Raw genomic sequence first — 230,686 nt, forward strand, 5'->3', positions numbered from 1 at the left:
ACATCGGCGTGCTGCGGGTCCAGGGCCGTACCGGCATGCTCGCCGCGCTCCAGGGCGCCATGTGCGTTCTGGTGCTGGGCAGCGCGCTGGTACTGCTCGGGCCCGCCGGGATCTCCGGCGCCGGACTGGCGATGCTGCTCTCCATGACACTGATCGCCCTGGTCGCAGCGCCGGGGCTGCGCGCGGCCCTGCGCTACCGGCACCGCTCGAAGGACGGCGCCGGATGGGCCGGCGGCCGTACGGGCCGCCGGCCGTGGGTGCGCGGGGGACGGGCGGGCGGGGCGCGGGGCGGAGCGGCCGGAGACGACGAGGGAGACCTCGGGTACTACGGGACCACCTGGGCCCGTACCACCGCCCTGCGCCGGGCCGGCCTGCTCCCGCCCGCCGCGCCCGGAGGGTGGGACGAAGGAGGGCGCGCCGACGACGCCCTGGCCGCGCGGGACGCCGTGTACGGAACGACCTGGGCCGGGCGCACCGCCTACCTGCGCGGCGCCCACGACACCCCGACCCCCGCCTTCGGCCTGCCCGTCCCGGTCCCGGAACGCGAGCCGGTACCGGACCCTCACAGCCGGCCCGGACAGCACGACCGGCACGGACAGCTTGACCGGGGCGGCCGGGACGGACAGCTTGACCGGGGCGGCCGGCAGGGCCGGCGGCCGGGAGCCGAGCCGGGGCACGGCTCCGCGCTCCCTCCGGTCCCCGCCGACCGGATCGACGAGAGCCGGACCGTCACCGTGCTCTGGCTGCTGCTCGGGCTCTCCTCCGGGCTGTTCTGGATCCCGCTGGCCCGGCTCGGCGACATCGGCCGCGACCAGCTCACCGGCCCTCAGCTCCTCGCCGTACTGCCTCCTCTCACGCTCGTCGCGGGCATCCTGTTGATCGTCGTGCAGTGCGCCGCCGTCTCGCTCGAACGCCCCGGCCCCGCGCTGCTCGTCCTGGGCCCCCTGGTCGCCTTCGCCGCCCTGCACACCGCGCCGCCCCTGCTGGGGGTGTGGCCCGACCGGCTGTCGGGGCTCTGGCACCGGCCGTTGACGGAGGCGCTGGCGGGCGCCCTCGGAGCGGCGGGCCCCGAGGCGGTACCGCGCGCCCTGCCCGTCGCCCTCCAACTGCTCTGCCTCGCCCTGGTCGCCCTGGCACTGCGGGCGGTGGGCGCTGACGGGCGGGTCGTCTCGGCGGTGGTGTGGGTGCTGGCGGTGGCCTGGTGGTCCGCCCAGGACCACTTCGCCGGGGTGGCCGTGCCGGTGTCGCTGGCGCTGGCCGGGGTGACGGGGGTGGTCCTCCTTGTCCGGACGGTACGGCGGGCGGGCGGCGGGACCGGCACGGTACGGGGCCGACGGGCCGGCCGGGGACAGCGGAACGGCCGGGGTCAGCGGAACGGGACCGGCTGGCGGAAGTAGTCGTCGCGGCCCGCCTCCCGGTACCCGTCCAGCGCCGGGCCCTGGTTGACGGTCAGATCGCAGTGCGGGCCCGGCACCGGGCGGTTCCAGTGCACCAGCGCCTTGACCTCCGGCAGCTTCCGCGCCACCTCGGGCACCTGCTGGTACCAGCCGCGCTGCCGCTCCGGGTCCTGTGGATCGGGTGCGGTGCTGAACTCAGAGAGCATGATGGGCTTGCGGTCCGATATGTTCGCGCGCAGCCATTCGTAGGTGGGCCGCTGGCTCCTCTCGAAGTCGAGCCAGCGCGCGTTGCGCTGACAGCGGTAGTAGTTGTACTGGTCCATGCCGATCCAGTCGACGTACTCGTCGCCCGGGTAGAGCGACTTCATCAGTTCCGCGTGCCCCAGATAGCCGGAGACCGTCCACACCCAGACCACGTTGTCCACGCCGAGTTCCTCGAACCGGTCGTGGATATGGCGGTAGGCCGCGATGAACTCCTCGGGCGTGCCCGCGTCCGGGGTGCGGAAGTCCGTCTCCTGGTCGAAGGAGAAGAAGACCCTTTTCCCGTACGCCTTGAGCCGTCTGGCCTGCGGATCGATGATCTCCTCGTCGAACTTCCCGGCCGCGACATTGGCCCAGCCGAGCTGGGTCTCCGTCCAGTTCTCGTGGTGCGGCTCGGTCCAGACCGTGGACTCCCAGGCGAGCATCAGCATGCGGTCCCGGCCCAGCTCCTGTTCGTCCGGGGTGAGCAGCACGCCGTCGCGTTGCGTGTTGGACATGTCGTGGTAGTTGTAGACGAGATCGAGCTTGCGCCCGATCTTCTTCTCGAAGCCGTACACCGCCTCCGTGAGCGACCCGTTGGCCGCGTACGGCACATACGCGCCCCACCAGGCCCCGCACGGCGGTGCCAGCTTCTCGTCCGGGACGCACCGGCCCGGCGGCAGATCGCCGGAGGCGGCGTTCTCCGGCAGGGGCAGCCCCGCCTCCCGGTCGCTCTTCTCCATCCGGGCGACCCAGACCCCGAGTCCGGCGAGCAGCGCGCCGACGGCGGCCAGGACGAGCGCCAGACAGGTGCCCCGGCCTGCCGCCGCCCGCACGGGACGGCTGGTCATATATGGACCTCCGGATCGGGTTTGGCCCGCTCGGCCGCGCCCCGGGTCGCCGCGGGGAGCGGGACGGCGGGCAGCGGCCCCACGACGGTGCAGAAGACCGCGAGCGACCCCAGGAAGAGCGGGGTGGTGAAGCCGGCGACGAGGAAGAGCGCGGTGGCGGTGAGCGTCGCGAGCGAGAGACTCACCGGACCGGCCAGCGCCAGGACCTCCAGCCGGGCGGCCGGGCGCAGGCTGCCGGGCAGCGGGAGGAGCAGGGCGCAGCCGGGTCCGAGGAGGACGAAGAGCAGGACGGTGATCCAGCGCAGCGGGTGCCCGTCCGGGAGCGCCGTCGCCGCCAGCGCCGGCCACCCGCAGAGCGCGAGCCCCCCTCTGAGCCAGAGCTTCCGCCCCGCCCACGAGCGCCGCCGGGGGCGTGGTCCGGAGTGGGGCCCGGGGTGTGGTTCCGCGTACGACGGCGTCTGCGGCCGTGGCTCCGGCCCGGCGGGAAGTCGCGGGTCGCGGGTGGTGCTCTGGTCCATGGCGGCTGCCTCCGGGTTCGTCATCGGGCCGGGGTGGCGGGAGCGGGGGATGTGCTGGGCGCGGGGGTGGGCGAGGGGGTCTGTACGTGCTCCAGGAAGAGGCCGTCAGGGGTCTCCCGTACGACCTTGAAGTGGGGTGACCGCTTCAGGGCGGCCCGCATCCGGGCGAAGCTCCCGGGCGGCAGATACCCCTCGCCGGTCGTGGTTCTCTCCTGGGCCGGGGTGAGGATCACATACGCGGGGCGCCCCTCCGGTATGCCCGCGTCGAGATAGCCGGCGGGGTCCTTGAGCATCTCCAGGTTGGCCGGGACGTCCTGTTCGGTGAAGAACCACCGCTCGTACCGGTCGTAGCGGTAGTACGCCCCCGAGAAGGAGCCGTTGGCGGCGAGGATCAGTGAGCCGTACGGCGCCTGCCGGTAGGACTCTTCGACGAACGCGTTCTCGGCCGGGGGCGCGTACTGCATGCCCTCCTTGCCGTAGTACGAGGGCAGGAAGCCCGCCAGCAGGGCGGCCAGCGCCACGGGCAGTGCCAGGGCGCCCGCCCGCCGGGCGATCCGCCGGGCCTTCGCCCGCCCCGCCGCGGGCGGCACCAGCGCGGCGGCCGCGAAGAACGCGGTGCCCGGCAGTCCGAACAGATAGACGCGGAAGAGCATTTCGCCGCCGTAGTCGTTCACCGCGAAGAGCGGCACCGGCGCGGCGGCGGCCAGCAGGAGCGGCAGCGCGCTGCGCACCAGCCGCCGCCGCAGCAGTACGGCCGTGGCGGCCAGCGCGCCCAGGACCAGCACCATCAGGATGTTGGCGGTGCCCACCAGCTCGGGCCCCGGTCCGGTCGGCTCGCCCGCGTATCCGGCGCGGGAGTTCTTCAGCAGGTCGCCCGCCGAGTCCCGCAGGGTGGCGAGCGTGTCCAGGAAGAGGACGCGTCCCATCGTCAGATCCCAGACCAGCATGATGACGCCGATGACCACGAGCAGTCCGATGTTCCGGTAGCGGCGCGTCAGGCAGAGGGCCAGCAGTGTCATGCAGAGCATCACGGGTGTGAGCTGGTGCGAGGCGTTGATGGCGGCGATCAGCGGGGCGAGGATCGCCACGCAGACGGCACGCTGCCGGGGGGTGGTGGGCGGTGGCACGGAGGTCGCGGACGGGTCGAGCCGCGCGCGCTCCCGCAGCCGCCCGGCCGATCCGGGCCGCACGAAGTGCCGTACCACCACCGCGAACACGGTCAGGAAGAGCAGATAGGCGAAGCCCTGCGGGGCCAGATAGTCCTGGCCCACCCAGTTGGCGAGCTGGAAGATCCAGATGGCGGTCCAGACGAGCCGCCAGTCGTCGGTGAAGGTGCGGTAGATCAGCACCAGCACCGGGAGCATCAGCAGCCCGAAGAGGACCGGCGCCCAGTTGGTGTACGAGGCGGCGCCGTGCACCCCGAAGGCCCTGACCAGCGCCGCGTTGAGGGAGAAGAAGCCCGGCCACTGGTCGTAGGCGGACATGCCTCCGGAGAGCCGCACCTGGGGATGGACGGTGCCCTCGGCGAGCAGCCGTGCGATCACCGCGTCGTGCTTGGACGCCCAGGCGTACCGCACGGTGTCGTAGAGGATGCCCGGTGGCGCCTTGAGGGCGACGAGCATCGCCACGCAGTAGGTCAGCGGCCACCACGGGGCGGTCCCGGCCCGGCGCAGGCTGATCAGGAAGCCGAGCGAGAGAACCGCCAGGGAGGCGTAGAACGCGTACGGGAACCGGTCGAGGAGCCCGAACTCCCCGATGTCACGGAAGCCGATCCGGGGCAGGGACCAGGTCCAGAGCGCCGCGGCGATCAGCAGCGGCGGCCAGGTGAGGAACCGCTGGAACCGGATCAGGAACGCGGCCCCCGGGCCACGGCGCGGAGGGAGCGGCGGGCGCGGCGGGAGCGGATCCGTGCGCGGGGAAGGCACGTCGGACGCACCGGGCGCACCGGGCGCACCGGCCGCGTCGAGCGTGGTCGCCGGGCCGTCGGCCGCCGGAACCGCTTCCGTCCCCGCTCCTGTCCCCGTTTCCGTCCCTGCGGTTTCCGTCCCCGCGTCGGAGCCGGCCCTGACATTGGCGCGTGTGGTCATGAGACACCTTCCCCCCTCGTCACACTCAGTTACTACCCGCCGCCATCCGTGACCATGCGTAACTATCCAGCGAATTCCGGACCCTTCACCCGGGCCCGCGCGCCCCGGTACAGCCGCCAGCCGAACGTGGCCGGTGAATCCCGGTACGGCGCGACCCGCGCCCGCTCCCCCGCCGCCGCGCCGCCCGCCATCCACGCGGCGACATCCGCCGCCGTGTGTGTACGGCGCACGATGAGCCGGGCGATGCGGTAGACCTCGTCGCGTCCGGAGCTGAGGGCGTGCCGCACCGCGACGGCCGAGGCGTACCCCGCGTCCTCGGCGGCCCGGCGCACGGCGCGGCTGTTGTAGCCGTGCGGATAGGCGAGATGCGCCACCTCATGGCCGAGCGCGTCCTCCAGCACCTCCTTGGACGCCCGCAGTTCACGGCGGAGCACGGGGGCGCGCAAGGTGTCGAGCTGGGGGTGCGTGACGGTGTGCGCCCCCACCTCCACCCCGTACGACTCCAGCGCCGCCGCCTGCGCGAGGGCCATCATCGGCGCGGGCGGCAGCAGGCTGCCGCGCCCCGGGGTGATGGCCCCGGTGGTCAGATACGCCGTCGCGGGCAGGGCGCGGGCCGCGAGCGCTTCGGCGGTCGGCCCCGGCAGGTCGGCGAAGCCGTCGTCGAAGGTGAGGACGACGGGCCGGGGCGGCAGCGGCGTACCCCGGGCGAGATGGCCGACCAGGGTGCTGACCGGGACGGGGGTCCGTCCGCTGGCCACGACCGCGTCGAGATGGGCGGCGAAGTCCCGGGGCGTGACGGTGAATTCGGCGATCCAGCCGGGCGGGTCGTCCATCACCGCGTGGTAGAGGAGGACAGGCAGCGCGGAGGGCCGGCGCGCCGCCAGGACCGCTGAGTTCCGCTCCGTCACGGCGCGCCCCCGGGTGCTCCGTCGCCCGCCGGGGCACGCCGGATCCGGAGCCGCGCCCGCGCGTACCCCACCGGCCCGTACAGCATCCCCCTGCGCTCCAGGCGGGAGAGGAAGCGCGGCCAGGGGTACGTCTGCACCCCGTGTGTGCCGGGCGCGGCGCCGGTGCCGGTGCCGGGCGGCGTGGCGGCCACGTCATCCGGCGGGCCGGCCGGGCGGTGTGCCGTGATCGCGCGGGCGTGCGCCAGGCCGCGTGGCACCTTCGCCAGGAGCGCGGGCAGCAGCGCGGGGCGGCGCACGAGGATCGCGGTCAGATACGCGGTCAGTCCCGCGCCGTATCCGTACGCCTGGGCCCGCAGGTCCTGCCAGGTCTCCCGGTGGTGGTGCCAGACCAGCGCCTCGGGCGTGTAGCGCAGCCGGTGCCCGGCGGCCAGGACGCGGACGAACGCGTAGAGGTCGTCGCCGCCCCTGGCGGGGGTGCCGGTGCCGGTGGCCGGGTCGAAGCCGCCGACGGCACGGAGCGCGTCCGCGCGGAAGGCCATATTGGCACCGGAGCCGAAGCTTCCGGCGGTGAACGGGAAGAGCGGCTCGTCGGCGGGCGGCGCGGCCGGATCGTACAGCCGGGGTGCGAAGCCCTTGGCGAACCCTCCGTGGCTCTCCAGCAGGATCTGGGCCGGGGTGGTGAGCCGGGCGGGGAGGATGAGGCCGGTGGCGCAGCCGAGGCGGGGGTCGGCGGCGAAGGGCTCGGTGAGGGCGGAGAGCCAGTGCGGATCGGCGATCACGTCGTCGTCCGTGAAGGCGAGAACGGCCCCGTCGGCCACCGCGGCCCCCCGGTTGTGCGCGACGGCCAGGCCGGGGCGCGGTTCCCGCACATAGTCGACCCGGCCCGCGTAACGGCCGGCGACGAGGTCACGGGTCGCGGTGGTGACGGGCGCGTTGTCGACGACCAGGACACGGAAGTCGGGGTGGTCCTGGGCCAGCAACGAGTCGAGGGCACGGGCGAGTTGCCCGGCACGCTCACGGGTGGCCACCACGACGGTGGTACGCGGCGGGGGCGCCGCCGCGCCGGATCCGGGCCCGTGGGCGGCCGGTACGGCGGGGACCTGCGCCCGGAAGGCCGCCGCCAGCGTCCCGGCGGGGTCCTGGCCCGCCGCCACCCGGGCCAGGACGGTGGCGACGGGGCGCCCGTCGAGCCGTACCAACGCGTACACCGCCCCCTCCGCCACGGGCGGGCCGCCGGGCACGGGCCGCAGGGACAGCACGGCCCCGTCGGCCGCGCGGAGGTCCAGTTCGGCCACGGCGATGGCGGACGGGACCGACGGCAGGCGCCGAGCGGGCGCGCGCCCCGGATCGACGGCGCCCGCCCCTGCCTCCGCCCCTGTCGTGCCTGACGCGGCCGTGTCCGGCGTGTCCGGTGTGTACGTCATCACTTCCCCCTGGTGTGCGTCCTCTGTCGGTCCGCTCCCGTCACCTGGAGCGCAGGCGGCCCCAGGTGGTGAGCGCCGTCCTGGTGTACGCGGCGAGCCGGGGGCGCTCCCGTACGAAACCGTGTGCTCTGCGGACCGGCTCCTTGCTCAGGTGGTGGAGGGCGGACCGGACGCCCGGGCGGGTCGCGGTGCCCTCGTGGACCCGTAACCCGCCGGTCTTGAGCGCGTCCTTGTACTCCGCCGCCCCGCGCCCCAGGTCGAGCACCCCGATCCCGGCCCCGGCGGCGGCTTCGGCCATCCGGAGGTGGAGGATCAGGCCCGGCGAGAACTTGGCGAACTCCGGGTCGTACGCCGGGAACCAGCAGGACAGGAGCGTGCGTGAGCGCAGGCCGAAGTGTGCCGCCACCGGGCGGTCCGCCACGTACAGCACGGAGAGCACGCCCGAGCACCCCGGCGCCCGGGTGGTGGCGAGGTCGCGGACGAGGGCGCTGATCCACTCCTTGGCGAAGCGGTCGCTCCGTCCGGTCCTGCGGTACTGCGCTGATTTCCATGCCATGAGCGTGCGCAGCGCCGCCGGGTCGCGCTCGTCGAAGACGAAGCGGACCTCGCCCGCCTGACGGGCCAGTCTCCGCTCCTTCGCGGTCGTCGTGCGGAAGAACTTGGGCGAGCGGGTGCGCACCCCCGCCGCGTACGCCTCGTACCCCTCCCCCACCTCGATCACCGGGGATTCGAAGCCGGTGAACGCCTCGGCGGGGCCGAAGAGGCGCTGGCCCGCCTCCAGGTTGTCGAACTCCCAGGTCGCCAGGGAGCAGCCGCGCAGCAGCTCGCGCACGGTGAGGGGCATCGCTGCTCCGGTTCCGGCGACCGCACCGGGCCCCGAGCCGGTACGGAAGATTCCGCCCTGGCAGTCCGAGACGCCCAGGCCGATGGCCCTGCCCTGGCCCAACGGCCCGCGCTCGTAAGGGAAGAAGCCGATCGGCTCGCCCGGCCCTGAGCCGTCGCCCCGCTCCCGTATGACCGCGACCCTGGCCCCCGGGCGCACCCGGCCCACGGCCAGGGTGAATTCCGGTTCCATGAACGGGTTGGCCGGAGCCCCCGATTTCGCCCGCAGCTCGCGCCAGGCCTCGGCCTCGGCCTCGGCCAGCTCGGCGGGCTTCACCACGCGCAGGCGCGCGGCACCGCGTACATCGTCCACCTCGACCCCCCGGTCACATCCCCCGCGAGCCCGCGTCCCCCTCGGGCTCGCACTCCTCAGGACGTTACCGGCCCACATCACTCCAGAACAGTTACATTTGACCTATCTCGCCATCGATCATGGAATCGGGCGCAATAGGCGTAACCTGTGGGGCTGGTGAGTCGTTCGAACAGAATGAATCCGGGGCCGCGCTACAGGCGCAGCCCCACGGCGAGCGCGATCGTCAGCCCCAGCGTGCAGACGGCGATCACGAACCAGGCTTGCTGTTTTCCTTCCGGGGTCATGGCCGTCGATACCGGCCTTCGCGGTCGCGGTCGCGCAGGTAGCCCATGAACGTACGGCACATACGGGCGAGCGCCCGCATGTGGACCCAGTTGGCCATGGCGCCGGCGCCGGGCCCGCTACAGGTCAGGTCGTACCAGTCCTTGAGCGCGCCCTTGGCCCGTACGGTGTGCTCGGCCTCGGGGATCGACTCGACGATGATGACGAGCCGCGCCCCGTGGCCGAGGAGCCGGCTGGTGAGGTCCGCGATCTCGGCGGGCGGCGGCATCATGCGATGCGGAGCCAGCGCGCGATCGGCGTCGAACCCCACGGCGTTGTGGTCCAGTCCTATGGCGTTGTGGTCCACCGCGGTGGGGGTGTGGCCCACCGCCGTGGCGTTGTGCTCCACGGTGGAAGCGGTGTGGTCACCGTGGTTCACGCCGCACCGGCGGCGCTGAGCAGGCGTGACCTCGGAGACGTGCTGAGTGTGTGAAGTGTGTGGAATCTGCGCCGAGTCGGTGGTGTAGGTGGTGTGCGCGTTTTCGGCTGTGCCACCTGTTCTGTCGTCTGTCACTGTGGTCACCTTGGCCCCCGTCTTCGTGTGCTGTGCTGCATGGCCCTGTTGAACAGAAAACAGCCTTACGACCCTCCACGAGTACCGTGGAGAACAGTCTGATGATGAAAGCCATGAACGCTTGGGGGAGTTGGACACATGGCGAGTAATTCCCGCACACCCAACACCGGTTTGGCCGGTCTGCTGACGCAGGCGAAATGGTCCCGCGCGCAGTTCGCACTGATCATCAACCGCATCGGCGCGGAGGCCGGACTCGAACTCCACTACGACCAGTCGGCGGTCTCCCACTGGGTGGCGGGCACCATGCCGAAGGAGCAGGTCAGGCCGCTGATCGTGGAGGCTTTCGCCCGTAAGCTGGGCCGCCCGGTGACCCGTACGGAGGCCGGACTTCCCGCCGTACGGTCCGCTCGTTTCGCCGTGTCGTGCGGCGCTCTGCCGGAACGTTCCGGCCCCTCCGCCACCGACGCCGGCACGGGGGCCGGCCGAGGGGCCGGATCCGGCGGAAGGTCAGGTTCCGGCGCCCGTTCCTCCGGCGGTTCCGGTCACCCGGGTCCCTCGGGCCACTCGGGCCCCGCCGGGCCCTCCGACGTCAACACGCTGGAGGAACTGGTCGACATGGGGCGGGCGGACATGGATCCGTCCCGCCGCGGCCTCATCGCCGCAGGTCTCTTCTCCGCGGCGGTCGTCGTGCCGCTCTTCCCCGACCTCGCCCACGCGGCGACCCCCTCGGCCCCCGCTCCGGGCAAGCGGACCGTACGGATAGGGGCGCCGCAGGTACAGGCCGTACGCACGATGACGGACCGGATAGCGGACATTCTGGATGAACTCGGGGGTGGTCACGCGCGCCCGATGGCCGCCGCCTTTCTGGTGAACACCGTCATGCCGTGGCTGAAGGCGGAGGCCGCCGAGTCCATACGGAACGACATGCTGGCCGCCGCGTCCGACCTCGTCTATCTGACCGGCTGGATGGCGATGTACGAGCGGGCGCACGGGCTGGGCCAGCAGTACTACCTCAGGGCCCTGGAGCTGGCCGGTTCCGCCGGGGACCATGTCACGTACTGCCGGACGCTGCGCGGCATGTCCCTCCAGGCGTCGAACCTCGGGTACGGCAAACGGGCCCTGGAACTGGCCGATTCGGCCGCCGAGGCCTCCCCGAAGGCCGAACCGCGCCTCCAGGCATTCCTCTCCGGGCAGCAGGCGCACGCCGCGGCGATGGTGGGGGACCGGAGGCAGGCGTTCAGCAGGCTGCGCCAGACGGAGGCCGCGCTGGCCAAGGCGGACAACCGGCGGGATTCGGTCGGCGGCTACGACAGGACCGCGTACCTCTTCCATGTGTCGCATGTGCTGTACGAGTTCAAGGACCTGCCGGGGTCGATCGCCGCGCTCCAGCAGTCCTTGCAGGTCCAGCAGAAACACGAGCGGCAGGGCCGCGTCCACTTTCTCGCCGTGCTCGCGCAGCGCCAGTTGGAGCTGGGGCATCTGGAGGCGTCGTGCGCGAGCTGGTGGCAGTTCCTGGACGACTACGAACATGTCTCGTCGGCCCGCGGGGACGAGCACTTCGAGACGATGCGACGGCGGCTGAAGCCGTACGCGAAGACGCTGGCGGTACGGAAGCTGCGGCCCCGGATCGAGGAGGTCGCCGCGTTGAAGGGGTAGGCCCTCCTGTCTCCGCGCGGCGTCAGTGGACGCGGGCGCCGCTCCGCCAGACGGAGGAGACCAGCGGGACGCCGGGCCGGTAGGCGAGGTGGACATGGTTCGGGGCGTCGAGGAGGACCAGGTCGGCGCGGGCGCCGGGGGTGATACGGCCGATGTCCGTACGGCGCAGGGCCGCCGCGCCGCCCGCGGTGGCCGACCAGACCGCCTCGTCCGGGGTCATGCCCATGTCGCGGACGGCCAGCGCGATGCAGAACGGCATCGAGGAGGTGAAGGACGAGCCGGGGTTGCAGTCGGTGGAGAGCGCGACGGTCGCGCCCGCGTCGAGCAGCCGGCGCGCGTCCGGCCAGGCGGCGCGGGTGGAGAACTCGGCGCCGGGCAGCAGCGTGGCCACCGTGGCGCCCTGGGCGAGGGCGTCGACGTCGGCGTCCGTGAGGTGGGTGCAGTGGTCGGCGGAGGCGGCGTCGAGTTCGACGGCGAGCTGGACGCCGGGCCCGTACGAGAGCTGGTTGGCGTGGACGCGGGGGTGCAGGCCCTTGGCGCGGCCTGCGGTCAGGACGGCGCGGGCCTGGTCGCCGTCGAAGGCGCCGCGCTCGCAGAAGACGTCGATCCAACGGGCGTACGGGGCGCAGGCGTCCAGCATCGCGCCGGTGACCAGTTCGACGTAGGCGGCCGGGTCGTCGGTGTGCTCGGGCGGGACGACATGGGCGCCGAGGTAGGTGACCTCGTCGGTGCGGTCGCGGGCGATACGGACGGCGCGGGCCTCGTCGGCGACGGTCAGCCCGTACCCGGACTTGGTCTCCTGCGTGGTGGTGCCCTGGCGGAGCGCCTCGTCGAGATAGCGGGCGACGTTGGCGCTCAGCTCGGCGTCGGTCGCGGCGCGGGTGGCGGCGACGGTGGTGCGGATGCCGCCGGCGGAGTAGGCGCGGCCGGACATCCGGGCGTTGAATTCCTGGCTTCGATCGCCGGAGAAGACCAGGTGGGAGTGGGAGTCGACGAAGCCGGGGAGGGCCGAGCGGCCACCGGCGTCGAGGGCGTTGTCAGTGGCGGGTGCTTTGCTTGATTCACCGACCCAGCCGATGCGGTCGCCGTCGATGACGACGGCCGCGTCCTGGATCAGACCGATGGGGGAACCGTCACCGAGGGAGGGATCGTTGGTGACCAGGCTTGCGATGTTGGTGATGAGGGTGGTGGCGGCAGCCGTGCCGGTTGTCTCGGCTGTGGCGGAGGTCGCGGGGGGCGTCATAAGGGGAATGGTCTCCTTCGGCCTCGGTGTCAGTCGCGCAGCGCGGCGACGGACCGGGCGAGAGCTGCCGGGACGTCGGGGATCAGGGCATGGGATCCGTCGCGTACGACATGCCGGCCTCCGACGACCGTATGGCGTACATCCGCGGCGGAGGCGGCGAATACCGCGGTCTCCGCGCCGAGCCGGGGTGGCGGCCCCGCTGTTCTGACGGAGTCCAGGGCGACCGTGACGAGGTCGGCGGGGGCGCCGGCCCGGAGGTGGCCCGCGTCGGGCCGGCCGAGGGCGGCGTGTCCCCCGGCGGTGGCCGCGCTCAGCAGCGCCGCCGCCGTCCAGTGGCCCCGGGTGCGCGAGCGCAGCCGCTCGTTCAGCTCCATCGCGCGTGCCTCCTCGAAGAGGTCGACGACGGCGTGGCTGTCGCTGCCCAGGGAGAGCGGCGAGCCCGCGCGCTGGAGGCGTTCCGCGGGTCCGGTGCCGTCGGCGAGATCGCGTTCCGTGGTGGGGCACATGCACGTGCCGGTGGCGGTGGCGCCCAGCAGGGCGATGTCGTCGTCGGTGAGGTGGGTGTTGTGCACGCCGGTGGTACGGGGCCCCAGCACGCCGTGGTCGGCGAGGAGCCGGGCGGGGGTGCGGCCGTGCACGGCGAGGCAGGCGTCGTTCTCGGCGGTCTGCTCGGAGAGATGGACATGGAGCGGGGCGTTCCGCTCCTCGGCCCAGGCGGCGACGGTGGCGAGCTGCTCGGCGGGGACGGCGCGTACGGAGTGGACGGCGGCGCCGATCAGCGCGTGCTCCCCGTCCTCGACGGCGGAGGCGAGGTCGGTGGCGCGGTCGGCCCAGGCGGTCGCGTCGCCGTCGGAGAAGCGGAGCTGGTGGCTCTCGGGGGGCCGGCCGCCGGGGCGGTCGGCGAGGCCCGAGGAGAGGTAGGCGGTGTCGAGGAGGGTGATCCGGATCCCGGCCTCGGCCGCCGCGGCGATCAGCGCCTCGCCCATGGCGTTGGGCCGGTCGTAACGCACCCCGCCGGGTGCGTGGTGGAGGTAGTGGAACTCTCCGACGGAGGTGATACCGGCGAGCGCCATCTCGGCGTAGACGGCGCGCGCGAGGGCGAAGTACGTATCGGGGGTGAGCCGGGCGGCGACCGCGTACATGGTCTCGCGCCAGGTCCAGAAGGTGCCGGAGCCGGTCTGGACGGTGGAGCGCAGGGCGCGGTGGAAAGCGTGCGAGTGCGCGTTGGCCAGCCCGGGGAGGGTCAGCCCGCGGAGCGCGGTGGCACCGGGGGGCGGCGTCGCGACTCCGGTGCGTACGGCGGCGATCCGGCCGCCCGCGACGTCGAGGACGACTCCGGACTCGACACGGGGGCCGGGGGCGGGGCCGGGGCCGGGAGTGGGCTGGGTGCCGGGGCCGGTTCCGGGGCCGGTCCGGCCGGTTCGCCGGCCAGGAGCGGGCCGGGCGTCGGGGGCGGGCCGGGGAGTGGGGTCCTCGTGGGGGCCGGGGGCGGGGAGCCAGGCGTGCTCCAGCCAGTAGGTGCGGGCCGGCGGGGACGGGGTGGCGGGGGGCGTCATGCGCACGCGAGTCCTTCCAGTACGTCGGCGAGGGCCAGCACCCCGGCCACGCAGTCGTCCTCGGTCGCGCTCTCGGCCGGGGAGTGCGAGACACCGGTGGGGTTCCGTACGAAGAGCATGGCGGTGGGGATGGAGCCGGAGAGGATCCCGGCGTCGTGCCCCGCCCCGGTTCCGAGTACGGGGACGGAGCGGCCACCGGTGCCGGGGCGCGGCCGGGGTTCCGGTGCCGTACTACGGGCGGACGGTTCCGGTCCCGTACCGGCGTACGGTCCCGGTGCCCGTCCCGTGCCGGCGGCCGGGTGGGGGCGGTGGGCCAGGATGCGGGCGAGTTCGTCGCGGAGGGCGTGCTCGAACTCGACCACGGGGGTGAAGGACTCCCGTACGACGCGGAGGTCGACGCCCGCGCGGTCGGCGGCGTCGCGGGCGGCGGACTCGACGGCGGCGACCACGGTGTCCAGGGCCTGCTGGTCGGCGGCCCGGGAGTCCAGCCAGCCACGGACGAGGGAGGGGATGGCGTTGACGCCGTTGGGTTCGACGGCGACCTTGCCGAAGGTGGCGAGGGCCCCGGCCAGCTCCGCCTCGCGGCGGGCGGCGAGGACCGTCTCCGCGTACGGCGGCATCGGGTCGCGGCGGTCGGCGAGCCGGGTGGTGCCCGCGTGGTTGGCCTCGCCGTGGAAGTCGAAGCGCCAGCGGCCGTGCGGCCAGATCGCGGAGGCGATACCGACGGGGTCGCCGGAGAGGTCGAGGGCGCGCCCCTGCTCGACATGGAGTTCGACGAAGGCGCCGATCCGGGCGAGGCGTTCGGGGTCGGGGCCGAGGGCGTCCGGGTCGTATCCGGCGGCTTCCATCGCCCGGGGCAGTGTGACGCCGTCGCCGTCGCGCAGCGCATGGGCCTGGGCGAGGGTGAGCCGGCCCGCGGTGAGCCGGGAGCCGACGCAGGCGAGGCCGAAACGGGCGCCTTCCTCGTCCCCGAAGTTGGTGATGGCCAGGGGTCTGGTGAACCGCGCTCCCCTGCGCCGGAGTTCGTCCAGCGCGGCGAAGGAGGAGACGACACCGAGGGGCCCGTCGAAGGCGCCCCCGTCGGGTACGGAGTCGAGATGCGACCCGGTGACGACGGCGTCCCCGGCGAGGGGGTCGCCGAGCCAGGCCCACTGGTTGCCGTTGCGGTCCACCTCGCAGGTGAGTCCCCGGGCCTCGGCCTGGACGCGGAACCAGGCGCGGCAGTCGCCGTCGGCGGCGGTCCAGGCGTAGCGGCGGTAGCCGCCGCTGCCGGGGTCACGGCCGAGGGGGGCGAGGTCGCGCCACATCTCCTGGAAGGAAGCCGGAGAGGAGGAGGGGGATGAGGGGGATGAAGAGGACGAGGGCGAAGGGGATGGGGAGGTCATGGTGTGGTGTCCTGGGACGGGGCGGCGGGGCGCTCGGGGGTGTCCTCGTGCATGGGGATGCGGACCTCGCGTTCCCCGGCGACCGTCTCCGCGAGGTCGTATCCCGCGTCGACATGGCGGATGACGCCCATGCCCGGGTCGTTGGTGAGAACGCGGCGGATCTTCTCGCCCGCGAGCTTCGTGCCGTCGGCGACGGTGACCTGGCCCGCGTGGATCGAGCGGCCCATGCCGACACCGCCGCCGTGGTGGATCGAGACCCAGGAGGCGCCGGAGGCGACATTGACCATGGCGTTCAGAAGCGGCCAGTCGGCGATGGCGTCGGAGCCGTCGAGCATGGCCTCGGTCTCGCGGTACGGGGAGGCGACCGAGCCGCAGTCGAGGTGGTCGCGGCCGATGACGACCGGGGCGGCGAGTTCACCGGAGGCGACCATGTCGTTGAAGCGCTCGCCCGCGCGGTCGCGCTCGCCGTAGCCGAGCCAGCAGATCCGGGCCGGCAGGCCCTGGAAGCGGACCCGTTCGCCCGCCATCCTGATCCAGCGGTGCAGGGAGGCGTTCTGCGCGGACTCGTCCTCCGGGAAGAGTTCGAGGATCGCCCGGTCGGTCTTGTGGATGTCCGATGCCTCGCCGGAGAGCGCCGCCCAGCGGAACGGGCCCTTCCCTTCGCAGAAGAGCGGCCGGATATAGGCGGGGACGAAGCCGGGGAAGGCAAAGGCCCGTTCGTATCCGGCGAGCTGGGCCTCGCCCCGGATGGAGTTGCCGTAGTCGAAGACCTCGGCTCCCGCGTCCTGGAAGCCGACCATCGCCTCGACGTGCCGGGCCATCGACTCCCGGGCGCGCCGGGTGAAGTCGGCGGGCTTCTCGGCGGCGTACGCGGCCATGTCCTCGAAGTCGACGCCGAGCGGCAGATACGCGAGCGGGTCGTGGGCGGAGGTCTGGTCGGTGACGATGTCGACGGGCGCGCCCTCGGCGAGCATGCGGGGCAGCAGCTCCGCCGCGTTGCCCAGCAGGCCGATGGAGAGCGGCCGGCGGGCGTCGCGGGCCTCGGTGGCGAGCTGGAGCGCGTGGGCCAGGTTGTCGGCGCGCACATCGAGGTAGCGGTGGTCGATCCGGCGGTCGATGGCGCGCGGGTCGCAGTCGATACAGAGGGCGACGCCGTCGTTCATGGTGACGGCGAGCGGCTGCGCGCCGCCCATGCCGCCGAGCCCGGCGGTGAGGGTGATGGTCCCGGCGAGCGTTCCGCCGAACCGCTTGGCGGCGACGGCCGCGAAGGTCTCGTACGTGCCCTGGAGGATGCCCTGGGTGCCGATGTAGATCCACGAACCGGCGGTCATCTGGCCGTACATGGTGAGCCCGAGGGTTTCGAGGCGCCGGAACTCCTCCCAGTTGGCCCAGTCGCCGACCAGGTTGGAGTTGGCGAGGAGCACACGGGGCGCCCATTCGTGGGTCCGCATGACGCCCACGGGCCGGCCCGACTGGACGAGCATCGTCTCGTCCTGCTTGAGCGTGCGCAGCGTACGGACCATCGCGTCGTACGAGCGCCAGTCGCGGGCGGCCTTGCCGGTGCCGCCGTAGACGACGAGTTGGTCGGGGTGCTCGGCGACCTCGGGGTCGAGATTGTTCTGGAGCATGCGGAGCGCCGCTTCCTGCTGCCATCCCAGGGCGCTCCGTTCCGTACCGCGCGGTGCCCGTACCGGCCGGGGTCCTGACATGGCGGGTGCCTCCTCCGTGACGCTCCTGCTGGACCGGTGGATCTGCTGTTGAATAATCCATTCACATCCTGGAGGGATGAATAGAAGTAGTCAACCATCGTGTCGCCCCGCACCGGGTGATTGGCTGGCGCCCATGCCTCCCATGTCTCCAGAAGCCGCCCTTCCGCCAGAAGCCACCGAAGCCGCGCCGCCGCCGGAAGCCGCCTTTCCGTCCGGTCCCCCGTCCCCCACCCCCGCGGACCTCGCGCTCGCCGCCCGGCGCGACCGGGCCGTGCGGGCCGCCGTGGAGCAGGGGCTGGTCAGCGATGCCGCTCCGGTGGTCGCGCTGCTCGACGTGGCCGGGATCCGGGCCTCCGCCGCCGCGCTCCGTGCCGCGTTCGCCGAGGTCACGCCGGACGGCACGGCCGTACTGCACGCGTTCGCCGTGAAGGCGGCGCCGCTCGTACCCGTACTGCGGCTGCTGGCGGCGGAGGGGATGGGCGCGGAGGTGGCGAGCCCCGGGGAGCTGGCGCTCGCGCGGGCCGCGGGGGTACGGGCGGAGCGCACCGTCCTCGACTCCCCCGCCAAGACCGCCGCCGAGCTCCGCGAGGCCTGCGCGCTCGGTATCGCCGTCAACGCGGACAACCCGCAGGAGCTGGCCCGTATCGACGCCCTGGTGGCGGCGGCCGGCGGGACCGGACCCGGCCCCGCCGCCGCCGGACCAGGCGGTACGCCCGCCCCCGGGCCCGGCTCCGCCCGTGCCGCCGTGCCGCCCTGTGGGGTGCGGGTCAATCCGCAGCTCGGGGGCGGTTCCATCGGGGCGCTCTCCACCGCGACCGCGACCGCCAAGTTCGGGGTGGCCCTGCGCGACGAGGGCGCCCGCGCCTGGCTCGTCCGGGCCTATCTGGACCGGCCCTGGCTCACCCGGCTGCACAGCCATACGGGTTCGCAGGGGATCCCGCTCGACCTGATGGTCCAGGGCGTACGGACCCTCTACGAACTGGCCGAGGAGATCAACGCGGCGGCCGGGCGCCGCCAGGTCGACACGGTCGACATCGGCGGCGGCCTCCCCGTCAACTTCGGCTCCGACGCGCACGCCCCCACGTACGCCGCGTACGTCCGGCGCCTCAAGGACGCCGTCCCCGGGCTGCTCGACGGGCGGTACGGGCTGGTGACGGAGTTCGGCCGTTCCCTGATCGCCAAGCACGGCACGGTCCTGACCCGCGTCGAGTACGCCAAGTCCGCCGGGGGCCGGCCCATCGCGGTGACCCATGCGGGGGCCCAGGTCGCCACCCGTACCGTCTACGCCCCGGCCTCCTGGCCTGTGCGTATCGCCGCGTACGACGCCGAAGGGCGGCCCAGGACGGGCCCCGCCGTGGCGCAGGACATCGCGGGCCCCGCCTGTTTCGCGGGCGACCTGCTCGCCGAGAACCGGCCACTGCCCCTGCTGGAGCAGGGCGATCTGGTGGCCGCGCTCGACACAGGGGCGTACTTCTTCACCGCCCATTACTCCTACAACAGCTTGGCAAGGCCGGGGATCCACGGTTTTGTCGTGAAACCGGGTACCGGTGGGGCGGTGCGCTTCGCTACCGTACGAGAGCAGCAGACCACCGACGAGATCGTGGCCGAGTCGGGCGGCGCGCTCGCCGACGCGCTGCTGGACATCACTTCCGGCCAACTTCCCGTCAACTACCCATGAATCACGCGCATGTTCCTATGGAAAATGCCAGAACTCCCACCCCTCGACCGGACGTTGCGTAATCTCGCGGTTACTGCTGAACGGCAGTGCGCCCGCACGCCCGGCTGTGAGGGGGATTACGCGTGCCCGGAATCGATGCGTGTCTGGAAGAGGCCATGAGCCTGCCGGGTGCGCGCGGCGCGGCGATCGTCGACTGGACGAGCGGGCTCGCGCTCGGTACGGCGGGGCAGTCGCCGAACGGGGACCACGAGGCCACGGCCGCCGAGACGGCCGAACTGGCGCGCGCGGCGGCCGAGTACACGGCTTTCACGCCCGACCCGCTCGACAGACCCGACATGCTCGGCAGACCCGGCTCCCCTGGGACCGCTGAGGCCCTGGAGGCTCCTGATACGGCCGAGGCGCAACCGCCGCCCGCCGAAGGCGAGGCCGACGGAGCCGGAGAAGGAGCGGGAGAAGGAGCGGGCGAGGGCGGGAAAGGGCCGCCTGTCCAGGACCTCATCGTCACCACCCGCACCGGGTATCACATCCTCACCTTCGTCGAGACGACCTTCGACAGCAGCGTCTTCCTCCACCTCTGGCTGGACCGCGACACCGGCAACCTCGCCCTCGCCCGATTACGGCTGAGCCGCCTCGCCGAACGGCTGGTGCTGGGATGACCACCGCCGCATCCCCCTTCCCCGTCTCCCCGATGCTCGGCCGGCTCGCCACGGAGCGCGCCACCGGGGCGCTGCTGCGCGACCACGGCACGCTCTACCTCACCAACGGCCGCGTCGTGCACGCCGAGAGCCCCGCGGCGCCCGGCATCGACGTCCTGCTCACCGCGGCGGGCCGGCTTCCCCGCGCGGGCTGGGAGGAGGCCGTCGACCAGGCGGGCACCCGCCGCGAAGTGGGCAGGTTCCTGGTCGACAGCGGCCGGCTGCACGACGGCGAGCTGGAGATATGCCATACGGGCGCCCTCTTCGACGCCGCCTTCTTCGCCCTCGCCCCCGCCAGCGGCCCCACCCGCTTCCGCTACGGGGCCGCCCACTGGATGGGCCCCGTACGCCCCGTCACGGCGACGGCCGTGGAGCGCGAGACGCTGCGCCGCCGCGAACTGCTCGACCACGTCTGGCCGTACGCCGCCGTCGACACCGCCCCGGTGATCGCCCGAAGACCCGCGCCCGGCCAGGCCGTCACGCGCAGACAGCGGAAGCTGCTGGAGCTGGCGGACGGGGTACGGACCCCGGTGGCCATCGCCTGGACACTGGGGCGCCCCGCGTTCCACACCCTCCTCGACATCCGCAGGCTGGCCGCCGCGGGCCTGGTCGAGACGCCCGACGAGACATCCGGCGAGACGCCCGGCGGTCCGACGTCGGCCTCCCGCGCGACGGTTCCCTCCTGGGTCGCGACGGTCTCCGCGGCCCCGGACATCGCCCTGTTACGCCGGCTCCGCGACGCACTGGAGGCATCCCTGTGACCTTCCGCCCCACCCACCGAGACTCCGCGGGTCCCGTGCCGGTACGGGGCCCTCATCACCTGTTACGGGGTTCCCGTGTCCTGGTACGGGCTTCCCGTGTCCCGGTACCGGTCCCTCAACACCCGGTACGGGCTTCCCGTGTCCCGGTACGGGGCCCTCATCGCCCGGCCGGCCGTCCCCACGGCCCGGTCCGCACGGGCCGAGCCACGGCGTCATGAGGCGCGCTCTGCGGGCACGCGCCGAGAGGAGACAGCTAATGACAGCGGAGGCCGACGTACTCGGCGAACTCAGGCGGCTTCGGGCCCGGCTCCCGCAGCTCACCGGGTCGCTCGCGGCCAGCACCGACGGTCTGGTGCTGGCGCAGGACACGGCGGACGTCGAGGCCGAGGGGGTCGCCGCGCTCACCGCCGCCGCGCTGGGCGTCTCCATGCGGCTGACGGACGCGACCGGGCAGGGCGCCTTCAAGGAGCTGCTGATCAGGGGTGAGCTGGGGTATGTCGCCACGTACGCGGCGGGCTCCTCCGCGGTGCTGACGCTCCTCGCGGATCCGAAGACGAATGTGGGCAGGCTCCATCTGGAGGCGCGCCGGTCGAGCGCCCGTATCGGCGAACTGGTCGACGACGCCCTCGAACGCGTGGAGAACGCCTGATCCCGGCCCCCGTCCCCGGGCCCTGTCTCGCCCTTGCCCCCCTTGCCCCCCTCCCCCTCCTCGCCCCTCACCCCCCTCGCCCCCGCCCCCCGCCCCCCTGTGCCTCACGAAGAGCCTCCACCCCTCCGCCTCGTCAAAGGAGGCGCCCCCGGTGTCCGGAATTCCCCGGACATCCGTACGAAGGAAAGGAAGTGCGACGTTCATGGCCAACACCGAAGCCGCTCTCAAAGAAGCGGTCACCTCCATCGAGGGGGCCCTCGGAGCCGCCCTCGTCGACTACTCCAGCGGCATGGCCCTGGGCACCGTCGGCGGCAACAAGGATCTCGACCTCACGGTCGCCGCGGCCGGGAACACCGACGTGGTACGGGCGAAGGTCCGCACCATGGAGCTGCTCGGCCTCAAGGACGAGATCGAGGACATCCTGATCACCCTCGGCAGCCAGTACCACCTGATCAGGCTGCTCAAGGGCCGTGGCAACAGCGGGCTCTTCCTCTATGTGGCACTGGACAAGGGCCGGGCGAACCTGGCGATGGCCCGGCACCAGCTCAACAAGATCGAGGCCGGCCTGGAGGTCTGACCGGGCCGACCGGGCCGGCCCGTACGACATTCGTACCCGTACGACTTCGTACCCGTACCACCGGTACGACCGTACGACTTCGTATCCGCACCACCAGTACGACCGTACGACTCCGGTCGGTCCGGCCGCGTTCAGCGGCGGCGACGCCGTGCCCCGCCGGGCACGGCGTCGCCCGCGCCGACCCCCGTCGTCCGGTACCCCTTCACCTTCGGGCCGACCGGCCGGCCGGTCCCCGCCCAGTCCGTACGGACCCACAGCAGCATGTCGTCCCGCTCCTCGCGCCGCCCCAGCCAGAGCGCCTTGAGCCAGAGCCCGGCGCCCGCACCGGCGAGCGCGCCCCCGGCGGCCCCCGGCACGGCGAACGCGCTCCCCACCGCGACCAGGAACGCCCCCAGCAGCCACCACCGGTGCGCCCGCCGCCAGTTCCGCGCGGTCACCGCCCGGTCCTGGAGGAAGTCGAACTTGCCGGCGCGCGTCGCGGCCTCCGCCCACGCGGCGTACCGGCGGCGGCGTACGAGCGCGACGACCACGGCGCACACCACGAAGAGCGCCGCGCCCGCGTACGCCCCGATACGCCGCCCGGTCATCCCGGGCACCGCCATCCCGGTCCCGGCCGCGAGCACCCCCAGCCACCACAAGGGGGCCGCACCGGCCCGTACGACCACCGCCACCCGTGCCAGAGACTGCCCCGCGCGCCCCACGACCTGCCGTCCTCTCCTCAAGCCCCAAGCCTTCCAGCCCCAAGCCGTCCAGCCCCAGGCCCCCGAGCGTTCAAGCCCCAGGCCCTCAGGCCGTACGCCAGCAATGTGGCGGCACAGTAATAAGAGACTCTGAGCATTTCGTGAGAAGCAGGAGCCCCCTGTTCCACGAACCGTCCCCGAGCTACTCCACGAAGAGCCCCCGCGCCGCCGCCCGCGCGTCGAACTCCTCCAGCCGCGCCTGCGCGTCCGGCAGCCCGTCGCACATCGCCTCCAGCAGGACCCTCCCCAGCAGCATCGGCGCGCACACCGTGTCGAAGGCGAGCCCGGTGCCGACGGCCGCCGGGAGCAGCAGATCGCTGTGCGCGGCGACCGGCGCGAACGCCGAGTCGGCGACCGTCACCACCGTCAGCCCGGCCGTCCGCGCGTACGCCAGCGCCTCCACGACCTCCCTCGGATGGCGCGGCAGCGCGAAGCAGAGCAGGGTGCTCGCGCCCGCGCTCCTGGCCGAGTCGATCCGGTCGGTGAGCATCGTGCCGCCCTCGTCCAGCAGCCGTACGTCCGGATGGACCTTGGCCGCGAAGTACGCGAAGCCGCGCGCCTGCGAGGAGGCGGCGCGCAGCCCGAGCACCGGCAGCGGCCGGGACTCCGCGAGGAGCCGGCCCGCGCGCTCGACGGGCTCGGGGTCGGCGAGGATCTCGGCGAGGCGGCTCAGGTTCTCGATCTCGCCGCGTACGGCCTGCTGGTACTCGTTGTACGGGGTCTCCCCGGCGTCCGGGGTGCCGGGCGCGACCTCCCGCAGATGGCGCCGGAGCGCCGGGTAGCCGTCGAAGCCGAGGGCGACCGCGAAGCGGGTGACGGAGGGCTGGCTGACCCCGGCCAGCTCCGCCAGTTCGACGCTGGAGAGGAACGGCGCGTCCACCGCCTGGCGCACCATGCTGTGGGCGATGCGCCGCTGCGTGGGCGTGAGGCGGTGGCCCTCGAAGAGCTGCTGGAGCCGGGCGGCGGGGCTGTCGCTCATGCGATGTTCCCTCAATTCCCTTCCTGGGAGCGGTGATGGCGTGCGGTGACGAAGGCGGTGGCCGCAGTGGTCGCGGCGGCCGGACCGGCCGTCCGCCACTCCGCGAAGCGGTCGAGCAGGGCAGCCGCCGCCGTCACATCATCGGTCAACGGCCGGTCCGCCACCTCCTCGTCGAGCACGGACTCGGCCAGCGTGAACGCCCAGCCGACCGGAAGCCCCGGCTCCGGTCGCAGCCCGCGCTGGCGCAGGGCGCGTACGGCGGAGACCAGTTCGCACCCGACCACCAGCCGGTACGGGTCGGCGAGGCGCAGCGTCTGCCGGGCGGCCAGCGAGGCGAAGCTCGCCTGTTCCTCCACGCCCCGGGAGAGCACGGCGTGCCCGAGCGAGGCGGGCGCCGAGAACGCCCGCAGCTCGCCGAGGGCCGCGCCCGCCGCGTACTCCAGGATCATCACCCCGGAACTGGCGGGCTCCGTATCGGCGAGGAAAGGCCGCAGCCGGGTGAAGCCGGGTTCGTTGAGCGCGGAGAGCCGGGAGGTGGAGAGCCGCGCGGTCTGTACGAGGGCGAGCCGGAAGTGGTCCAGCGCCAGGGATATCTGGGCCAGGTAGAAGCCGCCGTGGTGGTACGCGGCGGGCAGCGGGTCCTCGTCCGTGCCCGCGTCGATCAGCGGGTTCTCGGCGGCGGCGTTGATCTCGACGGCGAGCGCCCGCTCCAGCGCGTCGGCGGCGTCCCGCGCGGGGCCGTGTATCTGCGGGACACAGCGGAAACCGTACGGGTCCTGGATCCGCCCGAGCGGCGGCGCCGGGCGTTCGGGGGCGCCGAGGATCGCGCGCAGATCGGCGGCGACGGCGTACGAACCGGGGTGGCGGCGGGCGGCGTGCACGGGCTCCGCGTACGCCTCGTACGAGCCGTCGACGGCGAGCAGGGAGAGCGCGGCGACGAGTTCGGTGGCGGCGACGAGGCGGCGCAGCTCGTGGAGGGCGAGGGCGGCCTGACCGAGGGTCAGGGCGTTGCTGCTGATGAGGGCGAGGGCGTCGTTGTTGTCGAGGGGCTGCGCGGCGGGCGGCTGCGCGGCGGGCGGCCGTACGGAGGGCGACGCGCCGGGCGCCCGTACGGAAGGCTGCGCGCCCGGCGGCCGTACGGAAGGCTGCGCGCCCGGCGGCCGTACGGACTCGCCGTCAGGTGGTGTCTGCCGGCCCTCCGCGCACCACGGGTGCTCCCCCGCCAGCGCCAGTCCCATCTGCGCGAGGGCGGCGATATCGCCCGTGCCGACCGAGCCGAACGCGTGCACCAGGGGGTAGGCGCCGCTCTCCAGCGCCTCGCACAGCGCGGTGACCACGGTGGGCCGCAGCCCGGCCCCGCCCGCCAGGAGCTGGTTGACCCGTACGGCGAGCATGGCGCGCACCTCACGCGCGGGCAGCGGCTCCCCGACCGCGCCGGCGTGGCTACGGAGCAGCCGCAGCCCGTGGCCGGCGGCGGCCTCGGTGGGCACGGCCTCGCCACGGTTGGCGCCGACGCCGGTGGAGCGCCCGTACACCCGGCCCGAAGCGGCCAGCTCGCGGGCGAGGTGCCAGCTCTGCTCGACACGCTTCATCGCCTCGGTTCCGGGTACGGGACGGGCGGCGCCGTCGGCCAGCCGGACGATGTCGGCGACCGGGAGGCTCTGCCCGTCGAGCACGACGACGGGGGGCGTCCTCCAGCCCTCCGGCTTTCTCTCACGGGACGACACCATGCCCACCTGCCTCCTTGTCGGACGTCGATCGGCTGTCCACCAGTCCACCGGCTTGCCCACCGGCCGTCCACCGGTCGTCCCCCGGCCGTCACGCATCGCTCCGCAGCCGGCCGTAACAGGGATTTTTCATCCCCGGACATTGACAACCTATTCAGTGAACGAGAACTCTGCATGACTATATGCAGCGAGGCAAGAGACGCGGGAAGGCGGCTCAAGGAACTCTGATGATCACATTCGACGCGGTGAACAAACGCTTTCCCAACGGCACCACGGCGGTCCACGACCTCACGCTGGAGCTGCCCGAGGGCGGCATCACCGTCCTGGTCGGCTCCTCCGGGTGCGGCAAGACCACCACCCTCCGCATGATCAACCGGATGGTCGACCCGACCTCCGGCACGATCACGCTGGGCGGCCGGGACATCCGCCGTCAGGACGCCGCCGAGCTGCGGCGCGGCATCGGTTACGTCATCCAGCAGGCCGGACTCTTCCCGCACCGCACGGTCCTCGACAACATCGCGACCGTGCCCCTGCTGCTCGGCTGGGGGCGGCGGAAGGCCCGGGCGCGGGCGGCGGAGCTGCTGGAGACGGTGGGGCTCGCCGCCGACGCGGGCAAGCGCTATCCGCACCAGCTCTCCGGCGGCCAGCAGCAGCGGGTCGGGGTGGCCAGGGCGCTCGCCGCCGATCCGCCGGTGCTGCTGATGGACGAGCCGTTCGGCGCGGTCGACCCGGTGGTGCGGACCCAGCTCCAGGACGAACTGCTCCGCCTCCAGCAGGAGCTGAACAAGACCATCGCGTTCGTCACGCACGACATCGACGAGGCGGTACGGCTCGGGGACCGGATCGCCGTCTTCCGTACCGGCGGCCACCTGGTCCAGTGCGCCGCCCCCGCCGAGCTGCTGGCCCGCCCGGCGGACCCGTTCGTCGCGGACTTCCTCGGCGCGGAGCGCGGCCTGAAGCTGCTCTCGCTGACGACGCTGGCGGCGGTGCCGGTCCGGCCCGCCACGACGCTCCGTACGGTACGGGAGGACGCGGCGCCGCCCGCGCGCGGCAGCGGCCCGCACCTGGTCCTCTCCGCGCGGGGCGAGCCGCTGGGGTGGCTGGACCCGGACGCCGCCGCCACCGCGAAGACGGCCGGGGAGGCCGCCGGGGACCCCCGCGCCACCACCCCGGTACGGCCGCTGCGGGACACGGACTCGCTGCTGGCGGCGCTGGACGAGTCGATCGCCTCGCCGACCGGGCTGATAGCCCGGGTCGACGCGGCGGGCGTGCTGACCGGGGTCACCTCGCGCGACGACATCCACGAGCACGCGGGGCGCGGCCACCGGGAGGCGTCGGGCCTCACCCCGGCCGGGAACGCCGCCACGGCCGAGAACGCCACCCCGCCCGAGAAGGCCACCCAGGCAGGAAAGGCCGCCCCGACCCGAAAGGCCGCCCCGGCCGGGAACGCCGCCCCGGCCACCGCCGCCACCCCCACGGACGAGGACGGCGCCGTATGACCGTCGACTGGTCCTGGATCTCCGGTCACGCGGACGATCTCGCCGCCCTCACCGTCTCCCATCTCCAGGCCGCCCTCACCGCCGTGCTCCTCGGGCTGCTGATCTCCCTCCCGCTCGCCGTCCTCGCCCACCGGGTGCGCCCGCTGCGCGGCCTGCTGCTCGGGATCTCCAACGTCCTGTTCACGATCCCGTCCATCGCGGTCTTCGTGCTCCTCCTGCCGGTCTCCGGGCTGACCAGGACCACCACCGTGACCGGTCTGACGGTCTACACGCTGGTCGTGCTGATGCGGAACACGGTCGAAGGGCTCGACTCCGTGCCGGTCAAGGTCCGTGAGGCCGCCGTGGCGATGGGGACGCGTCCGCTCCGTACCCTCCTCACCGTCGAACTCCCGCTCGCGCTGCCCGTGATCATGGCGGGCGTGCGGATCGCGACGGTCATGTCGATCTCGCTGGTCAGCGTGGCCACCTATATCGGTGACGGCGGTCTCGGCCAGCTCTTCACCGACGGCTTCCAGCGCAACTTCCCCACCCCGGTGGTGGCCGGCGTCGTGCTGACGCTGCTGCTCGCGCTGGTGGCGGACGCGCTGCTGGTCGGCGTGGAGTACGTACTCACCGTTCCTGAGGACTGAGTGGGAGTGGGTCCTGTTGCCAGGGCTCGTGCTCGTGTTCAGCCGAACGCTCCGAACGGTGTTGGGCGTTCTGGTTGCCCGCTTTCGGTCCGTGTCCGGGCGGCGCGGATCGTGTCCGCGGTCCGGGGATACGGGGGCGGGGTCCCTCACGCCCAGGGTTGCCCGGTGGGGCCTGGGCGGTCCGATGCCCGCCACCATCGCTCTGGTGGTGGCGGGGCGGTGCCGTCCGTCGCCGGACCGGGTGTCCCTGGGCGCGTCGTCCGATCGCGATGCTCGCGGCATCGTGCCGGGTGGTCGTGCGTCGCGGGGTGGTGAGGGGTTTCTGCCAGTGCTGGGCGCCCCAGCGGGAGGTGTAGGCCGGGTCGACCGCCACGACCGCGATATCCTGTTCAGCCGCCATCGACGCCAGCCGGGCCCGAAGCCGTCCGGTGGGGAAGCGGGAGACCAGCCGCCGGAACCGCTTCCTGCGGCCGTGCTTCTCGCGGGTCTTCTCCCGGGTGAAGTCGAGGTCTTCGACCGCGATCGCTCGCACGCCGCACCGGCGGGTGAAGTGGAGGAGGCGGGTGAGGGCGTGGCGGATCTGGGCGTCCCGGTGAGCGGTGGTGCCGGTGAGGTCGTAGAAGAAGCGGCGGGGTTCGCCGACGGGGTTGCCGTGGGGGTCCAGGTGCCAGGCGGCAAGGTGGTCGTCGTTCATGTCCACCCCGACACACCCTGCCGTCAGCGCCGCGCCCAGCGGAACGACCGGCGCGGGGGTGCGCTGCCAGGCGGCCGTCACGTACCAGCGGTCGCGGTCGGTGTCGTGGTGCAGCGTGTAAGCCACAGCCCGGTCGGCGGTGACCCGGTCGGCCCACTCCTCACCCCGGTACGCGAACACCACCGGCTCGGCCAGGACGTACCGGCCGTGCGGGGCGTTGGCGAGGTGGGCCAGTGGCGCGGGAAGTTTGAGGGAGACCTCCCCGTTCGGGGTGACACGGATGGTCTCGTTGCCGTACCTCTTGCCCGACTCCCCGTCCGCCGACAGGAACAGGCGCGCCGCCACCCACCGCTCCCGCCACCCCACCTCCGTGAGACCGGCCTCCGCGAGGTGGTGGCGAGCGTTCGCGAGACGTTTACCGCCCCGTACGACCCGGACCCGCCCGGCCCGCCACTCCGCCACCGCCCGCCCCAACCGGGCCTCCAGGACCGTCAGGCGGCGGGACTTGGCGTGCCATTCACGCCGGGAACGGTAACCACCCGGCGCATGCCTGGTGCCCTTCTCCCCGACCGGCAGGGACAGGCGGTGACGCACGGTCGCGATGCCCGCCTCCAGGCCCCGGATGTGGGCGGCCTGGCTCCGACGGGCCAGCGCCCACTGGTCATGGGTGGCCTTGGTGATGCTCCCGGCCCACCGCGACGACGACCGCCCCGACAACACCCGCTTACGCACCGCCCAATGCCCCGCGTCATGAGCCAGACCATCCCGGCAACGAACCGCCAGATCCCCCGACGCCAACGACCCCAGCCAACCGCCCACCTCCGCCAGCACCCGCACCTCCGAAGCGGACAGGCGCAACCGGGTACGCACCGCGACACCCGTAGGGCCGGGCACGACGAACGGCCCGGCCAACACCCGAAACCCCGCCATCCCCCCACCCCCTCCGCTGCCCCGACCGGACCTCCGCCACGCCACCGGTGTCCCGGCGTCGAACAGGACAACGAACCACCGCCCCAAAAGTCATCCACCCAGCCCAACTGCCCGGGGCCAGGGGCCGGGCGGGGCCCTACCCGTAGGGGAAAAGCGGGGGATAACCCCAGTGCCGCCGGGGCCGTCGAGTCCGTACCGTCATACGTATGGAAGCCCGTGACCCTGAGCTGAAGAAGGATCTCGACGCCACCCTCAAGGCCCGCCGTGACCTCGGGGCGGAGTACGACTCGGCGCTCGTCGACTCGTTCCTGGAGAAGGTGGACCAGCGGCTGGACTCGGAGGTCGACCGCCGGGTCCGCCGGCAGTTCGCCGAGCAGCAGATGACCGTCGCGCGGGGCGGCAGGCCGTCGTCGGCGCCGGGGGGCGCGGACGGGTTCTGGGAGCGGTACGGCGTCGGTCTCGTCTCCCTGGTCCTCGCCGTGCCGCTCACCGCGATAGCCGTGGCCAACGCGGGGTTCAAGGGGCTGGTGGTCTGCTGGGTGGGCATTGTCGCGGTGAACGCGGTGCACGCCGTGGGCGGTGCCCTCGGGGTGCCCCGGCGGCGGCGCGAGAAGTCCGACTGGGAGGAGTGAGCCCCCGGGCCCGGGAGCGGGCGCGGTGCCGGGCGCGGCCTCGGCCGGGATCCGGTCGACGGTTCCGGGCAGGGGTAGTCGCGAGGACCGCCGCACCCCCGTAACCGGGGGGCGGGACGACGGCGGTCCCCGCGAGGGACACGCTCCGGGTCAGGGCCGGTTGGCGTGTCCGGGCGTCCATGGAGGTCCGGGAGCCGCTCCGGAGGTCCTTGACGCCGACATCAGTAACTATGCAGGGGGCGTGTTAAGCGGGTGCTGCGCGGACGTGTCGCGCTCGTACCACTTTCGCGAACCCGAGCTTCCGCATCGCCGTCAGCCGTCAGCCGTCCACCGCGGTGGCCGCCGCGCCGCCGGAACCGCTGGCCAGATAGGCGAGCAGGTCCTGCCGGCTCACCACACCCGTGGGCTTCCCCTCCACCAGGACGATCGCCGCGTCCGCGCCGGCCGTGCCGCCGAGCACGGCCATCAGGTCGCCGACCGGCTCGCCCGAGCCGACCTGGGGCAGCGGGGCCGACATGTGCTTGTCGAGCGGGTCGCCGAGCGAGGCGCGCTGGGTGAAGAGCGCGTCCAGCAGCTCGCGCTCCACCACCGAGCCGATGACCTCCGCCGCCATCACATCCGGGTGCCCGGCGCCCGGCTTCACGATGGGCATCTGCGAGACGCCGTACTCCCGCAGGACATCGATGGCCTCGCCGACGGTCTCCTCGGGGTGCATATGGACGAGGGTGGGGATCGGGCCCTCCTTGTGGCGCAGGACGTCCCCGACGCTGGGCGCCTCGCCCTGGTGGTCGAGGAAGCCGTAGTCGTTCATCCACTCGTCGTTGAAGATCTTGCTGAGATAGCCGCGCCCGCTGTCCGGCAGCAGCACGACCACCACATCGTCGGGGCCGAGCCGCTCGGCGACCCGCAGCGCCGCGACGACCGCCATCCCGCAGGAGCCCCCGACGAGCAGGCCCTCCTCCCTGGCGAGGCGGCGGGTCATCTGGAAGGAGTCCTTGTCGGAGACGGCGACGATCTCGTCCGTGACCGTGGGGTCGTAGGCGGTCGGCCAGAAGTCCTCGCCGACCCCCTCGACCAGGTACGGGCGCCCGGAGCCGCCCGAGTAGACCGAGCCCTCGGGGTCGGCGCCGACGATCCGGACCTGCCCGCCGCTCTTCTCCTTCAGATAGCGGCCGGTGCCGGTGATCGTGCCGCCCGTGCCGATGCCCGCGACGAAGTGGGTGATGCGGCCGTCCGTCTGGTCCCAGATCTCGGGCCCGGTGGTCTCGTAGTGCGAGCGCGGGTTGTTCGGGTTGCTGTACTGGTCCGGCTTCCAGGCCCCCGGGGTCTCACGGACCAGCCGGTCGGAGACGTTGTAGTACGAGTCGGGGTGCTCCGGGTCGACCGCCGTGGGGCAGACGACGACCTCGGCACCGTAGGCGCGCAGCACGTTGATCTTGTCCGTGGAGACCTTGTCGGGGCAGACGAAAACGCACCGGTACCCCTTGCGCTGGGCCACGATGGCGAGTCCGACGCCCGTGTTTCCGCTGGTCGGCTCGACGATGGTGCCGCCGGGCCGCAGCTCGCCGCTCTCCTCGGCCGCCTCGATCATGCGCAGGGCGATCCGGTCCTTGACCGAGCCTCCGGGGTTGAAGTATTCGACCTTGGCCAGGACCGTCGCCTGAATGCCTTGGGTCACGCTGGTCAGCTTCAGCAGCGGGGTGTTCCCTACCAGGCTGATCATCGATTCGTGGAATTGCACCGTAGTCTCCGGGATCTCCGTGATGGTCCGGCCAGCGTATGCGTCCGCGAGCGAGATTGGGCGACGGTCCCGACGGGGCAAGTTGGTGGTGTACGTACTCGTGCGCAAGACGACGAGGAGGCTCGCAGGTGTCGAGGGCGAGGGTGGCACGGAGGATCGCGGCCGGCGCGGCCTACGGCGGCGGATCCATCGGCCTGCTGGGAGCGGCGGGTATCGGGGTGGTGCTGGCGGAGGTCCAGCTCGCGAAGCGGTCGGTGGGCGGCGGGCGGGCGCCCGTACCGCCGAGCGCCGACGGCTGGTACGGGCTGGCGTTCGGCCACACGCCGCTGCGGCTGGGGATACTGGGCGACTCCACGGCGGCGGGGCAGGGGGTACGGCGCGCGGGGCAGACCCCGGGCGCGCTGCTGGCCTCGGGGCTCGCGGCGGTCGCCGAGCGCCCCGTGGACATGCGGAACGTGGCGCTGCCGGGGGCGCGCTCCGACGACCTGGAGCGCCAGGTGACCCAGCTCCTGACGGGGACGGGGGCGGCGACCGGCGCGGGCGTCGGCTGGGGCCGGGAGCGGCCACCGGACGTCTGCGTGATCATGATCGGCGCGAACGACGTGACGCACCGGATGCCGGCGACCGAGTCCGTACGGTGCCTGGCCGCCGCAGTGCGGCGGCTCCGTACCGCCGGGGCCGAGGTGGTCGTCGGGACCTGCCCCGACCTGGGCACCATCGAGCCGGTCTACCAGCCGCTGCGCTGGCTGGCCCGGCGCGCCAGCCGCCAGCTCGCCGCCGCGCAGACGATCGTGGCGGTCGAGCAGGGCGGCCGTACGGTCTCCCTGGGCGATCTGCTGGGCCCCGAGTTCGCGGCGAATCCGCGCGAGCTCTTCGGCCCGGACAACTACCACCCGTCGGCCGAGGGGTACGCGACGGCCGCGATGGCGGTGCTGCCCACGCTCTGCGCCGCGCTCGGCCTCTGGCCGGAGACGGACCACCTCGACGCCTCGCGCGACGAGGACATGCTGCCGGTGGCGAAGGCGGCCTCGGCGGCGGCCTCCCGGGCGGGCTCCGAGGTCACCGGCGTACGGGCGCCCTGGGCGCTGCTCAAGCACCGGCGCCGGCGCCACCCGCTGCCGACGCCCGACGAGGCGACCCCCGGGGACGCGAGCGCGGCGGAGGCGCACGGGGTGGGCCACGAGGCATAGCCGGGGCGCTGAGCAAGCGCTTGGAAAAGAGGTCCGCGTCACACGCCGGGCCGGGTGACGCGGACAATACGTGCGGGTAACTTCCCAGTGAGTCCCACCCCGGTCCCCCAGCCCCAGCCCTCCCCTTCCCGCGCCCCAGGAGCCGTGATGCCCGAAGCCGTGATCGTCTCTGCCGCCCGCTCCCCGATCGGGCGGGCCTTCAAGGGCTCGCTCAAGGAGCTGCGGCCCGACGACCTGACCGCCACGATCATCCGCGCCGCGCTCGACAAGATCCCCGAGCTGGATCCGCGCGACATCGACGACCTGATGCTGGGGTGCGGGCTGCCGGGCGGCGAGCAGGGCCACAACCTGGGCCGTATCGTCGCCGTCCAGCTCGGCATGGACCACCTGCCGGGGTGCACGATCACCCGCTACTGCTCCTCGTCGCTCCAGACCTCCCGGATGGCGCTGCACGCCATCAAGGCGGGGGAGGGCGATGTCTTCGTCTCGGCGGGCGTGGAGATGGTCTCCCGTTCGGTCAACGGCTCCTCCGACGGGCAGCCGGGCACGCACAACCCGCTCTTCGCGGACGCCGAGGAGCGGACGGCCGCCGTCGCCGGGAGCGAGGGCGCGGAGTGGCACGACCCGCGTGAGGACGGCCTCGTACCAGACGCGTACATCGCGATGGGGCAGACCGCCGAGAACCTGGCCCGGTTCAAGGGCGTCACCCGCGAGGACATGGACGCGTTCGGCGTACGGTCGCAGAACCTCGCGGAGGAGGCCCTGAAGAACGGCTTCTGGGCCCGCGAGATCACCCCCGTCACCACGCCGGACGGCACGGTCGTCAGCGCCGACGACGGGCCGCGCCCGGGGGTCACCCTGGAGGGCGTGCGGGGGCTGAAGCCGGTGTTCCGGCCCGACGGGCGCGTCACGGCCGGCAACTGCTGTCCGCTCAACGACGGCGCCGCCGCGCTCGTGATCATGTCGGACACCAAGGCGCGCGAGCTGGGGCTGACCCCGCTGGCCCGGATCGTCTCCACCGGCGTCACCGGCCTCTCGCCGGAGATCATGGGGTACGGCCCGGTCGAGGCCTCCCGGCAGGCGCTCTCCCGCGCCGGGCTCACGGTCGGCGACATCGACCTGTTCGAGATCAACGAGGCGTTCGCCGCCCAGGTCATCCCCTCCTACCGGGACCTGGAGATCCCGCTGGAGAAACTGAACGTCAACGGCGGCGCGATCGCCGTGGGCCACCCCTTCGGCATGACCGGCGCGCGGATCACGGGCACGCTGATCAACAGCCTCCAGTTCCACGACAAGCAGTTCGGCCTGGAGACGATGTGCGTGGGGGGCGGGCAGGGCATGGCGATGGTGATCGAGCGGCTGAGCTGAGAGCCGAGCTGAGCTGAGAGCCGAGCCGATTCGATCACGCACCGTGCCTGCGTTGTTCGGAAAATCGGATACGAAGCCTCTCGATCCCCAGTCGTGACTGAATCTCCCCCAGGATGTGACCTATGCCCGGGGGAGTTTCGTTTGCCCTGGTCAGGACGGTGTACCGGCGGTACGTAAGGACAAAAGACCCGTCCATTTCATGACGTAATGCACTGCCGGGCGCCACTGGCCCACGACAAGCTGAGGTAGGAAGTCGGGGGTATCGATCGGAACGGGAGTAGTCAGTGAGCACCTTGTCTCTTGCCCTGCTGCTGACCACGGCCACCGCCACGGCCGTGGGCGTCGCTGCCCTGCACGCCGCTCACTCGCTGCGCCGGCAGGTCAGCGCCCTCCGCGGCGAACTGGCCACGGCACACCCGGGCGGCCTGCTCGCCGCCGTCCCGCAGGCCAGAAGCGCCGCCGGCGCCGAGCTGGTGGCCGACACCGACGTCATCCGTGCCGCCGTCGCCGAGGCGCTCGCCGAGGAGCGGGAGCGCGAGCTGGCCGAGGCGCGTGCCTTCTGGGCCGCGCAGGAGGCCAGGGACGCGGCGGACGCGCCGTCGATGCTGGGCGGTCTGCCCGGGTTCGGCGCCGAGGAGACCCCGTTCTACGTGCCGCGCCAGATGGACTTCGCCGGCCTCGAATCACTGGAGTCGCTGGACTCCCTGGACTCTCTGGAAGCCCTGGAGTCTCTCGACCTGGACGCCACGGAGGCGTTCGACGACCTCACCGGCTACCCGGACCACACCGGGACCGTCGAGTTCGCCGAGGACTCCCCCGAGCTGGCCGCCGCCCGCCGGCGCCACCCCTCGCACCCGGACTTCGTGCCCGTGCAGACCCCGGTCGTCACCGACCACGAGCGGACGGTGGCCCGGCTGGAGGAGCTGGCCAGGGCGCGGACCGCGCTGGCCGATGTGCGCCCTGGCCCGCTGGGCACGCTCGACGTCTATGTGTTCGCGGACGGTACGACGCTCTGCATGACCCCGGGTCACCGCGAGACCGCCGAGCGGCTCTCGGCGGCGCTGCGCGAGGGAGAGGCGCCGTTCCTGCTGGGCGGGTCGGGCGTCTCGGGTGCGTACTCGCTGACGTTCGCCTGTGGCGGCGACCGCTTCCGGCCCGACGACACCACGGGCGCCGAGCATGTTTATATCCTCGCGGACCGGGTCATAGCCTCGCTCTGACGGCGCCCCTCCCGGCCTCCGCGCGGGCGGCACCGCTCAGAGCGCCGCCTCGGAGACCGCATCGCCCACCTCGCGTACGGCCTCGTCCAGCTCCGCCTGGGACGGGGCCGTTCGCAGTGCCTCGGCCAAGTCCGCCGCGGCGACGGTGAGCTGATCGGCGACGGCGAAGAGGCCGGCGTCCGGCATGGTCCGCACCTCGGCCCCGGGGTCCTCCAGGCGCTGCGCCCGTACGGACAACTCCCTGGCCAGGTCCAGCGCGCGGGCCGCGGCGCCGCGCTGGAGGCGGCTCTGCGGGGCGGCCCTGAGGCGGTCGGCGAAGCGGTCCACGGCGGCGGTCAGCGGGGTCGTATCGAGCACCCGGCCGACCCTACGCGGCCGCCGGGCACCGTGGCCACCGGCGGTCCTGGAGCCCTTGCCAACGGCTCCGGGCTCGGGCACGGTGGGCGTAAAGGACCCAGAAGGACCGAAAGGACCCGTCCAGAAGGACCAGGACCCAGGTAAGCGCAGAGCGTCCGGAGGCGCCGATGTCCCTTGTCTTCTCCGAAGAGACCCATCGCAATCTGCTCGCCCGTATCCCCCATTGCACCGGTCGTGAGATCTCCGACTGGCTCCGCACCGTCGAAGACGGCCCGTCCCTCGCCCGGTTCGAGGAGAAGGTGAGCTGGCTGCGGAGCGAGCACGACCTCGCGTACGGACACGCCAAGGCGATCGTCCACGAGTACGACCTGAGGCGCGCCGCGCGCCGCTTCGCCTGACCCCGCGGCCGGCCCGTCACGGCAACGACGGAGGGGTCCGCGGGCGGTAAGCCCGCGGACCCCTCCGATCCGGCCGCCGCGCGTCACGCGCGCGAGCGCTGTCCGGCTGTCCGCCGGACGCCGTCCTGCTAGTCGTTGCCGCTCAGGATCGAGAAGAGCCGCAGCATCTCCAGGTAGATCCAGACCAGCGTCATCGTCAGGCCGAACGCCGCCAGCCAGGACTCCTCGCGCGGCGCGCCGTACGTGATGCCGTCCTCGACCTGCTTGAAGTCGAGCGCCAGGAAGCACGCGCCGAGGATGATGCCGATGACACCGAACAGGATGCCGAGGCCGCCGCTGCGGAAGCCGAGGCCGTCACCGCCGCCGAAGACGCTGAAGAGCATGTTGGCGACCATGAGGAGCATGAAGCCCATGGCGGCGGCCATCACGAAGCCGTAGAAGCGGCGTGTGACGCGGATCCAGCGCATCTTGTACGCGAAGAGCACACCGGCGAAGACCGCCATCGTGCCCATGACCGCCTGGATCACCACGCCGGGGGCGATGAACGTGCTCGCGGCGCTGCTGATCACGCCGAGGAAGACACCCTCGAACGCCGCGTACGCCAGGATCAGCGCGGGCGACGGCTTGCGCTTGAACGACTGCACCAGCGACAGGACCAGGGCGACGATCGCGGCGCCGATGGCGATGCCGAAGGACGTCGACACGTTCGCCGGGTCGACCGGCAGCAGGACCCAGGAGAGCACCGCCGCGAGCACGACCGTGCCCAGGGTCATACCCGTGCGGGTGACGACGTCGTCGATCGTCATGGCACCGGACTGCGGCGGTGCCTGCGGGGTGCCGGCCGGGGCGCCCTGCGCGTAGGGGTTGGTCGCGTACGGGTTCGTCGCGTAGGGGTTGGTTCCTACGGCGGGGCCCCCGGCCTGCGGCCCCGCGTTGAAGCCCGCGTGGCCGTTGTCGCGGCTGAAGCCCCGTCGCGAGAAGACCGGGTTGCTGCTCCTCATCTCACTCCTCCATGGCCACCCAGCGCGGCCTTGCGTCAAGAGTAATGGGACAGCAAAGACTACGCCCTAGTGCTCCAGGAGGATCTTTCGTTAAATCGGGGCGCCCCTCGTACGTGTCACACATCACCATCAAGCACAAATACCCCAAAGGGGACCACGGGGAGGGGTCGCGGAGAGAGTGCACCCCATCCCATCCGCCCCATCGCCCTCTGGCCGAAAAGGATCGCCCCGCGCGGGCGCCCCCATGGAAGCACGGACGGCGCGCGCTCACCCGCCGCACGACCCCCGGCACGCTCCTGGCGCCCCCGGAAACCCGTCGGGTCCTGGACGTTGACGACCCCCTCGGCAATGAAGCCAAGGCGGCCCTCCCGGCCCCGTCGGCGTACAGAGCTTGAGGGGGCGCGGGGCGGGCTCCAGGGGCCTTCGGGAGGGGTCCCGGCGGCCGGAGGTGACGATGTGTCGGATCCCGGCCCTGAGGGGCTCCTGACGGCGCGCCCGGGGATCCCCGGCGGCACCGCGCCGCCGTACCGTCGAGCGGCCGGCGGGCCGGGCCGGGGGCCCGCCGTTTCCCGTGGTGAGCGCGGGTGGCGCACGATGTGCCCGGAGCCGGACTTGAACCGGCACGCCCCCGAGGGGCAGCGAGGTTTAAGCTCGCCGTGTCTGCATTCCACCATCCGGGCAGGGCGCGCGACGCCGCGTTGGCACAGGAGCCTATCCGGGCACACCACTCGAACAGCCGAGCGCCTACCCGATGTTGTCTTATTTTATTGACGTCTGAGGGTGCGTCAGCACATGTAACGAGCCATCGGCACATGCCGGGCGCGGGTGGTCATCTCGTACCGAGGCACACGAGAATGACGAAAAGTCGTCGCCCCGTCACGGAGGCGTCACAGCCACCGTTTCGGACACACGCCGGACGCGCCCCGCACGCGCGCCGGACGTGCGCCGGAGCACCCCGGGTCATCCTCCGCGCTGGCGCCGCCGGGGGCGGGTGTCATCCCCGAGGAGGAGGGGAGGAGGCGCCGGTCCGACCACAGAGGGCCCCGGGAACGGTTATCGGGAGGGACGCGACGGGGGGTGGCCGGAGACCAGGATGGTGGAGCACCCCCGGGGAGAGGGCGCGCCCTTCCCCCCTTCCGCCCCGGCTCTGTTCTCGTCGCGTACCGACAGGAGTTCTTCCGTGACCACCACCCCGCTCGTCCACCGTGCCACCGCGGTGGCGGCCCGCGCCGCCGATCTCTCGAAGGTCTACGGAGCGGGCGAGACCCAAGTGGTCGCGCTCGACCATGTCTCCGTCGAATTCGGTCAGGGCGAGTTCACCGCGATCATGGGCCCCTCCGGCTCCGGCAAGTCGACGCTGATGCACTGCGTGGCCGGTCTCGACACCTTCAGCAGCGGCTCGGTCCGGATAGGCGAGACGGAGCTGTCCACCCTCAAGGACAAGCAGCTCACGAAGTTGCGCCGGGACAAGATCGGCTTCATCTTCCAGGCGTTCAACCTGCTGCCGACGCTGACGGCCCTGGAGAACATCACGCTCCCCATGGACATCGCCGGCCGCAAGCCCGACCAGCAGTGGCTGGACCAGGTCATCTCGTTGATCGGCCTCTCCGACCGGCTCGGCCACCGGCCCGCGCAGCTCTCCGGCGGCCAGCAGCAGCGCGTCGCGGTCGCCCGCGCGCTCGCCTCCCGGCCCGAGATCATCTTCGGTGACGAGCCGACCGGGAACCTGGACTCGCGCTCCGGCGCCGAGGTGCTGGGCTTCCTGCGGAACTCCGTGCGCGAGATGGGCCAGACCGTGGTCATGGTCACGCACGACCCGGCGGCCGCGTCCTACGCGGACCGGGTGATCTTCCTCGCCGACGGCCGCATCGTCGACGAGATGTTCGGGCCCACCGCCGACGGGGTGCTGGACCGGATGAAGGCGTTCGACGCCAAGGGCCGTACGAGCTGACCGTACGGCCGCACCCCGGCCCGTACCGCCGTACCACCGCGCCTCGGCCCGTACCGCCGTACCACCGCGCCCCGGCCCGTACCGCCGTACCACCGCGCCCCGGCCCGTACGGCCCGGCCCGTATCGCCCCGCCCCGCCCCGCCCTGCCCTGTTCCGCTCGGCCTCTCCCTCCCACCAGGACTTCCACCATGTTCCGTACAGCCCTGCGCACGGTGCTCGCGCACAAGGCCAGGCTGCTGATGACCGTCCTCGCCGTCATGCTCGGCGTCGCCTTCGTCTCCGGCACCCTGATCTTCACCGACACCCTCGGCAACGCCTTCCGCAACCAGTACGCGAAGAGCTACAAGGACGTCGCCGTCTCCATCACCTCCTCCGACTACCGCGACAGCAGCGACCAGGACGAGCGCAAGCTCGGCGCCGGTCTCGGCCCGGCGGTCATGGACCGCATCTCCGCGCTCGACGGGGTCACCGCCGTCACCGGACGCGTCCAGGGCTTCGCCGGGGTCGCCGACACCGAGGGCAACCTGATCGGCGACGGCTGGTCCAACCGGGGCTCCAACTTCGCCGCCGGCAAGGACGGCAAGGACCCCGCGTACACCTTCACCAAGGGCTCGGGCCCGGTGAAGAACGGGGAGATCGCGCTCGACGAGTCCTCCGCCGCCAAGGGCGATTACCAGGTCGGCGACACCGTACGGGTGGCGACCAACGGGCCGGTGAAGGAGTACACCCTCGCCGGGATCTTCACCACCGAGGACGGCGGCGTCAACGCGGGCGGCAGCCTGGTCCTCTTCGACACCCCGACCGCCCAGAAGCTCTACCTGGAGCCCGGCTACTTCTCCGACGCCACCGTCCGGAGCACCGCCGGCACCTCCGAGTCCGCGCTCCTCTCCCAGGTCGAGAAGATCATCCCGGAGAACGCCGAGGCGCAGTCCGGCAAGGCCCTGGCCGAGCAGCAGGCCAAGGACATCGAAGCGTCCATGAAGAACCTCAACCAGATGCTGCTGGCCTTCGCCGCCATCGCGCTCTTCGTCGGTGTCTTCCTCATCTCCAACACCTTCACCATGCTGGTCGCCCAGCGCACCAAGGAGCTGGCCCTGCTGCGCGCCGTGGGCGCCTCCCGCCGGCAGGTCAAGCGCTCGGTGCTGATCGAGGCGGCGATCGTCGGGCTCATCGCCTCGGTGATCGGCTTCGTCCTCGGACTCGGCCTGGCGGTCGGACTGCGGTCGCTGATGGGCTCGTTCGGCGCCAAGATCCCCGGCGGTCCGCTGATCGTCTCCCCGACCGCGATCGGCGCCGCCTTCGCCGTCGGTGTGCTGATCACCGTGTTCGCCGCCTGGCTGCCCGCCCGCCGGGCCGCGAAGATCGCGCCGGTGGCCGCGATGAGCTCCGTGCACGCCGTCGCCACCACCAAGTCGCTCGTCGTACGGAACTCCATCGGCGCCGTCCTCACCCTGATCGGCGCCGCCGGGATCATGGGCGGCGCGTCCCAGGGCGACGACGGGCGCCTGCTGATCGCCGCCGGCGCGTTCTTCGCGATGATCGGCATCATCGTGCTGATCCCGCTGCTCTCCCGGCCGGTCATCGCCCTGCTGCGGCCGGCGCTGGTCGGGGCCTTCGGGGTGTCGGGCAAGCTGGCCGCCCAGAACGCGGTCCGCAACCCCCGGCGTACCGGAGCGACCGCCTCCGCGCTCGCCATCGGGCTCACCCTCGTCACCGGCCTCTCGGTGCTCGGGGTCACGGTCGGCCACGCCGTCGACAAGATGACCACGGACCACGTCAAGGCCGACTACGTCGTCTCCATGGCGAGCTACGAGGGACTCGACCCGAGCGTCCTGACCGAGCTGAAGAAGGCGAAGGGCGTCACCGCGATCTCCCCGCGGGTCTCCGTCGGCCTGGAGTGGAAGGACGGCTGGGAGTCGGCCTCGGGGGTCGTCCCCGGGGACTTCGAAAAGGTCTTCGACGTCACCACGGTCTCCGGCTCGCTGGACTCGCTGTCCGGGGACGCGATCGCGGTCTCCGAGGAGAAGGCCAAGGAAAACGGGTGGAAGCTCGGCCAGACCGTCACCTTCAAGTACAGCGACCAGAAGTCGCAGGACCTGAAGATCGGCGCGATCTTCGAGGGCGCCGACGAGCTCATCGAGCCGGTCCTGATCTCCACGCGTCTGACGGACGCGCACAACGAGAACCCGTGGATCAGCCAGGTGTGGGTGAAGACCACCACGGCCGACGACAGCCAGCGGCAGGCGCTCGTGGACGCCCTGGGCAAGAGCCCGGCGATCAAGGTGATGAACCAGGAGGACATCCGCAACGAGTACACCGGCGTGATCAACACGATGCTGAACATCCTCTACGGCCTGCTCGCGATGGCCCTGATCATCGCGGTCCTCGGTGTCATCAACACCCTCGCCATGTCGGTGTTCGAGCGCCAGCAGGAGATCGGCATGCTGCGGGCAATCGGTCTGGACCGGCCCCGGGTGAAGCGGATGATCCGGCTGGAGGCCGTGGTGATCTCGCTCTTCGGCGCGGTGATCGGGATCGGCCTCGGCACCTTCCTCGCCTGGGCGATCGGCGAGACGATCAAGGCGAGTATCCCGGACTACTCCCTGGTCATCCCGTGGGACCGGGTCGGGATCTTCCTGGTGCTCGCCGGTCTGGTGGGCGTCCTGGCCGCCCTGTGGCCGGCGCGCAGCGCGGCGAAGCTCAACATGCTGACGGCGATCAAGACCGAGTAGCCGGTCGGATCGTCGGATGAAGCGGAGGGCCGGGCCCGGCGGGGTCCGGCCCTCCGACGTGCTCCGGTACGTCAGGCCGTGCCCCAGAGGCGGGCCCGCAGCGGCATTCCGGATCCGCCGCTCTCGCGGGGCCGGACGGCCAGGATCTGGTTGACGCCGATCCGGTTGCGCTCGAACGAGAGGGCGGACGCCGCCATGTAGAGGCGCCAGACCCGGGCCCGTCCGGCCGAGGTGGCCCGTACCGCCTCCGCCCAGTGCTCCTCCAGATTGGCCACCCAGCGGCGCAGGGTCAGCGCGTAGTGCTCCCGGATCGACTCGACGTCCCGGGCCTCGAAGCCCGCCTCCTCCAGGGTGGAGACGGTGCGGCCGAGCGGCGCGAGTTCGCCGTCGGGGAAGACGTACGCGTCGATGAAGTCGTCGACGCGGTAGTGCTCCTCGTCGGGCTCGGGGCGCCGGGCGATCTGGTGGTTCAGCAGCCGGCCGCCCGGCCTGAGCAGGGCGAAGAGGTCGTCGGCGTACTCGCGGTACCGGACCGCGCCCACGTGTTCGGCCATCCCGATGGAGGAGATCGCGTCGTACGGGCCGTCCCTGACGTCCCGGTAGTCCTGGACCCGGATCTCGATCCGGTCCGTCAGCCCCTCCTCCGCGATGCGCTTGCGGGCGAAGGCGGCCTGCTCCCGGGAGAGGGTGACGCCGGTGACCCGGGCGCCGTACCCGCGGGCCGCGTGGATCGCCATGGAGCCCCAGCCGCAGCCGACGTCGAGGAGCCGGTCGCCCTCCTGGAGGGCGAGCTTGCGGCAGATCAGGTCGAGCTTGTCGCGCTGGGCGTCTTCGAGGGTGAAGCCCTCCCCCGGCCTCCCCAGGGGGCCTTCGCGCCCCTCGTCCCAGTAGGCGCAGGAGTAGACCATGGAGGGGCCGAGGACGAGGGCGTAGAAGTCGTTGCCGACGTCGTAGTGGTGGCTGATGGCCTGCTTGTCGCGGCGCTTGGTGTGCACCGGGCCGCGCCTGCGCCGGATCTCCTCGGCGGGCGGGGCGGGCGGCGGCCAGGGCCCCGCGATCTCGACGAGGCCGCGGGCGGCGGCGCGCAGCCGGGGGTCGAGTACGGGGTGTGCGGCGGCCTTCTCCCCGGTCTCCGGGCCGTGCTCCCAGATGAGGCCGGCGAGCTGTTCGAGCGCGGCGTACAGGTCGCCGTCCACGTCGATCTCCCCGGCCACCCAGGCGCGGGCGAGCCCCAGCTCCCCGGGCTTCCAGAGGAGGCGGCGGAGGGCCCGGCGGTGCCGGATGACGAGGGTGGGCGCGCCGGGGGGACCTGCTTCGCTGCCGTCCCAGGCACGGATACGGACCGGGAGCGGGGCCCCCAGCAGCTCGTGGGCAAGCGTGGTCAGCCGCAACGCGGCGTCGGCCATGGCGTACACCTCCGTGGTGTGAACAACCGACATGCTCAACACCACGTAAACACCGCTGGGGTGGGGATGCAGTCCCGGACGCGGGCAATGAGACAGCAAAATTGCTGTATCCACCACGCACTTTGCCGGATCGGTGCCGCGCGCCGGCCCCCGGCACCGCGTCCCGGACCGCCCCCGGCACCGCCGCCGGGACCGCCGCCGGGACCGCCGCCGGAGAGATCCGGACCGGCCGCCCCGGGGATCCGGGCGATCCCGGAACCGGCCCCCCGCTGGTCCGTCGGAGCGACGGCAGCCGTACGGCGCGGGCGCGCACCGGGGGCCGCCCCGCCGCCGTAGCCCGTACCCGTCAGGCCCGTACGCGGGCGCGCGGAAGGGCCGTCCGCACCACGGATGGCGGACGGCCCTTTCCTTGCCGGTGTTCCGGTACGGCCCGGTGTTCCGGTACGGCCCTAGGAGGCCTTGGCCTTCTCGGGCGCGGCGGGCGCGGCCGAGGCGGCGGCGGGCGCCGGGGCGGGCTTCGCGGCCTCGTAGAACTCCTCGCGCGGCGTCTCCATGGCGCCGAGCGAGACGACCTCGCGCTTGAGGAACATCGCGAGCGTCCAGTCGGCGAAGACCCGGATCTTCCGGTTCCAGGTCGGCATGGCCAGGCCGTGGTAGCCACGGTGCATGTACCAGGCGAGCCGGCCCTTGAGCTTGATCTTCATCTTGCCCATGACGATCATCGCGACGCCCTTGTGGACCCCGAGACCCGCGACCGCGCCCTTGTTGCTGTGGCTGTACTCGCCCTGCGGGAAGCCGCGCATGCCCGAGATGACGTTGTCGCCGAGGACCTTGGCCTGGCGCAGCGCGTGCTGGGCGTTGGGCGGGCACCAGGCGTTCGGGTTGCCGGCCTTGCGGCCGACGACATCCGGGACCTGGGCGTTGTCGCCGGCGGCCCAGATGTAGTCGGTGCCCTGGACCTGGAGCTTCTCGTTGGTGTCCACGTGGCCGCGGGGGCCGAGCGGGAGACCGAAGCGGGCGAGCGCCGGGTTGGGCTTGACGCCGGCCGTCCACACGATGGTGTTGGAGTCGACCTCAAGGCCGTTGTTGAGCACGACGTGGCCGTCGACGCAGGAGTCCATGCCGGTCTTGAGGTAGACCTCGACGCCCCGGCCCTCCAGGTGCTCCTTGCCCCAGGTGCCCAGCTTCGGGCCGACCTCGGGGAGGATCTTGTCGGCGACGTCCACGAGCAGGAAGCGCATGTCCTCGCGCTTGACGTTCGTGTAGTACTTGGCCGCGTCGCGCGCCAGGTCCTCGACCTCGCCGACGGTCTCCGCACCGGCGAAGCCGCCGCCCACGAAGACGAAGGTCAGCGCCTTGCGGCGGACCTCCTCGTCGGTGGTCGAGTCGGCCTTGTCGAGCTGTTCGAGAACGTGGTTGCGGAGCCCGATGGCCTCCTCGATGCCCTTCATGCCGATGCCCTGGTCGGCGAGACCGGGGATCGGGAAGGTGCGGGAGACCGCGCCGAGCGCGATGACGAGGTAGTCGAAGGGCAGCTCGTACGACTCGCCGACGAGCGGCGCGACCGTGGCGACCTTGCGGTCCTGGTCGATGGTCGTGACTCGGCCGGTGAGCACCTCAGCCTTGGGCAGCACGCGTCGCAGCGGGACGACGACATGCCGAGGCGAAATGCTGCCGGCGGCGGCTTCGGGGAGGAAGGGCTGGTACGTCATGTACGACCGCGGGTCGACGACCGTGACGGTCGCCTCCCCGTACCGCATCTTCTTCAGAATGCGACGAGCTGCGTACAGGCCTACGTACCCACCGCCTACAACGAGGATCCTGGGACGCTCCGTGGTGCTCATGGCATCGAGTATCCACCCCCCTCCCAGGGGGTGCTCGTGAGCCCCTTCACAAGGTGCGACCCCCCTTGTGCTACACTCCGCCGCCCACGTGACCGAGGTCATGTCGTACGCGGGGAACCCGAGGCGGGGTTTGAACGTTGCCCACCCCTCGTGAGCAGGCCCGCAGCCCCGCTCAACCCCCCGATCCGGCCACCCACTTCCAGCCGCCGCCCCCACCCCGCCCCAGCCCGGTACAAGGGCGCACCGGGCCCGCGCTCCTGACAGCGCCTGCTGGACGCCGGGTACGGCGCCCAGCAGGGACGTTTTCCTTGTGAAGAAGTTCACGAACTTTTCCGGGCGGGGGTCGCCGCCGGGGTCAGAAGTCCGCCATCACCTTCTCGATCCACTCCTTGCTGTGGGGCACGCTGGCGTAGTTGTCGCCCCGGCCCCCGCACACCGGGTCGCCGTTGGAGAGCACACCCACCTGGTAGCGCTTCCCGTCCACCAGCTTGAAGAGCGGGCCGCCCGAATCGCCGAAGCAGGGGCTGCCGCTGCCCGTCCCGCCGGTGTTGACGACCGAGAGCGCCATTCCGCCCCAGGCGTCCTTCTGTATGCCGTTGTAGGTCAGCACCGCCCGCTTCAGATGGGTGGACGCGGCACAGTTGACGCAGGTGCGCCCCCAGCCGAAGGCGTAGGTGGTGGCGTGCAGGACCGGGTTGGCGGAGGCCATGCGGACCGGCTCCGCGTTCGCCGACCGCGTGAGCTTCATCATCGCGATGTCGTTGTTCGTCCGGACCTTCGTCAGGGAGACGTTGACGACACCGCCCCCGGTGGTCCGGTCCAGGCTCTTGACCCGCACCGAGAGCCGGCTGGCCGCGATCTTGCTCCCGGCCTCCGTCACGGCGCAGTGCTTCGCCGTCAGCACCCACCGGTTGTCGACGATGGATCCGGAGCAGATGAAGGAGCCGTCGAGGAGAACCGCGGCCATCCCCGCCGACGAGGTGGCATTCGTCCCGCCGACGATCTGCGCCTCGATGGGCCCGTCGTCATCGCCCGGGACCACCCTGTCCGGAGCGGCCCCTACGGTGCCCTCCTCGGCCACCGCCTCCTCGGCGACCGCCGGCCCCGCGCTCGCCCCGAAGGCCAGGACGGCCCCCAGCATGAGACCGGATATACGAAGGAATTTCGCGCGCACGTGTCTACCCCCTGTGATGGCGTTCGATGAAACGCCGGACTTTCCCCCGGTCCCGGTTCACCGCCGGACCGCGGGATTCGGCACGTTCATGACATTCCGGCGGGGTTTTCGCGCAGCACGGCCAGGCCTCCGAATGAGCCCGGAATTCCCCCCGGAAAAGCCGTCCACCCGGCAAACTCCAGGTGAAGGGAGGGTAATGCTTTCACGCGGATCACAGGGGTGTCCACAGAGAACTACAGCAACATCCGGGGGCCGGACCGGACCGGCCCCGACCGGCCCCGACCGGCTCAGGCCGGGTCCGCCGGGTCCGCCGGGTCCGCCGGGTCCGCCGTGTCCGCCGTGTCCGCCGCCTGGTAGGCGATCCCGTCCAGGATGTCGTGTTCGCTGACGACGACCTCCTGGGCGCCGGTGCGTTCCATGATGGCGAGGAGGACGAGGGCGCCGGCGCCGATGACGTCGACGCGGCCGGGGTGGATGACGGGGATCCCGGCGCGTTCCGCGTGGGTGGCGGCGAGGAGGTGGCCGGTGATCTCCTTGACCTTCTCGTACGGGATCCGGGAGCGGTGGATGGCCGCCGAGTCGTACCCCCGCAGGCCGAGCGCGATCGCGGCCACCGTCGTCACCGAGCCGGCCAGGCCGACCAGGGTGCGGGGCTCGCGGAGCGGAACGGTCTCCTCCGCCAGGTCGAGCGCGGCCTCGATGTCGGCGCGGACCGTGGCGATCGCGGCGGGCGTCGGCGGATCCAGGACGCCGTCCTCCCGTACCAGATGACGCTCGGTCAGCCGTACGCAGCCGATGTCCACCGACCGCGCGGCACGCACCCGGTCGTCCCCGACCACGAACTCCGTGGAGCCGCCGCCGATGTCCACGACCAGGTAGCTGTCCTGCCCGGCCAGTTCCTTCGTCGCGCCGGTGAAGGAGAACGCCGCCTCCTGGTCGCCGGTGATCACCTCGGGCTCCACGCCCAGGATCTCCGCGACCCCGCGCACGAACACCTCGCGGTTCTCCGCGTCGCGCGTCGCGGAGGTGGCCACGAAGCGGACCGCCCGCGCGCCGTGCCCGGCGATGACCTGCGCGTACTCCCGGCACGCCGCGAACGTACGTTCCAGCGCCTCCGGGGCGAGCCGGCCGGTACGGTCGACGCCCTGGCCGAGCCGGACGATGGTCATCCGCCGGTCCAGGTCGACCAGTTCGCCGCTCTCCGGGTCGACGTCGGCGACGAGCAGCCGGATGGAGTTCGTACCGCAGTCGATGGCCGCGACCCTGGTCATGACGGATTTCCTTCCGACGCCTCGGCGGCCCGGTCCGCGCACGGGGAGACACAGGGGCCCTTCGCCCACCACTCCGGGAGCATCGCCAGCGCCTCGTCACCCAGCGGGTTCACCCCGGGCCCGGCCGCCAGCGCGTGGCCGACCAGGACATGCAGGCACTTCACCCGGTCCGGCATGCCGCCCGCGCTGGGGAAGCCCTCCAGCACCTCGATGGCGTCGCGCCGGGCGAGATAGTCCTCGTGCGCGGCCCGGTACGCGGCGGCCAGCTCGGGGTCGGTCGCGAGGCGCTCGGTCATCTCCTTCATGACGCCGTTCGCCTCCAGCGTGCCGATGGCCGAGGCCGCGCGCGGGCAGGTCAGGTAGTACGTCGTCGGGAAGGGCGTGCCGTCGGGGAGGCGCGGGGCGGTCTCGACCACGTCCGGCTGCCCGCACGGACAGCGGTGCGCGATGGCGCGCAGGCCGCGCGGCGGGCGGCCGAGCTGTTCCTTGAAGGCGGCGACATCCGCCTCGGTGGGCTCGGTGCGTGCGGTCTGCGGAGGGGGCGTTCTCATGCCTGCCTTGGTTCTGCCGGTCGTACCGTCGTACGGAATGGTCGTGGAGGGTGGTAGATCGTCGTACTGGAGTCTGCCAGAGAGGGCGCGGGGCGTGTCGGCGTACCGGCGCACGGGGCACCGGGGGGCGTGCGGGGGCGCGTCAGCGCTCGGGGCGGTCCGCCTCGTCCACACCGTCCAGGACGTTCGAGTACCAGGGCCGGTCCGCCGCGCCCTGCTCGGCGCGCCGCTCCTCCGCCGCCTCCGGGTCGATGACGGTGAAACCCGTCTCCCCGGGCCGCAGATAGTGCAGGTGCTCGCGGGCCAGCCGCTCGATGTACGCGTCGTCCTGGAGCCGCGCCTTCTCGTCGCGCAACTCCTCCACCCGGCGCTGGGCCTCCTGGCTCAGCCGCTCCTGCTCGGCGATCTGGTTCCGCTGGGAGACGTACTCCCGCATCGGATACGCCAGCGCCACCACCAGGGTGCAGACGACCAGCGCGAGGAAGGCCGCCCGGCCGGTGAGCCGGGAGCGGCGGTCCTGGCGGCGGTTCTGCGAGCGGTAGACCCGGGCGGCGGTCTGCTCGCCGAGCAGCCGCAGCCTGGTCGAGGTGGAGAACCGGTCCCGGTTCCCGGCCATGGCCCGCCTCCGCTGTCTCGTGTCCGGTCGTATCCCGCCCGTACGTATGTACTTCTCGTACGGGCGGCACGTCCCTCTCGTACGGACGTCCCCGGATACGGTACGGGACCGCGGCCGGGGACGTACGGACGACGGGCGGACGGGCCGCCAGGACGAGGGGGACGGACGCCGCACGCCTCCGGGTTACGCGGAGTTATGCGGAACGCATCCCCTTAGTTGTTCGCGGAGCGCATCCTCTTAATCGTTCGCAGAGCGCATCCTCTTAATTGTTCGCAGAGCGAAACCGCGGGAAGGCGCTGCGGCCCGCGTACACCGCCGCGTCGTCGAGGATCTCCTCGATGCGCAGGAGCTGGTTGTACTTGGCGACGCGGTCCGAGCGGGCCGGGGCGCCGGTCTTGATCTGGCCGCAGTTCACGGCCACCGCGAGGTCGGCGATGGTGACGTCCTCGGTCTCGCCGGAGCGGTGGGACATCATGCACTTGAAGCCGTTGCGCTGGGCCAGCTCGACCGCGTCCAGGGTCTCGGTGAGCGAGCCGATCTGGTTGACCTTGACGAGCAGCGCGTTGGCCGAGCCCTCCTCGATGCCCCGGGCGAGGCGCTCGGGGTTGGTGACGAAGAGGTCGTCGCCGACGATCTGGACCTTGGCGCCCAGCTTGTCGGTGATGATCTTCCAGCCGTCCCAGTCGTCCTCGAAGAGCGGGTCCTCGATGGAGACGAGCGGGTAGGAGGCGACCAGCTCCTCGTAGTACTCGGTCATCTCGGCGGCCGAGCGCGTCTTGCCCTCGAACTCGTAGGAGCCGTCCTTGTAGAACTCGGACGCGGCGACGTCGAGCGCGAGCGCGATGTCACGGCCGGGGACGTACCCCGCCTCGTTGATCGCTTCGAGGATGAGGTCGAGCGCGGCGCGGTTGGACTCCAGGTTCGGCGCGAAGCCGCCCTCGTCGCCCAGTCCGGTGGAGAGGCCCTTCTGCTTCAGGACCTTCTTCAGCGTGTGGTAGACCTCGGCGCCCCAGCGCAGCGCCTCGGAGAAGGACTCCGCGCCGATCGGTGCGATCATGAACTCCTGGATGTCGACATTCGAGTCGGCGTGCGAGCCGCCGTTCAGGATGTTCATCATCGGAACGGGCAGCAGGTGCGCGTTCGGGCCGCCCAGGTAGCGGAAGAGCGGGAGGTCGGAGGCCTCGGAGGCGGCGTGCGCGACGGCGAGCGAGACGCCGAGGATGGCGTTGGCGCCGAGCGAGCCCTTGTTCTCCGTGGCGTCCAGGTCGATCATCGCCTGGTCGATCAGGCGCTGCTCGGTGGCGTCGTACCCGACCAGCTCGGGGCCGATCTGTTCGATGACGGCGAGGACGGCCTTCTCCACTCCCTTGCCCAGGTAGCGGCCGGCGTCCCCGTCACGGAGTTCTACGGCCTCGAACGCACCGGTGGAGGCACCGGAGGGAACGGCAGCACGGCCGGTGCTGCCGTCGTCGAGGCCGACCTCGACCTCGACCGTGGGGTTGCCTCGGGAGTCCAGGATTTCCCGGGCTACGACGACGTCGATGGACGGCACGAGCATCTCCTTCTGGGATGTGACGCGTGGTGCAGGGTCTCTTTGGCCTTGCGCCATGAGCCTAACCGGCTCCGGGCGGTGGACCAGCCCGTGCCCGCCCCGTAAGACGCGGGCCTGTCGTCCGGACAGGCCCGCGATGCGGCGTCTCCCCGGTGGGGCCCGGCCCGGCACGTCCGGGGGTGACGCGCCGGGCCGGCGGGAGGGGTCAGCTCAGGTGGAGCCGCTGACCCGGGTAGATGACATCGGCGTCACGGACGATGTCCTTGTTGAGGTCGAAGATCTTCTTCCAGCCGCCCTTGACCTTCTGGTCGAGGGCGATCTTCGAGAGGCTGTCGCCGGACTTGACCGTGTACTCGCCGTCGCCCTTCTTGATGGTGAAGGGGCGGCTCCGGTCGCGGGAGGCCGGCTGGGCGGCGTCGCGCGTGGAGCGCTGGCTCGGGGTGTAGCTCTGGGAACCCTGGGACTTCTGGGAGTTCTGGTAGTTCTGCGACTTCGTGGACTTCTGGGTGCCGGAGTAGCCGGAGCCCGAGGAGTTGCCGGAGCTTGCGGAGCCGGAACCGGAGCCGGAGCCGGACGAGCCGCCGTTGTACGAGGCGCCCGAGAGGTTGACGCCACAGCTCGGCCAGGCGCCCTTGCCCTGGCCCGCGAGGACCTTCTCGGCGACGGCTATCTGCTGGGACTTGGAGGCCTGGTCGGCGCGGGCGGCGTAGGCGGTGCCGCCGTACGCGGCCCAGGTGGAGCTGGTGAACTGGAGGCCGCCGTAGAAGCCGTTGCCCGTGTTGATCGCCCAGTTGCCGCCGGACTCGCACTGGGCCACCTGGTCCCACTCGGAGGCGGTGGCGGCGGAGGCCGCGGAGGCGCCGAGCAGGGGGGCGGCGACGGCGGCACCGGTGATGCCGGCGAACGTCACGTAGCGAACGGCCTTGGACGGGCGGCGGTGCTTGGACTGACCGGAACGCAGCAGCATGGAACACATCTCCTCACCGACGCCTACGAGGTGAGCTGTCGGGTTCGGGCCAAGGAGTCGCCCGGCCGTGTGCTCGCACACACGGCTTCACCCCGAGCCGGACGCCGGACGTCTCTCGACGACCGGGCCCGGCGAAGAACCAATGGGTCCCCCGCTCCTGCCTTCGGCGCTTGAAGCGACGACTACTCCCCCCGGCCGACGGCAGGATTCGGCGTGACGGTCGAGGAGGCCCGCGGTGCGAGCGGTTCAGACCGTAATCACAGCCCTGGCGGTTGTTCAAAGAAGCACATCCGGCATAAAACGCCCTTACCTCCTCCGACGGACAATACGTTTCCGCAGGTGAGAGGCGGGTTGGCCCAACCGGCGGGGCGAACAGCCCGAGTTGCGGCAAAGAGACCCTTGTCTCACTTGCCCAGAAGGGGACATACAGGAGCCAATTGACCGCGTCCCGGGGCCGGATCGAAGGCTCTGGCCAGGACGGACGCGGCGGCGACGGCGTCAACGGGGCAGCGTTCAAAGGGCGTCGCCGGCCGGGCCGCCGGGGCCGGCCGGGCCGTACGCCGGGTACGCCAGGCAGCCGCGCCCGCGCTCCGTCCCCGGACGGGCGTACCGGTCGGGCGCACAGGGAGGCCGGACGGAGGGCGGCCCGGCGCGCGCCCGGAGGCCGCCGGGTGCCGCCCGGAGGCCGCCGGGTGCCGCCCGGGCGCGGTCGGGTGCCGCCCGGGCGGGGTCGGGTGCCGCCCGGGCGCGGTCGGGGCGCCGGCGGGGTGCCGGCGGGGCTGCCGGCGGGGCTGCCGGCGGGCGGCACCCGGGCCCGCCCGGGCGAGCGCGTTCGGAGACGGCCACGGAGCCGCCGTGACCCCTTCCGCGGATACGGATACGGGCCCGGCCCGCCCCTCCTGGGGGTGCGGACCGGGCCCGTACGGGACCGTGAAGGGGACCTGGGATCAGGGAAGAGGAGAGACGCGGGGGCCGGTCAGACCCAGCCGCCGGAGACCTTCTGACCACCCGTCGCCAGCGAGAGGTGGTTGCCGACCGTGTTGGCGACGCGCTCCACCTCGCGCTCCACGCCCGCAGCGACCGAGCCGGCGTCCCGCCCGCCGCCCGCGTCGCGCGAGGCACGGCTGTCGTCGTCGCGCCCGTACGACCCGTCGCCCGGCGTGGCGCTCTCGTCGGCGGCCTGGCCGCGGTGCTTGCCCGAGCCGTCCTTCCCTTCGGACTCCTCCGCACCGGAAGCGGAACCGGTCGGTCCGGGGGCCGGGGTGGTGGCCGTCCCGGAGGGCTCCGTGCCGTCCGTACCGCTGCCCGTGCCCGTACCGCTGCCCGTGCCTGTCGAGGCGTCACCGGAGGGCGAGGTGGAGGCGGAGGGGTCGGCCGAGGGGGACTGGGAGCCCGAGCCCTTCTTCCCGTCCAGGGCGTCGGAGACCGCGCCGCCGACCGAGCCGAGCAGCCCGGAGACGGTGGCGCAGCTTCCCCACGCCTGCGCGCCCTGGGCGGCGAGCACCTTCTCGGCGACCACTATCTGCTGCGACCGGCTGGCGAGGTCGGGGCGGGCGGCGAACTCCGCGCCCCCGAAGGACTCCCAGGTCTCCTGGGACATCTGGAGCCCGCCGTAGAACCCGTTGCCGAGATCGGCGCTCCAGGCGCCGCCGCTCTCGCACTCGGCCACGCTGTCCCAGGTGGAGTTGTCCGCGGCGTTCGCGGCGCCGGCGCCGAGCAACGGGATCGCGATCGCGGATCCGGCCACCCCGGCGGCGACGAGAAGAGCAGGGGCCTGACGAGGTCGACGGTGTCGGCCGTTCCCGGACATGCGGTTGCCTTCCGTGTGACTGTTCATTCAACTCCGGCATGGTGTTGCCGGGTCGACGTGAACGTAGCGTTACTCGAACGCTTGTCACAAGTCGATGCAGCGGAGATCACGCAAAAGTCACAGCATTGACGATGCGTCAGGAAATTATCGGCCGGACAATGGCGTGAATCGCACCGGAAGTGTGCGCAATCCCCGCATGATGAGCCCGCCCCGCCAGCGCAAATCGGAAACATCTTCCGAAAGCCGCACATCGGGGAGACGGGTCAGCAGGGTGGCGAGCGCGGTGCGCCCCTCCAGGCGGGCGAGCGGCGCGCCGAGGCAGTAGTGGATGCCGTGCCCGTAGCCGAGGTGCTGATTGTCACTCCGGGCGAGGTCGAGGGTGTCGGCGTCCGAAAAGCGCGCCGGGTCGCGGTCGGCCGCCGCCAGCACCACGAGTACGGGGTCACCCGCCGCGATCCGCTGTCCGCCGAGCGTCAGCGGCTCGGTCGCGTAACGCCAGGTGGCCATCTCCACCGGCCCGTCGTAGCGGAGCAGTTCCTCGACGCCCGTCGCCAGCAGCCCGGTCTCGCCGGCCGCGAGGGAGCGCTGGAGCCGCTCCCTCTGCGCCGGATTTCTTATGAGCGTGTGCATGCCATTACCGATGAGATTCACCGTCGTCTCAAATCCGGCGAACAGAATGATAAAGGCCATGGCCGCGGCTTCGTTCTCGGACAAATGCTCGCCGTGATCGCTCGCCCGGATCAGCCCGGAGATCAGGTCGTCGCCCGGATTCTCTCTCTTACGGTGAATAAGGTCGGCCAGATAGCCGCGCATCTTCTTCACCGAACGGGCGACACCGCCCCGCGGGCCGCCGGCATGCCGGATCATCATGCCCGCCCAGTCGCGGAAGTCGTCCTGGTCCTCCGGCGGTACGCCGAGCAGATCGCAAATGGCGTAGATGGGGAGCGGGAAGGCGAACTCGTGGATCAGATCGGCGCTGCCGCGCTCCGCGAACCCGTCGATCAGCCGGTCCGTCAGCTCCTGCACGCGCGGGGCGAACTCCGCGACCCGGCGCGGCGTGAACGCCTGGGAGACCAGCCGCCGCAGCCGGGTGTGGTCGGGCGGGTCGATATTGAGCAGATGCGTCATCAGCTCCGCCTTGCGCTCCCCCGGGATGCCCGTTCTGCCCCGGGTGTGCTCGGGGCCCGCGTGGTGCGTCGGGTTCTTGGAGAGCCGGGCGTCGGCGAGCGCCTGCCGGGCGTCCCCGTACCGGGTCACGAGCCATGCCTCGACCCCGCTCGGCAGCTCGGTGCGGTGGACGGGGGCGTGCTCGCGCAGCCAGGCGTACGCGGGGTAGGGGTCGGTGGCGAACTCCCAGGTGAAGAGGGAGGGAGCGGCGCTGTTCCGGGCGCACTTCGCGGCGCTGTTCTGGGGGTTCTCTGACGCATCGGACACGCCCCCGACCGTAACCGCAGGGGAAGGGGAGGAGGACGGCGGCCGCCCGGGGGTGTCCGGCCCCCTCCCCCGCCCCCTCCCCCTTCCCCGCCCCGGGTCACGAGCGCTCGGCGGCGAGGATCCTGTCCCTATATACCCGCGCGGCGGAGCGCAGCGCGGTCTCCGGGTCGACGCCCGCCCGTTCGGCGCGTACGGCGAGGGCGAGCAGTTCGTACCCGATGGACGCGCCGCCGGTCGGGTCGGCGGCCGGCCCGGCCTCGGGGAGCGGGACGTCCAGCCCTGCGTTACGGACACGGGCGGCGAGCTTGGCGGTGAGGGCGAGCCCCGGCTGACCGAGTGGTACGCCGTCGGTGACCGACGCGCGCCGCTTCTCGACCGCTTTCATCCGCAGCCACTGGGCCTGGACCTCTTCGGGGGTGTCGGCGCGCGCGTCCCCGAAGACATGGGGGTGGCGGTGGATGAGCTTCTCGACGATCGTGCCCGCGACGTCGTCGATGGAGAACGCGCCGCTCTCGCCGGTCTCATCGCCCCCGCCGGTCTCATCGCCCCCGCCGGTCTCGTCGCCCTCGTCGGTCTCTTCGCTCTCGTCGCTCTCGGCCTGAGCGCCGTTCCGGGCGTCCTCGGCGATACGGGCGTGGAAGACGACCTGGAGGAGAACGTCCCCCAGCTCCTCGCGGAGTTCGCCGGCGTCGCCGTCCTCGATCGCCTCGACCAGTTCGTACGCCTCCTCGATGGCGTACTTCGCGAGCCCCTTGTGGTCCTGGCCGGATGCCCAGGGGCACTCGTTCCTGATCCGGTCCATGACCTGGACGAGGTCGAGGAGGCGGGCGCCCGGCAGGTCGTACGAGCCGGGCAGCAGCTCCAGGTCCGGCATCTGGACCCGGCCGGAGCCGGCCAGCCTGGCCAGGTCGTCGGTGAGCCGGGCGTCCGTACCGTCGCCGGCGGCCGACGGGACGACCACGACCGTACGGCCGCCGGCGCACTCCTCCACCAGCTCCCGCGCGCCGGGCGCCGCCTCCTCGACGGTGACGCCCGCCTCGCGGAGATACGGGAGCTGCGGATGGGCCCCGTCGGAGCAGAGCACGCGGTCGGCGGAGCGCAGCGTCTCCCAGGCCGGCCAGGAGAGCAGCCCGGGGGCGACCCGGTGGCTGGCGGTCAGCAGGACGATACGGCCGGGAGGTGCGGGGGCTTCGTCAGTCACCTCTCGAACCTACCTCCGCCCGGGACCCACCCGGAGTGCGGGCCCCGGGCGGAAGCGGTTCCGGCGGAGGGGATCCGGCGGAAGCGGTTCCGGGCGGAAGGGATCCGGTGGCCCGGGCGGCTCAGGCGTCCGTGGGCTGCTGCTCCGGGGCCTGGCGGGTGACCTGGGTGATCCACGGGGTCTTGGTCTCGCCGAGCCGTACCTGCTGGTAGTCCCAGCTCCCGTACCGCGGGTTGACGTCGATGCCCAGCCCCTTCGACGTCTTCGTCAGGGCGGCGAGGACCTTCTGCTGCCCCTCCGGCGTGGAGGTGTTGGCGCCGAGCGCCTCCGCGACCTTGTTCAGCAGCACCTCGCGGCGGATCGCGGAGTCGATCTGCCCGGCGGAGAGCGCGCCCTGCTGGAGCAGCATCGCGGTGAACCGCTGCTCCCCGCCCGACTGGGCGGCGGCCTGGGCGCGGGTGTCCTGGATCTCCTTGCGGCTGACCGCGACCCCGTTGTCGTCGGCGGCGCGCTGGAGGACCCGGTCGAAGATCATGCCGTTCAGCTTGGCCTGGCTGAGCTGCGATGTGTCCCGGATGAGCTGGTCCGCCTCGGGCGTGGCCCGCTGTGCCTCGCGTACGTCCCGTACCTCGGACTGGAGCGCGGAGACCTCGATCCGCTCTCCGCCGACGACCGCCGCGGCTCCGGGGTGGGTGTTTCCGCCGCAGGCGGTGAGCAGCGGCGCCCCGGCGAGGAGGGCGGCGGACAAGGAGAGCGCGGTGCGACGGCGGCGGTGCAAAGGGGGCCTCCCGGTGATTGTGCTTCGATGCACAAGACCTTGCGGTGATCGATGGTAGGCAGTGGACGTGGTAGGGGCTACTGCCTGGACCAACGATTCAACGATTCACCGGGAGATTGGGGTACGCGGCCGATTCGGCCCGGTCCGCGCCGTCCCCTCCCCGCGCCCGGTCCCCGTCCCGCGCCCGGTCCGCGTCCCGCGCCCGGTCCCCGTCCCGCGCCGGGTCCGTGTCCCTCGCCCGGTCCGTGTCCCCGGTCCGTACGGATTCGCCGGGGAGCATGATCGCGCGGGAGACGAGGAAGGTGACCGGGACGGCGCCGGCCGCGGCGAGCAGCGGGGCGTACCGGCTGCCGAGGTGCAGCAGGTCGACCAGGCCGTAGACGCCGACCGTGGTGAGCAGGAGGTTGGCCGCGTTGGTGAGCGGGAAGAGGAGGAACTTCCGCCAGGTGGGCCGGGTGCGGTAGGTGAAGAAGCTGTTGAGGAAGAACGAGCCGACCATGCTCAGCCCGGACGCGGCGAGATGCGCGGCGACATAGGGCAGCCGGGTCAGCAGCAGCAGGTAGAAGGCGTAGTACGTACCGGTGTTCGCGGCACCGACGAGCGCGAAGCGGACCATCTGGCTACGGATCGTCATCCGCGTACGTACTCTCCTCGCCTCCTGGTGGGACCGACCGGTCCGCACCAGGAGGAGTGTGACACAGCGGTCGCGGCGGTCAGCCCCCGCACTGCTCCCGCATGGTGACCTTGTCCGGCTCGGTCACCGGCAGTTCGTACTTGATGGCGACCTGCGCCACGCGTACGGCGTACGAGCAGCGGATCTCCTTGTTCGGCGGCAGCCAGGAGGCCGGGCCCGAGTCGCTCTTGGAGCCGTTGGTGGGGCCGTCCACCGGGATGAGGTTGAGCGGGTCGTTGGCGATCTGCTTCCGCTTGTCCTCGTCCCAGCGGGACGAACCCATCTGCCAGCTGTAGGAGAGCGGAATCACATGGTCGATCTGGACCTTGGCCGCCGCCTCCTTGCGCCACTCGATCTTCTCGCCCGTGTAGGGGTCGTCGAGGGTCATGGAGATGACGATGCAGTCGGAGCCGGAGCGGTACTTGAGCTCCTTGCCGTCCCGGGCGAGCAGGTCGTTCCTGGTGTCGCAGCCGTTGCGGGCGAAGGGCACGCCGTCGGCGGTGTCCATCCAGGCGTAGCCGAACTTCTTCCGGTCGTACCCGGTCTTGGGCCCGCGCCCCTTGGTGGTCACCTGGTCGATGACCTTCAGGCCGGCCTTCTTGTCCGCGTCGGAGGTGAGGGGGGCCAGCCCCGGCTTCGTACCGTCCGGGTTGACCAGCGGGCTGACGCCGAACGTACCGGCGTCCGCGCCACCGCCCGCCGCGCCGCTCGCCGTGGCGCTCGCCGACCCGGTCGGGGTGGCGCCGGACTCCACCTCGCCGCCCTGGCATCCGGTGAGGGCCAGTACGGAGAGGGCGGAGAGGGCAACGGCCCCACCACGGAGGGAGGTTCGGACTATATGTTCATCAACTCTGCTCACCTGAGCACCTTAACGTCTCCGAGGAGCCTCCTGGCGTTCCGCAATATCATCTGACGGAGCGTCAGGAAGCGCCGGGGAGCGCCCGGGATCACAGGGGGGTGGCAGGGGTGGCAGGGATGGCAGGGGGTGGCGCGAGGCGGCCGTAACCCAGGAGCGGCGGCCGTCACACAGGAGTGACCGTCACCCCAGGATCGTCGTCAGGAACTCCCCCGTCCACGCCAGCAGCTCCCGCCCCACCACCGGCTTTCCGCCGATCTTCCCGGTCGTCGGGCGCGGCACCAGGATCTGCCGTACGGCCGGCTTGACGACCGTCCGGGGGTGGAGCCGCTTCAGCCGCAGCTCCTGCGACTCCCGCAGTTCCACCGGCGCGAAGCGGATGTTGGAGCCCTGGAGGACGATCTCGCCCACCCCGCACGCCCGCGCCAGCATCCGCAGCCCCGCCACCAGCAGCAGGTTCTCCACCGGCTCGGGCAGCTTGCCGTACCGGTCGGTCAGCTCCTCCCGTACGGCGGCGATGTCGGCCTCCGTGTTCGCGGAGGCGATCGAGCGGTACGCCTGGAGCCGCAGCCGCTCCCCGGGGGCGTAGTCATGCGGGACATGCGCGTCCACCGGGAGTTCGATCTTCACCTCCAGGGGGGCCTCCTCCTGCCGGCCGCCCTCCAGCGCCGCCCGGTAGTCGGCGACCGCCTCGCCCACCATCCGTACGTACAGGTCGAAGCCGACGCCCGCGATATGGCCGGACTGCTCGCCGCCCAGCAGATTGCCCGCGCCCCGGATCTCCAGGTCCTTCATCGCCACGTACATGCCCGCGCCCATCTCGGTGTGCTGCGCGATGGTCGCCAGCCGCTCGTGCGCGGTCTCCGTGAGCGGCTTCTCCGGCGGGTAGAGGAAGTACGAGTAGCCGCGCTCGCGCCCGCGCCCGACCCGGCCCCTGAGCTGGTGGAGCTGGGAGAGGCCGAAGTTGTCGCCGCGCTCCACGATCAGCGTGTTGGCGTTCGAGATGTCGATGCCGGACTCGACGATCGTCGTGGAGACGAGCACGTCGAACCGCTTCTCCCAGAAGTCGACCACGACCTTCTCCAGCGCCGCCTCGCCCATCTGCCCGTGCGCCGTCGCGATCCGCGCCTCGGGGACGATCTCGCGCAGCCGGGCCGCCGCGCGGTCGATCGACTCGACGCGGTTGTGGATGTAGAAGACCTGGCCCTCGCGGAGCAGCTCACGCCGTACCGCAGCGCCGATCTGTTTCCGCTCGTACGGTCCGACGAACGTGAGCACCGGATGGCGCTCCTCGGGCGGGGTGGTGATCGTGGACATCTCGCGGATGCCGGTGACGGCCATCTCCAGCGTGCGCGGGATGGGCGTCGCCGACATGGTCAGCACGTCGACGTTGGCGCGGAGCTTCTTGAGCTGCTCCTTGTGCTCGACGCCGAAACGCTGCTCCTCGTCGACGATGACCAGGCCGAGGTCCTTGAACCGGGTCTCGGAGGAGAAGAGCCGGTGGGTGCCGATGACGACATCGACGGAGCCCTCCCGCAGCCCCTGGAGGGTCGCCTTCGCCTCCGCGTCCGACTGGAAGCGGGAGAGCGCCTTCACGGAGACCGGGAACTGCGCGTACCGCTCGGAGAACGTCCCGAAGTGCTGCTGGACGAGGAGGGTCGTCGGGACGAGGACGGCGACCTGCTTGCCGTCCTGGACCGCCTTGAACGCCGCCCGCACCGCGATCTCCGTCTTGCCGTAGCCGACATCGCCGCAGATCAGCCGGTCCATCGGGACCGTCTTCTCCATGTCCTCCTTGACCTCGGCGATGGTGGAGAGCTGGTCGGGCGTCTCCACGTACGGGAAGGCGTCCTCCAGCTCGCGCTGCCAGGGGGTGTCGGGGCCGAAGGCGTGGCCGGGGGCGGCCATGCGCGCCGAGTAGAGCTTGATCAGGTCGGCGGCGATCTCCTTGACGGCCTTCTTGGCGCGTGCCTTGGTCTTCGTCCAGTCGGCGCCGCCGAGCCGGTGCAGGGTGGGGGCCTCGCCGCCGACGTACTTGGTGACCTGTTCCAGTTGGTCGGTCGGGATGTAGAGCCGGTCGCCGGGCTGGCCGCGCTTGGCGGGCGCGTACTCGACCAGCAGATACTCGCGGGTCGCGCCCTGCACCGTACGCTGCACCATCTCCACGTACCGGCCCACGCCGTGCTGTTCGTGGACGATGTAGTCGCCCGGCTCCAGCGTCAGCGGGTCGATGGTCTTGCGGCGCTTGGCGGGCATCCGGGCGCCCTCCTTGCCCGCCGCCTTCTGCCCGGAGAGGTCGGTCTCGGTGAGGACGGCGAGCCGGAGCGCCGGGTCGACGAAGCCGTGGTCGAGCGAGCCGCACGCCACATGGACGACGGACGGGTCGATCGACGCGAGCCCGCCCTCGCTGCGCGCGCCGGGGGTGTCGAGGCGGGCGGCGATGCCCTCGGCGCCCAGCACCTCGACGGTACGGGAGGCGGTGCCGTGGCCCTCGGTGACGAAGACGGCGCGCCAGCCGTCGGCGAGCCACCCCTTGGTGTCGGCGAGGGCGCGGGCGGTGTCGCCCCGGTACGACTCGGGGGCGTGCATGCCGAGGGTGATGGTGTCGTCCCCGAGGGCGTCGCCCAGCTCCTCGTCGACGGCGAAGGGGGAGACGGACCACCACATCATGCCCAGCTCGCGGGCGCGGTCCCGGACATCGGCGACCGACCAGAGGGAGGCGGCCCCGACATCGATGGGCGCGGCGCCCGCACCACTGTCGCTCTCCTCCTTGCCGCCGTCGGCCATGGCGCTGGCGGCCCAGGAGGCGGCCAGGAACTCCTGGCTGGTGGCGACGAGGTCGGCGGCCCTGGTCCGTACCCGCTCGGGGTCGCAGACCAGCGCCATGGCGCCGGCGGGGAGGACGTCGAGCAGCAGCTCCATGTCGTCGACGAGGACCGGGGCGAGGGATTCCATGCCCTCGACGGCGATCCCCTCCGCGATCTTCCCCAGCAGGTCGGCGAGGCCGGGGTGCGCCTCGGCGAGCGCGGCGGCCCGCTCCCGTACGTCCGGAGTGAGCAGCAGCTCACGGCAGGGCGGGGCCCACAGGCCGTGCTCGGCGACCTCCAGGGAGCGCTGGTCGGCGACCTTGAAGTAACGGATCTCCTCGACGTCGTCGCCCCAGAACTCCACCCGCAGGGGGTGCTCCTCGGTGGGCGGGAAGACATCCAGGATGCCGCCGCGCACGGCGAACTCGCCGCGCTTCTCGACCAGCTCGACCCGCGCGTACGCGGCGGCGGCCAGCGCCTCGGTGACCTCCCCCAGATCGGCGCTCTGCCCGCTGCGCAGGGCGACGGGAACCAGCTCGCCGAGCCCCTTGACCTGCGGCTGGAGCACGGACCGTACCGGCGCGACGACCACGCTGACCGGCCCGGCCGCGGGGTCGTCGGCGACGGGGTGCGCGAGCCTGCGCAGCACGGCGAGCCGCCGCCCGACGGTGTCGGACCGGGGCGAGAGCCGCTCGTGGGGCAGCGTCTCCCAGGACGGGTACTCCACGACGGAGTCCGGGTCGAGCAGGGACCGCAGGGCGGCGGCCAGATCCTCGGCCTCCCGCCCGGTCGCGGTCACGGCCAGCACGGGCCGCCCGGCCTCGCGCGCCAGCGCTGCGACGGCGAAGGGCCGGGCGGCGGCAGGACCGACGAGATCGACGTGACTGCGGTGGCCGCCGGCGGCGGCCTTCACCGCTTCGGCGAGCGCCGGGTCCTTGATAACGGCGTCGAGCAGACCGTGCAGGCTCATGAAGGGGATTCCATCCGGGTCCGGGGTGGGTTCGCGGGTCAGTTCGTAGGTCAGCAGTCAGCAGGTCTTCGTGGATCAGCGAGTCGGTGAGCGGTGCACCACGCGCATCGCCCCGGACAACACGAAGGGCCCGACACGTCGCACGGGCCGGGGGTTCTCCAGCGTACGACGCCGGTACGACAGCGGCGGCCGGAGTACAGGGGCGGGGAGGGCGGCGGGGAGGCGGGACGGAGCTTGGCGAGAAGTCGCCTCCGGGAGGCGTTGCGCACGCTTCGTCACCGTCAGTAAAATTTGTTCACGCAGGGCAAGGTACGCCCGACTCTTCTGGGGGTTGAGATGGTTCGTCCGTGGGAAGCGGACCCGTCCGCGTTATTCGAGCGGCGGCTCGGCAAGACGGCGCAGGAGCTGGGAAACTCGAAGGACAGAACAGACTGCCCGGATATATGGCAGCTCAACAACGGCGATATCGCCATCATCGGCCGTGATCTCACAGAAGCCTATGCGACACATCTTCCCACCGGGGTCTCCCTGGCGGCTGACGAACGTCTCGTCGTCATTCCCGGAAACATGCTCAGCGCGGCGAAAAGAGATATTCCTGATGCTTGACCCGAAAGTTCCGATGCTCACCCCGGAATTGGGTGAGCGTCTCGTCAGCAAGGACTACAAGCAGGACTTCAGGGAGCGCGAAGCCCTGATCCACGACGGCGCCTCGTGGAAACTGGAGCGGCGCCAGTACTTCGAGGAGCAGAACGACCCCAGCAGGGACGCCCTCACCCGTGGCGACTGGTCCGAGGTGCTCCGGCTCTTCGCCGCAGACCGCGACATCGTGTTGGCCGACGCCCAGAAGGACCAGAGCCGAAGGTACATCTTTCACCGGGTGCGCATTGTCGAATATCCCATCACGCCGTATGTGCAATGGGAATTGCACTGGTTACACCAACATGCCGACCTGGGTGCGAGCCGCGTCCGCATCGTCACCGCCGACAGAGTCTCAAATGCCGAGAAAGAGCAGCAACTCCCGGAAATCCTGGTGGTCGGCAGCCGGACCCTGTACAACACCCTTTACAGCGACAGCGGGCGCCCCTTGGGTGCGATTCGCTACACCGACCAGCAGCAGGTCGACGCCTGGGAGCACTACATCACCTCGCTCTACGAAGTGGGCGAGGACATCGCCCCGTACTTCGCCCGCGAGATCGCGCACCTGCCCGCCCCGCCCGCCGTTCCCTCCCCCTCTCCTTCCCTTTCGTCCTCCCCCCTCCCTCGGCCGGAGTGAATCATCGACCAGCGCAACGAATCCAACGGCAACGCATCGGCCAACGACCTGTCGGGCACGTCCCACGATGTCGTGCAGGCCGGAAGTGTCACCGGCGGTGTCCACTTCCACCGGCAAGGAGCACCCGGAAGGGGTGAAGCCGGACACGAGCGCCCGGTGCCCCGGCAGTTACCCGGTGACGTCCACCGGTTCGTCAACCGCACCGCCGAACTGGGGCAGCTCAACGCCGTACTTCCCGCCGAGGACGGCGCTCCCGTCGTCGTATCGGTGTACGTCGTCGCGGGTACCGCAGGCGCCGGCAAGACCTCGCTCGCGCTGCACTGGGCGCACCAGGTCCGCGACCGCTTCCCGGACGGCCAGCTCTACGTCAACCTGCGCGGGTACGACCCCGGGCCGCCGCTCGGCGCGCCGGAGGCCCTGCGGGGTTTCCTGGCGGCGCTCGGGGTGCCCGCCGACTCCGTACCGCAGGATCCGGAGGCGGCGGCCGCGTACTACCGTTCGCTGCTCTCCGACCGCAGGATGCTGGTCGTGCTGGACAACGCGGCCACGTCCGCGCAGGTCCGTCCGCTGCTGCCGGGTTCCCCGCACTGTCTGACGCTGGTCACCAGCCGCAGCAGGCTCTCCGGGCTCGCGATACGCGACGACGCGCGCCGGCTGACCCTCGGCACCCTCCCCGAAGCGGAGGCCGTCGCCCTGCTGCGCGCCGTGACCACCGGCTACCGCGCCGAGGACGACCTGCGCGAGCTCGCGGAGCTGAGCAGGCTCTGCGCGGCGCTGCCGCTGGCCCTCCGCATCGCCGGGGAGCGCGCGGCGAGCAATGCGCATCTGCGCCTGGCCGATCTGATCGCCGAGCTGCGCGACGAATCCGCCCTCTGGGACGCGCTCAGCGTCGGGGACACGGAGGAGGCCGAGGCGGTACGTACCGTCTTCGCCTGGTCCTACCGCGCCCTGCCCGCCCCTGCCGCGACGCTCTTCCGCCACCTCGGTCTCCACCCGGGCCCGGAGTTCGGCCTGCCCGCCGCCGCCGCGCTGGCGGGGCTGCCCGCCGTCCGGACCCGGCAGCTCCTGGACTCCCTTGTGGGCGCGCACCTGCTGGAGCAGACGGGGCCCGACCGGTACCAGTTCCACGACCTGCTCCGCGCGTACGCCGCCGGGCCGGCGCAGCAGGAGGGGCCGCCGGAGGACGGGCGGGCCGCGCTCCGCCGCGTACTGGTCTGGTATCTGCGGACGGCGGAGGCGGCCCGGCGCGTCATCGCCCCCGATGAGGAAGCACTTCCCCTTACGGTGCCTGAGCAGGAGCCGCAGGAAGGCGCACGGCCGCCGGCCTTCCCGGACTACGACACGGCGATGGACTGGGCGGAACGCGAACACACAAACCTCCGGCATGCGATCGGCGCCGCCGTCGCCGCTCAACAGGATGTGCTGGCCTGGCAGTTGGCTCACCTCCTGTGGTACGTGCAGTCGCCGTCCACGGCCATGGCCGACTGGCTGAGCGCGGGCACCACCGGGCTGGAGGCGGCTCGCCGGCTCCGCGACTCCGCCGCCGAAGCTCGCCTGCTCACCTGTCTTGGTCTGGCGCATCACCGGATCAACGCATGGGACAAGAGCCTGGAATGCCACCAGCGGGCCCTGACGATCCACCGGGCCGACGGCGACCGCCTGGGCGAGGCCGACTCACTGAACCTGATCGGCCTCATCGAACTACGCCGCCGCCAACTCGACTCCTCCGCCGCGCATTTCGGGGCAGCGGCGGAACTCTGGCGAGCGGCGGGCTCCGAGCGCTGGGCCGCCTCCGCCCTCTCCAACCTCGCCACCACCCACTACAACGCGGGCCGTCTGGAGCAGGCCGCCAGCCATGTCGAGGAGGCCCTGGCCGCCCATCGCGCGCTCGGCAACCGGGGCAGTGTGGGGAACGCGCTGCGCATACTGAGCTGCCTCCAGCGCGAGACGGGTGAGCCGGAGGCGGCGCTCCGTACGGCCGAAGAGGCCCTGGACATCGCTCTTGCCCTGCGCGACCACATCTATGAGGGCTACTGGCTCCTCACCCTCGGCGACGCCCAACGCGAACTGGGCCGCCTCGCGGACGCGCTCGCCTCGTACCAGCGCGCCGCCGAACTCCACCGGCGTCTGGGCAACCGCAGCCGCGAGGCGCTCTCCTGGCTCGGGACCGGCCGGACGTACGAGGTCCTGGGCCGGGCGGAGGAGGCGGCCCACTTCCACCGGATGGCCGCCGCCGCCCATGGCGAACTCGGCGACGCCTGGCACGAGGCCCTGGCCCTGGATGCCTTGGCGACGGCGCTGGACGCGAGCGATGCCGCCGCCGACGACGCCCTGCGGCACCGCACCCGGGCGCTGGACCTGCTCACCCCGTACGAGGACCCCCGGGCGGCGGCCCTACGCCGACGGCTGGCGGGAGCGAGCCCTTCGGAGACGAGCCTTTCGGAGACCGGCCCTTCGGAGACCGGCCCTTCGGGAGCGAGCCCTTCGGGAACCGGCCCTTCAGGGACCGGCCCTTCGGGGGCGGGTGGTTGACGGGGCAGCAGCTCTCATGGCCGTACGACCCGCTCGATGAGGGCCTGCCAGCTGTCGGCCAGGTGGAGCCCGGCGGCGGGCGGCAGCGGTGTGGCGGGGGCCCGTTCGGAGAAGTAGAGCAGCAGCGGGCCCTCCAGGGCGGCCGCGAGCTGGAGGGCGAGGCTGTCCGGCTCGGGCAGTTCCGGGCAGGCCTGGCCGAGGAGTACGCGGACATGGAGCCGGGTCATGTTGACCTCGCCCTCGGGCACCGGCTGGCCCGGGTCGAGGGCGGCCCGTGCGATGTCCTGGTGGTGGAGGAGGAAGGGGATACGGGCGCGGCCGTAGGCGATCAGGCGCTCCACCGGGCCGGCGCCCGGTCCCAGCGGCGGGGGGCCGGACATCACCTGCTCCTGGAAGCGGCTCTCGTCGTCCTCCAGCAGGGCACGGAAGATGCCGGCGCGGCAGCCGAAGCGGCGGAAGACGGTGCCTTTGCCCAGGCCTGCGCGTTCGGCCAGGGCGTCCATGGTCACCCGTGCCACGCCCTGCTCCGCGATCATCTCGCGCGCGGTCTCCAGCAGGCGTTCGCGGTTGCGTGCCGCGTCGGCGCGTTCGGCGCGGGGCTTTCCGAAAGGCACTAAAGAGGGGGCCACGGAGGCCAATCTACCCCCAGGGAATATAAGCGGGGTGAAGTCCGCTTACGCTGAAGGAGCCGCGCCCCGGGATCACACATCCGGGCCGAGGCGCTTGTCCGTCATGCCCTCATACCCGCGACCACCGCGCCGCCGCACCAGCTCATCAGCGCCCCGGCCCGTTCCGTCGGCGCACCACACCGTCGCGGGCCATACGCCTTAAGGACCACCTCATGAACCTGTTCCGCCTGGACGCCAGCATCCTCCCCGGCAACTCCGCCAGCGCTCAGCTCGCCGACGCCGCCGAGGCCGAGTGGACCGCCGCACACCCCCAGGGCACGGTCACCCGGCGCCACCTGGGCACCGACCCGCTGCCCGCCGACGCCTGGGCACTGGCCACCACCGCCTCGTTCACCCCGGAGGCCGACCGCTCCCCGGAGCAGCGCGAGGCGCTCGCGCTCGCCACGGCGCTCGCCGAGGAGCTGCGGAGCGCCGACACCGCGATCCTGGCCGTGCCGCTCTACAACTACGGCGTCTCCCAGCACTTCAAGACCTGGGCCGACCTGGTCATCGCGGGCTCGGACAACCCCACGGAGCCGCTTCTGAAGTCCACCCCCACCGTGCTGGCCACCACCCTCGGCGGCGGCTACGGCCCCGGGACCCCGCGCGAGGGCTGGGACCACTCCACCCCGTACCTGGAGCGCCTGCTCGGTGACATCTGGCAGGCCGAGCTCACCGTGGTCAAGCGCGAACTGACCCTCGCGGCGACCAACCCCGCCATGGAGAGCCTGCGCCCCCTCGCCGAGGACCACCACACCCAGGCCCTCACCGCCGCCCGCGAAGCGGGCCGCGCCCTCGCCGGGATCTGATCGGCCGGACGCCCCCGGCCGGACGCCCCCGGCCGGTCACTCCGGGGGCGTCCCCAGGAGGGCGAGCCGGCGGCCCGAGGCGATCCGCACCCCGCCGGGGCTGCTTCCGGCGGGGCCGCTCTCTCCCGGCCGCTGAACCGGGGAACGCCGGAGAACGGGAGATCCCCGCCCCCCGGTGGCCGTTGGAGGGCGGGCACCGAAGGGCGGGGAGGGGTATCAGCGTACCGGGGTCACTCCGTCGCTATCGCGTTCAGGACATTCATACGGGCCGCGCGGAAGGCGGGGACCAGGGCGGCGACGAGCCCCACGAAGGCCGAGGCCACGAAGACCGTGGCGATGGTCGGCCAGGGGATGGAGAGAATCCGCATCCCCTCCAGGACCAGGAGTTTCTGGGCGGTCACGCCCCAGACCAGGCCCAGGCCGAGGCCCAGAAGGGCGCCGAAGAGGGCGATGACCACGGACTCCAGGCGGATCATGCGGCGGAGCTGGCGGCGGGAGAGGCCGATGGCGCGGAGGAGACCGATCTCGCGGGTGCGTTCCACCACCGAGAGGGCCAGGGTGTTCACCACGCCCAGCACCGCGACGATGATCGCGAGGGCCAGCAGGCCGTAGACGATGTTGAGGAGCTGGCTCACCTGGTCCCTCAGCTCCTGCTTGAAGTCCGCCTGGTTCTGCACCTGGTACTGGGGGTACGGGGCCAGCGCCTCCTTCAGGGCCGCGTACGCCTGCTTCTCCTTGCCCTTCTCGGCCGCCGCGAACATCATCAGGTTCTGCGGCATCCGGTCGGCCGGCACATACCGTTCGGCCGTTGTGATGTTCAGATACTTCGCGCCCTTGTCGACGTTCGTGTCGTCCGACGTGATCGCGGCCACCTTCAGGGTCGCGGTGCGGCCGCCCGCGAAGGAGACCTTCACCATGTCGCCCACCGTCACACCGTGCCGCTTCGCGTAAGCGCTGCCCAGGGACATCGCGTCGTCGCCGTACGCCGCCGGCAGGTCCCCCGCCACCACCTCGCGGCGCAGGTCCGTGGCGTAGGACGGGTCCGCGGCCGAGAGGAACGTACGGTCCTTCCTGCCGTCCGGCGTGGTCAGCTCCGCCGGGATCACCTTGTAGCGGGTGAAGTGCGTGATGTCCGGGGACTTCTCGGCCGCCGCCACCGCCTGCGCCACGACCGGCCGGCCCGTGGGGCTCTGGATGATGAAGTCGGCGCCGACCGAGCGGTCCAGCTCCCGGGTCGCCGAGGTCAGCATCGACGAGCTGACCACCGACAGACAGGCCACCAGCGCCAGGCCGATCATCAGGGCCGCGCCCGTCGCCCCCGTGCGCCTCGGGTTGCGCAGCGCGTTGCGCTCCGCCATCCGGCCGACCGGGCCGAACACCCGCAGCACCGCCGCGCCCAGCACCCGTACCACGCCGCCCGCCAGGAGCGGGCCGATGACCACGAAGCCCAGGAGGGACAGGACCACGCCCGTACCGAGGAAGAGGGAGCCCTCGCCCGCCTCGGTCGCCCTCGCCGCCAGCAGCAACGCCGCCGCGCCCAGCGCTGTCAGGGTCAGGCCGGCCGCCGCCCTGATCCGGCCGGCGTTGGCGTCCGCCGGGGTGCCCGCCTCGCGGAGGGCGGCCATCGGGGAGATCCGGGCGGCCCGGCGCGCCGGTACGTACGCGGACACGACCGTCACGACGACGCCCAGGAGCATCCCGGTCGCCGGGGTCGTCCACTTCACCGTCAGGTCGTCGGTGGAGAGGTTCATGCCGATCGCGTTCATGAGTTTCATCAGGCCGACGGCCAGGCCCACACCGGCCGCCACGCCCAGCACTGAGCCGGACACGCCGAGGAGCACCGCCTCCAGGAGCACCGAGCGGTTGATCTGCCGGCGGCTGGAGCCGAGGGCCCGCATCAGACCGATCTCGCGGGTGCGCTGGGCGACCAGCATCGAGAAGGTGTTGACGATGAGGAAGATGCCGACGAGGAAGGCGATCCCGGCGAAGCCGAGCATCGCGTACTTCATGACGTCGAGGAAGGAGCCGATGTCGGAGCGGCTGGCGTCCGCCGCCTCCTGCTGGGTGCGGAGTCGGTACGGGGCGTCGGTCCCCAGCGCCGCCGCCACGTTCCGCTTGAGCTGCTGGTCGCTGACGCCCTCGTCGGCCGTGACGTTGAGGTGGGAGAAGCGGCCGGTGGCGCCGAGCAGGGTCCGCTGGGCGGTGGCCGTGTCGAGGAAGACGAGCGTCGCCCCCGGGTTGGTGACGGTGAACGTCGCGATCCCGGAGAGCCGCGCCCGCACATCGCCCGCGGCCGTGATGGTGCGCAGCTCGTCGCCGAGCGCGAGGTGGTGCTTCTCGGCGGTGGCGGAGTCGATCATCACCTCGGTCGGGCCGCGCGGCGCGTGGCCCGAGGTGATCTTCATCGAACGGAGGTCGTTACGGGTCCAGTTGCCCGCGATCGTCGGCGCCCCGTTCGCCCCGCCCACGTCCTTGTCCGTGTGGTCGACGACCGTCACGCCCTCGCTGCTGACGGCGCCCTCGGCGGAGCGTACGCCCCGTGCCCCGCGTACGGTGTCGAGCGTGGCGGCCGGGAGGGAGTCGGGGCGGGCCGACTGGGCCGGGCCCCCGCCCTCGCCCCCGTCGCCGCCGGAGTCCGGGCCGGACGTCTTCGGGCTCACCGTGACATCCGACGCGGTGGCGGCGAAGAGCTTGTCGAAGGTCGCGTTCATCGTGTCGGTGAAGACGAGCGTCCCGCAGACGAACGCCACCGACAGCAGCACCGCGACGGCGGAGAGCGCCATGCGCCCCTTGTGCGCGGCGAAGTTCCGCAGGGATGTCCTGACGACGGTGCCGGTCATGACCTGCGCCCCCGCGCGTCGAAGTCCTTCATCCGGTCGAGCACGGCCTCGGGGGTCGGGCTCCGCATCTCGTCCACGATCCTGCCGTCCGCGAGATAGACGACCCGGTCCGCGTACGAGGCGGCCACCGGGTCGTGGGTGACCATCACGATCGTCTGCCCCAGCTCGTCCACCGAGCGGCGCAGGAAGCCGAGGATCTCGGCGCCGGCCCGGGAGTCCAGGTTCCCGGTCGGCTCGTCGCCGAAGATGATCTCGGGCTGCGCGGCGAGCGCGCGGGCCACGGCGACGCGCTGCTGCTGGCCGCCGGAGAGTTCCGTGGGGCGGTGGCCGAGCCGGTCGCCGAGCCCCACGGTCTCCACGACGTGGTGGAGCCAGGCGGCGTCCACCGGGCGGCCCGCGATGTCCATGGGGAGCCTGATGTTCTCGATGGCGCTGAGCGTCGGCAGCAGGTTGAACGCCTGGAAGATGAAGCCGATACGGTCCCGCCGCAACCGCGTGAGCTGCTTGTCCTTGAGCCCGGTCAGCTCGGTGCCGCCGAGGTGTATCTCGCCGGAGGACACCGTGTCCAGCCCGGCGAGGCAGTGCATCAGGGTCGACTTGCCGGAGCCGGAAGGCCCCATGATCGCGGTGAACTCCTCCGCCGCGATGTCCACGTCGACGTGGTCGAGCGCGACGACCCGGGTGTCCCCGGAACCGTACGCCTTGACGACCTGCCGCGCCCGTGCCGCGACGGCCGCCTTCCCTTCCGTGTCCCTCTGGCCGAGGGGCGTCACAGCCGATGTCACGGTTCTTCTCCTCCGTCGATTTCCTGGTGTCCTGCGCGATTTCGGGCGCCTTGCGGCGGATTGCCGCGCCTTCTGACGGCTTCTCACGTACGGGGCGTACGCCTGCCGTGTCCGTGAGCATCACGTTAAGGAGCCCGCCCCGTGCCCTACCTCCTCCACCGGGACGAACGGCCCCTGGACGGGGACTCGGAGGTCCCCCTAGGGGTTTTCGGCCGACGGCGGGGCTCCGGGGGCGGGTCGTCTCGGGGTAGGCCTCAGGGGTGGACGCCCTCTCCCGTACCCCCGCAGGTGAGTGAGAGGGTGTCCCCCGACAGATAGATGTACAGGGAAGGAATCATGTGAACGGCGGCGGAGGCATACCCGAGGACGGCACTCAGGACGGCGCCCGGACCGGCTCCCCCGTCGGCGCCCAGGCCGATGCCCCGGTCGGCGCCGGAGCCAGGACACAGGCCCCGCGCGGGCGCGGGCCCGTCGTCGCCGCGCTCATGGTGGGCATGGCGCTCGCCGCGCTGGACGGCACCGTCGTCTCCACGGCCGTCCCCCAGATCGTCGGCGACCTGGGCGGGTTCGCCGTCTTCTCCTGGCTCTTCTCCGGCTATCTGCTCGCCGTCACGGTCTCCCTGCCCGTCTACGGCAAACTCTCCGACACCGTCGGCCGCAAGCCCGTCCTGATCGCCGGGATCCTGCTCTTCCTCCTCGGCTCGCTGCTCTGCGCCACCGCGTGGAGCATGACCTCCCTGATCGCCTTCCGCGTCGTCCAGGGCCTCGGCGGCGGGGCGCTCCAGGGCACGGTGCAGACCATCGCCGCCGACCTCTACCCCCTGAAGGAGCGGCCGAAGATACAGGCCAAGCTCTCGACGGTCTGGGCCTCGGCCTCCGTGGCGGGCCCGGCGCTGGGCGGGTTCATCGCGGGGTACGCGGACTGGCGGTGGATCTTCCTGATCAACCTGCCGATCGGGGCGGTGGCGCTCTGGCTGATCGGACGGTATCTGTACGAGCCGCAGCGCGCCGCCACGGGGAGTACCGACGGGGTCGACGGTACGGGCCGCACAGATGGGGCGGGTGGTACGGGCCGTACGGATGGGGCGGGCGGTGCCCGTGGGGCGCGTAACAGAGGTAGGGAACGGGCGCGCGTCCGGCCGCGTATCGACTGGGCCGGCGCGCTCGGCATCTTCGCCACCGGCGCGCTCCTGCTCACCGCGCTCGTCCAGGGCGGTGTCGCCTGGCCCTGGCTCTCGTTCCCCTCCCTCGCGCTGCTCGCCGCCAGTGCGCTCCTCGGCGCCCTCACCGTCGTCGTCGAACGCCGCGCCGCCGAGCCGATCATCCCGGGGTGGGTCTGGCGGCGCCGCACCATCGCCGCCGTCAACCTGGCGCTCGGCGCGCTCGGGCTGCTGATGGTCGCCCCGACCGTCTTCCTCCCGACGTACGCGCAGTCCGTGCTCGGGCTCGGGCCGATCGCCGCCGGGTTCGTGCTCTCCGTCATGACGCTGAGCTGGCCGATCGCCGCCGCGTTCTCGAACCGGGTGTACGGGCGGATCGGCTTCCGGCACACCGCCGTCATCGGGATGTCCCTGGCCACCCTCTTCCTGCTCGCCTTCCCGCTGCTCCCCTACCCGGGCCACGCCTGGCAGCCGGCCCTGATCATGCTGCTGCTCGGCGCTTCGCTGGGGCTCTTCCAGCTTCCGCTGATCATCGGGGTGCAGTCCTCGGTCGGCTGGTCGGAACGGGGCACCGCCACCGCGTCCATACTCTTCTGCCGGCTGATCGGGCAGAGCGTGGGCGCCGCGCTCTTCGGCGCGGTCGCCAACTCCGTGCTCTCCGCGCGGCTGGCCGACGCGCCCGTCCCCGGGCTGCCCCAGGACGTGGACGGGGTCGCCCACGCCCTGGCGCGTCCCGCCACCCTCGGCGCCGACGCGGTCGACTATCTGCGCCGGGCGATGGACACGGCGGTCGACCATGTCTTCGTCGGCGCCGCCGGGGCGGGGGTGCTGGCGGTCCTCGCCCTGCTCCTCCTCGCCCCGCGCCGCTTCCCCCTGATCAGCGAGGCCGGGGCGGGCGAGCCGACGGCCGACGTGCCGGCGGCGGGCGCGTCGGCGACCGGCGCTTCGGCGACCGGCGCCGGCCGGCCGGTGCTCCCCCGGCCCACGGCCGAGCGGCCCGGCGCCGACGAGCCCGTGGCCCCGGGCCCCCTCGGCCCCACCGACGCCGACAAGGCGACGTGACGACGGCGGAGGAACGTCTGCGGAGGAACGCCGGTGGAGGAACGCCGTTGGAAGAGCACCTGCGGAGGAGCGCCCGCCGCCGGGGCCCCGGCGGCCGTACGTCACTCCTCCGCCGAGGCCCAGGCGGCCCTCCGTCACTCCTCCGTCGGCGCCCGTCCCGTCAGCGCCGCCAGGCTGTTCCGTACGTGCGCCATGTGCGCCCGCATCTCCTCGCGCGCCTCGTCGTCCACCCGTATCCGCCGCTCCGTGTCCCGCGCCACCGCGTCCGCCTCCGCGCGCGCCCGCGCCATCAACTGGCCCGCCTGGTCCTCCGCGTCCTCCTGACGGTGCCTCGCCTGCTCCCCCGCCGCCGAGAGACCGCGCCGCGCCTCCGCCAGCCGCGCCTCGGCCCGCGCGGTCAGTTCCGCCTCCTCCGCCTCCTGCGCCGCCTCGCGCGCCGCGCGCTCCCGGTCGCTCGCCGCGAGCCGCTCCGCGTGCTTCTGCTCCATCTCCTCGATCAGCCGCTCGGTGCGCCGGCGCACCTCCCGCAACTCCGCGACGGCCTCGGCGACCCGGTCCGCGCCCTCCGCGCGGGCCTCCTCGCGCGCCGCGTCCCCCGTCTCGTGCGCCGCCCCCACGGTCCGCTCGGCCACCGCCTCCGCGTCCGCCCGTACGGCCTCGGCCTCCGCGCGGGCCGCCTCGCGCAGCTCCCGCGCCGCCGTCTCCGCCGCCGTGACCAGCGCCGCGCACTCCTCGCGCACCTCGGCCCTGAGCGTCTGGTCCTCCCGGACCGCGAGCGCCAGTATCTGCTGGGCACGGGCGCCCAGCGTCTCGTACGTCGGCGGCTCCAGCACCGCCACCCGCGCCGCCAGCAGCTCCGCCTCGCCCGCCAACTGCTCGGCCTGCGCGGTCAGCCGGTCCTCCCGCTCACGGGCGTCGGCGAGGTCCTGGGAGAGCGCGGTGTACTCCCGGTCGACCTGTTCGGGACGGTAACCCCGGCCCCGTACCGACACGAAGCCATGCTCCGACAACGGTGCACCACCCATCTTTGAAGCCCCTCTCGGGCAAGCGAAGACGTCACGGACTGAATGAACGAACGGGCTGAACGAAGGAACGAACGAAGGGATGAACGAAGGAACGACGAAGGGACGACGAAGGGAACGGACGCGGGGTCGGGTACAGCGAGGCGCCCACCGCCATGCGGTGGGCGCCTCGGCCTCCGTACCGACGCTCGCTCTGCTAACGAACCATCAGAGCAATCCGTCCCACATCTGCTCCAGCAGTACCGACCACCAGTTCTCCGGCGAGGAGAGCGCCGCCGGGTCGAGCGCGGCGAGCTGCGCCTGGAAGTCGACGGTCCAGCGGCCCGCCTGCTCCGGCGTCAGCCCGTACCGCAGCCGCCACATCCGTCCCAGCAGCGCCAGGGAGCGGGTGAACTCCGGCAGCCCGGTGTTGACGAACTGCGGTGGCACGGGCTGTCCGCCGGGCCCCGCCTCCACCGGTACGGCCATGATGTGCGCCGTCCCGTACTGGACGCAGAGCGCCCGGCCGAAGTCGCTCCCCATCACCAGGTACGAACCCGCGTCCGCCGCCGGCTGGACCTGGCGCTGCGCCGCGAGTTCGGCGAGCGTCGGCACCACGGGCTGCGGGGGCTGCGCCCAGAAGAACGGCCCGAAGTCGGCCGGCAGCCCCGCCCACACCAGCGTGCGCGCCACCAGCTCGGGGACGCCCTGCCGGGAGACGGCGCTCTGGCCGAAGCGGCAGATGCCCTGGGGGCCGAAGGCCGCCGCCAGTTCCTGCGCGATCCCCTCCGGCGGCACCGGCGGCGCGGGCTGCATCGGCGGCAGCGGTGCCCGGACCGGCGCGGGGCGCGCGGGGCCGTCCGCGACCTGGTGCAGCTCGCCCTGGTGGGTGAGGAGATGGCGCATGCCCTGCTGGCGGCTGGCGTGGTCCTGGCCGTACGGGGCGACGCTGGTGATCCTGACCTGGGGCCAGGTCTCCCGGATCATCCGGGCGCAGTAGCCGCCGGGCAGTTCGCAGGACTCCAGTTCGGTGTGGAGTTCGAGGACCTGCTGCGGCGGCACGTTCATGGCGCGCAGCTCGTGCAGGATCTGCCACTCCGGGTGCGGGGTGCCGGGTGCGGAGCGCCGGATGATCTGCGCCTCGGAGCCGTCGGGCGCCCGGTAGCGCAGCACGGCCTGGTACCCGGGGCCGACGGTCGGCACCCCGGCGGGCTGCGGCGGGTAGCCGTACGACGGGGGTACGGGAGCGGACGGCGGTACGGGGCCGGGTCCGGGTCCGGGTCCGGTCGGCGGTACGGGGCCGGGCGGGCCCGGGGGCATGCCGGGGGCCTGCGGGGGCGCGGCCGGGGGTGCGGCCTGCGGGGGTACGGGGCCGCCGACGGAGCCGCCCATCTGGGCCGGGCCCGCGAGCATCGTCGCCGCGTGGTGCACCCCGCCGGGGGGTGTGCCGGGGGCGCCCGGGGCACCGGGGGGCGTGCCGGGAGCGGCGGGGGCGCCCGGAGCGCCTGGTGCGCCGGGGGGGCCCGGCGGGGCCAGGGGGTTCTGGCCGCCCTGGCTCGGGGCGAACATCGTGGCCGCCTGGTGGACACCGCCCGGCGGGGTGCCGGGGGCGCCCGGGGCACCGGGCGGGCCCGGGGGCTGCAGGGCGCCGGGCGGACCGGGGGGAGCCAGCGGGTTCTGGCCGCCCTGGCTCGGGTCCGCGAACATCGTCGCCGCGTGGTGCACCCCGCCGGGGGGCGTCCCCGGGGCACCGGGCGGGCCCGGGGGCGCCGGGACGCCGGAGCCGATACTGGGCGCGAGCTGGGTGGGCAGATACCCCCCGGCGGGGGCACCGGGCGCCCCGGGGCCCGACGGGGGCGGGGTCGCGCCGGGGATCCCCGGGGCGCCGGGCGGCGGCGGGGTCGTCGCGCCGCCCCCGCGGGTACCGCGCGCCGGGACCCCGGCCTTGCTCGTCGTGGCGTCGGCGATGTCCCCGGCGCCACCGGTGCCCGGGGCGGCGGGGGTACCGGGCACCGGGGTGCCCGTACCGCCCGTACCGCCGGATCCCGTACCACCGGAACCCGTACCGCCGGAACCGATGCCGTCGGATCCCGTACCGCCGGACCCGGTGGTGTCGCCGGGGAGGTCCAGCGCCGGTGCCAGGGCGGTACGGGGGAGCTGACTGCCGCCGGAGATCAGCGCGGTCGGCGCCTCGGCCGGGACGCTGGGCGGCGGGGTGTCGTCGTCCGCCGCGATCAGCGGCGGCGCGAAGACCGTGGCGGGCAGCGGTACGGAGCCGTCGTCCCCCGAGGCGGAGGAGTGGCTGGTGTCGATCCCGGCCCAGGGCGTCGCCCCGACCGGCGCGCCGGGCGCGCCCGTGGTGCCCGGCGCGCTCGGCGGCGGGGTGGCGGGGACGCCGTCGTTGGCGGTCGGCTCGTACGCGGGGACGGCACCCGGAGCCGCCGGAGCGGCAGGGGCCGCCGGGACACCCGGGGACGCCCCCGAGCCGGCCCCGGACACCGGCCCGGATCCCGGCCCCGAGGCCGTCCCGGATCCCGGCCCCGAACCCGTGTCCGCGCCCGGCACCGCACCCGGCGACGTACCCGAACCCGAACCCGCCGCCGCACCCGGCGCCGCACCCGAACCCGAACCCGCGCCCGTGCCCGTGCCCGAACCCGCCCTGTGGTCCGGAATGCCCATCCGGTCCGCCGCGTCCTGGAGCCACTCCGGGGGCGTCAGCAGGAACGACGTCTGGTTCAGGTCGATCCGGGCCGGGGGCTCCGGCGCCGTGGCCGCCGCGGGCTCGCCCCGGCCGCCGTACTCCTCCTCGTAACGGCGGATCACCTCGCCGACCGGCAGCCCCGGCCAGAGCGTGGCCTCGCCGCTGTCGCGCGCGATCACCAGCCGCTGCCGGCCGCCGTCCGAGACGGGGCCGTTCTCGCGGTCCTCCGCCCAGGCCACGAAGCCGAGGTCGAACTCCCGGACCCGCACCTCACGGTGCTGGTAGCCGGGCACATCGCCGTTCACCCACTCTTCCGCGCGCTCCTGCGCCTGCGCGAAGGTCACCACCGCGCTCATCCCTCCACCGGGACGGCGCGCGCGAAGGCGCCGTCCACCATCAGGTTCGCCACGGTCTCCAGCTCCGGCGGGCTGCCCGCCAGCCGCAGCAGGAACGCGTCGAAGTCGTCACCACAGGGCAGGAGCAGCCGCTCCACCCGCTCCTGGACACTCCAGCCGTCCTGGTCCCTGGCGTCGTCGTACGGCGAGAACCAGACCGAGCCGGTGCGCTCGCCCCGTACCTTCACCGCGAGCAGCCCGCCCTGGACGAAGGCGACCGCCAGATAGTCCTTGGTGAGATGGTCCCGCAGACACTTGTTGACGTAGACCACGTCGTTGACGGCGGCCTCGTCGCGCACCGTGAAGAACGGCTGGTCGACCAGGAGCCCCAGCTCCGGGTCGAGCGCCGCGCCCACCGGCGCGCAGCCGCCCGCGGCCTTGAGGAACGAGCGGTAGGCGCCCGGCAGCCGGTAGCCGAGGTCCTCCTCCACGTTCTGGACCATCGCCTCGCCCACCGGCACCGACGCCTTCGGCAGCCCGAAGTGGACCGGGCGGGTCTCCTGGAGCGGGCGCGTGCCGCGCTTCGCGTGGTCAACCGGCGTGGTGGCCAGACCGCCGTGGTGCCGCAGCAGCGCCTTCACCTCGGCCGGGACCAGCTCCATCCGGCGGGTCCCCGCCACGTGGTGCCAGGTCCAGCCGTGCGGGGTCGCCACCGCCGGGATCGTGTCCCACAGTTCATGGCCCGATGCCGCCAGCGCGGCGTTGGCGGAGACGTAGTCCGTCAGCCGCAGCTCGTCCACGCCGAAGCCCTCCGGGGGCTCGGCGATCTCCGCCGCCACGCGGGCGTACGGCGCGAAATCCGGGTAGCCGTCGGCGTCGACCCGTACCCCTCTGGGGTGCCGGGAAGCCCGGACCGGGTCCGGGAAATGTACGACCTGCCCGGCGTAGGCCGCGTTCGGTGGCGCGGCTTGCTGCCCGAGCCGACCTGTCGTCATGGCGGTTGCCCCCTGCTGCGCGTCCGGCTGGTTCCACAGCCCTGGTTGCAGGACAGCCTATGCGGTGCGGCAAGGGCCCGATCCGGCCCGTCTCCCCCGCCCCTCCCCGCCCGGATCCCCGTCCCGGTCCCTGCCCCGGTTGCTGCTCGGATCCCCGCCTCGCTCCCCGCCCCGTCCGCGTCCCCGCCGCGTCCCGTTCCCCGGCCCGCTGTCCGTGCGTCGGCGGTACGTCGGCGGTACGTCAGCCGTGCGCCGACGGTGCGCGGACCGGTCCGTCACCAGGCCGTCGACCGGTCCGCCGGTGGTCCGCCGTCAGGTCCGTGACTGTCTTGTTCTCGCCCTCGGCTGTCTCGTTCGCCCCGTACTCCCCACCACTCCCACCGGCTCCCACCGGCTCCCACCGGCGCACCGCCGCCGCCCGGTCACGCTCCGCTACGTACGCCCCCGTGTGCCCCGCGCCCCCGGGCGCCACGCCGAGGGCCACCGCCGCCCGTGCCGGCCTGCCGCACCCCGTGTGACCCCGCGCAACCCCCCGGCACCCCGTCACACGGCGAAGATTCCGCGTCAGGATCTCCACCGATCCACGCCGATCCGACCCGATCAGCTCCTCAGCTTCCCCACAGTGCGTCACATTTGGCAGGCTGTCCCGGCAACATGGGGGGTGTCACGCACCGTCGGCTACCGGCCGCCGGTGAGGGGAGGGAGCAGCACCATGCACACCGCAGAGCAGACACCGCGGACCGCGCAGGCGGAGCAGGCCCGGCCGGCGGGGCCGTCGGGCCCGGCCGGCTCCGGCACCCCGGGCCTCCCAGGGCTCCCAGGGCTCGCGGGGCCCTCCGGCGATCCACGGCTGAGCTGGCGGTCCGCCGAGGCGCGGCTCCCGCCCTCCGTACGGCAGCGCAGGGACGGCATCCTGCCCGCCGTCGCCGCCGCGCTCTCGGTCCGGGGCACGACCCTCACCTGCACCGCGGGCAAGGCCGACCAGCCGCCCGCGCTGCACCCGCTCGTACAGGACTTCCTCGACACGCTCACCAGCGGCCAGCGGGAGCGGTTCACCGGCCGCTGCCCGGAGGCCATCCTGCTCTCGCGCCATCTCGCGGCGGCCGAGGAGGACCGGTCGAAGCGGGCGAGACGAAAACCCCTGACCCACGGCGAGGCCCGGCGTTCCCTCAAGCACGCCAAGCTGACCGCGCGCCGGATCCGGGAGGACGGCGACCCGCTGCACGGCAGTTACGCTCCGCCCTGCCGCTCCTGCGCCGCGCTGCTGGACCACTTCGGGGTACGGTCCGTCGAGCCCACCGAGGGCGGCTGACCATGGCGCACCCCACGGACCACCCGCACGCCCCGAGCCCCATGAACCACCCGCGTCCGCACACCAGCACCCGCTTCCCCGTCCCCGTCGACGCCGCGCTGCGCGACGCGGGCTGGGAGCCGGGCCGCTGGGACATCGCGCGGGCCGAGGAGTGGGCGGACATCCTGCGCGCCCATATCGCCCCGGCCGGCCACCGGCTCAGCGTCTTCCCGGCCGCGATCGAGGCCTGGGCGGAATTCGGCGGCCTCCGCATCAGCGCCCCGGGGCCCGGCCGCCAGATCGCCCCGGCCACCCTCCGTATCGACCCCACGGCGGGGCTCCACCACGCCCGTACCCTCACCGACCTCGGACGCTCCCTGGACACGGAGCTGAGCCCGCTCGGCGAGGAGGGCGCGGGGCAGGCGGTCCTCGCGATCGACGGCGAGGGCCGCGTGTACAGCATCGACCACACCGGGGACTGGTATCTGGGCCCGGACATCGACCAGGCCCTGAAGACCCTGATCACCGGCTTGGAACCGGCCCGGCTGACCTCGCCCTGAGCCGGGCCCGGCGGGGCGGGGAGGCGGGACGGAGCAGGCATACTTTCCGGGTGCCGATGCCACGCGATCAGAGACCAGGGGGCGGGCCGTCCGTGCGGCGCTCCCCGGGCCGTCCGCCGGTGCCGCTGGAGCGGATCGTCGCGGCGGCGCTGCGGATCGTCGACGAGGAGGGCGCCGAGGCCCTGTCGATGCGGACCCTCGCCCAGCGGCTGGGGTCCGGGACGGCCACGCTCTACCGGCACTTCGACAACCGCGCCGCTCTCGTGGCGCACGTGGTGGACCGCGTGTTCGGCACGGTCGAACTCGACGGCGGCGAAGGCGACGGAGGCGACACGGGCGACGAAGGCGGCAAGGGCGGCAAGGGCGACAAGGGCAGCCAAGGCGACGGAGTGGCCGGGGCCGACTGGCGGCAGGCGTGCCGTACGACGGCGCGGGCCATGTTCGACGCCCTGGCCCGGCACCGCAACGTCGCGCCGCTGCTCTTCGAGCGGATCCCGCTGGGCCCCCACGCGATGGCGGTACGCGAGTCCTGCGTGGCGGCGCTGCTCGCCGCCGGGTTCCCGCCGAGGACCGCGGCACACGCCTATGCGACGCTGTCGCGCTATGTGCTGGGCTTCGCGGTCCAGTTCCGGGGCCCCGGTGACCCGGCGCGGGCCGAGGAGGCCGAGGCGTCGGCCGTGTTCCGGGAGGCCGATCCGGCGCGGTATCCCGCCACCGTGGCGGTGGCGGCCTGGCTGCCCGTACCGCTGGAGGAGGAGTTCGCCTTCGGGCTCGAACTCGTCCTCGACGGCCTCGGCCGGCTCCGCGACGACGGCTGACCCGCGCGGTCACCCGGCCCGCGCGGCCGCCGGAGGGGTACGCGGCCGGTGGTCGGATTCGGATACCGGCGACCGGCGGCCTGCGACCGGCGGTCATGGCCGCCTCGGTCAGGACGCCGCCGGTGTCATGGCCCGCGCTGCCGCCTCTGTGGTGGCGAGGAAGTCCCGGGTGGCGATGTGCCCGAGGTAGCCGTCGGGCCGGATCAGCAGCAGGGTGTCCCCGGTCAGGCCGTAGGCGCGCCGCACCGTGTTCCCGGCATCGGAGAAGGCGCGCTCGACACTGCCGGCGGCGCGCCCGGCACCCCCACCATCGCGCCCGGCACCCCCGGCGGCGCTCCCGCCCACGCCCTCGGCGCTCCCGCCCTCGCCGATGGTGATCTTCGTCAGCCCCGCGCCCGCCGTGGGCCAGTCGAGCTGTCCGAGCGCGCGGGCGGCACCGGCGCCGTAGCCGATGGCGGTGAAGCCCGGTCCCCGGAGGATGTCGAAGAGCCGGGTCCTGGCGCCGTCGGGGCCGAGCAGTTCGGCGTCCGGCGCCCGGTCCCCCACCCGTAGCGTGCGGGTGCGTTCGCCGTCGGCGGGAGCGAGCGGGCCGCCGAAGTAGGTCAGGGCGAGCTGCTGTTCGTCCTTGCCGCGCTTCATGCTCGACGGGTCGAGGCGGGACATGCCGGTCCACTTCTCCGTGGAGAGCCCGAGGACGCCCGCCGCGATGGGCCGCCGCTCGGCCTCGTACGTCTCCAGCAGGCGCGGGCCGGCCCCGGCGAGGACCTGGCCGAGCTTCCAGCCGAGGTTGTAGGCGTCCTGGATACCGGTGTTCAGCCCCTGGGCGCCGGCCGGGGTGTGCACATGCGCGGCGTCACCGGCGAGGAGGACCCGCCCCTGGCCGTACCGCTCGGCGAGGCGGATGTTGGGCCGGAACACGGAGGTCCACCGGATGTCGTGGAGTCGGATGCGCCGGTCGCGGGTGTGCGCGTGGATCCGTTCGGCGATCCGCTCCCTCTCCAGGGAGGGTTCCTCGCCGGGCGCCAGCCGGATGATCCACTGGAACAGGTCGCCGCCCGGCAGCGGGCAGGCGCCGATGAGCCGCCCGCCGCGGCCGGGCCACATGTGCCACCGGTCGCGGGAGAGGCCGCTGACGACCGCGTCGACGATGAGAATCCGCTCGGCCTCGTCGGTCGACCCGGTGAACCCGATGCCGAGCCGCTTGCGGACCTGGCTGGCGCCGCCGTCCGCCCCCACCACATACCGGGCGGTGATCACCTCGACGCCGTCCGGGCCCGCCACCTCGGCGCGGGCCGTCTCCGTGTCCTGGGTCAGCCCGACCAGCTCCCGGCCGAACTCGGCGCCGTGGTGCGCCGCGCCGAGCCGGGTGTGGAGGGCGCGGTCCGTACGGAACTGGGGGATCAGCCAGGTGTTGGGGTGGGGGACGTCCGGGGTGGCCCGCTTGCGCGGGAACATCCGCCACGGAACGGTCAGCGGCCCGAGATGGAACCCCAGGAGCGGATAGGCCCCGCCCCCGGCCAGCACGTCGTCCAGCGCGCCCAGGTCGTGGAGGATCTCCAGGCTCCGGGGCTGCACGCCCTTGGCGCGGGACCCGCCGAACGCCTGCGGCGCCTTGTCGACGATACGGATGTCCAGGCCGCGCCGGACCAGGTCGATCGCGAGGGCCGTACCGGAGGGGCCCGCGCCGACGACCAGGACGTCGATGGCGTCGGGGGCGGGGGAGGCACCGGGAGCGCCGGTGGCGCCGGGGGTATCGGAGGGCTCTGACCAGGAATTCATAATGGTTACAGTGTTGCCGTTATTGGCCCCCTGTCAAGCCGGGCGCCTCCCGGAGCCGCGAGCCGAGGTACGCGGCCCCCGGAGACGCCAAGGTCCAGGAGACGCCAGGAGACCCGAAACCCCGGAGCCCAGGAGACGCCGGGGAGGCGGTTACGTCAGAAGATCGCCAGCGGGTTGACCGGGACGCCGGTCAGGCCGTGGACACGCGGCGGCGCGACCGTGAGCAGGAAGGCATAGCGGCCCGTCTCCGCGCAGACGGCGGCCAGCTCCGCCAGGTCGGCGACGTCGATCAGGGGCAGGCCCAGCAGGGGCAGGGCGACCCGGTGCAGGGGGCCCGGCAGGGCGGGGTCCAGCGGGGGATGGGCGTCGCCGAGGTCGCCCGCGTACAGGGAGACACCGCGCTCGTGCATCCACCGCACCGCGTCCAGGCCGATGCCCGGCATCGGGCGCGCCGGGTCGATCGCGTACTCCCACCCGAAGCGCACCACCAGGGCGTCCCCGGACTCCAGCCGTACGCCCTGACGCGCCTCGGCCGCCTCGAAATCCGCCCGGGTGACCGCGTACCCGGCGGGCAGCGGGCCCTCGGCGGCGAGGTCGAGCAGGACGCCCCGGGTGGCGATCCCGGCGGCGAACGCCCGCGTGGAGCCGTGCCGCACGCCGGCCGGGGTGACGCTCTCGGCGCCGGGGCGGCCGGGGTAGACCTGCCCTTCGACCATCTGATGGGCCAGGGCGTCGAGGTGGGTGGAGCGTACGTGGTGGTTGGTGACCAGCATCATGTCGGCCGACGCGGGGAACTCCCCGGTGTACTGCATGAGCTGCTGGACGGGCGAGGCGTCCCGCGTGGTGGGCGCGAAAGGACCGCTGACGAACGGTGCCGGCTCGATCGGTCGCGCCAGCGAGACCGCCCGCCCGGTCCGCGCCTCGGCGGCGCCTCTGGCCCGGGCCTCGTCGGTGATCAGATTGAGCGTCCCCAGCTCGTCGTCCGCGCCCCAGCGGCCCCAATTGCTGGGCAGGTCCTGCTTGTTGACGGTTCCGGCAGTGCCGTCGTCCTTCGATTCCGTACTCATGCGCCGAACCTAGTACCCCTCCCGGCACCAGCGGGTGACACACCCCCGGGCAGGGCACGCCCGGCGATTGTCAGGCCGCATCCGACCGGGCCCGGCCGGATGCCCGGTCCGGCGCCCGGTCCGGCGCCCGGTCCGGCAGCACCGCCGACACCCGGAAGCCCCCCGCGTCCGTGACCCCCGAGACGAACGCCCCGCCCAGCGCCGTCACCCGTTCCCTCATCCCCACCAGCCCGTTCCCCCCGCTGGGCAGCCCCGCGTCCTGGGCGCCGACGTCCGAGGGGCCGTTCTCGACCTGCATCGCGACCTCGGACTCCCGGTGCGCGAGCCGCACCATGACCTTCGCGCCCGCCGCGTGCTTCAGGACATTGGTCAGGGCCTCCTGCACCACCCGGTACGCGGTCTGCTCCACCTCCGGCGGGTACGGGCGCGACTCGCCCTGCACCATCAGCTCCACCACCATCCCCGTGTCCCGGGACTCCCCCACCAGCGCCTCGATGTCCCGCATCCCCGGGCCGTCCTCGGCGGCAGCGGCGGCGGCAGCGGCGGCGGCCCGCGCCACCGAGGCCAACGGCACCCCGGCATCCGTACCCCCCGGAGCCACGCCCCCCGGAACGCCTCCCCCCGAGCCCGTCACCCCCGCAGCCTCCCCCGCCTGCCGGGCCGCCACCTGCTCGCCCGTACGGAGCACCCCGAGCATCTCCCGCAGCTCGGTCAGCGCCTGCCGGCCCAACTCGCCGACCAGCGCCGCGTTCTTCACCGCCTTCTGCGGGTCCTTCAACGCCACCGCCTGGAGCGCCGCCGCGTGCACCACCATCAGGCTCACCCGGTGCGCCACCACGTCGTGCATCTCCCGGGCGATCCGCGTCCGCTCCTCCGTACGCGCCCACTCCGCCCGCTGCTCCGCCCGGTCGGCCAGCAGCGACAGTTCCTGCTCCAGGCTGTCCGCCCGCTCCCGCAGGCTCTCCATCAGACGGCGCCTGGCCCCCACGTACAGCCCGAGCAGCACCGGCGGCGCCGTCATCCCGACCGACATCATCACCGCGACGACCGGGACGTACCAGCGCGCCGAGTCGAGCGCCGTGTTCACCACGTTCTGCGAGGTCCGCACCACCGTCACGATCAGCGTGCCGGCGAACGACATCCCCGCCAGCGCCCCGGTGATCCGGCGCGGCACCTCCGACGCGGCCAGCGTGTAGAGCCCCACCAGGCTCATCAGATATCCCATGTCCGCGGGCGTGATGGCGATCGCCACCAGCACCACGGCGAACGGCCACCGCCGCCGTACCAGCAGCATCGACCCGGCTATCAGCCCGAACAGCACCCCCGCGGAGACCGGCACCGCCGCCGTCCGCGCGAACTGCACCCCCTGCACCCCGCACTCCAGAGCCGACACCACCGCCAGCCCCGCATCGAGCACGACACTCCGCCGCCGCCCCCACCACCAGTACCCACGAGCGGCCATGCCCGCCGCGTCCTGGTGTGCCCCCGTTGTGGTCATGTCTCCCACCCTACGGGCGCCCGCACCCCGTTTTCCGGTGACCTCGGCACCACGAATCACGACATGACATGCCGGGAACAGAAGTCGATCACTCGAACTGGTGAATCGTCTGCACATTCGAGCCGGAGGGGTGCGTTCCGCCAGACGATACGACCTATGAATGCACTTCACCGTACATACACCGACTTCGAGGGACTTCGCGGCCAGGTCCTGGCCCTGCGCCGCCAGGGACTCAGCCGTCGCCAGATCCGCGACCGGCTCCACATCCACAACAACGACATCCTCAATCGCCTCGTGGAGGGCGAGCCGCCCCCGAAGCGCACCAAGCGGGCGAACGGCAAGGGCGATCTCCGCGCAAAAGCCCGTGAGCTGCGCCTGAAGGGCCTCACGTACGACCAGATCCAGATCGAGCTGGGCTGCTCGAAGAGTTCGATCTCCCTATGGGTACGGGATCTCCCGAAGCCGGACCGACGCGACGCGCAGGAACAGGCGAGGCTGGCGGCCCGGAAGCGCTGGGAGCACGAACTGGTGGTCCGGGACGAGGAACGACAGAAGACGAAGGCCGCGGCGGCCACCGAGATCGGCCCGCTGAGCGACCGGGACCTGTTCCTCGTCGGCGTCGCCCTCTACTGGGCGGAAGGCGCAAAGGACAAGGCTTACGACCGTCGCGAGAACACCACCTTCATCAACAGTGACCCGAGCGTGATCGCGATCTATCTCGCCTGGCTCGCGTTGCTCGGCGTGGAGAAGGACCGTGTGCGCTATCGCTTGATGATCCATGAGTCGGCCGACGCGGAGGCCGCCCAGCGCTACTGGGCCGACCTGGCGGGCGTCGATGCGTCCGTCTTCCAGAAGACCACGCTGAAGAAGCACAACCCCAGGACGGCGCGGAAGAACACCGGCGAAAACTACCGGGGCTGCTTGATCGTCCGGGTCTCCCAGGGCGCGGAGTTGTACCGTCGGATTGAAGGCTGGTGGTCCGGGATCACGTGCCCCTTCACCTCCGGTAGGGTCTGAGGCGGTGATCCACCGTTCCGCCGTGGGGTAGCGGCATCCCGCAGGCCTTTGGAGCCTTGAGACGCTGGTTCGAATCCAGCCGGCGGAGCCATCAGGACGGGCCCCGACCTCCTCGGTCGGGGCCCGTCCTCGTTTACGGCGGACTACCCCCCGGTATCCTGCGATGGACCATCACCCGAAGCCGAAGGGCATCTCCGTGAGCGCCAACCGCCCGGCAGCCGTCATCGTCCTCGCAGCGGGTGAAGGTACCCGCATGAAGTCGAGGACACCCAAGGTTCTGCACGAGGTCTGCGGGCGTTCGCTCGTGGGTCATGTCGTCTCCGCGGCACGGGAGCTCGATCCGCGGGAGCTGGTCGTGGTCGTGGGCCACGCCAGGGAGCAGGTCGAGGGGCATCTCACCGGGGCGTATCCGGGGGTGCGGGCCGCCTGGCAGGAGACGCAGCTCGGGACCGGGCACGCCGTGCGGATGGCGTTGCGGGAGATGGGGAGCGCACCGCACGGGACCGTGGTCGTGGTCTGCGGCGACACCCCGCTGCTCTCCGGGGCGACGCTCAACGCGCTCGCCGCGACGCATGCCGCCGACGGCAACGCGGTGACCGTACTGACCGCCGAGGTGCCGGACGCGACCGGGTACGGGCGGATCGTGCGGGACGGGGCGAGCGGCGCGGTGACGGCGATCGTGGAGCACAAGGACGCGACCGACGCGCAGCGGGCGATCCGGGAGATCAACTCGGGGGTGTTCGCCTTCGACGGCCAGTTGCTGGCGGACGCGCTGGGCAAGGTGCGTACGGACAACAGTCAGGGCGAGGAGTACCTGACGGACGTCCTGGGCATCCTGCGGGAGGCGGGCCACCGGGTGGGGGCTTCGGTCGCGGAGGACCACCGGGAGATCCTCGGGATCAACAACCGCGTCCAGCTCGCGGAGGCGCGCCGGCTGCTCAACGAGCGGCTGCTGGTGGAGGCGATGCTGGCGGGCGTGACGGTGGTGGATCCGGCGTCGGTGTCCGTGGATGTGACGGTGACGTTCGAGCAGGACGCGGTGGTGCATCCGGGGACGCAGCTCCTGGGGTCGACGCATCTCGGCGAGGGGTGCGAGGTGGGACCGAACTCGCGGCTGAAGGACACGGCCGTGGGCGCGGGCGCGCGCGTGGACAACACGGTGGCGGACGGGGCGGAGGTGGGCGAGGGCGCGATGGTGGGTCCGTACGCCTATCTGCGGCCGGGTACGCGACTGGGCGTGCGGGCGAAGGCGGGTACGTACGTGGAGATGAAGAACGCGACGATCGGCGAGGGTACGAAGGTGCCGCACCTCTCGTACGTGGGGGACGCGACGATCGGCGAGTACACCAACATCGGCGCGGCGAGCGTGTTCGTGAACTACGACGGCGAGTCGAAGCACCACACGACGGTCGGCTCACACTGCAAGACGGGCTCGGACAACATGTTTGTGGCGCCTGTCACGGTGGGGGACGGCGCGTACACCGCCGCCGGTTCGGTGATCACGAAGGACGTACCGCCGGGTTCGCTGGCCGTCGCCCGTGGCCAGCAGCGGAATATCGAGGGCTGGGTGGCGCGGAAGCGTCCGGGGAGCGCGGCCGCCCAGGCGGCGGCGTCGGCCGCCGCGACGCCGGCCGGGACGTCGGCGAACGGTGCGGACGAAAGCTGACCGGAAAGAGGCGCACCGATCACGGCGTACCGTGATAACTGCACATCTGCACGATTCGGCTGGCTCGCAGGGACGCCTCGCAGGGACGCGCGCGGCTCGGCGGCCACCAACACGTCTGAGGAGACAGTGCTGTGACCGGGATCAAGACGACCGGCGAGAAGAAGCTGATGCTCTTCTCCGGCCGCGCCCACCCCGAGTTGGCCGAGGAGGTCGCGCAACAACTCGGTGTCGGGATCGTGCCGACCAAGGCTTTCGATTTCGCCAACGGTGAGATCTACGTCCGCTACCAGGAGTCCGCGCGGGGTGCGGACTGTTTCCTGATCCAGAGCCACACGGCTCCGATCAACAAGTGGATCATGGAGCAGCTCATCATGATCGACGCCCTGAAACGGGCGTCGGCGCGCTCCATCACGGTGATCGTGCCGTTCTACGGTTACGCCCGCCAGGACAAGAAGCACCGCGGCCGGGAGCCGATTTCGGCCAGGCTGGTGGCGGATCTGATGAAGACGGCGGGCGCGGACCGGATCCTCACGGTCGACCTGCACACCGACCAGATCCAGGGCTTCTTCGACGGCCCGGTGGACCACCTCTTCGCGCTGCCGGTGCTGGCGGACTACGTGGCCGGGAAGGTGGACCGTACGAAGCTGACGGTGGTCTCCCCGGACGCGGGCCGGGTCCGGGTCGCGGACCGCTGGTGCGACCGGCTGGGCGCGCCGCTGGCGATCGTGCACAAGCGGCGGGACAAGGACGTCGCGAACCAGGTGACGGTCCACGAGGTCGTCGGCAATGTCGCGGGCCGGGTCTGTGTGCTGGTCGACGACATGATCGACACCGGCGGCACGATCTGCGCGGCGGCGGACGCGCTCTTCGCGCACGGCGCGGAGGACGTCATAGTGACGGCGACGCACGGTGTCCTGTCGGGCCCGGCGGCGGACCGGCTGAAGAACTCGAAGGTGAGCGAGTTCGTCTTCACGAACTCGCTGCCGGACCCGGGCAACCTGGACCTGGACAAGATCACGGTGCTGTCGATCGCGCCGACGATCGCGCGGGCGGTGCGCGAGGTCTTCGAGGACGGTTCGGTGACGAGCCTCTTCGAGGAGGAGGCGTAGCCGGCGTGACGCCATGGCGCCGTGACGGCGTGACGCCACGACGCCATGACGGCGTGACGGCGTGACGGCGTGACGGCGTGACGGCGTGACGGCGTGAGCGATCCGGACCCTGCCCGGGTCCGGAAGATCGATTTCTGAGGCGGCCTCCCCGCCGGGTAGACTTCTCCAGTTGCTCGGCGAGGGAGGCCGCACCTGTGTGCGGCTGGTCCGTTATCGACGCGCTCTTCGTAGCAGGCCCGTTGTGGCCGGGTGACGGCCCGATTACCTCCGTAATCCACGGTCACCCCCGTGGTCCACGGTTCACCTACGAGGAGTGCGACAGCCATGGCTGAAGTGAAGATCGCCGCCGAGATCCGTACCGAGTTCGGCAAGGGCGTGGCGCGCCGTACGCGCGTCGCCGGCAAGGTCCCCGGGATCGTCTACGGTCACGGCGCGGACACCGTGCACGTCACCCTGCCGGGCCACGAGCTGATGATGGCGCTGAAGACGGCGAACGCGCTGATCAGCCTGGACATCGAGGGCCGCAACGAGCTGGTCATCCCGAAGGCCGTGCAGCGCAACGCGCTCAAGGGCCACATCGAGCACGTCGACCTGCTCGCGGTGAAGCGCGGCGAGAAGGTCGCCGTCGAGGTGGCCGTGCACACCGAGGGCGAGCTGGCGCCGGGCTCCAACCTGCTGGAGAACGTCCTCAACACGATCACCGTCGAGGCCGAGGCCACCCACATCCCGGAGGCCGTGACGGTCTCGATCGCGGGGCTGGACGCGGGCGCTTCCGTCCTGGCCAAGGACATCCCGCTGCCGTCGGGCACCACGCTGGTGACGGACGCGGACGCGGTCGTCATCCAGGTCCTGGCCGCGCAGGCCGAGGAGCCGGCCGGCGAGGAGACCGAGGCGGCCGAGGGCGCCGAGGCCTGATCGCCGGGTCCTCGGATCCCTTGATCGGATGTACGGACGGGGTGGTGGGCCTGCGGGCCCGCCACCCCGTTCTTTCCTGCCCACCACTCTTTCCTGCCTCTTTCCTGCCCACCACTCATGAGGAGACGGCGCGGATGACCACGGATGCCCTTGCCCCCTGGCTGATCGTCGGTCTGGGGAACCCCGGACCGGGGTACGCGGCCAACCGGCACAATGTCGGATTCATGGTGGCCGATCTGCTGGCGGAGCGTATCGGCGGTACGTACCGGCGCGCGCAGAAGGCGCAGGCCCAGGTGGTGGAGGGGCGGCTGGGCGGCCCCGGGCCCGCCGGGCGCCGGGTGGTGCTGGCCAAGCCCGCCTCGTACATGAACCTCTCGGGCGGCCCGGTGACCGCGCTGCGGGACTTCTACAAGGTGGACACGGCGCACGTGGTGGCGGTCCATGACGAGCTGGACATCGACTACGGGGTGCTGCGGCTGAAGCTGGGCGGCGGGGACAACGGGCACAACGGTCTGAAGTCGATGACGAAGGCGATGGGGCCCGGCTACCACCGGGTCCGGTTCGGGATCGGCCGGCCGCCGGGGCGGATGCAGGTGGCGGACTTCGTGCTGAAGGACTTCTCGTCGGTGGAGCGCAAGGAGCTGGCGTACTTCGTCGACCGGGCGGCGGACGCGGTGGAGTCGCTGGTGATGGACGGGCTGGAGCGGGCGCAGGGCATGTACAACTCCTGACGCGCACGGTCCGGGACGCGCACGACTTCGTACGCGCGCAGCCCCCTGCCCCTCTGACACGCACAACCCTGACAAGGGGCGCATGGGCCCCCGTAACGCCCTTCGAAGGTTGACCTGGCGCGTTCCCATGACCAAGGATCCCGCCCTATGAGCCCTGTGAGCCCTGTGAAGCGGAAGAAGGGTGCCGGCAAGGGGAAGCGGAAGTCGGCCCGGTCCGCCCGTATCGCCTCGTTCGGACGTCAGGCGGCGATGGGCGCCGTCGTGGTGCTGCTGCTGGTCGCGGGGGTGTGGACATCCTGGGACGACGCCCAGCATGTGATGCTCGCGAAGGGTCGTGAGCACGGGACGCTGACGGTGACCGCGTGCGCGGACGGGGTGTGTTCGGGGCGGTACGTGGCGGAGGGGCCCGGCGGTACGGCGGGGCGGATGACCATCGCGGAGTCGGTCGCGGCGCGCAAGGGCGACGAGGTGCCGGTGGTGGTGAAGCCCGGGACGCGTGAGCTGGTCCGTACCGGGACGGGGGGCCTGCTGTACGCGTGGGTGCCGCTGGGCGGGGCGCTGCTGCTGGCGTCGCTGGTGATCGGCGGCGGGCTGCGGATGACGCGGACGGGGTGGGGCGCGGCGGTGGCGGGCGGGGTGCTGCTGGTGGCGACGTTCTTCGCGCTCTGAGCCGCGCATACGTTCCGTACGTACGCGCATACGCGCATACGGGTACGGGGCCGCCCCTGGCCAGGGGCGGCCCCGTACCCGTCTCTCCCCAGGGCTCAGCCGGTGTTGCGGAGCCCCGCGGCGACCCCGTTGACCGTCAGGAGCAGCGCGCGGCCGAGCAGCGGGTCGGCCGGGGCGCCGTTCTCGGCGGCGGCGCGCTGCCGGGCGAGCAGGGAGACCTGGAGGTAGGAGATCGGGTCCAGGTAGGCGTCGCGGATGGCGAAGGTCTGCTGGAGCGCCGGGTTGGAGTCGAGGAGCTTCTCGCCGCCGGTGATGCGCAGGACTTCCTGGACGGTGAGGGCGTGCTCGGCCTCGATGACCTCGAAGACGTGCTTGAGGTGGTCGGGGACGAGCGTGTCGACGTAGTGGCGGGCGATCCGCAGGTCCGTCTTGGCGAGGGTCATCTCGACGTTGGAGAGGAAGTTGCGGAAGAAGTGCCAGTGCTCGCGCATCTCGTCGAGGACCGTGTCGGGCCCGGCCTCGCGCAGCGCCTTGAGGCCGGAGCCGACGCCGAACCACCCGGGGACGATCTGGCGGGACTGGGTCCAGCCGAAGACCCACGGGATGGCGCGGAGCCCGTCGAGTCCGGCGCCCGAGTCGGGGCGGCGGGAGGGGCGGGAGCCGAGGTGGAGGTCGGCGAGCTGGTCGACGGGGGTGGCGGCGAAGAAGTACGCGGGCAGGTCGGGGTCCTCGACCAGTCTGCGGTACGCGCCGTGGGCCGCGTCGGAGACGATGTCCATGGCCGAGTCCCAGCGGGCCAGGGCTTCGCCGGACTGGCGGGGCGCGGTGTGCAGGGCGGAGGCCTGGAGGGTGGCGGCGACCGTCAGCTCCAGGTTCTCCCTGGCCAGGGAGGGGATGAGGTACTTGTCGGAGATGACCTCGCCCTGCTCGGTGACCTTGATCTCGCCTTCGAGGGTGCCCCACGGCTGGGCGAGGATCGCGTCGTGCGAGGGGCCGCCGCCCCGGCCGACCGTACCGCCGCGGCCGTGGAAGAGGCGGAGCCGTACGCCGTGCCGGTGGGCGACGTCGCGGAGCCGGCGCTGGGCGCGGTGGATCTCCCACTGGCTGGTGGTGATGCCGCCGAACTTGGAGGAGTCGGAGTAGCCGAGCATGACCTCCTGGACGTCGCCGCGGAGCGAGACGAGGCGGCGGTAGGAGGGGTCGGCGAGCATCTCGTCGAGGATGACGTCGGCGGCGCGCAGCTCGTCGGTGGTTTCGAGGAGCGGCACGATGCCGATCTTGGCCCAGCCGCCGTGGAGGTCGAGGAGTCCGGCCTCGCGGGCGAGGAGGGCGGCGGCGAAGACGTCGTCGGCGCCCTGGCACATGGAGATGATGTACGACTCGATGACCTCGGGGCCGAAGCGCTCGAAGGCCTGGCGGACGGTGTGGAAGACGCCGAGGGTCTTCTCGCCGGCCGGGTCGAGGGGGGCCGGGGTGGGGGCGAGGGGGCGGCGGGAGCGGAGTTCCTTGGCGAGGAGCTTCTGCCGGTACTCGCGGGGCATGTCGGCGTACCGCCAGGACTCCTCGCCGAGGCGGTCGAAGAGCTGGCCGAGCGCGTGGTGGTGGGCGTCGGCGTGTTCCCGTACGTCCATGGTGGCGAGCTGGAGGCCGAAGGCGGCGAGGGTCCGGATCGTACGGTCCATGCGGCCGTCGGCGAAGAGGCCGCCCCGGTGCTGGCGCAGGGAGGTCTGGATGAGGGTGAGGTCGTCGAGGAGTTCGGCGGTGCCGAGGTAGTCGCGGCCGTCCTCGTGGGGGATGTTGCGGGCCAGGCGCTCGCGGGTGTTGAGGAGCTTCTGGCGGATGCAGGTGGCCTTGAGGCGGTAGGGCTCCTCGGCGTTGAGGCGCTTGTAGCGGGGGCTGATCTCGGGGAGCCGGACGAGGTCGTTCTGGAGGGAGTCCAGGAGTTCGTCGGTGGCGCCGGTGTAGCGGATGGAGTTGGAGAGCTGGCCGCGGAGCTGGTCGACGAGTTCGAGGGCGTCGGTGATGCCGTGCTCGTGCTGGAGGATCAGGACTTCGCGGGTGACCTCGGGGGTGACGTTGGGGTTGCCGTCGCGGTCGCCGCCGATCCAGGTGCCGAAGGTGAGGGGGCGGGTGCCGGGGGGCAGCTCGACGCCGACGCGGTCGAGTTCGGCGACGAGGTCTTCGAGGACGTCGCCGACGGCTCCGGCGTGCAGTTCGTCCAGGTAGTAGATGGCGTTACGGGCCTCGTCGGCGGGCTCGGGCCGGACGACGCGGAGTTCGTCGGTCTGCCAGATCAGGTCGATGGACTCGGCGAGGCGGAGGTCGTGGCGGCGCCGGTCGGAGGCGAGGGCGGGGGCTTCGAGGAGCTCGGCGATCCGGCGGAGCTTGTTGAGTACGGAGCGGCGGGCGGCCTCGGTGGGGTGGGCGGTGAAGACGGGCCGTACGTTGAGGTTGCGGACGGTCGCGCGGAGGTGCTCGGGGTCGGCGTCCTTGAGCCGGTCGGCGGTACGGGCGAGGAGGCCCCCCTCGGCGGCGCGGCGCTCGCGCATCTCGCGGCCCCGGTGCACCTGCTCGGTGACGTTGGCGAGATGGAAGTAGGTGGAGAAGGCGCGGACCAGCTTGCCCGCGGTTTCGAGGTCGGTGTCTCCGAGGAGCTCCGCGGCGGCTTCGCCGTTCTCGCGCGTGAGGGCGCGGACCCGTTCGACGAGCTGGAGCAGCTCGGGGCCTTCCTGTCGTACGAGGGTCTCGCCCAGGAGGTCACCGAGACGGCGGATGTCCGCGCGCAGCTCGGCGCTGGCGGATGAGGTCTGGTCGGCACTGCTCACAGGTGCGGCTCCTTGCAGTGTTTGAGCACGTCTGGAGGGTTCTGGAGACTTCGCGGACCGCGCTGTCCGACGGTCCAAGGATAGGTGGCCTTCGCCTGACGTTATCCACAGGCCTCTTGCCTGGTCGTTCGGCGCTGCCATACTTGCGTTGCCGTAGGTTAAGTGCCCCTATCCGACCATCTGTCCGATTTACCGACCGCTCTCCGCTCCGGTAACTACCCCCCACAAGCGTCTCTCCCACATCACCATCCCCCCACTCCCCTCCTCACTCCAGGGATCCCCATGTCCACGCCGCCCGACGTACTGAACGACGCCTCCAACCCCTCACCCTCCGGTTCGAACGCGCTACCCTCCGCGACGATCGGCGGGGAGAGCAAAGGCTCGCTGGAGCAGTTCGCGCTGCTCGTCTTCATCGTGGTGCCGTTCCTCGCGGTGCTGGCGGCGGTGCCGCTGGCCTGGCGGTGGGGCGGGGTGAGCTGGCTGGACCTGGGCCTGATGGTGGGGATGTACTTCCTCGGCTGCCATGGGGTGACGATCGGGTACCACCGGTATTTCACCCATGGCGCCTTCAAGGCGAAGCGTCCGCTGCGGATCGCGCTCGCGGTGGCGGGCTCGCTGGCGGTGGAGGGCCCGCTGGTCCGCTGGGTGGCGGACCACCGTAAGCACCACAAGTTCTCGGACGCGGAGGGCGACCCGCACTCCCCCTGGCGGTTCGGCGAGACGCTGCCCGCGCTGCTGAAGGGGTTGTGGTGGGCGCATATCGGCTGGCTCTTCGACGAGGAGCAGACCCCGCAGCAGAAGTACGCCCCGGACCTGATCAAGGACCCGGCGATCCGTGCCGTGTCGCGCCAGTTCGTGCTGTGGACGATCGTCTCGCTGGGGGTTCCGCCGCTGGTGGGCGGTCTGGTGACGATGTCCTGGTGGGGTGCGTTCACGGCGTTCTTCTGGGGCTCGCTGGTGCGGGTGGCGCTGCTGCACCATGTCACGTGGTCGATCAATTCGATCTGCCACGCGGTGGGCAAGCGGCCCTTCAAGTCGCGGGACCGCTCGGGCAATGTGTGGTGGCTGGCGGTGCTGTCGTGCGGGGAGTCCTGGCACAACCTGCACCACGCGGACCCGACGAGCGCGCGGCACGGGGTGCTCAGGGGCCAGATCGATTCGAGCGCCCGGCTGATCCGCTGGTTCGAGGTGCTGGGCTGGGCGAGCGACGCCCGCTGGCCGAGCACCGCCCGCCTGGACTCCCGCCGCAAGAGCGCACCCGCCAAGGCATGATGGGCACCGTGGCGATCGACGGCGGTACGAACAAGCAGGGCAGCACGGAGAAGTCCCGGTCCACGGCGGGCCGGCGGGCCCGCAGGGTCCGGATGACCGGGGCGGAACGGCGCGAACAGCTCCTGGACATCGGCCGTACGGTCTTCGCGGAGAAGGGGTTCGAGGCGACGTCGGTGGAGGAGATCGCGGCGAAGGCCGGGGTCTCCAAGCCCGTCGTGTACGAGCACTTCGGCGGCAAGGAGGGGCTGTACGCGGTGGTCGTGGACCGCGAGATGCGCCAGCTCCTGGACATGGTCACCAGCGCCCTGACCGCGGGCCACCCCCGCGAGCTGCTGGAACAGGCGGCGTTCGCCCTCCTCGACTACATCGAGAGATATACGGACGGCTTCCGCATCCTGGTCCGCGACTCCCCCGTGGCCCAGTCGACGGGCACCTTCGCCTCCCTGATCAGCGACATCGCCACACAGGTCGAGGACATCCTCGGCATGGAGTTCAAGAACCGGGGCTTCGACCCCAAACTGGCCCCCCTCTACGCCCAGGCCCTGGTCGGCATGGTCGCCCTCACCGGCCAGTGGTGGGTGGACGCCCGCCGCCCGAAAAAGTCCGAGGTGGCCGCCCACCTGGTCAACCTGGCCTGGCACGGCCTGGAAAACCTGGAACCGAAGCCACGCCTGATAGGCCACCGGAAGGTGTGAGGGGGCGGGGCGCACGGGACCCGGGGCCGCCGTTGGTGTCAGCTTTACGGGGATGGTCACCCATTGTGATGACATAACCCGGATTCCGCCGCTACGGTGGAAGAGCAGGCCGATCATTACGTCCATGGGAGGAATCATGACCGCCGAGCCAGTCAGGGCCGCGCACCAGTGGCCTGTGCCCCCGCAGGACGGCTACACCGTGGACGATCTGTTCACCCTGCCAGGACTCCCGCCGCACACCGAGTTGATCGACGGGAGCCTTGTCTTCGTGAGTCCGCAGCGCGATTTCCACAGCATTGTGATCGATATGTTGGTGACCGGCCTGCGTCACACCGCCCCACCGGAGGTGAAGGTACGCCGGGAGATGACAGTGGTGCTCGACCGCCGCAACGGTCCGGAGCCCGATGTCTCCGTCGTTCGCGCCGAGGCGGTGATCAACCGCAGCGTGACCCGCTTCCAGGCAGCCGACATCCTGCTGGCCGTCGAGGTCGTCTCGCCGGACTCCGAGGCCCGTGACCGCGAGAGCAAGCCGCAGAAGTACGCGGCGGCCGGCATCCCGCACTTCTGGCTGGTGGAGATGGCCGGCGCCGACGAGCACGCGGTCGTACGGGTCTACGAGCTGGACCCGGTGACCAAGGCGTACGCACTCACCGGGATCCACCACGACCGCCTCAAGACCAGCGTCCCGTTCACCATCGACATCGACATCACGGGCGAGGCCCTGGACGCCCTCTGACCCCTCGTACCAGCCTGTCGGTTGAGGCAGGGTCGCCCCCCCGCCTCAGCCGCGTCCCGGCTCCCCGCCCCGCAGAAAGGCGGACGCCGCCTCGACGAATGATTCGCGGGACGCCTTGAAGTCCTTCCACTCCGGGTTCCGGTTTCCGGACCTGTTCAGCGCCGCCAGGCGCTCCAGCACGGCCCGCGCCTCCTTGACCGGTCCGACGCCCTCGACGTCGATGACATTGAAGGCGGCACGCGTGGCCACGTACGCGGTGTCCACCGCCGCGAGAGCCTCGGCCTCATCGGCGTACCGTCCCTCGACCCGGTACCAGGCGACCCGGGATTCGGCGTCCGCGGCGGTGAGGAACGCGGCGTACGCGTCGCGCCGAGCCAGATAAAGAATGTCACTCGCCATGGGAACTCCGTGCTGGCGGTCCGGACCGGACAGTGACCACGCTACCGGCGACGGATCGCGCCCCGCCCGCAAAGAGGGAAGTTCACCCTCAGTAGTCGGTGCCGGAGACCTCTGGGTTGTAGTAACGGACCGACCGCTCCGGCGCCCCGACGGGGCCACGCGGATACGACACGGCCCGCTGTCCGCCACCGCTGTCACCGCCCCCGCCACCACCGTCGCCGTTCGTGGGTCCGCAGGCCGCATCGGGTGCGCACGCCGTCTGGGGACTGCACGATTCGAACGACGGGTTGCAATCGGGCAGGCACTTCGGGGCCGCCGAGACGGCGGTGTCGGGGAACAGCGCCTGAAGTTCAGCACGGGCCGCCCGTGGAGAACGGCAAGCAGACGGCCACGGCGGAGGAGCTGCGGCAGTGGGCGACGGCCACGGAGCAGCCCGGGATCAGTGAGGAGCTGATCTCCCGTCTGGCGGGTCTCGAATCCCATGTCCGTTCCTGGCGGCGACAGCTCGCCTACGGGCACAAGCCCGTTCAGGAGACCATCAACACCGAGTTCGACCGGACCCGTACCTTCCGCGCCTGGGAGGGGGCGATGGTCGTGGGTTCCCTCCAGACCGCCGACTACGCACGGCATGTCTTCAGCCGCTACGCGGACCTGCGCCGCTCACCGCGTGATACCGAAGACGCCGTCCGGGCCCGCATAAAACGGCAGGCCGGTCTCTACGAGGCGGGGAACAAATACAAGATCATCATGTGGGAGGCCGCGCTGCACGCCCAGGTCTGCCCGCCTTCCGTGCTCGCGGCCCAACTCGACAGGCTGACCGGAGTGATCGGCATGGACACGGTGGAGCTGGGGATCATCCCCCTGGGGGCCCCGCTCAAGATCCCGCCGGCCAACGGTTTCTGGATCCTCGACGACCGGCTCGTCATCACCGAGGACTGGCATGCGGAACTGTGGGTGGACGACCGCGCCAGCCTCACCACCTACGCCAGGGTGTGGGACACGCTGAACGAGTCCGCCGTCTATGGAGCCGATGCCCGCCACGTCATCGCCCGAGCGGGCCGCATGCTCGACGCGCGATAGCCCGCACGGGCGGGGCTACGCCTCCTTCCGGGAGGCCGAGACCCACCGCGAGTTCATCGAGACCGGCACCGTCCCATGGGACCGCGCTGGGCGAGGTGCTGTTCATCGCGGGGGGGGAGGGGCATCCGGATCGGGGGGCCGGAGCAAAGGGGGGCGGCGGGGTCAGCATGCGGCGGTACGGGGGGACAGCAGGGCCGCCAGGGCGCAGGGGGCGAGGAGCAGGGCGAAGGCGGCGGCGTAGGCGGCCGGGGCGGGGGAGCCCAGAGCGAGTGTGGCGTTGAGGGCGGCGGAGGCGACGGCGAGCACCGTGATCTGCCCGAGGTTCTGCGTGGTCTGCATCGCGCCACTGGCGTAGCCCTGTTGGCCGGGCGGGCTGTGGGTGAGGGAGAGCAGGGTGAGGGACGGGGCGTACAGGCCCATCCCGACGGCCGCGACGACCATGGCGGAGGCGGCGGTGTACGCGGGCGTCCCCGGCAGCGTCCCGGTGACCGCGAGCCCGACCGCCACCGCCTGGATCAGCGCACCGGCCAGGACCAGGTGGTGGCGCGGGCGGTGCGCCGGCAGCCGGCCCTGTACCCAGGAGGAGCCCGCCCAGGCGAGCGCGGCCCCGGTGAAGGCCAGGCCGATCACCGGCGGCCTGGCGCCGCGTTCGGTGACGAGCAGCAGAGGTACGTACGCCTCCAGCGTGAAGAAGACCCCCGAGCCCAGGCCGCGGAGCAGCACCGTGGCGGGCAGGCCGCGCGCCGCCCGCCAGGTCGCCGGCGGGAGCAGCCGGTACGCGAACGCCGCGAGCAGCGCGAACCCGCCCGCCGCGTACGGCAGATGGCGCGCGTCCCACCCCGAGACCCCGTACTGCCCCAGGGCCGCGCCCACGCTCACCGCCACCGCGACCAGCAGTACCGGGCGCGGCGCCCGCTCCCCCGCGGATCCGGGACCGGCCGGCCACGCCGGGCCCCGCAGTACGGCGACCACGACCAGCGCCGGCAGCGCGGTGAGCGCGGCCAGGCCGAAGAACACCGCCCGCCAGGACGACCACTCCGCGATCAGCCCGGCGAGCGGGGGCCCGACCAGGGACGGAACGATCCAGCACGTGCTCATCAGCGCCAGCGCGCGGGGCCGCAGCCGCTCCGGGTACGCCTGCCCGATGGCCGTGTTGATCGCCACCGCGACCATCCCGCCCGCCAGCCCGTCCAGAAAGCGCCCGGCCGCCAACTGCCAGACCGATGCGCTGGCCCCGGAGACCAGCAGGGTGACCACGGCCAGCACCATGCCCGCCGCCAGCGGCCGTCGGGCCCCGGCCCGGTCCGCCCACTGCCCGCCCAGCACCCCGCCGAGCAGACCCGCCGCCACGAAGCACCCCGCGACCAGCGGATAGAGCGCCACACCGTCCAGGTCCCGTACGGCCGTCGGCAGCGTGGGGACGACCGCGAGCGCGGCGAGCCCGGTCAGGAACATCACCGCGGCGAAGCAGCAGGTGGCGCCCCGGAACGTCCCGGAGAACAGCCCCGGCGCGCCGCCCGGCGGTTCGGCGGCGGGCCCCTCGCCTTCAACAGGCTTGCTTGCAGGTCCAGTTGAGTTGCCGGGCGAACGGATCGGGTCAGCGGTCACGGGCGCCGACCCTACGCACACCGCACCCTCACGAGCGACGGATTTACGTGGCCACCGCGTCGCGGGGGTGGGCGGGGAGGCGGTGTGCCGTCCGGGGCGGGGCGGGGCGGTCAGGTGATGGGGAAGTTGAAATAGGTGTCCGGGTACGGTTCGGATGTGAGGGTGTAGTGCCACCATTCGCAGGCGTACGCGTGGAAACCGCAGGCCTCCATGATGGTCCGGAGGTGTTGGCGGTTCGTGGTCTCGGTCCGTGTGATGCCTTCCGCTCCGTGGTGGGAGATGACGTCCATCAGGTCGTGGCCGCCGCCCATGGGGGTGAGTCCGCCCGTGGTCAGGTCGTAGAGCGTCAGGTCCACGGTGCTGCCCCGGCTGTGGCCCGATCTGGTGGCTACGTAGCCTTGCTCGAACATCTCGGCTCTGGCGATGTTCGGGTAGTGCCGTGACTTCGTCCGGCCGTCCTCCGGCTGTCGTGACCAGCGCAGGAAGCAGTCGACGGCGCGCTGGGGGCGGTAGCCGTCCCAGAGCAGGAGGCCGAAGCCCAGGGACGCGGCCTTCTGCCGTGCTCGTTCCAGCGCCGCGCACAGGGCCCGGGTGCCGACGATGCGGTTGGCCAGATAGCCGTCCACGGGCTTGCCGGTGAAGTTGTCCCAGGTGGCGTACTTGGCGTCCCAGCGGATGCCGGGGGCCATCTCGTCGATGAAGACGAAGTCTTCCCTCAGGGTTATCAGGGGCTTCAGGGATTTCGGGGGCTTCGTCGGGGACATCGGGGTTTCCGGAGTCATCGGGGTTTCCGGTTCAGTGCCAGCGCTATCGTGCGGTCGATCACCTCGCCGAGCGGGACGCCCGCCGCGGCCATCATTCTCGGGTAGCGGCTGTACGAGGTCATACCGGGGAAGGTGTTGACCTCGTTGAGGACCACCGCTCCCCTCTCCGTGAGGAACAGGTCCACCCTGGCCAGTCCACGGCAGCCCAGGGCGCGGTAGACGGCCATGGCGGTCTGCTGGACCAGGCGGCGCGACTCCGCCGGGATGTCGGCGGGGACGATGGCCGTCGAGTTGTCGGAGCCGGTTTCCGGGGCGTCCTCCTGGTGGATGCGGAAGAAGCCGTGGGAGAGGGCGATACGGTCCACCTCGCCTGTCATCAGGTCCTCTTCGTCGCCCAGGACGGCGCATCCGATCTCGCTGCCGGTGACCGCCTCTTCGATGAGCACCTTCGCGTCGTACCGCCGCGCGTTCTCCAGCGCACCGGGCAGTTCCTCCGCCCGGGACACCTTCGTCACGCCGAACGACGACCCCGAACGGGCCGGCTTCACGAAGACCGGGTAGATGAGCGGGGCGGGGTCGATGGTCCCGCCCGGGGGGACGGTCCAGAAATTCGGTGTGGCGATCCCCGCGTTCCCGGCGACGACATACGCGAGGGACTTGTCCATGCAGAGAGCCGAACTCTGCACGTCACAGCCGACATAGGGGATGCCGGACAGTTCCAGCAGGCCCTGCGTGGCGCCGTCCTCGCCGAGCCTGCCGTGCAGTACGGGCACGATGACGTCCAGGGGGATCGTCTTGTATCGGTCCGATTCCGGTATCTGGTGCTGGTTCGGGTTCGGGTGCTGGTGCTCTTCTTGGGCTTGGGCTTGGAGCTGGACCAGCAGGCCTCGTACCGTGCTGTCCGGCGACAGCATGGCCGGGCGGCACGGGCCGTTCTCCCACTCCGCATCAGGGGCGGCGCAGAGTTTCCACGCGCCTTCCCTCGTCACGCCGACGTAGAACGGTTCGTACTTCGCCGTATCCAGGTTCCTGGCTATCTCCTGCGCGGACTTGACGGATATCGGGTGCTCTTCGGAACGGCCACCGAAGATTATCCCTACCTTCAGTCTGTTCGTGGTGGTGCTGTCCATATCAGGGGTCGTTTCCGCGTCAGGGGTCGTTTTCATGTCAGTTCTCGCTCTCGAATTTCAGGCAGTTGGCTATGGAGTTCTCGACCGTGTCGCTCAGGGCATGGTCCGTGTAGTACGCGGTGTGCGGGCTGATGAGTACGTTCGGCAGCTCTTGCAGGCGCAGCAGCGTCTTGCTTTCGACGGGGCTTTTCCGGCGGTCGGAGTAGAAGACTCCGTCCTCGCCCTCCAGGACATCCAGCGCCGCGCCGCCCACCCTGCCGCTTTCCAGCGCGGAGACCAGGGCCTCGGTTTCTATCAGCGCACCGCGCCCCGTATTGATGACGAGAGCGCCGTGTTTCATCTGCTCCATACGGCACCGGTTCAGGAGGTGGCGGGTATCCGCGTCCAGCGGGGTGTGGAGCGTGACGATGTCGCTCTGCCGCAGCAGGGCGTCCAGCGGAACGTAGTCGACGGGCGCCTTGGGGCGGTGGTCGTGGGCGAGTACGCGGCAGCCGAAACCCCGCAGTCTGCCGATGACCGCGGCGCCGATACGGCCGGTTCCGATCACCCCCACGGTCAGATCGCGCAGCTCTCGCCCGCGCACCTCACCCAGCCGGTAGTCGTGCAGGGCCGCCCGATGGATGATGGTTTTCGCGTCCCGTACCGCCATCAGCATCAGCATCACCGTGTAATCGGCCACGCTGTCCGGCGAATAGGCGACGTTCTCGACCGTGATTCCAAGACTTTCGGCGTATTCCACGTCGATATGGTCGAAGCCGATGCTCCGTGTGGAGATGTACCGCACGCCGGCCCGGTCCAGTGCGCGGAGGACGGCCCGGGTGAGCGGATCCTTGTGGCCGACGCTGACGCATCGGCCACCGGACGCGAGTGCGGAGTTGGATTCGGATGCCGGCGCTTCGGTGACCACCGGCGTCACGCCGGAAAAAGGCGCGAGCCGCTGGAACAAGGCGGCCTCGTCCGGGCCGCATCCATAGACGGTTATGCGGGGTGGTTTGTCGTAGGTCATGCCTCCAGAGGTCATACCTCCAGTCAAGAGTGTGTGGCGTTGCGGGGACGTATGCGGTTTTCCCTACACCGGCGATATGACGGCACCGCGATACGCGATATACGGCGGTGAATTGATGGGCGGTTGGCTCGGGGCTCAGGCTCAGCGGGCGCGCCGTCTCATATAGAGGTCGAACGCCCGGTAGACCATCGGCCGCAGGGGCAGGTCCCACTCGCCCACGTACCGCACCGCCCGGCCCCCGGTGCCGGCCTTGAACCGGACCAGGCCGACCTGCGCGTCGTCGGGGTCGAGGGTCGGGGTGATGCCGCGCAGGTCGTAGACGTCGCAGCCGGCGGCGAGCGAGTCCCGGATCATCGCCCACTGGCAGGCGGTCGAGCCGCGTACCTCGCGCTTCTCCGTGGCGGAGGCACCGTAGGCGTACACGGCGTGGGTGCCGACCCGGACCAGGATGGCTGCGGCGACGACATCGCCCTGGTGGCGGGCGAGGTAGAGCTTGATCCGTTCGGGGTCCTCCGCGCGCAGCGCCGCGAACATGGTCGTGAAGTACTCCAGGGGCCGGGGCGTGAAGCGGTCGCGCTCGGCGGTGTGGACGTAGAGGTCGTGGAACGCCTTCAGCTCCGCCCCGGCGATCGGGTGCCCGGCGGACTCGCCGGCGGCCGGGGCCCCGGCGGGCTCATCGGCGGTCGGGGTCCCGGCGACCGTCACCTCGACACCTTCCCTGGCCGCCTTCTTGATGTTGCGGCGCCAGAGCTGGTTCATGGACCTGAGCAGGTCGTCCTCGGTCCGGCCGGCCAGCGGGATCTCGTACTTGAACTGCGGATGGCCGGCCCCGAATCCGTTCTCCGGGTTCCGCGGCAGCCATCCGGCGGCCCTGAGCCGGGCGGTCACCCGGGCGCCGACCGGGTCGCCGTCCCCCTGACCGGGCAGGTCGGTCAGGCGCCTGATGGCCGGATCGGCGATGCCCTCCTTGATCTGGGCGGCGCTCCAGGTGTCCGTGCGCACCGGCGGGCCGAGCCGGATCGCGAACGCGCCGCGCGCCTTCAGGTACGCCGCCAGTGGTTCGAGCCACGCGTCGAGCTCGCCGGTCCCGCCGGTCCAGTCGATGACCGGGCCCTCGGGCAGATAGGCCAGCGTGAGGCGGTCGAGGTGGGGCACCGGGCGACGCAGCACGAGCCCGGCGCCGACCAGCCGCCGCCGGGCGTCGAACCAGCCGAGGGACTCGCCGCGCCACTCGGGCTTGACGCGGGCCCAGGCCGGGGTCTGGAGAAAGCTGGCCGACCGTTGCGCCCGTACGAACGCCAGGTGCTCGGCGGCGGCGATCGGTACGACGGTCAGGCGGCCCGAAGGCAGGCGGTCGGGGGGCAGGCGGCCGGAGGGCAGGCGCTCGGGCGGCAGGCGGTCGGGCGGCAGGTGGCCGGAGGGCAGGCGGTCGGAAGGCAGCCCCGCGTCTGGGACCGGACCCGGCCCCGTCGTACGTCGTGGTTCGCTGGAGGACATGGCGTCAGCCAAGGGGGCGCGGTGTTGCCCGCGCGTATGCGGTTTTCGATACGCCGCCGATACGCGCCCCCTCGTAGCCTTACGGACATGCGTGTGCTGATCGTCGAGGACGAGCCCTATCTGGCGGAGGCCATCCGCGACGGTCTCCGGCTGGAGGCGATCGCGGCCGATATCGCGGGCGACGGGGACACCGCGCTGGAGCTGCTGAGCCTCCATACGTACGACATCGCCGTGCTCGACCGCGACATCCCGGGCCCCTCAGGGGACGAGGTCGCCCGGCGTGTCGTCGCCTCCGGGAGCGGTCTGCCCATCCTCATGCTCACCGCGGCCGACCGGCTCGACGACAAGGCCTCCGGGTTCGGGCTCGGCGCCGACGACTACCTCACCAAACCCTTCGACCTCAGGGAACTCGTCCTCCGCCTCCGCGCCCTCGACCGGCGGCGCGCCCACAGCAGGCCACCGGTCCGGGAGATCGCGGGGCTGCGCCTGGACCCGTTCCGCCGCGAGGTGCACCGGGACGGGCGTTACGTCGCGCTCACCCGCAAGCAGTTCGCCGTGCTCGAAGTCCTCGTCGCGGCGGAGGGCGGTGTCGTGAGCGCGGAGGAACTCCTGGCCCGGGCGTGGGACGAGAACGCCGACCCCTTCACGAACGCCGTCCGCATCACCGTCTCCGCGCTGCGCAAACGCCTCGGCGAACCCTGGATCATCGCCACCGTCCCGGGCGCCGGATACCGCATCGACACGGCGCCCGGGGCTGCGTCCGGTACGGCATCCGCCGGAACGGCGCCCGACGGCGCGACGCCCCACGGCGCGACGCCCGACAACGCGGCGCCCGCCGTGACACCCCCGGGCTCGGCGCGGGAGGGCCGGGGGCGTGGATAGGCTCCCCGGGCCGAGCGTCCGTCTCAAGCTCACCCTCAGCTACACCGGCTTCCTCATGCTGGCCGGTTCCCTGATGCTCATCGCCGGGTGGCTCTTCCTGACCCGCGTCAAGCACATCGGGCTCGTCTTCCTCCCCGACTACCGGCTCTCCGTCGTGCGCGACTTCGCTCCGATGGCGGTCCTCACGATGGGGTTCCTGCTGGTGTTCGGGCTCGTGGGCGGGTGGTTCCTCGCCGGCCGTATGCTGGCCCCGCTGAACCGGATCACGTACGCCACCCGGCTGGCCGCGAGCGGGTCGCTCGCCCACCGGGTCGGGCTGCCGGGGCGCGGGGACGAGTTCCGCGAACTCGCCGACGCCTTCGACACCATGCTCGTACGGCTCGAAGCGCACGTCGCCGAGCAGCGGAGGTTCGCCGCCAACGCCTCCCACGAGCTGCGCACCCCGCTGGCCATCACCAAGTCGATGCTCGACGTGGCCCGCACGGACCCGGCCCACGACACCGGCGAGCTCATCCACCGGCTCCGCGCCGTCAACACCCGGGCCATCGACCTCACCGAGGCGCTGCTCCTGCTCAGCCGCGCCGAGCAGCGCTCCTTCACCCCGGAACCTGTCGACCTGTCGCTGCTGGCGGAGGAAGCGGCCGAAACGCTCCTCCCCCTCGCTGAGAAGCACGGCGTCACCCTCGAAACCAGCGGTGACATCGCCCGCGCGACCGGCTCGGCGGCGCTCCTGCTCCAGGTCACCACGAACCTCGTACAGAACGCGATCGTCCACAACCTGCCCGAGCACGGCACCGTACGGATCCACACCGCCGTCCGCCCCACCACCGTCGTGCTCACGGTCGAGAACACCGGCGCCCCGATCGCCCCCGCGCTCGCCGCGACCCTCACCGAACCCTTCCAGCGCGGCACCGAACGCGTCCACACCGACCGCGCCCACTCCGACCACCCGGGCGTCGGCCTCGGCCTGGCCATCGTCAGCACCATCACCCACGCCCACGACGGCACCCTCACCCTCACCCCCCGCCCCACCGGCGGCCTCCGCGTCACGGTGGCACTCCCCACGAGGCGCCCGCCCAGAGGGTGACCCGGAGGCGGCAGGACGCCGGGGCCCTTCGGGCGGGTCTCCAGCGCGTCCGGAGGCGGTGGGCCGGCCCGGCGTGGCGGCGGTGGCCGGCCCGCGGAGCTTCGGGGGGACTCCTCACGCGGGCTTGCGGGCCACCGCGAAGAGTCGGCGGAAGGGGAGGACCGTGCCGTGGGGGCCCTGGGGGTAGGCGGTGCGGAGGAGGTCGCGGTAGGCCGTGGTGAACTCGTGGGCCGCCGCCGGGTCGTCTCCCAGGGCGGTGAGGACCGGGCGGAGGGCGGTGCCCTTGACCCAGTCGAGGACCGGGTCGTCGCCGGTCAGGACGTGGAGGTAGGTCGTCTCCCAGACGTCCGCCGCGCACCCCAGGTCCGTCAGGCGGGTCAGATACTCCTCGGGGGTGCGGACGCCCGGGCGGGAGAGGTCCGGCAGGTCGAGGCGGTCGCGCCAGCGCGGGGTGGCGCACAGGTCGGCCAGGAGCGTGTGGCTGGGGGCGGTGAAGTTGCCGGGGACCTGGAAGGCGAAGACCCCGCCGGGGGCCAGGGAGGCGATCCAGGGGGCGAGGGAGTCGACGTGGTTCGGGACCCACTGGAGGGCGGCGTTGGAGACGATCAGGCCGTACGGTTCCGGGGGCGTCCAGCGGGCCGCGTCCCCGGCGCGGAACTCCAGGGTGCCGCCGCGGGGCGTGGGGCCCGCGTACTCCCCGGTCGCGCGCGCCAGCATCTCGGGGGAGTTGTCGAAGCCGGTGATCCGGGCGGTGGGCCAGCGGTCGGCCAGGAGCGCGGTGACGTTTCCCGCGCCGCACCCCAGGTCGGCGATGGCGGGGCCGGCCCCCGGTGGTGCGGGCAGGTCGGGGACGCGGGCCAGCAGATCGAGGAAGGGGCGGGTCCGGTGGCCCGCGTGGCGGAGGTACTGGGAGGGGTCCCAGGTGGGGGAGGCGGGGGGCGAGGTCTGGGGCATGGTGGCGTCCCTTGTGCGGCGGCTGGGCATGGTGCGCTCGGGGCCCAGGCTGCACCCTTGATATCTTGATGTCAAGAGACTTTATGTCGAGGGACCCTCTACACTGATCTCCATGGAGGATGAGGTCGACCGACTGGTGGCGGCATGGCGCCGAGAGCGCCCCGACCTCGACGTGGAGCCGCTGGAGGTGCTCAGCCGCGTCAGCAGGCTCGCCCGCCATCTGGACCGCGCGCGCCGGATCGCCTTCTCCGAGCACAGCCTGGAGCCGTGGGAGTTCGACGTGCTGACCTCGCTGCGGCGCGCCGGGGACCCGTACCAGCTCTCCCCCGGTCAGCTCCTCACCCAGACGCTCGTCACCTCGGGCACCATGACCAACCGGATCGACCGGCTCACCAAGAAGGGCCTGGTCGAGCGGTTGCCCGACCCCAGCGACCGGCGCGGGGTGCTGGTACGGCTCACCCCCGAGGGCCGGGACCGGGCGGACCAGGCGCTCGCCGGACTGCTCGACCAGGAGCGTGCGATCCTCGCCGAGCTGTCCGGCGGCCAGCGGGGCGAACTGGCCCGGCTGCTGCGCCAGTTGACCGCCCCGTTCGACAACGTCCCGGGCTGATCCGCCGGCCGCGTACCTCAGCCCGTCGAGGTGATGTGGCGGTCCATCAGGTCGGCCGGGCCGACCCCCGCCCTCCTGGCCAGCGCCACCGCCGCGAGCGTGGAGTGCACACCCAGCTTCCCCAGCACGTTCTGCATGTGCGTACGCACCGTATGCGGGGAGAGGAAGAGGCGCTCCGCGACCGCCTTTCTGCCCAGGCCGGCGACCATGCAGCGGAGCACCTCGCGCTCGCGCGGCGTCAGCGACTCGACCAGGCGCTCGCTCTCCGTACGGTGCTTGCGCGCGGCCGTCAGCTCCCGCAGGACGCCGGTGAGGAGCGCGGGCGGCAGATGGGTCTCGTCGCGCAGGACGCCGCGTACGACCGCGAGCAGCCGCTGTAGCGAACAGTCCTTGGCGACCCAGCCGGAGGCGCCCGCCTGGAGCGCCAGGGCGGCGCGGCGCGGGTCGTCCTTCTCGGCGAGCACGACCGTACGGACGGACGCGTGGGCCGAGCGGACCCCGGCGACCAGCGAGATCCCGTCCACCGGTACGCCCTCGCCGTGGTCGGGCACCGCCCGCGCCACCGGGAGGGACGGGACGGACAGGGAGGGCGCGGGCGCGGCGGGCGGTGGCGGCGCGGCGGGCTGGCCCACCGGGCCCATGCCCAGGGAACGCGCGTGCCCCATGTGGCCGTGGCCGTGGCCAGGGGCAGGGGTATGCGGGTGGCCGTGCGCGTGGCCGTTCATCTGCGCCTGCGCCTGCACTTGTGCCTGTGCCTGCGCATGTGTCTGCGCCTGTATGTGTGTTTGCACCTGCGTCTGCGTCTGCGGCGGCGCCAGTGCCTGCGCCGCGCCCAGATCCGCGTCGACCAGCATCACATCGAATCTGCGGCCGTCCCCCGCCGCCCGGTCGAGGCAGCGCAGGGCGGCGGGGCCGCTGCCTGCCGCGGCGACCTCCACGTCCGGCTCGGCGGCCAGCGCCGCCGCGAGCGACTCCGCGAAAATACGATGGTCGTCCACGACCAGAACCCGGATACGTACCAATGGACACCCCCTCATGGTGGGGAGCGGACGGTGCGGGCACGACGCCCGGCATACGAGGATGACGCCAAGTACACGGCCGCCGCCGCGTGTTGACTGATACCCCACCCCGGGCGTCGTACCCGCCTGTCTCCACCCCTGATCAGCACCGGCCCCCACCGGTGCATGTGCATCAGCGTACGGGCGTCGGAGGGGAGGGGAAGGAATTTCACAGAACTCGTTGGCCTCGGCGTTTGAGGTGAGGCTGATGTTCCGTATGGAGACAGGAGTCGACAATTAATTGCCCTCTGGTGACCTTCATTGGGCAGTTTTTGTCCACCGGAGGAATAGCCGTCAGTGCGTCACCCTGTGCGCGCCCCGCGACGGGATCGCCGGGAAGACCCGGGGCGCCGCGTACCCCGCCGCCGCGAACGCCTCCGTGACCGACTTCGCCACCGCGTCCGCCGTCTCCGCCTCGACCAGGACGATCGCCGAGCCGCCGAAGCCGCCGCCCGTCATCCGCGCCCCGAGCGCGCCCGCCGCCGTCGCCGAGGTGACCACCAGGTCCAGCTCCGCGCAGGAGACCCGCAGATCGTCCCGGAGCGAGGCGTGCCCCTCGGTGAGGACCGGGCCGACCGCGCGGACATCGCCCGCGTCCAGCAGCCCGATGACCCGCTCCACCCGGGCGTTCTCGGTGACCACATGGCGGGTGTACGCCCGTACCGTCGCGCTCTCCCCCAGCGCGGCCAGCCGGTCGAGCGCGGCCGGCAGTCCGTCGTACGCGACATCGCGCAGCGCCGGTACGCCGAGCGCCCGCGCGCCCGCCTCGCACCCGGCGCGCCGCTCCGCGTACGCGCCGTCGCCCAGTTCGTGCTTCACCCGGGTGTCCACCACGAGCAGCCCGAGCCCCTGGGCGGCCAGGTCGAAGGGGACCTGGCGCTGGGCGAGGTCGCGGGTGTCGAGGTAGAGCGCATGGCCCTCCGCGCAGCACGCCGAGGCCATCTGGTCCATGACGCCGCACGGCACGCCGACGAACTCGTTCTCGGCGCGCTGCGACAGCACCGCCAGCTCCGTCGCGCTCAGGCCGAGCCCGAAGAGGTCGTCGAGGGCGAGCGCGGTGACGACCTCCAGCGAGGCGGACGAGGAGAGTCCGGCGCCGGTCGGCACCGTCGAGGTGAGGTGGAGGTCCGCGCCGGTCACGGCGTGGCCCGCCGCGCGCAGCGCCCAGACCACACCGGCGGGGTACGCGGCCCAGCCGCCGGCGGAGCGCGGCCCGCCGAACTCCCCGGCGGCGTCGAGCTGGACGATGCCCCCGGGGATGTCGGCGGAGTGCACGCGCAGGACGCCGTCCGTACGGCGGGAGACGGCGGCGAGGGTACGGTGCGGAAGGGCGAGCGGCATGACGAAGCCGTCGTTGTAATCGGTGTGTTCGCCGATCAGGTTGACCCGCCCCGGGGCCGCCCAGACGCCCTCGGGGGCGGCGCCGTAGAGCCGTTCGAACTCCTCGGCCACGGCCGACGCGGCCACCGCCTCGGCCGAAGCCGCCTCCGCCGCCGCCTCCAGCGCCTCCGCCGTCCCCGTCGCCGTACCCACGGAGTCGCCGCCGGTCTCGCTCACCCTGTTTCTCCTTCTTCCGGTACGCCGGTCTTCAGTACGCCAGTGCGTCAGTACGTCAGTGCTGCTGCCGCTCGCGCGCGAACGCCCACGCGTCCGTGACGATGCCCGCCAGGTCGGGGCGGCTCGGGGTCCACCCCAGCCGGGCGTGGGCGGTGGCGGCCGAGGCGACGAGGACGGCGGGGTCGCCGGCCCGGCGCTCGGCCAGGACCTCGGGGACCGGGTGCCCGGTGACCTTCCGTACGGTCTCGATGACCTCGCGGACCGAGAAGCCGTTGCCGTTGCCCAGGTTGCAGATCAGATGCCCGCCCGGGGTGGCCGCGTCCAGGGCGCGCAGATGGGCCTCGGCGAGGTCCGCGACATGGATGTAGTCGCGTACGCAGGTGCCGTCCGGGGTCGGGTAGTCGTCGCCGTAGACGGAGATCGCCTCGCGGGTGCCCAGGGCGACCTGGAGGACGAGCGGGATGAGGTGCGACTCGGGGTCGTGGCGCTCGCCCGCGCTCACGCCGGAGCGCGCGGCGTACGCGCCCGCGACATTGAAGTAGCGGAGCGAGACCGCGGCGAGGCCGTGCGCGGCGCACTCGCCGGCGATCATCTGGTCGACGGCGAGCTTGGTGGCCCCGTACGGGTTGGTGGGGGCGGTCGGGTCGGACTCCGTGATGGGCGTGGAGACCGGCTCGCCGTAGGTCGCGGCGGTGGAGGAGAAGACGAGCTTCCGTACACCGGCGTCGCGCATCGCGCCGAGCAGCGCCATGGAGCCGCCGACGTTGTTCGCCCAGTACTTCTCGGGCCGCGCGACGGACTCGCCGACCTGGGAGGAGGCGGCGAAGTGCAGGACGGCGTCGTACGACGGGTCGAGCCACTTGGAGGCGTCCTGGACGCGGCCCTCGATGAACTCGGCGCCCTCCGGGACCCCGGCGCGGAAGCCGGTGGAGAGGTCGTCGAGCACGGTCACCGCGTGCCCGGCCTCCAGCAGGTGGTGGGCCACCACGCTGCCGACATATCCCGCACCACCCGTGACCAGGTACTTCTTCGCGCTCACTCGCTCGCTACCTCTCGCAGTCGCTCGGCCGCGGCCTCCGGCGGCACATCGTTGATGAACACACTCATGCCGGACTCGGAACCCGCGAGGAATTTCAGCTTGCCGGAAGTGCGGCGGATGGTGAAAAGCTCAAGGTGAAGGGCGAAATCGTCGCGTCCGGCGGCCCGGAAGGGGGCCTGGTGCCAGGCGGCGATGTACGGCGTGGGCGGTTCACCTTCGCCGAAGATCCGGTCGAAGCGCCTCAAGAGTTCCAGATAGATCTGTGGAAACTCTGTGCGGGCGGCCTCGTCCAGGGCGCGCAGGTCGGGCACGCGCCGCTTCGGGTAGAGGTGCACCTCGTACGGCCAGTGCGCGGCGTACGGCACGAACGCCACCCAGTGCTCGCCGTCGAGCACGATCCTGGCCCCGTCGGCCATCTCCTTCGCGACGAGGTCGTCGAAGAGGTTGCCGCCCGTCGCGGCGTGGTGGGCGGCGACGGAGCGGAGCATGAGCGCGGAGCGCGGGGTGACGAAGGGGTACGCGTAGATCTGCCCGTGCGGGTGGCCGAGCGTGACGCCGATCTCGGCGCCCCGGTTCTCGAAGACGAAGACCTGCTCGACCTGCGGGAGTTCGGCGAGTTCCGCGGTGCGGTCGGTCCATGCCTCCAGGACGAGGGCGGCCTGTTCGGCGGTGAGGTCGGCGAAGGAGGCGTCGTGGTCGGAGGTGAAGCAGACGACCTCGCACCGCCCGGAGTCCCCGGCGAGGGAGGGGAACCGGTTCTCGAAGACCGCGACGTCGTACTCCGGCTCGGGGATCTCGCTGAGCCGCCCGTCCCGGGAGGGACAGAGCGGGCACTCCCCGGCGGGCGGGTGGTAGGTGCGCCCCTGCCGGTGCGAGGCGATGGCGACGGAGTCCCCGAGCAGCGGGTCGTGCCGTACCTCGGAGGTGGTGGCGACGGGGCCGAGGGGGCGGCGGTCGGGGGTGTCGCGTACGGCGTCGTCCCGGGAGTCGTAGTAGACGATCTCGCGGCCGTCGGCGAGTCGGGTCGACGTCTTCTTCACTACGGCACTCCCTCGCACCCTCAATCAAACAAAAGCAAACACGATAAAACACCACGGGGCAGCACAGGTCAAGGGCGCGCGTGACGGGTGAGGCGTCACGGGATGACAGGGAGAGGAGAGAAAGGAGAGGTGGGCACGCCGGAGCGGACACGCCGGAGCCGCGCCGGGGGCCACGCCCGGCAGGACATCGGGGGCCGCGCCCGGAAGTACGGCGGAGAACGGCCCGTTCAGCCCTCGGCCGCGTCCTGTCCCGTCCCCGTCCCCGCCCCTGTCCCCGCTCCCGGGCCCGGGCGGGGGGCGGCCAGGACCGTGGCGCGGTCCAGGAGGCCGGTTCGGGCGGCCAGCGCGGCGGCCTCCAGGCGGGAGCCGACGCCGAGTTTCATCAGGACGCGCTGGACATGGGTCCTGGCCGTGGACGGGGCTATCCCCATCCCCGCCGCGATCAGCCGGGTGTCCTCGCCCTCCGCGACCCGTACGAGGACCTCGACCTCGCGCGGCGTCAGCATCCGCAGCAGCCGCTGGCCCTCGTCGTCCGGCTGCGCCGCCGGGTTGAGCAGTTCCGTGAACGCGCCCTGGAGCAACTGCGGCGCCACCGCCGCCTCGCCCGCCCGCGCCTTGACCATGGCCCGCTCGACACCCTCGATGCGCTCGTCGTGCCGTACGTAACCGGACGCGCCGGCCGCGAACGCCGCCGCGATCCCGCGCGGGTTGGGCACCGGGCCCAGCACCACGACCGCCACCTGCGGGCGGTCCCGTTTGATCCGTACGATCGGGTCGAACGCGCCCGGCTCCGCCGGCGCCGCCGTGCCCATCAGGCAGACCTCCGGCGCCCTGGTCACCACCAGCTCGGCGACGCCCGCCGTCGGCGCGGCCGCCGCGAGCACCCGGTGCCCGCGCAGCTTCAACGCGGAAGCCAGCGCTTCCGCCAGTAATCTGTGGTCGTCCACCACCATGAGCCGCACGCCCATCGAGCAACCCCCCTGCCCCGCTCGTTCTCCTGCCGCGACCGGCAGGGGCACCAGCCCCCCGGACCTCTGACCCGGCAAGCTACACGCTTGTTCGACGTTGCGCGCCCGTTACCCGCCAGAAGCCCCCCGGATCAGCGAAATTCGTCCCGTTCAGGGCAAGTTGCCCTCACATTCGGCCGTTCCTGGCTCGTGAAGGGATCACTCTCTGATCACGCGTGAGCGGCCCCGCCCTGGCTTTCTGCCCGGCGGGGCCGCTCGTAACGCCCGTATCAGAGATATCAGCGGTATCAGTCGTACGGTCGGCGCACCATCAGTGGTGCCCGTCAGTGCACGGTGAACGCGACCGCGAGGTACGACTTGCTGTACTTGCTGGTCGAGTTGCTGATCAGCACATTGGAGATGTAGAACCGGCCGTCCCCGTAGAGGATCTCCGCGTAGTCCTCGCTGTAGCCGGTCTCGGCGTCCCGGGACTCCTTGTCGGACGGGTTCTCCATCAGCACGGTCTGCTTGAACGTACCCGCGTCGATGGAGACGATCTGGCCGCCCTTGTCGTACGGCGGGTACTTGTACGCGATGATGTTGTTGCCGTCCATGCGCAGCGGGCTGATCTTGTACTTGCCGCCCGCGTCCGCCCGGTCCGAGGTGGTCTTCCCGGTGGCGAGGTCGTACGAGATGATCTCGTTCGTCTTGCCGTAGCTCTCGCCCTGCGCGTCGTGCTCCCCGGACGGCAGGTAGAGCCGGTCGTTGCCGACGACGGCGCGCTTGCACTGCTCGACCGAGGTGCTCCGGCAGTCCGCGTCCATGTCCCCGGCCGGGAACTTCGCCCGCAACTTGCCGGTCTTCTCGTCGATCGAGAAGAAGTCCGAGATGCTGCTGCCCAGCTTCGCGGTGTCCCCGACGTCCGCCGCGACGACCAGCGGCTTGGTCGAGATGACGCTCGCGTACTCGACACCGGCCGGCATCTGGAACTTGGAGATGATCCCGCCGTCGGCCGGGTTCACATTCTGGATGGAGAGCTGCGGGTCGTCGTACGAACCGCACTTGCGGACCGCGACCAGGGCCTCGCCGCCGCCGTACCCCTTGTCGTAGCAGCCCTCGGCGTTCACCTCGGGCGACCAGCGCACGGCGCCGTCGGAGAGGTTGAAGCCGGCGCCGCCGTCCGTGCCGCCCGCGGCGACCGCGTCGCCGCCGATGGTGACCTCGTCGAAGGACGACTTGTCGTCACCGGAGTTGGAGCCGGAGACGGACTTGCTCCACACCAGCTTGCCGGCCTTCAGGTCGATCACACCGACCTCGGTGCACGACTGGTACTTCTTGGCGCTGGTGCGCTTGGCGGCCTCGAAGAGGATCGCCGTCCGGTTGTCCTTGCTGACGTGCTGGGTCGCCCCGCAGACCTGGCCGGGCAGCGGGACGGACCAGAGCTGGGTGCCCTTGTCCCGGTCGTACCCGACGACCTCGTTGACGCCGGTCTTGACGTACGCGGCGTCGGTGAGCCAGGAGCCGTGCACGTCGGTGACGTCGTCGATCTTCGGCAGCTCGACGTTGAAGGCCGACTTGGCCTTGGTGCTGGACGGCACCTTCTCGCTGCCGCCGCCGGCCAGGCCGCCGCCCTCCTTCCCGCCGGTGGTGCCGCCCTCGCTGGAGCCGGAGGAGCCGCCCTTGGCGTCGTTGCCGCCGCTGCCGCCGGAGTTCGCGAACCAGACGCCGCCGCCGATGATCAGGACGACGGCGACCGCCGCCGCGACGATGATCTGCATCTGCCGGTTCGGCTTCTTGGCGGGCGCGGGCGGCGCCGGAGCGGCGTACGTCTGCTGCTGGCCGTACGGGCCGGGCTGGCCGTAGGGGCCGGGCTGGCCGTACGGGCCGGGGGCCTGCCCGTAGGGGCCCGGCTGCCCGGGCTGGCCCGGCTGACCGTACGGGTTGGGCTGGCCCTGCGGCTGCATGGGGGCGGTGGGCGGCTGCGCCGGGTACCCGTATCCGGGCTGCTCACCCGGCTGCTGACCGGGCTGCGCCGGGTAGCCGTACCCCTGCGGCGGGGTCCCGGGCGCGTTCTGCGGCGGGGGCGGCGTCGGCGCGCCGAAGCCGCCGGGCGGCGGGTCCTGCGGGGCGCCGAACCCGCCCTGCGGGGGCTGGTTCGGGGGCTGGGGCGGCTGGTTCGGGGGCTGGTTGGGCGGTGGCGGTGGCTGCGTCATGACGTACGTACCTCGAAGAGTTCAGGAAGGAGAAGTCGGAGAGGAGGGGAGCCGGCGGAGCGGAACGAGACGGCGGAGAGAGACGGGAACGACCGAGCGGGACAGTCAGGACGGTCATGACGGTCATGACGGTCAGTCACTGAAGGCCATCATGGTCTTCGTCTGCTTCTCCTCCGACTTGCTGCTCGCGCTCACCCGCCCGGCGACCAGGTAGAAACGGTTGTCGGCGAAGAGGTACTTGGCGTTGTAGAAGGACGTCTCGATCTGGTACGTCGACGAGGGGTGCTGCTGGAGCGTCTTCTGCGAGGCGCCGCCCGGCGCGATCGTCGCGAGCGTGCCGCCCTTGTCGTAGGACGCCTCCATGTAGACGAGGACGCTGCTCTTCTCCATGCGCAGCGGAATCATCGTGCGGCCCTCGGGGGCCTTGGAGCGCCAGATCTGCTTGCCGGAGGCCAGGCTGAAGGCGACGACTTCGTTGGTGCGCGAGTCGGAGCCCGGCGCGGTCGCCATGTAGAGGTTGTTCGCGCCGACGGCGAGGCCGGTGCACCCCTCCAGGTTCTGGCCGAAGACGATGAACTTGCCGCCGCAGTTCGGCGCGAACTGGTCCTTGCCGCCGTCGATCTGGGCGCGCAGAGCGCCGTTGGCGGTCATGCTCATCACGCTCCAGGACTTCTTGTCGCTGTTCTTCACCGAGACGACGAGCGGGTCGACGGAGTAGACCTTGTCGAGCTCCCAGCCCTTGGCGAGCTTGTACGACCAGAGCGACTTGCCGGTGTTCGGGTCGACCTGGGCGATCCGCTTGTCGTCGATGCCGCAGCTCACGGCGGCGATCAGCTTCTCGCCGCCCGCGAAGGCCTCGGGCTGGCACTCGCCGTCCTGCTTGCCGAAGAGTTCCTTGCCGTCGCTGACGCGGTAGCCGTCGGAGTTGCTGGAGCGGCCGACGGCGAGGGTGTCACCGCTGATGGTCAGCGTCAGCTCGCTCACGAAGTCCCAGGTGCCGTGCGCGGTGACGGCCTTCTTCCACCCCGCCTTGCCGGTCTTGAGGTCGATCTGCTGGAGCTGGGTGCACTTGGCCTTGTCGGTGTTGGCGCTCTTGTACGCCACGACTATCTTGCCGTCGGTGGTGGGGGCGTTGGGCGCGGCGCACAGCGGCGCGTCGGTCGGGACCTCCCACTTCTTCTTGCCGTCGGTCGGGGAGTAGCCCACGACGGAGCGGTACATGGCCTTGACGAGGGTGTCGCCGACGAGCCAGGGACCGTAGACGTCGGCGCCGTTGCCCGGCAGGGAGACATCGTTGGTGGCCAGCCAGTCGATCTTGGACTCGCCGTCCTTGCGCCCCGCGTTGAGGTCGTCGTCCGACTCGCGCCCGCCGCCGCTGCCGTCGCCCTTGTCGACATCGTCGGAGCTGGAAGCGGAGGGCTCGGAGCTGCCGCTCTTGGCGACGACCGGCTTGTCGTCGCCCTTGTCGCCGCCGCTCACCGCCCACCAGGCGCCGCCGCCGACGACGAGGAGTCCGGCGACCGCCGCCGCGATGATCACACCGGGCTTGCCCTTGAAGGGGTTCTTGGTGGGCCCGCCGGGGCCGCCGGGGCCGCCCGGGATGCTGCCGAGGGGCGCGGTGGGGGCACCGGGCTGTCCCGGGTAGCCGGGGTAGCCGTAACCGCCGGCCTGGGGGTTGTACGGTCCCGGCTGCTGCCCGTAAGGGCCCGGCTGCCCGTAGGGGCCGGGGGCCTGCCCGTAGGGACCCGGCTGCTGGTACGGCCCCGGGGCCTGCCCCGGTGCCTGGCCGGGCCCCTGGGGGTAGCCGTACCCGGGCTGCCCACCGGGCGGCGTCTGCGGGTACCCGTACCCGGCCTGCGGGGCCTGGGCCGGGGGCGCCGGCGGCTGGGCGGGCGGCATGGGCGGCTGGGCCGGGGCCTGCGGCGGCTGCCCCGGTATCGGCGGCTGCCCCGGAGGCATCGGCGGCGGTACCGGCGGCTGCGCACCCCCGTACGGCGCACCCTGAGGCTGCCCCGGCTGCCCGGACGGCCCCGGAGGGGCACCCTGAGGCTGCCCCTGAGACGCACCCTGGGACGGGCCCTGAGACGGATCCTGCGGAGCGCCGAAGCCCCCCTGCGGCGGTTGCTGGCTGGGTGGCTGCGTCATCAGCGCTTTCCCCCTGTTAGTTGCGGATCACGACCCGGTCGGACTCCCCCGCGATCCCGGCGGGCCACGTGGAGCGCGGCCAACCGGAATGGAGCGATTCGAGTGTGGATTCCGCATCGTCACATCAGTCGAGCGGGGCTTCTTTGTATCACTCGGACCAACGTGACGAACGGCCCGGGTTGCCCCTGTTCCCAAGGGCGGACCGGCCTGTGACGCGCTTGTTATGCTCCGCGCACACCGTCTCTACGCATCCTCCGCAAGCTCCAGCCAGCGCATTTCCAACTCGTCGCGCTCGGCTTTCAGTTCACGGAGCCGCGCGTCGAGTTCCGCGACTTTCCCGAAGTCCGTCGCATTGTCCGCGATCTGCTGGTGAAGGACTTTCTCCTGGTCGTCCATCTTGGCGACCTGCCGTTCGATCTTCTGGAGTTCCTTCTTGGCGGCCCGATTGTCCTTGGCCGACACGGCGGCGGTGGATGCCGGCGCGGAAGCCGCCGCCCCCGCCCCGGAGCCCGACCCGGAACCGGACCCGGAGCCCGCGCCGCCCCCCGCCCCCGTCCCCGGACCCGGTACGGCCCGCTCCACCATCCCCCGCCGCCGCTCCAGATACTCGTCGATCCCGCGCGGCAGCATCCGCAGCGCGCGGTCGCCGAGGAGCGCCATCACCTTGTCCGTCGTCCGCTCGACGAAGAACCGGTCGTGCGAGATGACGACCATGGAGCCGGGCCAGCCGTCGAGCAGGTCCTCCAACTGGTTGAGCGTCTCGATGTCGAGGTCGTTGGTGGGCTCGTCCAGGAAGAGGACGTTCGGCTCGTCCATCAGCAGCCGCAGCAGTTGGAGCCGGCGCCGCTCGCCGCCGGAGAGATCACCGACCGGCGTCCACTGCTTCTCCTTCGTGAACCCGAACTTCTCGCAGAGCTGGCCCGCGGTCATCTCCCGGCCCTTGCCCAGGTCGACCCGGTCCCGTACCTGCTGCACGGCTTCGAGCACCCGCAGCGACGGCTTCAGCTCGGAGACCTCCTGGGAGAGGTACGCCAGCCGCACCGTCTTCCCGACGACGACCTTCCCGGCCTCCGGCTGGACGTCGCCCTGGCTCCGCGCGGCCTCGGCGAGCGCCCGCAGCAGCGAGGTCTTGCCCGCGCCGTTGACCCCGACGAGACCGATCCGGTCGCCGGGGCCGAGCTGCCAGGTGAGGTGGGTGAGCAGCACCTTCGGCCCGGCCTGGACGGTGACGTCTTCCAGCTCGAAGACGGTCTTGCCGAGCCGGGCGTTGGCGAACCGCATCAGCTCGGAGGTGTCGCGGGGCGGCGGTACATCGGCGATCAGCTCGTTGGCCGCCTCGACGCGGAAGCGCGGCTTGGAGGTACGGGCGGGGGCGCCCCGGCGCAGCCAGGCCAGCTCCTTGCGGACCAGGTTCTGCCGCTTGGCCTCCTCGGTGGCGGCGATGCGCTCCCTCTCCGCGCGCGCGAAGACATAGTCGGAGTAGCCGCCCTCGTACTCGTGGACGGTGCCGCGCTGGACGTCCCACATGCGGGTGCAGACCTGGTCGAGGAACCACCGGTCGTGCGTGACGCAGACGAGCGCGGAGCGGCGGGCGCGCAGATGGTCGGCGAGCCAGGCGATGCCCTCGACGTCGAGGTGGTTGGTGGGCTCGTCGAGAACGATCAGCTCCGGGTCGCCGATCAGCAGCTTGGCCAGCGCGATCCGGCGCCGCTCACCGCCCGAGAGCGGCCCGATGACCGTATCCAGCCCCTGCGGGAACCCCGGCAGGTCGAGCCCCCCGAAGAGCCCGGTGAGCACATCCCGGATCGTCGCGTTCCCGGCCCACTCATGATCGGCCAGATCCCCGATGACCTCGTGCCGTACGGTGGCCGCCGGGTCCAGGGAGTCATGCTGCGTCAACACCCCGAGCCGCAGCCCCCCACTGTGGGTGACGCGCCCGCTGTCCGCCTCCTCCAGCTTGGCCAGCATCCGGATGAGGGTGGTCTTCCCGTCCCCGTTCCGCCCGACGACGCCGATCCGGTCCCCCTCGGAGACCCCGAGAGAGACCCCGTCGAGCAGCGCACGGGTGCCGTACACCTTGGTGACTGCCTCGACATTGACCAGATTGACGGCCATCAACGCTCCTGTACGGGGGAAACTCGACCGGGTTCGACCGACGTCCCAGCGTAGTCGCCCGCCGGGTCGAGCCGTCCGGCCCGGTTCGGGGGTGGAGCCCGGGTCTGATGGCGGGGCCCGGTGACGACGGCGATCCGGCGGCCCGGTGTACGAAGCGCGGGTGACGCGGATCGCACCCGGATCTGAGCCCCGGATCACCTCACCTCGGCCCCTTCGGTCCGGAATCCGGGTACTGGACCGGGCTCTTGCCTGTCCTGGTCCGGCATGGGCGGATACCGCGTTCACCGTCCCCCGGCTCATCCATGCGGGCCATGGCGCGGAACATGCCGAGAACCTCGTGAGGGCGGCTCCGCCGGTCCGAAGCCGCCCTCGTCGCTCAGCCCTCCGCCGTGTGCTCCACCACCGTCGCCCCCTCCGCAGGTGACGTCGCCACGCGGGCCGTGCGGCAGGTGCCCGAGGTCAGGAGGGCTTGGGCCAGGTCCGCTGCCGCCTCCGGGGACTTGGCCAGGAAGGCTGTTGTCGGGCCCGAGCCGGAGATCAGGGCGGCCAGGGCGCCTGCCTCTGTGCCTGCGGCCAGGGTGGCGGTCAGGGAGGGGCGGAGGGTGAGGGCGGCCGGCTGGAGGTCGTTGGAGTGGGTGAGGGTGGCGGCCAGGGCGGTGGGGTCGCCGGTGCTCAGGGCCGTCAAGAGGGCTGGGTTCGCGGTGGGGGGCGGGACGGGGGTGCCTGCGGTCAGGCGGTCGAATTCCTGGAAGACCTTGGGGGTGGAGAGGCCGCCGTCCGCTACCGCGAAGACCCAGGAGAACGGGGCGCCGACCGGCAGGGGGGTCAGGTGTTCGCCCCGGCCGGTGCCCAGGGCCGCGCCGCCCAGCAGGCTGAAGGGGACGTCGCTGCCCAGTTCCGCGCAGATGTCGAGGAGTTCAGCGCGTGGGGAGTTCAGGCCCCAGAGACGGTCGCAGGCCAGCAGGGCGCCCGCGCCGTCCGCGCTGCCGCCCGCCATGCCGCCCGCCACGGGGATGTCCTTGGTGATGTGGAGGTGGACGGCGGGGGGGATGTGGTGGCGGGCCGCCAGGGTCAGGGCGGCTCGGGCCGCCAAGTTCGTGTGGTCCAGGGGGACCTGGCCGGCGTCCGGGCCCTCGCAGGTGATGCGGAGGGTCTCGGCGGGGGTCGCCGTGATCTCGTCGTACAGGCCGACCGCCAGGAAGACGTTGGCCAGGTCGTGGAAGCCGTCGGGGCGCGCCGGGCCCACCGACAGTTGGACGTTGACCTTGGCAGGGACTCGGACTCGTACGCGGGGCTGGTTCGGTGTCATGCCTGCCTGCTCCCCGCTTCCGCGATCCGCGCGAACTCCTCCACCGTCAGCGACTCCCCGCGCGCCTGCGGCGACACCCCCGCCGCGACCAGCGCCGCCTCCGCCGCCGGGGCCGAGCCCGCCCACCCCGCCAGGGCCGCGCGCAGCGTCTTGCGGCGCTGGGCGAAGGCCGCGTCCACGACCGCGAAGACCTCCGTGCGGGACGCGGTCGTCTTGGGGGGTTCGGTACGGCGTACGAGCGAGACCAGGCCCGAGTCGACGTTGGGCGCGGGCCAGAAGACCGTACGGCCGATCGCCCCGGCCCGCTTGACCTCCGCGTACCAGTTGGCCTTCACCGACGGCACCCCGTACACCTTGCTGCCGGGCGCCGCCGCCAGCCGGTCGGCGACCTCGGCCTGGACCATGATCAGGGTGCGTTCGATGGTCGGGAAGTGCTCCAGCATGTGGAGCAGGACCGGGACGGCGACGTTGTACGGGAGGTTCGCGACCAGCGCGGTGGGCGCCGGGCCCGGCAGCTCCCGTACCAGCATCGCGTCCGAGTGCACCAGCGCGAACCGGTCGGCCCTGGCCGGCATCCGCGCCGCGATCGTCGCGGGCAGGGCGCCCGCGAGCAGGTCGTCGATCTCCACGGCCGTCACCCGGTCCGCCGCTTCCAGGAGCGCGAGGGTCAGTGAGCCGAGCCCGGGGCCGATCTCCACGACCACGTCGTCCGGGCGGACCTCCGCGGTGCGGACGATCCGGCGGACGGTGTTGGCGTCGATGACGAAGTTCTGCCCGCGCTGCTTGGTGGGGCGTACGCCCAGGGCCGCCGCCAGCTCACGGACCTCGGCGGGGCCGAGCAGGGCGTCCGAAGCGGCGGAGGCGGAGGCGGCAGAGGCGGCAGCGGAGGAAGTATCAGGGGCAGCGGAGGTGTCGGGGGACGCCGGAGAGGCGTCGGGGGACGCTGGGGAGGCGTCGGGGTTCGGGGTGCTCACCCGCTCAGCCTACGGCCGCAGTGCGGCCACGGGCTCGCCCCCCGCTGTACGTAGAGCTTCTTCGCCCGGTACGTCTGCTCGGCGGCCGGGGCGTGCTGGGGCCGGCCGCTGCCGCCGAGGGCCTGCCAGGTGCCGGCGTCGAACTGGTAGAGGCCGCCGTAGGTGCCGGAAGGGTCCACGGCGTCCGGGCGGCCGCCCGACTCGCAGGCGGCGAGCGCGCCCCAGTTCAGGCCGTCGGCGCCGGTCACGGAGGACGGGAGGGCCCGGGTGCCGACCCGGACCCGCTGGGTGACCGGCGCGCGCACCGTCTCCGTACGGAGCGGGCGGGGTGTGCGGCGTACGCCGTTGACGGTGCGTACGGCGTACGTGATCCGGCGTGCGCCGGGGTGGCCCGCCTGGTCGACGACCTCGGTGCCGCGCGACAGCGTGGCGTCGGGGGTACGCACCGTGTCGTACGGGACGGGCTCCTCCCGGATCTCCTCGGTCGCCGTGATCCGCAGGACGGTGACGGTCTGCCCGTCGCGCGGGAAGCTGCCGGGCGGTACGGAGGTGGTGTCCTCGCCGCGCAGGGTGAGGCCGGCCTCGGTGAGCGCGTCGGCGACGGTCGCCGCGTTCGTACGGAGCCGGTGTTCGCGGCCGTCGGCGAGGAAGGTCAGGGCGCGTTCGGTCCGTACGTCCAGGGCGAGGCCGTGCCGGGCGATGGCGGCGGAGCGGGAGACGGAGACGTACGCGCCCTCCGCCCGCACCCCGAGCTGGCGCAGCGCGCCGTCGACGGTGTCGGCGGTGGTCCAGACGCGGTGGCGGTGGCCGTCGAGGGTGAGCAGGAGGGGGCGGCCGTGGCGGACGACGACCTCGTCGCCGTGGGCGAGCGGGGTGGTGGCGGCCGGGGCGACGAGGTCGTGTGCGCCGATGCCGACGCCTTCGCGGGCGAGGAGTTCGCCGACGTCCCCGGCGAAGGTGTGGAGGGTGCGCGGGGCGCCGTCGATGTCGAGGCGTACCGCCTTGTCGTGGTGGACGAAGGCGGAGGTGCCACCCGCGAGGACGGCGACGACGAGGGCTTGCGGGACGACCTGAGCGGCCCGGCGCCCCGCGCCCCTGGCCGTCTCCTCGGGGGCTTCCCCGGTGGTGGCCTCCGGGGCGCGCCCCTCGGACCCGCGCGCCCCGGACCCACGCCCCTCGGACCCGCGCCCCTCGGACCCGCGCCCCTCGGCCTCGGACGCCGGGGCCGTCGGTTTACGGCGGCGGGAGTGGCCGCCGCCACGGCGTGCTCGGTGACTGCCCTGTGCACTGCTCACGAGTCCGGGAGATTAGCCGAGCCCGTGTCACTCTCCAAAGTCGGACGGATACTTTGTGCGACCGTTCGTGCGCATCCGGGCCCGTGTCCGTACGCGCGACCGGATCAGTAGTCGAACGCCCGCGCCGTGTTCCGCGCGATCGCCGCCGCCAGTTCGTCCTCGCCGGTCCCGCGCACCTCCGCCATCGCCCGCAGGGTGACGGGAATCAGATACGGCGCATTCGGGCGGCCCCGGAATGGGGACGGGGTGAGGAAAGGGGCGTCCGTCTCGACCAGGATCAGATCGAGCGGCGCTACAGTGAGCGCGTCGCGCAACGATTGAGCGTTTTTGAAGGTGACATTTCCAGCGAAGGACAGGTAATACCCGGCGGCGGCACACACCTGGGCCATTTCCGCGTCACCTGAATAACAATGGAAAATCGTGCGCTCGGGCGCGCCTTCCTCGGCGAGGATACGGAGGACATCGGCGTGCGCGTCCCGGTCGTGGATCACGAGCGCCTTTCCGTGGCGCTTGGCGATCTCGATGTGCGCGCGGAACGAACGCTCCTGCGCCGCCCTGCCCTCGGGCCCGGTGCGGAAGTGGTCGAGCCCGGTCTCGCCGACGGCCCGTACCTGCGGGAGCGCGGCGAGCTCGGCGATCTCCGCCAGGGCGTCGTCCAGCGCCGTGTCGCCGCCGCCCGCCCTCGCCCCCTGGCGGGACCAGCCGTCGGGGTCGCCGTGGACGATGCGCGGCGCCTCGTTGGGGTGGAGCGCGACCGCCGCGTGGACCTGGTCGTACGCGGCCGCCGTCTCGGCGGCCCAGCGCGAACCCTTGATGTCGCACCCCACCTGGACCACCGTCGTGACCCCGACCGACGCGGCCTTCTCCAGGGCCTCGGCGACGGTGCCTTCCTGCATGTCCAGGTGGGTGTGCGCATCCGCCACCGCCACCCGGAGGGGCTCGGGCGGCGGAGGCGGGGCCTGCTTCGAACTCGTGGACGCGCTCATGGGCGCGATCCTACGGGGGTGGTCCCAGGGGTCCCGACGGGTCCCCGTGGACCCGTCGGGACCCGGCGCTCACGTGCGGTGATGGTGCTGGAACGGGTGGAGGAGGTCGGAGAGGTGCCAGTGGTGGTGGCCCTGCGCCCTGGCCCGGTCCCGGCCCTCGGCCGGGTCCTGGCCCTGGCCCTGGCCCTGGGCCGCCTCGGGCGACGGCTGTACGGTCGCCCCTTCCGCCGGCGGCGCGTCGGCGGGTATCCCCCCGGTGGACGTCCCGGCGGATATCTCGTCCGCCGTCGACTCCGGCGCCCCCTGCTCCCCCACGGCCCCCGCGGCCTTCGCGGCCTTCGCGGCCTTAGCCGCCCGCGCCGCCTTCGCGCTCCGCGCGGTCTTCGCCGGGTGGTGCTGCTCGTACATCAGCGCCCGGACCGACGAGACCTGGCCGGACCGCATGATCCTGACGACATGGCCGCCGCAGTTCTGACACGTCGGGCTGGAAAGCGGGGAAGGGACCCGCACCCCGTCCGCCTTGTACACGACGACATTCCGGCCCAGGCCGTCGACATGGTGCTCTATGTCGTAAGCCTGCTCCCAGCCGTGACCACAACGCATACAGCAAAAGGCATATGCCTCGTGGGCGACGGCGGTGCCCGTGATCTCACTCATGCCAGCTCCTCTCCACTGACCCAGTGGACGCCTTCGAAGGCGGGAGCGCATCAGCGCCTGTCGATTATTGATTCGGTCTTGGCGTTCTCATGTACCAATGGCCCGGCACGCGGTCTGCGCTTTACATTTCACGATAGTCCTTTACCCTCCCCGGAGGGCGTCCGGGCCGCGTTTTTTGCCGCGACGACAGCATCGAACACCTCCCGCTTGGGAACCCCCGCGTCCGCCGCCACGGCGGCGATCGCCTCCTTCCGCCGCTCCCCCGCCTCCTCCCTCACCCGCACCCGCCGCACCAGCTCCGCCGGGTCGAGTTCGGCCGGGTCCGGGTCCGGGGCGCCCGACACGACGATGGTGATCTCGCCCCGTACCCCCTCCGCCGCCCAGGCCGCCAGCTCGGCGAGCGGGCCGCGCCGTACCTCCTCGTACGTCTTGGTCAGCTCGCGGCAGACGGCGGCCTGCCGCTCGGCGCCGAAGACCTCGGCCATCGCGGCCAGCGTGTCGTCCAGCCGGTGCGGGGCCTCGAAGTAGACGAGGGTGCGCCGCTCGCCGGCCACCTCGCGGAGCCGCCCGAGCCGCTCGCCCGCCTTGCGCGGCGGGAACCCCTCGAAGCAGAAGCGGTCCACGGGGAGCCCGGAGAGCGCCAGCGCGGTGAGCACGGCGGAGGGGCCCGGTACGGCCGTCACCCGGATCCCGCGCGCCACCGCGCCCGCGACCAGCCGGTAGCCGGGGTCGGAGACGGACGGCATCCCCGCGTCCGTGACGAGCACCACGCGCGCGCCGCCCTCCAGCGCCTCGACCAGTTCCGGCGTACGGGCGGACTCGTTGCCCTCGAAGTACGACACGACGCGCCCCCGCGTCTGCACCCCGAGCGCCTGGGTGAGCCGGCGGAGCCGCCGGGTGTCCTCGGCGGCGATCACATCGGCGCCCGCCAGCTCGGCGGCGAGCCTCGGCGGCGCGTCGGAGACATCCCCGATGGGCGTGCCCGCGAGCACCAGGATCCCGGCCCCCGCCGCGCCGGAGGGAGATCCGGAGGGAGATCCGGAGACCGAATCGGAGGGGGAGGGGACGGAATCGGAGGGGGTGGCGGGCGTCGCCCCGGGGGTGTCGGAAGGGCCGGCGGAGGAGGTGGTGGATGGTGTCGCAGTCACATCCGCCATCCTCGCAGGGCGGGCGGCGCCCCTCGCACAGCGGCGTTCCCTACGATGGCGCGGTGACCAGTACCGCTCCAGAAGCCCTCCAGGGGCACGACGCCGACGACCAGCAGCCCTCTTGGCCACAGCGGCTGCGCCGGTTCGGACACGCCCCCCGGCCGGTGACGGGCCTGCGGGAACGCCTGGTGCCGCCGTACACCCGGCCCTCCGACCGGCTGTGGGCGGTGCTCGGGGTGCCGGGTCCGGTGGCCGGGCGGCTGGTCCGCTGGTCGGCCTGGGGCGGGCCGGTGCTCGTGGCGCTGGTCGCCGGGGTGCTGCGGTTCTGGAACCTGGGGCAGCCCAAGGCGGTGATATTCGACGAGACGTACTACGCCAAGGACGCCTGGTCCCTGATCAACCAGGGGTACGAGGGCAACTGGCCCAAGGACGTCGACGCGTCGATCCTCAAGGACCCGTCCGCCGTCCCGGTCCCCGCCGACCCCGGCTATGTGGTGCACCCGCCGGTCGGCAAGTGGGTGATCGGCCTCGGGGAACAGCTCTTCGGCTTCACCCCGTTCGGCTGGCGCTTCATGGTCGCCGTGCTCGGCACGCTCTCCGTGCTGATGCTCTGCCGGATCGGCCGCCGGCTCTTCCGCTCCACCTTCCTGGGGTGTCTGGCGGGCGCGCTGCTCGCCGTGGACGGACTGCACTTCGTGATGAGCCGGACCGCGCTCCTCGACCTCGTCCTGATGTTCTTCGTACTGGCCGCCTTCGGCGCGCTGCTGATCGACCGCGACCGGGCCAGGGCCCGGCTCGCCGGCGCGCTCCCGGTGGACGAGGCGGAGGGGATCCTGCGGCCGGACGCCTCGGTCGCCGAGACGCTGCGGCTGGGCTGGCGGCCGTGGCGGCTGGCGGCCGGGGTGCTGCTGGGGCTGGCCATCGCGACGAAGTGGAGCGGCCTCTACACGCTGGCGGCCTTCGCGCTGATGGCGGTGGTGTGGGACGTGGGCGCACGGCGCACGGCGGGCGCGGTCCGGCCGTACCGGGCGGTGGCGCGGCGGGACATCGTCCCGGCGTTCCTCTCGACGGTGCCGGTCGCGATCGCCACCTACCTCGCCTCCTGGACCGGCTGGATCGTCACCGACAAGGGGTACTTCCGGAACTGGGCGACGACGGCGGGCCAGGGCGGCGACTGGACCTGGCTCCCCGACTGGGTGCGCAGTCTCTGGCATTACGAGTACGAGGTCTACCAGTTCCATGTGAACCTGACCTCCGGCCACACCTACCAGTCGAACCCGTGGAGCTGGATCGTCCTGGGCCGCCCGGTCTCGTACTTCTACGAGGACCCGGCGGCCGGCAAGGACGGCTGCCCGGCGGAGACGGCCGGCAAGTGCGCCCGCGAGGTGCTGGCGATCGGGACGCCGCTGCTCTGGTGGGCGGGCGCGTTCGCGCTCTGCTATGTGCTGTGGCGCTGGTTCTTCCGCCGCGACTGGCGCGCGGGCGCGATCGCCTGCGGGGTGGTGGCCGGGTGGGCGCCCTGGTTCCTCTACCAGGAGCGGACGATCTTCCTCTTCTACGCGGTGATCTTCGTGCCGTTCCTCTGTCTGGCGGTGGCGATGATGATCGGCGCCTTCCTGGGCCCGCCGGGCGCGGACGAGCGGCGCCGGACGGTCGGGGCGGTCGGGGCCGGGGTGCTGGTGCTCCTGATCATCTGGAACTTCATCTACTTCTGGCCGCTGTACACGGGGGCGCCGATCCCGCTGGACTCCTGGCGCAGCCGGATGTGGCTGGACACCTGGGTGTAGGGACGGGCGGCCGGGGCGGCCGGGTCACGGTACGGATTCCGCCACCGGTCACCGCTCGCCTCGTACGGGATCTCCGTGTAAGGCTGTCCGTATGGCCCGACGCCCCGGCGAGCCCCGGCCGTCCACCGGCCCCCGGTCCTGGCGGCGGCGGGTGGCTCTTCGGCGTGCCGGCGGGGCGGCTTCCTCCCGTACCGGCGCACGGGGCGGTACGAGGGGGACGGAGCCCTGGTGGCGGCCCGGGAACGGGTGGCTCGGGAGCAGCAGTGTCGCCGGGCAGGTCTTCCTCTTCCAGGCGGTCATCGTGCTGCTGCTGGTCGCGGCGGCGGCCGGGGCCGTGCTGCTCCAGGCCAAGCGGGACAGCGAGGCCGAGGCGACGCACCGTTCCCTCGCCGTCGCCGAGGCGTTCGCCAACGCGCCCGGGATGGCCGGGGCGCTCAAGGCGGCCGACCCGACCGCGATACTCCAGCCGCGAGCGGAGGCGGCGCGGGAGCGCTCCGGGGTGGACTTCGTCGTCGTCACCGATACCGAAGGCATCCGGTACACCCATCCGAAGCCGGACCGGATCGGCAAGCACTTCGTGGGCACCATCGAGCCCGCCCTGAAGGGCCATCCCACCACCGAGAAGATAACGGGCACGCTGGGCCCGCTCGTCCAGGCCGTGGTGCCGGTGTACGGGCCCGACGGCAAGGTCGTCGGCCTCGTCTCCGCCGGGATCACCGTCGCCAAGGTCTCCTCCGCCGTCAATGAACAACTGCCGCTGCTCCTCGCCATCGCCGCCGGGGGCCTGCTGCTCACCACCCTCGGCACCGGGCTGATGAACCGCAGGCTGCGCCGCCAGACCCACGGGCTCGGCCCGGCCGAGATGACCCGGATGTACGAGCACCACGACGCCGTCCTGCACGCGGTGCGCGAGGGCGTCCTGATCGTCGGCGGCGACGGCCGGCTGCTGCTCGCCAACGACGAGGCCGCGCTCCTCCTCGGCCTGCCCGGCGAGCCCGAGGGCCGGCACGTCACCGAGCTGGGGCTTCCCCCGGAGACGGCGCGGCTGCTCGCCTCCGAGGGGGTCGCCGACGACCAGGTGATCACCTCGGGGGAGCGCCAGCTCGTCGTCAACCGGCGCGCCACCGACCAGGACGGCGGGCCGCCCGGGTGGGTGACCACGCTGCGCGACTCGACCGAGCTGCACGCGCTCTCCGGCCGGGCCGAGACCGCCCGGGGCCGGCTCACCCTGCTCTACGAGGCGAGCACCCGGATCGGGACCACCCTGGACGTGACGCGGACGGCCGAGGAGCTGGCCCGGGTCGTGGTGCCGCGCTTCGCGGACTTCGTCACCGTCGACCTCTCCGAGCCGGTGCTGCGCGGCGAGGAGCCGGGCCCGGACGCGGTGGCCGGGGACGGGCTGCGCCGGGTCGCGGTGCACGGCGTCCGGGACGACGCGCCGCTCTACCCGGTCGGCGAGGATTTCCGGCTGGTCGCGCACACCCCGCAGACCGAGAGCCTGGCGGGCGGCGAGCCGGTGCTCACCGCCGATCTCACCGTCTCGGACGACTGGTGCCGCCAGGACCCGGAGGGCGGCCGGCGGCTCACGGCGTACGGCTTCCACTCCTTCATCGTGGCGCCGCTGGTGGCCAGGGGCGTGCTGATGGGGATGGTCAACTTCTGGCGGGCGGGGCACCAGGAGCCGTTCGAGGAGGACGACCTCTCGCTCGCCGGGGAGCTGGCCGGGCGGGCCGCCGTCTGTATCGACAACGCGCGCCGTTTCACGCACGAGCACACCCGGGCCGTCGTACTCCAGCACAGCCTGCTCCCGAAGGGGCTGCCGGAGCAGTCCGCGCTGGACCTCGCCTACCGGTATCTGCCCGCCGAGTCCGGGGTGGGCGGCGACTGGTTCGACGTGCTGACCCTGCCGGGCGCGCGGGTGGCGCTGGTCGTGGGCGACGTGGTCGGACACGGGCTGCACGCCGCCGCCACGATGGGACGGCTGCGGACGGCGGTCGCCAACTTCTCGGCGCTGGACCTGCCGCCCGAGGAACTGCTGGGGCATCTGGACGAGCTGGTCGGCCGGATCGACGAGGAGGAGGCCGCGGGGCCGGGGGGCACCGAGTACCGTACGCCGGTCACCGGGGCGACCTGCGCGTACGCGGTCTACGACCCGGCGTCGGGGCGGTGCGCTGTGGCCCGCGCCGGCCATCCGCCGCCGGTGCTGGTCCACCCGGACGGCACGGCGGAGTTCCTGGAGCTGCCGGCCGGGCTGCCGCTGGGGATCGGCGGGATGCCGTACGAGACGACGGAGTTCACCCTGCCGGAGGGGAGCCGGCTGGTGCTGTACACGGACGGGCTGGTGGAGGACCGCAGGGCGGACATCGACGTGGGGCTCGAACGGCTCCGTACGGCGCTCGCCACGGCGCCCTCCCGGGCGTTGGAGGCGGCAGGCGGTCCCGGAGCGGGCGGCGGCGTGGACCCCACCGACCCCGAGGCCACCTGCCGGGCGGTGCTGGAGGCGCTGGTCCCGGAGCGGCCGGGGGACGACATCGCCGTACTCGTGGCGCGCGTACGGCGCCTGGACTCCGACCGGATCGCCGAGTGGACGGTGCCGCACGACCCGGCGGCGGTGGCCGGGATCCGCGCCGATGTGAGCCGGCGGCTCGCCTCCTGGGGCCTGGAGGAGGCGGCGTTCACCATCGAGCTGATGCTGAGCGAGCTGATCACCAACGCCATCCGGTACGCCTCGGGGCCCATCGGCGTACGGCTGCTCCGCGACCGTACGCTGATCTGCGAGGTCTCCGACACCAGCGCCACCTCGCCGCATCTGCGGGCCGCCACGGCGACCGACGAGGGCGGGCGGGGGCTCTTCCTGGTCGCGCAGTTCGCCGACCGGTGGGGGACGCGGTACACGGCGGACGGCAAGGTCATCTGGACGGAGACGGCGCTGCCCCGCGCCTAGGTCCGACCGGGCCCAGGCCTTGGCGGGCGTATGCCGCCCAGCCCTGCCGCCGGGCGTATGCCGACCAGGCCCTGCCGGGCGTACGCCGCGCCCGCTTCTCAGGTCCGGTGTGGCGCGCGCCTTCCTTCAGTCCAGCTTCAGTCCAGCTTCAGTCCAGTGTGACGGGGGCGATGACCGGGAGGTGGTCGCTGCCGGTCGGGGGCAGGGTGCGCAGCCGGCCGACGGTCGCCGAGCGGGCCATGATCTGGTCGATCCGGGCCAGCGGGAAGGCGGTCGGGAAGCTGAGGGCGAAGCCCCGTTCCGGCACGTTCAGCTGTGCGGTCAGCGGGGACAGCGCACGGTCCTCGACCGTGCTGTTGAGGTCGCCGAGGAGGATCACCGTGGGCACCTGCTCGGCGGCGACGGCCTTTCCCAGGAGGACGGCGCTCTCGTCACGCCAGGACGAGGCGAGGCCCGTGGCGCGGACGCGGATGGAGGGCAGGTGGGCGACGTACACCGCGATCGGGCGGTCCGGTGTGTGGGCCACGGCCCGTACGCCGCGGCTCCAGGGCTCGGTGATCCCGGCGGGTTTGATGTCCAGCTCCCGGACGTCGGTGAGCGGGTGTTTCGACCAGAGTCCGACGGTGCCCACCACCGCGTGGTGGGGGTAGCGCGGGGCGAGGGTCCTTTCGTAGACCGACAGCGCCGGGGGCACCAGCTCCTCCAGGCCGATGAGGTCGGGCCCGGCGTCGGCCAGGGCACGGGCCGTGCCCTCGGGGTCGGTGTTCTCGTCACTGGCGTTGTGCTGCACCGCGACGAGGTGGTGTGCTCCGGGCTCCGCGCCGGGCAACAGGAGGCCGCCGAAGAGGTACGTCCAGGCCGCCGCCGGCAGGAGCAGCGCCACCAGCGCGAGCGCCGAGCGGCGCAGCAGGGCCAGGCCGAGCAGTACCAGGGGCACCAGGCCGGACCAGGGCAGGAGCGATTCCAGCAGACTGCCCAGGCGCCCTGGGGAGTTCGGGACCAGCCGGTGGAAGGCGAGCGGCACCGCCGACACCACCGCCGTGGCGGCGAGCACCCGTCCCCGGCTCCAGGACAGCCGGCCCCGCACCGCTGCCCCGCTCAGCCATGACTCCCCAACGGCACGGCCCTCGCCTTTCACCCTTCTCATCCTTCTCACTCTTCGCCCTGCGCCCCTCGTCCCTCGCCCCTCGTCCTTGCTCCTGCCTCCAGGACGAACCACACGGTGCGTCAGGTTCTGTTCGTCACACGTGTGACGCAACACATCCCGGGATCGTCCCGTCGCATTCCGGTAACGCTCGACTCCTCCGTCGCACCGGTCCCGTAGAGTTTCGAGTCGATGACTTCCCTTGAACGTGTTCAGAAGTTCGAGGGCGCTTCTGGGGAGGGGTGATCACACTCATGCGCAGTGGAGCGAAGACCGCGGTCATAGGCGGGGTGTTTCTCGTGTTCGCCGGCGGGGTGGCCTACGGCGGCTACAACGTCTACTCGGGGCTGACGGGAGGCAGTGGCGACGGGGGAGCCACGTCGACCAAGGCCGCCGAGGTCAAGACGGGCCCGCTGACGCCCGAGGAGATCGACCAGGCATCGAAGAAGTTCCTGGCCCGGTGGGCGGAGGGCGGTGACGCGGCGGCGGTCGCGCAGCTCACCAACGACCCGACCGCGGCGACCCCGGTGATCGGCGCGTACCGTACCGAGGCCCATGTCACCGACGCGGTGATCACGCCGGGCACGGCGGTGGGCGCCAAGGTGCCGTTCACCGTCAAGGCGACGGTGGAGTTCGAGGGCGCCAGCAAGCCGTGGTCGTACGAGTCCGAACTGACCGTGGTGCGCGGGCTTTCGACGGGGCGTCCGCTGGTCTCCTGGTCGCCGTCGGTGATCCACCCGAAGCTGACGGAGGACAACCACCTGGAGACGGCGGAGGCTTCGGTACCGCCGATCAAGGCGGTCGACCGCAACGGCGTCGAGCTGACGAAGGAGAAGTACCCGTCGCTCGGCTCCGTCCTCGACCAGCTCCGCGAGCGGTACGGCAAGGAGGCGGGCGGCTCGGCGGGCATCGAGCTGATGCTGAAGAGCGACGCGGGCGCGGACGGTACGACACCGGACGGCGCGGCGGCGGACGAGACGCTCCTGACCCTCGCCGAGGGCAAGGAGGGCACGCTGAAGACGACGCTGGACGCCGGCGTGCAGGCGGCGGCCGAGGCCTCGGTGAAGAAGTTCAGCGAGGCGTCCGTCGCCGCGGTCAAGCCGTCCACGGGCGAGATCCTGGCGGTGGCGAACAACCGTAAGGACAGCTTCAACGCGGCCATGCTGGGCAAGCAGGCCCCCGGCTCCACCATGAAGATCGTGACGGCGGCGCTGCTGCTGGAGAAGGGCCTGGTCGGCGCGGACAAGCCGGCGGAGTGCCCGAAGAACGCGATCTACATGGGGCGTACGTTCAAGAACCTGGACGGCTTCTCGATCGAGAACGGCACGTTCGCGCAGAGCTTCGCCCGCTCCTGCAACACCGCCTTCATCAAGCTGATCGACGACACGAAGGACGACGGCGCGCTGCCCAAGGAGGCGGCGGAGGTCTTCGGTATCGGCCTGGACAACTGGAAGACCGGTATCGCCTCCTTCGACGGCTCCGTCCCGTCCTCGACGGGCGGCGAGGCGGCGGCGCAGTACATCGGGCAGGGCACGGTGCAGATGAACGTGCTCAACATGGCCTCCATCACGGCGACCGCGAAGAACGGCACGTTCAAGCAGCCGGTGATCGTCTCCCCGTCGCTGGACGACCGCGAGATCGCGACGGCGGCGCGCTCGCTTCCGGCGGGCGTGGCGGAGCAGTTGCGCGCCATGATGCGGCTGACGGCGACCAGCGGCACGGGCGCGAAGGCGATGTCGGGGCTCGGCGGCGACAAGGGCGCGAAGACCGGCTCGGCGGAGGTCGACGGGCAGGAGACGTCGAACAGTTGGTTCACCGGGTACCACAACGACCTCGCCGCCGCGGCGGTCGTGGAGTCCGGCGGCCACGGCGGCGACGCGGCGGGCCCGGTGGTCGCGGCGGTGCTGGCGGCGGGGTGAGCCGGGTGACCCGGCCGGTCCTGAACTGACGGGGCGCCGCACAGGATTCCTCCTGTGCGGCGCCCTGTCGCTTCCGCTGGGCCGGTGCCGGGCGGCGGCTTCCGGCGGTCTTCGACGGCCGCCGGGCCGAAGACCATCGCAGGGCCGAGACCTTCGGGGCCCCCTCGCGCGGTGCGCGGGCCGGCCGCTAGGTTGCCCCGCATGACCATCCGAACGTGCCCCTCCGGGCCGCCCCCGGCGGCGGTGGCATGACCCCGCTCGTCACCGCCGCCGTACTCGTCGCCGCCCTGACCCATGCCTCGTGGAACGCCCTGGCGCACGCGATCAAGGACCAGCTCGCCGCGTTCACCCTGATCGGCAGCGGCTCGGCCGTCATCGGCGCGGTCATCGCCTGCCTGGTCCCGCTGCCGGACGCGGACGCCTGGCCGTATCTGATCGCCTCCGTCGTGATCCACGTCGGCTACATGCTGCTGCTGATGCGCTCGTTCACGCTGGGCGACTTCGGCCAGATGTACCCGATCGCCCGGGGCATGGCGCCCCTGGTGGTGACGGTCGTGGCGGTCGCCTTCGTCGGCGAGACGATGGACGTCTGGCAGACGGCGGGCGTCCTGGTCGCCTCGGCGGGCCTGGTCGGGGTGGCCCTCTGGGGCATCCGGGGCGCGGAGACGGCCCCGAGGTGGCCCGCGCTGGCGGCGGCGGTCGCGACGGGCCTGTCGATCGCGGCGTACACCGTGGTCGACGGCGTGGGCGTCCGCACCGCGGGCAACCCGATGGGCTACATCGCCTGGCTGCTCCTCCTCCAGGGCACGGTGATCCCGGCGTACGCGGTGTACGCGCGCCGGGGCGCCCTGCTCGCCCAGCTCCGCCCGTACGCCGCCCTGGGCCTCCTGGGCGCGGCGCTCTCGATGCTCGCGTACGGCCTGGTCCTCTGGGCCCAGACCCGCGCGCCCCTGGGCCCGGTCTCGGCGCTCCGCGAATCCTCGATCATCGTCGGCGCGGCCATCGGCACGGTCTTCTTCAAGGAGCGCTTCGGCACCCCGAGGATCCTGGCGGCGGGGCTGATGGTGGTGGGGATCGGGCTGATGCTGCACGCGAGTTGACGTCCGCCTGCCGCCGTCGCGGCGCCACGGGTCCGGTGGCTCCGGCGGCTCCCGTGACGCCCGTGGGCTCCCCCCGGCCTCAGGCCTCCGAGGGTGCCGTCCGGTCCGGGTCGCGGCGGCGGGACAGGAAGCGGCTGAGGACGATCAGGACGAGTCCCCCGATCAGCAGGGCGTTCCCGCCGTAGAAACCGGCCTCCCAGGGGACGGCCGGCAGGACGCGGAGCGCCAGCAGCCCCTGAAGGACGAGCGACGTCCCCGTCAGCGCGACGCCCGCCCCGTGGAGCCGGGTCCTGACGCCCCGCCGGCGCACGGTGGGCGGCACCCACCCCGTCCGGAGCGTCACCGCCCCCATCCCGATCGCCAGGATCCCCACCAGCAGACCCACACCCGCCACCCACACCATGACGCCCCCTCCGTTCCCGCCTTCCGGGCCCCGGCCCGCACATCACCGGCCGACCCCGAACCCATCCCCATGATCACCGCCCCCGGGGCCGCCCCGCCATGCCGGTGCCCGGCAGTCTCCGCGCCTCCCCGCTGCCGGGGTGTGCGCCTGGGACCCCTGTGTGAGAAACGCATGTCCGGGGCTGCGGACTTCATGGGGCAACTCGTGCCGGACGCTCTGGGAACCACACGGCACTGAATGCCAAGCTCCGGTCACGCCTCGTCATCGGAAGCTCGCAGAACGGAGAAACCCATGCACGTACGAGTCCTGGGTCCGCTCGCCATCGAGTACAACGGCGTGTCCATCGTCCCCACCGCCAACAAGCCCCGGCAGATCCTCGCCCTGCTGGCACTCCGTCCCCAGCACACCGTCTCGGTGGGCGCGCTGATCGAGGAGGTCTGGGGGGACGCGGTGCCCCGGAGCGCGGCGACGACCTTACAGACGTACATCCTGCAACTGCGGCGCCGGATCGCCAAGGCCCTGGACGGCGGCGGTGGTGATACGGGACGGAACGGCGGCGGCGGTACGGGCCGGGGCGGGCGGCTCTCGCCCAAGGAGGTGCTGGCCACGTCGTACGGGGGGTACCGGCTCGTGCCACCGCTCGCGGGGCACGACCTGACCGAGTTCCAGGACCTGTCGGCCCGGGGCGTCAAGGCGCTGGAGGCGGGCGACGCACGGGCCGCGTCCCATCTGCTCGGTACGGCCCTGCTGCTCTGGCGCGGGCCCGCGCTCGCCGACGTACCGCACGGTCCCGCCCTCGAACTGGAGGCCATCGGGATGGAGGAGGCCCGGCTGACCGTGCTGGAGCAGCGGATCGAGGCCGACCTGTGTCTCGGACGGCACCGTTCCCTCCTCCCCGAGTTGCGCATGCTCAGCGCCCGCCATCCGCTCAACGAGAACCTCTGCGCGCAGCTCATGACCGCCCTCTACCGCGCGGGCAGCCCCTGGCGCGCCCTGGAGGAGTTCCGGCGGCTGCGCGTACGGCTCGACACGGAGCTGGGGGTGGAGCCGACCCCGGGTCTCCAGCGGCTGCATCTGGCGGTGCTCAACGGGGATCCGGGGCTGGAGGCCACGGCACAGGGGCCCGTACGGTACGCGAGTTGAGGGCGTGGGCCGCCACGGTCAGGATGTAGGGGGTACGGGCGGCACCCGTACGGACCGTACGGGTGGTGAACTGCCAGCCGGGCGGGGCGAGTTCCCCTGCGGACGTGGATGCGGACGCGGATGCCGAGGTGGACGCGGACGCGGAGGCCAGGGGTGCGGCCATGTCCCTTAGGGGTACGGCGATGTCCCGTAGGGGTACGGCGATGTGCCGTAGGGGTACGCGCAGGCCCGTGCCCAGCGCCTTGACGTACGCCTCCTTCAGCGTCCAGAGCCGTATCAGCGCCTCCGCCCGCTCCCGTACGGGGAGGGCGGTGAGCGCCCGCAGTTCGGCGGGGGCGCAGATCCGTTCCGCCAGCTCCGGCAGGGTGCGCCGGCCGGCCCGTTCCGCGTCCACGCCCACCGGGCCGAGCCTGCTCAGGGCGACGGCCAGCAGGGTCCCGGTGTGGCTGAGGCTGAGCCGTGTCCCCGGCGCGTCCGGCAGTACGGGGGCGCCCAGCGCGGTGCGCCCGAGGCGTACTTCGGGCCAGGGCAGGCCGAGGAGGGCGCCTGCCGTACGGCGGACCAGAAGGCGCGAGCCGAGGAAGCGGGCGCGCGCGTCGGGGGTGCGCAGCGCCTGGTACCGGGCCGCCTCCTGAGGGGGCAGCAGGGGTACCGGCGCGCCCGCCGTCCACTCCTCCGTCGTGCCGTGGACGACCACGCGGCCCGTCGCCTCCCACGCCGCCCGCACCGGGGCCCAGGGGCCTTCCGGGCCGGTCCGGTGGTACGGGGAGACGGCGCGCTCGGGGACTGCGGCGCGCTCGCGGACCGCGGTGTGCTCGGGGATGACGGCGCGTCCCGGGGTCACGGCGGCCTCAGCCATCACAGGGGCCTCAGAACATCTGGTCGTGGTCGATCCGGCGGGAGCGGGTGCGGATGCCCCCGTCGTCCGCCACGACCAGCACGTCGTGGACCAGGCAGCTCGGCGCGATGACCGGCGTCCCGCCCGGCCGGACGGTCACCACCAGCGCGTACACCGTCGACTGGAGCGAGCCGTCCGCCCGGGGCTCCAGCACGATCTGGTTGAACCAGTGCCGGCGCTGCACCGGGTCGCCGTCGTACCGCTTGTGGAACGCGACCAGCTCCGTCACGATCCCGTCCCGCCCGACCGCCGGTTCGGCGTTCGGCGAGTGCTGGAAGCTCCCGTCCTTGGTGAACGTCGCCGCGTACTCCTCGAAGCGACCGCCGTCCAGCGCCTGCATCTGGACCGCGTAGAACTGCTGGACCCGGGTGTAGAGATCCGTCGTCACGCCTGTCACATCTGCCATGCCGGTCATGTCTGTCACGTCTGTCACGTGGTTTCTCCCAACTTCCTTGTTCGCCGGGAGGCACATGCTGGCCCCGCCCGCTGGAGGCCCGATGGAGAGGCGCTGCCGCCGGGGCGGGAAGACGCTCAAGTCCGGTGCGAGCGGGGCGTGATGGCGTACCGCGTGTCCGTCCCGGCAGGTCCGTACGGCGGGACCGTGCGACGCCTGTCCCGTACGCAGAAAGGGTCTTCCCATGGCACGAGAAATCGGCCGGCGCGGCGTGCTCGCGGGCGCGGCGGGCGCCGCCTCCGCCGCCGTGGCGGGCGGAGGGCTGTTCTCCGGCACCGCCGCCGCCACCCCGCGCGCCCCGGCCGGCACGGACGCCCCGGCCGGCGCGGACGCTGCCCCCGCCGTGTCCGTCCGCCCCTCCGACCCCCGGTACGCCGAGCTGACCACCGGCGTCAACCGCCGCTGGGTCGGCACCCCCGACGAGGTGCGTCTCGTCCGTACCACGGAGCAGGTGATGGCCGCCGTCGAGGAGGCGGTACGGGACGGCAAGCGGCTCACCGTACGCGGCGGCGGGCACTGCCTCGCCGACTTCGTCTACCACCCGGACGTCGACCTGGTCATCGACATGTCCCTGATGAACGAGGTCTCCTTCGACGAGCGCGCGAACGCGTTCGCCGTCGAGGCCGGCGCCACCCTCATGAACGTGTACGACACCCTCTACAAGGGGTGGGGCGTCACCATCCCGGGCGGCATGTGCTACTCGGTCGGCATCGGCGGCCATGTCTCGGGCGGCGGCTACGGGCTGCTCTCCCGGCTGCACGGGCTGACCGTCGACCATCTCCACGCCGTCGAGGTCGTGGTCGTGGACGGGTCGGGGAACGTACGGAGCGTGGTGGCCACCCGGGAGCCCGGCGACCCCGACCGCGACCTGTGGTGGGGGTGCGCGGGCGGCGGCGGGGGCAACTTCGGGGTGATCACCCGGTACTGGTTCCGTACGCCGGGCGCCCTGGAGAAGCAGCGGGCGCGCGGCGCCTCCGGCATCGACCCCGGCCAACTGCTGGTACGGCCGCCCGAGGAGGTGCTCGTCCAGGCCATCTCCCTGCCCTGGGACCAGCTCGACGCGCGCGGCTTCCGGCGCCTGGTCCAGAACGCCGGCACCTTCTTCGAGGCCAACAGCTCCCCCGACTCGCCCTACGCCTCGCTCAGCGGCGCCTTCCCCTTCACCCACCGCGCCAGCGGCGGCATCGGCGTCTTCACCCAGATCGACGCCACCCTGCCGGACGCGGAGCGGCTGCTCGGCGCGTACGTACGGGCGATCACCGACGGCGTCGGCGCGACCCCCGAGCCCGCCGTCCGGCCGATGGGCGAGCTGGGCGCGCTGCCCGAGTTCGCCGAGCCGGCCCGGCTCCCCTGGCTGCGCGCCACCCGGCGGCTGGGCACCAGCTCCCCGATGGTCACCGACCCGGCGATCCGGAGCGACCACCACTCCGCGTACGTGCGCAAGGGGCTCCCCGACCACCACATCGACCGCATCCACTCCTGGCTGAGCAGCGACACCGTCGACAACCCGCTGTCGATGGTGATCCTCCATCTCATCGGCGGCGCCATCGACCGGGTCGCGCCGGGGGACACGGCCGTGGCCCAGCGCGACTCCCTCTTCAAGCTGCTGTACCAGAGCATGTGGCAGAGCCCGGCGGACGACGCCGCGAACATCGCCTGGACACAGGGGGTCTACCGGGCCGTGTACGCGGAGACGGGCGGCGTCCCGGTCCCGAACGGCGTCACCGACGGCTGCTACATCAACTACCCGGACAGCGGGGCGGACGACCCGGACGCCAACACCTCCGGGCTCTCCTGGCAGCAGCTCTACCACAAGGAGAACTACCCGCGGCTGCGGCAGGTGAAGGCCCGCTGGGACCCGCGGAACGTCTTCCACCACGGGCAGTCGATCGAACTGCCGGCGGACCGATGAGGACACCCGGGGGCCACCGATGAGGACACCCGGGTGGCCACCGGTGTGGACACCGATGAGGACACCCGAGAGGCTGAGGAAGGATTCCAGATGTCCGTGACCGAGACCGCCGTTGCCGAAACCGCCGTCAGCGGGACACCACGCCTGGCGGTGCCCCCGCTCCGGGAAGCCGCCCCCGCCGCGATGCGCGCCGCCGCCGTCCACGCGGCCCGTGCCGACGCCGACCGGAGACTTCCGGCGGAGCCGGTACGGGCCCTGGTCGACGCCGGGTTCGCCCGGCACTTCGTGCCCCGCCGCTGGGGCGGTACGGAGGGCGGGTTCGCCGAGCTGCTGGAGGCCGTCGCCGTGGTGGGCGAGGGGTGCGCCGCCACCGCCTGGCTCGCCTCCCTCGGCGCGCAGGTCGGCCGGATGGCGTCGTTCCTGCCGGCCGAGGGGTGCGCGGAGGTGTGGGCGGAGGGCCCGGACGCGCTGCTGGTGGGCGGGCTCGTACCGGCGGGCACGGCGACGGCGCGGGACGGCGGCTGGGTGCTGGACGGGACCTGGCCGTTCGTGAGCGGCGTCGAGTTCTCCGCGTGGGCGCTGCTGTGCGGGCGCGTCCGGGGGCCGGAGGGCGGCGGTGCGGGGGGCGACGGCCGCGACGGCGGTGAGCTGCGGTTCTTCGCCGTACGGCGGGACGCGTACCGGATCCGGGAGACCTGGGACAGCCTCGGGATGCGGGCCACCGGGAGCCATACGCTGCTGGTCGAGGACGCCTTCGTACCGGCGGCCCGGTCGTTCCCCTACGCGGACCTGCTGCGCGGCGCCGGGCCGGAGGACGGACCGGGCGCCCCCTGCTACCGGGTCCCCCACAAGGCGGTGAACGGCCTCGCCTTCGCCGCCCCCGCCCTGGGCGCCACCCGCGCCCTGGTACGCGGCTGGTCCGACTGGGGCGCGCCGCAGCCCGAGGTGGTACGGGCGGGCGCGGAGGCGGACGCGGCCCAACTCCTCCTGGAACGTACGGCCGCCGAGGCGGACCGGGGCGCGGGCGGCGCCCTGAGCACGGCCCGCGCCACCCGCGACTGCGCGGTCGCCGCCGAGCTGCTCGGGGTCGCGGCGGGGCGGGTCTTCCGGGCGTACGGCACCCGGGGGCAGTCCTCGGCCCACCCCGCCCAGCGGGTCTGGCGCGATGTCACGACGGCCACCACGCACGCGGCCCTCCGCTTCCCGGCCGCCGTGACGGCGTACGGCGCGGCGGCGGCCGGGGAATCAACTGCGGCGGCCGGGGAATCAATCGGGGCGGCCGAGTAGTCAACCGGCTCGGGGGCGGGGCCAGTTCCGGCCCCGCCCCCTCAACCGCTCCCGCCCCTGGGCGCGTTCAGCCGCGTACCGCCGCCACCCGCTCCAGCGTGGTCCTGCTGTTACGGCCGAGGGCGTCCCGTACGTACGCCCGCGCCTCCGCCGGGGTGGCGTCCGGGCCGAGCACCCGGGCGATGGCGTCCGGCGCGAGGACGACCACATGGGTCGCCGTGGCCACCGCGCCGGAGGGGCCCTCCTCGAACCGCCACACCCCGCTGTGCCCGGTCATCAGGTCCGGCGTCTCGGTCTGCTTGTACCCGATCCAGCGCTCCGGCCGGCAGATCCGCAGCGAGCGGGTGGTGTGCCGGGAGCCGTCCGCGGTGACGGTGTCCATCTCCAGCTCCTGTACATGGGGTTCGTCCTCGGTCAGCTTCACCCGGGAGACATGCGGCAGGAGTTCGGGCCACCGGTCGGCGCGGTCGACGAAGGCGTACGCCTCGGCCGCCGTACCGGCGAGCTCCACCCGGTCCGAGAAGGAGAAGACCAGGTCCTCGACGGGGTACGGGCCGGCCGCGACCCGGGCCAGGGCGGCGAGTTCGCGGGCGCCGTTCCGGTCGAGGGCGGCGGTGACGGCGGCGACCGCCTCCGGGTCGTCGTCCTGTACGGCGAACCGGTGGCGCAGCACGATCTCCGTTGCCCCGTCCGGGAGTTCACGGAAGTGCCAGCCCCCGGACATGGTGGTGACGGGCGGGGTGCTGTGGTCCTGCCGGAACGAGACATAGCGGCGTACCGGGTCGAGGACGCGGCGCGAAGTCCAGTGCGCCACCCGGCCGTTCACCTCGGCCCAGATCTCGAAGCGCTCGGCGCGCGCGGTCCGCTCCAGGTGGGAGACGTGGACGGTCGGCTCGAACACGGCGGGCCAGCGCGTGACATCGGCGACCAGTCCGTAGAGGACATCGGCGGGGGCGTCGACGGTGAGCGTGTGCTCGGCGCGGTGGAGTCGGGACCTCGGTACCAGAGAGGTCGAGGGGATCGTTGAGGTCATCGGGGCTCCTGTCGGGGTCAGGCGGTGGTCGCGGTGGCGCCGTTCACCAGCGCGAGCAGGGCCCTGGGGGTGTCGGCCTCGGCGGTGGACTCCTCGGGGAGGGTGATGCCGTAGGCGCGCTCGATCCGGGCGGCGCTCTCCATCAGCGCGAGCGAGTCGTACCCCAGCTCCTCGAAGCTGACGTCGAGGATGTCGCCGCTCAGGTCGACGGTGTCGCCCTCACCGGCGCACGCGACCAGGGTCGCGCGGAGATCGTCGAGGGTCATGTTCGGCTCTGCCATGGTGGTCTTCCTCTTTCTCTTCCGCTTTCTCTTCCACGTGTGCGACGTCTTGGCTCAGCTCATGGAACGAGGCGACGGGCCCCTCCCACGGCGCCGTGCGCGGTGGTGCTCACGGCGCCGTGAGCACCACCGCCGAGTTGAATCCGTGCCTGCCCCGGGCCAGGACCAGGACCGCCCGTACCGCGACGGCGCGCGGTTCGCCGACCACCAGGTCGAGGCCGTACTCGTCCGGTACGGAGCGGGTCCCCGCGGTGGCCGGGGCGACCTGGTCCCGCAGGGTGAGCAGGGCGGCGGCCAGGTCGGCCGGGCCGCCGCCCGCGCACATCCGGCCGGTGAGCGTCTTGGGCGCGGTCACCGGGACGCCGCGCGGGCCGAAGAGTCCGCGCAGCGCCTCCGCCTCGGCCCGGTCCGGCGCGGGGAGCGCGGCGGCGTCCGCGTACACCACGCCGATGTCGGCCGGGGTCAGCCCGGCGTCCGCCAGGGCGAGTTCGGCGGCGCGCCGAAGTCCGGGCGGGCGCCCCGTACCGGGTGCGGGGTCGAAGGTGGCCGCGTATCCGGCGATCTCCCCGTAGACGGTGGCCGCGCCGCGCTCGCGGGCCGACTCCGCGTCCTCCACGACGAGGATGGCGCCGCCCTCGCCGGGGACATGGCCTGCGGCCTCCCGGTCGAAGGGGAGGTAGGCCCGTCCGGGGTCGCGGGCGGCGCTGACCCGGCCGCCGGCCGTCTGCGCCGACCAGCCCCAGGGGTCGAAGGCCGAGTCCACCCCGCCGCTGAGCACCAGCCGGGTGCCGAGCCGTACCGTACGGCGCGCGTGGCCGACCGCGTCGAGGCCGCCGGCCTGTTCTCCGACGAGGGCGGCGCTCGGGCCGCGCATGCCGTTGCGGATGGAGATCTGCCCGGTGTTCACGGCGTAGAACCAGGCGAAGGACTCGTACACGCTGACGTACTCGGGCCCCTCGGCCCAGAGTTTGCGGAACTCGCGGTGGGTGAAGTCGAAGCCGCCCTGGGCGGTGGAGGTGACCACGCCCATGTCGTAGTCGTCGAGCCCCGACCCGGGCCCCACCCCGGCGTCGGCGAGGGCCCAGTCGGCGGCGGCGAGGGCGTACCGGGTCGAGACGTCGGTCTGCGGCAGCAGCCGGCTCGGCAGGTGTTCGGCGGCGTCGAAGTCGCGGATCTCCCCGGCGAGGGTGGCCGGATATCCGGTGGTGTCGAAGCGGCTGAGCGGGGTGATGCCGCTCTCCCCGGCGAGCAGCGCCTTCCAGTACGCCTCGGTGCCGAGCCCGTTGGGCGTGACGACGCCGAGGCCGGTGACGACCGTACGGGCGGCGGCGCGCGGGCCGGGGGTGCCGTCGGGGACGGATCGTACGGCGCTCATCGGTTCGCCACCTCCGGGTCGTGCAGCACCATCGCGCTCTGGAAGCCGCCGAATCCGCTCCCCACGGTCAGCACCGTGTCCACCCGCTGCTCACGGGCGGTCAGCGGGACGTAGTCGAGGTCGCACTCGGGGTCGGGGGTGTGGAGATTGGCGGTCGGCGGCACCACGTCGTGCCGGATCGCCAGGACGGACGCGGCGATCTCGATCGCGCCGATGGCCCCGAGCGAGTGGCCCACCATCGACTTGATGGAGGAGACCGGCACCTCGTAGGCGTACGCGCCCAGGCTCCGCTTGAACGCGGCCGTCTCGTGGCGGTCGTTCTGCTTCGTGCCGGAGCCGTGCGCGTTGACGTAGTCCACGGCGGTACGGTCCAGCCGCGCCCCGTCGAGGGCGGCCCGGATCGCCTCGGCCATCTCCCGGCCGTCCTTCTTCAGCCCCGTCATGTGGTACGCGTTGCTGCGCGTGGCGTACCCGCCGACCTCGGCGTAGACGGCGGCGCCCCGGGCCCGCGCGGACTCGTAATCCTCCAGCACGAACATGGCGGCGCCCTCGGCGAGTACGAAGCCGTTGCGCGTGCCGTCGAAGGGGCGGGAGGCGGTGGCGGGCTCGTCGTTGCGGGAGGTGGTCGCCTTGATCGCGTCGAAGCAGGCGACGACGATCGGCGAGACGGGGGTGTCGGCCGCGCCCGCCACGACGACGTCGGCGCTCCCCTCGCGCACCAACTGGACGCCGTAGCCGACCGCGTCGAGCCCCGAGGTGCAGCCGTCGGAGACCATGGTGACGGGGCCCTCGGCGCCCGCCTCCCAGGCGATCTCGGCGGGCATCACACCGGGGCTGAGGTAGTCGAACATGTACGGCGAGAGGTGCGCGGGGTCGACCAGCCACTCCCGGCCCGCGTCCGACATCACCAGGTACTCGTTCTCCAGGCTGGTCGCGGAGGCCACCGCGCTGCCGAGGGAGACCCCCACCCGGTGCGGGTCGAGCGAAGCGAAGTCCAGCCCGCTGTCGGCGATCGCGTCCCGTGTGCACGCCACCGCGAACTGCGTGGCCCGGTCCATCCTGCGGAGCCGGCGCGGGTCGAGCCCCTCCGCCCGGCCGTCGAAGTCGGCCTCGCCCGCGATACGGGAGCGGAAGGGCGAGGCGTCGAAGAAGGTGATGGGCCGGGTGGCGGTACGGCCCGCCGTGAGCAGCCCCCAGAACTCCTTCGTCCCCGGGCCGCCCGGCGTCCGTACCCCGATCCCCGTGATCACCACCCGCCGGGTCATCCCTCGGCTCCTGTGCTGCTCGGCATGGTCCAGCGCCCCTTCCGGTCGCACCCCGGTGTACCCCCCGACGTGCCGGGACGTACTTGACAGGGCCAACCCTCGGGGGATCCGCTAGAGCCTGGCTCGGACGCTGATGGGGACCGGATGGGGACCGGATGGGGACCGGATGGGGAGGGGACGGGGGGGGCCGGACGGGGGCGGGAGATCCGCGCCCGGATTTTTACGTCCCGGACACAGGCCGTCTACGGACGTACGTGCGACGCACGACGATGATGGCGTGGGGGCGGGGTACTCGGTGGGGGGACACGCTTGGGGGGCGGCATGCTGGGCAGCGCGGGCAGATTACTCCGGAACGTGCCCCTGGAGTGGATGGCGGTGGTGCTGGTCTGGGGGCTCCAGTGCTGCGTGGCGGTGATCCAACTCCTCCACCTGGTACGGGACCGCGACGGACTCGGCACGATCGCCCTCTGGCTGCTCACCCTCACCGGGGTGGTCCTGCTCCAGACCCTGCACAGCGCCCCGGCGGCGCGGCGGCTGCGCGGCGCGCAGGTGGCCGCCACGCTGACGCTCCAGACCGTACTGACGTACGTGCCCGCCCTGTTCGCCCCGTCGCAGTGGCACGCGCAGGGGCTCGGCGGCTTCGCCGCCGGCTCGATGCTCGCGGTGCTGCGCGACCGGCGCGGGGTGGCCGGGTTCGTCCTCGTCCTGCTCTGTGACGGCTGGGCGGGGTGGTACGGCGGGCTCCCGGCCGAGGACACGGCCTACTCGGTCTTCACCACCCTGGCGCTCGGCCTGGTCGTCGCCGCGGTGATCCGGCTGGTCTGCCGGCTCAGCGCCGCGCAGCGGGCCCAGACCAGCGCGATCCGGGGCGCCCTCCACGAGGAACGGCTGCGTATCGGGCGGGACATGCACGACCTGCTGGCGACCCGGCTGACCTTCGCCGTCCTCCGCGGGGAGCTGGCGTACCGCCATATCGGCCCGGAGGACGAGCGGGCCCGCGCCGAACTCCAGGAGGTGCTGGCGCTGACCCGCGAGGCCCTCACCGACCTGCGGAGCCTCGCGCACAGCTTCGGCGACCTGTCGCTCCGCGGCGAACTGGAGCATGTCAGGACACTGCTCACCGAGATGGGCCTGAGGGTGAGCGTCCACGACGACGTGCCGCTCCCGGCGGGCGACGCGGAGTGCGTCTTCGCGGTGGCCGTGCGGGAGGCCGTCACCAACCTCCTGCGCCACAGCGAGGCCACGGCCTGCTCCTTCACCGTCTACCGCAAGGCGGACGAGGCCGTCCTGAGCATCGTGAACGACGGCTGCCCGCTGCCGCCGGGCCCGGTACCGGCCGCGCGGGGCCACGGCCTGGGCAACCTGGCGGCGCGGGCCGCCGGGGCGGGCGGGAGCTGTGTGGCCTGGGCGGCGCCCGACGGCTGGTTCCACCTCAGGGTGACGTATCCGGTGAAGGAACCGGCGGGCGGCCCGGCGGCCGGCCCGGAGAAGGACCACCCGAACGGCCAGGACCGCCGCACGGAGCCCCTGCCGCTGCGCTGACGCCGGTACGGGCGGTTCCGGCGTACGGGGTCCGGTACGGGCGGCACCGGCGCGGCACCGGTGGCACGGGTCCGGTACCGGCGGTTCCGGCGGTACGGGTCCGGTACGGGCCCCAGCGCACCTCGACCGGACCTCCATCGCCCGCTGCCACGCTCGCCGTACCGGTGGCGGAGTCCGATGACGGAGGCGGCATGACGACAGTGGCCCCTGACACGTTCAGGGCGTTCTTCGGCTCGATCCCCACCGCGGTCGCGGTGGTGACCACGGTGGGCGGCGACGGGAAACCGCGCGGCTTCACCTGCAACGCGTTCTCCGCGATCTCCCCGGACCCGCCCCTGCTCCTGGTCTGCGCGGACCGGAATTCGCGGACCCTCCCCGCCCTCCTGCGGCGGCGCGCCTTCGCCGTCCACCTCCTCGCGGACGACGGCGAACCCCTCGCCCGGGTCTTCGCGGGCCGCTCCCCCGACAAGTTCGCGGGGGTGGAGTGGCTGCCCGGCGAGGCGGCGCACGGCGTCCCGATCCTGGGCCGGGGGGTGCTGGCGCACGCCGAGTGCTCGCTGCTGCGCAGTGTCCCGGCCGGCGACCACCGGCTGCTCATCGGCCGGATGGAGACGGCCCGGGTGCTCCCCCGCCGGCCGGTGCTGTACCAGGGGGGAGCCTTCCGGGCCTGGGAGGGCCTGGCGGGCGGCGGCGCGGCTGGCCCGGCAGAGGACCGTACGCAGGAAGGGGTCCAGGCATGACGGACTCGCCGGACTCGCCCCCTCCTTACCCCGGCTCAGGCGTGGCAGGCCGGGAGCCCGCCGTGGAACTCCGTCATCTCGGCGAAGAGGGCGGACATCTGAGCCGGGTCGCCGACGGCCTCGCCCCGTTCCTCGCCGTACGCCCGGTGCAGGTTGGGCACCAGCCGCTCGGCGTCGATCCACCCGGCGTACGGCCCGAGATCGGCGGCGCGGGCGGCCTCCAGCGGGGTGAGCCCGGCCGCCGCCCCCTCCCGCGCGAGCCGCTGGACCAGGGTCAGATATCCCTCGGTGGCGTCGAGCAGTTCCGGGCCGCCGACCGGGCCGTGGCCGGGGACGACCGTACGGGCGCCGAGCGACCGCAGCGCCGCGACGGCCCGCAGCGAACCGGCCACCGAGCCCATGGGGCAGAAGGGCGTCACCCCGGACAGCACCACGTCCCCCGTGAAGAGGACCTGCTCCCCCGGCAGCCACACCACGGTGTCCCCGGCGGTGTGCGCGGGGCCCGGATGGATCAGCTCGGCGACGGTGGAGCCGACATGCAGCGTCAGCCGCTCCGCGAAGGTGACCTCGGGCAGGACCAGCCGGACCTCGCCCCACTCGACCTCGGGCCAGAGGCCGGTCAGATGGAGCCCGGCCAGGGCCATCTCGGCGCGCGCCCGTTCCTGCCCCACCACGACGGCCTCCGGGAAGACATGGTTGCCGAAGGTGTGGTCGCCGTGGGAGTGGGTGCTGACGACGGTACGGGGCGCGACCCCGGCCGTGTCGAGCACCGCCGCCCGCAGCCGCCGGGCGCGCGGCTCGGTGGCGGCGGTGTCCACCAGGGCCGCCTGCCCGCCGGAGACGATCAGCCCCGAGTTGTTCAGGCACCAGCCGCCGTCGGGCCGTACACAGACGAACACCCCGTCGGCCACCTCCTGGAGCCGCTCGCCGTCCTCGCCCCGCCCACCGTCCTCGCCCCGCTCGACCAACCGGTCCCGTCCGCCTCGTCCGTCACGTTCCACAGTCATACGGGTCTCCTCCTCGACATCCTCGCTCTGACGCATCGTCGGCTGAGCGGATGGAGGCCCGCTTGAACGCGGCGGCGACGCGCGTACCGGCCCGGCGTCAGAAGACGCTGTCCGAGTCGATACGCCGGTACCGCATCCGCGTCGCGCCGTCCTCCTCCTCGACCAGGACGTCATGGACGAGCGCGCTGGTCACGAACTCCGGTGTGCCGCCCGGCCGTACGTTCACCACCAGCGCGTAGAACGTCGCCGTGAGCGAGCCGTCGTCCGCCGGCTCCAGCACGATGTGGTCGAACCAGTGCCGCTGCCGCATCGGGTCGCTCTCGAACCGCTCGTGGAACCGCACCAGTTCCTCGTGGATCACCTCCCGGCCGACGGCCGGTTCGGCGTCCGGTGAGTAGACGAAGGTCCCGTCCTCGGTGAAGGACGCCGCGTACGCGTCGTACCGTCCGCCGTCCAGCGCCTGCATCTGCCGGGCGTAGAACTGCCGCACCCGTACATAGAGATCAGCCGATACGCCACTGCCGCTCATCCGAGCCTCCCGATCCGACACATCCGCACAACCGCACATCCGCACATCCGCACATCCGTGCATCGCGCATCGCGCATCCGCCCCCGTCCGTCCCTGCGGACGCACAGGGTGGTGGGTCCCGCTCAAGCCCCGCTCAAGTTCCGCTGGAGCCCGCACCAGTGCCCTCCGCGCGGGCTGCACGCTCCCTCCAGTACGGCTCGACCGGCCCCCCGCACCCTCGTCCGGAGAGCAGCACCCACCCGCCCCCAACCCCGGAGGACCCATGTCCACCACCGCCTCCCCGCTGGCCCTGGTGTCCGGAGCGACCAGCGGTATCGGCCTGGAGATCGCCCGCCGCCTCGCCGGCCTCGGTTACCGCGTCTTCCTCTGCGCCCGGGACGAGGCCCGGCTGAACGCGACCGTCAAGGACCTGACCGAGGAGGGGTACGAGGCCGACGGCATCGTCTGCGACGTCGCCAGTCCCGAGCAGATCCGCGCGTACGTCCGCACCGCCGTCGAGCGGTACGGCCCGGTGGACGTCCTGGTCAACAACGCGGGCCGGAGCGGCGGCGGCACCACGGCGGAGATCCCCGACGCGCTCTGGAACGACGTCCTCACCGTCAACCTCACCAGCGTCTTCCTGATGACGAAGGAAGTCCTCACCACGGGTCGGATGCACGAGCGCCCGGCCGGCCGCGTCATCAACATCGCCTCCACCGGCGGCAAGCAGGGCGTCGTGCACGCGGCCCCGTACTCCGCCTCCAAGCACGGCGTGGTCGGCTTCACCAAGGCCCTCGGCCTCGAACTGGCCAGTACGGGCGTCACCGTCAACGCGGTCTGCCCGGGGTTCGTGGAGACCCCGATGGCCGAGCGGGTGCGCGAGCACTACGCGGGGATCTGGGACGTCAGCGAGCGCGAGGCCTTCGACCGGATCACCACCCGCGTGCCGATGAAGCGGTACGTGGAGCCGCGCGAGGTGGCGGCGATGGTCGCGTACCTGGTCGGCGAGGACGCCGCCGCCGTCACCGCGCAGGCGCTCAACGTCTGCGGCGGACTGGGGAACTACTGATGGCCGGCGTGTCGCCGAACATGTCGGCCGATGTGACGCCCGATGTGACGTCCGACGTGGCGCCCGTCGCCCTCGTGACCGGCTCGTCCTCGGGCATCGGGGAGGCGATCGCCCGCCGTCTCGGCCTCGGCGGCCACCGGGTCGTGGTCAACTCCTCCCGCTCCGAGGAGGAGGGCCGGAAGGTCGCGGCCTCGCTCCCCGAGGCGGTGTACGTACGGGCCGATGTCGCCGACCGGGCCGAGGCCGAGGGCCTGGTGGCCGCCACCGTCGAACAATTCGGCCGGCTCGACGTCCTGGTCAACTCGGCGGGCCGGACCCGCGCCATCCCGCACCAGGACCTGGCGGCGGCCGACCCCGACGTCTGGCGCTCCATCCTGGACCTCAACGTCATCGGCACCTGGCAGACCACGGTCGCCGCCATGCCCCACCTGACCGCGACCGGGCGGGGCGGCGGCGCCGGCACCGCCGGCAACGTCGTCAACATCTCCTCCATCGCGGGCAGCCGCACGGCCGGCAGCTCCATCCCGTACGCCGTGTCGAAGGCGGCCGTCGAGCACATGACGCGGCTGCTGGCGAAGGCGGTCGGCCCGGCGGTCCGGGTGAACGCCGTCGCGCCCAGCCTCATCGAGACCCCGTGGACGGCCGGCGACCCGTTCTTCGAGCCGATCGCCCAGTACGTACGGGAGCACGCGCCGCTGCGCCGCGTCGGCCTGCCGGACGATGTCGCGGAGGCCGTCGCCCTGCTGCTCGAAACGGGGTACACGACCGGCCAGGTCCTGTACGTGGACGGCGGCTCGCACCTGCTCTAGCCCCCTCCCGGCCCCAGCACCGCCTACGCCCCTCCCCCTCCCCCTCCCCCGTCGTCCGCTTCCCCTCCGATCCCCCTTCCCCTCGCACGAGAGGAGTCCGGCGCCATGCGCCTCGCTGTCAACCTCACCCACCAGGGCGCCCCGGAACTCGCCCGTACCGCCGAACAGCTCGGCTACGCGGCGGTGCTGGCCCCCGAGGGGTACCGCTCGGACGCGGCGAGCCTGCTGGGGCTGGTGGCCGGGCAGACCCGACGCGTGGCGCTGATCTCCGGGGTGATGCAGATCCCGGCCCGGCCGCCGGGGCTCGCCGCGCTGACCGCCGCCACCCTGGACTCGGTGAGCGGCGGGCGCTTCCGGCTCGGCCTCGGGGTCTCCAACCCCGATGTAGCGCTGGGGAGTTACGGCACGGAGGCGGACCGGCCGCTGGCCCGGACCCGGGAGTACGTGGAGATCGTGCGGCGGGCGCTGGCCGGCGGGCCCGTCACGTACGAGGGCCGGTACTACGCGGTCGGCGGCGCGGCCCCGCTCCACCTCCTCACCGACGGGCTCCGCCCGGACCTGCCGGTGCATCTCGCCGCCGTGGGGCCCCGGAACCTGCGGCTGGCCGGGGAGATCGCGGACGGCTGGATCGGGGTGTTCACCTCGCCCGAGGCGGTGGCCGAGGCGGTCGCCACGATCGCCGAGGGGCGGAAGACGGCGGGGAAGGACCTGACGGGCTTCGAGGTGCTGCCGAGCCTGCCCACGGCGGTCGGCCCCGACCCGGCCACCGCGGCGGACCTGCTGCGGCAGCAGTACGTCTACCTGATGGGCATGGGCGACCCCGAGCGCAATGTCTACTGCGCGCTGGCCCGCCGGATGGGCCACGGGGACGCCGCCGACGCGCTGCGGGAGCGGCTGGCCGCCGGTGACCGGGCGGGCGCGGCGGCGGCGCTCCCGCTGGAGCTGATCGACCGCACGGCGCTCATCGGCCCGGTCCCCCGGATCGCCGCGCGCATGGCCGAGTACGCCGAGGCGGGGGTCACCACCCTGGGCATCATGGTCTCGGCCGCCTCGGCGACCCTGGAGGGCCGCCTGGCCATCCTGCGGGAGTGCGCGGCGGCGCTGGAGCGGTCGGGGGCGGCGGGGTGACGGGCGGGCCGGCCACCGGCGCGCGCACCCGGAGATCAGGCCCCGGCTGCCGCGCTGTCGTGCTCCTCCTGGGCGGCGAGCACGGTGAGGGCGTTGGTACGGACCCAGGCGAGCGTCGCCACCAGCGGCTCCGCCGCGCCGCGCCCGAGCGGGGTGAGCGCGTACCGGACGCTCGGCGGGACGCTGGGCAGCACCTCGCGGGAGAGCAGTCCGTCGCGGACCAGGGTGCGCAGGGTCTGGGAGAGCATCTTCTCGCTGATGCCCTCTATCAGGGTGCGCAGCTCATAGAAGCGGAGCGGCCGCGGCTCCAGCGCCACCATCACCAGCAGCCCCCAGCGGCTGGTCAGATGGGTCAGCACCTCCCGCCCGGGACACTCACTGTTAAACGCGTCACAGGGGTCCTGCGGCTTGCCCGGGGTGACCTGAGAACTCTTCAGCACGCATGGAGCTTACCTCCAGGTAGGCCCTATCTGGAAGTTAGCCATGGCCCTACGGTCGTCACATGACCTCTCACCCGCCGGCCTCCTCGACCCCTTCCCCCTCCTCAACCGCCTCCCCCACACCCACCCCCTCTCCCTCCCCCACCATCGACCTCGACCTGTGGTCCGATTTCGTCTGCGCGCACTGCTACTACGGCACCCGCCGGGTCACCAACGCGATCGCGGCCCAGCCCGACCCGGGGGTCTTCCGGCTCCGCTGGCGCAGCTTCGAACTCGACCCCCGGCCCGCCGGACAGCGGCCCACCGGCGACCTCTACGACTACCTGGCGCGCTTCAACGGCAGCCGGGAGGCGGGGAGGGCGGCGATGGAGATGATCGGCGCGATCGCCACCGCCGACGGCCTGCCCTTCGACGCGGACGCGGCGCGTCCGGGCAACACGGTCGACGCCCACCGGCTGATCCATCTGGCGGGCGAGGACGGCCGGCAGACCGAGGTGGCGCAGCGGTTCTACGCCGCGTACTGGACCGAGGGCCTGCCGATCGCCGAGCACACCGCGCTCCTCGAAGTGGCGGAGGAGGCCGGACTGGATCCGGCCAGGGCCCGGGAGGTGCTCGCCGGGGACGCGTTCACAGCGGAGGTCGCCGAGGACCAGGAGCTGGCCATGAGCATCGGGATCATGGGCGTGCCGACGGTCGTGGTGGCCGGACGGTGGGCGCTCAGCGCCGGGATGCCGCTGGACACGCTCAGCGAACAGTTGAAGCGGATGACCGCCGAAGCCCTGGAGGCATGATGCCGGAACAGGACCAGGAACAAGTGACGCCGGAACAAGACCAGGTGACGCCGGAACAGAACCCAGCCCAGGCCCAAGCCCAGGCCCAGGAACAAGTGACCTCGGACAAGGGCCGGCCCGGCGCCGAGCACACCTTCACCGCCGTCATCACCACCTGGGTGGACGGGCCCGAGACCCAGCGCACCGTGGCGGACCTCTTCCTGAAGGGGGCCGAGGGGTGGGTACGGCACCGGGGCGGCTTCCTCTCGGCGGCGCTCCATCTCAGCACCGACGGCGGCCGGGTGGTCCTGATCGCCGACTGGACCGACGAGGAGAGCTACCGGCACTTCCTCGCCACCGACGAGGACCGCGCGGCCCTCGGCCGTGAGATGCAGGCCCTCCCCGGCCTGGTCCGGGGCCCGGAGATCACCGCCTGCGCGCCGTACCGTACGGTCACCGCGGCCCCGTGACGGCGGGGGGCAGCCACCCCGCCTCGCGGGCCAGGCGCACCGCGTCGAGGCGGCTGCGGGCGCCGAGCTTGGTGACACAACTGCTCAGGTAGTTGCGGACCGTGCCGGCGGAGAGCCCCACGTCCCCGGCGATGTCCTGGACCGCGTACCCCTCGGCAGCCCTGCGCAGGACCTCGTTCTCGCGCGGGGTGAGGGGGTTGGTCTGGCTCTCCCAGACGGCGAGCATCAAATCGGCGTCGATGACCCGGCGTCCCGAGGCCACCTTTCTGATCGCGGAGGCCAGATCGCAGGGGGCGGCGTCCTTCAGCAGATAGCCGCCGACATTGTTCTCCATGGCCTGGCGGACGGTGACCGGCATGCTGAGACTGGTCAGGAGGAGGGTGCGGCACCCGGGTATTTTCTCGTGGATGAGTGCGGCGATCTCTATTCCGCTCCGGTCCGGAAGATTCACATCGAGGACGGCCACATCGGGACGGTGCTCCAGAGCGAGTGATAATGCCCGTCCGCCCTCCCCGGTATCGGCGACGACATCGAGATCTGGTTCACTCCGCAGCAACTCGATGAGCGCGCCGCGTATCAAATGTTCGTCCTCGGCGAAAAGAACACGGATCACGGGGGCCTCCGGGAAATATCGATAGCATCCTTTTGGCTTGCATGGCAGCCTAACTTATTTCCGTGCGGCCCCGGGAGCACTTATCGGCCAATCGGCCAAGTGGTCCGTACCTTTTCGCGGGTTACCCGCCCAGGGGGAAATCGGCCCGGCATCTCCCGCCCCTGCCGAGCCGCTCTCCCGCACCCTCATACGGCCGCGCACGGCCCCCTGCGGCCCCGCACGGCCCGGTACGGCCTCCCGCGCCGGATCACCCCGTACCGGAGTCGCCGCCCCCGCCCGCACCAAGGGCATCCACACCAAGGACATCCGCGCCGAGGGCATCCGTACCGACGGCATCCGCACCAAGGGCGCCCGTGAAGAGCCAGACCCGCAGGGGGTCGTCCCGGTCGACGCGCCAGAGCGGCGGCACCGGCCTGCCGATGGCGGCGAGTTCGTCGACGAGCTGGTGGTAAGCGCCCCGCCACCCGTGGCCGGCGAGCCAGATGTCCGGCGCGCTGCCGGGTCCGCCCTGGTCGGCGGCGACGCTCAGCTCGATCAGCGCCTGTTCGTCCGCGTCCGAAGCGGCCACGTCGCCGAGCCGGGAGCGCCGGCTCAGATACTCGCCGGCGACGGTGGATCCGGGCGCGGAGGCGGCGGTGACGGCCGCCATCAACCCGTCCGCCTCCTCCGCCGTGAAGTACATGAAGAGCCCTTCGGCCATCCACGCGGTCGGCTGGCCCACGTCGAACCCGGCCGCTTCGAGCGCCCCCACCCAGTCGTCGCGCAGGTCGACGCCGACCGGAACGCGCTTGACCAGCGACTCCACCCCGTGCCGGGCGAGCACCCCCGCCTTGAAGTCCAGCACCACCGGCGTATCGATCTCGTACATCGCCACGTCCGGTCCGAGCGGAAGCCGGAAGGCCCGGCCGTCGAGCCCGGCCCCGAGCTGCACCACCTGCCGGCAGCCGGCCGCGATCCGCTCCGTCAGATACGTGTCGTAGAACGGCGTCCTGGCCACGAAGGACCCGGCGAGGCTGTTCCACAGATCGGACGTCCCGTCATCCCTGGCGGGCCCCAGCCTGGGCAGGCTCTCCCCGTCCCGGGTGGAAATTCCGAGGGCGTCCGCCATGAATAACGCGGCGGCCTCGTCCTCGAACAGCGGGTTATCCCGCCGTAACTCCTGCGCGCGGGCGTAAGCGGCCATCAAAGCCGTCACCCCGACCCCGTCCGGAAGTTGCAGTCGCGTCACTTTCCCCACCCTCCCTGAGCATGACCAAAGGGCATCAATGGTCTTCCGAGAAGTATCCACAGACGCCTGTCCGAAGTACACCGCGACCACCCCGCCCCGGCACGTGGCGCACATCACAGAACGCGGTATTCCACCACCCGGAATATCGCGAAGAGATTTCCCGGTGACGGCCCCGGCGGGCCCGGCGGACCCGTTCGACATATCGGCCAACACCAAGCCTCCCCCCTCCCTCCCACTCCCCACCCCCTCCTCCCCCACCTCCTCCTCTCTCCCCTCCCCTCCTCCCCCGCTTCCCCCATTCAGTCCGACTTTCGCAACACGCCTGACACACCGTCCGGCGGATCACGATTCCGCCGGAGCCCTCGTGTTCCCATCCGACACGGAGGTGTAAATCCGATGAACAGACAAACGCATCAAGACGAGAGCGGGCCGGCCCCGGCCGCGTACCCCCCACGCCGCCGCCTGCTGGCCGCCGCGGCGGCGATCGCACCACTGGCGGCCGTCGCAGGGGCCGGGCCCGCGCTGGCCACCCCGCGCGAGGGTGCGGCGGAGGCGGCGGGGCCGGACCCCCGGGCGACGGCGGCCCCGGAACCGGACCACCCGGTGCACCCGGTGCCGACGAAGCTGACCGAGTGGAAGGGCGTGGCCGAGGCGCTGGGCCGCCCGGGCAATCTGCTCAACGGCCTCATGTACCGCACCCGCTTCCCCCGTAACGACCTGAACGTCTTCTCGTACGGGGTACGGGTCACCCCCGGGCTCGCCCTCGCCTCGCACATCGGGTTCATCCGGTACGCCGACGGCACCACGATGGCCATGGGCGACATCGCCGTAACCGAAAAAGAACTCCAGCGGACCACCGACGTCCTGATCGAGCACGGCATCGCCCAGACCGCGATCCACAAGCACCTGCTCGCGCACGACCCCGACGTCTGGTGGACCCATGTGCACGCCCACGGCCACGACCCGGTGGCCATGGCACGCGGCTTCCGCGCCGTGTTCGACGCCACCGCCACCCCGCCCGCCCCCCAGCGGCGCCCGGGACCGCCGCCGCCCCTCGACCTCGATGTCGCGGGGATGGACGAGGCGCTGGGCACGGAGGGCACCAACGACAACGGGATCTACAAGTCCGTCTTCGCCCGCCGCGAGAGAATCGTGGAGCGCAACCGGGTCCTCCCGTCCGGACTGGGCTCCACCTCGGCCTTCAACTTCCAGCCCCTGGGCGGCGGCCGGGCAGCCGTCAACGGCGACTTCGTCATGCTCGCCTCGGAAGTGGGCACCGTCCACCGCCTGCTGCGACGCGGCGGAATCTCCCTGGTGGAGCTCCACAACCACGGCCTGTCGGAGGAACCCCGCCTGTTCTTCACCCACTTCTGGGCCGTAGGCGACGGCGTCGAACTCGCCAGAGCCCTCCGCCCAGCCGTGGACGCCACCAACGTCACACCAACCGCCGACTGACCGCCCCCCGGCCCCGCCCCGGCCCCGGTTCCGAACCCGCAACCGGGGCCGGGTTGCCGCCGCCTGGATCCCGCCGGACCGCACACCCCGGCCCCGGCCCGTGCCGGAAAGTCAGATCTTCCGGACGAACACCCTGGCCCCGTTGTGGAAGTGGACGGTCAGACCGTGCCTGGTCTCGCCGTCCGGCTCGGTGGACCACCGGACGATGCTCTTGATCTCGGGGCACTCTGCCCTCACCAGACAAACCGCGAGCCACCCCTCGTGGTCACCCGCCACCGGCTCGGGCCAGGCCGCCTGGAACACGTCACCGGCGACCGGAGTGTCCGGGTCGTCGTGCTTCTCGCCGTCGGCGAGCTGTCCCATGATCTGCCAGCGCACCTCACCGGCCGATGTGGTGACCGCCAGCCCGCGCGGATGCTTGGTGTCACCGGCCTCGGCGAGCGTCTGCACACGTGTGGCGCCGGAGCTGTTCTTGACCAGATCCAGGGCGAAGTCCTGAAAACGCGGGGAACGCATTTGCGATCATTTCCTTACTTTTGCGGAGGCCGTCAGCAGTCTAAGACGGGGCCCACACCTGCCGCCCGGCCAAAGCGTCCAGGGCGCGATGGGACCCGGCCACGCACGGCCGGGCCCCGGCCCGTACGCCAGGGGGTCAGCCAGGCTCGCATCGCGGGCGCTGTCGAGATGACGCAGGGCCGCGTCAACGAGATCATCAACCGGCGTCGCGAGGTCTCTCGGCTGGACGTGTACGAGCGGATCGCGGACGGTCTCGGCATGCCGGACGATGCCCGCCATCTGCTCGGGCTCGCGGCCGGCAGGGAGCGCCGCAGCGGTGGAGCGGCGTTCGACCTGTCCGCTTTCCCGGAGGTGGTGCGGGTCTACTCCGCGCAGACTTCGGCGCGTGAGGAGATCCAGCAGCAGGCTCGGGCCGCCACCGAGGAGCGTTCGATGCCGGGTGGGAAGGGCACGAGTCGGCGACGTACAAGGTGATGGAGACGCCGCACGGTCCGCTGTTCCGGGGGTACCGGAGGATGTTCGACGCGATCATCGAGACGGCGGAACGTACGGTCTGACGAGGAGACAGCAGGATGATCGAGGCAGAGCTGAAAGCTCGCGTCCACGAACCCGAGGCCGTGCTGCGCGGCCTGGACCGGTTGGCCATCGCACGGTCGGAGGTCTACCAGGACACGTACTACGACCGGCCGGACGGCAGCCTGGAGGAACAGGACCAGGAGCTGCGGGTGCGCACCATCCACGGGCAGGACGACACGAGGACCGTGCTCACCTTCAAGGGCGCCCGGGTGGACGAGGGCTCAGGGTCGAAACCTGAGCACGAGACGCGTGTCGAGGATGCCACCGCAGTGCACGCCATGCTGAGGGGCCTCGGGTACGTTCCCCTGATCGCGTTCGAGAAGCGATGCCGGAACTACTCTTTCGAGGCGCGCGGCCGGACCATGCTCGCCACGGTCGTTCGTGTGCCGGAGGTGGACGGCACCTTCATCGAGGTGGAGACGCTCGTAGCCGAGACCGAAGTCGGTGCCGCGCTGGAGGACGTACGCACGGTACTGGCCGGCCTGGGCATCCCCGCCGCCGATCTGACGCGCGAAACGTACACCGCGGCGGTCCGCGCGCAGCGGTCCTGACCCCGAGCACGACGAAGGCGCTCCCCTGATCTCGGGGGGGTAGAGAGCCGGGCGCGGTCCTCCTGCCGCGAGCCGGTACGCCTCGTTGCGCTCGACCAGTTGGGGCACAGCGCCGGGGACACGCGGTACACGGGCGGCGGCCCGGCCGCCCCGGTCGGGGGGGGGTATCTCGTGCCGCCTCGCTCGGGCGGCGGTGTCCTGTGCTCCCGCCCGAGCCGCCCGAACCGGCCGACACTCCCACCGCCCTGGTGGAGTGCGTCATCTGCCGGGCGCCGGGGCGGGCGGAGGCGCTGGTCGACGGGGAGTGCCGGGCCTGCCGGGAGGGCCGGGGCACGTCCGCGTCCGTACCGGGGCGCGCCGCGCTGCCGCCGGAGCTCGTCCGCGCCCTCGCTGCCGAGGCGCGCGCCGCCGCTCGCGTCCCGACGCCCCACCGGTGACGTCGGGACGGTCACTCCGCCGCGTCGAACGCCCTGCGCAGGCCCACGTTGCTCGTCAGGAGCCCGCCGTCGACCGGCAGCGTCACCCCGGTGATCCACGCCGCGTCCGCCGACGCCAGGAAGGCCACCGCCGCCGCGATGTCCTCGGGGCGGCCCACCCGGCCCAGCGGGTAGTGGTCCGCCGCGCGGGCCAGGGCGGGCTCGCGGCCCGTCCAGGCTTCCGTGTGGACCGTGCCCGGTTCGACGAGGTTGACGCGGACACCGCGGGGCGCGGCGTGGCCGGACAGGGTGCGGGTGAGGCTCGCCAGGCCCGCCTTCGCCGCGCTGTACGCGTGGTTGCCGAAGTCCTGGGCGCCGTTGACCGAGCCGATGGTGACGATCGCCCCGCGCCCCGAGGCCACCAGGTGCGGCAGCGCGGCGCGGGCGCAGCGGAACGCGCCCGTCAGGGTGATGTCGAGGTCCCTGGCCCAGGTCGCGTCGGGCTCGTCCTCGAAGAGGGGGGCGTCGGGGGAGCACGCGCACGCGTTGTTGACCAGGACGTCCAGCGAGCCGAAGCTCTCGACGGCGTACGCGACCGCCGCCTCCACCGCCGCCCGGTCCGCCACGTCGCAGCCGAACCCGACCGCCCCCGGTATCGCCCCGGCCGCCCGCTCGGCGCGCCCCGCGTCCACGTCCGTGACCAGGACCCGCGCGCCCTCCGCAGCCAGCCGCCGCGCGGTCGCCTCGCCTATGCCGCGCCCGGCCCCGGTGACGAGGACGCCGTACCCCTCGAAGCGCCGCCCGGGTACCCGGGTCGGGCTCTCCGGGGCCGCTCGCACCTCAGCCGGTCTGGCCGCTCGCTTCCGGTCCTGCTGTCCCCACTGTCCCTGCCGCGCCTGCTCCGCCCTCTGCTCCATCCCCGGATGATGCCGCCAGCCGTACCGCCCGCACCAGGGCCTGCGGCCGGGCGTCCGCCGTCACCCCGCGCCGCAGGCCGTTGGTGACATAGCCGAACGCGATCCCCGACTCCGGGTCCGCGAACCCCAGCGACCCGCCGCTCCCCGGGTGGCCGAAGGAGCCGGGGGCCAGCAGGGGCGCGGCCGGGCCGTGGAGCATGAAGCCCAGTCCGAAGCGGGTGTTGACGACCAGGACCCGGTCGGGGCCCGCGGACTCCTCGGTACGGGCCAGGGTCAGCGTCGCCGGGGCGAAGAGCCGGTGGCCGTCGACCCGGCCGATCATCGCCGCGTAGCAGCGGGCCAGCGCGCGGGCGGTGGAGATGCCGCCGGAGGCGGGGGACTCGGCGGCCCGGTACGCCGGGTCGTTCTCGTCGTACTTCGGCGTCACCACGTCGAAGGCCCGCCGGGTGAGCGACCCGGGATGCGCGTACGCCTCCGTCACCGACCGCTTGGGCCGCAGCCGCAGCGCCCCGCCGACCGCCGAGGGCTCCTCGATCCGGGCGGTGCGGCCGACCCGGTGCGCCTCCTCCTCGGGCAGCCCGATCCAGAAGTCGAGCCCCAGCGGCCGGGCGATCTCCTCGGCGATCCAGCGGCCGATGGTGCGCCCCGTGACCCGCTTGACCAGCTCGCCCAGGAGCCAGCCGTACGTGTGCGGGTGGTACCCGTGGTCGGTGCCCGGCTCCCACAGCGGGCGCTGCTCCGCGAGCGCGCGCGCCGCCGACACGCCGTCCATGGCCTCGGCCGGGGTGAGCGTACGGTCCAGGACGGGCAGCCCGGCGCGGTGCGCGAGGACATGCCGTACGAGGAGCCGCTCCTTGCCCGCCGCCTTGAACTCCGGCCAGTACGTGCCGACCGGCGCGTCCAGGTCGATCTGGCCGCGCTGATGCAGGAGGAGGGGTACGGCGGCGGCGATGCCCTTGGTCGCGGAGTGCACCACCTGCGCGGTGTCCAGCGCCCAGGGGGCGGCGTCGGGGACACCTGGGGCGGACGCGGCGTCGGGGACACCCTGGCCGGAGGCGGCCTCCGATCCGGCGCCCGGCACCGCCTCCGGCGCCGCGTCGCGGGTGCCCGCCCAGAGGTCGACGACCTTCTCCCCGTCGCGGTAGACGGCGACCGCCGCCCCGCGTTCACCGAGCCGTTCGAAGTTCCGTACGAACGCGTCCCTGACCGGCTCGAAGCCCGCCGCCACCGTGCCCTGGACGTCCACGCCCGTACCCCTGCCTGCCCGTGTGCTCCGTCGTGCCCCTGCGGCAACGCTCCCCTCCATGGTGCATCGGGCCCGGGGTGCGACACGATCCGGCACAACACTCGCGGGCGTCATGGGCGCTCATGGGCACTCGTGGGCACCCGTGGGCACTCGTGGGCGCTCCCGGGTGCTCAGGGTGCCGTACGGGTCCCCGCGGCCCGGCCCAGCGCCCGGGGGTCGAGGCCGAACGGCAGCTCCAGCCGGTGCGCCGCCATCAGCGCCTCGTCCGCCAGGAGTTCACCCGTGGGGCCGTCCGCGACGATGACGCCGTCGCTCAGGACGACGGCGCGCGGGCAGAGTTCGAGGGCGTACAGCAGATCGTGGGTGACCATCAGCACGGTGACGTCCAACGAGCGGAGAATGTCCGCCAGTTCGCGCCGGGACGCCGGATCGAGGTTGGACGAGGGCTCGTCCAGGACCAGGATCTCCGGGTCCATCGCCAGCACGGTCGCCACCGCCACCCGGCGCCGCTGCCCGAAGGAGAGATGGTGCGGCGGCCGGTCCGCGTACGCCGCCATCCCCACCCGTTCCAGGGCGCCTTCCACCCGGGCCGCCAGCTCGGCACCGCGCACCCCGGCGGCGGCCGGGCCGAAGGCCACGTCCTCCCGTACGGTCGGCATGAAGAGCTGGTCGTCCGGGTCCTGGAAGACGATGCCGACCCGGCGCCTGATCTCGGCCAGCCGGCCCTTGCGGACCGGCACCCCGGCCACGGTCACGCTCCCCGCGCCGGCCGTGAGGATGCCGTTGAGGTGGAGGACGAGGGTGGTCTTTCCGGCCCCGTTGGGCCCGAGCAGCGCCACCCGCTCGCCGCGCGGCACGCGCAGGTCGACGCCGAACAGGGCCTGGTGGCCGTCGGGATAGGCGTACGCGAGCCCCGCCACCTCCAGCGAGAGCGGGACCCCTCGCACCGCGTCGTCGTTCACAGGGATCACAGGGATCACAGGCACCTCACTCATCGCAACTCATCGCAACTCATCGCAACTCATGGCTACTCACAGCGGCTCACAGCGGCTCGTAGCGGCTCATAGCGTCCACCCGAGCAGACAGACCCCCAGCGCCGCCGCCGGAAGGGCCGCCGCGTACCGCCACTGCGCCGCCGTCGCCGCCGCGGCCTCGTCGGTGACCGGCATCGTCCCCGCGTACCCCCGGCTCACCATCGCCAGATGCACCCGCTCCCCACGCTCGTACGCGCGGATGAAGAGCGCCCCCGCCGAGGCCGCCAGCACGCCCCAGTGGCGTACCCCGCGCGCCTCGAAGCCGCGCGAGCGGCGCGCGATCGACATCCGGCGCATCTCGTCGGCGACGACCTCGCCGTACCGGAGCATGAACGAAGCGATCTGCACCAGCGGCGCGGGCAGCCGCAGCCGCTGGAGGCCGAGGATCAGGGCGTGCGGTGCGGTGGTGGCGGCGAGGAGTACGGAGGCGCCGACGCCCAGGGTGCCCTTCGCGAGGACGTTCCACGCGTCCCACAGGCCGGGCACGCTCAGCTCGGCCCCCGCCACGCTGATCCGGGCGCCGGGCACGACGAACGGCATCAGCAGCGCGAAGGCCACGAACGGCACCTCGACCACCATCCGCCGGAGCACGAACCCGGCCGGGACCCGGGCCGCCGCCGCGACCCCGGCGAGCAGCGCGGCGAAGAGCGCGAAGGCCGGGAGGGCGGTGCGCGGGGTGGCCACGACGGCGAGGACGAAGCAGAGGACGGCGGCGAGTTTGACGTGCGGGGGCAGGAGATGGACCGGCGAGGAACCGGGCAGATGGAGCCGGTGCACATGCCCGGCCCCCACGTCAGACGCTCCCGCCGGGACCGGTGGCGGTCCCCTCGGGGGCACCGGCCGTGCCGTGGGCACCCGTGCCGTGGGCACCCGTGCCGTGGGTACGCCGCCGCCGTACCGCCCAGAAGACCCCGCTGCCCACGGCCACCGTCGCGCCGACCCCGATCACCCCGGCGAGGCCGCCGGAGAGCCGGGCGTCGGTGATGTCCTCGACGCCGTAACCGGCGAGCGGCGAACCGTCCGCGTGATGCGGCTCGGCCTTCCGGTCGATGCCCTGGTCGGCGGCGACCTTCTCCAGGCCGTCCGGCGCCCCGGAGGCGTAGTACGACACGAACCCGGCGAGCACCAGGGCCGTCACCAGCGCCACCACCCGTACGGTACGGGTCGACCGCACCGGAGCCCCCGGGCCTTCCGGGGCCTCCGAAGGCTCCGGTGCCGGCGCGTCGACCAGTTCCCCGCCCACCCGCAGCTTGAGCGGCGCGCCCGGCCCGCCCGCCCCGCGCCCCGGCCGCGCCCCGTACACCAGATCCGGGCGTACGGCGAGGACGGCGCCCACCGTCAGCGCGGTGATCGCGGCCTCGCCGACCCCGATCAGCAGATGCACGCCGACCATCGCGGTGAGCGTCGCGCCGAGCGGCACGTCGGAGGTCCCGCCGAGCGCGTACAGCCCCGTGAAGACGAGCGCGGCGGCCGGTACGGAGAGCAGCGCCGCGGCGAAGGCGGCCCCGGTCACGGCGCGGCGCCCGCGCGGCAGGACGGTGACCAGGGCGCGGAAGACCCCGTACCCGACGAGCGTGGTCACCACGGCCATGTCGGTGATGTTCACGCCGAGCGCGGTGAGCCCGCCGTCGGCGAAGAGGATGCCCTGCATGAGCAGGACGACGGAGACGCAGAGCAGGCCGGTACAGGGCCCGACCAGGATCGCCGCCAGCGCCCCGCCCAGCAGATGGCCGCTGGTCCCGGCGGCGACCGGGAAGTTGAGCATCTGCGCGGCGAAGACGAAGGCGGCGACGAGTCCGGCGAGCGGGGCCGTGCGGTCGTCCAGCTCGCGGCGCGCCCCGCGGAGCGCGACCGCGACGGCGGACACGGCGACGACGCCGGTCGCGGCGGAGACGGGGAGGTCGATGAATCCGTCGGGGACATGCATGGCGCCAGATGATACCGACTACTTGCGAACCCTTCGCAAGAGCGCATGACCTGCGGAAAAAACGACGCCCCTCCGCTTGCGCGGTCCGATATGTACCCTTAAGAGTTAAAAGTCCGATAACAAGAATGAGGATGACTGAAGGAGGCGCGCGTCGATGTCTCCCGTCGTCGAGCAACCGGCCAAAGCCCGTATCATCACGGACTCCCCCCACTCCCGGACCATTCCGGTCACCCTCCGCTACGACGGCGCCGATCCGCTCGCCCTGCGCATCGTCTTCCCGCCCGAGGTCTCCGCCGACCGTGAGCGCGGCGAGGTGGTGTGGGCCTTCGCCCGCGACCTCCTCGACTCGGGGCTCCGGCTGCCGTCCGGGGACGGGGACGTCCAGGTGTGGCCCTGTGGGCGGGCGCAGACCGTGGTGGAGTTCCACGGGCCGGACGGGGTGGCGGTGGTCCAGTTCGACTCCGTGACGCTGCGGCGCTTCCTGAACCGGTCGTACGCCCTGGTCCCGGCCGGGCAGGAGCGGCACGACTTCGAGGTCGAGACCGAACTGACCAAACTGGCGAAGCCCCTCCACCACACCTGAGCACGGGTGCGGTGAAGGGGCTGTCCGGGGCCGCCGTCCGCTCGGCGACGGCCCCGGGGCCGAGGGGATCCCGGGATCAGAGGGTCCGGCGGGATCCGGGCCGGGTCACGCCCGTACGAGCTCCTTCTCCTCGCCCGTACCACCCGTACCGCCGTTACGGCCGTTACCGCCGTTACGGCCCGTCCCGTCGTCCTCGCCCAGCTCCTTGCGCAGGGCCTCGCCCTCCACGTCCACGTTGGGCAGCAGCCGGTCGAGCCACCGCGGCAGCCACCAGGCGCGGTGGCCGAGGAGCGCGAGCACCGCCGGCACGAGCGCCATCCGCACGACGAACGCGTCGAAGAAGACCGCGACGGCGAGGCCGAAGCCGATCATCTTGATCATCGATTCGCTGGAGCCGATGAAGCCGCTGAAGACCGCGATCATGATCACCGCGGCGGCGACGACCACCCGCGCCCCGTGCTTGAAGCCGGTCACGATCGCCTCGCCGGGCCGCTCCCCGTGCACATACGCCTCGCGCATCCGCGTGACGAGGAAGACCTCGTAGTCCATCGCGAGACCGAAGACCACACCCACCATGAAGATCGGCATCATCGACATGATCGGGCCGGTCTGCTCCACGCCCAGCAGCCCGCCGAGCCAGCCCCACTGGAAGACCGCGACGACCGCGCCGAGGGCGGCGACCACGGAGAGCAGGAAGCCGAGCGCGGCCTTGAGCGGTACGAGCACCGACCGGAAGACGACCATCAGCAGCAGGAACGCCAGGCCGACGACGAGCGCGAGATAGGGGATCAGCGCGTCGTTCATCTTCTGGGAGAAGTCGATGTTCATGGCGGTGGCGCCGGTGACCAGGACCTCGGCCCCGTCGTCCGCCCGGACCGTGGCCCCCGCGTCCCGGATCGAGTGGACCAGGTCCTCGGTGCCGGTCGAGGAGGGGCGGTCCTTGGGGATGACGGTGATCGTCGCGGTGTCCCCGCCCTTGTCGAGGGTGGCGTCGGTGACGACGGCGGCGCCGTCCATCTTCTTCACCTGGTCGGATATCCGGGTGGCCGCCGCCTTGGCGTTGTGGTCCGCCTTGCCGTCCACGACGAGGAGCAGGGGCCCGTTGAAACCGGGGCCGAAGCCGTCGGAGAGCAGGTCGTACGCCTTGCGCTGGGTCGTGCTGGTGGGCTGCGAGCCGTCGTCGGGCAGGCCCATCTCCAGCGAAGCGGCCGGGACGGCGATGGCGCCGAGGCCGACGACGGTCGTCAGCAGGACGGCGACGGGGCGGCGCAGCACGAAACGGGCCCAGCGGGTCCCCATGTTGGGCTTGGCCTCGGCCGGCTTTCCGTCACCGTCACCAGCGTTCGCCCCGGCCGCCGCCCGCGCCTTCCGCCCCTGCACCCGCTTCCCGGCGAAGCCGAGCATGGCCGGGACCAGGGTGAGCGCGATCAGGACCGCGATCACGACCGTACCGGCGGCGGCGAAGCCCATCTTGGTGAGCATCGGGATGTTGACGACGGCGAGTCCGACGAGAGCGATGACGACGGTGAGCCCGGCGAAGACCACGGCGGATCCGGCCGTACCGGCGGCGCGGCCCGCGGCCTCCTCGCGCTCCCGGCCCTCGGCGAGTTCGGCGCGGTAGCGGGAGACGATGAAGAGGGCGTAGTCGATGCCGACCGCGAGGCCGATCATCATCGCGAGGATGGAGGTGGTGGAGCCCAGGTCCAGGACGTTGGCGAGCGCCGTGATCGTGGAGACCCCGACGCCGACCCCGATCAGCGCGGTGAGCAGCGGCAGCCCGGCGGCGACCAGCGAGCCGAAGGTGATGACGAGGACGACGGCCGCGACGGCCACCCCGATGATCTCGGTGGCCCCGGTCTCCGGCATGACCTGGAGCGCGTCACCGCCGATCTCGACCGTCAGCCCGGCGGCGCGCGCGTCGCCGCCCGTCTCTTCGAGCGCGGCCTTGGTGGCGTCGCTCAGCTCCATCGAGCTGACCTTGTACGAGACCTGGATGTACGCGATGGTGCCGTCCTGCGAGACGGCGTTGACGGCGTACGGGTCCGTGACGGCGCCGACCTGGCCGGAGCCGGTCTTCAGCTCCTGGACGATCTTCCCGACCTCGGCCTTGTGGCCGGCGTCGGTCATCTTCTCGCCGCTGGGCGCCTTGAAGACGACCCGGGCGGTGGCGCCGTCGGCGCTCGCCCCGGGGAAGCGCTCTTCGAGGAGGTCGAAGGCCTTCTGGGCTTCCGTGCCCGGGATCGAGAAGGAGCTGGAGGTGGCGGTGGAGGCGGAGGCGGCGCCGACTCCGGCGAGCGCCAGCAGCGCCACCCACACGAGGGCGACGTAATGGCGGCGCCGGAAGGCGAGCCGTCCGAGCTTGTAGAGGAACGTGGCCACGAGGGCGTACTCCCGGTGTGTCGGTGAGGGAAACGAGGGCATGGGGAGCCGTCCCGACGGCGAAGAGCGGATACGCGTCAGGTATTTACGGGCAGGGGTGCTCACGGGCAGGGGTGCCCGCAGTCAGGGGTGCTTGCGGGCAGGGCTGCCCGCGGTCAGAGGTGCTTGCGGGCAGGGGTGCCCGCGGTCAGGGGTGTCAGGGGTGTTGCGGATACGGATGGAGCGCTACGGGTGAGTGCTGCTGAAGGGATCAGACGCCGAGGGCGGGGAACACCACGGCATCCAGATACGACCGGAGGAAGGCGGGGTCGGGCGGCAGGTCCTCGATGATCGACCGGGCGATGAAGGCCCCGATGATCATGTGGATGACATACCCCAGCGCCGGATTGTCCGGCGCCACCTCGCCTCGCTCCACCGCACGGTGGAGCATCTCGCGGAACGCCTCGATCTCGGGCTCGATGAGGAGCTCGCGCAGCGCCTGGAGCAGATCGGGGTTGGTGTGGACGGCATGGAAGAGGCCCCGCATCAGCGCGGCGTCCTCCTCCATCTTGTGTTCTTCGGCCATCTCCAGGATCGCGCGGAAGTCCCCGCGCAAGGAGCCCGTGTCGGCCTGTGCCACGCTGTGCGGCTTGCTGCACCGCATCGCGCGGGCGACCAGCTCCGGCTTGCTCCCCCACTGGCGGTAGAGGGTGGCTTTGCTGGAGCGGGTGCGGGTGGCGACGGCGTCCATGGTGAGGGCGTCGTAACCGACCTCGCGCAGGAGGTCGAGCACGGCGGCGTACAGCTCCGACTCGCGTTCGGGCGTGAGTCTGCTGCGGGCCATCGTCGTCGACCTCCATCGAACGAAACGGTTTCGTACAGTACGAAGGTAATACGCGGCTGAGCGAAACGGAAGAGTTTCTTTTGTGGCCTGGCCCACGCCGGGGCTCGCGCCGGAGCCTTCCTCGGACAGGTACTGGCCTGAGAGCCGGTGCGCACTTGCCGGCCGAGGAGGGGCCGGAAGGCTCGGCCGGGGAGGGGCCGGAAGCTCCCGGAAGGTACGGAATCAGCCGTCCCGGAGGCGAAGAGCGCACCAAAAGGGCAGCATTGGGGGGTGAGTGACGAGACCGCGTACCTTCGCTTCCCGCACCTTCACGACGACTCGCTGTGCTTCGTGGCCGAGGACGACCTCTGGGTCGCCCCCCTCGCCCCACCAGGGCACCGCCCCGAACGCGCATGGCGGGTGACCGTCGACCGCACCCGGATCGGCCATCCGCGCTTCTCGCCGGACGGCCGCCATATCGCCTATACGAACTGGCGCAGCCTCGACCCGGAGATCCATCTCGCCCCGGTGGAGGGCGGGCCCGCGCGCCGGCTCACCTACTGGGGCGCCACCGACACCCGGGTCTGCGGCTGGACCCCGCCCGACAAGGACGGCGAGTCCCAGATCCTCGCCGTCTCCTCGCACGGCCAGCCGTTCTCGTACTTCGCCTGGGCATACAGCCTGCCCACGGACGGCTCCCCGGGCGGGGCGCTGCCCTGGGGCCCGGTGTCGGACATCGCGATCACGGACCTGCCGGTGACGCCGGTGGCGTCGGAGACGCCGGAGACGCGGCCCGTACGAGCGGACGACTCCCCGCCCGCCCCGGAACCCCCGCCCCCCGGCGCCGAACGCCGCACCCTCCTCCTCACCGGAAAGCCCCCGCACGAGCCGGCCGCCTGGAAGCGGTACCGGGGCGGTGCCATGGGACGGCTCTGGCTGCACGGCACCCGGCTGCTGAAGGACCTCGACGGCCATCTGGAGTGCCCGATGTTCGTCGGCGGGCGGATCGCGTTCCTCTCCGACCACGAGGGCATCGGCAACCTCTACTCCTGCCTCCCCGACGGCACCGACCTCACACGTCACACCGACCACGACGCGTTCTACGCCCGCCACGCCTCCTCCGACGGGCGCCGGGTCGTCTACCAGTGCGCGGGCGACCTCTGGCTGGTGGACGCGCTGACGCCCGACTCGGTGCCGCGCAAGCTCGACGTACGGCTGGGCGGTCCGCGCGCGGGCCGGCGCGGCTACCAGGTGCCCGCGTCCCGGCACATCGACGGGATCTCCGTGGACCTGACGGGCCGGGCCAGCGCCGTCTCCGTACGCGGCAGCCTCTACTGGCTCACCCACCGCGACGGCCCCGCCCGCACCATCGCCGACACCCCCGGCGTACGGGTCAGGAACCCGGTGATGCTGGGCAGCGGCGGCCGGGTCGCGTATGTGACGGACGCGGACGGCCAGGACGCCATCGAGATCGCCTACCTCCCCCGCGCCAGCGGCGACCGCCCCCCGCGCCGCCTGGCCCCGGGCCGGCTGGGCCGGATCCTGGACCTGGTGGCCGACCCGGAGGGCACCAGGATCGCGGTCGCCTCGCACGACGGCAGGCTGCTCCTGGTCGACGTGGCGGAGGACGAGGAAGCGGAAGCGGAAGCGGACCCAGGATCCGAAGGAAAACCGCAAGTCACCAACATTCCGGACGGTACGGAACCGGGGTCACCCCCCGAATCCCCCGAGTCCCCCGCCCCCTCCTCCGAAGCCGCGACTCCCTCTCCGGCCCCACCAGAGCCGGAGTCCCCCGGGACACCCGCCCCCACCCCCCAGAGCGCGCCCCCCGCGACGGAAGCCGCGCCCGAGCCGCCCGAGTCCCCCGAACCACCCGCCGCCTCCCCCGATACCGAGGAATCCCCCCAGGAGGCCACCCCCACACAGGCCACCCCGGAGGAGGCCACCCCGGAGGATTCCCCCCCGAAGAATGCCGCCCCGGAGATCGTCACCGAGCTCATCCGCTCCATCAACGGCCCCGTCACCGACCTCGCCTTCTCCCCCGACGGCGGCTGGCTCACCTGGTCCCACCCCGGGATCGGCCGCTCCCTCCGCCAGATCAAGCTGGCCAAGATCGCCGGGAGCTTCGCCCGGACCATCGTGGACGTCACCAACGGCCGCTTCGAGGACGAGAACCCCGTCTTCACCAGCGACGGCCGCTACCTCGCCTTCCTCTCCTGGCGCGGCTTCGACCCGGTGTACGACGTCCACACCGGCGACCTCTCCTTCCCCCTGGGCTGCCGCCCCTACCTGGTCCCCCTCTCCTCCGCGACCCCGTCCCCCTTCGCGCTCTCGCCGGACGGCCGCCCCGCCGCCGGGGGGCTCGATCCGGCCGGGGTCGAGCTGATCGACGGTTCCGTCGCGGTGACCGTAGAGGTGGAAGGGCTGGCGGACCGGGTCACCCCCTTCCCCGTAACGGCCTCCAAGTACTCCGCCCTGCATCCGGTCAGCGGGGGCGGGCTGGTCTGGCTGCGGTGGCCGATCTCCGGGGCGCTCGGCGAGACCTTCGCCAACCCCTCCGACATGTCGGGCCGACCCACCCTCGAACACTTCGACATCGCCCGCGCCCGCAAGAGCGAACTCGTCGCCCACCTCGACTGGTTCGCGGTCAGCGGTGACGGCACCCGGCTGGTCGTCGTGGACGACGGCGAGCTGCGCGCCGTACCCGCGACGGAGCTGGGGGACACCGACTCGACGGTCTTCCTCGACCCGCGCCGGATCCTCCACGACGTCGACCCGGAGGCCGAGTGGCGCCAGGCGTACGCGGAGGCGGGCCGGATCATCCGGGCGTTCTTCTGGGAGCCCGGGATGTGCGGGATCGACTGGGACGGGGTGCTCGACCAGTACCGTCCGCTGGTCGAGCGGGTCGCGTCCCCCGACGAGTTCGCCGACCTGCTCCGCGAGGTCCTGGGCGAGCTGGGCACCTCCCACGCGTATGTCACCCCGGCCCGCCGCGACGAGGGCCCCGCCCACTACCAGCGCCCCATCGGACTGCTCGGCGCCAACCTGGTCTGCCGGGACGGGAAGTGGCTGGTCAAGCGGATCCTGCCGGGCGACTCCTCGGACTCCAAGGCCCGGTCGCCGCTGGCCGGCACGGGGATCAGGGAGGGCGCCGTCCTCACCCATGTGGACGGCCGCCCGGTGGACCCGGTGACCGGCCCCTACCCCCTCCTCTCCGCCGCCGGGGGCACCACCGTCGAACTGACCTTCCGCCCCGCCGAACGCGAGGGCTCGCCCGCGATCCACGAGAGCCGGCCGAGGCGGGTCGCGGTCGTCCCGCTGATCGACGAACGGCCGCTGCGCTACCAGGACTGGGTGGCGAAGCGGCGCGAGGTCGTCCGGGAGATCAGCGGCGGCAAGTGCGGCTATCTCCACATCCCCGACATGGGCGGCTCGGGGTGGGCGCAGTTCAACCGCGACCTGCGGCTGGAGGTGTCACGCCCGGCGCTGATCGTGGACGTACGGGGCAACGCGGGCGGCCATATCAGCGAACTGGTCGTGGAGAAGCTCAGCCGCAGGATCATCGGCTGGGACCTGACCCGGAACGCCCAGCCCGTCTCGTACGCCTCGAACGCGCCGCGCGGCCCGGTCGTGGCGCTCGCGGACGAGGCGACCGCGAGCGACGGCGACATGATCACGGCGGCGTTCCGGCTGCTCAACCTGGGCCCGGTGGTCGGCCAGCGGACCTGGGGCGGGGTGGTCGGGATGACCGGCAGACACCGGCTCTGCGACGGCACGGTGATCACGGTGCCGATGAACGCGGCCTGGTTCGACGCGTACGGCTGGTCGGTGGAGAACCGGGGCGTGGAACCGGACATCGAGGCCCTGCGCACCCCCCTCGACTGGGCGGAGGGCCGGCACGCCCAGTTGGACGACGCGGTATGGGTGGCCCTGGACCTCCTGGCCGGCACCCCGGCCTCCACACCCCCCGGCTACGGCGAGGTCCCGGACCTGCGCCGCCCGAAACTGCCGCCACGCTAGAACGCGGGACAACACGGAACCGTACGGAACCGTACGGAACCGTACGGAACCGTACGGAACTGAACTGAACGGAACTGAACGGAACCGTACGGGACAAAGGAGAGGCGCACCCGAACCCCGGGCGCGCCTCTCCCCCGTCACTCCTGGGACTCCTGGCACTCAGGAGTCAAACCGGTCATCCATCTCGTCATGAACGTCATCCATGGCGTCCTGCCCACGGTCCCGCACCCGGTCCTGAGCGCCGGAAGCACGCTCGGAAGCGCGCCCGGAAGAATCACCGGAGGCACCGTCCTTCTTGTCACCGGTGTTTCCGGCGTTGCCGGCGGCCTGCTTGGCACGGTCGGCGAGTTCCTGCGCCTTGTCCTTGAACTGGTCCTGAATACCCATGGAAGGTCAACTCCTGAAGGGTTGGGGGGCACCCTGAAGTAGGGCCGGAACCAGCGTGACACGCCCTCCCATACACCGCATTTCGACCATCACCCCCACCCCTCACTCCTCACCCCTCACCCCCTCACCCCCACCCCTTCACTCCCGCCCCTTCACTCCCGCCCCCTCACCCCGCTCTCTCACCCCACCCCCAGATACGAGTCCACCAGCCCCCGAATACCGGCGTTGACGGCCTCAGGAGCCTCCACGGGCGCCATATGCCCGACCCCCGTCAACAAGGTGAGCCCGGCACACTCCGGCAGCAGCCCCGCCAGCGCACGCGCCCGCACGGGCGGGGTGAGCCGGTCGTCGAGGCCGGAAAGTACGGCAGCGGGAACACGCAACTCCCGCACCTCCGCGTCGAGATCAAGCTCCCCCAGCACCCGGGCCCAGGCGACCCGGACCCTCCGAGGACACTCGTGCACGACATCGGCGCAGACGGCGACCCGATCCGGCGCCGCCCCGGCCCCCATGGTCCCGTACCGCAGCAACGCCCTCGACAACGGCGTAACCGGCCCGAGCGGCAGCCGGGACGAGAGAATCCGCCCCGTAACCCAGGTGCGCACGGCCCCCGGGGGCAGCAACGGCACCACCCGGGCATCCGGAACCAGCCGGGAGCTGCCCGTGGCACAGAGCAGCACGGCACCGGCATGCTCCCGGAAGACGGCCCGCCGGGCGGCGGCCATCAGCCCCATACCGCCCATGGAGTGCCCGACCAGCACGGCCCGCTCCCCCGGCCCGAAGGTGAGCCGCAGAACGGCCTCCAGATCATCGGCAAGAGCATCGGTGCCGTACCGCACAGCGGGGATCCCGGAGCGCCCATGCCCACGCTGGTCATAAACGATCACCCGGTGGTCAAGGGCGAGATCAGAGATCTGCGCCCGCCAGAACCGCGACGAACAAGCCCACCCATGGCAGAGAACAACGGCCGGCCGCCCGTCCTCCCCATGAACCTCCACATGAATCCGCGTCCCGTCGGCGGAGAAGGCGACCATCTCCCGCTCCCGATGAGGCCGAAACACAACACACCCCTCCCACTCCACACCACACAGCCACTCCCCCCTTCCCTCCCCCCTCCCCCTCCTACCCGCCAGTAGCCACCACAGAACCCCCGCAGCCCCCCCATGCCCGCCCCACCCGGAAGCCGTAGGCTGACGCCTCCAGCACAAAAAAAGGGGCAGGATGCACGCACAGGAGTCCCGGACAGGCGGGGCCAAGAACGCCCCCCAGAACACCGGCACCCGGGGACAGTCGCAGACACAACAGCAAGAGCCGGCCTCAGCGACACCGGCGGCGGCCCAACTCCTGGCCCTGCAAAGCAAGGCGGGCAACAGAGCAGTAACCAGCGCCATAAAAAGAGCCCGTTCCCCCCTCCGCCCCGCCTCCCCTCTCCCCCTCCCCGCCCCCGTCCAACGAACAATCTGGACGTTCAACGGCTCGACCCGGACACACAACATGGCGGGGAGCCAGGACCCGGGCCAGTGGTCCGACGGATCAGGGGCAACCAGAACGTCAAGGGACCTACAGGTGGACCCCGCCGGCGTCCGGCACGGCGACCAGTACGACGACGTGACCCAGGAGCTGCACAGCAGCGCGAACGTCGCCTTCTCCCGTTACGACAAGATCCCCGACTCGGAGTACCCGCAACGCGAGACCAAGAGCCGCAAGGCCCTGGTGGAAGCGAAACGCAAACTGGCGACGGCACTGACCCTGCTCCAGAACGCGGGCAACACCCCGAGCGGCCCCCTGCTCCAGGCCCTGGGCTCCGGCTTCCCGGTCTTCCGCACGGCCAGCCCCGAGGAGATCGCGAAGTTCATCCCGCACATCATCACGGTCCTGAAGCGCGTCCAGATCGGCCTCAACGCAAACGGCGCGGAAATAGCCCTGGTGAACCGCCCGCCCGCCCCCTCGGTAGCCGGCTGGGTGGACCCCAACCTCACCACCCGCCTCAAGCAGACAGGCATGAAGAGCGAGAACCCTCCGTCCATAGGCACGGGCAGCTCGGGCCCGATCCACCTGACGGAGAAGGGCCAGGAAGCGTGGACCATCATCCACGAGGCCACGCACAAGTACTCCGGCACGCTGGACTTCCAGTACTCCTCGTACGACGCGGAGACGAATGCCGAGAACTTCGAGTCCGACATGGCCTCCATCCGCACCCCAGAAGCCCAGGCAGCAGCGGAAAACACCCTCCTGACCAACCGCCGCCCCCGCGACCCCCGCACCTACACAGGCGACAACGAAACCGAGAACACCAAAAAACAGCAGAACTGGTACGCCATGGGCAAACGAGCCCTGATGAACGCGGACTCCTACGCCCAGTTCGTCCTGGCGGCAACAGGCAGCCAGATCCCCCGCACTTGAGCACCGGCAAAAACCCTCCAAAACCAGAGACCAGGAAGTATCCGCCGCACCACAGGGGCAGAAAGACCAGGAAGGGGCATCCGCCGATCCGAATGGAGCAGAGCGTGAACGCCGCCGAGTTGGACATCCGACGCTTCACACATGACGACCTTCCCGAGATCCGCCAAGCTCTGATCGACGTACACGCCGATGCCTACGCACACGCGATGGACGACGAGTTCAACCAGCGCTTCCCCTGGTTCGTCGACCACTGGGGCGGCCACCCCGACTTCGCCTGCGTGATCGCCTTCGACGGTGACGAGGCGGCGGCCTTCGCATACGGAGCCCCGTCGACCCCCCACCGCGAATGGTGGCGCGACCACCTCGCCCACCCCCCGGCCCGGAGCAGAACGTTCTCCTACTCCGAACTGGCCGTCCGAACAAGGTGGCGAAAGACCGGCACAGCGGAACTGGTCACAAGAACACTCCTGAACGACCGCGCCGAGGACCTGGCAGTCCTCCTGGTCGACACCGACCACCCCCGGGTCCAGGCCCTCTACGAGTCCTGGGGCTTCCAAAAGGTAGGCGAACATCAGCCCTTCCCCGACTCCCCGGTATTCGCGGTAATGCTTGCAGACCTCCCCCTACGCTGACCCCGAACACAAAGACCCACCGCTTCACCCCGGCCACAGGGACCACAGGGGCCACAGGCCGTCACGCTCCCCGCCCGGGGCTCCCGAGCCTTTCCGAGAGGCTGGGTCAGGGTCAGGGCCGGGGCAGCGGCAGGCCGGGCAGGTGTGGGTGGCGCAGGTGCTGCCCGCCGTCGTCGACGTGCAGCGTGAACGTCTCCGGGCCGGGCCGGCCCGCCTCGTCGTACGCGGACAGCACGCGCTCGATCCGCTCCCACAGCTTGACCGGCCCGCCCTCGCGGACCTCCCACCGGCCGCCGGTGGGGGTGAGGGTGGCGGCGGAGCCGGTGACGACGTCGACCAGGTGCACGACGTCGCCGACGGTCGTCATCTGCGCGTCCGGGACGGCGCACTGGGCCAGGAACCTCAGGTGGAACGCTTCCTCGGTCGCGGCCGTGATCCGCTGCGGGCTGTGCCGGGCGGCCCGGCCCGTCCCAGGGAGGCCCGCGGCCCAGTGGGCGGGGTTGCCGAACGCCGGCGCCGCGTGCGTACGGGCGGACATGAACGACACCGTGCCGGGCAGCAGACGGCCCTCGGCGGTGCCGTCCTCGCCGACGGTGAGCAGGACACGGGCGTAGCCGTAGAGCCAGCCCGACAGGGTGAGCAGGATCTTCCCGCCGGTCCGGGTCTGCGCCGGCAGCGCCGGGGGGACGGCACGGAAGGAGCAGGCGGCCACGATCCGGTCGAAGGACGCCTCCGGCCAGTAGCCGTACAGGCCGTCGGCCACCGCCAGGGTGGGGGTGTACCCGCAGCCGTACAGCGCGCCGGCCGCCTGCCGAAGCCGGTGCGGATCGACCTCGATACTCGTGACGTCGGCCGACCCGAGACGTTCGCAGGCCAGCGCGGTGGAGTAGCCGGTGCCGGTGCCGATCTCCAGCACCGTGTGCCCCTCGGCGACATCGGCGTCCGCCCACATCCGCAGCACGAGCGACGGCAGCGTGGACGACGAGGTCGGCGCCCCGCCGTGCCGCACCCGCGGGTTCTTCCAGTCGGGTTCGTCGCCGTCGAACTGCGTGATCAGCGTGGTGTCGGAGTACGCGGCGGCCAGCCACCGGCCGTGGCCGAGCCCGGCGGTGACCGGCTCCCACACCGTCAGGCCCTGCCCGTCCGGCTCGTCGGCGGGCAGGTAGAAGCCAGGCACGAACCGGTGCCGCGGCACCCGCTCGACCGCCGCCCTCCAGCCGCGATCGGCGAGAGCGCCGTCGGCGGCGAGGCCCTTCGCCATCGCCTCGCGCAGCCGGGCGGCGTCGGTCTCCAGGCCGGCGGGCACCGTCATCGCGCCCCGCCTCCTTCCGCGCTCGTACTCAGGATGTCGGCAAAGGCGGTCGTGATATCGCCGGCGTCGGGCAGCCAGCCCCACTGGCCGTTGGGGTTGCACTCGATGAACACCCAGTCTTCCGCCGCTTCGCCGTCGCCGGTCAGGGTGAAGTCGAAGCAGCCGAAGACCAGGCCGAACGCGGCCAGGTAGCGGTGCAGCGCGGCCTCGACGGGCGCCGGTACGGCGATCGGGGCGTGCAGCAGGGCGTCCCAGTCGCCGCGGCGCCAGTCCAGCGCTCCGTCCGGTGCGGCGATCTGCTGGGCGAACACCCGGCGGCCGACCACGGTGACGCGCACGTCGCCGGTCTTGGGGACCTCCCCTTGGAACAGGTGGGCGGTCACCGCGAGGGAGTCGTCGAAGGTGTCCGGATCGACGCGCTGGGCCCAGATCGCGCCGGTGTGCCCGTCCTCGCCCGTGGGCAGGCCGCGGAACGTCTTGTAGATCACGGGTCCGTGGTCGGCGGCGAACTTCCGGGCCTGCTCGACGTCGTTGGTGACCAGCGTCGGCGGGATGGTGAGGCCGAGCTGGGCCGCCTGCTGGAGCTGGGCGGGCTTGAAGTCCGCGGCCGTCACCGCGGACGGGTGGTTGACGTAGAAGGCTCCGTGCAGGTGGTTCAGGACGCCGCCGAGCCCGTGCCGGGCCTCGGCGGCGGCGAAGCCGCGCGCTTGCGCGGGCAGGTGCCCGTACCGGGCGGCGTAGGGGGTGGGGCGGCGGTAGTACACCGCCGCCGCCTCCCCCAGCTCCACCTCCCGGCTGCTGGTGACCAGCCGCCCGCCCCAGGCCGGCGCCCCGGCGCCGATGCGGGCGCCGAAGACCAGTCCGGCGCCGATGCCGGCCGGGTCGAGACGGACCACGGGCACCTCGCGCTCGTTCAGCGCGGCGATCACCCAGTCCGCGGTGACGTCTTCCAGCGCGGTGACGACGAGGACGGTGGAGGCCATCGGATCAGTCCGACTCGTAGTCGGTGGTGTGGTCGTCCTGCGTCTGCGGCTGGGGCTTCTGCCCGTCGCCGCCGCCGGACATCGACGCCGTGCCGGTGGTCTTGCTCGTGCCGTGCTTGCCCATCTCCACCACCTGGCCGGCGGCGTCGGTGTAGCGGGCGGTCTGCGTGGCCGCGTCCAGGGTCACCGCAGCGTACGACGGCGGGCCGACCGGGAGCCGGTCGGTGACCAGCCTCATCGCCCACGGAGCCTGGGGTGCAAGCGTCGCCATGCGTTCGTCCTTCCCCTATGCCTCAAGCCGATAGCCGGACGGCTACCGCAGATACAGAATCCGCCCCCGCCCAGGGCCCTGACCAGTACCGTAGGTACCGCGAACCGTGGCGAATCCGCCACGCTCCGTGACGGGAGGGTGAGGCACCAGTGCCGACCAGATCGAGCAATGCGCACCTGGCGCTGTGGATCGCGGCCACCGGCCTGTCCCACGGCGAGATCGCCCGCCGCATCGCCGCGGAAGCGATCCGCCAGGGTCACCGGCAGGTCGCCCCGGACGCCACCCGCGTCCGCCGCTGGATGGACGGCGAACGCCCCCGCCCGCCGGTCCCGGCCCTGCTCGCCACGGCGATCTCCGACGCGGTCGGCCAGCCCCTTACACCGGGTGATCTCGGACTGACGGCCGCCGGGCCCACACTGGACAGCATCCAACTCCCGCTGCTGACCGAGGCAGCCGCCCAGACCCTGGCCGGATGGACCCAGATGGACCTCTTCCTCGCCCGCCGCGACACCCTCAAGCTCGCCCTGGGCGCCCCGCTCATTCTGGCCGCCGAACGGATGCTGGGCGGCACCGCCCGCCGGCTGAACCACGCGACCAAGGGTTTCGACGCCGACACCACCGCCGCGCTGGAGGAGGTGACCGCCTTCTTCACCAAGGCCGACGCTTCCAAGGGCGGCGGCCTGTACCGCTCTGCGATCGTCGCCCAGCTCGCCGAAGTCGCCCGCCGCATCCAGGACGGCGTCCCCGCTTCGCTGAAGGCCCGGGTGTTCGCGGCGACCGCGGACCTCGCCGCTCTGGCCGGGTGGGTCAGCCACGACAGCGGCCGGTACGCCACCGCCCAGCGGTACTGGTCGTACGGCATCTACGCGGCCTCCGAGGCCGGGCTGGCGGACCGGGGCGTGGAGATCGTCACCCGCATGTCCCACCAGATGATCTACCTCGGGCATCCCCAGGACGCCCTCGGCCTCCTCGGCGTCGCCGCGAAGAAGGCGACCATGCCCGCGACGAAGGCGCTGGTCGCCTCCCAGACCGGGAGGGTCCACGCCGCCCTCGGTGACGAGCAGCGTGCCGAGCGGCACCTCGGCGCCGCCGACGAGCTGGTGGCCGCCGGCCTGGACGCCGTGCCCGCCTGGGCGGACTACTTCGACGCCGCCGAGCACGCCGGCGCCCGCGCGGTCTCCGCCCGCGACCTCGCCGGGTTCCACGGCGAGCGCCGACCCGCCAGCGTCCACTTCACCGACGCCCTGCGGCTGCGCAGGCCCGGCTTCGACCGGGTGAAGGTCATGGACCGGATCGGCCTGGCCGCCGCCCTCCTTGCCGAGGGCGAGCCCGAGCAGGGCGCTGCCGCCGCCCACCAGGCGCTGGACGAGGCCGCCCACGTCGACTCCACGCTCGTGGCCTCCCGGCTCAACACCCTGCTGAACGCCGCCCGCCCGTACCGGACCGGTGCGGTGGACGAGGCCCGCACCCGGGCAGCGGATCTCGCCGCGGCCCGGCCGACCACCGTCGCCGCCTGAGACCATCGGCCCCATGGGCAAGCACTCCCGACCCGGGCCACCGAACCAGCCGTCCCGCGCGACCCCCCGCGCCGACACCGGCGACCCCCTCGCGGCGTACAACAAGCGCCGCCGCCCCCCGCTGGACATCCACCGCCGCCACCGCCCGCTCCACGGCGGTGGCGGACACCTCCGCCCCGAAGAACCCCGAGCCCTGGAGGAATGGAACGGGTTCTCCTACGAGCCCGCAGGCACCGCCGCGAACCTCGCGGACGCGGTCCGATGGGTGAACGAACAGACGTCCGGCCAGGAACCGGGGCCGTAGCACCCCTCCGTCGCCTCGGTCTACCGCGCGCTCGCCGACGCCGAGGAGACAGCCGCACCGGCCGGGCCGGAGATCGTCTCCCCGCGCCGGCCCAGGAACCAAGATCAAGCGCTTAGCGCTAACCGCTGTACTGATGTTCTCCAAGACCGGGGAACGGCTAGCCGAGCGCGCGCCGCAGTACCGCGATCGCGTCCGCCTCCGGGAACATGCGCGGGATCTCGGACGCCGCCCGCTCGATGATCTCGCCCAGCAGGGCCGGCGCCGCGCCGTGCACCACGGCTCTCAGGTACGGAACCAGCTCGGGCAGGGTCAGAGTCGGGGGCAGGGGCAGGGCCGCTGTGAGGGCTGCGCCCTCGCTCTTGTACGGGGCGGGCGGCAGCCCCACCCGGTCGGGGTGTACGCAGACCGGTACGCGGGCGGCGGTGTACCGGTGGCCGTCCTCGGGGTCGAAAGGGCACTCCGGGGAAGGGCGTTCGGCCACGTCGAACTCGCCCAGGGGGAAGCGCCGCGACGGGCAGATCCCGCAGGCCGCGTGGTGCCCGTCGCCGGCGATGAAGGCCTCGCCCATGCCCCCCCTACCCCCCTACCCCCCTACCCCCCGTACACCACCGTCACCGGCGCATGGTCGCTCCAGCGTTCCGCGTGGGTCGTGGCGCGTTCCACCGACGCCTTGAGCGCGCGGGCCGCCAGGCCCGGGGTGGCCATCTGGTAGTCGATGCGCCAGCCCGCGTCGTTGTCGAAGGCACGGCCCCGGTAGGACCACCAGGAGTACGGGCCCTCCTCGTCGGGGTGGAGGGTGCGGACCACGTCCACATAGCCGGGGCCCGTGTCGGAGAGGACCTGGGTGAGCCAGGCGCGCTCCTCGGGGAGGAAGCCGGAGGACTTGCGGTTGGCCTTCCAGTTCTTCAGGTCGGCCTCCTGATGCGCGATGTTCCAGTCGCCGCAGACCACCACCTCACGCCCGTCCGCCGCCGCCCGCTTCCGCAGCTCCGCCAGGTACGGGAGGAACTCGTCCATGAAGCGGATCTTCTCGTCCTGGCGCTCCGTGCCGACCTCGCCCGAGGGGAGGTAGAGGCTGGCGACCGTGAGCCCGGGCAGGTCGATCTCCGCGTACCGTCCGCTCGCCCCGAACTCCGCGCTGCCGAAGCCGATCCGGGTCGCGTCCGGCTCCCGGCGGGAGTAGAGGGAGACCCCGGCCCGGCCCTTCGCGGCGGCGGGGGCGTGCAGGACGTGCCAGCCCTCGGGGGCCCGTACGGCGTCGGGGAGCTGCTGCGGCTCGGCCCGTACCTCCTGGAGGCAGACCACATCGGCCGGGGTGGCCGCCAGCCACTCCACGAAGCCCTTCTTCGCGGCGGCGCGCAGCCCGTTGACATTCACGCTGGTCACGGTCGTCATGGCGGTGATGGCGGTGATGGCAGGGGCGGCGGCAACGGCGTCAGTGGCGTCAGTGGCGGTCAAAACGGTGTCTTTCGTCGCGGGGTGGGGCAGACCCACAGCAGCCTATCGGAGGTCAATCATCCATCACGGGGGCGGCCCTACAGGTCCGCGTCCTCCCCCAGATACAGCCCCGCGAACGACTGCGCCGCCGGCGCCGACCCCAGCAGCCGCCTCAGCCGCGCCGACGCCGTGCCCGCGCGGAAGCGGTCGCCGGAGGAGGCGCCGTGCAGGACCTCGGAGAGCCACTGCGAGAACTCCAGGTACTGCCACACCCGCCGCAGACACGCCGACGAGTACCCGGTGAGCCCGCTGCCGTCGCCCCGGTGGTGCGCCAGCAGCGCGTCCGCCAGCAGCAGGCCGTCGTTGATCGCCAGGTTCATGCCCTTCGCGGCGATCGGCGCGACCAGATGCGCCGCGTCGCCCGCCAGACAGAGGCGTCCGTACGCCATCGGCTCCACGACGTAGTCGTGCATGTCGAGGACGGTACGTTCGATCACCGGGCCCTCCGTCAGCTCCCGCGCCCCGCGCGCGGCCAGCCGGAGCCGCAGCTCCCGCCAGACCCGCTCGTGCGGCCACTGCTCGGCGGTGTCGCCGGGATCGACCTGGAGGTAGTAGCGGGTGACCTGCGGGCCGCGCGCCATATGCGCGCCCAGCCCGCGCTCGTGGATCCCGAAGACGACCCCGTCGGCGGAGGGCGGCGCCTCGGCCAGCAGCGCCAGCCACGCGACCCCGTGCTCATGGCGGGTCACGGAGACCCCGCCCTCGGGAATCGCCGCCCGCGTCACCCCGCTCGCGCCGTCGCACCCCGCCACGAAGTCGCAGGCGATCCGGTGCCGTACGCGGGTGACGGGATCGGTGTACGTGACGGACGGGCGCACCCCGGTCAGGTCGTGCAGCTCCACATCCCGGACCCCGAACCGCACATCCCCGCCGGGCCCGCCGTCGGCCGCGCCGTCCGCGTACGCCGCCACCAGGTCGGTGACCAGCAGCGGCTGCGGATAGAGGTAGTGCCGGGCCCCGGTCAGCGCCGTGGTCCGTACGGCATGCCGGCCGCCCTCGAAGCGGAACTCGAACTCGCCCTGCGTGGAGGCCCGTTCGAGGAGCCGGTCGGCCAACCCGTGCCGCGCCAGCGCCAGTACCGCCCACTCCTCCAGGAAACCCGCACGCGGGCGCCGCTCGATGAACTCCCTGCTCTCCGCCTCCAGTACGACACAGGGGACGGACTCCGTACGGAGCCGGTTCGCCACCGTCAGACCGGCCGGGCCCGCGCCCACGATCACGACGGAGGTGGATGTGGATGTGGAGGTGGAGGTGGAGATGGAGGTGGAGGTGGAGGTGGAGGAAGACGCAGAGGTGGGGGAAGGGGGCGGGAGCGGCGGCTGGGGCTCGGGCGCTGGCATGAGCGGGGGCTTCCCTTCGCTCGGGGCCGGTACGAGGATCCGGTACGGAGGAAACGGGGCGTCCGGTACGGCGGAACCGTACGGAGGAACCGGTACGCAGTATCGCCCGCACGCCCCGCCCCGCGCGGGAACCCGGGCACATCCCGCATACGCGGCGGGCGCATCTTCCGGCACCGAGGGGTATAGATCGGAGGACCTGATTCCTCCGGAGGTGCCGTCACCGTGCTCCGATCTATCAGAGCAACATCCGTCACGTATCCCCCTGCAGAGGTCCGAGGAATATCTCGGCTCACCGCGCTCACCACGCGCCCAGCACGCCCAGCGCGCCCCGCACTCACCGCGCTCACCGCAGCCCTGGTCACCGCCCTGCTCCTGCTCACCGGGGCCACCCCCGCCGCCGCCGAGCCGGACAGCCGGGCCGCCGCCGCCACCCCGGCCACCGTGCCCGCCCTCGCCAACTGGACCGCCGGCAGCGGGGAGTTCGTCTTCTCCCCCGCCACCCGCATCCTCGTCGCCCCCGACGACCCCGCCGCCCGCCGTACCGCCGACACCCTCGCCGACGACCTGCGCGCCGCCGGCCGGCCGGGCGTTCCCGTCGTCGCCGTACGAGGGGCCGGGCGAGCCGGCGACATCCTGATCGCGACCGCGCCGGAACGGGCCGCACCGGAACGAGCCGCGCCGGAGCAGGCCGCACCGGAGCGGGCCAAGCCCGAACGGGCCGGGGCGCTCGGCGAGGAGGGGTACGAGCTCCAGGTCGACGACCGGGTCCGGATCACCGGGGCCAGCGCCGCCGGCGCCTTCTACGGGACCCGCACCCTGCTGCAACTCCTCGCCGACCCGCGATCAGGACCCGACCGCGTCCCCGCCGGCCGCACCGTCGACACCCCCGCCTACCCCGAACGCGGCGTCGGCGTCTGCGCCTGCTACATCCACATCACCCCAGAGTGGCTGGAGAACCTGGTCCGGGACATGTCCTACCTGAAGCTCAACCAGCTCCTGCTGGAGCTGAAGGTCAAGAGCGACCGGCACCCCGAGGCCAACACCTGGGGCTACTACACCAAGGACGAGATACGCCGGCTCGTCGCCCTCGGCGAGCGCTACCACATCACCATCATCCCGGAGATCAACTCCCCCGGCCATATGGACCCGTGGATCGAGGCCCGCCCCGACCTCCAGCTCACCGACTCCGACGGCGCCGCCCAGCCCTCGCGCCTCGACGTCACCACCCCCGAGGCGTTCGCGTACTACACGAGCCGCATGGACGAGTACGCCGAGGTCTTCACCGCGCCCGAGTGGCACATGGGCGCCGACGAGTACATGCTCGGCTCCGACTTCGCGAAGTACCCGCACATCCTCCAGTACGCGCGGGAGCGGTACGGCCCGGCCGCCACCCCGCAGGACGCCTTCATCGACTTCGTCAACCGCGTCGAGGCGTACGCCGCCGCCCACGGCAAGCGGCTCCGCATCTGGAACGACGGGCTGACCGGCGACCACACCGTCCCCGTGACCCCCGGCACCACCATCGAGCACTGGCTGAACGTACGGACCAAGCCGAGCGAACTCCTCGCCCAGGGCTACCCGTTGATGAACGCCTCGTACGCCCTCTACCTCATCCGCGGCGGTTTCCACATGAACACCGCCTCGCTCTACGACCAGTCCTGGGACCCGCGCAGCTTCGAGGGCGAGAAGGTCGCCTCGGCCGCCGGGATCACCGGCGCCAAGATCAGCCTCTGGCCGGACAACGGGCGTGGCGAGACCGAGAACGAGGTCGCCGCCGGGATGTTCCTGCCGCTGCGGTACATCGCCCAGACCACCTGGGGCGTCCCCCGCCCCGACCCGGACTACGCCGCCTTCACCGCGCGCGCCGAGGCCCTGGGCCACGCCCCCGGATACACCGACCTCACCCGGCCACCGCTCCCCGACGGTACGTATACGGTGCGCGACGCGGGCGGCTCCGGCCAACTCCCCGCCCTCGTGCGGAAGATAGCCCGCACCGGCGACGGGTACGTCACCCTCGCCGACCCGGCCACCGGGCGGTGCGCGGAGACCCGGAGCGGAAAGCTCACCCTCAACACCCCGCTGGAGCCCGGCAGTCGGGTCACCCAGGAAGTCTGCTCGGCCACGAACACCCTTCAGCGCTGGCAACTCACGCCGGTCCAGGGCGGGTTCCAGCTCACCAACGCCATCACCCGGATGTCGGTCGTCGCCACCGCCGACGGCGGCTGGGTCCAGTACCCGCCCGACCAGCGCCCGCCCACCGTCTGGACCCTCACCCCGGCCGACTCTTCGCAGAAGCAGCAACAGGAGCAGCAACAGCAGAAGGGGAATCACTCATGACCTTGGGAAGACGCCCGTTCGTCACGGGCCTCGGCGCACTCGGCGCCGTCTCCCTCCTGCCGGCCGCCGCGCACGCCGCCCCGGCGCCCGTCCCGCCCCAGGCCGCTCCCCTCCGTACCGCCAAAGCCGCCGGCACCGCGGCCACCCGCGCGGATGGCTCCCGTATCGCCGTCGAACCCACCGACACCCCGGACCAGTTGGTCGCCAAGGCGGCCCAACTCCGGCCCACCGAGCGGCAGATCGCCTGGCAGCGGCTGGAGCGCACCGCATTCCTGCACTTCGGGGTGAACACCTTCACCGGCCTCGAATGGGGCACCGGCGACGAGGACCCCGATGTCTTCCAGCCCGTGGGCCTCGACACCGACCAGTGGGCGCGCGCCCTCCGCGACGGCGGCTTCTCGCTCGCCATCCTCACCGTCAAACACCACGACGGGTTCGTGCTCCACCCCACCCGCTACACCCGGCACTCCGTCGCCGCCAGCACCTGGGAGGCGGGGCGCGGCGACGTACTGCGCTCCTTCGCCGACTCCATGCGCGCCCACGGCATCAAGGTCGGCGTCTACATCTCCCCCGCCGACGAGAACCAGTACCTGCACGGCGTCTACGCCAACGGCAGCGCCCGCACCCCGCGCACCGTCCCCACCCTGGTCGAGGGCGACGACCGCGCGGGCCGGGACGACCTGCCGGCTTTCCAACTCCCCGCGACCGACTACGGCGCCCATATGCTCAACCACCTCTACGAGGTGCTCACCGAGTACGGGCCGGTCGACGAGGTCTGGTTCGACGGCGCCCAAGGGCGTATCCCGCCCGAGCATGTCGAGGTCTACGACTGGGACAGCTGGTACGAGCTGATCCGCACCCTCGCGCCACAGGCCGCCATCGCCGTCTCCGGGCCCGATGTCCGCTGGGTCGGCAACGAGGACGGCTCGGCCCGCGAGAACGAGTGGTCCACCGTCCCCGTCAAGGCCGTCGCCAACGGCCGTACCGACTTCGCGCTCTCGTACGACACCCCCGACCAGGGGGGCCGCGACGCCCTGGTCCGGGCGCTCCCCGCCACCGACTACCTCCAGTGGTGGCCCGCCGAGTGCGATGTGTCCATCCGGCCCGGCTGGTTCTTCCACGAGAACGAACGCCCCAAGACGGCCCAGCAGCTCACCGACCTCTACTTCCGGTCGGTCGGCCGCAACGCCGTGCTCCTGCTCAATGTCCCGCCCGACCGCCAGGGCAGGTTCGCCGCCGCCGATGTCGCGGCCCTGGCCGCCTTCGCCGAGCGGGTACGGCGCGAACTCCCCGCCGATCTGGCCCGGGGGGCCCGCGCCCGGGGCGACGGCACCGGCCCGGGGCTGGCGGTCGACGGCGACCCCGACACCTCCTGGGCCGCCCCAGCCCCCTCCGCCGGGACGCTCACCCTCGACCTGGGCGCCGCCACCGCCGTGGACCGGATCCGGCTGGCCGAGGAGATCCGCCACGGCCAGCAGGTCGAAGGCGCCGTCGTCGAGGCCGAGCAGGCGGGCGCCCCGGGCGGCTGGACGGAGGTGGCCCGCACCGGCACGGTCGGCGCGAGCCGCATCCTGCTCCTGCCGGCCCCGGTCACCGCCCGGCGCTGGCGGCTCCGGATCCTCGCCTCCCGCGAGCCCGCCCGGATCGCCGAGTTCGGCCTCTACCGCTCGGCCGTCTGACCGCCGCTCACCGGAGCCTCCGGAGCCACCGGGGCTTCGGGAGCCACCGGGGCTTCCGGAGTCTCCGGAGCCCGGGACCCCCTCGCCTTCGCGCGCTGATGGCGCGCGGAGGCGAGCACCGCCACCGCGGTACCGGCCAGCGCGTAACCCGCCAGCACCCACAGCGGCCCGGTCAGCGCGTTACCGGCGAAGTAGACGGTGTTGCGCAGCGCGGTGGTGGCCGCCCCGGTGGGGATGTACTCCCCGATGGCCCGCCAGAACGGCGGCAGCAGCGCCGGCGGGAAGGCGCCGCCCGCGCTCGGGTTGCCGAGGACGACGAAGACCAGGATCGTCACCCCGATCCCGAGGACGCCCAGCAGCACCTGGAGAGCGACGGTGGTCGCGGCGGCGGCGAAGACGGTCAGCGCGCCGATCGCCCACATCTGGACGAAGTGCCCGCTCAGCGCCCCGAGCACGGGCCCCGCGATCAGCGCCCCGCCGAGCCCGGAGACCACCGCGTACACGGCGAGGGCGCCGAGCCGGATGACCGTACGGTGCAGATTGGCGGGGCGGGCCCCGGCCGCGATGCCGAGGATGGCGGCGGCGAGATAGCCGCCCACGATCCACCCGATGGCCAGGTAGAACGAGGAGAGCCCGCGCCCGTCGCCCGACCCGGGCGGCCGGATGTCCTCGGTGACGGCCGTCCGCTGCTGCGCCGCCTCCACCTTCCCGACGATCTCGGTGACGGCGGTCGACACGGCGGGCCCGCCCGCCGACGCCACCAGCAGCCGGTCCTGGGTGCCGCGCGGGTCGACGAGGAGAACGGCGTCCACGCTCCGGTCGAGCAGCAGCGCCCGCCCGGCGGCCTCGTCCCTGGCGGTACGGGCGTCGAGGGGCTCCCCGTCCAGCGCGTTGAGCCGGTCGGCGGTCTGCACGGAGACCTGGCCCGGCGCGACGACGGCGAGCGGGATCCGGTGCGGACTGGGCGCGTGGAAGGCCCCGATGTACGACAGGATGAACGCGAGCTGGAGGACGAGACCGCCCACGACCAGCAGCACCCCCCGCGGGGTGAGCGCGTCCCGCAGCTCGGCGGAGAACCCGCGCGGCGCGCCGTCCGGCGGAGTGTCGGTGGCTGTTTCCGGATCGGTGTCGGTGTCGGCGCTCATCGCTCTGTGGTTCCTTCTGCGTGGTTCGGATGGTTCGGATGGTTCGGGTGGGGGGTGTCCGCCGTGGTCAGGGCGCGGACGAGGTACGGGGCGAGCCGCCGGGAGAGCCCTTCGGCGCCCGGGAGCCCCTGCGGGCCCTGGACGGGGCGGAGCGCGCTGAGGCCCTTGAAGAGGGCGATCAGCAGCCGGGCCCCGTCGGCGGCGTCGACGGCCGGCCGCAGCTCGGTCCTGGCCAGGGTCTCGGTGATCACCCCGGCCACCGCCTGGACCAGGCGCTCCTCATGGGCGCCGAGCAGTTCGGCCACGGCGGGGGTACGGGCGGCGTGCAGGGTGAACTCCATGGAGACCAGGAACCACCGCCGCTCCTGTTCCGCCCGCTCCGCCGTGTACGCGAGGAGCCGGTCGACCAGGTCCTCGCCGGGGTCGAGCCGGGCGGCCTCGGCCCGCAGATCGGCGAGGAGCCGGTCGGCGTGGGCGTCGTACAACGCGAGGAACAGCTCTTCCTTGTCGCGGTAGTTGGAGTAGAAGGCGCCCCGGGTGAGCCCGGCGCGCTCCACGATGTCGCTGATCGAGGTGGCGTGGAAGCCGTTCTCGGTGAAGAGGGCGAGCGCGCTGTCGGTCAGCGAGGCGACCGTACGCGGGCGGCGCTTGGTCGGTGACTTCGGCATGGCGGGCCTCTTCTCACACGGGCGGGTCACCCGGACGGGCGATCGGATACATCATGTATCCGATACGTCATGTATGCAAAACCGGCCGGCTGCAAAACGGGCCCGCACACGCCGGAGGCCCGGCCTCACGGTCTGCGGAACCGTGAGGCCGGGCCTCTGTGGGGGGGGTGGGGTCAGTGGTTGCCGACACCGTTCCCGGAGAGCACCGGGATGTCGTCCAGGAGGTGCGACAGCGGCTCGTCACCCTTGGCCTGCGTCGAGTTCTCGACACACTGCTGGTTCTGCGGGGAGGACAGCACGTTGACGTCCTGGACCGCGACGGCCACCGCGCCGACGAGCGAGCCGAGGTTCGCCTTGACGGGCAGGCCGACACAGGGCTTGTTCAGCGAGCCCTGGACCAGACCGGCCTGGGGGCTCATGTGGCCCTTGGTCACGGCGTTGCCGAACGCGCTGTCCGCGCCGTTGCCGCTGAAGGAGGTCGTGCCACCGTCGTTGGCGATGGCGAGGGCCGGGGAGGCCGCCGCGGCCGTCGCACCGACGAGGGAGGCGGCTACGGCAGCGGTCGCCCACAGCTTCTTCATGGTGAATACCCTTTCCGGAAAGTCGAGTTCTTGGCGGTTGCCGTCTTAGCGGTTGCCGACGCCGTTGCCGGACAGGACCGGGATGTTGTCCAGGATGTGCGACAGCGGCTCGTCGCCCTTGGCCTGCGTCGAGTTCTCGACACACTGCTGGTTCTGCGGGGAGGACAGCACGTTGATGTCCTGGACCGCGACATCCACCAGGCCCACGAGCGAGCCGAGGTTCGCCTTGAGCGGCAGGCCGACACAGGGCTTGTTCAGCGAGCCCTGGACCAGGCCGAGCTGGGGGCTCATGTCGCCCTTGGTCACCGAGTTGCCGAAGGCCTGGTCGGCACCGTTCCCGCTGAACGACGTCGTACCGCCGTCATTGGCGATGGCCAGCGCCGGGGAGGCCATCGCGGCCGTCCCGCCGACGAGGGACGCGGCCACAGCGGCGGTAGCCCACAGCTTCTTCATGTAATTACCTTTCCGGAAAGTCGGATCCCACCGGCGGAATCCATGAGGTTCAACTGCTTACGGGTGGATTAGTTTCTACGGTTCCCCCTAATGGAGTACCGCACCGGCGAAGAAAAAGGCCGGGCCGCCGCGGAGAAACAGCGGCGGCCCGGCCCGTTCGGCCGATTTACCGGCGATGCCGAATGCTCAGCGGTTTCCGGCACCGTTCCCGGACAGGATCGGAATGTTGTCCAGGATGTGCGACAGCGGCTCGTCGCCCTTGGCCTGCGTCGAGTTCTCGACACACTGCTGGTTCTGCGGGGAGGACAGGATGTTGAGGTCCTGGACCGAGATCGGCACCAGGCCGACGAGCGAGCCGAGGTTCGCCTTGGCCGGCAGGGCGATGCAGGGCTTGTTCAGGGAGCCCTGGATGAGCGCCATCTGCGGGCTCATGTTGCCGTAGGTCGCGGAGTTGCCGTACCACTGCTCCGCGCCGTTGCCGCTGAACGACGTCGTCCCGCCGTCATTGGCGACGGCGAGCGCCGGGGCCGCCGCGGCGGCGGAGGCGCCGACGACAGAGGCGGCGACCGCCGCACCGGCCATAACCTTCTTGATCACGATGAGTCCCCTTCTGAAGGATGCCCCAAAGTCCGCGGGGCCCCCTGTGCAACTCCCCGCCACCGGTTTGGTTCCGGCCCATCACTCCAATGGCCTATTACCGGTAATCCGCCGTGCGGCCGCGTTAGCCGATCGGGTGAAGCAGGGAAGGCGAGGAGAACCAAAGCGCCGCCACCCGGTTGTTCAGGTCGCTCCACCGCACTCCACATGCGTTTGCTCCACGTGCAGTTCTTTTCAGGAAGAGGAAACAGACCGTGATCAAGAAGCTTATGGCCGGGGCCGCTGTCGCCGCCTCCGTCGTGGGAGTCTCGGCCGCCGCCGCGGCCCCGGCGCTCGCCATCGCCGACGAGGGCGGCACCACGTCGTTCAGCGGCAACGGCGCCACCGAGGCCTTCGGCAACGCCGTGACCAAGGGCAACCAGAGCCCCCAGCTCGAACTGATCCAGGGTTCGCTGAACAAGCTCTGCGTCGGCGCCCCGATCAAGGCGAACCTCGGCTCGCTCGTCGGCGTGCTCGTGCCCGTCGCCGTCCAGGACGTCAACGTGCTCTCCTCCCCGCAGAACCAGCAGTGCGCGGAGAACTCCACGCAGGCCAAGGGCGACGAGCCGCTGTCGCACATCCTCGACGGCATCCCGGTGCTCTCGGGCAACGGCGTCGGCAACGGCTGACCCGGCACACACGCCCGGCGCAGAGCGGACGGGCCGTACGGGGCAACGGCGCCCCGGACGGCCCGTCCGGCCGTTCGCGGGCGCGTCCGGAAGGCATTCGGAAAGCACCCGGGACGCATCCGGAGGACATCCGGAAAGCATTCGAGTGAACCCCTGAACACCGCAAATCCGGACAGTTTCCTCCCCTTTCGCCCTCTCGTTGGAGTTCCAGCAGCGGAACGGGGGCCGGCGACCGCCGGTCCGCGTCCGTACGACCGTCGTACGGACGTCTCCACCGCTGCGGAAAGGGCTCAACCATGAAGTTCACGAAGGCGGCCGCTGCCGTCGCCGGTCTGGTCCTCGCCCTGGGCGCGGCCTCGCCGGCCCTGGCCGACGCGGGCGCCGAGGGTATCGCCGTCGGTTCCCCGGGGGTCCTCTCGGGCAACGTCGTCCAGGTGCCCGTCCACCTTCCGGTCAACATCTGCGGCAACAGCGTCGACATCATCGCGCTGCTGAACCCCACCGCAGGCAACGTCTGTGTCAACGGCTGACGCCCTGACTCCATGACGTCACGGGGCGTCCACCGGGCCGGTCCCGGTGGGCGCCCCGCCCACCCGCGACAACCGCCGGCGGAGTGCCCGTCGGCAGAGGAGAAACGAACAGCGTGCGAGACCTCATCAGCAAAGGACTGCTCACCGCCGCCGCGGCGTCGGGTGTGCTGTCCATGTCCGGCGGTTACGCCCAGGCGGCCGACGCGAGCGGCGCGGCCGTCGGCTCGCCGGGGGTGGGCTCCGGCAACCTCGTCCAGGCGCCGCTGGACATCCCGGTCAACGTCTGCGGCAACAGCGTCGACGTCATCGGGCTGCTGAACCCCGCCTTCGGGAACGTCTGCGCCAATACGTCCCACAAGCCCCACACGCCGCACCCCCCGCACCACCAGACCCGCCCCGAGCACCCGGCGCCCCACCCGGGCGCCCCCGCCCCCGGCCAGACACCCGGGACCGTACCGGCGCAGACACCCCCGCAGGGGTACGAGGGGTACGGCACACCCCCGCACCAGGCCGTCACCGGCGCCGGCAGCGAGGCGAGCAGCATCGCCCAGTCCTCCCCCGGTGTCCTCGGCGGCAACAGTGTCGAGGCGCCCGCCGATGTCCCGGTCAACGTCTGCGGCAACACCGTGGACCCGGTCGGTCTCCTCAACCCGGCCTTCGGCGCCCACTGCGCCAACGGCACCCCGCCCGCGCCCCCGGAGCGCCCCGCCGCCCCGGAGCGCCCCGCCGCCCCGGAACTCCCCGACGCGCCCGACGCGGAGCCCGAGGAGGTGGCGCCGCCGGAGGACCGCTCGGTCCCGCCGGCCGCGCCCCCGCGCCACGTCCCGCACACGGAGCAGTCGGCCGAGCCCATCGCGGCGGCCGCCGCCCGTCCCGCCGAGCGCCCCGCCGATCCCCCGCACCTCGCGGCCACCGGTGCCGGCGCGCACCTGCTCTCCCTCGCCGGGACCAGCGCCGGGCTGATCCTCGGCGGCGCCCTGCTCTACCGCCGCGCCCGCACCGTCTCCCGGGGCTGAGCCCCGCCGCGGCTCCCGCGCTCCCGGAACGGCCAGGAGGCCGGTCCCGTACCTGACGGGACCGGCCTCCTGTTTCCGCCACTGCCGGAGGCTCCGGGTGTCCGGAGCCTCCGGTGTCCGGTGCCTCCGGTCACGCTCCGGAGAGCTGCCCCTCGCGCTCCTCGCGCCGCTGCCGCTGCCGCACCTTCGCCAGCGGTCCGCCCCGGGCACCGACCCGCCGCCGTACCCCCGCCACCAGCCGCTCCGCCGTGTACGAGGCCCCGTACACGAAGCGCATCGCCGGGCCGAAGGACGGGGCGCTCAGCAGGCCCGCCACGAAGAGTCCGGGGTACGAGGACTCGAAGGCGGCGCTCGCCTCGGGCGCCCCGCCCCGGCCCACCGTCCGGAGCGTGTCCCCCAGCCCGCCGGTGAGCAGGCCGAGCCGGTCGAGCCCGGGGGTGAAGCCGGTGGCGGCGATGACATGGCCGGTCTCCACCGTCTCGGTCGCGCCGGCCGTGGTGCCGAGCTCCAGCCGGACCCGCTCGCCCGCCGGGGCCGCCGTGACCACGGACTCGCCGAGCCGTACCTCGATCCGGGCCGCCGACTCGAAGCGCTCCCGCAGCCACCAGGCGCCCGCCGGGCCGAGCGCCGAGGTGAAGATCCTCGCCCGGGTCGCCTCGGGGAAGCGGCGGAAGACGCCCGGGGTCTCCGCGTACAGCCAGTTCTTCCAGCCGCAGCCGAGCCCGGTGTGCGGGGCGCGGACGCCGGCCAGGGCGGGGCGGGCCAGGGGCGGCGGCAGGGTGTTCCAGTTCAGCCGCCGGGCCCGCGCCACCAGCCGTACGTTCGTGCCCTGTTCGGCGAGGAGCGCGGCGGTCTCCAGCGCCGCCTGGCCCGCGCCGATCACCGTCACGTCGCCGCCCGCGAACCGTTCGAGTCCGGCGTGGTGGCTGCTGTGCGTCACCTGGTCGCGGCCGAGGCCGAGGAGCGGCGCGGGAATATCGATGAACGGCATGACGCCCACGGCGAGCGCCACCGTACGGGCGCGCACCCGCTCCCCGTCCTCGGCGGTCAGCAGGAACCCGCCGGGACAGGCGGCCACGGAGGTGATGGTCCGTTCGTCGACCGGCGGCGCCGCGCGCTCCGCGAACCACAGGCCGTACGAGGCGAAGAGCCCGACCGGCAGCGGGACGCCGTGGCGCGCCTCGGTGCCGAGGGTGGCGGCGTACGCGGCGAGGCCGAAGGCGCCCCGCGGGTCGGAGAGGTCGGACGCCCAGGGTTCGGACTTCAGGAACATGCCGGGCGGCATGTGGTCCCGCCAGGAGGCCATCGGCCGGCCGAAGACCCGCAGGTCGAGCCCGGCCGCGGCGGCGTGCGCGGCGATGGAGAGTCCATAGGGGCCTGCGCCCACAACTACCAGGTCGTGCATGGTGTGTTCCGCTCTCTGCGTGGGTGGCTCTGAGGAGGGTGAGGGGGGTGAGAGGGGTGAGGGGGATGTGGGGGGTGAGAGGGGTGCGGGGGTGCGGGCGCCGGGGAGGGTGCGGCGGAGCCTGCGGCCGGTGCGGCGGAGCAGGCTGCCCGTCCAGGCGAGGGCCATCGCGCAGGCGGGCAGCGGGTCGTCCGGGGCCCACCAGGCGGTCTCGCGGGGCCCGCTCCGGGGTTCCGGTCCGGTACGGCCGCCGCCGTCGCGGGGCGCGGAGAGGAAGGAGAGCAGCGCGTAGTGCTCCACGACGAAGGCGCGGCCGTGCGCGGCCTCCCGTACCGGGAAGGCCCGTCCGGTCAGGTCGAGGTGGAGGGCGCGCACCACGTCGGTGCCCGCGCCGTCGGTGAAGAGCCGGAACTGCGCGCCGGGGCGGGGGTTGAAGTCGAGCAGGTGGTACGCGCCGGTGGCGGCCTCGCGGCGGAAGTCGAGGTCGAGGATGCCCCGGTAGCCGAGGGCGGCGACCACCTCCCCGGCCAGCCGCTCCACGTCCGGGTTGGGCAGCCACCGTCCGACGGCGGTCAGCCCCGCGCCCACCGGCCAGGCGCGGTCCTTGCGGCCGGCGGCGCCGAGGAGGTTCGGGCAGCCGCCGGCCGGACCGCGTCCGCTGTACCCGTGGAAGAACCAGTCCCGTCCTGGCCCGTACGGCAGGAACTCCTGGAGGAGGAGGCGGCTGCCGGCCTCGGCGGCGCGTGCGTGGAGTTCGCGGGCCTCGCGCGGGGAGCGTACGACGCGGGTGGAGCGGAGCCCGGAGCCCTCGGGGAGGAGCCAGGGGCGGCTCCACTTGGCGACCACGGGGAGCCCCAGCGACCACGCGGCGGCGGCGGCCTCGGCGGCGCTCTCCGGGAGGACGGTACGGGGGTGGGGCACCCCGAGTCCGTCGCAGAGGGCGGCCAGTTCGGCCTTGTCGGCGACGCGTTCCGGGAGCCCTGACGGCTGGTCGGGCAGGAGGTAACGGCCGGTCAGCTCGGGGCGGAGGCGGTCGACCGTGATCGCGCCGAGGTCGTCCATGGGGATGAGGACGGCGGGGGCGGTGAGCCCGTCGGCGAGGGAGAGCAGCAGCCTCCGTACGGCGTCGGGGGTGGTGCGCTCGGGTCTGAGGTGGGCGGCGTGGAGATAGCGGGAGCGCCGGACCGGGGTGCGCGCTCCCTCGACCACCGCGTGCACCTCGATCCCGGCGCGGCCGAGGGAGCGTACGGCGCCCAGTGTGCCGTGGTGGAACGGGTTCCGGTCGAGCCGTACGAGGACGGCGGGGACGCGGGTGTCAAAGGCCGGCACGGTGGTGCCCTTCATGGTCGATACCCCATGCGGGGGAGGAAATGCACGAATGGCGTACGGAAACCCCAGGCCGGGTTCCCGAACGGAGGAGGAGAAATACGTTGATACGCGTATACGGAATGTGACGGCCAATCACAGGGAGCGGATATGAACCGTCGACGGCGGCGCAGACTGACGGCCACCTGCGTGGGCGTGGTCGCGGCCGGGGTACTCGCCTCCGGCGCCGTACTGCCCGTTCCACGCGTCTCGGTGGATTCCGCTCCGGTGGATTCCGCCCCGGTGGATTCCGATGGCCCGGAGCACCGGAAACCGCCGGCCGCTCCCTCGCCCGCGCTGGGCGCGTATCTCGATTACGGCCCGGACGGGGTACGGCGTATCGCGGCCATGGAGAAATGGCTGGGCGGCCGGGAATTGCGCGTGGGGCACACCTATCTCCCGGGGGACGTGTGGTCCAACATCGAGGGCGCGCCGGATTTCCTGGAGAGCTGGGCGGCCTGGCGCAAGGCCCGCGCCGACCGGCTCTTCGTCCTCAACGTGCCGATGCTGGAGCGGAACGAGGGGCGGGTGCCGGACCCCTCGGTCCGCCGTGAGCTGCGGAAAGGGGCGGCCGGGGGATACGACGGGCACTTCACGAAGCTGGCCGAGCGGCTGGTCGCGCTCGGGGTGCCGGACACGGTGGTCGTGCTCGGCTGGGAGATGAACGGCACCACGTACACCCATCGTTGCGGTCCTGACCCGGAGGCGTGGAAGGCGTACTGGAACCGTATCGTCACCGCCATGCGCGCGGTGGAGGGAGCGGAATTCCGGTTCGATTTCGCCCCGAACAGGGGACGGGACGCGGTGCCCTGGACCGAGTGTTATCCGGGCGACGCTTCCGTGGACATCATCGGGATGGATTCGTACGACCAGCCGCCCGGACGGACGTTCGAGGAGCAGGTGAAGGAGCCGTACGGACTTCAGCAGCATGTGGATTTCGCCGCCGCGCATGGAAAGGTGATCTCCTATCCGGAGTGGGGTCTGTTCCGTCATGGGGACAACCCCGCGTACATGCGCGGCATGCTCCAGTGGATCGACACGTACAAGCCGCTCTACCACACCGTCACGGATTACTGCCCGCACGGCGTCTGGCAGTGCGCGCGTAATCCCCGGTCCTCGAAGGTGTTCCGGTCCATGCTGTACGGGCACGGGCCGGACCCGGCGCCGACGCCGACACCGACGCCGACGCCGACGGCGCCCGTGGAGCCGACGCCCGTCCCGACGGCCCCTGTCCCGACGCCGCCCGTCCCGACGCCGGAGCGGCCGCAGGACTGTCAGCCGCTGAACCTCGGTTCCTGGCTGGAGAAGTGGCTGGGCGGCAAGATCTGCGTCCGTATCGACCGAGGGGGACGCCTCCGCTCCTGAGGCCGGGCATCCGGCGGGGCGGCGGCCGGGTGGTCCCGGGTGGCCGGGTCATCCCCGGCCGCCGCCCCGCCGCACCGCCGGAGCACGGCCGTCGTCGCGGGCCCGCCGCACCAGCCCGGCCAGCCGCTCGCGCCCGGCCGCCCGGGCGGCCAGCAGATGGAGCGAGGGCGCCAGCGCGGGCCTGGCGAGCAGGAGCCGCTGGTTGGTGACGGTCTCGGGGCGCCAGTGGTGTTTGTAGGGTTCGTTGCCGCGCAGCATGCTCAGCGTGGTCCGGCCGCTCGCCCCGATCCACCCGGCGCCCGCCCGCAGCAGCATCGTGGCGACATCCGCCTTCCGCTCCCGCAGGGCGGGGTCGGCCCCGTACAGATAGCCGCCGGCGAGCCGCCCCGACATGAGGGTGACGTCGGCGGCGACCACCTCGCCCGCGAGCGTGAACTCGGTGACCCGCGCGTCACCGGAGCCGGACATCGCGGTCACGGCGCGGGTGAGATGGGCGGCGAAGCGCTCGCTGAGGTGCTCGGCCGTGACGCCCCGGCCCTCCCACTGGCGGCGGTGGAGCGCGAGGAGGCGCGCGACGGCGGCCGGCACCTCGTCGCCGGTGGCCTCGCGCACCTCGATACCGAGCGCGTCCAGCTTGCGGAGCTTGGCGCGGGTCCGCTGGGCGCGGCCGGCGGGCAGCCGGGCGAGCAGTCCGTCCAGGGGGACGGCGGGCAGCTCCAGGCAGACGGAGTCGGCCAGCCACCGCTTCGGCCCGCGCCAGCAGTCGTGGATCCGTTCGGCGGCGGCCCCGGGGCGTACCTCGCGCAGGTCGATCACGGCGGTACGGGCCAACTGGTGGAGGGCCCCGGCGAGGGCGGGCGCGGCGGTGTCGGCGTGCTCGTCGGCGAGGAGGACATCGGAGAAGTCGGCGAGCGGGCCGCCGAGGGGGACGAGGACGGGCAGCGGGCGGTGCGCCGGCATCAGGGCGACCGCCGCGACCAGCTCCCCCGAGCGGCGTACGAGGAGCACGCGCAGCCGCCGGCGCCCGCCGTACGACCGCCACCAGGAGGCGAGCCAGGCGTGGTGCTGGAAGGGCGTGGCCGTACCGCACCGCCGGTACAAGCGCCCCCACTCCGGGGCGAGTTCGGCGAAGCGGGCGGGGTCGCGGCAGACCTCGGTGGTGAAGGCGGCGCCGGAGCGGGAGACGGTGACCAGCGCCGCCACGGGGAGGTAGCGGGCGGCCCTCCTGGCGGCGGCACCGACCCGGGCACCGGGGGCGGGCGCGGGCGCGGGGGCCATCAGACCGGTTCCGTGCGGGGCGCGGCGGGGTGACCGGCGGAGGCGGGCGCGGGGACGGGGACGGAGGGGGCGGGCCCGCCACGCGCCTCGGGGGCGGGCCCACTCGCCTCGGGGGCGGGGGCGGGCGCGCGGGCGGGCTCGGGCCCGGGTGCGGGTGCGGGCGCGGGGTTCCCGGGGTGGCGGCGGGGCCGGGCCAGCAGGGCGAGCCCGCCGAGCAGCCCGCCCGCGCAGCCGCCGACCAGCGCGGCCAGCGGCGCGGAGACGGTGACCGGGTCCGTGGGCCGGACGGCGCGGGTGAAGGGGAGGACCCGTACGCGCGTACTCTCCTGCGTCTGGGCGCCGTTGACGACCAGCGAGCGCGCCACGGCGTCCGCCATGGCGACGGCGGTCTCCGGCTTCGGCGAGGTGGCGGTGACCGAGATCATGGGCGCGTCGGGCGAGGTCGCGGTCCGGACGCCCGCCCGCAGGGTCGCCACCGGCACCCCGGCCCAGACCGCCGCGTCGCCGACCACGGCGACCTGGGCGGCGACCCGCCCGTACGCGGTGGCGAAGCCGAGCGCGGCGGCCGGGTCGGACCCCTCGGCCGATACGACGACGACATAGCTGGTCGCCGTGTACTCCGGGGTGCGGAGCGTCCCGTACCCCCCGCCCGCGAGCGCCCCGGCGAGCACGGCGGCCGGCACGGCCCAGCGGCCCCCCGCCAGCGCGGCCCGCACCAGCGCGGAGCCGCGCGCCCGCAGCCGCGCCCCCGCGCGCGCCCCTGCCCGGGCCCGGAGCGGCGGCTTGGTCCGCGCGGGCGACGCGCGTGGTGGTGCGGGCGGCGGGGCGGCGGCCGAGGGCGCGGGGGGCGCGGCCTCGGCCCGGGACGCCGCCCCGGACGTGGCCGGGGCGGGCGCCGGGGCCCCGGCGGGGCGTGCGGCCCGGTCCCGGGGGGTGGCGCGCCGGGCGCGGAGGCCGGGGGTGCGGCGGGGTGTCCTGGGCTGCTGCGTCATGACCAACTCGCCTCTCGGGTGGGGGACATGCCGCCCAGCGCGCTCGCGTAGACGGCCATCAGCGCGGCGGCGCTGCGGGCGATGTCGTAGTGGTGGACGGCGGGCGGCACGGGGTGCCGGTGCGGGCCCAGGTCGCGCAGGCGCCGCAGCTCCTCGGTGAGCCCCGGCACGGAGCCGCTGATCCGGCGGGCGCCCGGCGCGGACTCGGGCGGCAGGTCCTGGAGGGCGGGACAGGCGACATGGAGCACCGGGAGCCCGGCGGCGAGCGCCTCGACGACCGCGAGCCCGAACGCCTCGTCGTGGGAGGTCGAGACGAAGGCGTCCATGGCGGCGAGCAGCGAGGGCAGGTCCCCCGGGTGCGGTACGGCCGGGGGGTCCTCGCAGGCGCCGGGGAGCAGGATCCGGTCGCCCGCGCCGCGCTCCTCCGCCAGCCGCAGCAGCCGGGGCCGCTCCGGCCCGTCCCCGCACAGCAGAAGCCGGGCGCCCGGGAGTTCGGCGACGGCGCGGACCAGCCGGTCGTACCGCTTGCCGGGGGCGAGCCGTCCGACACCCCCGGCGACGAAGGCGTCCTCGGGGATCCCGAGCCGTTCCCTGGCGGCGCGCCGCGCCTTCTCGTCGTAGCCGAAGCGGGCGGCCTCGATGCCGTTGGGGACGGTGTGGATACGGTCCCTGCGCACCCCCCAGCGCTCCAGCCGGCGCGCGACGGTCGGGGAGACGGCGACGGTGGCGGTGCCCAGGCGCTCCCCGGTGAGGTAGAGGGCGCGGACGGCGGCGGTGAGCGGGCGGCCCTCGATCTGGACGGCGCCCAGGGAGTGTTCGGTGGCGACGACGGCCCGCACCCCGGCCAGCCGAGCGGCGATCCGGCCGTACAAGCAGGCACGGTAGAGGTGGGTGTGGACGAGGTCGTACCGCCCCCGCTTGATCAGCCGGACCAGCCGGGGCAGCGCGGCGAGGTCGCGGTTGCCCGCCATGCCGAGGTGGGCGACGCGCACCCCGTCGGCGGCGAGCCCGGCGGCGACGGCGCCCGGCTCGGTGAGCGTGACGACCTCGTGGTGGGTGGGCAACTGGCGGAGCAGGAGCCGTAGTTGCTGCTCGGCGCCGCCGATGCCGAGGCCGGTGATGACATGCAGGACCTTCATGGGGCGACCGCCGGGGTCGCGGGGGTACCGGCGGAGGCGGGGGTGGTGGCGGTGGTGGTACGGAGGTACGCGGCGTACTCGGCGTAGGCGGTGGCCGGGACGGGGGTACGGCGCCGGTGGTGCAGCAGCCGTTTGAGGCGGAGCCGGGGGGTGGTGTCCCGTTCGCCGAGGTGGATACGGGGCAGGGCGTGCACCCCGGTCAGCGGTCCGGGGTCGATGGCGCAGCCGTACCCGTACCCGGCGGCGCGGACGGCGGCGAGGGCCCGGGCGTCGGCCCTCCCGTACGGGTAGCAGAAGCCGGCCACGGGGTGGCCGGTGAGGGCGGTCAGCTCCGCCCTGCTGCGGGCGGTCTCGGCGGTGAGCACGGCGTCGTCGGCGGTGGTGAGATCGGTGTGGCGCAGCCCGTGGGAGCCGATCTCCATGCCCGCGGCGGCGGCCTCGCGGATCCCGTCGGCGGTGAGCAGGGGCTTGACGGGGCCGGGGGTGTCCCAGACGTTGGTCCCGCCGAGGCGGCCCGGGAGGACGAAGACCGTGGCGGTGCAGCCGTGGCGGTGGAGGAGGGGGACGGCGGCGGTCAGGAAGTCGGCGTACCCGTCGTCGAAGGTGAGCCCGACGAGCCCGGCGCCGCGCCCCTCGGCACGGGCCCGCAGCAGCTCGGCCAGGGAGACCCCGGTCAGGCCCTGATGGCGGAGCCAGCGGAGCTGCCGGTCGAGGCGGTTCGGGGAGACGGTCACCTGATAGGGGTCGTCGGCGGGGTCGGCGACCGAGTGGTACATGGCGACCCACAGGGGGGCGGGCCTGGCGGGGGCGGGCCTTCGGGGGGCGCGGTCGGCCGGGTCAGCGGTCATCGGCGGGCTTTCGTGAGAAGGGGCGGGAGGGGGACCGGGAGAGGGACCGGGCGAAGGGGCGGGCGAGGGAACGGAGCAGCGGGCCGGTCTCGGGGGCGCCGAGCGCCCGCGCTGCGAGCAGGAAGACCACGGCCACCACCGGCGCGGCGGCGAGCACGGCGAGCGCCGGCGAGGGCAGGAGCGCGGCGACGAGCCGGCCGGCCCCGGTGGCCACGGCAGCGGCGGCGGCGAGCCTGGCCAGCCCGGCGGCGACCTGGCGGGCGGCGACGGGGACGCTGTGGCGGCCGAGCCCGCGGAGCATGAGGACGGCGGTGAGGGTGATCCCGAGAGCGTTGGCGGCGGCGATGCCGCGCACCCCCCAGACGTCCACCAGCAGGGCGCCCGCCGAGCCGGTCAGCACGAGCCCGGCGGCCATGGCGAGGGCGGGGAACCAGAGCGGGCGGGCGGCGCAGAAGTACCCCCGTACGAGCGCCCCGACGAGGGAGTGGCCGAGCAGCCCGAGCGCGTACACCCGCATCACGGCGGCGGTCGCCGCGGTGTCGGCGGGGCGGAACTCCCCTCGCTGGAAGAGGAGTTGGATGATCTCGGGGGCGCAGGCGAGAACGGTGGCGGCGCCGGTCAGCACGATGATCGCGGCGAGCGCGAGATCCCGCTCGACGCGCCGCCTGGCCCGGTCGGTCTCCCCGGCGGCCATGGCGCGGGCGACGACCGGGAAGGTGACGGTGCAGAGCATCAGGGAGAGGGTCATCGGGATCTGGGCGACCTTCTGCGCGTAGTTGAGATGCGAGATGGCACCGGCGGGGAGCGGCGCGGCGAGGAACCGCTCGATGAGCACCTGCGACTGGCGGCCGAGGGCGAAGACGATGACGGGGGCGAGCATCCCGAGCGCGACGGGCGGGGCGAGCGGCTGGGCGACGGACGGCGCGAGGGGCGCGGGCGTCCCCGCTTCGGGGGCCGGGGGGCCGGGGGCGGGGTGCGGTTCCCGGCCGTCCGGGGCGTGGCGTCCGGTCAGCTTGTTCCGGAGCGGGGGGAGCTGGATCAGGACCATCAGGACGCCGCCGACGGCGACCCCGGCCCCGGCCGCCCGCACCCCGCACTCCGACCCGGCGAGCACCATCGTGGAGATGATGCCGACGTTGGAGGCGACGTAGATCGCGGCGGGCCAGACGAAGCTGCTGTGCGCGCGGAGCGCCGCGCTGCAATACCCCGCGATCCCGTAGGTGAGGATCGAGGTGGCGGTCAGCCGGGTGCAGTCGACGGCCAGCCGGGGCTCGGCGAGACCGGGGGCGAGGACGGCGACCGCCCAGGGCGCGACGGCGACGAGCAGGGCGGCGAGCGCGCTGAGCGCGAGGAAGAGCCGGGGCAGCGTGGCCCGGTTGAGCTGCCGTACGGGGTCGGTGTCACGGCCGGTGCCGGTGCCGGTGTCGCTCTCGCTGCTCGTCGTACGGGCGCGTGCGGCGCGGCGGGCGAGGGCGAGGGCGAAGGCCGGGACGAGGATCAGCGCCATGGCGTCCTCGATGAGGAGCGTGGCGGCGACCTCGGGCACGGTCCAGGCGACGAGGAAGGCGTCGGTCTCGGGGCCCGCGCCGTACAGGTGCGCGATGGTCTGGTCGCGGACCAGCCCGAGGAGCGAACCGCCCGCCGTGAGCACGGCGGTCAGCACGGCGGCCCGCGCCAGGAACCGCCCCGAGGGTTCACCGGCCGGCGCGGGCGCGGCGGGCCCCGGCGCGGGCGGTACGGGCGGTACCGCCTGCTCCGGGGATACGGGCGGTACGGACGCTACGGGCGGTACGGGTGACGGCGCGACGGGGAGCGGCGGGGGCGCGGGGGGTGCCGGCAGCGGGACCGCGGCGGGCGGGGGCGCGGGGCGGGGGTGGGTCGTATCGCTCACGCCGCGGCCCCGCCCGGTACGGCGCTTCCGGTACGGGGACGGCCCAGGCCCCACCAGGCGGCGAGGCCGAGGAGCACGGCGGTCAGGACGGTCGAGGGGCCGCCGATGTCCGCGTACCCGAAGTCCGCCAACTGCCAGACCAGCAGCCCGGTCACGACGAGCCCGCACTCCGCCCCGCCCGTGCCCTGCGGGGTACGGAGTCGGCGTACCGCGCACACCAGGAGCGCGGCCCAGCTCCCCACGAGGGCGACGGTGCCGAGCAGCCCCTGTTCGCTCAGGACGAGCAGATACATGTTGTGCGGGGAGAGCAGCGGCTGCCGCTGGAACCCCGTCCCTGCGCCGGCGGTGTCGCTGCCCGCCGAGAGCGCGAGGGAGGCGTGGGCGTCGCGGTGGGCGGGGAAGCCCTTCAGCCCGACGCCGGTGACGGGCCGCCCGCGCCACATGTCGGTGGCCGCCGCCCACATCGTGTACCGGTCGGTGACGGACTGGTCGGGCGCGTCGGCGACATGGGCGATCGAGTCGACCCGTTCGGTGACCATCCGCGAGCCGATGCCGAGCCCGCCGACGAGGACCACCCCGAGCGCCCCGGCGGCCAGCGCCACCGTGACGGCCCTGCGGAGCCCCGAGAGCGCGAGCTGCGCGGCGAGCGCCAGGGCGGTGGCGATCCAGGCGCCCCGGCTGAAGGAGAGCAGGAGGGGGACGGCGAGCAGCGCGGCACACCCGAGCGCGAGGAACCGCCGCCCGCGCGGGGCGCCCTCGCCGCGGGATCCGGGCCCCGGGCCCAGCGCGTAACCGGTGGCGATCACCAGCCCGTACGCGACGACGGTGGCCATCCCCATCACATCGGTGGGCCCGAAGGTGCCGACGGCACGGATGTCCTCGCCCTGGTACGAGGCGCCGGTGCCGGTGAGGAACTGCCCGGCGCCGATCGCCCCCTGCGCCAGCGCGAGGACGACGACGGCCCCGGCGACCAGCCGGAAGTCACGGCGGTCCCGGATCAGGAGCAGCAGGGCCATGGGGACGAGCACGAAGATCTGGAGGTAGCGGGCGAGCCCGGGGAGGGTGGCGGCCGGTTCCTCGGCGGTGAGCGCGGCGACGGTCACCCCGAGCACCGGGAGCCCGAGGACACCGGCGGCGGTACGGGTCAGCGGGCGCTCCCGCGTGCGCAGGACACGGACGAGGCAGTGGAGGACGAGGACGGCGGAGGCGGCGTCGGCCACGCTCCCGGACCCGGCGGAGCCGTCCCCGGCCGGCGGGGCGGGCACCATCAGCAGCGCGACGACGGCGAGGGCCGGCAGCAGCGGGGCGGCCCGCCGCAGCGCAGCGCCGCCCCGGAGCCGTACCGGTACTCCCCGTACGCCGGGCACCCCTCGTACGCCCGGCACCCCTCGTACCTCCATGGCGCCGGTGGCCATCAGCTTCCCGCCGGGCGGACGAGGGAGACGGCGGTGCGGACCAGGATGCAGATGTCCTGCCAGAGCGTCCAGTGGTCGATGTAGTGGTTGTCGAAGCGGGAACGCTCCTCGATGGAGGTGTCGCCGCGCAGCCCGTGCACCTGGGCGAGCCCGGTGATGCCGACGGGCATCCGGTGGCGGGCCGCGTACCCCGGCAGGGTCTTGCTGAAGTTGGCGACGAAGAAGGGGCGTTCGGGCCGGGGCCCGACCAGGCTCATGTCACCGCGCAGCACGTTCCAGAGCTGGGGCAGCTCGTCCATCGACGTACGGCGGAGGAAGGCGCCGACCGGGCTCATGCGCAGATCGCCCGCGACGTTCCAGCGGGTGGCGGACTCGTGGTCGTCGGAGGGGCGCAGGGTACGGAACTTCAGGAGGGTGAAGTGGCGGCCGTGCTGCCCGACCCGCTCCTGCCGGAAGAGCACCCCGGGGCCGTCCCCGAGCCGGACGGCGAGCGCGCAGGCGGCGAGCACCGGGGCGACGGCGAGCAGGGCGGCCCCGGCGCCGACGACGTCCAGCAGCCGTTTGGCGAGCGCGGCGTGGCGGCGTACGGCGGGCGGGTCGACGCGGCGGCGGCTGAAGCCCCAGAGGTGGTGCGCCATGACGGCGGGCGGGGCCGCGGTGGCCCAGGGGCCGGTGCCGACGAAGGAGGTGGCGCAGCCGTACGCGTGGAAGAGGGCGACGAGCCCGCCCCGGCCCGCCCAGCCGGTCCCGGGGTCGCCGCGCCCGGTGCCGGAACCTGCCCCGGTACCGGGGGCGTTACCGGCCGCGGCGTCGGCGTCGACATCGGCATCGGCGCCTGTCCCGGCACCGACGAACAGGGCTTCCTGGACACCGTTCCGGATGACGGCGCGGTGGATCTCCTCGGTGCTGGTGAGCACGGGGAGGGAGAGGCCGGCGCCGTCCTGGCCGGTGGGTTCCGGCCGGGTGTCCTGGGCGTCCCCGGAGGCGGCGGGGGCCGCGATGCCGACGGGGCGCAGCCCGTACTCCGGGTGCTGGGCGAGGAGCGCGGCGAGCCGGGGCGCGGCCGGGCCCGTACCGACGACGAGGGCGGAGCGCAGCCGGTCGCGGGCGAGGGCGCGGCGCCGGGTGTGGAGCAGCGAGCGGCCCGCGCCGGAGACGGCGAGCTGGACGGCGGCGCCGCCCGCCAGCGCGGCGAGGCTCAGCGTGTGGGCGGGGAAGTGGGCGGCGAGCAGGGCCGCGACGGCGCACCAGGCGACGGCGGTACGGGCGGCGAGCGCGGGCAGTTGGTCGAGGCCGGAGAGGACGGTCCCGGGGCGGTAGAGCCCGGCGTGCGCGTGGAGCAGGGTCACACAGACGAAGAGCGGAAGGGCGAGCGGGAGGGCGAGCGGAACGGCCGGCGGGAGGGCCGGCAGGGTGTTCCGCTCCGGGTCGCCGAGCGCGGCGGCGGAGAGCAGCACGGCGAGCCCGTCGACGGCGACGAGGGGCAGCCCGAAGCGGAGGGCGGCGCGGACGGGGGTACGGCGGGGCGGCAGCGCGACCCGGTCGGTGGCGTCGCGGGGCGCCCGGACGAGCGGCCCGCGCCCCGCACCGCGCGTGTCCTGGCGGCCCGGCTGGTCGAGGACGTGCTGGTCGAAGGTGCGCGGGCCGGGGGCGGGCAGCGGCCGTTTGTCGAGCGAGAGCCGCGCGGCGGGCCCGGCCTCGGCGGTACGGGGCTGAGTGGTACGGGGCCGGGTGGTGCGGGCCCGGCCGGGCGGCAGGGGAACACCGGCACCGTCCGTGGTCACCGAGGGGTCCGTGGTCACTGGGGGATCGCCTCCCCGCGTCCGGGGCGCGGCACGGCGGCGACGGAGCGGTACACGTCCGTGACCGCACGCGCGGTCTCCCGCACGTCGTAGCCGTCGCGGACATGACGCAGGCTCAGACGGCCGACGGCCTCGCGCAGCGGCCGGTCGGCGAGCAGGGCGCCGAGGGCGCCCGCCAGCGCGGCCGGGTCCTCGGGCGGGACGAGGCAGGACGCGGGCGCGCCCGGCGGCAGGCTCTCGCGCGCGCCGTCCACATCGCTGAGGACGACGGCCCGGCCGCTCGCCATCGCCTCCAGCGGCGCCACGGCCATGCCCTCCCAGCGGGACGGCAGCACCACGAGGTCGGCGGCCCGGTACCAGGGCGCGGTGTCGGGCACCGCGCCCGCGAAGAGCACGGAGGGCGGGGCGGCGGCGCACAGCGCGGCGGCGTCGGGCCCGTCGCCGGCCAGGACCAGCCGCGCCGCGGGGAAGCGCCGCACGACCGAGGGCCAGGCGCGGAGCAGGATGTCCTGGCCCTTCTGCGGGCAGAGCCGCCCGACGCAGAGCACGACGGGCGCGCCGTCCGGCACCCCGGCGAGCAGCGGCAGCCCGGCGCGGGCGGCGGCGAGACCTTCCGCCGGGTGCGCGGCGTCCGGTGCGGCGGCGGGCGGGCCGGAGGCGGCCGGACCGGAGGCGGCCAGGCCGACGGCGACTGGATAGGCGGCGGCCGGATCGGCGGACCCCGGTGCGGCGGCGGCCGTTGCCGGCCCGGGGGCGGGGACCGGCTCCGGGGCGGGCGGGTGGAAGCGTACGAGGTCCACGCCGTTCCGTACGACGGACCAGGCGGCCTCGATGCCCGCGCGCTCCCCGGTACGGCGCTCCGCCTCGCTGACGCAGAGGACCCGGTCGGTCCATCGCACCGCCCACCGCTCCCAGCCCCTGGCCAGCCGCGCGGTCACCCCGTGGGCCGCCTCGAAGGACCATGCGTGCGGCTGGAACACGGTCGGGACGCGCCCTCGGACGGCGAGCCGGCCGGCGAGCCCGGCCTTGGCGCTGTGCGCGTGGAGCAGGTCGGGGCGCACCGCACGGACCAGCCGGGCGGCCTCCCGTACCTCGCGCACCACCCCGGCCCCCGGGGCGCGGGTGGCCCGCCAGGGGTGCACCTCGGCCCCGCGCACCGCCGCGGCCCCGGCGAGCGGGCCGGCGCCGGGACAGCCGACGACGACCCGGAACCCCGCGTCCACCTGCGCCGTGACGAGGTCGAGCACGACCTGGGCCACGCCGCCCTCGACGGGCTGGACGAGATGGAGCGCGGTGAATCCGGCCCCGGTCCTGCGCGATGGTGGCTGCACGCACGACTCTTTCCACTCGGGGGAAACACGGGGGGAGAAGGGCGCATATCCGTTCTCCGCCTCGGAAGTTGAAAACAAGACGGGACGATTACAGAGCGCGGGCTGAAAATCACGCCAGACGCGCCGAAACGCCGGGAACGTACGGCCGAGCGGGGAGAAATCCGCCCGGCACCCACCGCCGGGCGGCCCACCATCTTCACCCCTTCGGACCCGCAACCTCTGCTTGTCCCCGGCGTTGATCCATAAGTCGGGCAATCACGCCCGGTGCGCCATGTCATCCCCCCTACGACCGAGGAGCCTTTCCCCATGTCGCGTATCGCCAAGGCTGTTGTTCTCTCCACCGCGGCCGCCGCCGCTGTCGCCGGTGCCTCCGGTGCCGCCTTCGCCGACAGTGGCGCCTCGGCCGCGGCCGTCGGCTCCCCGGGCGTGATCTCCGGCAACATCATCCAGGTCCCGCTGCACGTTCCGATCAACCTCTGCGGCAACACCGTCGACGTCATCGGCATCCTGAACCCGGCGTTCGGGAACGTCTGCGTCAACGGCTGACGCGGTCACTTTCATCAGTGGAGCCGCTCTACCCCCAAGGGCAGGGCGGCTTTTCCGCGTCCGCCTTCCGGCAATTCCCCCCAGAATTCCGCCGGTACGGGGTTTCCGGGACGCCGGGGAATCGTTAGAGAAGACAAGACCCCTGACGGACACCATGCCCGGAGAACACCGCCGGGCAGCCAACGGAGAAGGATTCACCATGAAGTCCACGAAGCCCATGAAGTCCGTGAAGGTCGCCGCCGCCGTCGCCGGTTCGCTGGCCGCCCTGGGGGCCGCAGCCCCGGCGTTCGCCGCCCAGGCGCCGACGTCGCCGTCGCTCAGCCTGAACGGCGCGCTGGACACCGTCGCGAGCCAGGGTCTGCGGGACGGCGTCAAGCCGATCAACACCAACGCGCTGGACACCGAGAACAGCGGTTCGGTGCTCAACGCGGTCAAGGGAGCCACCGACAGCCTGAACAAGCCCCAGCAGGGCGGCCAACTGCTCGGCGGACTCCCCCTCGGCCAGTAGGAGACCGGCCGGCAGGAGGTCGGCCGGCAGCAGACCCGGCCGGCAGGAGGTCGGCCGGCAGCAGACCCGGCCGACAGGAGGTCGGCCGACTCGGGGATCGGCCGGCGGGAAACCCGGTCGCCCGGCCCTCACTCCGTACCGCGCGGGTACGGCCTGAGGGCCGGGCGGGGCCGTTCGGCAGGCCCGTCGGCTAACTGGTCCAGAAGTCCCACCAGCGCGCCAGGATCACCATCCCGATGACCCCGATGTGCAGCACGGGCGGCACCCAGGCGAACTCGCCGAGGAAACCCCGCAGGGCGGCCGGCGCGGGCAGTACGCCGGTACGGACATTGTGGGCCGTGACGTACCAGAACATCAGGATGGTCGCCGCCCAGGCCAGCGAGCACCAGAGGCAGAGCGCGTTGATCTCGTACAGCGACTGGTACTGGAGCCAGGTGCAGAACCCGACGCCGAAGAGCGTCCCCGCGTTCAGCCCGCGCCAGAACCAGCCCCGGTAACGGGCCCCGGCCAGCAGCCCCATGCCGACGCAGACGACGACCGCGTACGCCGCCAGACCCAGCATCGGGTTGGGGAAGCCGAAGACGGACGCCTGGGCGCTCTTCATGATGTTGCCGCAGGAGACCACCGGGTTGAGACTGCACCCCGGGGTGAAGTCCGGGTCCTCCAGCAGTTTGAACTTGTCGAGCGTGATGACCCAGGCGGCCAGCAGCCCCGCCGCGCCCGTCCCGACCAGCAGCAGCGCGAACGCCCGTCCGGCGCCGCCCGCCTCCCGTGTCCTTCTGTCTCCGGCCGTCTCGCCGTCGCGCGCCTTCGGGACGGAACCGCGCCCCGTGACCGCCGGGGCGGAGCCGCGCCCCGTGACTGTCGCTGCCATGTCGGGGCTCAACCGCGCAGACCGCGTACCGGCAGCAGGCAGTGCGCGGCGCTGGTGAGCATCTCCTCGTTCCCCGCGAAGGCGCGCAGTTGGTCCTCGGCGACCGGACGGCCGGGGACGCCCTCGGCCCACGGCAGGGTGGCGACGAGGAAGTAGACCTGCCCGAACTCGCGTGCGTCGCGCTCCCACTCCGGCGGGACGGGGCACTGCGCGTTCAGATACGGCATGGTCAGCACGGCGCGGCCGGCCTCGACGAGCAGCTTGATGGGGAGGTGGGGCGCCTGGGCGGCATCGATCAGATCGCCGCCGGGCAGCAGCCCGATGTCCGAGAGGACCGTACGCATCGCCTCCGCCCCGGCCTCCGGGCCCTCGCGGCCGTCACCGAGCGAATAGGCCAGCAGAAAGGGCGCGTTGCGCTGGCCGTCGGCCGGGTCGCTGGTCCAGGGAATCACCGAGAGGGTGCCCAGGAGAGCGACGTAATGGGCGTTGTTCGCGGCGGTATTGGTGGTGGTCATGTCTGGGCACAGTAGTGGCCGGAGGAGAAAATCCGTGAGCCCGCGTCACCCGAGTGGGCTATTGCGGGCGGGAGTTGCGGGGAGGGGGCCCCGGCAGGGAATCGGCCCCGTGTGCGAGAGGGATGAATGCTTCCGGATTGACAGCGGGCGGCCCGGGTGACTGTAATGGGGCGCGTGTAGCGCGACTCCGGCCGAAGAGCAGTGGGCGGGCCGGTGTTCGAGCGGACACCTTTACCGAGGGACGATGCCATGAGTTCATACTCCGCACCCCGCGTCTGACCAACGCCCCGGGCCTCCGGCCGGGCGTTCCCCTTTCCGTTCCGGCGTATCCGGTTCGACGTATGCGTTCCGGCGTATCCGGTCCGTCCTGTGCGATCCCGCGTACCGATCCCGCGTACCGATCCGGCGTATCCGGTCCGGCGTATCCGATCCGGTGGGCTCCGGTTCCCCGTGATCCCCGTCCTGTTCGTTTCCCTCACCCTTTCCTTCACCTTTCCTGGAGAGTCGCTTCCGCATGCCCACTTCGCTCAACTCCTTCAACTCCTTCAACCAGTCCGTCATCGAGGAGTTCCGCGCCAACGCGGGAAAGGTCGGTGGCCCTTTCGAGGGCGGCGAACTTCTGCTGCTGACCACCACCGGGGCGCGTTCCGGGGCGGAGCACACGGTTCCGCTCGGTTGTGTACGCGACGGTGACCTGCTGATGGTCATCGGCTCGGCGGGCGGCGCCGACCGCCACCCCGCCTGGTACCACAATCTGCTCGCCCATCCCATGGTGCGGGTGGAGATCGGCACCCTCACGTACGGGGCGGTCGCCGTCCCCGCCGAGGGCGCGCGGCGTGACGCGCTCTTCGCACGGGCGGTGGCGGTGGCGCCCGGGTACTCCGCGTACCAGGAGAGCACGGTGCGCACCCTCCCGGTGGTGGTGCTGGAGCGCTCCGAGCCGGAGCCGGACGCGGCCCAGGGGCCGGCCGGCGCCGGGGCGCCGGCCGCGAATCTCGCGGAGAAGCTGCTGGAGGTCCACACCTGGCTGCGGGCGCAGTTGGCGCATGTACGGAGCGAGGCGGACGCCCATTTCGCCGCGCGGGCGGCGGCGGTGCGGCAGGGTCCTGGGGCGGCGGCGCCGGTGCCGGGGCTCGGGCTGCAACTGCGCCAGCACTGCCTGGCGTTCTGCCAGTCGCTGACCTTCCACCACACCGGCGAGGACCAGCACATGTTCCCGGCGCTCGCGGGCGGCCACCCGGAGCTGGCCGGGGTGTTCGCCCGGCTCGCCGAGGAGCACCGGACGGTCGCCCGGATCCAGGAGGAGCTGGTGGCGCTGCTGGCCGGGGTGGACACGGTGGCCCCGGACCGGTTCCGTGCCGAACTGGATCGGATGAGCGTCGAGTTGACGGCGCACCTCGCTTACGAGGAGGAGTGGGTGCTGCCGGTGCTGGCCGCCATACCCTTCCCGCCGCGGCGCGCCCCCGTCGCCCCTGCCGCCCCCGTCGCCCCCGTCGCCCCTGTGGTGCGAGAGGAGCGGGATCCGGAAGAGTAGGGAGGGCAGGAGGAGCAGGGGGAATGTCCGGAGGGAGAAGGAGCAGCAGATGAAGGCGATGCCCGGGGTGCCGACGGTACCCGCAGCAGACGACGAGGCGCCCGAGATCCGGGGTGACGAGCCGGGGTCGTTCGCCCGGAGTGTCCTGGAGAACCGCCATCCGGCGCTCATCGAGCAGGTCAGGGAGGCGTTCCCGTACGGCCCGGCGCAGCACGAGGCGCTGGACACGCTCCGCGCCGAGGTCACGGACGGGGTCATGGGGCCGCTCGGTGCCGACGCCCATGACCGCGACCGGTGGGTGGAGTGGGGGTGCGACAGATATGTGGGGCGGCCGTGGGGCGAGGCGCCGTTCCTGTGGAGCGAGAGCTACTTCTACCGCAGGCTGCTGGGCGCCGTCGGCTACTGGACGCCGGGCCCGTGGCAGGGGATGGACCCCTTCGCGCCGTTCAAGCGGGCCGAGTTGACCACGGACGCGGTGGACGAGGAGCTGACGGCGCTGGACGGGCTCGCCATGCTGACGGACGGGCCCGAGCGGCGCGGCGACGAGCAGGCGTACGCGCTCCTGCTGGCTTCGCTCTGGGGCAACCGGGCCGACCTGGGCTTCCGGATGTCCGCCCCGGCCGCCCCGGCCGCCCCGGGCCCGGCCGCCGGCACGCCATCCCCGGCTCCCGGCTCCTTCCTCCCCTCCCCCGGTTCGTCCTCCTCCGGCGGGCCGCTGGTGGCGGACGAGAGCAGCGCGCTCTGGTCGCTGCTGCCCGCGCGGGTGGACGGGGCGCCGCCCGCCACGGAGCGCGCCGTCCATCTGATCGCGGACAACGCGGGGCGTGAGCTGATCCCGGATCTCGTCCTCCTGGACCATCTGCTGCGCACGGGCCGGGTGACCCGCGCCGTCCTCCATGTGAAGCCGTGCCCGTATTACGTCTCCGACGCGACGCTCGCGGATGTGGTCGACGCGGTACGGCGGCTGAGCGGGGCGCCCGGGTACGCGGCGGAGATCGGCAAGCGGCTCTGGGCGACGATGGCGACCGGCCGCCTCGGCGTACGGGCGCACGACTTCTTCCGGGCGCCGCTGCCGTTCGAGGCGATGCCGGACGGTCTCCGCGCCGAACTGGCCGGGGCCGCGGTGACGGTGGTCAAGGGCGACCTGAACTACCGCCGCCTGGTGGGCGACCGGCACTGGCCCGCCACGACGCCGTTCGCCGAGCGGGTGGCGTACTTCCCCGGTCCCGTGACCGCGCTGCGCACCCTGAAGTCCGATGTGATCGTGGGGCTGGGCGGGGAGACACTGGCCGCTCTGGAGGCGACCGGGGAGGCGTGGCGGACCAGCGGCACGCACGGCCTGATCCAGACGCGGGCGGAGCGTACGGAGGGGACGGAGCGTACAGAGGGGACGGAGCGTACGGAGGGGACGGAGCGTACGGAGGGGGCGTAGGGGCCCGCCCCGGCTACCCCGCCGGGGTGCGGCGGTGGTCGATGACCATCCGGCCCAGTTCGAGGAGGCTCAGGCCGAACATCAGGGTGCCCAGCGGGACATGCCAGCCCACCGCGTGGGCGATGCCCAGGACCACCTGGACCGAGGCGAGGACCAGGAAGCCGGTCGCGTACAGGACGGGCCTCGGGGAGGCGCCGCCCGGGCGCCAGGCCAGCACGGCGGTGAGGACGTACAGCATCGAAGCGGCGTACATCCCGCGCGCCCCGGCGCTGTGCAGCGGCTCCCCGTACGACGTGGAGAGCAGCAGCCCGGCGGTGGCCGCCTGGAAGAAGACGGCCAGGGTCTGGAGGGCGAGCGCCGCTCTCAGGGCCGTGCCGAACCTGGGGTCGTGGCGCCATTTCCTCGTCCGTACGGGCATGGTGAACCCTTCCTCCCGTTGGAGCCGGGCGGGCGCCCGGCCGTTCGGTACTCCGACGACACAGCCGTGCGGAATGTGAGGGGGATCAGGGATCGGGGATCGGGGATCGGGGATCGGGGGTCGGGAGGGCCCCCGTCACATTCCCCGTGCGGCGGTACGTCGATCATGTGGGGGAGGGAGCGGGCCGAGCGAAGGGGGCGTGGCCACATGGACATCCGGCCGGAGCGCGAGGCCGCCGATCCGGGGCTGAGCGCGATCACCCGGGAGCGGCGGCAGTTGATCGGCCTCGCCTACCGGCTGCTCGGCTCGCTGACCGAGGCCGAGGACGCCGTGCAGGAGGCGTGTGCGCGGTGGTACGCCCTGCCCGGGCCGCGCCGGGAGGCCGTCGCCTCGCCCGGGGCCTGGCTGACGACGGTGACCGGGCGGATCTGCCTCGACCTGCTCGGCTCGGCGCGGGCGCGGCGGGAGCGGTACGTGGGCGAGTGGGTGCCCGAGCCGCTGCCGGACGGCACGGAGTGGCCGGCCGGCCGGGCGGGCGGGGGCGGCGGCGACCCGGCCGACCTGGTCGCCCTGGACGAGTCGGTCGACATGGCGTTCCTCGTGGTGCTGGAGGCGATGACTCCGGCGGAACGGGTCGCGTTCATCCTGCACGACGTCTTCCGGTACCCGTTCACGGAGGTGGCCGCGATCGTGGACCGTACCCCCGCCGCCTGCCGTCAGTTGGCGTCGTCCGCCCGGCGGCGGGTCCGCGCGGCGCGGGCCCCGGCCGTCCCGGCGGGTGAGCGGGCCCGGATCGTCAGGGACTTCAAGCAGGCCTGGGAGGCCCAGGACATCGCCGCCCTCGTCGGTCTTCTCGACCCCGGGGCGACGATGACGGCGGACGGCGGCGGCCGGGCCGGCGCGGTGCTCCGCCCGGTCGTGGGCGCGGAGCGGATCGCCCGCCACCTCCTCGGCCTGGCGGCCCGGGCTCCCGGCCGGACCCTGCTGGAGCGCTCGGTCAACGGGCGCCCCGGGCTCGTGGCCCAGCAGGGCGGGGCCACCATGACGGTGGCCGCTTTCGAGGTCGCTGACGGCCGGATCACCCGTATCTGGGCCGTACGCAACCCCGAGAAGCTGCGTGCGTGGGGCACCCCCTCCTCGGCCTCGGGGGTAAGGACCGAGGAGGGGGCGGCTGAGGGGGCGGGGGCCGAGGGCTGAGCCAAGCGGCCGGGCCAGGGGCCGGCCGACGGCTGAGCCAAGGGCCGGGCCGACGGCCGACGCCCGCCCGGCGGGGGCGGCTCAGGCCGCCGCCGGTTCGATCGCGACCTCCAGGTGGTCGAGGCCGCGCAGCCCGTTGTTGATCATCGGGCGGCGGCCGAGGACGGTGAAGCCGGCGACCCGGTCGGCGAGGCGTTCCAGCAGGGCGCCCATCTCCAGCCGGGCGAGGTGCATCCCGACGCAGACATGCTCGCCCCGCCCGAAGGCGAGGTGGTCCGAGGGGCGCCGGGTGATGTCGAAGCGCGCCGGGTCCTGGTAGTGGCGCTCGTCGCGGTTGGCGGAGGCGTAGAGCAGCGCGACCCGGGAGCCCGCTGCCAGCTCCACGCCGCCGATCCGGTGGTCCTCGGTGAGCACCCGGCTGAACTGGGGCACCGGGGTCTCCAGCCGCAGCGACTCGTTGATCGCGTGCGGGATCAGCGAGCGGTCGGCGCGCAGCAGGTCCCACTGGTCGGGGTTCTGGGCGAAGAGCGCGACCATGTTGGTGATCGCCAGGATCGTGGTGTCCAGGCTGGGCGTGACGTAGTCCAGCATCATCACGGGGCACTTGTCGCGCGGGATCTCGCCGCGTTCGGCGGCCTCGTAGAGCTGTGCCGCCCAGCCGTCGGGGTGGATCTTCCCGGGCACGGCGTCGTTGAAGGCGAAGTCCATGAACTCCCCGACGACCGGACCGGCCGCCGCCGCGCGCTCGTCGGCGGGCCCCTGGGTGTTCCAGATGGCCGCGGCCCACTCCAGCATCTTCTCGCGCCCGTGGTCCGGGAGGCCGACCAGGTCCGACACCACGGTCATGGGCAGATGCTCGGCCAGTTCGGTGACGACCTCGAACCGGCCCCGGCCGACCAGCCGTTCGACGACCTCGTCGGCCTCGGCCTCGATGCGCGGGGTCACCTCGCGCATCCGGTCGGGACGGAGCGGCCGGCCCAGCACCGAACGCATCGCGGTGTGCTCGGGCGGGTCGCTACAGAGGGTGATCCCCTCCAACTGGGCGTTCACGTCCGGGTCGACGAAGACGCCGCGCGCGGACGAGAAGGTCTGCCAGTCCATCAGGGCGGCGCGCACCTCGTCGTACCGGGGCAGCGCGTAGAGGCCGTACCGGGACAGGTACACGACGGGCCCGAGCGCCCGCAGCTCGGCGTAGATGTCGTACGGGTCGATGCGCGCCGACTCGGTGTAGAGGTCGACGTCGCTGGTGGGTATGGGGGACAACGGGCCTCCAGGGAAAGGGGGGGTGCTCGACGGTGTCCGGCGGTGTCCGGCCATGTCCGTTGGTGTTCGCTGCTGTTCGGTGGTGTTCGGAAGTTAAGAGCTGGAGGAGAAGGCGGGCGTTCCGGTGCGGAGTGCCAGGTTCCGTAACGGAGTGACGGGTCCTGTAACGAAGTGGCGGGTTCCGTAACGGAGTTGTATACCGAACTCCTCGGCGGGGCGACGGGTTCCTCCGTCCCGGCTCAGCCGCTCCCGGTGCCCTGGGCGGGCGGCGTCCACTCCGGGCGGCGGCCCGCGAAGCCGAGCAGCCGGTCCAGCGCGGGGGCGTCCGGGGCCACCGGGACCTCGGGGGCGAAGGGCAGGCCGTCGCCGCCCCGGAACTCCGGCCGGATCTGGTCGGCGAGGAGCGCGTACGCCTGTTCCGAGGCGGCGGGGTCCGGGTGCCAGCTCCGGCCCGTGGCGCGGGCCATGTCCCAGCCGTGGACGGTGACTTCGGCGACCAGCATGCTCAGGACGTACGCGCCGGGGAATGTGCCGCCCAGCGCGGGCACCTGTACCGGGGCCGTCGTGATGCCGTCGGCGAGTGCGGCCCGTACGACCGCCGACAGCTCCCCGATCGTCGCGAGCAGGATGTCGGGCCCGTCGGGACCGGTGTAGGCGCGCGGGTCCGGGCGCCGGTCGCCCTCGGGGTCGGCGAAGGCGAGGGCGAAGTACCCGAGGCCGCCGAGGAGATGGCGGCGGAGCCCGGCCACGTCGAGGCCGTCGCAGGGCGTCGGGGCCGGGTCCTGCTCGGGGGTCCCGGCGCGGACCACGCGGGCCAGGTCGTCGAGGACCGGGAGCACGGGGTGCGACGGGAGTCCGTCGGGGGCGGGGGGCACAGGGTGCGAGTCGAGGGGGCCGGGGTGCGCGGCGTGCGGGGCGAGGGGGTCCGGGGCGGTCGCCTTCCCCGGTGCCGTGTCGGTCAGGATCGCGATGACCTCGCCGGGGGCCGGGTTCTTCGCGATGTACGAGGCGATCTCCCCGGCCCGCGCGGCCAGGGCGGGGTCGTTCAGCGCCCGGGTGACCGCGCCGGTGAGCGCGGCGGCGGAGTCCACGACGGTGGCGACCCCGGCGGCCTCGGCGCGGGCGGCGGTGAGCGGCTGGTCGGCGCCCTGGGGGTGGAGGACCATCGGGATGCCCCGGCTCAGCGCGGCCAGCACGGTGCCGGAGCCGCCCGCCGCGACCACCAGGTCCGCCCCGTCGAGGAGTTGGTCCAGCGGGGCGAACGGTACGAAGCGCACGTCCCCGGCGCCGGGGACGGCGGGCGGCTGCGGAAGGGCGACCCCGAGGGTGGCGAGGATGTTGACGCCCGCGTCGGCGACGGCCGCCGTGCACGCGGCCAGGGTGGCGGCGTCGGAGAAGACCGTGCCCAGCGTCAGCAGCACCGTCGGCCTGCCCGGGTCGGCGAACGGCGGCACCTCGAAGCCGGCGCCGGCCGGGCGGCGGTGCGCGTGGGCCCGTACCGGCAGCACGGGCGCGGGCGCGGACCACTCCGGATCCTGGAGCACCGGCGGGCACGGGTCGAGATAGCCGGCCGGAGGGAGAGGTTCGGCCCCGGCCCGCTCGTAGTGCGGGAGTACGGCGCCGGCGATGGACTCGGCGAGGACCGGCGCCACCCCGGGCCCGACCCCCATCTGGTACCAGGGCACCCCCAGGCAGGCGGCGACCAGCGGCCCGACGGTGTCGAAGGCCTCGGCCACGACCAGTTCGGGCGCCCACTCCTCGGCGCGGGCGAGGGCCGGGCCCGCGTCGAGGCCGAGCCGGGCGCCACCGAAGATCTCGGCGATCATCGACGGGTCGGGCCGGAGCGGGTCGCCGCCCGTCCGGCGGGCGGCCTCGGCCAGGAACTCCTCGGCCGGGGCGCCGGCGTCGAGGAGCTCCACCTCGGGGGCTAGCTCCCGCTCGACGAGGTGCCGGACCGCGTCGCCCGCGCCGGTGAGCAGGGCGACGGGGTGGCCGGCCTCGGCGGCGGCGGCCATCAGGGGGGCCAGCGGCAGGATGTGCCCGTGCGCGGGCACGGCGGTGAACAGGATACGCATGGGCACCTCGGGTGCGGGAACGTGAACGTACGGTCGGAACGGCCCCCCGGGGTCCCGGCTCCCCGGCTCTCCCCGGCTCTCCCTGGTTCTCCCCGGCAGGGCCCCACCAGGGACTCTTCCGGGCCCGGGGGCGGCTTCGCGTCCGTAAGAACTACGTATACGTACGTACGTCCGGCCCTCCGGGAAGCCCCGGGCCCCCGGGCCCCGAAACCGGCTCCGCGGAGCCGCTTCTCCGCGGAGCCGTCTCTCTGCGTACCCGCCTCCCCGCCTATCTACGTAATTTGCGCCGACGCGAAGGCCCTCGCCCTCGCGAAACGGTTACCCCATGAAACGACGCACAGCCCTGAAGGCTCTCGGATTCGGCATCGGGGGCGCGGTGGCCCTGACGACCGGTGGTTACGGTGTCTACTGGGCCACGGCGGATCAGGACACGGTGGGCAAGATCGCCTTCGACAAGGCGCTGTCGATCCCGCCGCTCGCCGAGTCGGAGACCAACGCGTCCGGCACCCGCGTCTTCACGCTCGGCATCCGGTCGGGCGAGACCCGCTTCAAGCCGGGGGCGGCCACCCGCACCTGGGGCGTGAACGGTTCGTACCTCGGTCCGACCATCCGGGTGCGCCGGGGCGAGCAGGTCGAGTTCGCCGTACGGAACAGACTGGACCAGGACACCTCGCTGCACTGGCACGGCATGCACCTGCCCGCGGCCATGGACGGGGGCCCGCACCAGGTCGTACCGGCCGGGGAGACCTGGCGGCCCCGGTGGACGGTCGACCAGCCCGCGGCGACGCTCTGGTACCACCCGCACCTGCACGGCGCGACCGCCGACCACATGTACCGGGGCGTCAGCGGCCTGCTCATCGTGGACGACGAGGACGCCGGGGACCCCAAGGACGCCGGGGACCCCACGAAGGCCGGGGACCCCACGAAGGCCGGGGCGAAACTGCCGTCCGAGTACGGCGTGGACGACATCCCGATGATCGTCCAGGACCGCGCCTTCGACGGGGACAACCAGTTCGAGCAGCGGCTGCCGCTCGGCGGCGCGCTGGGCATCATCGGCAACGAGATCCTGGTCAACGGCGTCCTGGGCCCGTACGTCGACGTCACCACCCAGCTCGTACGGCTGCGGCTGCTCAACGGCTCCAACGCCCGCCTCTACAACTTCGGGTTCTCCGACGACCGTTCCTTCTCCCTGGTCGCCACCGACGGCGGCCTGCTCGCCGAGCCCTGGCAGACCAAGCGCCTCTACCTCTCGCCGGGCGAACGCGCCGAGATCGTGGTCGCGTTCAAGCCGGGCGAGAAGACCGAGCTGCGCTCGTACCCGTCGGAGTACGGCGGCACGCTGGGCCGGATCGAGGGCTTCGACGACCGTCTCGACATCTGCCAGTTCCGGGCGGCGGACACCCTGTCGGAGAGCGCCGGGATCCCCGCGACGCTCGGCACCGCGCCGGATCTGGCGGGCGAGAAGCCCGCGCGGGAACGGTCTTTCGTGCTCTCGTCCGACCAGATCAACGGCAAGTCGATGGCGATGGACCGGATCGACTTCGGGGTCGCCGAGGGAACGGTGGAGGTGTGGGACGTGGTCAACGACAACGGCTTCCTGCACAACTTCCACGTCCACGACGTCCAGTTCCAGGTGCTGACGGTCGACGGCGGAAAGCCGGAGCCGCATCTGCGCGGCTGGAAGGACACGGTGCTGCTGGCGCAGGGCAAGCACTACCGGCTGGCGATGCGCTTCCGCGGCCACACCGATCCGAACACGCCGTACATGTACCACTGCCACCTGCTCCAGCACGAGGACAAGGGAATGATGGGCCAGTTCGTCGTCCTGGGCGAGGGCGAGAAGGTCGGCACCGTGCCGAAGGGGCACCACCACAACTCCTGACATCCCCCACCACCACCGTGCACCGCCACCGTGGCACGGCCACGGCCGCACCGCGTCACCCGACCGACAGAACAAGAAAACAAGGAACAAGGACCCCCATGTACGCCTCCCGCTCCCCCCGCCGCCCCGCCCGGAAGGCCGCCGCCGCGATCGCCGCGGCCGTCGGTATGACCATCGCCCTCAGCGGCTGCGCCTCCGGCGACGACTCCAAGGACGACGCCGCCGACTCGTCCGTCACCGCCTCCGCCTCCGCCTCCGCGCCGGCCGGCCAGGCCGGCGACAAGCAGGACAACCAGGCCGGCCAGGGTGACCAGAGCAAGCAGTGCGGCGGGAAGGGCACGGACCCCAAGGCGCCCATCACCCGCTTCTCCGAGATCGACATCGACGCGCCCGTCGAGAAGGTGTGGGAGACGCACACCGATGTCGCGCGGTGGAAGGAGTGGCAGGACGCGGTCCTCACCATCGAACGCCTCGACTCCGGCGACTTCTCCGCCACGTCGCAGTTCCGCTGGACCACCCCCGTACCCGAGTCGGAGTTCGCCCCCGCGGACACCCTGTCGATCACGTCGAGCGTCCGGCACGTCGAGTCCGGTTCGTGCGTGATCTGGGACGGGCCCGCGAAGGGCAAGGCGATCACCATCGACAAGGGCACCCACCTCTGGCTCTTCACCAAGACGGACCAGGGCACCCACGTCTACACCCAGGAGTCCTGGGACGCCCCGCTGCTGGCGTCGCTGAAGGGGGACGACCTGACCGCCGTCGCCGACATGCTCGGCGGAGGGCTGGACTTGTGGCTGAAGGACCTGAAGGAGAAGGTCGAGAAGGTCGAGAAGGGGGACAACGGGGACAACGGGGACAGCGGGGACAAGGGGGAGGGCGCCACCAAGTAGGCCGGTCCCGACCGGCGAAAAGACTGCCGTACCGCACACCATCCGGTACGGCGGAACGGTCCGGGCGGCCCGCGGGAGGGCGGCGCCGCGCGGACCGGCTCCACGCCCCCGGAAACCTCTGCGCTGTACCCTACGCGCTGTGCAAACGTTGGCCCATAAGCGCGGTCCGCTGCTCGGCAGGCGGTACGAGACCGAGCGCCTCCGTGAGCTGATCGGCGCCGCCCGGACGGGCCGGGGCGGCGCCCTGGTCGTACGGGGCGAGGCGGGGATCGGCAAGAGCACGTTGCTCACGTACGCGGAAGGGGCGGCGTCCGGGTTCCGGGTGCTCCGCGCCGGGGGCTCCCAGCTCGAAGCCGAGCTGCCGTTCGCCGCGCTGCACCAGCTCTGCCTCCCGGTGCTGGGGTTTCTGCCCGAACTCCCCGCCGAGCAGGGCCGGGCGCTCCGCGCCGCCTTCGACCTGGCGACCGGGACCGGGGCACCGGACGTGTTCCGGGCCGCGCTCGCGACGCTGGGGCTGCTGACGGCGGCGGGCCAGGAGCGCCCGGTGCTCTGTGTGGTGGACGACGCGCACTGGCTCGACGCGGCGTCGGCGAAGGCGCTGGCGTTCCTCGCCCGGCGGGTCTCCGCCGAACCGGTGGCCATGGTGGTCGCCGTACGCGTGCCGCACGAGGCGGGGTATCCGGCGGGCGGGGGCCTCGACGCCCTGCCGGGTCTGCGGGTCGACGGGCTGAGCGACGCCGAGGCGCGGGCGCTGCTGGCCGCGCAGAGCCACGAGACGCTGGACGAGCAGGTACGGGACCGGCTGGTGGCGGAGGCGCGCGGGAACCCGCTGGCGCTGCTGGCCCTGCCGAGAGCCGGCGGCTTCGCCCCGGCCGAGCTGACGTCTCCTCCGGTGGGTCCGCCGATGGCTCCTTTGGTGGGTCCGCCGGTGAGTCCGCCGATGGCTCCTCCGGCGGCTCCCCCGGTGGGTCCGCCGGTGACTCCTGCGGCGGGCCCCCTGACCGCTCCGCCGGCGGCTCCCCCGGTGGGTCCGCCAGTGACTCCTGCGGCGGCTCCCCCGTCGGCCGCTGTGCCGACGCGGGTGGGCCACGAGTTCCGGGCCACGCTCTCCGCGCTGCCCGCGCAGGCGCGGCTGCTGCTCACCATCGCCAGCGCCGACCCGACCGGCGACCCGGGGCTGCTCTGGCCCGCAGCGCGGGGCCTGGACATCGACCTGGCGGCGGCCGGGGCGGCGGCGACCGCCACCGGGCTGGTCGAGTTCGGGACACGGGTGCGCTTCTTCCACCCGCTGGCGCGGACCGCGGCGTACGACGCCGCGGGGGCGGACGAACGGCGGCTGGCGCACCGGGTGCTGGCCGAGGTGACGGACCCGGTGGCCGACCCGGACCGGCGGGCGTGGCACCGGGCGCAGGCCGCCGCCGTACCGGACGAGGAGGTCGCCGCCGAGCTGGAGCGTTCGGCGTCCCGGGCCCGGGCGCGCGGGGGTGCGGTGGCCACGGCGGCGTTCCTGGAGCGGGCCGCGGAGCTGTCGCTCGACGCCGTACGGCGGATCGAACGGACCCTCGCCGCCGTACGGGCCCACCTGGACGCGGGCGCCACGGACCGGGCCGCCGCGCTGCTCACGACCACCGAGGGCGCGGGGCCGGACGCGTTCCAGGAGGCGGAGGCCGATCTGCTGCGGGGCCGGATCGCCCTCGTACGGGCCGATGACAACGAGGGGCCGACGTGGATGCTGCGGGCGGCGCGGCGGCTGGCGGCGCTGGACCCGGAGCGCTCCCGGGAGTGCTACCTGGAGGCGCTCGAAACGAGCCTGCTCGTCGGGCGGCCGAACGGTGTGATGGACGTCGTGCTCGCGGAGGCGAAGTCCGCGCCGCCGCATCCGCCGGACATCCTGGACGCGCTGGAGGACCTGGCCACGAAGGGGCACCGGGCCGCCGTACCCCTGATCAAGGAGGCGCTGGACGGCGCGGAGGGCTCGCTCTGGCCCCGGCACCCGGCGCTCGCCATCGTCCTCGCGGCCGAACTGTGGGATCCGGACACCCATATGAGGATCATCGAGTGGCTGCTGAAGAACGGCCGTGAGTCGGGGTCGCCGCTCGTGCTGCGGCTGGGGCTCGCGCAGGCGGCGTCGGCCGCCGCGCTCGCGGGCGACCTGGACGAGGCGATGGCGGCGATCGCCGAGGAGGAGGCGATCGCGGACGCGGTGGGCGGGCCGCCGATGTTCTACCACCGGCTCCAGTTGGCGGCGATGCGGGGGCGGCGCGGGGAGGCGGTCGCGCTCTTCGACGCCGTGATGGGGACGGTCACCGCCATGGGGCAGGTGGTCGCCAACGTCCACTGGGCGAAATCCGTGCTCCACAACGGCCTGGGCGAGTACCAGGAGGCGCTGGCCGCCGCCCGGCGGGCCACGGCCGGCGGGGATCTCTTCACCGCCGGGTTCACGCTGCCGGAGCTGGTGGAGGCGGCCGTACGGTGCGGGGAGCGGCCCGCGGCGGTCGCCGCGCTGGAGTCGCTGACGGAGCGCACCGAGGCGTGCGCCACCCCGTCGGGGCTGGGCGTGGCGGCGTACACCCGGGGGCTGGTGACCGGGGAGGAGGGCGACTACCGGGAGGCGATCGCCCGCCTCACCGACACCACGATGCTCCCGTACCGGGCCAGGGCCCATCTCCTGTACGGGGAGTGGCTGCGGCGCCAGGGCCGCCGGCAGGACTGCCGCCCCCAGCTCCGTACCGCGCACGAGCTGTTCTCCGGCGCGGGCCTGGAGGCCTTCGCCCGCCGCGCCGCCGACGAACTCCGCGCCACCGGCGAGTCCGCCCGCAGCCGCACCGCCCACGCCCGCGACCAGCTCACGATGCAGGAACTGCACATAGCGCGTCTGGTCGCCACCGGCGCGACCTCGAAGGAGGTGGCCGCCCGCCTCTTCCTGAGCCCGCGCACGGTCGACACCCACCTGCGCAACATCTACCGCAAGCTGGGCATCAACTCCCGCAGACAGCTACGGGACCACCAGGACCTGCGCCCCGCGGGCTAGGAACGAGGGACGAGGCGGCGACGGCCACGGCCATGGCCCGGACGGCGGCCCGGACGGCGGTGCTGCGCGCGGACCTGCGCGCGGTGCTGCGTGCGGACCTGCGTGCGGTGCTGCGTGCGGACCTGCGTGCGGTGCTGGGCGCGGACCATCCGGCTGACCGGAGCCCCGGGAGTCGGGAGTCCGGAGTCGGAAGTCCGGAGTCGGGTTTCCCGTACCCCCGGGCCCCCGTCGTAGGCGCGGACCAGCGGAACGACGTCGGTGAACGTGTCCGCCGCACGGGGTCCGCGCCCGCTGCCGTCCGTTACGCCGCCACCTCGGCCAGCCGGGTCAGCGACCCTTCGAGGTCGGCGGCGGAGACGACCGGCATGCGGGCCACCCATGCCGGGTGGGAGACCGCCGTCCAGTCGCAGGTCTGGGTCACCTCGGTGCGGCCGTCGTCGGCCGGGGTGAGCCGCCAGGTGAAGCGGTGGCCGATCGGGCGCTCTCCCGGCGGGCCGGGCTCCCAGGCGATGACCTGGTTCTCGGCGAAGGCCACGACATGGTTCTCGATCTGGTAGTCGCCCGCCTCGTCGTGGTGCATGGCCATGACGAAGGTGTCGCCGACGGCATCGACCGGGCGGGAGGTCTCGGCGTGCCGCAGCAGGCCGGTGACGTCGAGTTCCGGGTGACGGCGGGGGTCGCTGAGCACCGCGAAGAGCCGTTCGGGCGAGGCGTCGAGCACCCGGGAGACGGTGATGTGGGCCGGTCCTTCCGTGGCGACCGGGTCCGGGTAGAACCGGGCCCATGCGATCCGTCCGTCGCGGGTGGTGAGCACGACGGGGCCGCGGAGTACGACCGGCGCCCCGGTCGGGGCGGTGCCCCGCATCTCCCACTCCGACCACAGCATGTCGCCCTTCTGGGCGTAGCGCAGGATCTCGGCGCGGATGTCGGGGAGGCCGGCCAGGATCTTCTGCCAGTTGGCGGCGACCTGGTCGGAGCCGATGAACCCCTCGGCCGGCTTCAGCGGCCGTTCGGCCACGTAGTCGTCGGTGAAGCAGTCGGCGATCCGCTCCGGGGTGTGGGAGTTGATCGCCTCGCGCAGCGCGCGGAGGGCGTGGGGGAGCATGCGGTAGATCTCCTGGTTCTGTGGCACGTTCGGCTCTGTGACGCGTTCGGTTCTGTGACGCGTTCCGTCACCGTCGAGCATGAATTCCGGGGCGCCGCCCGACAACGGACACCGCCCGGACAGTTCCCCGGACACCGCCCGGACAGTTCCCCGGACACCACCCCGGCCCCGGCGGGCATAATCGAGCTTGTGAACGACTCGTCAGACCCCGCGCGGAAGCCGAGCCGCTTCGCGGCCATGCTGCGGGAACTGCGGGAGGCCAGGTCGCTGACCCAGCAGGAGTTGGCCACCGCGGCCGGCCTCTCCGTCGACGCGGTCAGCGCGCTGGAACGCGGCCGGCGGACCCGGCCCCAGCCGCACACCGTACGGGCGCTGGCCTCAGCACTGTGCCTCGACGACACCGACCGCTCGGGACTGCTGTCGGCCCTGGGGCGAGGCGGGGCCGGAGGCGGGACCGAGGCCAGGGCCGGGAACGAGGCAAGGGCCGGGGACGCGACAGGGGTCGGGGACGCGGCCGGGACCGGGGCGGGAGCCAGGAACGGGGCCGGAACCGAGGCCATGGCCGGAACCGAGGCAGGGGCCGGAACCGAGGCCATGGCCAGGACCGAGGCAGGAACCGGAACCGGGGCCGTCGAAATGCCGCCCCGTACGCTGACGACGCGCCCGCCGTCCCCTCCGGCCGTCACGGTGGTCGGACGGGACGACGAGGTCGCCGGGATCGTCGCCGCCCTGCGCACCACGCCGGGCCGGCTGGTGACGCTCACCGGCCCGGGCGGAGTCGGCAAGACCACCGTCGCGCTGGTGGCGGCGGACACGGTCACCGCCGACATGGTGGCCGCCGATCCCCCGGGCGGCGTCTACTTCGCCGACCTGACCGACGTCACCGACCCCGACGACGCCATCGCCGTCGTGGCGAGGGCCGCGGGATCCCACGCCGACACGGTGACCGGCCTCGCCGCGCATCTCGCCGGGGCGCCGGCCCTGCTCGTACTCGACAACCTGGAGCGCGTGGCGGCGGAGTGCGGCCCACTGCTGTCCGAGCTGCTGGCGGCGGCCCCCGAGGCGGTGGTCCTGGCGACCAGCCGCGTCCCGCTGCGGGTGCGCAGGGAGCGGGAGATACGCGTCGCCCCGCTCACTCCGGCGGCGGCCGTACGGCTCTTCGGCGAACGGCTCTCCGCCGCCGGCGCGCCACCGCCGCCCGCCGGGAGCGGAGACGCCCGTGCCATCGCCCACGACCGTGCCATCGCCCAGTTGTGCCAACGGGCCGACGGCCTGCCCCTGGCCATCGAACTCCTCGCGGCGGCGGCCGCCCGGCTCGGGCCCCCGGCACTGCTCGCACGGGTCGACCAGTTACCCGAGCTGTCCCTGTCCGCCCCGCGCGACCTGCCGGCCCGGCAACGCACGATGGCGGCCACCGTCGAGTGGAGCTGCGAGCTGCTCGGCCCGGCGGCCCGGCGGCTGCTTCCCCGGCTCGCCCTGGTCCCGGGCAGCTTCACCCTCGACACGGTCGACGCGATCGCCGAGGCGGGTCCCCGGAACGAGACAGACCCCCCGAACTCCGCGGACGCGACAGGCACCCTCACCGAACTGATCGAGCACTCCCTGGTCACCCGTGGCGACGACACGGCTGGCGTCGCACGGTTCCGGCTGCTGGAACCGGTACGCCGGTACGCGCTCGACACGCTCACCCCGGCCGACCGGGAACAGACCCGCCGGGGCGTGGCCCGATGGGCCCTGCGGGCGGCGCGCGAATACGGTGCGCGGATCCGGGGGCGCGGCGACATGCCGGCGGTCGAGCAGGTCGAGGCCGATCGCCACGTACTGCGGCTCGGGTACGAGCAGCTCGTCGACGCCCGCCGGTACGACGACGCCGCCGAGCTGCTCTGGTCGGTGTGGCTGCCGCTGTGGATGACCGGGCACACCCACGAGGGCCTCGCCTGGACCGACCACCTCCGCGGGGACGGCCTGAGCAGGGAGGGCCTGAGCGGGGACGGCCTGAGCGGGGACGGCCTGAGCGAACGGGGCCGGGCCCGCTGGCTGGTGGCGCGCGCGGGGTTCAACCGTGTCGCCGTGGACCTGTTCGCCACCGCCGAGCGGGCGATGCGGCTGGCCGAACGGATCGACGACGCCTCGCTCGCCGCCGAGGCGGCGATCTTCGCGTCGGCGGCGGCGCTGCGCCTCGGGGACTTCGACGGTTCGGGGGCACTGCTGGCCCGGGCGGAGGCCCATATGAAGGAGCGCCTCGACGTCGAACGCGACGTGTGGGCGGCCGTACACGTGCCGATCGGCACCGGGGACGGCGCGCTGCTGCGCGGTGACCGGGGTGCGGCGGCCCGGCACTGGCGTACGGCTGCGGTCATGGCGGGGGAGCTGGGCAGCGGGCTCTCGGTGGCCGCGATTCTGACGGGGTGCGCGGAGTCCGCCCGGGGCGAAGGCCGCCTGGCCGACGCGGCCGTGATGCTCGCCGTAGCCGGCGAACTCACCCCCGAGCGGGACGGACACCGCCCGCGGGCCCACTTGGCGGGCGTGGCGGCGGCCGTGGCGGCCGACCTGGGCGACGGGCCGTCGGCGCGGTGGTGGGAAGGCGTGGCAGAACCGGACGCGCCCGCACCGGACACGGCTGAACTCGGCAAGCGTTTCCAAACGCTGGTAACCCGCGCCGACACCGCGACCGCCACCGCCGCAACCGCCATCCCCACCACCCCCCACCACTGAGCCCACCCGTACGGCTCCGGCCCCGCGCTCCCCCGTACCGGCGATGTCCGGCCGGTGCCAGGCCGGTGTCCGTGGTCTCCCGCGACCGGAATGGCGACGATCGGATCCACCAGGCCGCCCCGCCCAGGGGGGCCGCCCCGTACCCCCGAGGAACCCCCGCCATGCCCGCCGCACCCCCCGTACCCTCCCCCACCCCCTCCCCCACCCCCTCCCCCACCCCCATCGTGCTCGCCGCGACCCCGCTCACCGGGCACGTCCGGCCGGTCCTGAACCTCGCTCGCCGTCTCGTCGCCGCCGGGCGGCGGGTCACGGTCGTCAGTGGCAGCCGGTTCGCGGCGCAGGCCGAAGCGGCGGGGGCGGCGTTCGTCCCGCTCGAAGGAGCCGCCGACTTCGACGACCGGCGCCTCGGTGAACTCCAGCCCTGGCTGCACGAACTGGTGCCGGGCCCGGAGTTCCTGCAAGCCATGTTCGGCTGGTTCACCGACATGGCGCCGGCGCAGAACGCCGTCCTGCGGAAGGTGCTGGCGGAGCAGCCGGACGCCGTCGTCGTCCACGAGGCCGCCTTCTACGGGACGTGGCCGCACCTGCTGGGCGCGCCCGGGATCCGGCCGCGCACGGTCGGCCTCGGGGTGTTCCCCCTGACCCTCAGCGGGGCCGAGCTGACCATGATGGGGCCGCCGCCCCCGCGCGCCGGGCTCGATGTACGGGGCGCGGCAGCCGCGTACAACGCCGAGCTCGCCGCGCAGCTCGCCGACGCCACCGCGCACGCCCAGCGGGTCATGGCGGAGCTGGGCGCGACGGCCACGCTGCCGGTGATCAGCGACGCGCAGATCCTGCTGCCCGACGTGTTCGCCCAACTCACCGTGGCCTCCTTCGAGTACCCCCGGATCGACGCCCCGCCCTCGCTGCGGCTGATCGGGGCCCTCCCGCCGGAACCGCCCACCGCGTGGCAGCCGCCCGCGTGGTGGCCCGAACTGTCGGGGCGCCGGGTCGTCGCGCTCACCCAGGGCACGGTGGCCAATCACGACCTGTCCGCGCTCGTCCAGCCGACGCTCGACGCGCTCGCCGACAAGGACGTGCTGGTCGTGGCCGGACTCGGCCGCGAGATCGCCCCCGGCGACCTGCGCGTACCGCCGAACGCGCGCGTCGAGCCGTACATCCCCTTCGACGCGTTGTTCCCGCTGGCCGATGTCGTGGTCACCAACGGCGGCTACGGCGGCGTGCAGCTCGCCCTGCACCACGGCGTGCCGCTCGTCGTGGCGGGCGAGAGCGAGGACAAGCCCGCGGTGGCCGCCCGGGTCGCGGCCTTCGGCGTCGGCATCGACCTGCACACCGGCCGCCCGGACACCACCGCGATCGCAGAGGCCGTCCACCAGATACTGACCACCCCGACGTTCCACCACCGCGCACGCACCCTGAGCACCGACTACCACGCCGCCGACCCCGTACAAGCCCTCCTGGAAATCGTCGACGCCCCATAACCCCCGCACACCCGCACACGGGGAGCCCACACCAACCCCGAACCCCACGAAATCCCGCCCAGTTACCCCACTGGGCGGGATTCCACGAACCGATCCCGAACTGACCCGCGAGCGATGCTGCTGTGGACCTGAGGAAATCTGCCCCCCCTGACCCCCTAGATGCGAACCACAGGCGAACTGTCTCCGAGGCCTGCTCGCCTGGTGGACAGGCCCCCAGAGGCGCTGACGCCCAACGGCGATCGCGGAGGTCGCGGTACTCCACTGCCGTACCACAACCAAGCCGGGCACCCAGTCTCCCCGTAGCCGGGGGCAGCATCCGGAGAAGCCCCCACCTTGCCACGTGACCTCTTCGTCCCGAAGCAACTTGGAAAGGGCCTTGCACCTAGGTTCGTCTGCCGCTCACCTGCGCTGAAGGTCCGCAGCCGTCCGCGCTCGTCCGCCGGTGTTCGTCGGCGTTGTCACGCAGACAGACACTCACCCCGCCGGTCCGGTCTGCTTCTTGCGGCGCTTGCTCGCCCGCGGCCCCAGGCCAGCAGCCTCGCTATCGCCCTACTGTGCCTCGGTCGTCGTGGCTTGAAGGCTCATCCTCGCCTGGACGGTGCTCGGCGTTTCCACGCATCGCCTGGACAGCCCGACGCCATGAGTTCAGGACATCAGGTAGCTGATCCAACGTACCTTTGATGGCAAACAGCATCATGGTGATCACGCTGGAGATCGTCAGGATGGCGAGGGTCAAGCTGTTGCCCAAGGTTCCGGCCTCTCTGAGAGCGGTCGGACCTCCCGGCGGGGGCAGTCCGACCATTTCTGCGATGGTCGAACGGCTTCCCGCCGGCACAAGAATGCAGTTCAGGGCTACGGCCCCACGTTGGATACTGCGGGTACTGCAAAAGGGGCGGCCCCCGAGGAGCCAACAGGGCCCGACAGAGAGTGGTGCCGGCCACTGCTCCTGCAAGGCGTCTGTTCTTCCTGGTACCCCAGCGCGAAGCCGGGCCGCCCAGGGCGCGGACAGGTGACGCCGAAGGCGCACCTGAGATTGATTCCAAACTAGCGCAGCCTGCTGGTGCCTCACCGCTTTCGGCTGTTTCGGCGCGCGAGCACCAGACCTATGGGATCCTGCGCCCCATCACTGTGATGCCCGTGGAGGGCAGCAGCCTTGCTCGAACGGGTAGCCGGAATCGAACTTGCGCTCTCAGGGAAAAGCTCCAAATGTTCATTGGTGCTGGGCGGGTGGCCCTTGATCGACCGACGCTGCCGACATGATGTCTTCTTGCCCTGGGTCTTGCCGAGGTCTTGGTGAGCTGTGTTTTGGCTGCTCATGTGCGGTGGGCCCGTGCGTCTGGTGGTCGTCATTGGCAACTGGTGAGCAACCTCGGACGCCCCAGGGACGACCCAGCTCTGCCGCACTCGGCCGACGGCCAGCACCCTCAATGCGCCCCGTCCGAACCTCAGCCGACGACAGTCAGCCACGACGGCGGGCGCGCCGACCGACCACGCATGCGTATCCCTCGCTGCACCCCCAGCGGCCCCAACCACGCTGCAACTTCCGTCGACCAGAGCAGGCCACGGCCGGTCCATGGCAACGGCGCCGGAGACCTCAGCTTGGGGAGATCGGGTTATCCACGGGCAGTTGCCCCTCTGACCAGCGGTGGAGCGGTGTCAGTCCCCTCGTGATCAGCTGGCTGCCCCCTCGGCGTTCCCGCGAGCCCCCGCCTGGTCTGGCACACCTCTCAGTTCCCCTGGCTGACGCCTCTCAGGCCGAGACTTCGCTTACAGACACGTAAACAGTGAAACTCGACATCGTCAACGGCCCTCCCCAGCCGTAACAGCGCTCAGAGCATGCCGAAGACTCGCACGCCCGTCACCGCGAGACCTACGACCCCGACCACCCCGGCGAACCCCCTCAACACGTCCGGCGAGAACCGTGGATCAAGACCACCTCCCGGCGACCGCTCCGCCAGCAGATCGTAGGCACGCAACCCGAGATTGCGGACGTCGAACGCGATCACCAGCGCCCCGACACCGACCACAAGACCGGCCGCCAACCGGCCCCAGTCCCCCATCGAACCTTCCCCCACCCATGTCTCGAACAGCCCACCAGGGCGGCCTCGATACCGCCAAGCATCCGCCGCCCCGGCCGGCCTCCCTCTCCTCCGCCCGACCGAACGCCAGACCAAGGAGAAGCACCGTCTTCGCGCACGCCACCGCACCGCCCCGCACCGAACTGCGCCGCCTCGCCACCTACGGCCAACTCCCCGACCCTCTGCGCCAGCTCACCACCCTCGGCGGCTGCACCCGGCCCATCCGCCTCACCGACCACCGCACGGAACACCACCTCGACACCACCACCGGCGAGATCGGCCCCGTACTCCACCACCTCGAATCCACCACCCTGCCCGCCGGACAGCTCCCCGTCCCCTGCAACAACCGCCGCACCACCCGGTGCGCCTCCCGCGCCGAGACCTACCGCCACGACACCTACCACCTGATCACCGCCGAACTACGCGGCGGCAAAGGCACCCCCGAACAGGTCGCGCATCACCCGCGCGTCTTCGCCACCTTCACCGCCCCCAGCTTCGGCCCCGTCCACAACCGCCCCACCGGCCCCCCGCCTGCCGCTGCGGCACCGCCCACCCCACCGACGATCCCGCCCTCGGCACCCCGCTCCACCCCGACGCCATCGAAACCGCCACCCGCGCCACCGGCCCCGTCCTCGACGGCCACGCGCACACGTTCGCCTTCGGCCGCCAACTCGACGTACGCACCATCCGGGGCGCCGACTTCGCGGGCGGCACCGAACTCACCGACCGCGCCGTGGCCGGCTACATCGCCAAGTACGCCACCAAAGGCGCCGAAACCGCCACCGGAACCCTCGACCACTGCATCCGCCTCCTGGCCGAACTCGCACACACCGACCTCACCGAACACGCCCGCCGCCTCGTCCGCACCTGCTGGGACCTCGGCGCCCGCCCCGACCTCGAACACCTCCGCCTCCGCGCCTGGGCCGGCC

At 72.8% G+C, this 230,686-nt stretch carries 189 protein-coding genes, 2 tRNA genes, 4 pseudogenes and 1 riboswitch (1 of these 196 running past the window's edge); of the genes and pseudogenes, 79 read left to right on the plus strand and 116 right to left on the minus strand.

The annotated features are described in order from the left end of the window. On the plus strand, window positions 1-1,397 hold the 3' portion of the coding sequence (locus AB0O07_RS20920) for a lipopolysaccharide biosynthesis protein (protein WP_365635408.1). Its footprint begins 1,246 nt before the window's first position; only the last 1,397 of its 2,643 coding nucleotides appear in the window; its start codon lies beyond the left edge, outside the window; its stop codon occupies window positions 1,395-1,397. On the opposite strand, the gene AB0O07_RS20925 is transcribed toward AB0O07_RS20920, so the two are convergent. From AB0O07_RS20925 to AB0O07_RS20955, 7 genes are all read right to left on the minus strand, one after another. Continuing rightward, window positions 1,367-2,488, minus strand: a complete 1,122-nt coding sequence (locus tag AB0O07_RS20925) for a glycosyl hydrolase (protein WP_365635410.1) — start codon at window positions 2,486-2,488, stop codon at window positions 1,367-1,369. The two genes, AB0O07_RS20920 and AB0O07_RS20925, sit on opposite strands and share 31 nt — an antisense overlap. Continuing rightward, window positions 2,485-3,030: a hypothetical protein gene (locus AB0O07_RS20930; RefSeq protein ID WP_365635412.1), complete on the minus strand. Its 546-nt coding sequence runs from the start codon at window positions 3,028-3,030 to the stop codon at window positions 2,485-2,487. Before AB0O07_RS20930 ends, AB0O07_RS20925 begins: the two co-directional genes overlap by 4 nt. Beyond that, on the minus strand, window positions 3,027-5,093 hold the full coding sequence (locus AB0O07_RS20935; protein ID WP_365635414.1) for a hypothetical protein: 2,067 nt from the start codon (window positions 5,091-5,093) through the stop codon (window positions 3,027-3,029). The genes AB0O07_RS20930 and AB0O07_RS20935 overlap by 4 nt, the downstream gene beginning before the upstream one ends. A gap of 62 nt (window positions 5,094-5,155) precedes the next feature. Next, complete coding sequence (locus AB0O07_RS20940; RefSeq protein ID WP_365635782.1) at window positions 5,156-5,926, minus strand: polysaccharide deacetylase family protein; 771 nt, start codon at window positions 5,924-5,926, stop codon at window positions 5,156-5,158. Between the two features lie 71 nt (window positions 5,927-5,997). After that, window positions 5,998-7,425, minus strand: a complete 1,428-nt coding sequence (locus AB0O07_RS20945; protein ID WP_365635416.1) for a glycosyltransferase — start codon at window positions 7,423-7,425, stop codon at window positions 5,998-6,000. 40 nt (window positions 7,426-7,465) lie between these two features. After that, a complete protein-coding gene (locus tag AB0O07_RS20950; protein WP_365635784.1) occupies window positions 7,466-8,593 on the minus strand; it encodes a GNAT family N-acetyltransferase in 1,128 nt (375 codons plus the stop codon). A 307-nt stretch (window positions 8,594-8,900) separates the two neighbouring features. Next, window positions 8,901-9,320, minus strand: coding sequence for a DUF6415 family natural product biosynthesis protein (locus AB0O07_RS20955; RefSeq protein WP_365635418.1), 420 nt, complete (start codon window positions 9,318-9,320; stop codon window positions 8,901-8,903). 273 nt (window positions 9,321-9,593) lie between these two features. On the opposite strand from AB0O07_RS20955, the gene AB0O07_RS20960 reads away from it, so the two are divergent. Then, entirely contained in the window at window positions 9,594-11,111 is a 1,518-nt protein-coding gene (locus tag AB0O07_RS20960) for a hypothetical protein (RefSeq protein WP_365635420.1), read from the plus strand. Window positions 11,112-11,133: 22 nt separating this feature from the next. Here the strand turns inward: AB0O07_RS20960 and hutI are convergent, their stop codons facing one another. From hutI to hutU, 4 genes are read right to left on the minus strand one after another with little or no spacing between them, the layout of a single operon-like run. Beyond that, window positions 11,134-12,354 (minus strand): imidazolonepropionase, encoded by a 1,221-nt coding sequence (gene hutI, locus AB0O07_RS20965; RefSeq protein WP_365635422.1) that lies wholly within the window; start codon window positions 12,352-12,354, stop codon window positions 11,134-11,136. Window positions 12,355-12,383: 29 nt separating this feature from the next. Next, window positions 12,384-13,910, minus strand: a complete 1,527-nt coding sequence (locus AB0O07_RS20970) for a formimidoylglutamate deiminase (protein ID WP_365635424.1) — start codon at window positions 13,908-13,910, stop codon at window positions 12,384-12,386. Beyond that, on the minus strand, window positions 13,907-15,295 hold the full coding sequence (locus AB0O07_RS20975) for an allantoate amidohydrolase (protein WP_365635425.1): 1,389 nt from the start codon (window positions 15,293-15,295) through the stop codon (window positions 13,907-13,909). Before AB0O07_RS20975 ends, AB0O07_RS20970 begins: the two co-directional genes overlap by 4 nt. Beyond that, a complete protein-coding gene (gene hutU / locus AB0O07_RS20980; RefSeq protein ID WP_365635427.1) occupies window positions 15,292-17,004 on the minus strand; it encodes a urocanate hydratase in 1,713 nt (570 codons plus the stop codon). Before hutU ends, AB0O07_RS20975 begins: the two co-directional genes overlap by 4 nt. A gap of 142 nt (window positions 17,005-17,146) precedes the next feature. Between hutU and AB0O07_RS20985 the strand changes: the two genes are divergently transcribed. From AB0O07_RS20985 to AB0O07_RS21005, 5 genes are all read left to right on the plus strand, one after another. Beyond that, on the plus strand, window positions 17,147-18,682 hold the full coding sequence (locus tag AB0O07_RS20985; RefSeq protein WP_365635429.1) for a diaminopimelate decarboxylase: 1,536 nt from the start codon (window positions 17,147-17,149) through the stop codon (window positions 18,680-18,682). A 155-nt stretch (window positions 18,683-18,837) separates the two neighbouring features. Next, window positions 18,838-19,338: a hypothetical protein gene (locus AB0O07_RS20990; RefSeq protein ID WP_365635431.1), complete on the plus strand. Its 501-nt coding sequence runs from the start codon at window positions 18,838-18,840 to the stop codon at window positions 19,336-19,338. Then, window positions 19,335-20,138: a transcriptional regulator gene (locus AB0O07_RS20995; protein WP_365635433.1), complete on the plus strand. Its 804-nt coding sequence runs from the start codon at window positions 19,335-19,337 to the stop codon at window positions 20,136-20,138. The genes AB0O07_RS20990 and AB0O07_RS20995 overlap by 4 nt, the downstream gene beginning before the upstream one ends. 214 nt (window positions 20,139-20,352) lie before the next feature. After that, window positions 20,353-20,787 carry a roadblock/LC7 domain-containing protein gene (locus tag AB0O07_RS21000; RefSeq protein ID WP_365635435.1) on the plus strand — a complete coding sequence of 145 codons (435 nt, stop codon included), beginning with the start codon at window positions 20,353-20,355 and terminating at the stop codon, window positions 20,785-20,787. Window positions 20,788-20,989: 202 nt separating this feature from the next. After that, the gene (locus AB0O07_RS21005) at window positions 20,990-21,364 is read left to right on the plus strand and encodes a hypothetical protein (RefSeq protein ID WP_365635437.1); all 375 of its coding nucleotides are present in this window, start codon (window positions 20,990-20,992) and stop codon (window positions 21,362-21,364) included. A 131-nt stretch (window positions 21,365-21,495) separates the two neighbouring features. Here the strand turns inward: AB0O07_RS21005 and AB0O07_RS21010 are convergent, their stop codons facing one another. From AB0O07_RS21010 to AB0O07_RS21020, 3 genes are all read right to left on the minus strand, one after another. After that, window positions 21,496-22,065 carry a hypothetical protein gene (locus AB0O07_RS21010; protein ID WP_365635439.1) on the minus strand — a complete coding sequence of 190 codons (570 nt, stop codon included), beginning with the start codon at window positions 22,063-22,065 and terminating at the stop codon, window positions 21,496-21,498. 181 nt (window positions 22,066-22,246) lie between these two features. Then, on the minus strand, window positions 22,247-23,083 hold the full coding sequence (locus tag AB0O07_RS21015) for a MurR/RpiR family transcriptional regulator (RefSeq protein WP_365635441.1): 837 nt from the start codon (window positions 23,081-23,083) through the stop codon (window positions 22,247-22,249). An 11-nt stretch (window positions 23,084-23,094) separates the two neighbouring features. Then, window positions 23,095-24,813 carry an aromatic amino acid ammonia-lyase gene (locus AB0O07_RS21020; RefSeq protein ID WP_365635442.1) on the minus strand — a complete coding sequence of 573 codons (1,719 nt, stop codon included), beginning with the start codon at window positions 24,811-24,813 and terminating at the stop codon, window positions 23,095-23,097. 224 nt (window positions 24,814-25,037) lie between these two features. Here AB0O07_RS21020 and AB0O07_RS21025 point away from each other — a divergent pair, with 224 nt between their 5' ends. Together AB0O07_RS21025 and AB0O07_RS21030 are read left to right on the plus strand one after the other, a co-directional pair. Beyond that, a complete protein-coding gene (locus AB0O07_RS21025; RefSeq protein WP_365635444.1) occupies window positions 25,038-26,309 on the plus strand; it encodes an ABC transporter ATP-binding protein in 1,272 nt (423 codons plus the stop codon). After that, entirely contained in the window at window positions 26,306-26,938 is a 633-nt protein-coding gene (locus AB0O07_RS21030) for an ABC transporter permease (protein WP_365635446.1), read from the plus strand. The genes AB0O07_RS21025 and AB0O07_RS21030 overlap by 4 nt, the downstream gene beginning before the upstream one ends. Here AB0O07_RS21030 and AB0O07_RS21035 read toward each other — a convergent pair. Continuing rightward, window positions 26,919-28,562 carry an IS200/IS605 family accessory protein TnpB-related protein gene (locus AB0O07_RS21035; protein WP_365635448.1) on the minus strand — a complete coding sequence of 548 codons (1,644 nt, stop codon included), beginning with the start codon at window positions 28,560-28,562 and terminating at the stop codon, window positions 26,919-26,921. The genes AB0O07_RS21030 and AB0O07_RS21035 overlap by 20 nt on opposite strands. A gap of 206 nt (window positions 28,563-28,768) precedes the next feature. On the opposite strand from AB0O07_RS21035, the gene AB0O07_RS21040 reads away from it, so the two are divergent. Further along, on the plus strand, window positions 28,769-29,194 hold the full coding sequence (locus AB0O07_RS21040) for a hypothetical protein (RefSeq protein WP_365635450.1): 426 nt from the start codon (window positions 28,769-28,771) through the stop codon (window positions 29,192-29,194). A 319-nt stretch (window positions 29,195-29,513) separates the two neighbouring features. Here AB0O07_RS21040 and AB0O07_RS21045 read toward each other — a convergent pair whose 3' ends face one another. Then, on the minus strand, window positions 29,514-30,935 hold the full coding sequence (locus tag AB0O07_RS21045; RefSeq protein ID WP_365635452.1) for a cystathionine beta-synthase: 1,422 nt from the start codon (window positions 30,933-30,935) through the stop codon (window positions 29,514-29,516). A gap of 143 nt (window positions 30,936-31,078) precedes the next feature. Here AB0O07_RS21045 and AB0O07_RS21050 point away from each other — a divergent pair, with 143 nt between their 5' ends. From AB0O07_RS21050 to AB0O07_RS21060, 3 genes are all read left to right on the plus strand, one after another. Next, window positions 31,079-32,125 carry an SGNH/GDSL hydrolase family protein gene (locus AB0O07_RS21050; protein WP_365635786.1) on the plus strand — a complete coding sequence of 349 codons (1,047 nt, stop codon included), beginning with the start codon at window positions 31,079-31,081 and terminating at the stop codon, window positions 32,123-32,125. Window positions 32,126-32,272: 147 nt separating this feature from the next. Continuing rightward, complete coding sequence (locus AB0O07_RS21055; RefSeq protein WP_365635454.1) at window positions 32,273-33,493, plus strand: acetyl-CoA C-acetyltransferase; 1,221 nt, start codon at window positions 32,273-32,275, stop codon at window positions 33,491-33,493. A gap of 284 nt (window positions 33,494-33,777) precedes the next feature. Beyond that, window positions 33,778-34,713, plus strand: coding sequence for a hypothetical protein (locus AB0O07_RS21060; protein ID WP_365635455.1), 936 nt, complete (start codon window positions 33,778-33,780; stop codon window positions 34,711-34,713). Between the two features lie 36 nt (window positions 34,714-34,749). On the opposite strand, the gene AB0O07_RS21065 is transcribed toward AB0O07_RS21060, so the two are convergent. Beyond that, the gene (locus tag AB0O07_RS21065; RefSeq protein ID WP_365635457.1) at window positions 34,750-35,070 is read right to left on the minus strand and encodes a hypothetical protein; all 321 of its coding nucleotides are present in this window, start codon (window positions 35,068-35,070) and stop codon (window positions 34,750-34,752) included. A 167-nt stretch (window positions 35,071-35,237) separates the two neighbouring features. On the opposite strand from AB0O07_RS21065, the gene AB0O07_RS21070 reads away from it, so the two are divergent. Next, window positions 35,238-35,468 (plus strand): DUF4287 domain-containing protein, encoded by a 231-nt coding sequence (locus AB0O07_RS21070; protein ID WP_365635458.1) that lies wholly within the window; start codon window positions 35,238-35,240, stop codon window positions 35,466-35,468. A gap of 128 nt (window positions 35,469-35,596) precedes the next feature. On the opposite strand, the gene AB0O07_RS21075 is transcribed toward AB0O07_RS21070, so the two are convergent. Then, window positions 35,597-36,469, minus strand: a complete 873-nt coding sequence (locus AB0O07_RS21075) for a Bax inhibitor-1/YccA family protein (protein WP_365635460.1) — start codon at window positions 36,467-36,469, stop codon at window positions 35,597-35,599. Between the two features lie 597 nt (window positions 36,470-37,066). Then, window positions 37,067-37,149, minus strand: a tRNA-Leu gene (locus tag AB0O07_RS21080). A 500-nt stretch (window positions 37,150-37,649) separates the two neighbouring features. Between AB0O07_RS21080 and AB0O07_RS21085 the strand changes: the two genes are divergently transcribed. Together AB0O07_RS21085 and AB0O07_RS21090 are read left to right on the plus strand one after the other, a co-directional pair. Continuing rightward, window positions 37,650-38,420, plus strand: coding sequence for an ABC transporter ATP-binding protein (locus tag AB0O07_RS21085; RefSeq protein WP_365635462.1), 771 nt, complete (start codon window positions 37,650-37,652; stop codon window positions 38,418-38,420). Between the two features lie 188 nt (window positions 38,421-38,608). Further along, window positions 38,609-41,152, plus strand: a complete 2,544-nt coding sequence (locus AB0O07_RS21090) for an FtsX-like permease family protein (protein WP_365635465.1) — start codon at window positions 38,609-38,611, stop codon at window positions 41,150-41,152. Between the two features lie 71 nt (window positions 41,153-41,223). On the opposite strand, the gene AB0O07_RS21095 is transcribed toward AB0O07_RS21090, so the two are convergent. The 15 genes and pseudogenes from AB0O07_RS21095 to mfd all read right to left on the minus strand — a co-directional run bounded on the left by AB0O07_RS21095 (window position 41,224) and on the right by mfd (window position 61,062). Further along, the gene (locus tag AB0O07_RS21095; protein WP_365635788.1) at window positions 41,224-42,558 is read right to left on the minus strand and encodes a cyclopropane-fatty-acyl-phospholipid synthase family protein; all 1,335 of its coding nucleotides are present in this window, start codon (window positions 42,556-42,558) and stop codon (window positions 41,224-41,226) included. Window positions 42,559-43,007: 449 nt separating this feature from the next. Then, window positions 43,008-44,402 carry an NAD(P)/FAD-dependent oxidoreductase gene (locus AB0O07_RS21100; RefSeq protein WP_365635466.1) on the minus strand — a complete coding sequence of 465 codons (1,395 nt, stop codon included), beginning with the start codon at window positions 44,400-44,402 and terminating at the stop codon, window positions 43,008-43,010. Between the two features lie 355 nt (window positions 44,403-44,757). Next, complete coding sequence (locus AB0O07_RS21105; RefSeq protein ID WP_365635468.1) at window positions 44,758-45,543, minus strand: trypsin-like serine protease; 786 nt, start codon at window positions 45,541-45,543, stop codon at window positions 44,758-44,760. A 320-nt stretch (window positions 45,544-45,863) separates the two neighbouring features. Then, window positions 45,864-46,847: a Ppx/GppA phosphatase family protein gene (locus AB0O07_RS21110; protein ID WP_365635470.1), complete on the minus strand. Its 984-nt coding sequence runs from the start codon at window positions 46,845-46,847 to the stop codon at window positions 45,864-45,866. Further along, window positions 46,844-47,398, minus strand: coding sequence for a DUF501 domain-containing protein (locus tag AB0O07_RS21115; protein ID WP_365635472.1), 555 nt, complete (start codon window positions 47,396-47,398; stop codon window positions 46,844-46,846). Before AB0O07_RS21115 ends, AB0O07_RS21110 begins: the two co-directional genes overlap by 4 nt. A gap of 142 nt (window positions 47,399-47,540) precedes the next feature. Then, window positions 47,541-48,014, minus strand: a complete 474-nt coding sequence (locus tag AB0O07_RS21120) for a septum formation initiator family protein (protein ID WP_365635474.1) — start codon at window positions 48,012-48,014, stop codon at window positions 47,541-47,543. A gap of 262 nt (window positions 48,015-48,276) precedes the next feature. Continuing rightward, window positions 48,277-49,572: a phosphopyruvate hydratase gene (gene eno / locus AB0O07_RS21125; protein ID WP_365635476.1), complete on the minus strand. Its 1,296-nt coding sequence runs from the start codon at window positions 49,570-49,572 to the stop codon at window positions 48,277-48,279. A gap of 199 nt (window positions 49,573-49,771) precedes the next feature. Continuing rightward, a complete protein-coding gene (locus tag AB0O07_RS21130; protein ID WP_365635790.1) occupies window positions 49,772-50,530 on the minus strand; it encodes a transglycosylase family protein in 759 nt (252 codons plus the stop codon). Between the two features lie 8 nt (window positions 50,531-50,538). After that, window positions 50,539-50,712, minus strand: a riboswitch (cyclic di-AMP (ydaO/yuaA leader). Window positions 50,713-51,509: 797 nt separating this feature from the next. Continuing rightward, the gene (locus AB0O07_RS21135; RefSeq protein ID WP_365635478.1) at window positions 51,510-52,343 is read right to left on the minus strand and encodes a transglycosylase family protein; all 834 of its coding nucleotides are present in this window, start codon (window positions 52,341-52,343) and stop codon (window positions 51,510-51,512) included. Window positions 52,344-52,487: 144 nt separating this feature from the next. After that, window positions 52,488-53,777, minus strand: a complete 1,290-nt coding sequence (locus AB0O07_RS21140; RefSeq protein WP_365635480.1) for a cytochrome P450 — start codon at window positions 53,775-53,777, stop codon at window positions 52,488-52,490. 97 nt (window positions 53,778-53,874) lie between these two features. Next, on the minus strand, window positions 53,875-54,978 hold the full coding sequence (locus AB0O07_RS21145; protein ID WP_365635481.1) for a MazG family protein: 1,104 nt from the start codon (window positions 54,976-54,978) through the stop codon (window positions 53,875-53,877). Between the two features lie 121 nt (window positions 54,979-55,099). Next, window positions 55,100-55,756, minus strand: coding sequence for a SurA N-terminal domain-containing protein (locus AB0O07_RS21150; protein ID WP_365635483.1), 657 nt, complete (start codon window positions 55,754-55,756; stop codon window positions 55,100-55,102). A 274-nt stretch (window positions 55,757-56,030) separates the two neighbouring features. Further along, window positions 56,031-56,390: pseudogene (locus AB0O07_RS21155) on the minus strand (GtrA family protein); the annotation flags it as partial. A gap of 79 nt (window positions 56,391-56,469) precedes the next feature. Continuing rightward, on the minus strand, window positions 56,470-57,288 hold the full coding sequence (locus AB0O07_RS21160; RefSeq protein WP_365635485.1) for an HNH endonuclease family protein: 819 nt from the start codon (window positions 57,286-57,288) through the stop codon (window positions 56,470-56,472). A 180-nt stretch (window positions 57,289-57,468) separates the two neighbouring features. Further along, a complete protein-coding gene (mfd, locus tag AB0O07_RS21165; RefSeq protein ID WP_365635487.1) occupies window positions 57,469-61,062 on the minus strand; it encodes a transcription-repair coupling factor in 3,594 nt (1,197 codons plus the stop codon). A 336-nt stretch (window positions 61,063-61,398) separates the two neighbouring features. Between mfd and AB0O07_RS21170 the strand changes: the two genes are divergently transcribed. The 3 genes from AB0O07_RS21170 to AB0O07_RS21180 all read left to right on the plus strand — a co-directional run bounded on the left by AB0O07_RS21170 (window position 61,399) and on the right by AB0O07_RS21180 (window position 64,867). Beyond that, window positions 61,399-61,668: a hypothetical protein gene (locus tag AB0O07_RS21170; protein ID WP_365635792.1), complete on the plus strand. Its 270-nt coding sequence runs from the start codon at window positions 61,399-61,401 to the stop codon at window positions 61,666-61,668. Then, entirely contained in the window at window positions 61,661-62,335 is a 675-nt protein-coding gene (locus AB0O07_RS21175) for a DUF6879 family protein (protein WP_365635489.1), read from the plus strand. The genes AB0O07_RS21170 and AB0O07_RS21175 overlap by 8 nt, the downstream gene beginning before the upstream one ends. A gap of 156 nt (window positions 62,336-62,491) precedes the next feature. Further along, on the plus strand, window positions 62,492-64,867 hold the full coding sequence (locus AB0O07_RS21180; RefSeq protein WP_365635491.1) for a tetratricopeptide repeat protein: 2,376 nt from the start codon (window positions 62,492-62,494) through the stop codon (window positions 64,865-64,867). A gap of 14 nt (window positions 64,868-64,881) precedes the next feature. Here the strand turns inward: AB0O07_RS21180 and AB0O07_RS21185 are convergent, their stop codons facing one another. Next, window positions 64,882-65,496 carry a helix-turn-helix domain-containing protein gene (locus tag AB0O07_RS21185; protein WP_365635492.1) on the minus strand — a complete coding sequence of 205 codons (615 nt, stop codon included), beginning with the start codon at window positions 65,494-65,496 and terminating at the stop codon, window positions 64,882-64,884. Between the two features lie 212 nt (window positions 65,497-65,708). On the opposite strand from AB0O07_RS21185, the gene AB0O07_RS21190 reads away from it, so the two are divergent. Further along, complete coding sequence (locus AB0O07_RS21190; RefSeq protein ID WP_365635494.1) at window positions 65,709-66,344, plus strand: NAD(P)H-dependent oxidoreductase; 636 nt, start codon at window positions 65,709-65,711, stop codon at window positions 66,342-66,344. Between the two features lie 230 nt (window positions 66,345-66,574). Here the strand turns inward: AB0O07_RS21190 and AB0O07_RS21195 are convergent, their stop codons facing one another. Both AB0O07_RS21195 and AB0O07_RS21200 read right to left on the minus strand, forming a co-directional pair. Continuing rightward, complete coding sequence (locus AB0O07_RS21195; RefSeq protein WP_365635496.1) at window positions 66,575-69,184, minus strand: FtsX-like permease family protein; 2,610 nt, start codon at window positions 69,182-69,184, stop codon at window positions 66,575-66,577. Continuing rightward, on the minus strand, window positions 69,181-69,969 hold the full coding sequence (locus AB0O07_RS21200) for an ABC transporter ATP-binding protein (protein ID WP_365635498.1): 789 nt from the start codon (window positions 69,967-69,969) through the stop codon (window positions 69,181-69,183). Before AB0O07_RS21200 ends, AB0O07_RS21195 begins: the two co-directional genes overlap by 4 nt. A gap of 485 nt (window positions 69,970-70,454) precedes the next feature. On the opposite strand from AB0O07_RS21200, the gene AB0O07_RS21205 reads away from it, so the two are divergent. Beyond that, complete coding sequence (locus tag AB0O07_RS21205) at window positions 70,455-72,191, plus strand: MFS transporter (protein ID WP_365635794.1); 1,737 nt, start codon at window positions 70,455-70,457, stop codon at window positions 72,189-72,191. 134 nt (window positions 72,192-72,325) lie between these two features. On the opposite strand, the gene AB0O07_RS21210 is transcribed toward AB0O07_RS21205, so the two are convergent. The 3 genes from AB0O07_RS21210 to AB0O07_RS21220 form a co-directional block, all read right to left on the minus strand. Next, on the minus strand, window positions 72,326-73,183 hold the full coding sequence (locus AB0O07_RS21210) for a cellulose-binding protein (protein ID WP_365635500.1): 858 nt from the start codon (window positions 73,181-73,183) through the stop codon (window positions 72,326-72,328). Window positions 73,184-73,420: 237 nt separating this feature from the next. Then, window positions 73,421-76,249, minus strand: a complete 2,829-nt coding sequence (locus AB0O07_RS21215; RefSeq protein WP_365635502.1) for an SUKH-4 family immunity protein — start codon at window positions 76,247-76,249, stop codon at window positions 73,421-73,423. Then, entirely contained in the window at window positions 76,246-77,223 is a 978-nt protein-coding gene (locus AB0O07_RS21220) for an HNH endonuclease (protein WP_365635504.1), read from the minus strand. Before AB0O07_RS21220 ends, AB0O07_RS21215 begins: the two co-directional genes overlap by 4 nt. A 712-nt stretch (window positions 77,224-77,935) precedes the next feature. On the opposite strand from AB0O07_RS21220, the gene AB0O07_RS21225 reads away from it, so the two are divergent. From AB0O07_RS21225 to AB0O07_RS21235, 3 genes are all read left to right on the plus strand, one after another. Continuing rightward, window positions 77,936-78,535, plus strand: a complete 600-nt coding sequence (locus tag AB0O07_RS21225; RefSeq protein WP_365635506.1) for a YwqJ-related putative deaminase — start codon at window positions 77,936-77,938, stop codon at window positions 78,533-78,535. Window positions 78,536-78,576: 41 nt separating this feature from the next. Then, window positions 78,577-79,074: an SUKH-3 domain-containing protein gene (locus AB0O07_RS21230; RefSeq protein ID WP_365635796.1), complete on the plus strand. Its 498-nt coding sequence runs from the start codon at window positions 78,577-78,579 to the stop codon at window positions 79,072-79,074. Window positions 79,075-79,166: 92 nt separating this feature from the next. Beyond that, window positions 79,167-79,892, plus strand: a complete 726-nt coding sequence (locus tag AB0O07_RS21235) for a TetR/AcrR family transcriptional regulator (protein ID WP_365635507.1) — start codon at window positions 79,167-79,169, stop codon at window positions 79,890-79,892. Window positions 79,893-80,000: 108 nt separating this feature from the next. On the opposite strand, the gene AB0O07_RS21240 is transcribed toward AB0O07_RS21235, so the two are convergent. From AB0O07_RS21240 to AB0O07_RS21250, 3 genes are all read right to left on the minus strand, one after another. Further along, window positions 80,001-81,671, minus strand: coding sequence for an FAD-dependent oxidoreductase (locus tag AB0O07_RS21240; RefSeq protein WP_365635509.1), 1,671 nt, complete (start codon window positions 81,669-81,671; stop codon window positions 80,001-80,003). A gap of 155 nt (window positions 81,672-81,826) precedes the next feature. Next, the gene (locus tag AB0O07_RS21245) at window positions 81,827-82,738 is read right to left on the minus strand and encodes a cyclase family protein (protein ID WP_365635511.1); all 912 of its coding nucleotides are present in this window, start codon (window positions 82,736-82,738) and stop codon (window positions 81,827-81,829) included. Window positions 82,739-82,808: 70 nt separating this feature from the next. Next, a complete protein-coding gene (locus tag AB0O07_RS21250) occupies window positions 82,809-84,236 on the minus strand; it encodes a histidine kinase (RefSeq protein WP_365635513.1) in 1,428 nt (475 codons plus the stop codon). A 156-nt stretch (window positions 84,237-84,392) separates the two neighbouring features. Here AB0O07_RS21250 and AB0O07_RS21255 point away from each other — a divergent pair, with 156 nt between their 5' ends. The 7 genes from AB0O07_RS21255 to AB0O07_RS21285 all read left to right on the plus strand — a co-directional run bounded on the left by AB0O07_RS21255 (window position 84,393) and on the right by AB0O07_RS21285 (window position 90,343). Next, complete coding sequence (locus AB0O07_RS21255; protein WP_365635515.1) at window positions 84,393-85,253, plus strand: hypothetical protein; 861 nt, start codon at window positions 84,393-84,395, stop codon at window positions 85,251-85,253. Window positions 85,254-85,269: 16 nt separating this feature from the next. Then, window positions 85,270-85,344: transfer RNA gene (locus AB0O07_RS21260), tRNA-Gln, on the plus strand. 105 nt (window positions 85,345-85,449) lie between these two features. After that, a complete protein-coding gene (gene glmU, locus AB0O07_RS21265; RefSeq protein WP_365635517.1) occupies window positions 85,450-86,919 on the plus strand; it encodes a bifunctional UDP-N-acetylglucosamine diphosphorylase/glucosamine-1-phosphate N-acetyltransferase GlmU in 1,470 nt (489 codons plus the stop codon). Between the two features lie 131 nt (window positions 86,920-87,050). Beyond that, window positions 87,051-88,028, plus strand: coding sequence for a ribose-phosphate diphosphokinase (locus AB0O07_RS21270; RefSeq protein ID WP_365635519.1), 978 nt, complete (start codon window positions 87,051-87,053; stop codon window positions 88,026-88,028). 324 nt (window positions 88,029-88,352) lie between these two features. Then, complete coding sequence (locus AB0O07_RS21275) at window positions 88,353-88,943, plus strand: 50S ribosomal protein L25/general stress protein Ctc (RefSeq protein WP_365635521.1); 591 nt, start codon at window positions 88,353-88,355, stop codon at window positions 88,941-88,943. A gap of 134 nt (window positions 88,944-89,077) precedes the next feature. Further along, window positions 89,078-89,674 carry an aminoacyl-tRNA hydrolase gene (gene pth, locus AB0O07_RS21280; protein WP_365635523.1) on the plus strand — a complete coding sequence of 199 codons (597 nt, stop codon included), beginning with the start codon at window positions 89,078-89,080 and terminating at the stop codon, window positions 89,672-89,674. A gap of 249 nt (window positions 89,675-89,923) precedes the next feature. After that, window positions 89,924-90,343: a hypothetical protein gene (locus tag AB0O07_RS21285; RefSeq protein ID WP_365635798.1), complete on the plus strand. Its 420-nt coding sequence runs from the start codon at window positions 89,924-89,926 to the stop codon at window positions 90,341-90,343. Between the two features lie 95 nt (window positions 90,344-90,438). On the opposite strand, the gene ppc is transcribed toward AB0O07_RS21285, so the two are convergent. Further along, window positions 90,439-93,168, minus strand: a complete 2,730-nt coding sequence (ppc, locus tag AB0O07_RS21290; RefSeq protein ID WP_365635525.1) for a phosphoenolpyruvate carboxylase — start codon at window positions 93,166-93,168, stop codon at window positions 90,439-90,441. A 282-nt stretch (window positions 93,169-93,450) separates the two neighbouring features. On the opposite strand from ppc, the gene AB0O07_RS21295 reads away from it, so the two are divergent. From AB0O07_RS21295 to AB0O07_RS21305, 3 genes are all read left to right on the plus strand, one after another. Next, window positions 93,451-94,440 (plus strand): fatty acid desaturase, encoded by a 990-nt coding sequence (locus AB0O07_RS21295; protein ID WP_365635527.1) that lies wholly within the window; start codon window positions 93,451-93,453, stop codon window positions 94,438-94,440. Next, the gene (locus tag AB0O07_RS21300) at window positions 94,440-95,135 is read left to right on the plus strand and encodes a TetR/AcrR family transcriptional regulator (protein WP_365635800.1); all 696 of its coding nucleotides are present in this window, start codon (window positions 94,440-94,442) and stop codon (window positions 95,133-95,135) included. Before AB0O07_RS21295 ends, AB0O07_RS21300 begins: the two co-directional genes overlap by 1 nt. 136 nt (window positions 95,136-95,271) lie before the next feature. Then, window positions 95,272-95,871 (plus strand): Uma2 family endonuclease, encoded by a 600-nt coding sequence (locus AB0O07_RS21305; RefSeq protein WP_365635529.1) that lies wholly within the window; start codon window positions 95,272-95,274, stop codon window positions 95,869-95,871. 45 nt (window positions 95,872-95,916) lie between these two features. On the opposite strand, the gene AB0O07_RS21310 is transcribed toward AB0O07_RS21305, so the two are convergent. Then, window positions 95,917-96,270: a hypothetical protein gene (locus AB0O07_RS21310; RefSeq protein ID WP_365635531.1), complete on the minus strand. Its 354-nt coding sequence runs from the start codon at window positions 96,268-96,270 to the stop codon at window positions 95,917-95,919. A gap of 366 nt (window positions 96,271-96,636) precedes the next feature. Between AB0O07_RS21310 and AB0O07_RS21315 the strand changes: the two genes are divergently transcribed. Continuing rightward, entirely contained in the window at window positions 96,637-97,350 is a 714-nt protein-coding gene (locus AB0O07_RS21315) for a DUF5753 domain-containing protein (RefSeq protein ID WP_365635532.1), read from the plus strand. Window positions 97,351-97,512: 162 nt separating this feature from the next. Here the strand turns inward: AB0O07_RS21315 and AB0O07_RS21320 are convergent, their stop codons facing one another. The 5 genes from AB0O07_RS21320 to AB0O07_RS21340 all read right to left on the minus strand — a co-directional run bounded on the left by AB0O07_RS21320 (window position 97,513) and on the right by AB0O07_RS21340 (window position 103,355). Further along, window positions 97,513-98,853 (minus strand): MFS transporter, encoded by a 1,341-nt coding sequence (locus AB0O07_RS21320; protein WP_365635802.1) that lies wholly within the window; start codon window positions 98,851-98,853, stop codon window positions 97,513-97,515. A 215-nt stretch (window positions 98,854-99,068) separates the two neighbouring features. Then, window positions 99,069-99,677 carry a D-Ala-D-Ala dipeptidase VanX gene (gene vanX / locus AB0O07_RS21325; RefSeq protein WP_365635804.1) on the minus strand — a complete coding sequence of 203 codons (609 nt, stop codon included), beginning with the start codon at window positions 99,675-99,677 and terminating at the stop codon, window positions 99,069-99,071. 59 nt (window positions 99,678-99,736) lie between these two features. Further along, window positions 99,737-100,852 (minus strand): D-alanine--(R)-lactate ligase, encoded by a 1,116-nt coding sequence (gene vanA, locus AB0O07_RS21330; RefSeq protein WP_365635534.1) that lies wholly within the window; start codon window positions 100,850-100,852, stop codon window positions 99,737-99,739. Between the two features lie 37 nt (window positions 100,853-100,889). Continuing rightward, window positions 100,890-101,858: a D-isomer specific 2-hydroxyacid dehydrogenase family protein gene (locus AB0O07_RS21335; protein WP_365635535.1), complete on the minus strand. Its 969-nt coding sequence runs from the start codon at window positions 101,856-101,858 to the stop codon at window positions 100,890-100,892. Between the two features lie 141 nt (window positions 101,859-101,999). Continuing rightward, a complete protein-coding gene (locus tag AB0O07_RS21340; RefSeq protein ID WP_365635537.1) occupies window positions 102,000-103,355 on the minus strand; it encodes a peptidoglycan bridge formation glycyltransferase FemA/FemB family protein in 1,356 nt (451 codons plus the stop codon). A gap of 87 nt (window positions 103,356-103,442) precedes the next feature. Here AB0O07_RS21340 and AB0O07_RS21345 point away from each other — a divergent pair, with 87 nt between their 5' ends. Next, window positions 103,443-104,237 carry a response regulator transcription factor gene (locus tag AB0O07_RS21345; RefSeq protein ID WP_365635539.1) on the plus strand — a complete coding sequence of 265 codons (795 nt, stop codon included), beginning with the start codon at window positions 103,443-103,445 and terminating at the stop codon, window positions 104,235-104,237. Next, a complete protein-coding gene (locus tag AB0O07_RS21350) occupies window positions 104,230-105,324 on the plus strand; it encodes a HAMP domain-containing sensor histidine kinase (RefSeq protein WP_365635541.1) in 1,095 nt (364 codons plus the stop codon). The genes AB0O07_RS21345 and AB0O07_RS21350 overlap by 8 nt, the downstream gene beginning before the upstream one ends. 114 nt (window positions 105,325-105,438) lie before the next feature. Here AB0O07_RS21350 and AB0O07_RS21355 read toward each other — a convergent pair whose 3' ends face one another. Beyond that, the gene (locus AB0O07_RS21355; RefSeq protein ID WP_365635543.1) at window positions 105,439-106,278 is read right to left on the minus strand and encodes a trans-aconitate 2-methyltransferase; all 840 of its coding nucleotides are present in this window, start codon (window positions 106,276-106,278) and stop codon (window positions 105,439-105,441) included. Between the two features lie 112 nt (window positions 106,279-106,390). On the opposite strand from AB0O07_RS21355, the gene AB0O07_RS21360 reads away from it, so the two are divergent. Continuing rightward, window positions 106,391-106,888: a MarR family transcriptional regulator gene (locus tag AB0O07_RS21360; RefSeq protein WP_365635544.1), complete on the plus strand. Its 498-nt coding sequence runs from the start codon at window positions 106,391-106,393 to the stop codon at window positions 106,886-106,888. A gap of 17 nt (window positions 106,889-106,905) precedes the next feature. On the opposite strand, the gene AB0O07_RS21365 is transcribed toward AB0O07_RS21360, so the two are convergent. The 14 genes and pseudogenes from AB0O07_RS21365 to rsmI form a co-directional block, all read right to left on the minus strand. After that, complete coding sequence (locus tag AB0O07_RS21365) at window positions 106,906-107,910, minus strand: response regulator transcription factor (RefSeq protein ID WP_365635545.1); 1,005 nt, start codon at window positions 107,908-107,910, stop codon at window positions 106,906-106,908. A gap of 330 nt (window positions 107,911-108,240) precedes the next feature. Further along, entirely contained in the window at window positions 108,241-109,413 is a 1,173-nt protein-coding gene (galK, locus tag AB0O07_RS21370) for a galactokinase (RefSeq protein WP_365635806.1), read from the minus strand. A gap of 145 nt (window positions 109,414-109,558) precedes the next feature. After that, complete coding sequence (galE, locus tag AB0O07_RS21375) at window positions 109,559-110,542, minus strand: UDP-glucose 4-epimerase GalE (RefSeq protein ID WP_365635547.1); 984 nt, start codon at window positions 110,540-110,542, stop codon at window positions 109,559-109,561. Further along, window positions 110,539-111,582: a galactose-1-phosphate uridylyltransferase gene (gene galT, locus AB0O07_RS21380; protein ID WP_365635549.1), complete on the minus strand. Its 1,044-nt coding sequence runs from the start codon at window positions 111,580-111,582 to the stop codon at window positions 110,539-110,541. Before galT ends, galE begins: the two co-directional genes overlap by 4 nt. 227 nt (window positions 111,583-111,809) lie before the next feature. Next, the gene (locus AB0O07_RS21385) at window positions 111,810-112,550 is read right to left on the minus strand and encodes a LuxR C-terminal-related transcriptional regulator (protein ID WP_365635551.1); all 741 of its coding nucleotides are present in this window, start codon (window positions 112,548-112,550) and stop codon (window positions 111,810-111,812) included. 323 nt (window positions 112,551-112,873) lie between these two features. Next, complete coding sequence (locus AB0O07_RS21390; protein ID WP_365635553.1) at window positions 112,874-114,742, minus strand: PQQ-binding-like beta-propeller repeat protein; 1,869 nt, start codon at window positions 114,740-114,742, stop codon at window positions 112,874-112,876. 132 nt (window positions 114,743-114,874) lie between these two features. Then, window positions 114,875-116,887 carry a PQQ-binding-like beta-propeller repeat protein gene (locus AB0O07_RS21395; protein WP_365635555.1) on the minus strand — a complete coding sequence of 671 codons (2,013 nt, stop codon included), beginning with the start codon at window positions 116,885-116,887 and terminating at the stop codon, window positions 114,875-114,877. Between the two features lie 243 nt (window positions 116,888-117,130). Beyond that, the gene (locus AB0O07_RS21400) at window positions 117,131-119,002 is read right to left on the minus strand and encodes an ABC-F family ATP-binding cassette domain-containing protein (protein ID WP_365635557.1); all 1,872 of its coding nucleotides are present in this window, start codon (window positions 119,000-119,002) and stop codon (window positions 117,131-117,133) included. A gap of 376 nt (window positions 119,003-119,378) precedes the next feature. Next, on the minus strand, window positions 119,379-120,311 hold the full coding sequence (locus AB0O07_RS21405; RefSeq protein WP_365635559.1) for a 4-(cytidine 5'-diphospho)-2-C-methyl-D-erythritol kinase: 933 nt from the start codon (window positions 120,309-120,311) through the stop codon (window positions 119,379-119,381). Beyond that, a complete protein-coding gene (gene rsmA, locus AB0O07_RS21410; protein WP_365635807.1) occupies window positions 120,308-121,153 on the minus strand; it encodes a 16S rRNA (adenine(1518)-N(6)/adenine(1519)-N(6))-dimethyltransferase RsmA in 846 nt (281 codons plus the stop codon). The genes AB0O07_RS21405 and rsmA overlap by 4 nt, the downstream gene beginning before the upstream one ends. Before the next feature lie 128 nt (window positions 121,154-121,281). Continuing rightward, a complete protein-coding gene (locus AB0O07_RS21415; protein ID WP_365635561.1) occupies window positions 121,282-122,580 on the minus strand; it encodes a ubiquitin-like domain-containing protein in 1,299 nt (432 codons plus the stop codon). A gap of 104 nt (window positions 122,581-122,684) precedes the next feature. Beyond that, complete coding sequence (locus AB0O07_RS21420; RefSeq protein WP_365635563.1) at window positions 122,685-123,566, minus strand: TatD family hydrolase; 882 nt, start codon at window positions 123,564-123,566, stop codon at window positions 122,685-122,687. A 405-nt stretch (window positions 123,567-123,971) separates the two neighbouring features. Continuing rightward, a pseudogene (locus AB0O07_RS21425) lies at window positions 123,972-124,223 on the minus strand (hypothetical protein); the annotation flags it as partial. 128 nt (window positions 124,224-124,351) lie between these two features. Beyond that, complete coding sequence (gene rsmI, locus AB0O07_RS21430) at window positions 124,352-125,221, minus strand: 16S rRNA (cytidine(1402)-2'-O)-methyltransferase (protein WP_365635809.1); 870 nt, start codon at window positions 125,219-125,221, stop codon at window positions 124,352-124,354. 212 nt (window positions 125,222-125,433) lie between these two features. On the opposite strand from rsmI, the gene AB0O07_RS21435 reads away from it, so the two are divergent. Continuing rightward, window positions 125,434-127,158 (plus strand): phospholipid carrier-dependent glycosyltransferase, encoded by a 1,725-nt coding sequence (locus AB0O07_RS21435; RefSeq protein WP_365635564.1) that lies wholly within the window; start codon window positions 125,434-125,436, stop codon window positions 127,156-127,158. Between the two features lie 91 nt (window positions 127,159-127,249). After that, window positions 127,250-130,102, plus strand: coding sequence for a SpoIIE family protein phosphatase (locus AB0O07_RS21440; protein WP_365635566.1), 2,853 nt, complete (start codon window positions 127,250-127,252; stop codon window positions 130,100-130,102). 148 nt (window positions 130,103-130,250) lie between these two features. Here AB0O07_RS21440 and AB0O07_RS21445 read toward each other — a convergent pair whose 3' ends face one another. Further along, window positions 130,251-131,156 carry an endonuclease/exonuclease/phosphatase family protein gene (locus AB0O07_RS21445; RefSeq protein WP_365635568.1) on the minus strand — a complete coding sequence of 302 codons (906 nt, stop codon included), beginning with the start codon at window positions 131,154-131,156 and terminating at the stop codon, window positions 130,251-130,253. 344 nt (window positions 131,157-131,500) lie between these two features. On the opposite strand from AB0O07_RS21445, the gene AB0O07_RS21450 reads away from it, so the two are divergent. After that, complete coding sequence (locus AB0O07_RS21450; protein WP_365635570.1) at window positions 131,501-133,165, plus strand: penicillin-binding transpeptidase domain-containing protein; 1,665 nt, start codon at window positions 131,501-131,503, stop codon at window positions 133,163-133,165. Between the two features lie 248 nt (window positions 133,166-133,413). Further along, window positions 133,414-134,265, plus strand: a complete 852-nt coding sequence (locus AB0O07_RS21455) for a DMT family transporter (protein ID WP_365635811.1) — start codon at window positions 133,414-133,416, stop codon at window positions 134,263-134,265. Window positions 134,266-134,344: 79 nt separating this feature from the next. Here AB0O07_RS21455 and AB0O07_RS21460 read toward each other — a convergent pair whose 3' ends face one another. Next, a complete protein-coding gene (locus AB0O07_RS21460) occupies window positions 134,345-134,668 on the minus strand; it encodes a hypothetical protein (protein WP_365635572.1) in 324 nt (107 codons plus the stop codon). Window positions 134,669-134,959: 291 nt separating this feature from the next. Here AB0O07_RS21460 and AB0O07_RS21465 point away from each other — a divergent pair, with 291 nt between their 5' ends. Beyond that, window positions 134,960-135,811, plus strand: a complete 852-nt coding sequence (locus AB0O07_RS21465; protein ID WP_365635574.1) for an AfsR/SARP family transcriptional regulator — start codon at window positions 134,960-134,962, stop codon at window positions 135,809-135,811. On the opposite strand, the gene AB0O07_RS21470 is transcribed toward AB0O07_RS21465, so the two are convergent. Together AB0O07_RS21470 and AB0O07_RS21475 are read right to left on the minus strand one after the other, a co-directional pair. After that, window positions 135,753-136,670, minus strand: a complete 918-nt coding sequence (locus AB0O07_RS21470) for a 4'-phosphopantetheinyl transferase superfamily protein (protein WP_365635576.1) — start codon at window positions 136,668-136,670, stop codon at window positions 135,753-135,755. The genes AB0O07_RS21465 and AB0O07_RS21470 overlap by 59 nt on opposite strands. A gap of 10 nt (window positions 136,671-136,680) precedes the next feature. Continuing rightward, the gene (locus AB0O07_RS21475; protein ID WP_365635577.1) at window positions 136,681-137,142 is read right to left on the minus strand and encodes a nuclear transport factor 2 family protein; all 462 of its coding nucleotides are present in this window, start codon (window positions 137,140-137,142) and stop codon (window positions 136,681-136,683) included. 205 nt (window positions 137,143-137,347) lie between these two features. On the opposite strand from AB0O07_RS21475, the gene AB0O07_RS21480 reads away from it, so the two are divergent. Together AB0O07_RS21480 and AB0O07_RS21485 are read left to right on the plus strand one after the other, a co-directional pair. Then, entirely contained in the window at window positions 137,348-139,075 is a 1,728-nt protein-coding gene (locus AB0O07_RS21480) for an FAD-binding protein (protein ID WP_365635579.1), read from the plus strand. Window positions 139,076-139,165: 90 nt separating this feature from the next. Continuing rightward, entirely contained in the window at window positions 139,166-140,362 is a 1,197-nt protein-coding gene (locus AB0O07_RS21485; RefSeq protein ID WP_365635581.1) for an acyl-CoA dehydrogenase family protein, read from the plus strand. A gap of 67 nt (window positions 140,363-140,429) precedes the next feature. Here AB0O07_RS21485 and AB0O07_RS21490 read toward each other — a convergent pair whose 3' ends face one another. The 4 genes from AB0O07_RS21490 to AB0O07_RS21505 all read right to left on the minus strand — a co-directional run bounded on the left by AB0O07_RS21490 (window position 140,430) and on the right by AB0O07_RS21505 (window position 144,316). Continuing rightward, window positions 140,430-141,395 carry an aromatase/cyclase gene (locus AB0O07_RS21490; RefSeq protein ID WP_365635583.1) on the minus strand — a complete coding sequence of 322 codons (966 nt, stop codon included), beginning with the start codon at window positions 141,393-141,395 and terminating at the stop codon, window positions 140,430-140,432. A gap of 17 nt (window positions 141,396-141,412) precedes the next feature. Continuing rightward, window positions 141,413-141,676, minus strand: a complete 264-nt coding sequence (locus tag AB0O07_RS21495; RefSeq protein ID WP_365635585.1) for an acyl carrier protein — start codon at window positions 141,674-141,676, stop codon at window positions 141,413-141,415. 109 nt (window positions 141,677-141,785) lie between these two features. Further along, the gene (locus AB0O07_RS21500; RefSeq protein WP_365635586.1) at window positions 141,786-143,051 is read right to left on the minus strand and encodes a ketosynthase chain-length factor; all 1,266 of its coding nucleotides are present in this window, start codon (window positions 143,049-143,051) and stop codon (window positions 141,786-141,788) included. After that, window positions 143,048-144,316, minus strand: a complete 1,269-nt coding sequence (locus AB0O07_RS21505; protein WP_365635588.1) for a beta-ketoacyl-[acyl-carrier-protein] synthase family protein — start codon at window positions 144,314-144,316, stop codon at window positions 143,048-143,050. Before AB0O07_RS21505 ends, AB0O07_RS21500 begins: the two co-directional genes overlap by 4 nt. Before the next feature lie 321 nt (window positions 144,317-144,637). Between AB0O07_RS21505 and AB0O07_RS21510 the strand changes: the two genes are divergently transcribed. Together AB0O07_RS21510 and AB0O07_RS21515 are read left to right on the plus strand one after the other, a co-directional pair. Next, entirely contained in the window at window positions 144,638-145,858 is a 1,221-nt protein-coding gene (locus tag AB0O07_RS21510) for a histidine kinase (protein ID WP_365635590.1), read from the plus strand. A gap of 191 nt (window positions 145,859-146,049) precedes the next feature. Continuing rightward, entirely contained in the window at window positions 146,050-146,598 is a 549-nt protein-coding gene (locus AB0O07_RS21515) for a flavin reductase family protein (protein WP_365635591.1), read from the plus strand. 35 nt (window positions 146,599-146,633) lie between these two features. Here AB0O07_RS21515 and AB0O07_RS21520 read toward each other — a convergent pair whose 3' ends face one another. Together AB0O07_RS21520 and AB0O07_RS21525 are read right to left on the minus strand one after the other, a co-directional pair. Next, the gene (locus AB0O07_RS21520) at window positions 146,634-147,605 is read right to left on the minus strand and encodes an MBL fold metallo-hydrolase (RefSeq protein ID WP_365635593.1); all 972 of its coding nucleotides are present in this window, start codon (window positions 147,603-147,605) and stop codon (window positions 146,634-146,636) included. Window positions 147,606-147,702: 97 nt separating this feature from the next. Further along, window positions 147,703-148,134, minus strand: coding sequence for a nuclear transport factor 2 family protein (locus tag AB0O07_RS21525; RefSeq protein WP_365635595.1), 432 nt, complete (start codon window positions 148,132-148,134; stop codon window positions 147,703-147,705). A 262-nt stretch (window positions 148,135-148,396) separates the two neighbouring features. Between AB0O07_RS21525 and fabG the strand changes: the two genes are divergently transcribed. The 3 genes from fabG (at window position 148,397) to AB0O07_RS21540 (ending at window position 151,119) form a co-directional block, all read left to right on the plus strand. Beyond that, window positions 148,397-149,182: a 3-oxoacyl-ACP reductase FabG gene (gene fabG / locus AB0O07_RS21530; protein WP_365635596.1), complete on the plus strand. Its 786-nt coding sequence runs from the start codon at window positions 148,397-148,399 to the stop codon at window positions 149,180-149,182. Window positions 149,183-149,202: 20 nt separating this feature from the next. Further along, the gene (locus AB0O07_RS21535) at window positions 149,203-149,991 is read left to right on the plus strand and encodes an SDR family oxidoreductase (protein ID WP_365635813.1); all 789 of its coding nucleotides are present in this window, start codon (window positions 149,203-149,205) and stop codon (window positions 149,989-149,991) included. 105 nt (window positions 149,992-150,096) lie between these two features. Then, entirely contained in the window at window positions 150,097-151,119 is a 1,023-nt protein-coding gene (locus tag AB0O07_RS21540; protein WP_365635598.1) for an LLM class flavin-dependent oxidoreductase, read from the plus strand. A gap of 35 nt (window positions 151,120-151,154) precedes the next feature. Here the strand turns inward: AB0O07_RS21540 and AB0O07_RS21545 are convergent, their stop codons facing one another. Continuing rightward, entirely contained in the window at window positions 151,155-151,478 is a 324-nt protein-coding gene (locus AB0O07_RS21545; RefSeq protein WP_365635599.1) for a helix-turn-helix domain-containing protein, read from the minus strand. Window positions 151,479-151,621: 143 nt separating this feature from the next. Here AB0O07_RS21545 and AB0O07_RS21550 point away from each other — a divergent pair, with 143 nt between their 5' ends. Then, on the plus strand, window positions 151,622-152,350 hold the full coding sequence (locus AB0O07_RS21550; RefSeq protein WP_365635601.1) for a DsbA family oxidoreductase: 729 nt from the start codon (window positions 151,622-151,624) through the stop codon (window positions 152,348-152,350). A gap of 23 nt (window positions 152,351-152,373) precedes the next feature. Beyond that, complete coding sequence (locus AB0O07_RS21555) at window positions 152,374-152,799, plus strand: antibiotic biosynthesis monooxygenase (protein ID WP_365635603.1); 426 nt, start codon at window positions 152,374-152,376, stop codon at window positions 152,797-152,799. On the opposite strand, the gene AB0O07_RS21560 is transcribed toward AB0O07_RS21555, so the two are convergent. Both AB0O07_RS21560 and AB0O07_RS21565 read right to left on the minus strand, forming a co-directional pair. Next, on the minus strand, window positions 152,783-153,412 hold the full coding sequence (locus AB0O07_RS21560) for a response regulator transcription factor (protein ID WP_365635604.1): 630 nt from the start codon (window positions 153,410-153,412) through the stop codon (window positions 152,783-152,785). The two genes, AB0O07_RS21555 and AB0O07_RS21560, sit on opposite strands and share 17 nt — an antisense overlap. Window positions 153,413-153,659: 247 nt before the next feature. Continuing rightward, the gene (locus AB0O07_RS21565) at window positions 153,660-154,640 is read right to left on the minus strand and encodes an SAM-dependent methyltransferase (RefSeq protein WP_365635606.1); all 981 of its coding nucleotides are present in this window, start codon (window positions 154,638-154,640) and stop codon (window positions 153,660-153,662) included. Between the two features lie 396 nt (window positions 154,641-155,036). Here AB0O07_RS21565 and AB0O07_RS21570 point away from each other — a divergent pair, with 396 nt between their 5' ends. Beyond that, window positions 155,037-156,095, plus strand: coding sequence for a DUF1259 domain-containing protein (locus AB0O07_RS21570; protein ID WP_365635608.1), 1,059 nt, complete (start codon window positions 155,037-155,039; stop codon window positions 156,093-156,095). A gap of 111 nt (window positions 156,096-156,206) precedes the next feature. Here AB0O07_RS21570 and AB0O07_RS21575 read toward each other — a convergent pair whose 3' ends face one another. Beyond that, complete coding sequence (locus tag AB0O07_RS21575) at window positions 156,207-156,611, minus strand: hypothetical protein (RefSeq protein WP_365635609.1); 405 nt, start codon at window positions 156,609-156,611, stop codon at window positions 156,207-156,209. Window positions 156,612-156,779: 168 nt separating this feature from the next. Between AB0O07_RS21575 and AB0O07_RS21580 the strand changes: the two genes are divergently transcribed. The 3 genes from AB0O07_RS21580 (at window position 156,780) to AB0O07_RS21590 (ending at window position 158,175) form a co-directional block, all read left to right on the plus strand. Further along, window positions 156,780-157,085, plus strand: a complete 306-nt coding sequence (locus AB0O07_RS21580) for a hypothetical protein (protein ID WP_365635611.1) — start codon at window positions 156,780-156,782, stop codon at window positions 157,083-157,085. A gap of 98 nt (window positions 157,086-157,183) precedes the next feature. Further along, window positions 157,184-157,738: a class IV adenylate cyclase gene (gene cyaB, locus AB0O07_RS21585; protein WP_365635613.1), complete on the plus strand. Its 555-nt coding sequence runs from the start codon at window positions 157,184-157,186 to the stop codon at window positions 157,736-157,738. Between the two features lie 200 nt (window positions 157,739-157,938). After that, entirely contained in the window at window positions 157,939-158,175 is a 237-nt protein-coding gene (locus tag AB0O07_RS21590) for a hypothetical protein (RefSeq protein WP_365635615.1), read from the plus strand. An 11-nt stretch (window positions 158,176-158,186) separates the two neighbouring features. On the opposite strand, the gene AB0O07_RS21595 is transcribed toward AB0O07_RS21590, so the two are convergent. From AB0O07_RS21595 to AB0O07_RS21615, 5 genes are all read right to left on the minus strand, one after another. After that, window positions 158,187-158,993: an SDR family oxidoreductase gene (locus AB0O07_RS21595; protein ID WP_365635617.1), complete on the minus strand. Its 807-nt coding sequence runs from the start codon at window positions 158,991-158,993 to the stop codon at window positions 158,187-158,189. Window position 158,994: 1 nt separating this feature from the next. Next, window positions 158,995-160,317 carry a serine hydrolase domain-containing protein gene (locus AB0O07_RS21600; RefSeq protein ID WP_365635619.1) on the minus strand — a complete coding sequence of 441 codons (1,323 nt, stop codon included), beginning with the start codon at window positions 160,315-160,317 and terminating at the stop codon, window positions 158,995-158,997. A gap of 170 nt (window positions 160,318-160,487) precedes the next feature. After that, the gene (locus AB0O07_RS21605) at window positions 160,488-161,288 is read right to left on the minus strand and encodes an ABC transporter ATP-binding protein (RefSeq protein ID WP_365635620.1); all 801 of its coding nucleotides are present in this window, start codon (window positions 161,286-161,288) and stop codon (window positions 160,488-160,490) included. A gap of 90 nt (window positions 161,289-161,378) precedes the next feature. After that, window positions 161,379-162,143, minus strand: coding sequence for a cobalt ECF transporter T component CbiQ (gene cbiQ, locus AB0O07_RS21610; RefSeq protein ID WP_365635621.1), 765 nt, complete (start codon window positions 162,141-162,143; stop codon window positions 161,379-161,381). A gap of 1 nt (window position 162,144) precedes the next feature. Next, window positions 162,145-163,278 carry an energy-coupling factor ABC transporter permease gene (locus tag AB0O07_RS21615; RefSeq protein WP_365635623.1) on the minus strand — a complete coding sequence of 378 codons (1,134 nt, stop codon included), beginning with the start codon at window positions 163,276-163,278 and terminating at the stop codon, window positions 162,145-162,147. A 154-nt stretch (window positions 163,279-163,432) separates the two neighbouring features. On the opposite strand from AB0O07_RS21615, the gene AB0O07_RS21620 reads away from it, so the two are divergent. Next, on the plus strand, window positions 163,433-163,861 hold the full coding sequence (locus AB0O07_RS21620) for an SsgA family sporulation/cell division regulator (RefSeq protein WP_365635625.1): 429 nt from the start codon (window positions 163,433-163,435) through the stop codon (window positions 163,859-163,861). A gap of 105 nt (window positions 163,862-163,966) precedes the next feature. Here the strand turns inward: AB0O07_RS21620 and AB0O07_RS21625 are convergent, their stop codons facing one another. Then, complete coding sequence (locus tag AB0O07_RS21625) at window positions 163,967-166,240, minus strand: MMPL family transporter (protein ID WP_365635627.1); 2,274 nt, start codon at window positions 166,238-166,240, stop codon at window positions 163,967-163,969. A gap of 250 nt (window positions 166,241-166,490) precedes the next feature. Further along, window positions 166,491-167,063, minus strand: a complete 573-nt coding sequence (locus tag AB0O07_RS21630) for a TetR/AcrR family transcriptional regulator (RefSeq protein WP_365635629.1) — start codon at window positions 167,061-167,063, stop codon at window positions 166,491-166,493. A 270-nt stretch (window positions 167,064-167,333) separates the two neighbouring features. Here AB0O07_RS21630 and AB0O07_RS21635 point away from each other — a divergent pair, with 270 nt between their 5' ends. Beyond that, entirely contained in the window at window positions 167,334-171,062 is a 3,729-nt protein-coding gene (locus AB0O07_RS21635; RefSeq protein WP_365635631.1) for a S41 family peptidase, read from the plus strand. 159 nt (window positions 171,063-171,221) lie between these two features. On the opposite strand, the gene AB0O07_RS21640 is transcribed toward AB0O07_RS21635, so the two are convergent. Further along, a complete protein-coding gene (locus AB0O07_RS21640) occupies window positions 171,222-171,449 on the minus strand; it encodes a hypothetical protein (RefSeq protein ID WP_365635633.1) in 228 nt (75 codons plus the stop codon). Between the two features lie 179 nt (window positions 171,450-171,628). Continuing rightward, on the minus strand, window positions 171,629-172,483 hold the full coding sequence (locus tag AB0O07_RS21645; protein ID WP_365635635.1) for an alpha/beta hydrolase: 855 nt from the start codon (window positions 172,481-172,483) through the stop codon (window positions 171,629-171,631). Window positions 172,484-173,015: 532 nt separating this feature from the next. Between AB0O07_RS21645 and AB0O07_RS21650 the strand changes: the two genes are divergently transcribed. Together AB0O07_RS21650 and AB0O07_RS21655 are read left to right on the plus strand one after the other, a co-directional pair. Next, window positions 173,016-173,852, plus strand: coding sequence for a hypothetical protein (locus AB0O07_RS21650; RefSeq protein WP_365635637.1), 837 nt, complete (start codon window positions 173,016-173,018; stop codon window positions 173,850-173,852). A gap of 92 nt (window positions 173,853-173,944) precedes the next feature. Continuing rightward, a complete protein-coding gene (locus AB0O07_RS21655) occupies window positions 173,945-174,484 on the plus strand; it encodes a GNAT family N-acetyltransferase (protein WP_365635815.1) in 540 nt (179 codons plus the stop codon). Between the two features lie 112 nt (window positions 174,485-174,596). On the opposite strand, the gene tgmC is transcribed toward AB0O07_RS21655, so the two are convergent. Genes tgmC through AB0O07_RS21670 form a run of 3 tightly spaced genes read right to left on the minus strand, consistent with a single transcriptional unit; the run spans window position 174,597 to window position 177,050 of the window. Then, on the minus strand, window positions 174,597-175,796 hold the full coding sequence (tgmC, locus tag AB0O07_RS21660) for an ATP-grasp peptide maturase system methyltransferase (RefSeq protein ID WP_365635639.1): 1,200 nt from the start codon (window positions 175,794-175,796) through the stop codon (window positions 174,597-174,599). After that, window positions 175,793-176,779, minus strand: a complete 987-nt coding sequence (tgmB, locus tag AB0O07_RS21665; protein WP_365635641.1) for an ATP-grasp ribosomal peptide maturase — start codon at window positions 176,777-176,779, stop codon at window positions 175,793-175,795. The genes tgmC and tgmB overlap by 4 nt, the downstream gene beginning before the upstream one ends. A 4-nt stretch (window positions 176,780-176,783) precedes the next feature. After that, window positions 176,784-177,050, minus strand: coding sequence for a putative ATP-grasp-modified RiPP (locus AB0O07_RS21670; protein WP_365635643.1), 267 nt, complete (start codon window positions 177,048-177,050; stop codon window positions 176,784-176,786). Between the two features lie 149 nt (window positions 177,051-177,199). Here AB0O07_RS21670 and AB0O07_RS21675 point away from each other — a divergent pair, with 149 nt between their 5' ends. Then, window positions 177,200-178,567 carry a Tat pathway signal protein gene (locus AB0O07_RS21675; RefSeq protein WP_365635645.1) on the plus strand — a complete coding sequence of 456 codons (1,368 nt, stop codon included), beginning with the start codon at window positions 177,200-177,202 and terminating at the stop codon, window positions 178,565-178,567. Between the two features lie 13 nt (window positions 178,568-178,580). Further along, a complete protein-coding gene (locus tag AB0O07_RS21680) occupies window positions 178,581-178,871 on the plus strand; it encodes a DUF6087 family protein (RefSeq protein ID WP_365635647.1) in 291 nt (96 codons plus the stop codon). Between the two features lie 157 nt (window positions 178,872-179,028). Here AB0O07_RS21680 and AB0O07_RS21685 read toward each other — a convergent pair whose 3' ends face one another. From AB0O07_RS21685 to AB0O07_RS21695, 3 genes are all read right to left on the minus strand, one after another. Continuing rightward, window positions 179,029-179,439 (minus strand): hypothetical protein, encoded by a 411-nt coding sequence (locus tag AB0O07_RS21685; protein ID WP_365635648.1) that lies wholly within the window; start codon window positions 179,437-179,439, stop codon window positions 179,029-179,031. Window positions 179,440-179,462: 23 nt separating this feature from the next. Next, window positions 179,463-180,266 carry an exodeoxyribonuclease III gene (locus AB0O07_RS21690; RefSeq protein ID WP_365635816.1) on the minus strand — a complete coding sequence of 268 codons (804 nt, stop codon included), beginning with the start codon at window positions 180,264-180,266 and terminating at the stop codon, window positions 179,463-179,465. A 140-nt stretch (window positions 180,267-180,406) separates the two neighbouring features. Beyond that, window positions 180,407-181,708: a 4-hydroxybenzoate 3-monooxygenase gene (locus AB0O07_RS21695; RefSeq protein ID WP_365635650.1), complete on the minus strand. Its 1,302-nt coding sequence runs from the start codon at window positions 181,706-181,708 to the stop codon at window positions 180,407-180,409. A 372-nt stretch (window positions 181,709-182,080) separates the two neighbouring features. Here AB0O07_RS21695 and AB0O07_RS21700 point away from each other — a divergent pair, with 372 nt between their 5' ends. Together AB0O07_RS21700 and AB0O07_RS21705 are read left to right on the plus strand one after the other, a co-directional pair. Beyond that, on the plus strand, window positions 182,081-184,045 hold the full coding sequence (locus AB0O07_RS21700; RefSeq protein WP_365635818.1) for a family 20 glycosylhydrolase: 1,965 nt from the start codon (window positions 182,081-182,083) through the stop codon (window positions 184,043-184,045). Beyond that, window positions 184,042-185,724 carry an alpha-L-fucosidase gene (locus AB0O07_RS21705; protein ID WP_365635652.1) on the plus strand — a complete coding sequence of 561 codons (1,683 nt, stop codon included), beginning with the start codon at window positions 184,042-184,044 and terminating at the stop codon, window positions 185,722-185,724. Before AB0O07_RS21700 ends, AB0O07_RS21705 begins: the two co-directional genes overlap by 4 nt. Here AB0O07_RS21705 and AB0O07_RS21710 read toward each other — a convergent pair. The 5 genes from AB0O07_RS21710 to AB0O07_RS21730 all read right to left on the minus strand — a co-directional run bounded on the left by AB0O07_RS21710 (window position 185,706) and on the right by AB0O07_RS21730 (window position 189,168). Continuing rightward, a complete protein-coding gene (locus tag AB0O07_RS21710; RefSeq protein ID WP_365635654.1) occupies window positions 185,706-186,869 on the minus strand; it encodes a DUF3533 domain-containing protein in 1,164 nt (387 codons plus the stop codon). The genes AB0O07_RS21705 and AB0O07_RS21710 overlap by 19 nt on opposite strands. Next, window positions 186,866-187,537: a TetR/AcrR family transcriptional regulator gene (locus AB0O07_RS21715; RefSeq protein WP_365635656.1), complete on the minus strand. Its 672-nt coding sequence runs from the start codon at window positions 187,535-187,537 to the stop codon at window positions 186,866-186,868. The genes AB0O07_RS21710 and AB0O07_RS21715 overlap by 4 nt, the downstream gene beginning before the upstream one ends. Before the next feature lie 173 nt (window positions 187,538-187,710). Beyond that, on the minus strand, window positions 187,711-188,118 hold the full coding sequence (locus AB0O07_RS21720; RefSeq protein WP_365635658.1) for a rodlin: 408 nt from the start codon (window positions 188,116-188,118) through the stop codon (window positions 187,711-187,713). 45 nt (window positions 188,119-188,163) lie between these two features. After that, window positions 188,164-188,571 (minus strand): rodlin, encoded by a 408-nt coding sequence (locus AB0O07_RS21725; protein ID WP_365635660.1) that lies wholly within the window; start codon window positions 188,569-188,571, stop codon window positions 188,164-188,166. A gap of 186 nt (window positions 188,572-188,757) precedes the next feature. Continuing rightward, entirely contained in the window at window positions 188,758-189,168 is a 411-nt protein-coding gene (locus AB0O07_RS21730) for a rodlin (RefSeq protein ID WP_365635662.1), read from the minus strand. A 257-nt stretch (window positions 189,169-189,425) separates the two neighbouring features. Here AB0O07_RS21730 and AB0O07_RS21735 point away from each other — a divergent pair, with 257 nt between their 5' ends. From AB0O07_RS21735 to AB0O07_RS21745, 3 genes are all read left to right on the plus strand, one after another. Then, entirely contained in the window at window positions 189,426-189,836 is a 411-nt protein-coding gene (locus AB0O07_RS21735; RefSeq protein ID WP_365635820.1) for a rodlin, read from the plus strand. 296 nt (window positions 189,837-190,132) lie between these two features. After that, window positions 190,133-190,366, plus strand: coding sequence for a chaplin (locus AB0O07_RS21740; RefSeq protein ID WP_365635664.1), 234 nt, complete (start codon window positions 190,133-190,135; stop codon window positions 190,364-190,366). 113 nt (window positions 190,367-190,479) lie between these two features. Next, window positions 190,480-191,382 carry a chaplin gene (locus tag AB0O07_RS21745; RefSeq protein ID WP_365635666.1) on the plus strand — a complete coding sequence of 301 codons (903 nt, stop codon included), beginning with the start codon at window positions 190,480-190,482 and terminating at the stop codon, window positions 191,380-191,382. Between the two features lie 130 nt (window positions 191,383-191,512). Here AB0O07_RS21745 and AB0O07_RS21750 read toward each other — a convergent pair whose 3' ends face one another. Both AB0O07_RS21750 and AB0O07_RS21755 read right to left on the minus strand, forming a co-directional pair. Beyond that, complete coding sequence (locus AB0O07_RS21750) at window positions 191,513-192,787, minus strand: FAD-dependent oxidoreductase (RefSeq protein ID WP_365635822.1); 1,275 nt, start codon at window positions 192,785-192,787, stop codon at window positions 191,513-191,515. 165 nt (window positions 192,788-192,952) lie between these two features. After that, window positions 192,953-194,131, minus strand: a pseudogene (locus AB0O07_RS21755) (ATP-grasp domain-containing protein); the annotation flags it as partial. Between the two features lie 132 nt (window positions 194,132-194,263). On the opposite strand from AB0O07_RS21755, the gene AB0O07_RS21760 reads away from it, so the two are divergent. Next, the gene (locus tag AB0O07_RS21760) at window positions 194,264-195,517 is read left to right on the plus strand and encodes a glycosyl hydrolase (RefSeq protein ID WP_365635668.1); all 1,254 of its coding nucleotides are present in this window, start codon (window positions 194,264-194,266) and stop codon (window positions 195,515-195,517) included. A gap of 48 nt (window positions 195,518-195,565) precedes the next feature. Here the strand turns inward: AB0O07_RS21760 and AB0O07_RS21765 are convergent, their stop codons facing one another. The 8 genes from AB0O07_RS21765 to AB0O07_RS21800 all read right to left on the minus strand — a co-directional run bounded on the left by AB0O07_RS21765 (window position 195,566) and on the right by AB0O07_RS21800 (window position 206,213). Then, window positions 195,566-196,795 carry a GNAT family N-acetyltransferase gene (locus tag AB0O07_RS21765; protein WP_365635671.1) on the minus strand — a complete coding sequence of 410 codons (1,230 nt, stop codon included), beginning with the start codon at window positions 196,793-196,795 and terminating at the stop codon, window positions 195,566-195,568. Beyond that, on the minus strand, window positions 196,795-197,511 hold the full coding sequence (locus AB0O07_RS21770) for a lipopolysaccharide biosynthesis protein (protein WP_365635824.1): 717 nt from the start codon (window positions 197,509-197,511) through the stop codon (window positions 196,795-196,797). Before AB0O07_RS21770 ends, AB0O07_RS21765 begins: the two co-directional genes overlap by 1 nt. Before the next feature lie 272 nt (window positions 197,512-197,783). Beyond that, complete coding sequence (locus AB0O07_RS21775; RefSeq protein WP_365635673.1) at window positions 197,784-198,926, minus strand: glycosyltransferase; 1,143 nt, start codon at window positions 198,924-198,926, stop codon at window positions 197,784-197,786. Beyond that, window positions 198,923-199,702 carry a polysaccharide deacetylase family protein gene (locus tag AB0O07_RS21780; RefSeq protein WP_365635825.1) on the minus strand — a complete coding sequence of 260 codons (780 nt, stop codon included), beginning with the start codon at window positions 199,700-199,702 and terminating at the stop codon, window positions 198,923-198,925. The genes AB0O07_RS21775 and AB0O07_RS21780 overlap by 4 nt, the downstream gene beginning before the upstream one ends. Before the next feature lie 61 nt (window positions 199,703-199,763). Beyond that, the gene (locus AB0O07_RS21785; protein ID WP_365635675.1) at window positions 199,764-201,665 is read right to left on the minus strand and encodes a lipid II flippase MurJ; all 1,902 of its coding nucleotides are present in this window, start codon (window positions 201,663-201,665) and stop codon (window positions 199,764-199,766) included. Beyond that, the gene (locus AB0O07_RS21790) at window positions 201,662-203,080 is read right to left on the minus strand and encodes an O-antigen ligase family protein (RefSeq protein ID WP_365635677.1); all 1,419 of its coding nucleotides are present in this window, start codon (window positions 203,078-203,080) and stop codon (window positions 201,662-201,664) included. The genes AB0O07_RS21785 and AB0O07_RS21790 overlap by 4 nt, the downstream gene beginning before the upstream one ends. Continuing rightward, window positions 203,080-204,492, minus strand: coding sequence for a sugar transferase (locus tag AB0O07_RS21795; protein ID WP_365635826.1), 1,413 nt, complete (start codon window positions 204,490-204,492; stop codon window positions 203,080-203,082). Before AB0O07_RS21795 ends, AB0O07_RS21790 begins: the two co-directional genes overlap by 1 nt. 386 nt (window positions 204,493-204,878) lie before the next feature. Next, on the minus strand, window positions 204,879-206,213 hold the full coding sequence (locus AB0O07_RS21800) for a glycosyltransferase (RefSeq protein WP_365635679.1): 1,335 nt from the start codon (window positions 206,211-206,213) through the stop codon (window positions 204,879-204,881). A gap of 306 nt (window positions 206,214-206,519) precedes the next feature. On the opposite strand from AB0O07_RS21800, the gene AB0O07_RS21805 reads away from it, so the two are divergent. Both AB0O07_RS21805 and AB0O07_RS21810 read left to right on the plus strand, forming a co-directional pair. After that, the gene (locus AB0O07_RS21805; protein ID WP_365635681.1) at window positions 206,520-206,759 is read left to right on the plus strand and encodes a chaplin; all 240 of its coding nucleotides are present in this window, start codon (window positions 206,520-206,522) and stop codon (window positions 206,757-206,759) included. A gap of 217 nt (window positions 206,760-206,976) precedes the next feature. Next, entirely contained in the window at window positions 206,977-207,267 is a 291-nt protein-coding gene (locus AB0O07_RS21810; protein WP_365635827.1) for a hypothetical protein, read from the plus strand. Between the two features lie 190 nt (window positions 207,268-207,457). On the opposite strand, the gene AB0O07_RS21815 is transcribed toward AB0O07_RS21810, so the two are convergent. After that, window positions 207,458-208,141, minus strand: a complete 684-nt coding sequence (locus tag AB0O07_RS21815) for a vitamin K epoxide reductase family protein (RefSeq protein ID WP_365635683.1) — start codon at window positions 208,139-208,141, stop codon at window positions 207,458-207,460. An 8-nt stretch (window positions 208,142-208,149) separates the two neighbouring features. Next, entirely contained in the window at window positions 208,150-208,656 is a 507-nt protein-coding gene (locus AB0O07_RS21820; RefSeq protein WP_365635684.1) for a DUF5949 family protein, read from the minus strand. Window positions 208,657-209,170: 514 nt separating this feature from the next. Here AB0O07_RS21820 and AB0O07_RS21825 point away from each other — a divergent pair. Together AB0O07_RS21825 and AB0O07_RS21830 are read left to right on the plus strand one after the other, a co-directional pair. After that, complete coding sequence (locus AB0O07_RS21825; RefSeq protein WP_365635686.1) at window positions 209,171-210,190, plus strand: nitroreductase/quinone reductase family protein; 1,020 nt, start codon at window positions 209,171-209,173, stop codon at window positions 210,188-210,190. A 58-nt stretch (window positions 210,191-210,248) separates the two neighbouring features. Beyond that, window positions 210,249-211,622, plus strand: a complete 1,374-nt coding sequence (locus AB0O07_RS21830) for a damage-control phosphatase ARMT1 family protein (protein WP_365635829.1) — start codon at window positions 210,249-210,251, stop codon at window positions 211,620-211,622. Between the two features lie 13 nt (window positions 211,623-211,635). On the opposite strand, the gene AB0O07_RS21835 is transcribed toward AB0O07_RS21830, so the two are convergent. Next, entirely contained in the window at window positions 211,636-212,040 is a 405-nt protein-coding gene (locus AB0O07_RS21835; protein WP_365635687.1) for a hypothetical protein, read from the minus strand. A gap of 207 nt (window positions 212,041-212,247) precedes the next feature. On the opposite strand from AB0O07_RS21835, the gene sigJ reads away from it, so the two are divergent. Further along, entirely contained in the window at window positions 212,248-213,237 is a 990-nt protein-coding gene (sigJ, locus tag AB0O07_RS21840; protein ID WP_365635688.1) for an RNA polymerase sigma factor SigJ, read from the plus strand. Between the two features lie 81 nt (window positions 213,238-213,318). On the opposite strand, the gene AB0O07_RS21845 is transcribed toward sigJ, so the two are convergent. Further along, on the minus strand, window positions 213,319-214,500 hold the full coding sequence (locus tag AB0O07_RS21845; protein ID WP_365635689.1) for a cytochrome P450: 1,182 nt from the start codon (window positions 214,498-214,500) through the stop codon (window positions 213,319-213,321). Between the two features lie 239 nt (window positions 214,501-214,739). Continuing rightward, on the minus strand, window positions 214,740-216,575 hold the full coding sequence (locus AB0O07_RS21850; RefSeq protein ID WP_365635690.1) for a TIGR03086 family metal-binding protein: 1,836 nt from the start codon (window positions 216,573-216,575) through the stop codon (window positions 214,740-214,742). Between the two features lie 325 nt (window positions 216,576-216,900). On the opposite strand from AB0O07_RS21850, the gene AB0O07_RS21855 reads away from it, so the two are divergent. The 3 genes from AB0O07_RS21855 (at window position 216,901) to AB0O07_RS21865 (ending at window position 222,378) form a co-directional block, all read left to right on the plus strand. Next, complete coding sequence (locus AB0O07_RS21855) at window positions 216,901-218,457, plus strand: multicopper oxidase domain-containing protein (RefSeq protein WP_365635692.1); 1,557 nt, start codon at window positions 216,901-216,903, stop codon at window positions 218,455-218,457. Window positions 218,458-218,555: 98 nt separating this feature from the next. Next, the gene (locus AB0O07_RS21860) at window positions 218,556-219,347 is read left to right on the plus strand and encodes an SRPBCC family protein (protein WP_365635694.1); all 792 of its coding nucleotides are present in this window, start codon (window positions 218,556-218,558) and stop codon (window positions 219,345-219,347) included. Between the two features lie 139 nt (window positions 219,348-219,486). Continuing rightward, window positions 219,487-222,378, plus strand: coding sequence for a LuxR family transcriptional regulator (locus tag AB0O07_RS21865; RefSeq protein ID WP_365635696.1), 2,892 nt, complete (start codon window positions 219,487-219,489; stop codon window positions 222,376-222,378). 301 nt (window positions 222,379-222,679) lie between these two features. Here AB0O07_RS21865 and AB0O07_RS21870 read toward each other — a convergent pair whose 3' ends face one another. Beyond that, a complete protein-coding gene (locus AB0O07_RS21870) occupies window positions 222,680-223,510 on the minus strand; it encodes a nuclear transport factor 2 family protein (RefSeq protein WP_365635698.1) in 831 nt (276 codons plus the stop codon). A gap of 162 nt (window positions 223,511-223,672) precedes the next feature. Between AB0O07_RS21870 and AB0O07_RS21875 the strand changes: the two genes are divergently transcribed. Together AB0O07_RS21875 and AB0O07_RS21880 are read left to right on the plus strand one after the other, a co-directional pair. Beyond that, window positions 223,673-226,198 (plus strand): helix-turn-helix domain-containing protein, encoded by a 2,526-nt coding sequence (locus tag AB0O07_RS21875; RefSeq protein WP_365635700.1) that lies wholly within the window; start codon window positions 223,673-223,675, stop codon window positions 226,196-226,198. A 161-nt stretch (window positions 226,199-226,359) separates the two neighbouring features. After that, the gene (locus AB0O07_RS21880) at window positions 226,360-227,679 is read left to right on the plus strand and encodes a glycosyltransferase (RefSeq protein WP_365635702.1); all 1,320 of its coding nucleotides are present in this window, start codon (window positions 226,360-226,362) and stop codon (window positions 227,677-227,679) included. Window positions 227,680-229,508: 1,829 nt separating this feature from the next. On the opposite strand, the gene AB0O07_RS21885 is transcribed toward AB0O07_RS21880, so the two are convergent. Next, on the minus strand, window positions 229,509-229,739 hold the full coding sequence (locus AB0O07_RS21885) for a hypothetical protein (protein ID WP_365635704.1): 231 nt from the start codon (window positions 229,737-229,739) through the stop codon (window positions 229,509-229,511). 17 nt (window positions 229,740-229,756) lie between these two features. On the opposite strand from AB0O07_RS21885, the pseudogene AB0O07_RS21890 reads away from it, so the two are divergent. Continuing rightward, window positions 229,757-230,682 (plus strand): annotated as a pseudogene (locus AB0O07_RS21890) (replication initiator); the annotation flags it as partial. Window positions 230,683-230,686 lie beyond the last annotated feature (4 nt).

The organism is Streptomyces sp. NPDC093085 (genome assembly GCF_040683935.1).
In the GTDB taxonomy this organism is placed as follows: domain Bacteria; phylum Actinomycetota; class Actinomycetes; order Streptomycetales; family Streptomycetaceae; genus Streptomyces.

Coding starts and splice junctions, on each gene's coding strand:
- AB0O07_RS21450 (WP_365635570.1), top strand. CDS start 131,501: ATGCGCAGTGGAGCGAAGACCGCGGTCATAGGCGGGGTGTTTCTCGTG.
- AB0O07_RS21765 (WP_365635671.1), bottom strand. CDS start 196,795: ATGGCCCCCGCGCCCGCGCCCGCCCCCGGTGCCCGGGTCGGTGCCGCC.
- AB0O07_RS21825 (WP_365635686.1), top strand. CDS start 209,171: ATGCCCACTTCGCTCAACTCCTTCAACTCCTTCAACCAGTCCGTCATC.
- AB0O07_RS21465 (WP_365635574.1), top strand. CDS start 134,960: ATGCACGTACGAGTCCTGGGTCCGCTCGCCATCGAGTACAACGGCGTG.
- AB0O07_RS21240 (WP_365635509.1), bottom strand. CDS start 81,671: ATGAATTCCTGGTCAGAGCCCTCCGATACCCCCGGCGCCACCGGCGCT.
- AB0O07_RS21070 (WP_365635458.1), top strand. CDS start 35,238: ATGTCCCTTGTCTTCTCCGAAGAGACCCATCGCAATCTGCTCGCCCGT.
- AB0O07_RS21540 (WP_365635598.1), top strand. CDS start 150,097: ATGCGCCTCGCTGTCAACCTCACCCACCAGGGCGCCCCGGAACTCGCC.
- AB0O07_RS21620 (WP_365635625.1), top strand. CDS start 163,433: ATGTCTCCCGTCGTCGAGCAACCGGCCAAAGCCCGTATCATCACGGAC.
- AB0O07_RS21120 (WP_365635474.1), bottom strand. CDS start 48,014: ATGGCCGGGAACCGGGACCGGTTCTCCACCTCGACCAGGCTGCGGCTG.
- AB0O07_RS21190 (WP_365635494.1), top strand. CDS start 65,709: ATGAACCTGTTCCGCCTGGACGCCAGCATCCTCCCCGGCAACTCCGCC.
- AB0O07_RS20975 (WP_365635425.1), bottom strand. CDS start 15,295: ATGACCTCCCCATCCCCTTCGCCCTCGTCCTCTTCATCCCCCTCATCC.
- AB0O07_RS21775 (WP_365635673.1), bottom strand. CDS start 198,926: ATGAAGGTCCTGCATGTCATCACCGGCCTCGGCATCGGCGGCGCCGAG.
- AB0O07_RS21025 (WP_365635444.1), top strand. CDS start 25,038: ATGATCACATTCGACGCGGTGAACAAACGCTTTCCCAACGGCACCACG.
- AB0O07_RS21615 (WP_365635623.1), bottom strand. CDS start 163,278: ATGCATGTCCCCGACGGATTCATCGACCTCCCCGTCTCCGCCGCGACC.
- AB0O07_RS21705 (WP_365635652.1), top strand. CDS start 184,042: ATGACCTTGGGAAGACGCCCGTTCGTCACGGGCCTCGGCGCACTCGGC.
- AB0O07_RS21440 (WP_365635566.1), top strand. CDS start 127,250: ATGGCCCGACGCCCCGGCGAGCCCCGGCCGTCCACCGGCCCCCGGTCC.
- AB0O07_RS21685 (WP_365635648.1), bottom strand. CDS start 179,439: ATGGGCGAGGCCTTCATCGCCGGCGACGGGCACCACGCGGCCTGCGGG.
- AB0O07_RS21470 (WP_365635576.1), bottom strand. CDS start 136,670: ATGGCTGAGGCCGCCGTGACCCCGGGACGCGCCGTCATCCCCGAGCAC.
- AB0O07_RS20960 (WP_365635420.1), top strand. CDS start 9,594: ATGGCGAGTAATTCCCGCACACCCAACACCGGTTTGGCCGGTCTGCTG.
- AB0O07_RS21855 (WP_365635692.1), top strand. CDS start 216,901: ATGAAACGACGCACAGCCCTGAAGGCTCTCGGATTCGGCATCGGGGGC.
- AB0O07_RS21495 (WP_365635585.1), bottom strand. CDS start 141,676: ATGGCAGAGCCGAACATGACCCTCGACGATCTCCGCGCGACCCTGGTC.
- AB0O07_RS21035 (WP_365635448.1), bottom strand. CDS start 28,562: ATGGCGGGGTTTCGGGTGTTGGCCGGGCCGTTCGTCGTGCCCGGCCCT.
- AB0O07_RS21335 (WP_365635535.1), bottom strand. CDS start 101,858: ATGACCTACGACAAACCACCCCGCATAACCGTCTATGGATGCGGCCCG.
- AB0O07_RS21110 (WP_365635470.1), bottom strand. CDS start 46,847: ATGACCAGGGTCGCGGCCATCGACTGCGGTACGAACTCCATCCGGCTG.
- AB0O07_RS21850 (WP_365635690.1), bottom strand. CDS start 216,575: ATGCGTATCCTGTTCACCGCCGTGCCCGCGCACGGGCACATCCTGCCG.
- AB0O07_RS21655 (WP_365635815.1), top strand. CDS start 173,945: ATGGAGCAGAGCGTGAACGCCGCCGAGTTGGACATCCGACGCTTCACA.
- AB0O07_RS20945 (WP_365635416.1), bottom strand. CDS start 7,425: ATGACGTACACACCGGACACGCCGGACACGGCCGCGTCAGGCACGACA.
- AB0O07_RS21680 (WP_365635647.1), top strand. CDS start 178,581: ATGGGCAAGCACTCCCGACCCGGGCCACCGAACCAGCCGTCCCGCGCG.
- AB0O07_RS21805 (WP_365635681.1), top strand. CDS start 206,520: ATGTCGCGTATCGCCAAGGCTGTTGTTCTCTCCACCGCGGCCGCCGCC.
- AB0O07_RS21820 (WP_365635684.1), bottom strand. CDS start 208,656: ATGACCACCACCAATACCGCCGCGAACAACGCCCATTACGTCGCTCTC.
- AB0O07_RS21690 (WP_365635816.1), bottom strand. CDS start 180,266: ATGACGACCGTGACCAGCGTGAATGTCAACGGGCTGCGCGCCGCCGCG.
- AB0O07_RS21510 (WP_365635590.1), top strand. CDS start 144,638: ATGCTGGGCAGCGCGGGCAGATTACTCCGGAACGTGCCCCTGGAGTGG.
- AB0O07_RS21305 (WP_365635529.1), top strand. CDS start 95,272: ATGACCGCCGAGCCAGTCAGGGCCGCGCACCAGTGGCCTGTGCCCCCG.
- AB0O07_RS21405 (WP_365635559.1), bottom strand. CDS start 120,311: ATGACACCGAACCAGCCCCGCGTACGAGTCCGAGTCCCTGCCAAGGTC.
- AB0O07_RS21885 (WP_365635704.1), bottom strand. CDS start 229,739: ATGGGGGACTGGGGCCGGTTGGCGGCCGGTCTTGTGGTCGGTGTCGGG.
- AB0O07_RS21300 (WP_365635800.1), top strand. CDS start 94,440: ATGGGCACCGTGGCGATCGACGGCGGTACGAACAAGCAGGGCAGCACG.
- AB0O07_RS21750 (WP_365635822.1), bottom strand. CDS start 192,787: ATGCACGACCTGGTAGTTGTGGGCGCAGGCCCCTATGGACTCTCCATC.
- sigJ (WP_365635688.1), top strand. CDS start 212,248: ATGGACATCCGGCCGGAGCGCGAGGCCGCCGATCCGGGGCTGAGCGCG.
- AB0O07_RS21090 (WP_365635465.1), top strand. CDS start 38,609: ATGTTCCGTACAGCCCTGCGCACGGTGCTCGCGCACAAGGCCAGGCTG.
- AB0O07_RS21550 (WP_365635601.1), top strand. CDS start 151,622: ATGACCTCTCACCCGCCGGCCTCCTCGACCCCTTCCCCCTCCTCAACC.
- AB0O07_RS21780 (WP_365635825.1), bottom strand. CDS start 199,702: ATGTACCACTCGGTCGCCGACCCCGCCGACGACCCCTATCAGGTGACC.
- AB0O07_RS21040 (WP_365635450.1), top strand. CDS start 28,769: ATGGAAGCCCGTGACCCTGAGCTGAAGAAGGATCTCGACGCCACCCTC.
- AB0O07_RS21340 (WP_365635537.1), bottom strand. CDS start 103,355: ATGTCCTCCAGCGAACCACGACGTACGACGGGGCCGGGTCCGGTCCCA.
- AB0O07_RS21395 (WP_365635555.1), bottom strand. CDS start 116,887: ATGACGCAGCCACCCAGCCAGCAACCGCCGCAGGGGGGCTTCGGCGCT.
- AB0O07_RS21275 (WP_365635521.1), top strand. CDS start 88,353: ATGGCTGAAGTGAAGATCGCCGCCGAGATCCGTACCGAGTTCGGCAAG.
- AB0O07_RS21075 (WP_365635460.1), bottom strand. CDS start 36,469: ATGAGGAGCAGCAACCCGGTCTTCTCGCGACGGGGCTTCAGCCGCGAC.
- AB0O07_RS21225 (WP_365635506.1), top strand. CDS start 77,936: ATGCACACCGCAGAGCAGACACCGCGGACCGCGCAGGCGGAGCAGGCC.
- AB0O07_RS21310 (WP_365635531.1), bottom strand. CDS start 96,270: ATGGCGAGTGACATTCTTTATCTGGCTCGGCGCGACGCGTACGCCGCG.
- mfd (WP_365635487.1), bottom strand. CDS start 61,062: ATGAGCCTGCACGGTCTGCTCGACGCCGTTATCAAGGACCCGGCGCTC.
- AB0O07_RS21255 (WP_365635515.1), top strand. CDS start 84,393: ATGAATGCACTTCACCGTACATACACCGACTTCGAGGGACTTCGCGGC.
- eno (WP_365635476.1), bottom strand. CDS start 49,572: ATGCTCGTGCCGTCCATCGACGTCGTCGTAGCCCGGGAAATCCTGGAC.
- AB0O07_RS21695 (WP_365635650.1), bottom strand. CDS start 181,708: ATGCCAGCGCCCGAGCCCCAGCCGCCGCTCCCGCCCCCTTCCCCCACC.
- AB0O07_RS21525 (WP_365635595.1), bottom strand. CDS start 148,134: ATGAGCGGCAGTGGCGTATCGGCTGATCTCTATGTACGGGTGCGGCAG.
- AB0O07_RS21485 (WP_365635581.1), top strand. CDS start 139,166: ATGTCCGTGACCGAGACCGCCGTTGCCGAAACCGCCGTCAGCGGGACA.
- tgmB (WP_365635641.1), bottom strand. CDS start 176,779: ATGGCCTCCACCGTCCTCGTCGTCACCGCGCTGGAAGACGTCACCGCG.
- AB0O07_RS21580 (WP_365635611.1), top strand. CDS start 156,780: ATGACGCAGGGCCGCGTCAACGAGATCATCAACCGGCGTCGCGAGGTC.
- AB0O07_RS21790 (WP_365635677.1), bottom strand. CDS start 203,080: ATGGCCACCGGCGCCATGGAGGTACGAGGGGTGCCGGGCGTACGAGGG.
- AB0O07_RS21500 (WP_365635586.1), bottom strand. CDS start 143,051: ATGAGCGCCGTACGATCCGTCCCCGACGGCACCCCCGGCCCGCGCGCC.
- AB0O07_RS21020 (WP_365635442.1), bottom strand. CDS start 24,813: ATGGTGTCGTCCCGTGAGAGAAAGCCGGAGGGCTGGAGGACGCCCCCC.
- AB0O07_RS21815 (WP_365635683.1), bottom strand. CDS start 208,141: ATGGCAGCGACAGTCACGGGGCGCGGCTCCGCCCCGGCGGTCACGGGG.
- AB0O07_RS21570 (WP_365635608.1), top strand. CDS start 155,037: ATGAACAGACAAACGCATCAAGACGAGAGCGGGCCGGCCCCGGCCGCG.
- AB0O07_RS21105 (WP_365635468.1), bottom strand. CDS start 45,543: ATGCTGGGGGCCGTCCTGGCCTTCGGGGCGAGCGCGGGGCCGGCGGTC.
- AB0O07_RS21360 (WP_365635544.1), top strand. CDS start 106,391: ATGGAGGATGAGGTCGACCGACTGGTGGCGGCATGGCGCCGAGAGCGC.
- AB0O07_RS21285 (WP_365635798.1), top strand. CDS start 89,924: ATGGGCGCCGTCGTGGTGCTGCTGCTGGTCGCGGGGGTGTGGACATCC.
- AB0O07_RS21670 (WP_365635643.1), bottom strand. CDS start 177,050: ATGGCGACGCTTGCACCCCAGGCTCCGTGGGCGATGAGGCTGGTCACC.
- AB0O07_RS21490 (WP_365635583.1), bottom strand. CDS start 141,395: ATGACCTCAACGATCCCCTCGACCTCTCTGGTACCGAGGTCCCGACTC.
- AB0O07_RS21355 (WP_365635543.1), bottom strand. CDS start 106,278: ATGCCCCAGACCTCGCCCCCCGCCTCCCCCACCTGGGACCCCTCCCAG.
- AB0O07_RS21480 (WP_365635579.1), top strand. CDS start 137,348: ATGGCACGAGAAATCGGCCGGCGCGGCGTGCTCGCGGGCGCGGCGGGC.
- AB0O07_RS20990 (WP_365635431.1), top strand. CDS start 18,838: ATGAGCCTGCCGGGTGCGCGCGGCGCGGCGATCGTCGACTGGACGAGC.
- AB0O07_RS21175 (WP_365635489.1), top strand. CDS start 61,661: ATGCTTGACCCGAAAGTTCCGATGCTCACCCCGGAATTGGGTGAGCGT.
- pth (WP_365635523.1), top strand. CDS start 89,078: ATGACCACGGATGCCCTTGCCCCCTGGCTGATCGTCGGTCTGGGGAAC.
- AB0O07_RS21400 (WP_365635557.1), bottom strand. CDS start 119,002: ATGGCCGTCAATCTGGTCAATGTCGAGGCAGTCACCAAGGTGTACGGC.
- AB0O07_RS21215 (WP_365635502.1), bottom strand. CDS start 76,249: ATGAGCGCGGTGGTGACCTTCGCGCAGGCGCAGGAGCGCGCGGAAGAG.
- AB0O07_RS20925 (WP_365635410.1), bottom strand. CDS start 2,488: ATGACCAGCCGTCCCGTGCGGGCGGCGGCAGGCCGGGGCACCTGTCTG.
- AB0O07_RS21345 (WP_365635539.1), top strand. CDS start 103,443: ATGCGTGTGCTGATCGTCGAGGACGAGCCCTATCTGGCGGAGGCCATC.
- hutU (WP_365635427.1), bottom strand. CDS start 17,004: ATGTCAGGACCCCGGCCGGTACGGGCACCGCGCGGTACGGAACGGAGC.
- AB0O07_RS21095 (WP_365635788.1), bottom strand. CDS start 42,558: ATGGCCGACGCCGCGTTGCGGCTGACCACGCTTGCCCACGAGCTGCTG.
- fabG (WP_365635596.1), top strand. CDS start 148,397: ATGTCCACCACCGCCTCCCCGCTGGCCCTGGTGTCCGGAGCGACCAGC.
- AB0O07_RS20995 (WP_365635433.1), top strand. CDS start 19,335: ATGACCACCGCCGCATCCCCCTTCCCCGTCTCCCCGATGCTCGGCCGG.
- AB0O07_RS21710 (WP_365635654.1), bottom strand. CDS start 186,869: ATGAGCGCCGACACCGACACCGATCCGGAAACAGCCACCGACACTCCG.
- AB0O07_RS21720 (WP_365635658.1), bottom strand. CDS start 188,118: ATGAAGAAGCTGTGGGCGACCGCTGCCGTAGCCGCCTCCCTCGTCGGT.
- AB0O07_RS21005 (WP_365635437.1), top strand. CDS start 20,990: ATGGCCAACACCGAAGCCGCTCTCAAAGAAGCGGTCACCTCCATCGAG.
- AB0O07_RS21860 (WP_365635694.1), top strand. CDS start 218,556: ATGTACGCCTCCCGCTCCCCCCGCCGCCCCGCCCGGAAGGCCGCCGCC.
- AB0O07_RS21645 (WP_365635635.1), bottom strand. CDS start 172,483: ATGGTCGCCTTCTCCGCCGACGGGACGCGGATTCATGTGGAGGTTCAT.
- AB0O07_RS21250 (WP_365635513.1), bottom strand. CDS start 84,236: ATGACCACAACGGGGGCACACCAGGACGCGGCGGGCATGGCCGCTCGT.
- AB0O07_RS21100 (WP_365635466.1), bottom strand. CDS start 44,402: ATGAGCACCACGGAGCGTCCCAGGATCCTCGTTGTAGGCGGTGGGTAC.
- hutI (WP_365635422.1), bottom strand. CDS start 12,354: ATGACGCCCCCCGCGACCTCCGCCACAGCCGAGACAACCGGCACGGCT.
- AB0O07_RS20970 (WP_365635424.1), bottom strand. CDS start 13,910: ATGACGCCCCCCGCCACCCCGTCCCCGCCGGCCCGCACCTACTGGCTG.
- AB0O07_RS21195 (WP_365635496.1), bottom strand. CDS start 69,184: ATGACCGGCACCGTCGTCAGGACATCCCTGCGGAACTTCGCCGCGCAC.
- AB0O07_RS21115 (WP_365635472.1), bottom strand. CDS start 47,398: ATGAGAACGCCCCCTCCGCAGACCGCACGCACCGAGCCCACCGAGGCG.
- AB0O07_RS21880 (WP_365635702.1), top strand. CDS start 226,360: ATGCCCGCCGCACCCCCCGTACCCTCCCCCACCCCCTCCCCCACCCCC.
- AB0O07_RS21390 (WP_365635553.1), bottom strand. CDS start 114,742: ATGACGCAGCCACCGCCACCGCCCAACCAGCCCCCGAACCAGCCGCCC.
- AB0O07_RS21455 (WP_365635811.1), top strand. CDS start 133,414: ATGACCCCGCTCGTCACCGCCGCCGTACTCGTCGCCGCCCTGACCCAT.
- AB0O07_RS20985 (WP_365635429.1), top strand. CDS start 17,147: ATGTCTCCAGAAGCCGCCCTTCCGCCAGAAGCCACCGAAGCCGCGCCG.
- AB0O07_RS21535 (WP_365635813.1), top strand. CDS start 149,203: ATGTCGGCCGATGTGACGCCCGATGTGACGTCCGACGTGGCGCCCGTC.
- AB0O07_RS21520 (WP_365635593.1), bottom strand. CDS start 147,605: ATGACTGTGGAACGTGACGGACGAGGCGGACGGGACCGGTTGGTCGAG.
- AB0O07_RS21640 (WP_365635633.1), bottom strand. CDS start 171,449: ATGGGTATTCAGGACCAGTTCAAGGACAAGGCGCAGGAACTCGCCGAC.
- AB0O07_RS21170 (WP_365635792.1), top strand. CDS start 61,399: ATGGTTCGTCCGTGGGAAGCGGACCCGTCCGCGTTATTCGAGCGGCGG.
- cyaB (WP_365635613.1), top strand. CDS start 157,184: ATGATCGAGGCAGAGCTGAAAGCTCGCGTCCACGAACCCGAGGCCGTG.
- AB0O07_RS21810 (WP_365635827.1), top strand. CDS start 206,977: ATGAAGTCCGTGAAGGTCGCCGCCGCCGTCGCCGGTTCGCTGGCCGCC.
- AB0O07_RS21760 (WP_365635668.1), top strand. CDS start 194,264: ATGAACCGTCGACGGCGGCGCAGACTGACGGCCACCTGCGTGGGCGTG.
- AB0O07_RS21295 (WP_365635527.1), top strand. CDS start 93,451: ATGTCCACGCCGCCCGACGTACTGAACGACGCCTCCAACCCCTCACCC.
- AB0O07_RS21245 (WP_365635511.1), bottom strand. CDS start 82,738: ATGAGTACGGAATCGAAGGACGACGGCACTGCCGGAACCGTCAACAAG.
- AB0O07_RS21230 (WP_365635796.1), top strand. CDS start 78,577: ATGAACCACCCGCGTCCGCACACCAGCACCCGCTTCCCCGTCCCCGTC.
- AB0O07_RS21015 (WP_365635441.1), bottom strand. CDS start 23,083: ATGAGCGACAGCCCCGCCGCCCGGCTCCAGCAGCTCTTCGAGGGCCAC.
- AB0O07_RS21725 (WP_365635660.1), bottom strand. CDS start 188,571: ATGAAGAAGCTGTGGGCTACCGCCGCTGTGGCCGCGTCCCTCGTCGGC.
- AB0O07_RS21030 (WP_365635446.1), top strand. CDS start 26,306: ATGACCGTCGACTGGTCCTGGATCTCCGGTCACGCGGACGATCTCGCC.
- AB0O07_RS21575 (WP_365635609.1), bottom strand. CDS start 156,611: ATGCGTTCCCCGCGTTTTCAGGACTTCGCCCTGGATCTGGTCAAGAAC.
- AB0O07_RS21740 (WP_365635664.1), top strand. CDS start 190,133: ATGAAGTTCACGAAGGCGGCCGCTGCCGTCGCCGGTCTGGTCCTCGCC.
- AB0O07_RS21000 (WP_365635435.1), top strand. CDS start 20,353: ATGAGGCGCGCTCTGCGGGCACGCGCCGAGAGGAGACAGCTAATGACA.
- AB0O07_RS21135 (WP_365635478.1), bottom strand. CDS start 52,343: ATGTCCGGGAACGGCCGACACCGTCGACCTCGTCAGGCCCCTGCTCTT.
- AB0O07_RS21505 (WP_365635588.1), bottom strand. CDS start 144,316: ATGACCCGGCGGGTGGTGATCACGGGGATCGGGGTACGGACGCCGGGC.
- AB0O07_RS21630 (WP_365635629.1), bottom strand. CDS start 167,063: ATGGCCCGCAGCAGACTCACGCCCGAACGCGAGTCGGAGCTGTACGCC.
- AB0O07_RS20930 (WP_365635412.1), bottom strand. CDS start 3,030: ATGACGAACCCGGAGGCAGCCGCCATGGACCAGAGCACCACCCGCGAC.
- tgmC (WP_365635639.1), bottom strand. CDS start 175,796: ATGACGGTGCCCGCCGGCCTGGAGACCGACGCCGCCCGGCTGCGCGAG.
- AB0O07_RS21055 (WP_365635454.1), top strand. CDS start 32,273: ATGCCCGAAGCCGTGATCGTCTCTGCCGCCCGCTCCCCGATCGGGCGG.
- AB0O07_RS20940 (WP_365635782.1), bottom strand. CDS start 5,926: ATGGACGACCCGCCCGGCTGGATCGCCGAATTCACCGTCACGCCCCGG.
- AB0O07_RS21460 (WP_365635572.1), bottom strand. CDS start 134,668: ATGGTGTGGGTGGCGGGTGTGGGTCTGCTGGTGGGGATCCTGGCGATC.
- vanA (WP_365635534.1), bottom strand. CDS start 100,852: ATGGACAGCACCACCACGAACAGACTGAAGGTAGGGATAATCTTCGGT.
- AB0O07_RS21715 (WP_365635656.1), bottom strand. CDS start 187,537: ATGCCGAAGTCACCGACCAAGCGCCGCCCGCGTACGGTCGCCTCGCTG.
- AB0O07_RS21835 (WP_365635687.1), bottom strand. CDS start 212,040: ATGCCCGTACGGACGAGGAAATGGCGCCACGACCCCAGGTTCGGCACG.
- AB0O07_RS21385 (WP_365635551.1), bottom strand. CDS start 112,550: ATGGGCGTGCGGCTCATGGTGGTGGACGACCACAGATTACTGGCGGAA.
- AB0O07_RS21220 (WP_365635504.1), bottom strand. CDS start 77,223: ATGACGACAGGTCGGCTCGGGCAGCAAGCCGCGCCACCGAACGCGGCC.
- AB0O07_RS21205 (WP_365635794.1), top strand. CDS start 70,455: ATGGTGGGCATGGCGCTCGCCGCGCTGGACGGCACCGTCGTCTCCACG.
- AB0O07_RS21515 (WP_365635591.1), top strand. CDS start 146,050: ATGACGACAGTGGCCCCTGACACGTTCAGGGCGTTCTTCGGCTCGATC.
- AB0O07_RS21830 (WP_365635829.1), top strand. CDS start 210,249: ATGCCCGGGGTGCCGACGGTACCCGCAGCAGACGACGAGGCGCCCGAG.
- AB0O07_RS20935 (WP_365635414.1), bottom strand. CDS start 5,093: ATGACCACACGCGCCAATGTCAGGGCCGGCTCCGACGCGGGGACGGAA.
- AB0O07_RS21420 (WP_365635563.1), bottom strand. CDS start 123,566: ATGAGCGCGTCCACGAGTTCGAAGCAGGCCCCGCCTCCGCCGCCCGAG.